Genomic DNA, 230,686 nt, shown 5'->3' with positions numbered 1-230,686 from the left:
CCATCGTGGATTCGTTGGTTGCCAGTTGGTCGTGCCGACTATTGGGTACTAGCACGTGATGCTGATTACAAGACTGCTTTAGTAGGAACACCTGATAAAAAATATTTATGGTTATTGGCGCGTTCGCCAAACGTCACTCAAGAAACCTATGCCAAATATCGTCAAATCGCTCAACAGCAAGGCTATGACTTAAAAGAATTTAAGTTAACCCCGCAGACCAATCAAACGGTTAGCCTCGTTCCATAACGAGCATCACTTACTAGATACTGGGTTAAATAGTAGTGTTACTTCATCATCCACTATTTGATACTGGCAATCATGAACAATAAGGCAGCATAATTGGCTGCCTTTATTTTCATAATAACCTGCATAACTCAATAAAATGCTTTATAAGCGCTAGCAGATCGGTTATCACTGGCAAAATAGGCCGTTTTAGGCTAAAATCTAGGCGATCTCAATACTCTACATCAATAACTGACACCAATATCGTGCGGTTGCCATACTAGAGTGATTGCGTAGACCACACATAATCTATCTAATCTGTATTCTCTATCATTTACTGATCACACATTACTGACCATAAGGATGTTTCTCGTGAGCAACGCTGATACCTTACGCCAATTACATCAAGACCACTTAAGCAACTACAACAATCAAGAGCAACAAGCGATTGAGCTGATGGGGCTATTGAATAAGCTCTATAATGAGCAAGACGTACAAGTAACCTTGTTCGGTGACACGTTAAATACGACGTCAGTTGGTCAAATATTGGCATTGCATCAAAAAGTAGCCTTGCGTAACCAAGACGCTAAATCTATTGATATCGCTGACACTTTAGCCATGGTTAAAGCGCTAGCGGCTAATGATAAGCTGCAGTCTGCACAGGTTGATGTTGGTCAGTTAATCGCTAATGACAGTGATTTACAAGCAGCACTTCAAGCAGTTAATAGTGATGACACTACGGTTAATCCGGCGACTGATGTCGTGCTATACGGTTTTGGTCGTATCGGTCGTATTTTAACTCGTCTGCTATTATCACAAGCGTCAAGTGCTAAAGGTATGCAGTTAAAAGCCATCGTCGTACGTCCTGCGGCATCTGGCGATTTGGCCAAGCGCGCCTCATTGCTAGAGCGTGATTCAATCCATGGTAGCTTTGCTGGTGGCGTGGTGGTTGATGATGAAAACAACGGCTTGATTATCAATGGCCGCTTTGTTCAGGTTATCTATGCCAAAGATCCAAGCGAGATCGATTATACGGCTTACGGTATTAATGATGCGTTAGTGATTGACAACACGGGCATTTGGAAAGACGAAGCTGGTCTTGGCAAGCATCTTCAATCGACTGGTGTGAAAAAAGTCTTATTAACAGCCCCAGCTGGCGGTGAGATTAAAAACGTTGTTTATGGTGTAAATAACGATACAGTCGGTGAAGATACAATCGTCAGTGCGGCGAGCTGTACCACCAACGCAATTACCCCAACGTTAAAAGTATTGAACGATGAATACGGTATCGAAAACGGTCACGTTGAAACGATTCACTCATTCACTAACGATCAAAACTTGATTGATAATTATCATAAAGCGGATCGCCGTGGTCGTAGTGCTGTATTGAATATGGTTATTACAAGTACGGGTGCTGCTAAAGCGGTTGGTAAAGCACTGCCAGAGCTTAGTGGTAAACTAACGGGTAATGCCATCCGTGTACCAACGCCAAACGTCAGCTTAGCGATTTTAAACTTGAATCTTAAAACAGCACCAGAAAGTGCTGATGCATTAAACGAGTTTATGCGTAAAGTATCTAATAGCAGTCAGTGGCAAACACAGATTGCTTATACAGATTCTACCGAAGCGGTATCGACGGATTTTGTTGGTGATACCCATGTAGGTATCGTTGATGCCCAAGCGACTATTTTGACCGACAATCATGCCATTGTTTATATCTGGTATGACAATGAAGTTGGCTATAGTACGCAAGTATTACGTTTAGCCACACAAATGGCAGGCATCAGTTATACACAGATTCCAGCTTAATACATTTGTACAGCAGTAGTGAGTTTTTAATATTGAGGTACTCTTTATAAGAAAGTACTTTAATAGTCACTTTTAGCATGGACAAATAGATGTGATTTTTTAAGTTAATATATACCGCACCCGATAGTCCAATTGGTTATCGGGTGTTATTGTCATAAATAAAGCAATGATATAATGATATATAGCAACATAGACGTAAGTCTCCTATTTTTTAAAAGATACCTATAGGCAAAAGAAGCAGTATATGACTGCTATTGAGTCTATAAACTAGAGTGTAAATAAAGGAACGTAAGATGCGATTTATTGATGAAGCCGTCGTAACGGTAAAAGCAGGTGACGGTGGTAACGGAATCGCCAGTTTTCGCCGAGAAAAGTATGTCCCACGTGGTGGACCTGATGGTGGAGATGGTGGCAAGGGCGGAGATATTTACGTCATTGCAGAGGATAACACCAACACCCTAGTGGACTATCGTTATACCCGTCGTCACGATGCTATGCGCGCTGAGAATGGCCACAGTAGAAACTGTTCAGGCAAGGGCTCTGATGATTTGTTTTTACCAGTACCTATCGGTACCACGGTAGTTGATACCGAAACTGACGAAGTGTTGGGTGACTTGATTGAACTTGGTCAGACGTTACTGATTGCCAAAGGTGGTGATGGTGGTTTGGGCAATACCCATTTTAAGAGCTCTACCAACCAAGCACCGCGTAAATCGACGTCTGGTTTTGAAGGTGAGTTAAAAGTTCTTAAATTTGAGCTAAAAGTTGTGGCTGATGTTGGCTTGATTGGTTTGCCTAATGCTGGTAAATCTACCTTTATTCGTCAAGTCTCTGCTGCTAGACCAAAAGTTGCTGACTATCCGTTTACCACCCTCGTTCCGAATCTAGGTGTGGTTGATATCGGTCGTCATCGCTCATTTGTGATGGCAGATATTCCAGGTTTGATCGAAGGTGCTTCAGAAGGTGCTGGACTTGGCATTCGTTTCTTAAAACATGTGGCTCGTACTCGTCGTCTGTTACATGTGGTTGATGTAAAGCCAATTGATGGCAGCGATCCGGTAGCCAACGCTCGTGTTATCTTGAATGAACTTGAGCGTTTTTCGCCTGAGTTATCCAACTTGCCCCAGATTTTGATATTAAACAAAATTGATCAGGTGCCTGACGAAGAGTTAGATGAGCTTTGTACTCATATTGTCGCCGAGCTTGATTGGACAGGCGATGTATTTCGCACGTCAACCTTAATGGGTGAAGGGACGGATGCAGTTAAATATCATTTAATGAATGAGATTGAACTAGAGCGTGAGCGTGAACTAGAAGATCCTATCTTCGCTGAAGCACAAAGAACCCGTTTTGAGCGCTTAGAAGTAGAAGTACGTCTAAACACTGAGGCGCAGCGTGAAGCATATCGTGCGGCTCGCAAAGCGGCTCGTGAAGGTGTAGATTTAAGCGACGGCGATGCTGATTTTGACGATGACGACGAAGATGGTGTTGAAGTCATTTATGTTCCTTAAGCTAACTGGCTTGAGCTGATATACTTGAATTTTTTAGATCAATCCCCGTAATCAATTCACATGAGAGACAGGAGTTTATATGGCAGGTGACATAGAAAACACGACCGAAGAAGCAAGGTTTATTAAACAAACTCGCAACTTTGATATTCAGCGCGTTATTGTCAAGATTGGCTCATCGTTGTTAACCAATAACGGTCGAGGGCTGGATCGAACTGCCATATATGAGTGGGCAAAGCAGATCGCTAAATTGCACAAGCAAGGCGTCGAAGTGCTACTGGTATCGTCAGGTGCCGTTGCTGAAGGTGTGGTACGAATGAACCTTGAGGAGCGCCCGAAGAAACTAGCAGCACTACAGGCCTGTGCTTCTATTGGTCAAATGGGTTTGATTGAAACGTGGTGGTCAGCATTAATTCAGCATGGTATTCAAAGCTCGCAGCTGCTACTAACACATGATGATTTGTCTAATCGTAGCCGTTATCTCAATACGACGGGCGCGTTGACACAATTACTAGAGTGGCGCGTGCTCCCAGTCATCAATGAAAATGATACCATTACCATTGATGAAATTAAATTTGGTGATAACGATACTTTGGGCGCGATGGCGGCGGCGATGGTCAATGCCGATTTATATATCATTTTGACTGATCAAGATGGGGTGTTTACGGACAACCCACGTGACAATCCTAATGCAAAAATGATTCGCCAAGAGCGTGCGATGGCGGATTACTTATTTGATATTGCAGGGGATGGTGGCAAGCTTGGTCGCGGCGGTATGCTGACCAAAATTCGTGCTGGTCGTCTTGCAGCGATGGGTGGTTGTCCAACCGTTATCGTGAGCGGTGCTATCGATGATGTTATTACTCGTGTGGTATCAGGCGAAGCGGTTGGTACTTTATTGACCACCAATGATCAAGACAAAATCATTGCACGCAAACAATGGCTTGCCGCACATTTACGTATGTCAGGCACTCTAATAGTCGATGCAGGCGCAGCAAAAGCAGTAGTCGAGCATCACAAGAGCTTGCTACCGGTCGGCGTTGTGGAAGTACGCGGTGATTTCGATGAAGGTGACGTGGTTGAGGTGGTACACCAAGATACGGGCGAGCGTTTAGCGGTTGGACAAGTGAACTTCTCCTCTCGTGATGCTTGCCGAGTGGCTCGTGAGCGTACTGAGCAGTTTGATAGAATTCTTGGTAATAATGAAGAGCGTGTGGTCATGGTACACCGTGATAATTTAGCGCTGACCATGTAGACCATTGATGGTATTCATCCAATTTCAAATATGAGCACGATATTATTGATTAAAGACCAACGGCAAATGACGCTCTAAAAAAGTACAAATACTTTTAATGATTATTGTTTTTATGATTGTTAACACGAGAGATATTAACCAATAAATTGTTATTAGCGAATATCTCATTATTTGTGGTTTTTTAGAATAGATTGTCGCTATCTAAACGTTTTAATATTCTTTTATTCAACTTATTTTATCCAGCACCGTATTCATTGATAATCATGAATGCGGTGTTGTTTTGGAGATTTGTACATGAGTGCTTCAGACAATAGTAACTCGATCCAGCAAGAATTTGCGCCTTTAAAGAACGACAGATTGTTACGGGCATTACGCTTTGAATCAATAGACACCACGCCAGTCTGGATGATGCGTCAAGCTGGTCGTTATTTACCAGAATATAAAGCCACTCGTGCAGAAGCGGGCGACTTTATGAGCCTGTGCAAAGATACGGACCGCGCCACTGAAGTCACTTTACAGCCACTACGCCGTTATGATTTAGATGCTGCTATCTTATTTAGTGATATTTTGACCATACCTGACGCTATGGGTCTAGGCTTATACTTTGAGGCGGGCGAAGGTCCTAAGTTTAAACATCCTATTCGTACGCAAGCAGACTTAGATAGATTGCCAGTACTTGAACCCAATGATTCTCTTGATTATGTCATGCGTGCGGTGACGAGCATCCGCAAAGCATTAAATGGTCAAGTGCCGTTATTTGGTTTCTCTGGTAGTCCATGGACATTGGCCACCTACATGATTGAAGGCGGCAGCTCAAAAGACTATCGTTATACTAAAGGCTTTTTGTATAGCAACCCTGATTTCTTGCATCAATTATTAGATAAATTAGCCACTTCTGTTATTGATTATCTAGATGCACAGGTGGTCGCTGGCGCTCAAATTCTACAGATTTTTGATAGTTGGGGCGGGGCGCTTGGCCATCGTCAGTTTATCGATTTTTCTCATGCTTATAATAAGCGTATCGTCGCTGAATTAAAAGTACGCCATCCGCAGATACCAGTGGTATTATTTACCAAAGGCGGTGGGTTATGGTTAGATGTGCAAGCAGATAGTCAAGCTGATGTTTTAGGGTTAGATTGGACGATGCCCATTGATCGTGCACGCCAAGTATTGGCTGAAAGTCAGCGTCAATTGACCAAACAGCATAAAAAACTACAGAGTAGTAAAGCCATTCAAGGCAACTTGGATCCAGCAACATTGTATGGTTCACCTGCGACGATTCGTGCTGAAGTAAATGCAATGCTTGATAGTGCTTATGCGAGCGGCGAAAAAACGGGTTATATAGCAAACTTAGGTCATGGTATTACGCAGTGGGTCAATCCTGACAATGCCAAAGTATTTATCGATGCGGTGCACGATTATAAAATCTAAAGCTGCTAGAATCCAAAAATGACAAAGTTCAGGTATATAAGTGAGCTTTCTATCTAAGATTTGTTTAACAAATACTGATATTTACCAAGTAAAATAAAAAGGAATATCTTATGATTTCAGCAGCGATTGTTGGTGGCACAGGTTATACGGGTATTGAGCTGATTCGCTTGTTATCTGCGCATCCTGAAGTATCTATTGATTTGCTAACCTCGCGTAGCGAAGCTGGTACACGAGCTGATGAGATATTTCCAAGCTTACGCGGTATATCAGATATTGTCTTTAGCGACTTGGGCGATGAGACGCTTGCAACGCTGCAAAAATGTGATGTGGTCTTTTTTGCCACTCCACATGGCGTAGCGATGAAGCAAGCAGAAGCGCTGACGCAAGCTGGTGTGAAAGTCATTGATTTGGCCGCAGATTTTCGTTTACAGTCACTGTCCGATTTTGAACACTGGTATCAGCAGTCGCATGCCTGTCCTGAGCTGCTAAAGACAGCTGTCTATGGTTTACCTGAAGTGAATCGAGATAAACTTGCCACTGCTTTAGTCGTCGGTAATCCGGGTTGTTATCCGACCACTGCTATTTTGGGTTTGAAACCAATAATCGATATGCAAAATAAGCAAGCAGAGAGATTGGTGGAATCACGCATCGTTATCGATGCAAAGTCTGGTGTTTCTGGCGCTGGTCGCCAAGCTTCACTTGCGCTTAATTATGCTGAAACTACTGATAACTTTAAAGCTTATAGCGTTGAAGGACATCGTCACCTGCCCGAGATTGAGCAAGGCGTAGCGCAGTTATTAGACAGCCAGTTCACCCATCGCATTCGTTTTTTACCGCACCTTGTGCCGATGATACGTGGCATGCTGAGCTCTATTCATCTTGAGCTGACGGATGCGGGTGCTGCTATTGATTGGCAGCAGATATTTGAAACATGCTATGAATCAGAAGCATTTATTGATGTCATGCCAAAAGGTATTTACCCAGATACTCGTAGTGTCCGCGCCAGCAATCGTTTACGCATTGCTGTGCATCAAGACAATGAACGGGCTGAATTGACAGTGATTGTCGTACAAGACAATTTGGTAAAAGGCGCCGCAGGACAAGCGTTACAAAATATGAATGTCATGTTCGGATTCGATGAAACAATGGGTCTAAACTTTGCACCTATTGTTCCGTAGCAGATGTTTAGCTGTGGTCAAATCATTCACATTTATGGTGCTAGGTATTGATTATAAATTCCGCTATAATATTGCCATTACTGTTAAGAGATATTGTCTAAATGCGTGTCAAGCTTGTACGACGCTTTTGCTCACAGCCCGCACCTTCATCGTGCAAAGACTCTGATTTGTATCATTTAGAGCGTAGTCCGCATTCTCTTAAAACCAATGCTAGTTCAGTAACTAAGGTAGGTGGTACCCAACAAGGGGCATCCACATTGGTGTTGGCTCTCTTTGTCGTTGTCATATTGGTGACTGCCATTGTTGGATTGATATTCGGTCATAAATTAGGATATCAGCGTGGCTTTCATTCTATGCAAACTGAAACCAAGCAAGCGATTATCAATAGTACTGAGGCAACAGAAGCGCTTGAAGATTTACGTCTTAGTCATAAAATAGCGGCCAATCAAGCGGCTACTGCTAAGCAGGAGCTGGCGATTAGCTTGGCGAACATCAAAGAGTTGCGTGAAAACCAGCAAGAACTAACGGTTGAGAATAGACAAGTCTCTCAACTGAATGAATTATATGCTGATGTCCTTCGTGACAAAGGCGGCATGCCTTTACAGGTAATAGCGGCAAAGATTGAGCCGTTACCTGAAAATGCCTTCGAATATGGTTTCGATATAGGCATGCTTGCTAGCGATGGCAAAGCCAAACGCCTAAAGCCAACGTTGACGTTGCTCAATGACGATGATTTTGTAGAGGTGCCGCTAGATCCTCCAGTTTATACTATTGAAGGTATCGTTCGTATTCGTGGTCGTTTCATGATGCCATCAGGCTTTAAACCGTTACAAGTCAAACTTAGCTTACAAGCTGGCGGGCAACAAGTGGAGCAGCTCTATGATTGGAAGCTTGGCGACCGAGTTGATAATATGCCGCTATCACTTTTAGATTTACCTGAAGTCGACGAAAGCCCGATTGAGCCTTAATCTATTCATATTTAAGAGCGCTATAATAAGCATTGCGTTTGCCAACCTCTGCTAGCATCCTTTATTCCGTTATAAATATAACCATTAATTTGTATGCCAATTATGATGAAACAAACCCTATTGCAAGCGTTGCTAACTGTTGCTGATTGGCACTTTCCAACCATACCTGCTCATCGTGCACAAGATGGTGATACGGACGGCGAGACCTCGCCACAAGCAGATGTATTGGTAGCAGAGCCAGAAGTGGCTAAGCCGCCTATGTATGCCGTCGTTATGTATAATGATAATTATACGCCGATGGAGTTCGTCGTTTATATTTTGCAGTCCGAATTTCGTCATAGTATGGATTCGGCAGTCGAAGTTATGCTAACGATTCATAACAGTAGCAAAGGCATTGCTGGTATCTATCCTAAAGATATTGCTGAGACCAAAGCCAAAAAAGTAAACAGTCTGGCACATCGTGAAGGCTATCCATTATTGACCCAGATTGAGCCACATCAAGGCGAATAAGAGAGTAGCGTAAATATGAATTTAAAGTTCTATCTTCTTCTCGTGTTTCTATCTTATTATTTCCAATGGTTTTATCGTTTAGAAACCCTTTTAAGCTCTAAAAACCGCTCATTGTGAGCTTGATAGGTACTCTGTATCCAAGCAGTCACTCATAAATTCCTTATTATAAAAATGTCCTAACCTTGATTTTTCTTTAATATACCCTTATCTATATTAAGTCATCACATCAAACAGCTGTCCTAATTTTATAGAAATGATTGATGCATTCCTATCATTTTCTAATCATCCTATTAACTTGAATTTTTCTATAATTTAATCAGTTGATGGCTTAAAAAAGTCATTTGTATCCTTCACTCTCTCATTTATTATTCTATTACCGATTTCTCCTTTATTTGCTCAGTTTTTGAAGCTTTCATGCTATTTCTTTACTATAAATATTGATGCGCAGTACGCCTTGATACATTTTAGTCTGTGTTAATAGATTGACTCTTCTTAAGTATCGTGTTGAGATAAAGAAAAGCAAGTATGAGTGATCAAAACGCTTAATTGGTGATAAGTAGATAGCACTGCTACTTGAGTAATACATGGTCAATATCATTTAGCGCTGTCTTTTGATAATACAGAGTTAGCCCTTGAACAATCCATCTGTCGCCCTGATTTACTTACTAACTCATTCATAAAGCTATCAATTATAAAGATAGGTATAACCGTAGGAAGTCGTTATGTTAAGTCGTCATCTTGAAGTTTCTTTGCGTTTAGCAATGACACTTGCGCGCCAAAAATCGCATGAGTACCTCACTGTTGAGCATCTATTATTGGCGTTATTAGAGAATACTCACGCTGCCAATACATTAACTGCCTGCAATGCTAATGTTTCAACGCTGCGTACCGAGTTAGAAGCTTATATCAATAAGCATACGCCAACGGTAGATGCAGACACCGAGCAGTCACCGCAGCCAACCCAAAGCTTTGATCGTATTCTGCAGCGTGCTATTTTCCATGTGCAATCTATTGGTGGTGGTCGCCTTGTTGAAGGCTCAGACATTTTAGTATCTATGTTTTCAGAGCACGATACTTATGCGGTTTACTTGCTCAAAAAGCAGGGTATTAGTCGTCTTGAGTTGACCCAATACTTATCGCATGGTCAAGATAAAGACGAGCCATCCGAGCCACGTGCTTCTATGACGGGTGAGCGCCGTAGTGCCTCAGAAAAAACCAGTAAAGATCCCTTGGTTGAGTTTGCGACCAACCTAAACCAGCGTGCGGCTGAAGGTAAGACTGACCCATTAATTGGACGTGGCCCTGAAATTGAGCGCGCCGCGCAAGTGCTATGCCGTCGCCGTAAAAATAACCCGTTATTGGTTGGTGAGCCAGGCGTCGGTAAAACCTCTATCGCTGAAGGTTTGGCGTGGTTGATTATTAATGATAAAGCACCGAAACCATTGAATGGCTGTGTGATTTATAGCCTTGATATTGGCTCATTAATCGCTGGTACTAAATACCGTGGTGATTTTGAAAAACGCATGAAGTCACTGCTTGATGCGCTAAAGAAAAAGCCCAATGCAATCTTGTTTATTGATGAGATTCATATGATTATTGGCGCAGGGTCGTCAATGAGTAGCAATATGGACGTATCAAACTTGATTAAGCCAGCACTTGCTAATGGTGAGCTGCGCTGTATCGGCTCAACCACCTTTACCGAATACCGTCAAGTGTTTGAAAAAGACCATGCACTGTCACGTCGTTTCCAGAAAATTGATGTCAAAGAACCAAGTGTTGACGATACGATTGATATTTTACGCGGTCTGAAGCCTCGTTATGAGGAATTTCATAACGTTGAATATACCGATGAAGCGTTGGTCACCGCCGTTCAATTATCTGCTAAGCATATTCACGAGCGTTTTTTACCAGATAAAGCGATTGATGTGATTGACGAAGCAGGTGCCTATAAGCGTTTAGGTGTGATTCCTGATGCTGATGATATTGATGCAGAAGAAAGCTTCATTGCGGATATAGAGCAAGATTTTGATGCTCAGATTGATGCCGATGTTGAGGGTCTCGATGGCGACACGTATAGCGATAGCGAAATGCAGGATGAAGCGGAAACTGCAAAAGCCAACGATCGTGCCAAATCGTTCAGTGAGTCAAAAAGTGCCAAGGCTAAGAAAAAACCACCGATGAAAATCGATGTGGCAGATATTGAGGCGATTGTTGCCAAGCTTGCACGTATTCCTCCCAAGTCAGTATCGAGTGATGATAAGAGTATTCTTCAGCACTTAGATCGTGATCTTAAACACTTAGTGTTCGGTCAAGATGAAGCGATTGAAACGCTAGCCGATGCGATTAAGCTATCGCGTGCCGGTCTAAAAGCACCAGATAAGCCAATTGGTTCCTTCATGTTTGCTGGCCCTACTGGGGTGGGTAAAACTGAAGTTTCACGTCAATTGGCAAATTTGTTAGGCGTAGAACTGGTTCGTTTTGATATGTCAGAATATATGGAAGCCCATACTGCATCGCGTTTGATTGGTGCGCCTCCTGGCTATGTCGGTTATGATCAAGGTGGTTTGTTGACTGAAAAAATCAATCAACATCCACATTGTGTTTTATTGCTTGATGAGATTGAAAAAGCGCACCCTGATGTCTTCAACTTGTTACTGCAAGTCATGGATCATGGTACGTTGACTGATAACAATGGTCGTGTGGCTATCTTTAAGCAAGTCATTGTGATTATGACGACCAACGTCGGTGCTGATAGTATTAGCCGCTCTTCAATGGGCTTTACTCAGCAAGACCATAGCCGTGATAATACGGAGTCGCTCAAACGTGTCTTTACGCCAGAGTTCCGTAACCGTTTAGATGCCATCATCCAATTTAACCCATTAGATACCTCCGTGGTAGTATCTGTGGTTGACAAATTCTTGGTTGAGCTACAAGTCCAGCTTGATGATAAACAAGTCACCTTAGAGATTGATGACGAAGTACGCGATTACTTGGCTCACAAAGGCTATGATCGCCTAATGGGTGCACGCCCAATGCAGCGTCTGATTCAAGATGAGATCAAAAAGTCATTGGCAAGTATGATTTTGTTTGGTGATTTGGTCAATGGTGGGGTAGTACATCTCACCTTAGAGCCTGAAGCTAATGATGAACAAGATGGTGATTCTGTTAAGCTTGATAAGTTCAGTGGTAAGACGGATTATAACTCTACAGATAAAGGATCAGCAGATAGTCGTATTATCTTGACGGTCGTTGAGACTCATGAGCCACATCCAGACTCTGAGTCACTCGCCAGCTAAGTTTTGCTACTAATGTAATAACAACGGTTACCATGTTACTGTGGTAGCCGTTTTTTTATTGCTATAATTCATAACAAAACCAACGTATGAAATCACTAGATCTCATGTGCGAGATTGGTTCACGCTCCCCCATTCGATATTTATCTAATCGATAACAAATATAAAAGGACATACTATGGAATTATTCGATGAACAAACGCCAAAATCGCCAGCGCAAAAGCAGGCTATTTTAGACAATGTGCGCTTGCCAGAAGATTGGAAAACGGCGTTAGCAGATGAGTTAACTTCTAACAATATGGACGACTTGCGTGCATTTTTAAAAGAAGCCTATCAATCAGAAAACAGTATCTATCCGCCAGCACCCTTAATATTTAACGCGTTAAACCTGACCCCTTTATCACAAGTTAAAGTCGTGATACTAGGTCAAGATCCTTATCATGGACCAGGGCAGGCAATGGGCTTATCATTTTCGGTGCCCAAAGCCATTCCAAAGCCACCCTCACTCAATAATTTGTTAAAAGAGATGGCGAGTGACGTTGGTATCGCACCCTCAAAACATGGCGACCTGACTTACTGGGCACAGCAAGGAGTTTTGCTATTAAATAGCTCTCTGACCGTGCGAGAAAGTGAGCCAAATAGTCATCAAAATAAAGGTTGGGAGCAGTTTACCGATGCGGTGATTGATGTGGTTAATGAACAAACAGAACATACCGTATTTATATTGTGGGGCAGTAAAGCACAGAAAAAAGGCAAATATATCAATACTGATAAGCATCTTATTCTGACCGCTGTACATCCATCACCACTTGCTGCCAATCGTGGTGGATTCTTTGGTTCCAAGCCGTTTTCTAAGACCAATGATTACCTGGTACAGTATGGGCAAACGCCTATCGATTGGCAATTACCGCAATAGTTGTCAAAATAAATGAAACATAAACAAAATATAAGCTTGAAGCCATATCCAACCGTAAATAGTCAGTTAGTTATTGAGGATATGCAAGCCAGCACATTTTGGTCGCTTCAAGATATGAGCTGGATGAAAATAGCTCTTAAACTTGCTAGGCAAGGTGCTGAGCGTGGAGAGGTGCCAGTAGGGGCGATACTGGTACATAATCAGCAGATTATTGGTCAAGGATTTAATGAACCGATTGGGCGTCACGATGCGACCGCTCATGCGGAGATTGTCGCATTAAGAGAAGCGTGTGCGCGCTTAAAAAACTATCGTTTACCATTACAGACAACGTTATACGTTACCTTAGAGCCTTGTACGATGTGTATCGGAGCCCTCATTCATGCGCGGGTAGATAGATTGGTTTATGCAGCAAGCGAGCCACGAGCGGGTATGGTTGGTAGTCAAATAAATTTACCGATGCAGCCTTTTTATAATCATGCTATCGAAGTACATAATGGCTTATGTCGTGAGCATAGCAGCCAGATGCTTAAGACCTTTTTCCGTGAACGACGAAAAGCGGCAAAAAGAAAGACAATATAAGCAATTAACAAGATATCAGTCTTGCTGCTAGTGATGGGTAGGTTTCTTTGCTATAATATCGCCCTATTTGATGACGAAATGATGAATTAATTGTCAAGCGTTTGATAAATAAGTAAATATTGTTCTGCAGCTAGCATGTACTAAGCCGTATCAGTATCGTCTACTATTAAGTGAGTATTATGACCGTTTCTACAGCTGATAACGCTATACTTGATAACTTTAGTTCTGGCAGTAATGATAACCAAGCGCCAGTGTTGCGCTACCCAGTTATCTGCATTGATGGACCAAGTGGAGCAGGTAAAGGTACGGTCACGTGGCGTTTGGCCCAAGCATTGAAGTATCAACTGCTGGATTCAGGTGCTCTGTATCGTATCGTTGGACTCAAAGCATTTGAAGCTGGATTAGTTGCGGCAGACGGAATCCAAGCCATTGACGAGATGGCTGTATTAGCATTAACGCAGCGCCTAGAGATTGCTTTTGTACCTAACAATGCATCAGGACGTGTTGATATTTTAGTGAATGGTGAAGCGGTTGGTGAGCAGGTTCGTAATGAGACCGTGGGCGGCTATGCATCACAAATAGCAGTATTTCCAAAAGTTCGTCAAGCATTACTAAAGTTGCAACAAGATATGGCAGCTCGTTCTGGATTGGTCGCTGATGGTCGCGATATGGGGACGGTTGTGTTCCCAGATGCGGATGTAAAAGTGTATTTGACTGCCAGTGCTGAAGCGCGTGCCGAGCGCCGTGTAACACAGTTAATAAATGCTGGTCAGACGGCAGATTTTGACGCGATTTTAGCGACAATTAAAGCTCGTGATGATCGTGATGAGAATCGGTCGACTGCACCATCAAAGCCTGCAGAAGATGCTCTACTACTAGATAGCTCTAACTTAGATGCTGATGCAGTTTATGCACAAGTGAAAAGACATTGTCAGGATAAAGGTATTTTCTTTAATAGTTAATAAAAACAAGTTAGTAAGTATGAAAAAGTTTCCTATACGCTTGATTTTAGTATAAAATCACAGTAGTAGACGCTAATAATCTCTAGAGAGTGATAAAAATATTCTTTCTAAATCATAGAGATTTGAAAGTATAAGGCATTGCAATATAAGACAGTTGTTGCTAGTGAGTTTAATAAGTTATGTGCTTACTAACAACAAACGTTTTTATATATGATTGTATGGGATATAAAACCAGTATTCTCGTTTTATGCAATCATAAATTTGATCCGTACTGTGCTGGACAGGATACGGCTATACAAAGGTAGACATAATGGAATCATTTGCTGAACTATTTGAAGCGAGCATCGAAGAAACAGGTCTGGATATCGAGCGTGGCTCGGTTATCACTGGTACTGTTGTGGCCATTGATAACGACTGGATCACTGTTGATACTGGTCTGAAATCTGAAGGTATCGTCGCTCGTGAAGAGTTTTTAAGCGAAGAAGGCGAACTTGAAGTTGAAGTTGGCGATAGCGTTGATGTCGTGGTTGAAGCGGTTGATAACGGCATGGGTCAAACCTTGCTTTCACGTGAAAAAGCCAAACGTGTTGAAACTTGGAACTTCCTTGAAAAAATCGCTGACAATGATGAAATCGTAAAAGGTATCATTTCAAGCAAAGTTAAAGGCGGTTTCACTGTAGATATCGGTTCAGTACGCGCGTTCCTACCAGGTTCATTGGTAGATGTTCGTCCTATCCGTGACACCACGCATCTTGAAGGCAAAGAGCTAGAGTTCAAAGTCATCAAACTTGATCAAAAACGCAACAACGTTGTTGTTAGCCGTCGTGCAGTTATGGAAGCTGAAAATTCAGCTGAGCGCGAAGAGCTATTGAACAAGCTTGAAGAAGGCATCGAGATCGAAGGTATCGTTAAGAACCTTACTGATTACGGCGCATTCGTTGATCTAGGTGGTATCGATGGTCTATTGCACATCACTGACATGGCATGGCGCCGTATCAAGCATCCATCTGAAGTTGTTGAAGTTGGTCAAGACCTAAAAGTTAAAGTATTGAAGTTTGACCGTGAGCGCAATCGCGTTAGCCTAGGTCTAAAACAACTTGGTACTGATCCTTGGGATAACGTTGGCGGCACATACCCAGTGGGTAGTGTGGTTAAAGCACGCGTAACGAACTTAACTGATTATGGTTGTTTCGCTGAGATTTCTGAAGGTATTGAAGGTCTAGTACACGTGTCAGAAATGGATCATACCAACAAAAACATCCACCCATCAAAAGTTGTTCAAGTGGGCGATGAAGTTGAAGTAATGATTCTTGATATCGATGAAGAACGTCGTCGTATCAGCCTAGGTATCAAACAGACTCTAGCTAACCCATGGGATGAATTTGATAAGAAACATGAGCGTGGTGATAAAATCACTGGTACGATCAAATCAATCACTGACTTCGGTATCTTTATCGGTCTAGACGGTGGTATTGATGGTCTTGTTCATCTATCTGATATTTCTTGGAACGAAACTGGCGAAGACGCTATCCGTAACTACAATAAAGGCGACACCGTTGAAGCAATGGTATTGTCAGTAGATGCAGAAGCAAACCGTATCAGCCTAGGCGTGAAGCAGTTAAGCTCTGATCCATTCAACGAATACCTAGTCAACAATGACCGCGGTGCTATCGTTAATGGTAAAGTAAAAGAAGTAGATGCTAAAGGCGCTACTATCGAGCTTGCTGACGAAGTTGAAGCGTATCTACGTGCCTCTGAAATTCAACGTGACCGTGTTGAAGATGCGACTAAGCATTTGAGCGTTGGTGATGACGTTGAAGCGAAAATCATCAGTGTTGATCGTAAAACTCGCAACATCAACTTGTCTATCAAAGCGAAAGACGAAGCTGAAGAGCGTCAAGCGATTAAAGAGCTAAGCAGCACTAGTACGACTAGTACTACTGCCAGTTCTGATGCACAGCCAAAAACAATTGGTGACTTGATCAAAGAGCAAATGCAGTAAGCTGCACGTTATTGATATAAGATTATAAAAGAAGCGACTATGGTCGCTTTTTTTTTGCTTAAATTTTAAGTGTCCTATTAATCAATGAGGTTTTTGCTCAAACAGGCAAACTCTTATTTCCATTTACCGTAATATCCGCTATCATTTGCAACATTGAGTAACGAGATGTGAATTATTACTTATTTAAGACACTGAGATTATTTTAGTGAATGGCTATTTATCCTTATGATCTTGATGTATGGCTTGTCTTAAAAGTAACAAGCTATCGAAAATGATGGTCCAATTCACAGTCATCTTATCCATTAATCAACAAGGCAAGCGTAATAATGCAGCAAGCGATTAACAAGTCCGAATTTATTAGTAATTTAAGTGCGAACTGTGACAATATGACTGATACTGTAGTCGATGATGCAGTACGTGAAATATTAAACTTGATGACCGATACGTTAGCCAATGATGGACGCGTAGAAGTTCGTGGTTTTGGCAGTTTTTGTCTGCACCATCGTCGTGCCCGTATGGGTCGAAATCCTAAAACAGGAGAAAGCGTACCTGTACCTGCCAAAGCGATACCGCACTTTAAACCAGGTAAAGCATTACGTGAAGCAGTCAATGATACAGTAGCAAATAGCTAAGTGTGTTATAAAGTATTTATTGGGTAAAATTGCCAACAAGAGTGCTTGCCAGCCACTTTTGCTAGAATTTATCACTAGTGAGTTTATAAGCATATAAATGTGTGGGTTGATGAAGGTTTTAAAGTGCTATTTTTAAAACACTAACGACATTCCAAATCGAGGTAGACGTCTCATGCGCTTTTTACTATTTGTATTGCTGTTTTTGAGCTTTGCTTATGCACTTGGCTTGGTGTTGGCAAATAATACCGAAGTTGGCGTAAATTTATTATTCTCGCAAGCACCGACGATGAATCTAGGATTGCTGCTGATTTTATGCCTTATGCTTGGTATTGTTATCGGCATCTTGTTGGCACTGCTTATCTTCCGTGTCTTACAGAATAAGTGGGAAATCTCGCGTTTGCAAAAAGCGAATGTGAACCTCCAAGCGCAACTGACACAAGCCAATGCTGTCATTGATCGCCAAGCAAGTGCACCAACGTTGGAAGAAGCTGTTTATGGTTCGACAGCAACCAATGTGCAAGTGCAAGACGCAGAAGTACTTACTGTAGATGAAGGCGCGACACTTACCAAACAAAAACGAGACTAAATTATATTCTGTACTGATCTATGAGCAGTCCATATATAGTGTTTTGATAATTCTGATATAGATATGGTAAAACCATGAATAATACAATGAACTCCCCAGTCATCGTTGCCTTAGATAATATGACGATGGAGGCATCGGTAGCATTAGCTGATCAGTTAGATCCAACATCATGCCGCTTAAAAGTGGGTAAAGAGCTATTTACTCGCTGTGGTCCTGAGATAGTTAAGGCGCTACATCAGCGTAATTTTGACGTATTTCTAGACTTGAAATTCCATGATATTCCTAATACTACCGCTCAAGCGGTACTAGCGGCAGCTGAGCTTGGCGTATGGATGGTGAATGTGCATGCCAGCGCGGGCTTAGAGGCGATGTCATTGGCTAAACAGCGCTTGTTAGACGGTAATTTTGATACCTTGCTGATAGCCGTCACCGTGCTGACCTCTATGGATAATCAAGCATTGATGCAAACAGGTATTACCGATGGTCTAGATGCGCAAGTGAGTCGATTGGCACAATTAACCAAGCAAGCGGGTCTTGATGGTGTGGTCTGTTCAGCGCAAGAAGCTAAAACGCTCAAGACACTATGTGGTCAGGATTTTAAATTGATTACCCCTGGTATTCGCTTGCTAGACGATAATGCAGATGATCAAAAGCGTATTTGCACACCGAAACAGGCGTTAGATGATGGTTCTGATTATTTGGTGATTGGTCGTTCAATTACTCAGGCAGCAGATCCTGCGGCTAAATTACAAAAGATACTCCGAGATATTTAGATACTTATAAAATATTTGGATATTTACAAAGTGTTTAGCATTTTATAGTATCAGCATGATAAAAAAGACAGCCTAATCCGCTGTCTTTTTTTAATTTTTGCGGGTATATCAAAAAGTGCTAAACTATTTATGTTTATTTAATGATATTAGAACTTATGAAATTACAGATTTTAAGTGACTTACATATTGACAGTTATGCGCGTCAGTCACATCCGCTAGGGCATATTCCCAAAACTGATGCAGACGTGGTATTAGTCGCGGGTGATACTGCCAACAGCGATAGTGGTATGCCATGGCTACAAGAGCAGGCAGCACGTTTGCAAGTGCCTGTGATTACGATAGCTGGTAATCATGAATACTTTAATGAAGATGTGCTACATTTTGATAAAAAGCTGGCGACTTGGGATAATTATAATGCCCAGTCGCAGCAAGGCGTCCGTTTTCTACAGTGTCAACATATTGATATTGGTGACATACGTATCCTAGGTTGTACTTTATGGACAGATTACCAATATCAGGCCAATGAAGATACTATAGCTGCTGCTATGCGCTTTATGCGTGACTATAAACAAATCTATGCTGGAGGCGAGCTTTTTTCACCTGAAATATCGATGCAAATCCATGCTAAGCAGCGTCAATGGTTAAAGCAAGCATTGATCACCGCCAAAACACTTGGTAAAAAAACTGTTGTGATGAGTCATCATAGTATCAGTCCATTATCGGTGTCTGAGAAGTATGCGAATCTACCAAGTAACGCAGCTTTTGTCAGTGATTTGTCTGGCTGGATGCATGAAGATTGGGCGCCAATACTATGGGTACATGGACATACACACGAAGCATTTGACTACCGTATTGGTAATACACGAATCATTGTCAATCCACGTGCGTATCCAAATGAGGTGAGCAGCACTGCATTAGCGTTCGCATGGGACAAAGTCATTGATATCGGCTAAGTAATTTTAATCATTTAAAAGCAGATATCTTTTTAGTTATTTGTCACCTTGATCTGTCTTTTTAAAATAGCGAATATAAAATAACGCTTATTTTAAAGTCTAACCGCCTAGACTCGTAAGCAATATTACAATTTAACTGATATTTTGTTCATTCATATCAAAAAATCTGCTACGCTTGCTACCATGAGCAAATATCTCAATAACACTCCCTCAAAACTGTCTGCTGAAAAGCTTGCGAGTCATACTCCAAGTGCTCCGGCGCCTTCGCACTTGCCTGATAGTATGATTTCCTCAGTCAGCTTATTGCCTGAAGATAAACGGCTGATTTTATTTACCAGACATTCCTTACGTGAACGCTCTGATGGCAATGGTTTTGCCAGTTATCAATTACCCCTAACACCTAAAGGTCGAGTACTAGCGAAGTCTTGGGGGCGTTGGTTGGCAGGGCATTTACCGTACTCGCTTGATGTAGACAGTATCTCAAGTCCGATTGGACGCTGTATTGACACGGCGCAGCTGATGCAAGCAGGTGCGGGACTACAACGTGATATTACGCATCAGTCATTGTTGGTCGAGCCTGGTAGCCTAGTGACTGAGCCTGAAATAGCAAATCCAGTATTTAAAGAAATTGGCGTGCTCAACTTTATCAATCGATTTTTGCAAGGCAATCTTGAAGGTACCAAAAACGCTTACCAAGGCGGTCTCGATATTTTATCGCTGTTTTATCAATATCAGCCGCAGCAAGGGCATCTCATGCTTGCTGTTAGTCATGATACTTTGTTGTCTGCTTTTTTAGCAGTGATGTTTGATGTGGTCGAGATTGATTGGAATGATTGGCCAAAGATGATGGAAGGCGTGTTTTTGTGGTTTGATGATAAGCCGTTTGAACAAGCAAGTGCATACTTCGTTTGGCGCGGTCAAGTGTATGTGCGCCCGATTCATACTTTATTAGAAGACTACCGTGCTGCTGGCTTTCATCCTAATACATTGCTCTTACCACCAGAAGTAAAGTGGATCTAAATACTATTTAATCTAAATACTATTTAAAAGATTACTACTCATTTTTCAATCAGACATAAAAAAACCTTGCCCCAGTATTAGAACCAGTGACAAGATTTTAGTCATCACGCTATAAAGGCGAGATGTGGTCTAAACGTTAACAATCTTAAGCTTGTAGGCCTTTGATGGTTTTGTTCAGGCGGCTCTTACGACGAGCAGCTTTATTCTTATGAATAATACCTTTGTCAGCCATACGATCAAGAACTGGTACCGCTTTTTTGTAAGCTTCGGTAGCCGCGTCATAATCTTTAGCTGCGATAGCCGCATCAACACGTTTTAAGTAAGTACGAACCATAGAGCGTTGTGACGCAGAGTTCTGACGACGTTTGGTGTTTTGACGGGCGCGTTTACGAGCTTGTGCAGTATTAGCCACGCGAATCTCCTTGATAAAGACAGATAAAAATATGAATGTGGATTACAATAAAAAAGGGTTTAACCATCATCGGTAACGAGCAGCCGTCTCGCCAAACATGATGTCGATGTCTAATATTAAAGTACCTATCTGTTATTAAAGGCACCTAAATTAGCAATAGAGCATCGCAAGCGCCAAAACTGTTTGGAATAATTAAACAGCGTTAACGTGTAAAGCCGGTTATCTTAGCAAATTATCGCCCTTAGAACAATATATTTGATGATTAATGCTTAAAGAAGTTGTGTGATCATATATACGACAGTTTTTTGTGTCTCTACTCAACTGTTTCTTGAAGTATTTATCAATATTGTTGCACTAAAAACCGATTATGAGTGAATAAATCGCTTAGCCGATAAAATCTCTTACAATAAATTCTATAGAATACCCTCAGTTATGCGTTAATTTAGGTATGATACTAGGGCATGTCCTCAATTCAATCGATGGACATCTAAATGGGCTAAAAGTGGCTGAATCTTGCCAAACAATGTTAAAAAAAATGTCAAATAGCTGGTTAATATCCCGATACTATTTAACATTCTGATAGTATCTGCGCTATTTTCCTCATTTGACTATGATTTATCTCATTGTTATCACCATTTTAAAAATGATGATACACCCTAAGATGAAAAGCTTTGGTGATAGGCTTTAAAATCAGATCTTTCATTATCATCTATTTTCCAACACACTATAAATGGATAGGCTATGCAGCGAAAAGCAATTGTAATTGGCGCGACAGGATTGGTCGGACAGCATCTTGTCAAACAGCTTAGTGAGCTTTATGACACGTTAATTGTGATTGCAAGGCGTCCGCCACGCTATATCAATACCAGCATGCGTTTTTATCAGGTTAATGATTTTGATAATTTGGCTGAAATATTTGCCAGCGTTGGCGTTGATCGAAAGACGGACGCTTTTAGCTGTCTTGGTACGACTAAGAAGCAGGCTGGTAGCGATGAGGCCTTTCGAAAGGTTGATCATGATTATAATGTCAATTTTGCCAAACTGTGCCAAGAAAAAGGTGTTGAAAATTTCTTTTTGTTATCATCTATGAATGCTGATATTCATAGTCGGTTTTTATACAATCGCGTAAAAGCTGAAACTGAGCAGTCTATTATGGCGCTAGGTTTTACGCAGCTAGTTATTTTCCGTCCGTCCTTGTTACTTGGCAAGCATAAAGGTCGTCCGCTTGAAAGTATTGGTCAAAAAGCCTTTCAGCTGATATCGCCCTTAGTTTCAGAATCATTGTCACTGCATCCCATTTCCGCCAAACGCGTTGCCATTGCCATGGCGATGAGTGCGCATGATGTTTATCAGCGTAATAAATACCGTACTGAACCTGCTATCCAAACCACTGATGTCATCGAAAATAAGCAAATGCTAGCGATGACTAAAGTTAAAAAATAGCCTAAGTATTAAGTTGAAGAAACAATTAAAATTAAGCCCTAGTCATAAATAATCAGTCATGAATAACCAATCATACATAACAAGGAGCGTCACTATGTCAGACATGCCAGAATCAATAACAATGGATAAAGAGAACTTTGTGACCTGTGATTTATTGGATGCCAATTCTGAGTCGCAGGTGTGTTTGCCTAATATCGAAGGTAAGTCTTTTCATAGCTTTGGTGGCAAGGACAAGTTCTGTGGTGAAATTGTGACGGTGAAATGCTTCGAAGACAATAGTCGCGTCAAATCATTGCTAAATAGCGATGGTAAAGACAAAGATGGTAACGGTAAGGTATTGGTAGTTGACGGTGGTGGTTCAATGCGTTGTGCGCTGCTAGGCGACATGATTGCGCAGTCAGCGATTGATAATGGTTGGGTAGGAGTCATTGTGTATGGCTGTGTTCGCGATGTTGATGATATGGCGCAGATGGATCTTGGTGTCATGGCACTTGGCTGTATCCCGCGTAAATCAAATCGCCGTGATGAAGGTCAAACCGATATTGAAATTAGCTTTGGTGATTTAACATTAAATTCTGGTATGTTTGTCTATGCAGACAACAATGGCATTATTGCTAGCGACAAGCCATTAATTTAAAAATGGCTTGTCATTTAACAATAATTAATAATTAATAATTAATAATTAATAATTAATAATTAATAATTAATAATAAAAAACTTCAGCTTAACCGTTGAGGTTTTTTTATTGAGTGACAACTTCAATGCTGTAGTGATAGCTTATAGACTGTCATAGGTATTTTTAAGGTTTTTCAGCAGTGTTTGATAAGAAGTAAAATGCTAAGTGACAAACCGTTACGGCATAAATTTTGGTAATTGCTGAAATATTCGTATAATAGCTCTCTGACTCTTAACGTTGATCCTACTCTTTATGCCTATCACTGCTTTGACTGACGCGTTTGAACCAATTAACCAGCAGTTGTTTCCTATCCAGAATGCCGAGCGGCGTTGGCTGGCACCTGTGCATGGTGCAGTCAGCAGTTTGTGGCTAGCAAGTCTGGTGCAAACACCGCTATGGAATGTTGCCGACCGATTAAAAGTCGTGGTAACTCGTGACCAAAACCAGCTTAACCAGATAGAAACAGAATTGGCATTTTGCGGCGTCGATGCTTATGTGTTCCCCGATTGGGAGACGTTGACCTATGATGAGCTGTCACCGCATCAAGATATTGTTAGTGAGCGTATCAATCTATTAACCGATATGCCAACGTCAGGCGTGCTGCTCATCTCAGTTCAGGCGTTGATGCATCGTGTCGCACCTCCAAGCTGGCTGATAGGGCAGCATTTTGATTTGAGTGTTGGTGATCGATTTGATATCAATACCCAGCGCGGATTGCTGGCAAAGGCAGGCTACCGCGCCGTTGAGAATGTATTTGAGCCGGGTGAATTCGCGGTACGTGGCAGCATCATTGATATCTTTGCCATGGGTCAGCCGTTCCCACTACGTTTAGATTTGTTTGATGATGAGATTGAGACCATTCGTTTTTTTAATCCGCAAACCCAGCGGACATTGACCGTTGATGACCTCAAAACAATGATGAGCGGCAACGATAGTAGTATGGGCAAAGAGTCACTATCACTGCTACACAAGTTGCCAGATATCTCAAAACCTATCGAACAATTCCAAATACTACCCGCTAAAGAATTTCCGCTTGATGAAGGGCGTGAGACGTTTCGTACCAACTTCGCCACGATGTTCCCTAATGCGAGCAGCCGCAAGTTTGAGCTACATAAAGACGTCATGGCAGGTATCGCTAGTAGCGGACTTGAATATTATCAGCCGCTATTTTTTGATTTAAAAGCGTGGACAGCAGAGAGTAGCTTGTTTGCTTACTTACCAAGCGATGCGCTGTTTATCACTGATGAATTGATTAATGAAAAGCAGGTAGATTACTGGTCACAAATTCAGCGCCGCTATGAAGAGCGCCGTCATGATATCGATAAACCTATTGTCGCGCCTGAATGGTTATATTTGCTATCGAATACTTTAAATGAGCATCTTAATCATTATCCACGGGTGATTCTCAGTGCGCGCACTGAGCTGGCTAGCATGACGGATGTCGCTGCGATTGACAGCGATGATTCGTTATTGGAAGATGCTTCATTGTTAGTAGACAGTTCGTTGTTACAAGTTGATCACCAGTCAGATTTGCAGCCTCAATTGCCACTGACGGCAAATAAGCAGCAAGGCTTGGTGACGCTCAGTGCGCAAGAGCCGCCACAATTGACCGTTAATCACCAAAAGGCTGAGCCTCTTACCCAGCTATTAGAATTTTTAGAGTTACAAGCGCAAACAGCGACGCCAGTATTGATCGTTGCTGAAACAGCGGGTCGTCGTGAGATTCTTATTGAACTTTTTAAAGGCAAAATCGATATCAAAGCTTATGATAGCTTTGAGGCGTTTCTAGCAGCGGATAAAACCAACAATGTTAAAGGTAATAAGCTGCCGCAGGTTGGTTTAACCGTTGCGCCCATTGAACGTGGGGTATATGTTCCTGAGCGTTTAGTGCTGATTAGTGAGACGCAATTATTTGGTCGGCAAGTGCTGCAAACACGCCGTCGTCGTCAAAGCGGGGTGTCAGAAGAGTTTTTGGTTAAGAGTGTGACCGAAATAACCGAAGGCAGCCCAGTGGTTCATATCGAGCATGGTATTGGGCGTTATAATGGCCTGATTACACTAGATGTCGGCGATGGTGAGCAAGAGTTTATTCACTTAAAATACGCTGATGATGCCAGTATTTATGTGCCCGTTGCTAATTTGCAAATGATTAACCGTTATAGTGGCGGTGACCCAGCACTTGCGCCATTGCACAAAATTGGTAGCGGAAAATGGGATAAGGCTAAGCAAAAAGCGCTTGAGCAAATCCATGATGTAGCGGCCGAGCTGCTTAATATGCAAGCGCGTCGTGAAGCTAAAGTCGGTATTCATTTTAAAATAGATGCGTCACAGTATGAGCTGTTTGCCAGTCAATTTGCCTTTGAAGAAACGCCGGATCAAGCCAATGCCATTCATGCGGTGATGGAAGACATGCGACAAAACCAGCCAATGGATCGGCTCATCTGCGGTGATGTGGGTTTTGGTAAAACAGAAGTGGCTATGCGGGCAGCATTCATTGCTGTCAGCGCCGGTTATCAGGTAGCGGTGCTAGTGCCGACGACCTTGCTGGCAGGTCAGCATGAAGACAATTTCCGTGATCGTTTTGCTGATTGGCCAGTGCGTATCGAGACGCTATCGCGCTTTGGCGGCAAAAAGCATCAAGAAACGGTGTTGACAGATTTAGCAGCAGGTAAAGTCGATATTGTCATCGGCACCCATAAACTATTACAACCTGATGTGAAGTTTTCAAATCTAGGTTTGATGATTGTCGATGAAGAACATCGCTTTGGTGTGCGCCATAAAGAGCGTATCAAGGCGATTCAGACTGATGTGGATAGTATGTCGATGACAGCGACACCGATCCCTAGAACGCTCAATATGGCGCTCTCAGGTATGCGTGATATGTCAATTATCGCGACACCTCCAGCACGACGTTTGGCGATTAAAACCTTTGTCATGCAAAAAACTGATGCTTTAATGAAAGAGGCCATCTTGCGTGAGCTATTGCGCGGTGGGCAGGTTTATTTATTACATAATGATGTGGCGAGCATTGAGCGTATGGCAGAAACCATACGTGAATTGGTTCCTGAGGCGCGAGTAGGGGTCGCTCACGGGCAAATGCAAGAGCGCCAACTTGAACAAGTGATGCAGCAGTTTTATCATAAAAAATTCAACGTGCTAGTCTGTTCAACCATTATCGAAACGGGTATCGATGTGCCCAATGCCAATACTATTATCATTGAGCGCGCCGACAAGTTTGGTTTGGCGCAGCTGCATCAGTTACGTGGTCGTGTCGGTCGTAGTCATCATCAAGCGTATTGTTATCTACTTGTGCCTTCTATCAAAGGTCTCAAAGGCGATGCTAAGCGCCGATTGCATGCGATTGAACGTGCCAATACGCTAGGTGCAGGTTTTATGCTGGCTAGCGAAGACTTAGAAATTCGCGGTGCTGGTGAGATACTCGGTAAGCAGCAAAGCGGTAATATGCAGGCGATTGGCTTCAGTTTATATATGGACATGCTGGAGCGAGCAACTAAGGCGATTAAAGCGGGTAAAGAGCCTGATTTAAGTACACCATTGTCGCTGACCAGCGAGATTAATCTGCATAGCTCGGCATTGATACCAGAAGAATATCTACACGATGTGCATCAGCGTTTGTTGTTTTATAAACGCATCAGTAATGCCGATGATAAAGAGGCGTTGATTGATATTCGTACCGAAATGATTGATCGTTTTGGTACATTACCAGAGCAAACTAAGCAGTTATTCGCCATCCACGGACTGCGTATACAAGCTGAGCCGCTAAAGATTAATAAGATTGATGCAAGTAGTAATAGCATGACGTTAGAGTTTGCGCCTGATACTCCAGTCGATGCCTTGGCAATTATTAAGTTGATTCAGAGCAATGGTCAGCGTTATCGTATGAACGGTGCTTCTGGTATTCGTTATCAAGATGCTGATAAACTGGCAACGCCGCAACAGCGCGTCACCGCGATTCAAGAATTATTACGCTATTTTAGCGAGCATATGGTGGCAGAGTCAGCGTAGTTGTTTTGGCATTTCGGCATTTTGAGAGCTCAGCAATGATTTTCGGTAGATTCAATCAGCTCAATAAGTCAGCTAGCCAGTGCTCGAGTAGGACGTCAAGACAATGAGTCATAGCGCTATTTTATCGGTCGGATAACTGATAAAATAGCGACATCCTATATTTAGCCTATTGTTTTTTAGTAAATTAAATTCTGCTTTTCTAGATCTATATTCCATTTATCTGAGTGTCATAACAAGAGAACCGTCATTATGTTCCAACTTCATCATAAACTTGCTGCCGATAGCTTTTTAGTGGGGGATTTCCCATTATCGACTTGTCGTTTAATCAATGATTGCCAGTTTCCTTGGTTAATATTAGTGCCGCGCGTATCAGGTATCAAAGAGTTATATGAGTTATCTGAAGCCGATCAAACACAGTTTTTACGTGAGTCAAGCTGGTTGTCGAGTCAGCTAGCCAAGACCTTTCAAGCTGATAAAATGAATGTAGCTGCACTCGGTAATCAAGTACCACAGCTACATTTTCATCATATCGTTCGCTATCAAAACGACATGCAATGGCCAAATCCAGTATGGGGCGTTCCTGCTATTCCTTATACCAAAGAAGTGTTGGCGCAGATGCAGCAAACGTTAATGATGGCGCTACGTGGCCATCATCAGATGCCGTTTGACTGGCAAATGTAATAAATACCTGAGTAGTAACAGGTCGGTAAGTTGATTGGCAAATTGATAATGATACTCTATTGGCTAGGTATCGATTAACTAGGCATCGATTGACCCATCAAAATAACTGGAAAAATGGCCAAACGTTTAAAGTTAAGCCTTATTTTGGTGTCTTAGTCGTTTTACGGTTATGTGCCAACGTTGTGCTCAGTTATTACAGCCCCTAATTTTTATATATTAATAGGTTTTAAGTATTTGAAATCCGGATAAATATTGTCTGGATTTTTTGTATTTGGCTCAAACGATATGTCTTATAATCCCGATTTGGTAGCGTATTAAGACAAGATGAGTGATGAGTGGTAGGCTTTTGGCTATCAGTGACATGGGTTTTATAGTATTTAAAAAGTATAATGTAATCATTGATTAATTTTATACACAACTTGGCATAGAGGCAGGTAGTACGCGTGTGCTATCCTCAAGCCTTTTAATTTTTTACATAGCCTGTTTTACGTAAGTGAATACTTCATATGCCTTTTTTAGACACGCTGAGACCAAATCACTCTTCAAAAAATGAAGGAGTTTATCGATTTGACTATCCAGAAGTCTTCGTTTTAATACTTACGGTCATACTCCTCGCTGTACATTTTAATTTTAGACCTACTTCAATGGCACTACTCGTTATTGTTTGTCTGCCAAGTTTAATGATTTTGATTTATAACTATCGCCGCCAAAAAAGCTTTTGGACGTCTAACATTGTTATCATTTTACTATCGGTAGTTATTGGGTCGATACAGTTTTGCACGGTTATTTCGCTTAGCTTAGCCGCGCTCATAGCACTCAGAATTATTATTAGTAGCCCTGAAAATCATTTAAAACTGATTGCCGTCTCTGTAATAACCGTCATTGTCTTCTATTATGTTAGCGTTACCCTAAGCAATGCTGACATAGATTGCCACGAAGGCTGGACCACACCAATAATATTATTAGCCAGTATGATCGTCATACTGTATCAGTTTTGGCATGTGTACCAAGAGTATATTGGTTATGAAACTCGTGCTCATCAGGCCGTTGGGCGCTTAAGCACGATGGTCTCCGTCATTAATAAGTTGACGCGCTTCATACCTCCACAAGTTTGGGAGCCTATCGTAAAATCTGATAGCCCAGTTACCGTTGCTAATAAGCGCGCTAAGCTGACGATTATGTTCTCAGATATCGTTGGCTTTACGGAATTGTCAGATAGTTTGAGCGCTGACAATTTGGCTGATATCTTAAATACTTATATGCATTGTATGACATTGATAGCAAACAAGCATGGCGCCGTACTTGATAAATTTATTGGTGATGGCATGGTGTGTTTTTTTGGTGAGCCAAATAGTCGCGGTGCGCGCCAAGATGCTTTAGACTGTATTGCAATGGCAATAGACATGCGTCGTGAAATGCGTACACTGAGGCAAAAATGGCGCTTGATGGGCTTTGAGGGGTTGTACATCCGTATTGGCATCAGCACAGGTTATTGCCATGTGGGTAATTTTGGTAGTAATAATCGTCTAAGCTATACTCTTATTGGTAAAGAGGCCAATCTAGCGGCAAGACTGGAGTCGAGCGCTGGTAAAGATGAGATACTGGTCAGTGAGAGTACCTACGATTATATCTGTCATAATTATGACTGTCAGCATGCGGGTGCGTTCAAGTTAAAGGGTTTTGATAGCAAGGTAAATGCGTGGCAAGTGCTGGATCCAGATACGTATAAAGGTCATTTATCAAAGTGGGTTGATCACACATTACCAGGTTTCAATTTGCATCTAAATTTTAAAGATATGAAGGATAATGATTATCAAGATATCAGAGCACGCTTAAATTTTGCGCTTGAGCGTGTCGAGCAGGAGCAAGAAAAAGTGGCAACTGACATAGCGGCAGCAAGCAAACGTAATGACAATCAATGACAATCGTCATAAATAATCATCCAAAAATAATGTTTATAAAATCAAGCGCAAAAAAGCCAGCTATTATTATGATAGCTGGCTTTTGCAATATAACAGTCAGATGAATTTTACGGTTAGCGTTTAGTGGTTTTCTTTTGCATGGTTGAGCGTATATTTAGGAATCTCGATGGTTAAATCTTCATCATCGAGCATAACCTGACAAGATAGGCGTGAGTCAGGCTCTAATCCCCAAGCACGATCCAATAAATCGGCTTCAATATCATCCATTTCATCTAAGCTATTAAAACCTTTACGGACGACCACATGGCATGTGGTGCAGGCTTTTGACATCTCACATGCATGTTCAATTTTAATGCCTTTTTCCAATAGCGCTTTACATAAGTTGCTGCCAGCTTCTAGCTCGACTTCAGCGCCTTCAGGGCAAATTTCATGATGCGGTAGTACGGTAATTTTTGGCATAAATCGTCTTTCCAGTGCTAATCAATTAAAAGAATAAAAATATAAGAAATGAGCTTAGTATGGTGACTAAATCACATTTTAAATGTATCTGCTACCAATCTTGGGCATTCGTGCCTGCCATGCTGGCTTTGACGCTTTGATTCATAATACGGGCAGCAAAAGCATCACTGTGAGGCTTGAGCTTTGCTTGCTGTGCTTCGATAAGTGCCAAATCATCAGTACTGAGCGTTGTCTGCAACACTTGTATTTGCTCAGCCAATGAATGCTGCTCCTCAGAAGACAATAAGGCTGCAAATTCTTTAAGGGCAGATTGTAGCGCTAATACTTCACGCTCCGCTTCTACTCTGGTCTCGATTAAAGAACGTGTATTTTTATCTTCTTTTGCATGCTTGAATCCTGCGACGAGCAATTGCTCTTTTTGCCCATCTGATAACCCATAAGAAGGCACAATCTCAATCTTACTTTCTGTCTTGGTTGTGGTTTCCTGTGCACTGACGGTTAGCTGTCCATTCGCATCGATACTAAAGGTCACTTCAATACGAGCAAATCCAGCTTTCATCGGCGGGATACCATATAGCTCAAAACGACCCAATGAACGGCAGTTATCTACTGTCTCGCGCTCGCCCTGTACCACATGAATCACCATGCCTGTTTGACCATCTTGATAGGTGGTAAACACTTGGCGTTTTTTGACAGGAATAGGCGTATTACGTGGAATCAGTACTTCAACTAAGCCGCCCATGGTCTCAAGACCAAGCGATAGCGGCGTTACGTCTAACAATAATAGGTTGTTATTACTATCGCCATTGACCAATTGATGCGCCGTTTGGGCAGCACCCAAAGCCACGACTTCATCGGGATTTAGACGACAAAGTGGTTGCTTGGCAAAAAACTCTGTCACGACTTGTTGTATAGCAGGCATACGAGTAGAGCCACCGACCAAAATTACTTCGTCTAGATCAGCACTCAAAAGCTTGGCATCACGCAGGACTTGTTCGCATACGCTCAATGTACGGCGGCTCACTGGCTCTGCAATAGCCAGTAAATCTGTACGGCGCAGCACACCTTGATAAGATTGCTCGTTGACAGTGATGTCAATATTGACTTGTTCAGCATCCGTCAGGGCTTGTTTATAAGCCTTGGCTTGTTGGGCGAGTATCGATTTATCATGACGACTCACATCTTTAGGATCGATATTTAATTGCTTGATAAGCCAATTGGTCATTAGACGATCGATGTCGTCACCACCTAATGCACTATTACCGCCAGTTGCCAGTACTTCAAAGACACCATCAGTCAGCTTTAAGATAGAAACGTCAAAAGTACCGCCACCCAGATCGTAAATTAAATAATAACTTTCTTTATCGCCGTTTTGCGTTGACTGGTCGAGACCATAGGCGACGGCAGCAGCAGTAGGCTCATTTAGCAGACGTAAAACATTAATACCAGCCGCTTGGGCTGCATCTTTGGTCGCTTGACGCTGGGCTTCATCAAAATAAGCAGGGACAGTAATGACCGCACCCTCGATACTGTCTGCAGGCAATGCGCTCGCTGCCCGTTGCTCAAGCGCTGCTAAAATACGTGCTGATACTTCAACAGGCGATACTTCACCTTGAGCCGTCACAAATGCTGGCATGTCATCTTTGCTGCCGCTTAACTCATAAGGATGAGAGAATTTGATATCAGCTTGACTACGACCCATAAAACGTTTAGCCGAGACGATCGTATTTTTTGGATCATCCGCTAAGTGGGCTAATGCATCAGAGCCAACCAACGGCTTACCTATACTTGGATAATAGACCACAGAAGGTAATAAGGTATCGGTAGCTGCGCTTGCCTCTAAGACTTGCGCCTTGCCTGAGCGTACTACCGCGACCAATGAGCGCGTAGTACCAAGATCAATTCCTAGGCCAAAACGATGCTGATGGGGTTGGGCGCTTTGATTGGGTTCGGCAATTTGCAATAAAGACATAAGATAACTCAAAGATAAAATGAAAAAGATAAAATGAATAAGTGAAATGAAACAAATATGATAAGCGCACTATTGTAGTTTAACTGCGTTGTATGCACGTGAAAACGAAGATACTTAGCGATTAAAAGTGCTTAAAATAAGGGATTATACGGCATCGCTGTGACTATTTTAACCATCGCTTATAATATAGTTTTCAAATAAGCGTTATAAGCTAATACCATTTATAAATAAATTTGGCATATAAAATAAATTAACAAGCTTATACGTCAGTTAGTTAGACGTATAAATCATCATCATCTGAATGCTCAGCAGTTGCTAACTCATCGATACCAGTAGTCACGTCAGCATTTAATTTGACTAAGAATTTCAGTTTTTGTGTCGCATCAATCGCCGTTTGCCAATCTTGGTTTTGGTAAGCATCATTAAAACGCTTAGACTGTTTTGCCAGTCGTTCGGTGATTTGAGGGTGTAGTTGTTGCAATGTCGCACGATCCTTACCCTCGATAGCGTCATCTAAATCCATGCGCATCTGCATCGCATCTTCTAAAAAGTCCAAGTCTGCAATTGAATGCTCTAGATTCTGTGCTTGATCTGCCATGTCTAGTAGATAGCTAGCACGACTATCAGGCGCACTTAGCGCTTGGTAGGCTTGGTTGATTAACGCTGAGGCCTGCTCAGACTGCTGTTGCGCTTGCGTAGTATTGGCTAGATTCTTGTTGACATTATCAGGATGATAACGTTTTTGTAGCAGACGTAGATGCTGATCGAGACTCTCTTGATTGACTTCAAACTGTACAGGCTGCTCAAATAGGGCAAAGAAGTTATCAAACTGGGCTTCTGCAGTAATGTCTGTCATATCATACGCCTTGCTTGTTATTTATTTTGAAAGTTTTCTTTAGCTGAGAACATATTTATTATGGCTTGAATATAGAATCAGGAAACTCTAAACTCAAGGGTTTTTTAACCTTTGAACCATTAAACGGTAAAAGACTCGCCGCAACCACATTCGCCTTTTTGATTAGGATTGGTGAACTTAAAGCCTTCGTTAAGACCTTCTTTTTCGTAGTCCATCAACAAACCATCTAAATAGACCAAACTTTTAGGATCAATAAAGATGTTAACGCCGCGGCTTTCGTAACGCGTGTCATTTTCATCAGGGGTATCTACAAACTCTAAAACGTAAGCTAAGCCTGAGCAACCCGCGGTACGGATACCCACTCGAATACCTTCACCTTTGCCGCGATTGTCCAAAAAGTCTCGAACATGCTGAGCGGCGCGTTCTGTCATTTCAATCATGCCAACTCCCATTGACTATCAATGATAAATATCAATCAAAAAAATCTGTATAAACTGGCAATGAAAATAGCGCACTTGCCAAAAAAATCTTAATAACGACCAGTTAAGAATCACTAGAAAATAAAAGGTGACAATTACATTAGCGTTATTGTCACCTTTTTAGCGTTAGTAGCTGTTCAATACATCGACTACTAAAGTACGGCCATTAAGACCGTGTACTTAGAAGTACAATACTTACGCTAATAGGTTTAGCTAGCCGCTTCTTCTGTCTCTACTGCTGCGCTGTGCTTGCCTTTATAGTCGCTAATAGCGGCTTTAATGGCGTCTTCAGCAAGTACAGAGCAATGCACTTTTACTGGTGGTAAGGCCAACTCTTTCGCGATATCGTTGTTTTTGATTTCGCCCGCTTGATCCAAGCTCTTGCCTTTTAGCCACTCAGTCACGAGCGAGCTTGAGGCGATTGCTGAACCACAGCCATAAGTTTTAAAGCGTGCATCTTCAATGATGCCATTATCATCAACTTGAATTTGTAGGCGCATTACATCGCCACAAGCTGGGGCACCAACCATACCAGTACCAACATTTTTGGCATTTTTATCAAGATTGCCGACGTTGCGTGGATTTTCGTAATGATCAATAACTTGGTCACTATAGGCCATGGGGTTTTCTCCTAGTTAGATGATGAGTAGTCAATTACTGACTTTAAATGTCTAACTACTCATCGATAATTGGGGTCAAACATTTAGTTAATAGAAACGGTATTTATAAAAACGGTATTTATAAAAACTGGATTTATAAGTGTCTGATCAATCGTTTAATGGTTCTATTTGATAACTATGTCGTTGCTTTCGGTAATTTTAGTGCTCAGCCCATTCGACTGAATCTAAATCAACACCTTCTTGGTACATATCCCAAAGTGGTGATAAGGCACGTAATTTATCGACCGCTTCATGCATTTGTTTGATGACAGTATCGATATCTTCTTCTGTGGTATAACGACCGAAGCTGAAACGAATTGAGCTATGTGCTAATTCATCTGGGCGACCAATAGCGCGTAATACATATGATGGCTCAAGCGTCGCTGAGGTACAGGCTGAGCCTGATGATACGGCTAAGTCTTTGAGTGACATCATGAGAGACTCGCCCTCAACGAAGTTAAAGCTGATGTTTACGATATTAGGTACACTGTTTTCAAGATCACCGTTTAGGTAAATCTCTTCGATATCTTGTAGACCGTCCCACAGTTTTTGGCGTAGCTTGGCTGCATGTGCATGGTCTTCTTCATAACGCTCATTGGCTAAAGCAAATGCTACTCCAAGACCAACGATTTGATGCGTCGGTAATGTACCTGAACGCATACCGCGCTCATGACCACCGCCATGCTGCTCTGCTTTCAAGCGGATACGTGGCTTACGGCGAACAAATAATGCGCCAATACCTTTAGGACCGTAGGCTTTGTGACCTGAGAAGCTCATCAAATCGATCTTCGTGGTTTCAAGGTCAATCAATACTTTACCAACAGATTGTGCGCCATCGACGTGGAAGACCACACCCGCTTCACGAGTGATTTCACCAATGGCAGCGACATCAGTAATCGTACCAAGCTCATTATTTACCATCATAAGTGATACTAAGATAGTATCGTCACGTAGGGCTTCTTTCACTTGCTCTGGCAAAATAAGACCCGTGCTTGGCTGCGGCTCAAGATAAGTAATCTCAAAACCTTCTTGCTCAAGCTCACGGCACGTATCTAAGACCGCTTTATGTTCGATTTTGCTGGTAATGATATGCTTACCACGAGATTGATAAAAATGCGCTGCACCTTTAATCGCTAGGTTGTCTGATTCTGTTGCACCAGAGGTAAAGACGATTTCGCGTGGATCAGCGTTAATGACTTCAGCTACTTGTTGACGCGCCGTTTCTACCGCTTCTTCTGCTTGCCAGCCATAGCCATGCGAGCGCGAGGCTGGATTACCAAAGATGCCATCTACTGTCAGATACTCACTCATCTTAGCAGCTACTGATTTTGCAACTGGTGTGGTGGCGGCATAATCTAAGTATATAAGGTTGTTATGTTGGCTCATGCTGGGTTTGCCTCGCTGTTCGATAGGGTAATAGTGTTGATATCTTTTATGGAAATCTCTTTGGTAGAGCTGTGCTGGCGCTCTGACACTGACTGCACATTTTCCATGTCTAATAATTGCGCTAATGTTATATTTTTCAAGTACTGTTCGATATGATTGGACAGTGCACACCATAAATCATGGGTTAAGCACATTGTACCACCTTGACAGTCGCCACGTCCTTCACACTGCATCGCATTAACCGACTCGTCAACGGCAGATATGATGCTCATGACATCTATTTCATGCAATGGTTTGGCTAGATGATAGCCGCCTGCTGCACCTCGGATGCTAGTGACCAGACCACGTTTACGAAGTTTGGAAAACAGTTGTTCAAGGTAAGAGATAGAAATCGATTGCCGCTTGGCGATATCAGATAAGGAGACTGCAGTGTCTTGTTGGCTGGTTTGTAGTGCCAAATCTAGCAACGCAGTAACGGCATATCTGCCTCGAGTAGTCAAACGCATGTGTTATCTCCAAACTTTTAAGTCATTTTTATTTAACAACGACCTTAGCAAAATGATAGTGGTGGCAGCTTGTAGCGCAATATGAAAGCTACTGATGGAATCACATAACCGCTAAGTTGTGTCTTATCGTTATTAAACAGCAGATGATGAACCCGATGTGTGCAACGATTAAGCCAATTATACTTAATCCTGAGTAATTTAGTCAAGATTAAAGTGTGGTTGAATGGTTAATCGAGCTTATCACTATGATTGATAAAAACAATGGTATTAAAAGGAAGGGATATAAGGTTGAAAATATTGATTCCTAGCATTTTTGAAATACTAAAATACAGTCTTGAAGTTCGAGTATTACGTTTTTTTAACTTCTATCAATTATATTAGGGCGTGCTGAATGTTCAATACGCCCCAGTCATCTAAGCGCTTAATATACTAAGCATTTAATATGCCTTAATCGGCATCAAACGCGTTTGGTAAAGTAAGCAGCCTTTCATTATTAAGCTGACATTGGTAAGTCGTTGTTGGCGAAATTAATTCATTAATAGCGCGATAATGGCTGCGATCATAATAACGAGAGCAGCCACGGTGACGATTATCAGGGTTTTTTGTTTGCTCTGTAACTCTTTAACCGTGATTTCAAGCTCACGGTTTTTAATAGTCAAGGTGTTTATTTGGGTTTGTTGCTCTTTGATGCGTAATTTATAGCTGTCCTTTTTGTCAGCCATTTCAGCTTCAGTAGGCTTGGTCTTACCTTTGCCACCTTTTATCTTTTTAATAAGACCTTGAATTAAGCTGCCAAGACCGAGCTGCATAATAAACTGCTTGACCAACTGTACTTGAACAGACTCACCGCGCATTTGTAGTTTTTCGGTGGTTTCGCTGTCATGAGTGGTGATCGCATTGATCACTTGGATGCTATAAGCATTAATGATGACGTCAGGTTCGCTGCGGTCAATAGGTAACTCTGCGTCTAATAATACGCCTTTGGTGCTAAAAGTGGCAAACACTTCAACATGCGGTAGATACAAGCGTAGCGCCACGACAGTACCTTGCTTGGCAAGTGGGTAAGCGGCTTTACGTAGTTCGGGATCTAAACGTAACAATAGTGTCAGCGCCGACTCGATGAACACCAGAATGATATTAAGAAAAGAGTGAGACAACGTAGAACGCTTCATGTAAATAATCCGTTTTATATTTGGCAAATTAGAGGCAAAAGACAAACAAGAGTCAAAATTGACCCAAAAGGTGCAGTGATATTTTGCTTATAGTAACGCCTTTATAATAAAAAGTAACGCTAGTTTCTGTCAGTTGGAAAATTATTACTTTACAATTTGGTAATCAACAAGGACACAGATATTTATGACTGGCGATGCCTCAGTATGAGATGACATCTCTTTGAACGATAATGCAGTATAGAGGTTGACTCGCTAAGTCGAAGTTAGGAAAAGCCAAGGTTACTAGCGGTTATAACAGTTGCAGAGGCTTTGCGTAACATTGAGTGTCAAATACGTAGTACAGTAGGCAAAAATATGTAAAATCGCTTGCGCTCCTTATGCTGCCTTGATATAAAGACGATAACAAAGCGAAACCTGTTAATACGCCAGTCAGGCAGTTTTTATTGCTTAAATGCTATGAGAGCGTTACAATGCTTGGCGTGAGCGTTTATTATCCCCCTTAAACTTGAAGGAAATTTTATGAATAAGTCAGAATTAATTGATAGCATCGCAGACAAAAGTGGCCTAAACAAAACCCAAGCTGGCGATGCATTGAATGCTGTTATGGAAAGTGTTGGTGAAGCGCTAGAAGCTGGCGATAGCATCTCATTGGTTGGTTTTGGTACTTTCAGCGTAAAAGACCGTAAAGCACGTACTGGCCGTAACCCTAAGACGGGTGAAGAGCTTAGCATTCCAGCAAGTAAAGTACCAAGCTTTAAAGCGGGTAAAAACTTAAAAGAGCGTTTAAACTAAGCCGTTTTATTAAAAATGGATGCTGTATAACGACGTGATATACGAATCAACACAGCATTTACTTAGTAAAGCATTATATGGTTTATAGCATGGCTGAAAAGTCATAATATGAATCATAAAAAAGCACCTAGATATTAGGTGCTTTTTTTATCGCTATAGTTTGTATCATACCACGTGAATATTTTGAGTCTGCATCAAAAATCACGTATCATAGGGCGCGCGATAGATGCGTTGTTTAAATAAGACTGTTTTACTCAGTCTTGTTGTTCTATATCAAATTCACACGTTCTTATTCTTACCATTGCCTGCTTAGATAGCATTGATATTAATAGTAATATTACAATGGTTTTTCATCAATATAGGTTTATAAAGCAGAGATAACTATGGATAAATTGCGCGATTTCTTAAAAAGCTGGCCAGGTCGCATTTTATTGATTTTATGCCTATCGCCGCTCGCTCTATTGGGTGTCGAAAGCTATTTTGGAGGCGGGGTCGATCCCAACCAAGTCGCTCAGGTGGGTGAAGCAAGCGTAGGGTTGTCCGAGTATCAGACTGCCGTAAATAACCGTCGTACTGAAATACTAGAACAAGTTGATGATGCGAGTCTATTGAATGAAGATGTATTGCACGAGCAAGTGCTCAAAGGTCTCATTGATCGTACGCTATTGGAGCAGCAAGCGGGCAAGCTTGGTATGACAGTCTCTGATGACACGATTAATCGTCTATTGCGTGAAGAAGAAATTTTTAAGGACGCAGAAGGTAATTTTTCTAACGATCAATTTTCAAATTTCTTGCGCCAGCGCGGCATGACTAAAGATCAGCTATTTGCTGAGTTTCGTAACCAATTAAGCCTCGACCAGCTCAATGCAAGTATTGTTGGCACGGCAGTATATCCCATGCAAGCGGTCAGTCAATTGATTGACTTACAACTTGAGTCGCGCAATATCTGGCTGCATCGATTTAATTGGCAAGACTATGTAGATCAGGTCAAGTTAAGCAAAGGCGATATACAAGCCTATTATGATGCCAATAAAGACACACTAAAAAGTGCGGCGATGGTAGATTTGGCATATTTGCAATTAAGTCCTAAAACCATTCAAGTGAATGAAGTTACGGAAGAGGATTTGCAGCAGCAATATGAAGCTTATAAGCAAGGGCTAGCGGTCGTTGATGAACGCAAAATCAGTCAAATCCTATTAACGGGTAAAGACGCGAAGACCAGAGCGACTAAAATCAAAGCCCGCTTGGATAAAGGTGAGTCTTTTGCCGCATTGGCTAAAACTGAGTCAGATGATCCATCAGGAGCAACAGGTGGCGATATTGGTACCTTTAATCCCTCTGTGTTTGGCAATGATGCCGCAGCGGTTGAGCAGGCTTTAGAAGGCTTAAGTGTGGGTGATGTAACAGCACCTATTAAGACTAGCTTTGGCTACCAGATATTTACCGTAACCGAAGATAACGGTAGTAAAATCCCAAGCCTAGAAAGCATGCGTGCAGAGCTGACAGCAAAAGCCAAAGAATATAAGCGTCAAGAAATCTATGCAGATAAAGTAACAGCGATTAATGACTTGGCAGCAGATGGCTTTAGCATCGAAGATATTGCTCAGCAAGAGAACGTAACGCTAAAACGTATCAAGGATTATCGTAAAGAAAACAACAAATCGGAGTTATCACAACCAGCAGTGATTAAGCAGGCTTTTGATGAGTTTACCATTCAAGATCAGGCAGTAACCGCAGGTATCGAAGTCGGTAACGGGACGGTATGGGTGCAGCCAAGCAACTATCGTCCTACGAAAACGCTTAGCTTAGCTGCTGCTACACCAAAAATCACTCAGATATTACGTCAAGAAAAGGCCACGGCATTGGCGCTAAAAGAGGCGAAGAAACTAGCCGCTGGTATTAAAACGCCTGCTGATATCAATAAACAGCCAGTACGTTTTCAATCATTAGGTGAAGTGAATCGCCAAACCACTCTATTGACAGAGAAAGAGCGCGGATTGGCCTTTAGTCAGCAAGCAGCTAATAATGGCGTCGTTGCTATTGCCAGTGAGACTGAGATGGGCGCGACTTTGTTGGTCGGTGATCGTATTAAAACAGAGGAGCAGTCGCCATTATCTGATGTGCAAAGAGCACAAACAGCTGCCATCATTCGTGATAACTTGGGGCAAGATCAGCTACAAGATTACTTGGATTATCTACGTTTGGTGTATAAAGTTGAAATTAATGACGCCAATATAGCAAACGCGCAAGGGCGTTAGAAGTAAAGCTATTAAGGAAAATTTGAGATACTTACTTAGTTATTCTTTCCAAATAGTCTTCTCAAGTTTTAAGCATAAAAAAGCCACTGTCTACAGTGGCTTTTTTAATGAGTATTACTTTTATCATAAAGATTTAGCATTAATGGCGATACGAAATTCAATACTGCTATCAATGCTAATATTCAAAGTGATACGGAACAATTTAATGGCGGAAATGACGCATACCAGTGAATACCATCGCGATGCCATGCTCATTTGCCGCAGCAATGGTTTCATCATCACGCATAGACCCACCTGGCTGGATAATAGCAGCAATACCGACTTGGGCAGCGTTATCAATGCCATCACGGAAAGGGAAAAAGGCATCTGATGCCATAACAGCACCTTCAGTAGCCAATCCAGCGTGCTCTGCCTTGATAGCGGCGATACGAGCTGAGTTGACACGGCTCATTTGACCAGCACCAACACCAATAGTACGCTGACCTTTGGCATAAACAATTGCATTAGATTTGACGTATTTTGCTACATTCCAGCTGAATAATAGATCGGCGATTTGCGCTTCTGTTGGTTGTACATCAGTGACAATCTTTAAGTCATTGGCCGTAATCAAACCAAGATCTTGCTCTTGTACTAGCAGGCCACCGTTGACGCGCTTGTAGTCAAGCTGACTATCGCGTTGATCTGGCGCTGGCAGTTCGCCGCACACCAATACACGGACATTTTTCTTAGCAGCTGTCGCTTCAAGAACACCATCTTCGACGCTTGGTGCAATAATAACCTCTACAAACTGATTGTCGATAATGGTTTTAGCAGCTGCCAATGTCAATGGGCGGTTAAAAGCAATGATGCCGCCAAAAGAAGACTCAGGGTCAGTACTAAAGGCAGTGTTATACGCGGTTACTTGATCGTTATCCACAGCGACACCGCAAGGGTTGGCATGCTTAACGATAACGCAAGCAGGGGCGCTAAAGGCTTTGACGCACTCAAGAGCAGCATCAGTATCGGCGATATTGTTATAAGACAGCGCCTTGCCTTGCAGTTGCTTAGCAGTCGCTATAGAGGCCTGTTGGCTTTTTAGCGGATGGTTTTCTGTATAAAAAGCGGCGTTTTGATGTGGGTTTTCGCCGTAGCGTAGATCCTGTGCTTTTTCGAGCTGCACATTAAAGGTACGTGAGAAATTCTCAGGCTGCTGGCTTTCATTGACACGGCTACCTAAGAAATTGGCAATCATTCCGTCATACTGTGCAGTATGCTCAAAAGCCTTAACCGCTAAGTCATAGCGCAGAGCAGGTGTCAGCTCGGTACCATCACCTAAAGCGGCAAGTATGCGCTCATAATCTGCTGGATCAGTCACGATACCCACATGAGCGTGGTTTTTCGCCGCAGAACGCACCATCGTAGGACCACCGATGTCGATGTTTTCGATAGCATCGTGCATGGTGACATCCGCACGAGCAATGGTTTCAGCAAAAGGATATAAATTCACGACAACCAAATCAATACGCTCAATCGCGTGCTCACTCATGACGGCATCGTCTGTACCACGGCGTCCTAGGATGCCACCATGAATTTTAGGATGTAGTGTTTTAACTCGACCATCCATCATTTCAGGAAAACCTGTGTAATCGGATACTTCGGTCACAGCGACATTGTTTTCTGTGAGTAAACGATAAGTACCGCCAGTAGACAGTAAGCCAAAGCCTGACTTAATAAGGCCTTGCGCAAATTCAACGATATTAGATTTATCAGAGACTGACAATAGAGCAAGTGGGGTTGTACTCATAAGAAAATTTCCATAAAAAAAGCCTGACGTAAACGTCTGGCAAGGTGACAATGACAATTTTTGCAGACAATATCATGGTGGATAGCGTCAATAACGTTAAATTGCCATACATAATGATTGGTAATAAAGACAGAGAAATGCATATAGCAGATGCTACATTAAGTCATAAGTTTTGAGTTTTTTGCGTAAAGTGCCACGATTCAGACCTAAGATTTGTGCACACTTGGTTTGATTGCCCCGCGTTTTTTCAAGAACAACCGATAATAGCGGCTCTTCAACTTGTTTTAAAATAAGCTCATACAAGTCGGTCGGCATCTCATCACCTAGCATCGCAAAGTATTGTCGTACCACACGCTCCACATGTACGCGCAGTGGTTCATGCCGGTGGCTCGCATCGCTGTCTAATGAGGAGTCAACATGACGAGTTGAATGATGGTTAGCTGTACTATAATCGGCAGGATGCTCAGAGCTTGTGGCAAAATGATTGGCATTATGCTGTGCATGAGGTGCCATAAGATAATGTCCTTGGGATTGGAAAGAGTCAAACCATAAGATATCAGGGTATTATATCAAATTAATATCGTTTAGCGCTGACAGATTAACCTTATATTGGCAGCAGTATGACTAGGGTATGAGCTTACTATTATAACATTGCCACAAAATATAACTGGGTGGGTCGCACTTGCATCACTACTGAACTTGCGACCTGTCTACGTTTTTCTGACGACTGAAGTTTTAAGAGACAAGGTTGTTTATAGAAACCGCTATTTTTTTGGTAATTATCTATTCAATACAGAGGACTTATAGTCACTTCTCGAATTTGTCTATTAGCAACAGGGATGGTAAATAATATGTTTCGACTGCTGTCCGCCGCTAATTGGCTTTGCTTGCTTAATAGATAATCAGCTGGCGTGGCGATGAATTCTCCAATCATATCATTTGCGCCGTATACGCTGACTTTAACATTCGGATACAGCTGTGCTTTGGCACTTTGATTGTTTAATGTGGCACTGACATCGCTCGACTTTCCATCCATCTTAATCTTACTCGATTTATGATTAAGGTTGGTAATCGTGAATGCTGTTAGATCGGCACTAGGTAAACTACAGGCAGCGACTGCACATACTGATTGTAAGCGCTCTGCATGCACTGGGTTTTTCATCAAAGTTTCTAGATTAAAAATGACGTATTGAGCAAAAAGTAGCAGTGCTAATACTAAGCATCCTAGTGTCCATAGTAAGGATGCGATAGAACGTCTCTGCGGCGTAGGTGTAAACTTTGCTTGTGCTTTTCTCACACGCTCTTCGGCGGTTGGCGCTTCATCTTTCAGTGGTACACCCATATCGAGCAACAGTTGTGATAAATCGGTATCGTCTTGTCGAACCTCTTCGCCTTTATTTTGTTCTTTTAGGAGTTTTTCGAGCCAAGAATTATCCGCAGTATCATCCACATTGGCATGAATATCATTAGCGGCTGCTGAACTGAGCGCCATTTGTGCTGATGAGGAATTTTCTGTTGTAGCATCAGATGATACTTTCGCTGATGACGCGTTGTTTTTATCTGTTTTTTTAGAGAGGTTGCTTGTTGGTTGGTTGTCTGCTGTAGAAGTATAACTGCTATTATTCATATTGCTTGCTTGAGTCAGCCAAGCATCCATACTATCTAGAGAATCATACTCTAAAACACTTTCTTCTGGCTCATAGCTATCCATATCATCATAGATTAAGCCGTCATGAATCAAATCGTCCCCAATTAAAGTATCAGATGAAATATTTTTTAAATGTGGAGGAGTGAGTGGTGACTTAGAAGCGCCTGCTGCATGTCGATTTTTATTATGATTGTCAGCGGTTTGTGCAGAATGTCGATTTGAATCGGCTAGCGTATTGGTGTCAGTCGTTGTATTTTTTTGAATCGCGGAAGTACTGACAGCATCGGCAGTGAGGATAAGATGTTTATTGACCAAAAAACTCTGTTGGCATTGATCACAGCTAACCGTGGCGTTTACTTTATTCAACTGTGTTTGCTGTATTTTAAAGCAAGCTTGGCAATGAGGGCACTGAGTTTTTATGGGCGTGGTCATAGGGTCGAATCCAAAAAATTATGGTTATCAATACCGCTTAGCCACTCGCTAATAGTTGCCTATAGTGCTAATACTGCCGTTTGTATCAGCTTTAAATATTAGCTGTAAATGTCCATAAATCATGGGTAAGGACAGAGTGGCGTCAAATGCATGACATTTGACTGCCCTCTATCGTAACAGATGTAATTAAATGTTGCTAGCCTGTAAATGTACCAGATAAACGCTGCCAATGTTGGTCTTCTTGCGCTGTAAAAGCATGCTTTGCATCAAGCGCAAAATAAGGTTGATAAGCCGCCGTTACCTGTTCGGTTTGTGACTCTATTAGACCGGCCAATACAATGCGACCTTTTGGTGCGATTAAGGTGGCGAAGTAAGGCGCTAAGCCAATGAGCGGCTTGGCTAGAATGTTTGCAACGATTACGTCTACAGGTAACACATCATTTTGTGTGCAGTAGTCAGTGAAGTCTTCTGGCAAAAACGCTTGCAGACGATCCCCAACGTGATTGCGTGCGGCATTTTGATTGGTTGCCAGCACTGCTTGTGGGTCGATATCGACAGCATACACGTGGCGTGCACCTAATAACAAAGCAGCAATGCCTAAAATACCTGAACCGCAACCATAATCAATCACCACTTTGTCTTTTAGATCTTGTTCTGTTAACCAGTCAAGACATAAGCGGGTAGTGGCATGATAGCCTGTACCAAAAGCTAGGCCAGGATCCATAATAATATTAGTCGCCTCAGGATTGGGCGGCGTCAGCCAGTTAGGTACAATCCATAAATTATTGGCACATTCGATAGGATGGTAATTGCTCATCCATTCGCGCTCCCAGTCTTTATCATCGACAGCCGTGAGCCAGATACGGGTGGCTTGCACTTGTGCTGCGATTTCATGACTGAGCTGCTCGACTGCCTGACGACTGCCAGCATCGGTGGTCGCATCAAATAGCCCTGTCAAGATAACCTCATCCCATAGCGGTGATTCACCAGGTAATGGCTCAAATAAAGGCTGGTCACCTGCGTCGTCTAAGGCGATGGATAATGCACCTGCTTCTAGGAGCAGTGCCTCAGCCAAATCGACGTTTGCTTTTTCACATTGTAAATGCAGTTGTTGCCATGCCATAACGATAACCTTAATTAAAAATAAATGTCTATTTTGGATAAATGATGCGTATGCACAATATAAAAAGTGAATAGATACCAAATGATAAACTTGGTCTCTATTCACTTCGGTATGTCTTGATATTAGCGTAAGGCTTGCTTCGCTTCACTGATGACGCGAGCGTTGCCTTGGGCTTGTCCTGATTGCAAAATAATTTGCCACAGCGCGCGGCGACGACTGGTATCTTGAGAAACACTCAGACCACGGCGTGCCATGGCTTCTGCTTTACGCGGCTGGTTCTTTTTTAATGCCACTTGCGCCAAATAGAAATACACCGCAGAAGATTTAGGTGCTAGGCGCTGTGCACGGGTAAAGCTGTTTTCAGCATTGGTTAGTTTGCCAGCTTTTAGTTGACTGATACCTGCTTGCATCAAATTGCGAAATGCTGGCAAGTTGCTATTGTTGGTAGTAGCTTGCTGTGTCCGTTGCTGCGAGTTTTTTCTTGCCTGTTCTAGCAATTCGTTGTGTGACGGTGCTGACGGCTCAGAGATGATGTAGTCATCACGCGAAGGGATGATAATAACTGGATCAGGTTGGGTCAACACAGGATTAGATGGTGTAAATACAGGCGTCTCTTGAGTCAACGGATTGGTTGATTCGGCTGGTTCGGAGGAATTATAAGGCTCAATGGGGTAGTCGTCCTCGTCCTCTGTTCTGACAATGGGCGCTTGCGTCACAGTCGCTATGGGGGCTTTGGCTGTTTGCGATGATGGCAGCGTTTGAGTCGGTACCGTTTTTATTGCGGTAGATGCAGTCGGCGCAGTCTGGCAAGCGCTCAAACTCAACATGCCAGCTAGAGCACTGACTGCCAGCATCTTATTGGCTGACTTGACTTTGATAGACCGCGTTATGACGGCTGACCTAGCTGATACAGTTTGCTTGAGAGATAACATTAAGTTGAGACCTTTTTTAAGTTTCACAAATAACTTTAGAACCATTCAACGGCACGATCATACCAAGTATCGGCACGACTTTCTGCATCATTACCATTTGACCCATCACTGTTCTCTTGGTTGTCACTATCAACAGCTTCGCCATTTGGAATCTCTAAACCTTCACTACGGCGCTGCTGGTTCTGTTCACGAGCACGATCTTGTTGATATAAGCCGACAGCGCAACTGCTGGCTTCTTCTGGTAAATATGCCGACAAGACAGGCAGATAGCGTGCATCTGCACAGCGCTCATTAGACAACTTGCCTGAGTTGTTCTCTAACCACAACCATTCAATACCTTCAGGCTCTGGTAGTGCCACAGGCGTCAGCTTCAAGCGATTCATATAGTCAACCCAAACTGGCAATGCGCCAGTACCGCCGCTTAAGCCAATTGGCTTGTTATCATCACGGCCAACCCAAACCACACTGACATAGTTGCCACTGTAGCCTGCAAACCAAGCATCGCGGTAATCATTTGTGGTACCTGTTTTGCCAGCAAGATTTAGATTGCTACCAAGTGATTGCACGCGTTTGGCAGTACCGTTTTTGACCACATCTTGTAAAGCATAGTTAATTAAGAAGTTGGTTTCAGGCGGAATACTACGCTGAGTGTTGAGTCCAGTACGTTGTAAAATACGACCACGGTCATCAATGACGGTGCGAATACTATGAATAGGCGTACGGAAGCCGCCAGTTGCAAAGACTTGATAGACACCAAGCATGTCCATTGGGCTAAGATTAACAGAACCTAACAATGCTGACGGGTAGGGTGGTATTTTTTCTTTAATTCCCATGCGCTGTAACTGCTTGGCAAAGGTATCGACCCCAAACTCCATACCTAAGCGTACCGCTGCTTGGTTATAAGACTTTGATAAAGCGGTGGTAAATGGCACATAACCATGGTCACGATTGTCATAGTTCTTGGGGTTCCATTTAGTACCATCGCTTAGATTCACGGTAATCGGTGAGTCATCGACTGAGCTTGCAAGATTATAACGCCCACTTTCAAGCGCTGTCATATAAATAATAGGCTTCAATAAAGAACCCACTTGGCGCTTGGCATCGACAGCACGGTTAAAGCCGGTAAATTCACTGCCACTGCCCACCACAGAGACCAGCTCACCAGTCTCAGGATTGGCACTCACTAGAGCACCTTGCAAGTCTTTAGTTTTGCTACTGTTACGACGCAGCTCACCCAGTTTTCTATCAACTGCTTTGTCTGCGGCTAATTGTGCAATAGGGTCTAAAGTACTGATAATGATAAGACCTTCATTCTTGAGGTCATCAGAATAGTACACGGTATTCAGCTCGCGCTTGACGATATCCAAAAAGTCAGGGAATTGACTTTTGCCTTCGACAGGTTTGTCCACGACACCAAGTGGCTGCTTTAGCGCTTTTTCATAGTCTTCTTGACTGAGTGAGCCAACGGCCAGCATGTTGCCCAGCACGACGTCACGGCGCGCTTTTGAATCGTTTGGATGGCGACGTGGGTTGTAGATACTCGGGCCTTTTGCCATACCGACTAACAGGGCTTGCTGATCCAAGCGCAGCTCATTCAGTGGCTTATCAAAGTAAAACTGTGATGCCAAGCCAAAACCATTAATAGAGCGGTTGCCGTTTTGACCCAAATAAATCTCGTTGAGGTACGTTTGTAGAATTTCATCTTTGCTATAATGTAGCTCGAGCAATACTGCCATTAACGCTTCGTTGGCTTTGCGCTTCAGCGTACGGTCTGAATTGAGATAGAAGTTTTTAATCAGCTGCTGAGTGATGGTCGAGCCGCCTTGTCTAGAGCCACCAGAGAAGTTGTTCAGTACGGCACGTGCAATGCCTCGTATAGAGACGCCTTTGTGCTCATAAAACGCACGGTCTTCCGTGGCTATTAACGCATCAATGAGTGGTTGTGGCACTTCATCTAACGAGACGACCAAACGATCTTCATTACTGTCAGGATAAATACCACCGATACTCACCGGCTCTAAGCGAATGATGCCGCTTTTGGCAGGCAAAGTGCTTTGTACGGACTCAATCTTATTACCAGCAATGGTCATTTTTATGACTTGCTCTTTATCCACATCGTTGGCGCTATAAGTAAAACCGCGAGTATGAATAAAGTAGGTATTACCTGATCTATGATAAGTTCCCGTGCGATCATAAGCTTTGTTGCTTTGATAGTTCAGCAACTCCAGCCATGTCTTCATCGTATCTTTGTCGACACTCGCGCCTTGATACAATTCAAGCGGCTGCGAATACACTTTGGCAGGAATATCCCAGCGCTTACCCTCGAACTTATGGGTAATGGTGCGATCAAGTTTGATTAAATATAGCGCCAAGAGCACCATGCCAGCAATAATGACAATTAAGATAAGACTACTAAATACCAACCCACGCTGCTGTGAAGGGAGCGTGTGGTTAACAGATTTAGAGGACTGTGTTAACTTGGTATTTGGTAACTTGGAATTGGATGTTTGCACTGATGTCGCACCATTTTGGTATAAAAAACTGCCTCATAATGACGCAAATTGACAAATTTTTCAATCTATCATCGTCAACGCAGGCATTCATTGATTGTAAGCGGTGAGTAGTTATGCTCTTCACAGCACTTGCTTATAGTATAATCTCTGTTAAAACACGGTCATTGCTAACAAAGCATTAAAAGCTTTAGATTGACAGTATTATTGTCATATAAGTGTCATATTAGCTTCATGTCACCATGTCACATAGCCATGCACGATAGCAGTTTAGAGATGCGCCAACGATGTGTTTTTTATGAGTTAACCGCTACTGTTATTGTTTTATTTTTTGTGAGCCGTGCTGAGAGTTATTTAAAATAGCTGTTTTAGATAAGTCTTCTGCATAGGCGTTGAGTCTCGTTAATGATAGTAAGTTTACTTAAAGCGAATAAGGTTCGAGCAAACCTGTCTAAAGGAAGTAAGCGCGATTATGTCCAATGTCCCATCATCAATGGCATCGACCACCAGCCAGCATTATGAAGATAACTCTATCATCGAAGGTTTAGTACTGCCACTCGCAGGTCACTGTTTCCACTGCGGTGATCCTGTACCGCAGCCGCCGTTCCATGCCAAGATATTGGGTAAGCCGCGTGAGATGTGCTGTATGGGCTGTCAGTTAGCCTCTCAAAGCATCGTAGAGGCGGGGCTTGAGCAGTATTACTTGGACCGCTCAGAGATTAATCGTACGGCAAGTCTACCGACGCAGTTGACTTGCCTTGAGGCGTATGACCATGACGAGATCAAATCACAATTCGTCTATGCTCAAGACGGACTGTCGGTTGCAGAGCTGTCCGTCAATAACCTACGCTGCGCGGCATGTACTTGGCTAATTGAGTCGCGTCTCGATGAGTTAGAGGGCATCAGTAAATGTCAGGTGAATTTGACCAATCAGCGGATGCGAGTGATATGGAACGAGGATAAGCTGCCGATCAGCCGTATTCTTGCCACCATTAATGAAATAGGCTACGAGGCCAAGCCTTATCGTCAAGATACGCATGAGGCGATGCTGGCGCGTCATAACAACCAAATGCTGATACGTCTTGGCATTGCCGCGTTGGGCTCGATGCAAGCGATGATGTATGCCGTTGCCATCTATTTTGGTGAATACAGCGATATGCTAATATTTCAGCGTGATTTTTTGCGCTGGGTGTCTTTATTTGTCAGTACGCCCGTTTTCTTCTATGCGGGTATCCCGTTCTTTACCTCAGCGTGGTCGGCAATTCGTGCCCGTCAAGTCAATATGGATGTGCCCGTCAGTATCGCGCTGATTGTGACTTTTTTCGCGAGCCTATATGCCACCATCACTGGGCAAGGGGAAACCTATTACGATTCGGTCAGCATGTTTATTTTCTTTTTACTGGCAGGGCGTTACATTGAACATAATGCCCGCCTAAAAGCCGCCACTATGGCCAATGACTTGGTCGTGGTTGAGCCAGTACTGGTACAAAAAATTGCGGAAGATAAAGAAGCCGCCGAGCTTATATTACAGCAGTTAAAGAAAAATGAGCTCGAGAAAACAGCTGAAAATGAAGACGTGAGTAATCAAGTCAGTAATTTGGATACAAATGAGGCGAGCACATCAGCCAATCCAACGCCTAATTTTATGCAAAGCATGGATGCCAATGTTCATCGGCTCACATCGAAAATTGCACAAGACTGGCAACTCGCGCGTACTCAACAATTAGCCTTACCAACAGCAGCAGATGAGGCAAAAGAAAAACAAATGGTCACCGCCCATAGTTTGCAAGTAGGTGATATCATTTTAGTTGAGGCTGGCTCTGAAATCATTAGCGATGGTATTTTGCTGAGTCAGACTGCTACCGTGTCGCAAAGCCTGTTGACGGGTGAGGGCGACTTGATTATCAAGAGCCAAGGTGACTATATCGTTGGCGGTGCACAAAACGATAGCCAACCGTTTGAGATGCTGGTCACAGCATTGCCAGCAGACAGCCAAATTGGCTTGATTGATCGTCTGATGAACCGTGCCATGAGTGAAAAGCCCAAACTGGCACAGCAGGCTGATAAGCTGGCACGCTGGTTTGTCGCGCGTATTTTAGTATTGTCTGTCTTGGTATTCATTGGCTGGTATATCGTTGACCCAAGTCAAGCGATTTGGGCTACGGTCGCGGTATTGGTCGCGACTTGTCCTTGTGCACTGTCTTTAGCGACGCCAATTGCGCTGACGGTCGCGACCAATCGATTGGCAAGCTATGGCTTTTTGACAACGCGTGGACATACGCTACAAACGCTCGCTGAAATCACTCATGTCGCCTTTGATAAAACAGGCACTTTAACTTATGGTAAGCCGAATTTATTAAATATTGAGCTGCTTAAAGACAATGATATTGCAACGGCTACAGATGAGCAAAAAGATACGCTATTAGCAATCGCCGCTGCCTTAGAAGTGGGCAGTCGCCATCCTATTGCACACGCGCTGCTTACCGCTGCCTATCAGTTGCATTTGCCATCGACGCAGGCCTTACAGCATTATCCAGCAGGCGGTGTCGAGGCAATGATTGATGGCGTATTATATCGAATTGGTCATGTGGATTTTGCGTTGAACGATGCTGATAATGATATGGTTATTGATTTATTATCACAGCGCGCCAGCTCAGCGGTGGTTTTATCTTGTCAACAAAATGATTCGTTCACTTGGCAAGCGCTGGCATGCTTCTATTTCAATGATAAGGTGCGTGATAGTGCCAAAGCCATGCTCGATACGCTTAAAGAGTTGGGTATTGAAACAGTTATGTTGACTGGTGACCCAAGCCCGCAAGCGCTGGTATTGGCTGAAAGTTTAGGAATGCATTCTGCTTACAACGGTCTGTCGCCAACAGACAAGGTCACTCACATTCAAAAGCTACAGGCGGAAGGTGGCGTAGTGTTGATGGTGGGAGACGGTATCAACGATGCGCCAGTGCTAGCAGCAGCAGATGTCTCAACTTCTATTGCGGGGGCGGCAGATTTGGCACAAGTATCGAGTGACAGTATTATCTTAAATGGTCAAATCGACGCTATTACTGCGGCTAAGCGTATCTCTGATAAAACGGAACGTATTATCAAACAAAACTTCCGCTGGGCACTCATTTATAATGGCAGTGTGCTAATACCAGCAGCGTTAGGCTATGTGCCACCTTGGCTGGCGGCTATTGGTATGTCATTAAGTTCATTGTTTGTGGTTTTAAATGCGCTGCGCTTAAAACGCGCTTGATACCCATTCAAAAAAACGATTAGCTGCGTCAAACTTACTTAGCCTACTAATGTAGTACTGAGACTTATCTTCCTTGCTGCTCACATTTTTCCAGATAGTATGTCTATCATAAATATTTAACTTTACCCATAAAAAAACCGCCTTTAACTATATACATAGCTAAGGCGGTTTTTTATTTAAATAACGATCTGATTTAAATAATGATTAACTGGTTTTTAGATTAGTCTTGTAAGTAGCTAAGCAAACGCATAAATTCAATGTACATCCACACAAGCGTTGCAAGAATACCAATACTAAATAACCATTCGTAGTCTTCAGAGACGCCCATTGCCACACCGCGATCGATATTATCGAAGTCTAGTAAAAGCGTAAAAGAGGCGATGATAATCACAAATAAGCTAAAGCCGATAGCGATAGCGCCACCTTCAAATAAGAAGGGTAAGCTTGAACCAAACGCTAAAGAAAGTACCCATTGCGCCACATAAACCAGCATAATCGCAATCAATGCTGAAGTCACAATTGAGCGGAACTTTTCAGTCACTTTGACCAGACCTGAGCGATATAGCCCTAGCATAACGGCTGCCGTCACAAAAGTGGCACACATAGCGGTCACTGGTACACTCGGATACATCCGCATAAAGAACAGCGAGATGCCGCCTAAAAATATGCCTTCTAACAGTGCATAAGGCACCGCAAAGGTTTTGGCTTTGTGTGGTTTAAAAGTGATAAAAAGCGCGAGACCAAAAGCGGCAAACATACTACCGAAGGCAGCCATCGTGATAAAGCCTTGCGACAAGCCTGCCATAAGGGCATAAAAGAAAAAGCCCACACCAGTGATCGCAGATAATCCAAGTAATAGACTGGTCTTTTGAATCACGCCCTTGACCGTCATTGGCTTACCGCCGATCGCAAGTTCTGCGCGACTGACAATAGGATTGGCCATAAAGTTGTCCTTAATAAAATATAAATAATAGTAATGCTAGCTACTTTAGCAAAACCGCCATTATTGTCAACTGTGTTTACGTGACAGCCATCAAGGCTTCACGACCTTATGGAGCTATTATTAGTTGATGTATTTTGGCGTATTGCTTAGCTAAAAAAACACGTTTAAGAGTAACGTGCGATGGCTTTTATATGGGGTTGATTACGACAGTTAACAACGATAATTCATAAACATGCTAGTCTAAACGCTCGTTTATCGCTATCATTGGCGAGTACTTTACCGTTATGCCGAGTCGTTTTATGGAAAACTCAGCGCAATCCGCAAGATTGCCGCACTTACATGAATCAGAGCTGTTCCACGCTATCAAAAACCCTGCTTTTAGGCGCATTGGGCTCATGGGTCGCGCTGGTAAACGCAGTGTCACTCAAAGCTTGGTGCAAATTGCCCAGACTATCAATGAGATGAATCTCACATTGATTATGGATGTGCAAACGGCGAACTTGCCCACTTTGAACCTCACTGAGATCGAAAAAGTCAAAATCGTTAAGCGTAGTTTAATTGGCGAGATTTGTGATTTGGTCATCGTTGTTGGCGGTGATGGTTCGATATTGCACGCGGCTGAAGCGTTGGCACGCTACCGTGTGCCTGTACTTGGCGTCAACCGTGGTCGGCTTGGTTTCTTAGCGGATGTAAAACCTGATGAAGCGGCGTTTAAATTGCGCCAAGTTTTGATGGGTGATTACCAGCTGGATCATCGTTTTCTATTGACGATGGAGATACGAGAAGGACGCACTATCATTCATGAAGATATGGCGCTCAATGATATCGTATTGCATGCGGGAAAATCGGTTCATATGATTGATTTTCAGATGAAAATCGATGGTCAAGATGTCTACCGTCAGCATAGTGATGGTTTGATTGCAGCAACGCCTACCGGTTCAACGGCCTATGCACTCTCTGGCGGCGGTCCCATCATCCATCCGAGTATGGATGCTATCTGTTTGGTGCCCATGCATCCCCATACTTTGTCTAGCAGACCGATTGTGGTGAGCGGTAATAGCGAAGTATGCATTCGCATTCATGAAGACAATCGCACTCAGCCGATGGTTAGCGCAGACGGCAAGCCAAGCGTGCCACTTGAGCAAGAGCAACGGCTCTATATTCGTAAGCATCCAGATAAGCTTACTTTATTGCACCCGCCAGGGTTTGATTTTTATGAAGCTTGTCGCACCAAATTGCACTGGAACGTCCATGCTGAGGAATTCAGTCTTGACGTGGATGATGATATTATGGACGACGAATAAGTGTCTCTTTTATATACAAACGTTATAAAAAATATGTTATAAAAATAGTGGTGGAGAATAGGTAGGATGGATAAGCAAACGATATTAGCAAGTTTAACGCCAGAAGTGGTGGATAAATTCCGCATGGCGATTGAGTTGGGTAAGTGGCCTGATGGTCGCAAGCTGACCGCTGAGCAGCGCGAAACCTGTATGCAAGCGGTGATGGTGTGGGAACACGAGCATCTACCACCTGCCGAGCGCACAGGCTATATTCATAAGCCAGTCAAAGACGATGGTTCTATCGTTGGGGCGGAATGTGATGTCGAGCATGAGCATCATTATCCAAACATGCCTAATCCGAAAGGCGCAGTCCAACCAGTCAAGTTTCGTGATAAATAGACTGATGGCTAAGTTTTATGATAAAAAATGAAGCACATAAAAAAGGCCACGCTGATTAGCGTGGCCTTTTCTTATTTAATAACTTTTTAAAGCGCCGTCGTATCAACACTAGGGCGAACCGTTAGTGGGTTTTTTTGCATCAAAAACCCTTGCCAGCCCCAATGTAAAAAATTGCGGATATTGGCATGGTCAGTACCGTTAGGAGTTGCTTGAACTTTGGCATAATGCTCGCCAAACAGTTTTAGCGTGTCCAATTGATTCAGACCATGGTGCTTGGCAAAGCCAAAAATTTTCGCACTACCTTCATTTTCACCAGCTGCATTGTGTACCATACCGTTCACAAACGGGGCAGGTGCGTAGCGATAAAAATCATCAATAAAACTGATGACATCATTGAATCCAATGGCTTTTTTATCCAAACCATTAAGTAGAGCCGATACGTCTGATTGGCGGATACTCATAAATAAATGACCTCAGAGCAGATTAAAAAAGTGAAAGTATGTAACTTAGCGATTGAAATAGTCTTCGTCATCAAATGAAGGCGCAAAATTGCCTTGCTCAAGATGTTGCATTTGCGACTGTACAGAACGCTCATGCTGAATACGTTGGTAAATCTCTTCGCGGTGTACGGCAATATCTTTCGGTGCATTGACACCGATACGTACTTGATTGCCTTTGACACCTAGGACAGTCACACTGACCTCATCACCAATCATTAGCGTTTCGCCCACGCGGCGTGTCAAAATTAACATGCGTCACACTCCTTATGTCGCATCAACAAATTATTACTCATCAGATTACTTCTCAATTGCAGGACATTACCGCAGCACTAGAAAGACAATGTATCAATGACAACCACAATGCTTACTATTGTGCCAATAGCGGTAATGATAGGTAGATTCATTTAGCCCAAATGAAAGCTCCATTATAGGGGGCATAACAGAGACTGTCACGGGTTTTCACAAAACTATTGGGTAAATAGTCACCCTAGCAATAATAAAAAATAAAAATAGGATCTAAAAAGACCCTATTTAATTTAATACATTGTTGAAAGTAATTGATACTGACTTAATGCATAACTGTTGATGCTAAATCGATTATTTTAAGCGTTTTAAAATAAGTTATAGCCCAGCGATTTTACTTTCGCCATCTTCACGATCCAGACCAAATGCGGTATGTAGTGATTTAACGGCTTTTTCTAAATACTGTTCTTGGATAAGGACAGACACTTTGATTTCGCTGGTTGATATCATTTGAATATTGATATTGTTTTCAGCAAGCGTTTGGAACATGAGGCTCGCAACACCAGCATGAGAGCGCATGCCGACGCCGACTAAAGAGACTTTAACGACTTCATCATTAGCCAATATCTCTTTAGCACCGATCTCATCTTTGACTTCATTCTCTAGTACTTTCATGGTTTTGTCCATGTCAGTACGGTTGACAGTAAAAGTAAAGTCGGTGGTGCCGTTGGTAGAGAGGTTTTGCACTATCATATCAATTTCGATATTGGCGTGACCGATAGGGCTGAGAATAGCAGAGGCAATACCAGGATGATCAGGTACACCGCGCACGACTATTTTTGCTTCGTCTCGATTAAAAGCGATACCTGAGATGATTGCCTGTTCCATATTGTCTCCTTCGTCTATCGTAATTAGGGTGCCGACATTGTCTTGAAATTCTTGGTCGAAGCTACCATCGTTGTTTTCATCAAAGCTAGATAATACGCGCAGTGGTACACCATATTTACCGGCGAATTCTACCGAACGAATCTGTAAAATCTTAGAGCCAAGACTTGCCATCTCTAGCATTTCTTCAAAGGTGATTTTTTCAAGTTTTTTGGCTTTTGAGGTCACACGAGGGTCAGTGGTATAAACGCCATCAACATCGGTATAAATCTGACATTCATCAGCACCCAAGGCAGCAGCAATAGCGACACCTGTGGTATCAGAGCCGCCGCGCCCTAATGTGGTCGCGTTGCCTTCGTCGTCAATACCTTGAAAGCCTGCGACGATGACGACATTGCCTGCATCGAGTTGCGCGCGGATATTTTTGTCATCGATGCTTTCGATACGGGCTTTATTGTGGGCATTGTCGGTCTTAATCGCGACTTGACGACCAGTAAATGAACGAGCGCCTATACCAAGCTCTTTAATCGCCATAGCAAGCAATGAAATCGATACTTGCTCACCGGTTGAGACCATTTGGTCGTATTCACGGGGATCAGGCTGAGTGCTAATTTGGCGTGCTAGATCAATCAAACGGTTGGTTTCGCCGCTCATGGCAGAGACGACAACAACTATTTGATGACCGTTGTCATGCCAGCGTTTGACTCGTTTGGCGACGTTTTTGATGCGGTCGATACTGCCCATCGAGGTGCCGCCGTATTTCTGTACTATTAACGCCATAAAAATCTACCTATTATTCATTAATGGCCTTTTATTATCATCAATGAGAGCCAATATGCGGATGTGACGCTCAATCAATGCTTGTATAGATAAAGCCGTATTATAAGAATTGCGCCCATGCTTTTCGTTTATGTATTCAGTAGTGCTGACTAGGTAATGCACGCACGATGCATATAAACGTTGACCTTTATATCATATCTACGTCACAACGTTAAGTGCCCGTAGCGCTTAGATACATGGCGATTGGTTATAACCGTTATAACCAATCGCGTATCTTATGCGTAGTAGACCCAAGTGATGCGCTGTATTCATGTCTTTTTCAGGACTAGCTAAGCTGAGTTTCAATCCAAGCAGGTAGGGCATTGATAACCGCGGTACTGTTGGCAGACTTTGGCGCGCCGCCTTGGGCGTAATCTGGCTTACCACCACCTTTACCGCCCAGCTCACTTGCCAAATGACGAATGATATCACCAGCTTTTACTTTCGCAGTCACAGACTTTGCTACGCTTGCAGCTAGGGCTAACTGTTCGTCTTTATCACCAATCAATACAATCACGCTATCAGGAAGTTTAGATTTAATATCGTCCATCAGGGTGCGGATAGATTTGCCGTCGATACCGCTTAAGGTACTGATAAGCACGGGCGTGCCTGCGATGGTCTGTACTTCATCGAGTAAACTGGCTGCTTGGGCGCTAGCGATTTTTTGCTCTAAGCGCTCCAGTTGTTTCTCAAGTTCGCGCTGCTTATCCGCCATGGTACGTACGCGCTGTGCCACTTCAGGACGTTTCACTTTTAGTTGACTGGCAAGCTCGCTCAGCTGCTGCTCACTTTGCTGAATGTTTTTAATCGCATTCATGCCAGTGACCGCTTCAATACGGCGGATGCCAGCAGCAATACCTGATTCGCTGGTAATTTTTAGCACACCAATATCACCAGTACGTTTAACGTGCAAACCACCACAAAGCTCAATAGAGAAGGGCTTGCGCTGACCATCGACGATACTGTCAGTGCCCATGGTTAAGACGCGAACGTCACTGCCATATTTTTCGCCAAACAATGCCATCGCGCCTTGTTTCATCGCTTCGTCGATAGACATATTCTCGATGCGAGCGGGGGTGTTGGCTTGAATTTGCTCATTGACTAAACGTTCGATACGCGTAATTTCAGCAGTGCTGACGGGCTTGTCATACGAGAAATCAAAACGTAAGACTTCGCTTGATACTAGCGAGCCTTTTTGCGTGACCGCGTCGCCCAATACTTCTCTTAATGCGGCATGCAATAGATGCGTGGCAGAGTGGTTTTTGGCACTAGCCGCACGGATGCTGGACAAGACTTGCGCATCAGCGGTCTGTTTGGTATTAATGTCACCCATGGTCACGACACCATAATGGATGATGGCTTGACCAGATTTTTTGGTATCTTGCACTTCAAAAACGCCAGTCGCGGTGCGGATTTCGCCAAGCTCACCAACTTGACCACCACCTTCAGCATAAAACGGTGTACGGTCAAGTACCACGACGCCTTCCATGCCCTCGGCTAAGCTGGCTGCTGGATTGCCATCTTGATACAGCGCATCAATCGTCACGCCATCTTCTGCAAGCTGCTCATAACCGATAAAGGTCGTTGGGTTTTCTACTTGAATGACACTGCTATAATCAACGTCAAATTTGCCAGCATCACGAGCACGCTCACGTTGCGCTTGCATATGCTCGTCGAACTCAGCTTCATCAATCACAATACCGCGCTCACGAGTGATATCCGCAGTCAAATCGATTGGGAAACCATAAGTATCGTACAGTTTAAATGCGGCTTCCCCAGATAGCGTGTCGCCATCTTTTAGACCTTCCAGTTCGCTGGCAAGTAAACGTAAGCCTTGTGCCAAAGTTTTGGCAAACTGTGCTTCTTCTTTTTGAATGGCATTTTCAATGATGCTTTGCTTATCTTTTAGCTCAGGATACGCCGTACCCATTTCAGCAACCAAGGGCTCGACCATTTTATAGAAAAACTCACTGTCAGCACCAAGTTTATTGCCATGACGTACCGCACGACGAATGATACGGCGCAGTACATAACCACGACCTTCGTTGCTTGGAGTAACGCCATCAGCAATCAAAAATGAAACGGCGCGAATATGGTCAGCGATGACTTTTAATGACGATTGTTGCTGGTTTTCAATCTCTAAAATCTCAGCCGCCGCATCCATCAAATGTACAAACAAATCTATCTCGTAGTTGCCATGGACGCCTTGCATGATGGCGCTGATACGCTCAAGTCCCATGCCAGTATCTACGCTTGGCGCTGGTAGCGTTAGCATAGAGCCGTCTTTTTGACGATTAAACTGCATAAAGACGCAGTTCCAAATCTCGATATAACGGTCGCCATCTTCTTCAGGTGTGCCCGGTAGACCGCCTTCGATATCAGCACCATGGTCATAAAAGACTTCGGTACAAGGACCACAAGGACCGGTATCGCCCATCGTCCAAAAGTTGTCTGAGGCGTAAGGCGCACCTTTATTATCGCCAATACGGATAATGCGCTCGCTAGGAATACCGATGTCTTTATGCCAAATATCAAAGGCTTCGTCGTCAGTCTCATAAATGGTCACATACAAGCGGTTTTTATCGATTGCTAGCCATTCATCTGAGGTCAAAAACTCCCAAATATAGCCAATACCGGCTTGCTTAAAATAATCGCCAAACGAGAAGTTGCCTAGCATTTCAAAGAACGTATGATGGCGCGCCGTATAACCGACATTATCCAAATCATTATGCTTGCCGCCAGCACGTACGCACTTTTGCGACGTCACCGCACGGGTATAATCACGTGGCTCCATACCCAAAAACGTTTCTTTAAATTGATTCATACCAGCATTGGTAAATAGCAATGTCGGGTCATTGTGTGGAATCAAACTCGATGAGGCGACGGGGGTGTGCTGCTTGCTTATGAAAAAATCGATAAAAGCTTGACGAATATCGGCTGAGCGAAATGGCTGGCTCACAGCGGCTCCTTACTGGCGAATAGAATTGAGTAAAATAATTTTGCAAACGATTTTAGCACAAACGCCCAAGCTCTTGGTACAAGAGTTACAACGGCTAGGTTATTCTGCGCATGTAGATGCTCGATGGATTTGTAGCGCATCAAAGCCAGTTGGTCAAAAAAGCTAATTGGTCAAAATCGCCGCATCAGTCTCGTCCAGTTTATCTTGTATCAATGGATTGGACTCAATGACTTGTACTGGCAAGTAGCGTAGCTGTAGCTTAATGGGTAGATATTCAGGGAAATTCTCTGCCATATCTTGAGTAATAACGGTTTCGATTTGCCGTACATCGTATGAGGTAGGCGTCGTCTCTCCACGAATGACCGCACGTACGATCTTATTTTCTTCTGAAGTATCAAACTGAGTATTGGTCAATACGTTACCTTTATCGATAAAGTAGCTATTGATGGCTTCTTTGACGCTACTCTCAAAAACCTGCTGCTTGGCGTTGGTCTGTAGGTTGATGGTCAAATATGTCCCCAATCCACCCAACAATAATAACGTCACCGCATTACGGCGTAAAAAGGTCAAATAGGTGCTTGATTTATAATCGTCATCGACCAAACGGCGAAAGCCTAATAACCAAAGTACTAAAGCATTGGTAAACTGGATAGCAATAATATTGGTTAGCGCCAGTAGCAGTGCCCCAAGTCCAAGCTGCGTCTCGCCATTGGCAAATAATATCCCACTCGCGGCAAGAGGTGGCACCAACGCAGTGGCTACCGCCACGCCGACCACTGCCACTGATAGGTGCGGTGAAACCATCGCATAAGCACCAGCAGTACCACCCGCTAGAGCAATCATTAAATCCATCGAGGTTGGCTGAGTGCGCGATAATATCTCTGCGGTCAGTGGCTGATCTTTGTGTAACCAGCCGACGATAAAACCAACCAATACCACCAATGATACGCCGACAATAACCGTAATCAGTGATTTACGTAGTAATGGCATACGATGATCAATAATCGCTAACGCTATGCCAGTAATGGGACCTAACATCATGGCAACCAACATGGCGCCAATGACGACGGCAGCTGAATTGGTCACTAACCCATAACTGGCGATGATGGCAGAAAGTATATTCATAATGAAATACATTTTGCTAGGCAGAGCGTTGGCCTCGATTCTGACCCGTACTTCTGGATAGTCTACCTTTTGATTGCTAAATTGTTCGGCAACAAATTGCTTATAAGACTCCAATTTAGCTTCTTTTTTTTCTTTAATCTCGTCTTCTAGTTCTTCCTGATTATCGACTTTATCTTTCACAGTATTTTTTACGATAGCGTCATGATTTTTAGGCGTGTCTGGCTGTTTAGCAATTGAGGACGGTTTTGTGTTGTCACTATTTGCTTTGCTTTCTTGCTGAGGGTTATCAGAGATAGGATAAGTGCTCTGTGTATCAGCGGGGGCAATACCCTCTGCCTCTACCGTTATCTCAGCGTCAGCATCTTTTTGAGAAGTTTGCTCGGAAGCGCTATCTTCTTCTGCTTGAGCATCTTCTGCTGATGCATTTTCTAGATTTTTATGATTGGGCGCTGTTGTCGATTTTAACGATTCATTGGATAGTGGCGTCTCAAGCCCAGTGATTTCAAGTTTAGTTATTTCAGACTCATTGTTGGGCTTGGCGGTTTCTAACGTTGCTACTACCTCGTCAGCACCAATGGACTTTATCGATATCGTTGTTTCAGGCAGCTGTGCACACGCCATATCCTCGCCACAGTCATTGTCATCACGAGTCTCTGAGCTTTTTGAAGGCTCAGTATGTTCGACAGTGCTATCTAGTACAGAGCTACCATCTGCGTCAGTTAGCGCCGCTTTTTTGTCTAGATAATTGGCTGTGCTTGAGGCATCTTTTATAACTGAAGAATCATTAGAGAGTTTGTTTTCAGATGAGGTCATGGCAGATGGCTTTCTTAAAAAGTAAAAGAAAGACATTATTGTAATGATAAAAACAGGACAACGTATGGTTTTTTTACGACTAAATAGAGCGCAGTGTCATTAAGTAGTAATACTTAAAATAGTAAAATTATGCATCATTAACTAATAACAATAAAAACCTTAACTCTAACAGGGTTTTTATGCTTAGTCACCTACTATAGCTGGCTCGCAGGTTTATAGGAAATACTTACTTTCTTTGTGGGTTTAGTGTATAAAGGTACTATATCCACAATAAAAATGAGGAATAAGTTATGAACTGGCCATTATTCTCTGTTATCTATTCAATCGCAGCAACCGTTACCATTGGCGTTTTTATGATTGGCGCTTTAGTCACAGGTTTTAATGAAATACCTCATATTCAAATAGCAGTAGCACTAGGCGTTTTGGTGTCTATCCCTGCAGGCATGTTTTTTACCAAAAAAGTTGGTAGCATCACTGGTAATGAAGAAGGCTATAAAGCATAAAAGCGAATAATGTTGTCAATTTAAATGAATAAATCCGATTATCAGCCATAAAAAAAGACCTTGATAACAAGGTCTTTTTTTTATTCATCGTTTATGACTTATTAGTTAAGCCAAATTTATTTAAGCTCAACGGTCGCGCCATTTTCGATATTGGCATAAACCTCTAACACATCCCAGTTAGTCAAACGCACACAACCTGCAGAGGCTTGGCGACTGATGCCTTCAGGCTTTGGTGAACCATGAATACCATATGAAGGTTTAGACAAGCCCATCCATACGACGCCAACAGGGCTATTTGGTCCTGGTGGTAGCATATGTATTTGTTTGTCTGCGCCTTTACCGACGGTTGCTTTATACCAAGGCATTTTCACCTTGTTAATGATTTTAAACGAACCTTGTGGCGATGGTGTGGCATCGCTACCGATTGTCGTTGGGTAAGTAGCCACCAGCTTATCGCCGTTATAAGCATATAATGTCTTATCGGCTTTATTGGCAACCACACGGTTAATGCGCTGCTTAAGTGGTGCACGGGTATTTAAAACAGTGATGGTTTCGCCCGCTTTATATTGCTTATTTTTGTTCAGCTTATCTAAATAACGCACATCCATATGGAAGCGCTCACCAAACATCTCTTTAATGTCTTGATAGTATAAGCCTTTCATTTTTGACTTGGCTTCTGAACCTGCAGGTATGCTAGCAAAGTTGGTCTTAATATCATCTTCAGTGATGGTGTAAGTCACGAGCACTGGTTTATTCGCTGGGATATTTTTATTTAACGCATCCCACGTTTTTTGATCCATTTTACCTGTGGCTGGCAGACCTTTCATGGTTTGAAAGTTGATCAGCGCTTTTTTACTGTTCATGCCCCAGCCGCCATCGATGGCGCCAGGAGAAGCATGGTTCCAATCAAGCAGTGCCTGCATTTTGATCGTCATTGCCGAGTTAACTTTCATATTCGGTGTCCATGTGGCACCGTTTACTTGTTTGGCGTAATTCGACAAATTCAGCGTAGTATGTTTTTTACCATTAACATCTTCGATGCTTTTGATAGAAGTATCTGCTGAGCTAGCATCAGATATGGCTGCGGTAGGGGCAGCGACGGCTTGACCTTCACTAATATCGTCAGTGCTATCAGACTGCACATCCTTACGAGCCAGCTCTTCTACCGTCATATTATCAGCACTGACTGCTTGTTGCGCTGTCTCTACATCGCCTTCCTGCTTTTCGTCAATCAGCTGAGTCATACGGTCAGGAGCATTAGGCTTTAAGGCAGGCGTGGTTACGACAGGAGCACGACCATCGATTGAGCTACTGCGATTCTCTTGTACATCAAGGCTAACTTTTTTGGCAATGCTAGGCATTGAGTCAGCGGTTCGTACTGGCAAGGTACGCGTATTATCAGCAGGTGCGGCAACGGCGCTGACACTGGCAGTAACGATAGCAATTGATATAGCGGTAATAAGAGGCTTCATTTTCATCATATTGGGATACTTATGGTTATAACTAATGGGGCTATTATGCGCATAATTTGAATGCTTCGCAAACTTTTGACACATCTTTTTTCATTAAAGTCTTGCCAAACGTCAACCGTTGACGTATTCACTACAGTTGGGCAATAACTGAGCGAGGGTATGCATAAAATGATGCGCTATTCTTACTTACAATCTTCATTATTCACATTGTTTTTAGAACCATTTTTATGAATATAAAACTGCAAAAATTGGCGCAACTTAGCGTTTATGTCTATAATGGTGAATAAATTTTTATTTAATAGATCGGCTTTTAATAAAAGGCGTTTTAACCCATCCGCATGTAGTCAGTGAACATGTAATCAGCAAGGTGCGATATGTCAGAAGACCAAACAATGAGCGCAGAAGAATTTCAAAATCAATACTTCAATGACGATGGTCTAGAGAGTGAAATGGTGTTTGATTTAGAGAGTGGGATTCTGGGTGAAGACGATCAATTTGCCAATTTGCCTGCAGAATTAGAAGAGGCCCGCGAGCAACTGGTCAGTATTCGTGATTTTATTCGCTTTTCGGTCACCCAGCTTCGTAATTATGATGTGGTCGTTGCACAAGGCACCACCGATGAGTTTGCTGAAGCATCCGCCATTGTTTTGCATTCTCTGGCTTTAGACTGGTCAGCCAATGAGCAGATTCTCGATTGTCGCTTGACCACCTCAGAGAAGCAGTTGGTACTGAGTTTGTTAGAAGAGCGTATCGCTGAGCGTAAACCATTAAGCTATTTGATTAATTTATCATACTTCTGTGATTTGCCATTTTATGTCGATGAGCGGGTGCTAATTCCAAGATCGCCTATCGCAGAATTGATTCGTCAGCAGTTCCATCCATATTTTGATGTCAATGAGCTTGCCAAACCACTTGGTAAGAGCATCAACGAGCAGGCTGCTGTATTTTATGATCACGGTTTAGAGGTCAAGCAGCTGTCGCAGCCTGAGCGTATTTTAGATTTATGCACTGGTTCTGGTTGTATTGCTATTGCGCTTGCGACGCGTTTCGTTGATGCGCTGGTTGATGCTGTTGATATCGATAAAAGTGCGCTTGAAGTAGCTATGGTTAACGTCGATCATCATGATCTTGGGCATCAGGTTAATGTGATTGAGTCCGATCTGTTTGCTAAGATTCCTGCTGAACACCAGTATGAGTTGATCGTCACCAATCCGCCGTATGTTGATGCGGCTATTATGGCAGAGCTGCCACCTGAATTTTTATATGAGCCAGAGCATGCGCTAGCCGCGGGTCAAGATGGGCTGGATTTGGTGCATCGTATTTTGTTTGAAGCGCCAGATTATCTGAGCCCTGAAGGCTTGCTTGTCTGCGAAGTGGGCGATAGCGAATGGGCATTAAAGCAAGCCTATCCTGAAATCCAGTTTGATTGGTTGAAATTTGCCCACGGTGGTCACGGTGTCTTTGCGATTACCTATGATGAGCTCATGGCACATCGTGAGCTGTTTGCTGCTTATGTACAACTGTTAGATAGCATTTAATAGAGCTATCGAGTACTAGAACTGTTGAGTAATAAAACCATCGAGATTTACGTGATACTTAAAAATCTACTTCATTTGTTTAAGGATAAATATGGCAGGCAATAGCATTGGACAGGTTTTTACAGTCACCACGTGCGGCGAGTCGCATGGTGCAGGTCTTATGGCAATCGTCGATGGCGTGCCACCGGGTTTGGCCTTATCTGCAGATGATTTGCAAATCGATTTAGATCGCCGCAAACCGGGCACGTCTAAATACTCTACCCAGCGCCGCGAGTCCGATGAAGTTGAGATTATCTCTGGTGTGTTTGAGGGTAAGACGACTGGTACGTCTATTGGCCTGCTGATTCGTAATACCAATCAAAAATCCAAAGACTATGGCGAGATTAAAGACACGTTTCGCCCCGGTCATGCCGACTATACCTATAGCATGAAATATGGCTTTCGTGATTATCGTGGCGGCGGGCGTTCCTCAGCGCGCGAGACTGCGATGCGCGTGGCGGCAGGTGCTATCGCTAAGAAATATCTACAAGAGCGCTTAGGTGTGCAAGTCCGTGGTCACGTCACCCAAATTGGCAATGAGTACAGTAATGTCCTAAACCCAAGCCAAATTGATTGGGACTTTGTGAACAGCAATCCGTTTTTTTGCGCCGATGCCGATGCTGTCAGTCGTTTTGAGACCTTGATAGACAGTTTACGCCGTGAAGGCACTAGCTGCGGTGCCCGTCTTGAGATTATCGCTAGCGGTGTGCCAGTCGGACTTGGCGAGCCAGTATTTGATCGTTTGGATGCAGATATTGCCCATGCGATGATGAGCATCAATGCTGTTAAAGGCGTTGAGGTCGGCGACGGCATGGCAGTGGCAGGACAGTTCGGTCATAGCTCTCGTGATGAGCTGACACCAGACGGTTTTACTGCCAATCATGCTGGTGGTATTTTGGGCGGCATCTCGTCAGGGCAAGACATCCGTGTCAGTATCGCGCTTAAGCCAACCTCTAGCATTACCACGGCTGGCAAGAGTATCAATACTCAAGGCGAGTCGGTTGATATGCTAACTAAAGGTCGTCATGACCCTTGTGTAGGGGTACGTGCCACGCCTATCGCAGAAGCCATGCTGGCCATTGTCTTGCTCGATCACTATTTGCGTCATCGCGGCCAAAATGCAGATGTTAAGCCGCCAGTAGCATCTATTACTTAAATTGTTTGCCGCAAAATTATAAACCCTCTATCATATCTAACTAGATATGATAGAGGGTTTTTTTGACTGATTTTTTATAAATAATTAACAAGCCAGCAACTTAGTTGATAAGACTTCATCAGTAAATTGAATGAATTTTTAAGCCGCTACTTGATAGTGGTCAATAGCCACACATTGCTGGTGGCGAAATACCAATAGCAGTTGTTGACTGGGAATGGCTAACCAATGCCCAAAAGCGATACTATCAATCCCTTCACCTGACAGCGCTTGTAGACAAAAATGGCGACTACCGCCTAAACAGTTTTTTATAATTTGATTTTTTTCAATAGCGTCTTTCATGGTCTTTCTATCCTTAATAGGGGTTACGAATTTGAATAACGCTATCGTAAAACAAGCAGATAGAAAACCTGTGTAGGAATGATGGAAAATTCATGAACTGGCATAGATGCTTATTTTTAAGCCAATGGTAGGGTTAAGCTAACCATGACACCAGAACGTTGATTCTTATCAGTACCAATTTTATCGTTATCATCATGGACGTTATTAATAGTTACCTGACCGCCATGATGCTCAATAACTTGCTTCACAAGGGTTAAACCAAGGCCAGTGCCTTTTTTAAGGGTGTTGCTAGACAAGCTAGGCGGTGTTTGCGTAGTATCGGATGTTGAGTGACTCTCTGCTGAAAAGTCTGATAGATGCTCTGAGGTTTTTTCAGCAGCTTGACTCTGATGCGATAAGCTAAAATAACGGTCAAACGCTTTATCAACGGCATACTCAGGGAGCAATTTACCATTATTAAAGATATCAATAGTCACAGTTTGCGCTGAACCATGTTGCTCGATGCTGTGCAGATAAATAACGACTGTGCTATCGGCAAAATGAATGGCATTGTCCAATACATTTTGCAGCACTTGTACCAACCAAAACTGGTCAGCGAAAACGCTGGTATTTGCCAAGGCATTTGGTGATAAAGTCGCTGTTTCAGTCACTCGTTTATCATCAAGATAGATGTCGATAGGCGCTAGGTGCTGCTGTTGCAATTTAGCGCTGTTGTCTTTTGCAAGGGTTTGCAACAACGGTAGTAGAGGGGTCAGCTGCCGATTCAGCTTAAAAGTCGGTTGCTCAACTTTGGCAAGTAATAGCAGCCGATCAATTAATTGCTGCATTTTGATACTTTGTTCACCAATGGACTGGATGAGCATCTGTTGATCTTCTTTATCGAGCCCGTCGTCTTCTAGCAACTCACTACTGGCACGAATGGCGGTTAACGGACTTTTGAGCTCATGGGTCAGGGTATGAACATAGTCAGTAACATAGGCGCGATTTTCCAATCGATGTTTCATAGACTCAATGGTATCCGTTAGGCTATTAAGTTCATGACCTAAGTAAAAATAGGGCTTTTTGGTGTCTTCTGCCAGTGCACTGGTATATTGGGTCACAAGGCTGATGCTTTGCTTGAGCCACCATGCGACCAGTCCTGCTAATATAAGGGCAGCAATACTCATGAGCAGTGCTGTGATAAGCATGCGATTGCGCGTATCGTCCAAATAAGGCAACACGCTAGCGACAGGTTTGCCAACGCTGATGATACCAATCAAGTTGCCAGTTTCATCCTTTATCGGCTGTGCCACATACATCACCGTACCATCTCGCTGATTATGATCTAGCGTTGTACTTCTCGCGCCATACTGACCATTTAACGTTAGATAGACATCATTCCAGCGGCTGTAATCTTGTCCTTCATCATTGTCAGGTTCGGGTAGTGAGTCGTATATGACAACGCCTTTATCATCGGTGATATATATCCGAAAGCTGCTAGGGCTTTTATTTTTATATTCTGGATCTGTTGTTTTACTTATCGTGGGCGCACCGATAAATGCCGCATCGAGTTTAGTTTGATACTGCTCATCGTATAGCTGTCCTGAAGATAATGGCATCTGCAAACTTGCCGCTAGCAATTTGCTGGTATCTAACAACGTATCTTCGATGACTTGCTGCGCCGTCGGTTTGACATAACCAAACAGCTGAGTAAATACGACCACACCGCAGATAATCAGCACTAACGCCAACGCGAGCCAAATCCTAAAAAATATACTTAAATTCATCAGTCGTTTTGGTTTAGTCGTTTGCTGCGCGGTGCCGATAGGATGCAGTTTTGCATACCAATTACTTTGGCTGGCATGCGCGCTGTTATCAGCCTTATTAATATGAGTATTAGGATGGCTATTAGCACTATCGTTGGTTTTATGATTCATATTTTCAGGTATATTATTTGACGTTATAGAATATCGGTTTTAATCAAAATATGGCTATAGGCAGTGCAGCTAGGCGGGACACAAGGCGTAACCCAAGCCGCGATGGGTATGAATGACATCGATGCTGGCATCGACAGTCGCCAGCTGCTTACGAATGGACTTGATATGACTATCTATGGTTCTCGCCAAGCGATGATCGGGATAGTCGCTCACAGCGCTCAGCAGTTGCTCACGGCTAAAGACTTGATTAGGGGCTTTTAACAAGGTTAATAAGATTTTGCGTTCGGTGTTACTCAGCTCAAGCTTCTGCTCTTGCCACAGTAGCGAATAACTAAGCGGTTGGTAGTGCCAGATGCCAGACTGACATTCAAAGGTTAAGGCTTGCCCCGACATATTATTTGGAGAGGCAGGGTTGACTGTATCGCTGGCTTCTGTTGTAGGGGAGGTGGAGGACTGAGACAATAATTGCTCACGTCGCCAAATGGCTTTTAGGCGAGCAACCAACTCGCGCGGGCTAAATGGCTTGGCACAATAGTCATCGCCGCCCATTTCTAAACCCAAAATACGATCGACCTCATCGCTACGAGCCGTCAAGAAGATGATAGGAATGTCCTTTAAGCCAGCAATATCAGGGGTGTGGCGTATTTGTTGACAGAGACTGAGACCATCACCATCTGGCAGCCCAACATCCAAAATAATTGCCGATAGATCTTGCGCTTCAGCACTATTATGTAAATTGCGCAGAAAAGGCAACACGCTACTGGCGTTATCAAGCCAAGTGATTTGCCAGCCTTCACGCTTGCAAGTGACTTTCAGTGACATCGCGATAGCAGGATCGTCTTCTACCAGTAAAATATGGGTCATAAGCTCTATATCGCTATGTAAAGAAAAACTATTTAAGATAAAGGGGTTATTAATATCTAATGAGATACGAACATTGAAAAATGAGTGTAGGGCATCATACAGTAGTAGCTAGAGTGCTATCTAAGTTGACGAATTTATCGTAGCACAAAAGTCGCACTCGCTTTTGCTATCAGGCCTTAAAAGATGTGAAAAGTTGATGGAAATTAGCATTATTAGCGAAGACTTTTTTGACTAGCGGTTTTGGTGAAAGGCTGTAAAATAATCTGTATTATTATAAAAAATATTGAAATACAGTGCGAATGTCAGTTTTACTAAAAATAAGTTTGATGTACCTACCATTTTTATTTAAAGGAATTTAAAAATATGAGTGACTATTTAGATGCGGTCATCGTTGAGCATAATCCAACGCAAAAAAAGATAGACAGAGCCGTTATTTGGCTGCATGGTTTGGGCGCGAGTGGTCATGATTTTGAGCCAGTGGTACCACAGCTCGGTTTAGCGGATGATATGGCAGTGCGTTTTATTTTCCCTCATGCACCAAAGCGCCCAGTGACGGTGAATGGTGGTATGGTCATGCCAGCATGGTACGACATCTTAGAGATGAGCCTAGAGCGTAAAGTCGATGTCGCTCAGATTGAAGAGTCTGCGCAGCAAATCCGTGATTTGATCAGCCGTGAGATAGAGCGTGGTGTTAAGCCTGAACACATTGTAATCGCAGGATTTTCGCAAGGTGGGGCAGTGGCATATCATGTGGCACTTGGCTACCCGCAGCGTTTAGCTGGCTTGATGACACTCTCTACTTATCTAGCGACTAATGATAATATTAGCTATAGCGCTGCTAATAAAGACATGCCAATATTGATTGAGCATGGTACGTATGATCCAGTTGTTCCTGTAATTTTGGGCGAGCAGGCGCAGCAGTTATTATCCGCTAAAGGCTATAATATTGCTTATCATACTTATCCGATGGCACATCAAGTTTGCATGCCGCAGATTCAAAATATCGGTAAATGGCTCAATAAAGTACTGGCTTAGAGAGTTCAGCTGTAACATAATGTAATATAGATATTATATAGGTTGAAAGTCGACGTACAAATCCTATATAATAGATGACCTTATTGGGGATGTTCTGGCTTCGACGCTGGTAATGAAACTCAATGATGCATGTCGAGAGTATATGTCCTCTCGTTAATCAAACATATATTGTTATAGTCGCAAACGACGAAAATTACGCTCTAGCAGCTTAAACCCTGTTTACAAGGTTTAAACCTGTTTACTTAGTTGCTGATCACCTACAGTTGGTCAACTAAGTTGAAGCGTCCGCATGTAGGCTCGCCACAAGTGATTGTCTCAATCGCTTGGGTTCAAAAGTAGAGAATCGTCCAATCCATCCTGACTGTCGGATCGGTGCGGATTAAATCTAAAGACAGAAACTAAACATGTAGATTCATGAGCGTAATGCTGGCGGACGCGGGTTCAACTCCCGCCATCTCCACCAAATATTTTAAATAAAGTCAGTCACTTAGGTGGCTGGCTTTTTTTATGACATGATTTTGACATGATTGGCTGGTAAGAGAGCGTCATTGTTTGCAACTTTATTATCAAGGCAAGCTTTGTATTAACTGAATAACAAAAAATCACTGTAGCAGCAAGATATTACGCTTTTTTATTGATATTCAATGAGATGGGTTTGCCATCTCATTTTTTTGATCTTAATCAATGCCAAGTCCATTTTTCAGTGTAGGGTCAAGATCAAACATATGTCTTTGAAGCTCTTCAACATCTTTGTTGAAATCTTCTAGGGTTTCTATACCTCTAGATACATTGGAATCTCCGGAAGGTTGCTTGCTGATTGCCAGTTGATGGTCTTTTTTGTGTCGCCACATAAATGCAGATATCACATAAACACAGTATTCAGATAGAAGCATAATTTCTGCGTAATTCTTTGGAACATCTGCATCAAAGTATCTCTTATCTAAACACGTTGGTTTTCCTTGATCGCTATCGTCGCGGAAGCCATGAGCTAACACAGTGTTTCTTAAACCCTGAATCCCAGGCCAGCTTTTAAGTCTTTTAATTGCTGGGGCTGTTATTTTCATCGTATCTCGAATATATGGATCGTCCTTTGCATAATGGTTAAATCTTTTGTACTCATCCAAGAATGAGCAGATATCTATGAGCATTTTGTTACTTAAAGACCACTTAACATTGTAGTGGCATAATAAACTTGGACAGCGTATAGGAGGTTTATACTAACCCAAAGAAGGAAAATAGTATGACCAACAAACGCAATCAATATGCCCGAGAATTCAAACTTGAAGCAATCAGCTTAGTCGTTGAACACAACCGCACCATACCTGATGTGGCAAGCTCACTGGGCATTGGCAAATCCACCTTACAGAAATGGCTAAGTCAGTATCGCCAAGAAATAAATGGCGAAGCGCCTAAAGTCGGCAACGCTTTAACGGATGAACAGCGGGAGCTACAAGAATTACGCAAACAAGTTAAGCGACTGACCATGGAGCGTGACATATTAAAAAAGGCTTCTGCTCTGCTGGCCTTGGACAGCCTGAACGGCTATCGCTAATAAGCAAGCTTGCAGAGCAGGACAAACAGGTCAATAAAAGCATTCTGTGCAAGCTGTTTGGGGTGATGAAAAGCAGTTACTACTACGGAGTAAAGCCCAAGTTAATTAGCCTTGACACTATCAAAACCAAAGCCTTAATACGCTAAATATTTAACAACTCGAAGCACTCAGCAGGCGCTCGCAGTATTGCCGCCATACTCATGAATGATCATAACATCAAGCTGACCCGTTATATGATAGGTAAACTTATGAAGAGTATGAGCCTTAAAAGCTGTCAATTGAAGACGCACAAATATAAGCACTGTGACGAGGCGCATAAAAATCATAACAATATCTTAAATAGAAACTTTAGCCCATCAGCGCCCAATCAAGTCTGGACGGGCGATGTCACCTATATTCGTATTAAAGGAGGCTGGTGCTATTTAGCAGTGGTGTTAGATTTATATGCTCGGCGTGTGGTGGGCTTTGCCGTGTCAGATTCGCCTGACAGTATACTGACAACCAAAGCACTACAGATGGCATATCAGACGCGCTTACAGCCAATTAGAGTGCTGTTTCAGTCTGATCAGGGAACCCATTACACCAGTAAGACATTCGCTGAATCCGTGGTCAGTTGTAATGGCATGATACAAAGTATGAGCCGTCGCGGAAATTGTTGGGATAATGCGCCAACCGAACGATTCTTTAGAAGCTTTAAAACAGAATGGATGCCAAAAGGTGGTTATGAGAATATCGCTGAGGCATCAACCGCCATTGCTGATTATATCTGGGGCTATTATCAGATCGTGAGACCGCATCGTTTTAATAATTATTTGTCACCGCTAGAAAAAGAGAAGCGATACTTTAACCAAAACCTCTTATCAGTTGTTCTAAATTAGTTGACCACTACAGAAGCAGGTGGTGGACAATAGGTTGAATGAGAACAGTTAGACCTCGAAGCGGACATTAGTAATGATGTATCAAAGAAAGAGAGCTGATGCTCTCTTTTTTTTATGCCTGATGTTACTCAAGGTTGTCAAAAACACCTTTCTCTATCGCATTGTATGAATCTGTCGCATTGTATGAAAATAAACATTAGCTAAATTATTTTCGAATTTAATGTTGCTTATTATAATTTTGTTAACTAATATTGCTATATTGTTAATATCTCTAAAAATTTAGCAGTATCGATAGATCACTTGATAAGCTCATTGAGCTGTCTATTTTCTGAATATCTAAGTCGTCAATAACAGCTATAACTTATAAGGTAAAGATAAGTATATGATTAATATTCTCCTCATAGGGACATTCATCGTCCTAATTTTGCTAGGAAAAAAAGATATTGCTATTAAGATTGTACAATCTTATCTTAGAACGCTATTCACTCAATTTATCGATTTTAAAACAAGAACAACTAATGCATGGTTGTATATATTTAGTGTTATAAATATATTTATAATACTTAAGACTGGTGAAGGTGCACTTGAGTTTGCATTCGAGTCTGATACCTCGCCTATTACATTAATTAAGCTAGTTATATTTTGCTTATGTATCGTATCAAGTTTTAGTATTTTGGTTAGACGACTACATGATATAAATAAACCAGCATGGCTTTTGATAGCGGGTATGGTTTTCCCTCCATTCCTTATTATATTAATGTTTATGTTCCTATTTCCTGGAACTGACGGCGCTAATAAATATGGTAGAGACCCTAAAAGCCTGCCTTATTGGTACTTGAGATAGTACAAGCATTACTTAATGATTTTTATGAGTTAATCACCTAAATTTTTATGACTTTTTATTTTAAAGAGAAAAAGGCTTTTTAGTTAATAATATAGCTTTCAATGTTTATTAGTATTCAAACTTTAGGCAAGCTTCGCCCTTACCCTTTAAGCATCTCAAGCACTTTATCCTCTCCTAGCTCAGCAATCAACGCTTGTAGCTGGGCAGTAGAGTCAGCTTGTGACTGAGCATCCGTTCTAAATTCAGCTGTGTCATGACCTTCCCTGAGCGCATCTAAGTAGTTTGCCCATTTCTGCATCATGTCGCTACGATCGTCGATGTACTCAAACCGACCGTAAGCAGTTCCATTAGGGTCTTTAGTAGTATGACCTAGAGCCATCTCAACAAGTACAAGAGAGTATTTTAGCTGCTCTTGCAGTATGGTCTTAGCTGTCGCTCTAAAGCCATGAGCACAATGTATATCTTTATAGCCTAAATCCTTCAAACGCTTATTAGCGGTAGCGTCAGATATGATCTGATGCTTTTTTGCCGTCTGGCTAAAAAATACGTAGTCAGTATGGCCATTAATCTTTTGCTGTTCACGCAATATAGCCACAGCTTGACGAGGTAGGGGAACAACCATATCCTTAACCATATTTACCTTACCTTACCTTGGCCTTTTAAAGGCTTCAGCAGCCATCTGCCAGCCTCTAGATTAAGCTCGTCCCATCTCATACGTCGCAAATCACCATTACGCACGAAGAGCATTGCCAATAGCCTAAGGGAGTTTATGGTATTCAAATCACATTCTAAGGCTTCAATAGCTTAGCCAAATCTTTAGGCTTAGTGATGGCAGGACGATGACCATAGCTAGACTTAGCTAATTGACTCTTAATAAGCGCCGCAGGACTGGAGATAATACTTTGTTTAGGATTTGAAGGCGGGTAGTATCGATACATCCATGACTTAGTCTCAGTAGGACGTACCATTAAGAATAGTTTAGGATAATTTTTGACAGCAACGAAGTACTTCTTATCTTCAGGCTTATGGCTGCTAATACTTCGGTCTGAACTGATCGCCTTTCTTTCCATATCCTAGATCTCCATGAGTAGACTCAAAACTCGGTATACTTGACAGTATACTCAAAGTGCATGGATTAGGATAGATTCATAGGACAGTATGGAACGCCAGATACAACAAAGCCCCTGATATCAGGGGCTTTAGCTGTTCTATAAGATAGTATAGGACTATGTAATGGTACCCGGAGCCGGAACGATACACGTATATTAAGATATTGATTTTATTAAAATTTTTAAGTTGAGTATTATTTAGTGTACATATCAGTGTACATGAAATTCACTTTTCATATTACTACTACTATTTTTTATTCAGTACTATTGTAAGCTTCATCAATCAGTTGCTGAAGATACTCTGCGCTACTTACTCCATACTCGCTAGCTAATTTTTTAAGCCTATTCATATGGCGTCTGGTTAAGAAGTGCTCTTGAGCAGTCTCGGCGTCTCTCTTACCTTGAAATCTTCTTTGAGTCCATGCATTACGCATTTTTCTGATTATTTCTTTTTTATGTAGGCTCATCTTATATGGATGATTATTTCTATGACCAAAAATATCTAGCGCGTCTAGAGATGCGCAGATCTGTATATAGTAAGTGCTCAGATCATTACTTAGGAATAATGGGTTCTCGATAAGATATCCATATTTACTTAAGTAGCTATGCGCCCAAAAAATTTGTTTCTCACTTTTTCTATCTAACCATTCTAGGTCTTGCGGTGTAGTCAGTACTTTATTATACAAGCTTTTAGCTTCGTTCATAAAGTTTCTTTTCCATTCAACTCTATAATCATTATATTCAACCCCATCCCTGTCTAATGAAATTATGTTTGTCAAATCAAAACACGTAATCAAGTTGTTTTGAAAGTCAGCGGAGTAATTTCCCCAGAAAAATGAAAGATTATGCTTATATTTATACGAGTAATGATCGAACCATAAAGCTGCTGTTAGATCATTTTTTAGCCAAGCTATAGACTCATCAGGCAATACATTAGATTTAGAAAAACTAACAAGTGATTCTCTATAACTTTCTGTTAACTCAAGGCTATTACAAGTAGTGTTTAGATACTCTAAATCGTTAGGAAGGTCCACGTTATATCCATCTAAAGTCAATTCATTTAACGCAATATTAACCTGCCTTTGAGTTAGTTTAAGATTCCTACCTTTCTGCTTATTAGAGTTTACTACAGAATCTCTGATAAAATTATCAGTCATTTTTTATCCTTCAGTTGGTTATCTAAGTAATATTCTACTAAAGTTTAAATAATTTTAAAATAAAAAACTAATAATATTTAAATAAATTAATAGTAATAATATAGTAATAATTTTTTCATATAAATACTTACTATGTCAAGATTTCATTGGTCTAAGATGGCTTGGTATCAATAGTATGTCAAGTAAAATGCGCAGTACCAATAATTTGTTAAAGATTGACTTCGATATTTTTACTTTGGTGTAATATATATTACAGATGTGCTGACGCGTTTCCCGTATGCATAAAAGTTGGTAAGTGTGACTTCTGATGTATCATTCAAAACTTGTTGTCAGCTAAATGCACCAATCACAATATCCTCGATATACACTGCATTCCATACGAATGTAGTCAAATATACTATCGATATTCCAGCAGTATTTATAAGCTACACTAATGGGTTATTTATATTATTATATATAGCAGCGTCACCACGCTGCCTATCAGCCAACCAAATTACCAGCAGAAAGAATTAAAAAATATGGCATGACTCTACTATGTGCAAGACAAACCACATAGGAGTAATACCATGAAATACATCAACCGCAACCAAGCAGAAGTATTTACTAAAGTTCATCAATTAGTAATCAATATTATCTTTCGAGACTTGGACATTGATTCGGTAATGGATAAACTGAACGATCTATATCAATCATTTATGTATCACTACGAGGCTGATGAAGGGCTTGTTTATTTAAAGCCTATTGATATTTTCTTTCGTAATGCACAGCGTATTGTTGGTGATCAATACCCTGATGAAGTGATTTGGGAACACAACAACGTAAGTGAGCTGATCGATATATTGATGTACTATAAAAGAGAGGTTGAGCGTGAGCGGAGTGTTTTGATATATCAGGAAAGGCAAAACAAGAAGGCTTTGGACGAGTACATCACTAAATTAACCCATCATTATGCGCGGCTGTTATTTGTTCGTATTGATCTAAAATACGCTCAAGGCCACGATCAGCTGATCACCATTGAGGAATTTAACGAACACATAAACAAACTACGTCAGCTGATAAGAAAACAAAGGGCTTGTTTTAAGGATTTAGAAGGTTACGCATGGGCACTTGAGCAAGGTGAGATCAATGGTGGTCTGCATTGCCATTTGCTTTTAATATATGATGGATCAGAAAGACAAAAAGACTGGCACATCGCTAAGGAAGTTGGTGAGAAATGGGTTCAGATAACAAAGGGGTATGGGGCTTATTATAACTACCATGAACCTAAGAATAAGCGACGCTATCAGCAATACGACAGACTAGGTATTGGTATGATTCACCGCGACAATGAGCTTGAAGTGGCGAATGCACGTTGTACTGCTTTGTATTTAACCAAGCCTGATAAATTCGATCAGCATTTAAAAGTGAAAATATTAGGGATGAACACTTTTGGAAAAGGTAGATACCGTACATCCAATCGCCGAGGACTACCACCCATAACAAAATAATCTCAGATATATACTATTATCATGAGATTGAGTACAGCCTGTTTGTGTGTACCTTATTCCTTCATCAAGGTCTGCTTTTTAGCAGGCCTTTTTTATGCGCAAAATAAGGAGTCCTTATGAAAACCTTTTGTCCCAACTGCCATTCCTCAGCCACTTATCAAGTGAGTCATCAAGAGATGACAGATGCTATTCACGAGCTGAGCGAGACGACAGCCATTATTGGCATGAGTATTGGCTTGTGTCGATCATTAAAGATCCATACCAGTGTTGGCATCATTGCAGGCACTGTCTTATCGGTGCTGATACACATGGCACGTTCTAATGACAGCAACGCTTTGAGCTATCAGCCCTATTGCTGCCAAAACTGTCAGCACATTTTTACCCCTTAATTCATTTAACCCTTCATTCATTATTACTCTTATTTTAAAGGAAAATCATCATGGCACATTTAGTAGAAAGCATGGCATACGTTGGCGAAACCCCTTGGCACGGCTTAGGGAATGAGCTATCTCCCAAGCAGCCGTTAGAGGTTTGGGCGCGCGAAGCGGGAATGGATTGGCGTATTGAATCGTCGGACGTCAGCTACATGGCTGAGAACGATCGAGGGCATAACCTTATTTTGCCGTTTGCTGATCAAAAGGTCTTGTACCGATCCGACACGCTTGATCCATTATCAGTGGTCAGTCAGCGCTATCAGGAAGTACAGCCTGAGGAGATACTTGAGTTTTATCGTGAGCTCACGGAACACTCACACTTTGAGCTTGAAACCGCAGGTGTGTTAAAGGGTGGTCGTAAGCTATGGGCATTGGCACGTACAGGCCAGTCAGCCAGTCTTAGGGGCGGTGATGTCAGTAATGGCTACTTACTGCTGGCAACCGCTTGTGATGGCACGCTTGCGACCACAGCACAGTTTACCAATATCCGTGTGGTGTGTAATAACACGCTTGCGGTAAGCCTCGCTGATGGTAGTGGTGGCGTGGTGAAAGTACCGCACTCCACTTCCTTTGATGCGGACAAGGTCAAACAGCAATTAGGCGTGTCGGTTAAACAGTGGGATGAGCATATCTATGAGATGAAGCAGTTATCTGAGCGCCGTGTGACCCAAGCGGAAGCGGCTAACTATCTAAGCCGTGTGTTTAACGATCAGGACAATGACATCATTTTATTTAATAGCGCTAAGAAAGAGAAAGACGCTGTGCCCAATGCTCGCGCAATGAATAAAGTGATGCAGATGTTTAACGGTCAAGGACGCGGAGCTGATATTGATGCTGCTAAAGACACTGCTTATGGCTTGCTCTGTAGTATCACTGAGTACGTCGATCATGAACGCCGAGCAATGAATACAGACAATCGACTTAACTCAGCATGGTTCGGTGCTGGGGCTAAGCTGAAGGAGAAAGGCTTACAGGATGCGCGAGCTTTAATCGCTTAGCGGTCTCAGTTATTTTATTACACCAACAATAACCACGTCTTAGGGCGTGGTTTTTTTATGCCGATTATTCAACCGATCACATTCACTAACTTATTTATAAGGAAGCTATCATGGAAACCATCGCTTTAAATAACACCGCTCAAACGAGACGTCGTAAGCGCTTAACGGTTAGAGCCAAAGACGTTAAGCCTGCTACACCTGCTACACCTGCTACACCTGCTGCTCAGGTAAACACAAAGACAGCTAAACCCAATCTTGACAACGACACGGCTCAACAGGATAAAACAGTCAAAGCGACTGCCAAACGCTTAATCAGCACCAAAAATCTCAGCCATGACAAATGGCTTGAGATCCGCAAGCAAGGCATTGGTAGTAGTGACGCTGCTGCCGCGTGTGGTATTCATCCTTATCTATCGATGCTTGAGCTATGGATGATTAAAACAGGGCGTATGGAATCAAACCTTGATGAGAGCATCGAAGGGTACTCACCGCTGTATTGGGGCAACACTTTAGAGCCAATGGTGGCTAAATATTACCAAGAACACACGGGTAATAAAGTCAGGCGCGTCAATGCCATCTTGCAGCATCCTGACCCTGATAATCACTTTATGTTAGCGAACTTGGATTACGCAATTACTGGTAGCGATGAAGTGCAGATACTGGAATGCAAAACCGCAGGGGAGCATGGCGCTAAGCTATGGAAGCATGGCGTGCCGCTATATGTCACCTGCCAAGTACAACATCAACTGGCAGTCACAGGCAAACAAGCCGCGCATATCTGTGTATTGCTTTGCGGACACGAAGCGAAGATCTACAAGGTTGAGCGCGATGAACGTTTGATTGCGTCTATCATGGAGCATGAGCGTCTGTTCTGGCAATACGTAGAAACCGACACACCGCCAACGCCCGATCACTCAGAGTCAGCCGCACGCGCATTAAAGCAGCTTTACCCTAAGCCTGAGCCTGCCAGTAAAATCGATTTCAGCGAAGACGCTGGGGCTAATAAGCTATTCACTAAGTTACTTAATCACCGTGATTCAATGAGTGAGCTACAAAAGCAGCATGACCAGATCAAACATCAACTGCAAAGCTTAATCAAAGATAATGAAGTAGCGGTCTTTGACAAAGGCGCAATCTCGTGGAAGCGCTCGAAGGACAGCGTGAGCTTAGACAGTAAAGCCGTCACTAAAGCCCATCCTGAGCTGATGGATAAATTTAGTAAAACCCGTCAAGGCAGTCGTCGCTTCGTCATCTTAAACGATAATTAAACCAAGACAGCTAATCTCATTAACCAAACGCATAAAGCCCACCTATCACAGGTGGGCTTTTTTATGTCGATTTATTCAAATTATTAAACAAATAAGGAATATCATCATGATTAAAGGTCTAACGATTACCCCGCCCGTACTCGGTCGTATCAGCATTGGACGCGTTATCCAAAAGGATGGCAAACGCCTACCTGCCAAAGACGATCAATTCACCATTACCAGCCAAGTGCAAAATAAAGACGGCTGGGTCAATCATCCGCTTGATGAAAAGCTCCGCGCACGTAGTGAAGGTAAGCTCAGACAAATACCCGTTCGTATGCTGTTCAATGATCCTGATCTTAATTTACGAGCTCAGTACACGTTATTCGATCGGCAAACAGGTCGTCCGTTATGCGTGGGCGATGGTGAACACTGTCAGCGTCGTACCAATAATGGCGTTGAGCAACTGCCTTGTCCATCGCCTGATCGCTGTCCGCTAGCACAAGGCGGCGCTTGTAAGCCTTATGGCAGACTGTACGTTAATCTGTCAGAAGACGATGAGCTAGGTACGTTTATCTTTCGAACTACTGGCTTTAATAGTATTCGTACGCTTGCAGCACGGCTGAGCTACTTTGCTGCGGTATCAGGCAATAAGCTGTCCTGCTTACCCCTGCAATTAACGCTTAGAGGCAAAAGCACCACACAGAGCTATCGTACGCCGATTTACTTTGTGGATTTAACCTTGCGTGATGGGGTGACGCTCAAAGATGCGGTACAGCAAGCTAAGGCGATTGATAGGGAGCTTAGCGAAAACGGCTTTGATCAAGCAGCGTTGGAGCAAGCTGCCACGCTTGGTTATGCCAATTCGTGCTTTGAGGTTGATGGTGATGAGATGTCTGATGTGGTGGAAGAGTTTTATCCAGTAGCAGACGACAGCAATCAAATACCTAGCAAGGCAGAGGAAGCTATGCAGCCAAACACACGCAGTATCGCGCAAGGACTACGCCAAAGCGTGACAGCGGTGAGCTAAATCGTGACAGATAAACGGCATAGAAAGGAGCTGATCAATCAGCTCCTTTTTTTATGGATAATACGCGCGGTCAGTATGGGACGCCATAAAAAAATATGGGACTCGGTAAGTATATGAGAGGTGATGCTCTCATTCACTTACAAGGAGATAATCATGGAAAATTCAAATGCAACACAACCAGCCATCGAGCAATGCAATCACATTCCACAACTGCTAAGCATCAAAGACGTTGGGCACTATACTGGGCTTAGCCGTTCGACTATTTATGAGATGATCAATGAGGAGTCTGACCGTTACGATCCAACGTTTCCTAAAAAGGTACAGCTTACAAAAGTAAGGGTAGTATGGGTAGCGAGTGAGATTGCAGGTTGGATTGAAAGTAAGATAGCTGCTCGTGTTAGCTAGAAAACGATATGACAATAAGTCGCGTCATGCGGCTTATTTTTCCTGACTGTTGTTTTTTTTGTCTTTTTTATCTATTAGGTGTAATGGACAAAGTTTTCTTAATTTAACTGTTTCTATTTAACTTCTGTTTAGTTATTATATGTAATTTAATATGAGGGTTTTTAGATGAATGGCAAAATAATTAACTTTGATGATTATAAAAATACGGGAATAATTATAGCTGATGATGGTGTTCAGTATTCTTTCGATGGCAAGGATTGGATAGAGAGGTATGCTCCCAAAGCAGGTGATAATGTAGATTTCATGTTCAATGGTACGGGTAGTATCAATCGAATATCTTATCAATCCAGCCAGTCTCAGGCTTCTACTCCTCCATCATTACTTAAAGAACCTCAAAACCAAAATATATCAACTACACCAGAACTTGAAGGTTACGGTCGTCCTGATAATAGTCAGTATGATGAGAATATCGGAAGCTTATACCTAGCAGAAAGTAACTATGGAATAGTAGATTGGACAAAAAAAGTGTTCAGTAATTATGCGACTTTTACAGGCCGTGCTAGACGAAAAGAGTATTGGCTGTTTTATCTAGCAACCATTATTCTATCTGTAGTCTTTGGATTTATGGAAGGTTTTTTTGGAGGGCTTTTGGGTATAGGAATAGGAGATGAGGCTATATCACCATTGATTTTGGCTTTAGTATTCTTTATTCCTATTATAGCCGTAGCTACAAGACGTCTGCATGATACTGGACGGTCTGGTTGGTGGCAGCTACTATGGTTTATTCCGATTATTGGTTGGATTGTTCTTGTCGTCTTTTTGGCTCAGCAAACATCACCACAAAATAATCAGTGGGGATTACCAGCGAAGCGTGTTTAATAGCCAGTGTGGTCAAAATAATTTTGTGCACCTATCAATGTTACCAGTGTGGAGTAATCAATGTACGGTATCCCTGTCAGTAGAAATTATATAGAAGCGCAATATTTAATCGGAGTAGATTACCTACTAGGTAATAAAGTAGCTCAAGACTATACACAAGCTTTAGAATGGTTTCAAAAGTCAGCGAGTGAAGACTATGCGCCAGCTCAAGATGTTATAGGGTGTATGTACAGCTACGGTTTTGGTGTTGATCAAGATTATACTAAAGCATTCGAATGGTGTGTAAAATCTGCAGAACAAGGCTATGACATTGCGCAGAATAATGTTGCTTATTTATATAAAGAGGGTTTTGGTGTATTGCAAGATAATAGTAAAGCTTTTGAATGGTATCAAAAAGCATCTGAACAAGATAATGCAGACGCTCATTACGAGCTGGGTAATTTTTATAGCGAAGGCATAGGAGTTGAAATAGATAAAGACAAAGCTAATTATTACTATAATAAAGCAGTATGTAAGGGTCATTTAGAAGCAGAACAGCGTTTGCAAAAAAGTAATAAGCCACTTGAAGAAGATAAGCAATCTAACGAAAAATTGGTAGAGGACGCTGATAGTCATATCGAAAGCATAGACTTTGAAAATGATGGAAGTATTTCATTTAAAACGTTCTTTGACAATTACTTCCGTGATGAGTCAAAAATGTTGCCGCAAAATCCAGGCGGAGGTGTTTGGTTTTATGAAAGTATGGATTTTGACGAAAGTTCCAAATTTTATGATAAAGCAAGTGCTGTCAGAGAGAAAAATGACTATATGATTGACACTACGTATGCAGACTTTATCATCGACACAAGCTTTACTAGAAATTTTGGTGTTGGTCTCTTCTTACATGTACATCAAAATAGTTATCAATTTCATTTAAAAAATGATACTAAAGACTGGGAGATATTGAACGATATCGAAGAAGCCTACTACAGCGAAAGTGATAAAGCTCTGTATATAGAGGATTATAAAATAAATCTGATAGGAGATGTCGCTCGTTTTTATGGTAAAAGGCTTGTAGAGTGTATCAATGCATATTTAAATCAAAACGAACTTGATAAAATCGATGAAGAAATAGTGTCTAATTCAGAGCTTGTGACAGATGCGCTGGATAATATTGATGACAGACTCACTGAAATTAACCAAAAGCTTAATGATCTACGTGAAGATAGCGCAGCTTAGAGTACATTAATCATGAAGTTTCCTTGCAATCAATGTGGTTGGTGCTGTCAAAATCTTGATAAAAATGAAATATATGCAGCTTTAGATAGAGGTGATGGCACATGTGAATGGTTCGATATAGATAGTAAAAGTTGCACTATTTATGAGTCAAGGCCGCTTATATGCAATATTGAAGCAATGCATCAGGCTTATTTCTCTACTATCCCTTACGATGAATATATAGCGCTGAATATAGAGGTTTGCCAATCGATTCAAGTTAAGCATCGACTGCCAATAATTCAGATATAACCAACAAAGGACTTTGCTATGCCCATCCCTCTAATCATAGGTGCAGGCGCACTAGCTGCATCAGGCTTTGGAATCACCAAAGGCGCTAAAGGCGTATCTCAATTATCTGACGCTAGCGCCACTATTGAAAGAGCGCAAAGAAGGCTAGATAAAAAGCGTAAAGCACTAAGTAACCTTCGGATAGATACTAACGATGAGCTTAGAAATTTAGGACAGCTAAAAGTTGATATTTTTAACAATCAAATTAAGCATATTATAGACACTATTAAAAAGATAAAAGATGCGGGCTCTAAACTTGAAAATTTTAGTCAGACGATTACAGAGCAAGACTATATTGACATACAGCAAAAGGTAACCGCTTCACTTGAGTTAGAAAACGGTCTTTTAACAGGTGCGGCAGCAGGTGTCCTTACGGGTATAGGCGCTTACGGGTCTGTTGGCTTACTTGCTTCGGCTTCAACAGGCACAGCAATTTCAGCATTATCAGGAGCAGCTGCCAAAAGCGCTACGCTTGCATGGCTTGGTGGCGGATCTTTAGCAGCAGGGGGATTCGGTATGGCAGGCGGTACTTTGGTACTAGGAGGTATAGTTGCCGCTCCCGCATTAGCTATAACCGGTCTACATCTTGCTGGTAAAGGTGAGAAGGCGTTAACCCAAGCGCGCGATGCGAAACTTAGAAGCAATTGTAATATAGCCGCGATTGAATTAATGGAAGTAGGCGTCAAAGCTGTGATGACTAATGCTTTAGAAGTTCAGATGGTACTACTCGAAACGGTTAAACGTTTTGAGAAAATTAAGGTATATGATAATTCAGATCCAGTAGCATTCCAGACAATGCTTGCTTTAGGTAAGTCACTGAAAAATATTTTAGATCAGCCTCTTTTAAATAATGAAGGCGAAGCAGTACAAAATATTCGCTACAAGTGTGAAGGCTATCTTGAAATCTAATAAGGAATATAAACATTATGAAAGATGTGATTACAGCAAGCTCTAAGAAAGCTATTAAGACGGTAAGTTCCAAAAACCCAGCTTCTAGCGCTTATCAAGGATTTGAGATGCTAGTCAAAGCTTACGCAGATTATAAAACTATTTGTCAGACTGAATATACAAAACGTGAAGCGATAGCTGCATGGGAAAATGTACATCTTACTAAGTCCAATAACCAAAGAGAGTTTCTAGAGTCTTATCTAAAAGAACGCTTCGCAGAACGTCGTCATGTGATAGATGAGATGTTCGTAAGGCTTGATCAGGGGATTGAAAATGATAATCCTGAGTTGATCACGATGGCTATGAGCGCGATAGAAAACACGGTTAAATCTTCACCACTTCAAGAAGCCGGTCAGGTATTAATGGCGATGAATGACCCAAACATCGACAAAATTGAGTTTTAAAAGTAATAAATACTTGAGTCGATTTAGTGCTATAAGTCTATATTACTAAAATAAAAACTAATTTACTTAACTCTAGCGAGCAGGGCGGTTTATTTCTTGCCTAACAATGAGCGCAGCTGTTTAATCGTGGCATGAATGCTTTGATCGAGTACAGGTTTTGCAAATAAAGGTTCATAGCTCTTTGGCAAGGCAGGGTTGTCAGACAGTTGCGGGTGTAATGCACTTTTGCATTTTTGCGCAGTATGGGGAGTGTTTTGACCTAGCACGCTCAGCAACATACCTTCTAAGCATAACGGGTTTGAATATAGGATGGTAATGCCTGAATCTTTAGCGGCTTTAATATCTTGTTGCTTAACAGGGACGTCGCTATCCATCAAGATGAACTTTTGGTCGTAACCAACATGACGGCTTTTTTTGACGGTGTCTTTAATGATATCGTGCGGAGATCCACCACTTGAAAAGTCTAAAGTGATTTTACTACCAGAGTGCCTTTCATGATAGATACCTTTCATATGACTTAAAAATGCTTTGTCATGCTCACCTTCACCCATAACCAGTAGAGTGGTTTTGTTGACTGACCGAGGTTTACGCTTTGCCATAACTCAACCCCCTTATAGATTTGGTATCGCGTCAAACGCGCCAGCCATATACTTGGCATAAAGGTTATCGTCATTACGCACGCCTTCCATCTCATCTAATCGCCAAGCTTCTGAAGCCTGCTCATATTTTTCGACTAAATATATCTGATGCTTATTTAATAGATTAAACACCTCTGGGGTATGGCAACTAAAAACAAGCTGAGCATTATGAGGGTTATGATGCGATGAGCGAAACAAATCAAAAATGGCAGGTAATAGTAGGGGGTGTAAGTCATTATCAAGCTCATCGATAATAGCTACGCCACCATTTTTAAGCACAGGTAGTATTAAGCCAAGCAAGCTATAAGCAGATTGTGTGCCATTAGACTCTTCATAAATCATAAGCTCAAATGAGTCATCACCGACTTTATGAATACCAAAGGGCAACAGTACTTCTTGCTGTTTCCCTTCGTTAACCATCATGACGCTTTTTATATTAATCTCATCGATGCCCGTATCAAACTGACAAAGTAGCTTCTCAGCGGTTTGTTTTAAACCATCATCCTTAGCAAACAATTCAGTCATCTCAGGTATAGACTGGCTAAGACTGCCAAGCCTACCCATTGAGACGACATTGGTTTTATAGCCTTCAAACATCTCAATGATCGCTTCTGCTATTGGTTCATCAAGCAAATTGGCATAACTGATCAAAGAGGCATTTTTTTTCACGTCATCTGCAAGCGATGGGATGACAAAACTGCGATGCTTATAAGTCATCTTATCACCGTCATAATGACGGCTAAAAACATAGCTAAATAAGCGACTGGTCTTTTTATATAATGCTTCGTTGATCACGTGGCTTTGGCTAAGCGTTAGCTCATAGCGATACTCTTCATAAACACCATCAGTATTTTTGAGTAAAAAACCCATCTCAAATTCAGATGTATTGTTTTGGTTCAGCGCAAAAGGGCTATATGGGATATTGTCTTCTGAATCAAGGCTACTAGTAGAGCCACAAATAAACCAGCGCAAAAACGATACTGCTTTGAGCAGTTGCGTCTTACCGGAGCCATTCGCACCTAAGATCGCTGTGACTTTATTGAGCCGATACTGATCATGCTCAGTATCAATATAAAAGTCATAGTTAGACTCAGTTGGCTGCTTACCTAGCGTAAACGATACTTCCGTTGCTTCTGGGTAAGAATAAAAATTATCGAAACGAATATAGGTAATCATAGTCAGCCGTTTTTAACGATATTTTGTGGTTTATAGACTACGATAGCATAAATAACGATCATGCAGTATAGTTTAGCTTGTCAAAACAGTCATATTTTCAGTGTTCTCGCAATATTTGATTCGAAGCTCCTTGAAACTGACCTGACCGTTTTGAACAGCTTGCTTGATAATTTTCTGACGCGCATTAAGTCTAGCATTACCTGTTTTTACCTCAGCAATAATTATTTGTACTTCTTCTATATCAGCCAATCCTTCTGAACAGGCATGAAGGTTTTGAAAAATCATATAATCAATCGGCTCTCCTAAGAAGCGGCAATCAGATGGATTGTAAGGAAAGTCAGCGATGAAGGGCGTGAACTGTTCACCGATTTGACCTTTTAGAACGTTACGCTGCATGTTATTAGAGCGCTTTTTAGCGTCTTTTACTTTTTGTTCAAGCTCAACCTCAAAATCAGCTTGTTGCTGGGTTATCGCGGTTTGAATATTGGCGATATCACGCTCGCTTTGTAAAATAGTTTTGTTTTGCGCTAATATTTTTTGGACGGCAAGTACCAGCAAAACCAAAGCAACAAGTATAGTGAGTAGTAAAATAGTATTGTTCATAATCGGTTCCTAAGTAAAATATAATAAACGTGGCTAGGCTTTTGGCTATTGCTTTGGCGTCATATCCATTTCTTGCAAACGAGCAAAGACAGTATCTGAAAACGGCTTAAAGTAATTCCATGATTTGTATTTTTGGTTATATTTGCCGCCGCCTTCGTTACGCCACTGCTTTAATATTTCGATGACATCGTGGTTATAGGTCACGCATTTCACCGATACCATGCCTGAATTAAATACTCTCACATCTACCCAGCTGTGCTTGATTGTGAAGCGATAAGTGCTATAGCCCTTATCAAAGCTTTCATTATCATCCTCTTCAGTGATTGTTTGGCAGTTATAGGTAGGTTCAACTGATAGAGTAGGTGCTGTTAAAGTACTTGCTTCAGGGAATACCCATTGTTTATTACTCACACAGTCTAAAATGTAGTCTTTCGCTTCAGTACTTGGCAGCTCCATATCTTGTTTAATAATCTCACGCAAGTCGATCTCTATTGTCTTGATACCAAGCTGCTTAATAAATGCAGATTTATCCGCATCGATAAATGATGTTACTGCCACCTCGATAAACATTATTTCGTCATCGATAGTCGCTACTAGATCAGGTCGTATAGAGCCAATAGCTTGTTCTGTGACCAAATGATCAAACTGCCATGTTTTTTCTTCATTGTGTTCATCATCAGGTAGTGCTGGTAGTGTTAAATATTTCTCTACCATAATGACTTGCTTAGCAAACTTGTGTAGGATACTTTCAGGGTGAATCGTACAGCTTTCTTTATTACTTAGATGCGAGAAATGGTGCTCATTCTTCTCACCTTTACGAGCCACCACAGGCTCCGCGCACTCAAAGCAAAAACACATACAAGCTAGCCCTCGCTCGACTTGCTTAACATTGACGATTTGCTTTTGCTCATTAACAGCGATTGACATTGACATAGTTACCATCCTCTTGTTAGTTGGTTAGGAGTGAGGTAACTATGCGATGAAATTTAGCTTTAAAACAGGCTGCTATAGGGATGTTAATAGGGGTTTAATCGGTATATTTATATGAAAAACAAGCATTTAGTAGTATTCAATGAATTGCATGACCAGCTATTAAATTATCCTCGTGATACGCTTTGGGATAAGTATTTAAACATTATCGTCAGTGAACAGCTAAGAAAAATTGAGTATTCGGATGAAGCGTTTGAGCCCGAAAAGCTATCAAGACAGCAAATTTATGCCAAAGCAAAAAATATCCATGAAACAAGCGTAGACAGTCAGACTGCTAAAAATGCAGTTAAAACGACAAGGTTAAAGGCGACTTTAAAAGCATTTATTGATGATCAGCCGGACTGTAAAAAGGCATTTATCAATCTAGGGTATGAGCCAATAATTGTCACATCGGCCTCAGGGGGCGGATCGAAAAACAAGACGTTACTATGGATGGATATTCGAGCCCTAGAAAATGAAGCAATAGAGAATATAAATGAGGCGGCTTTAGTTAATGTTGATACTGACAATGATATCGAAAGCGTTGATGATATAAGCAGTATCACTTACGAGCGCAAAGCTGCATCCGATGTTAAACCATCATCATTTACCAATCTGTTTTTTAAACAAGGCGAGCTTAAAATGTTGAGCGTGAGAGGAGTATCTCTCATGCTACTACTGCTGGCAGTATTTGTATTCGATGTTTTAATAGCGATATACGCCTTTTTGGTGCTCTTACTGCTGGATGACTTGCCTACAGTTAGCTTGTGGCAGGCTATTTTATTTAGTGCAATGATACCCTTTGCTTATATCAGCTGGCGCTATTTTTTTATGCCCTTATATTTGCTGCCTTATTATCGTGTGATCAAAGCACCTATGTTTTTTGCCAACGTGAATGTTGATAATGCTGACATCGAGATGTACAGGGACAAAGACAAGCTAAACGTCGCTAGAGTGACAGAATTTACTGCTACTTGTCCCATCTGTTCGGGAACAATCATATTGGCGCAAGGTAAACCTGATCAAAAGCAGCCGCTAGTAGGACGCTGTAAAGAAGCGCCTCATGCTCATGTGTATAGCTTTGATCGGATGACGATGAAGGGGTACTTTTTGGGTGTACCAGATTATTCTGTAAATGACGCACTTAGACTTTAGACTAAAACAGTTTATTCAATATTAGATGTGTTAGGGTCGAATAGCGACCTAACTACCAATCTCAAAATCATCCACCATGCATAAACCGATACTTGAGAGCCAGAGCTTTGATCATCCAATAAACCGTGAGCAACATCATTGCGTAAGTTAGCGCCAATAGATTCGGTGAAGACAGCTTTTAATTCGAACAGTAGGTCTTCACCTAGTATCTCCTCAGCTTGCTCATGCTTGAGCAATGTTGATAAACCATTTTCATTTTCAATACCACCTTTACCAATAGTGGTAGTATGAACGCCATTATTTTTTAAACAAATTCTCACTATATGTTCGACTTGAGGAGCAAGTAAATGAATGCTGTTTCTAAAGTCGTGCTCAAAACCGCTCCATAAAGCGCTAGCCAAAAGATACTCTCGACCTTCAGGAACTATAGGTGAAAGTTCACATAGCTGTATTAAGTACTCCTTTGTTACTCTAAAATCCATAAGAATTTGATTTAACGCTGGGACAATGCTTCCTTGCACCATAAACTGCATGTTTAATTGAAAGTCTTGAATCATTTTATTAAATATTGCTGGTTCGCTTTCTTCTTCTGTTTTGTAATCAAGACCTAATGCTGGAGTTTTAGCAGTAACTCGTCCATCTCCAGAATAATGAATGCTACTAAACAAGCTACTCAGGAAATACTGTTGATGACTTTCTAAGGCTTGAGATCGCAGGTCTTTATAGATAGGGGCGGGGAAGCCAGTAAAACACAGTAGAGCATGATTTAGATCTTGCTTGTTTGATACATGCTCTATAGACGCCTTAACGGTATCAGTTATATCAACACTAGGTAGCTGAAAAACAGGCATTTCATCTAATATGTTGTGACCTGTTTCAATAATCTTATCTCTGACGTAATCCATCTTTTCATTAACATCGTACAAACTTCTCTTTGCTTTTGGAACTTTTCGATAAGCCTGCAAAGCATTTTCATAGCTATGATTAGCAGCCATTTGACCTTGAATATTATTCGTTACTTGAGAGTCGCCTTCAAGTACGAAGCATTCAGCTGATAAAAGCAAACAGTTTAGCCACTTATCATCTTCTTGTTGAGCTTTAAAAAACTTTTCAGCTACATCAAGATGTTCACGAGCTTGCCAGTAGTTGTTTGAATTTAAGAGATTTATGCCATGACCATATAGCTCTTCTGCAACTCTTGTCAACTCATCTCTAAGCAGATGATGACGTCCAATCATTTCACCAAGCCAGAGATTCATAAAAGGGCTATTTGAATAATGTTTTTCAAAAGCAATTTTTAGTATTGACTCGATACTTTGCATTTTTTGACGATCTTTTGTCTGTCTAGCTAACTGAATACACCGCTCCCAGCACTGTTTTATATCAGGATGCCATGTCTCAGGGTCGATCGGAAGTTGCATATAGCTTTCTATAGCAGCTTGTGCGTAATCGACTTTTCTTGGACTTGCGCGTAACCAGAGTATGTCAGCAAAGCGAGCTCTGATCATAGGGTCTGTTATGTCAGTATAAACTTCTGCTATAAAGCCTAGCTGTTCACTTGTTAAATCATCTGGGATTGCTGATCGCTGAATAGTATTTCCATCAGAATAAGTTGTACCAGCTTTAAAAGGGTCGTTAGGACTACTTGGATTGATTGCCATTGAGCAGATATCTGAGGCAAGTTGTGACGCACGAGCTAAAGGCTCATTACCTTGTTCTCGTTCCAAGTTTGCTTGCTTGTAGTAAGCTACAGATATAGAGGAGTATCCAAACTCAAATGGATCATTAATGTTCAAATTGCTATTTTTGATAAACTCAGTAGCGGAGCATAAAGTAGAATCTGGCATTAATGCTTTCCTTGTTTTTTATAAATAATTTGTACTTCAATAAACTTTATTATGACGGCTGCTTTGTCTTAAGATACGATTGGCTGCTATGAGACCTTTATCTTGGAATAGAACTCTTTATATACTGTTTCAATATCGTTGAAGTCACTGACGCTTTGCAAGCAGCTTAAAGTGGTCAGCCTAAAGGAGTGCTGAGTAGAGTCAGGTACGTTATTGATTTTGCTTTGTAACTTTAACGGCTGATCAAGCTCAAAAATAAAATGGTATGTGAGAGCGACTATGTTTTTCACAGGCCATACATATTCAATGTCATAGCAGTTAGAGTCCATATCAGAACAGATAGCCAAGCTTAAATAGCGAACTTCTTTTAAAATATGGTAGTCATATCTAGTGAAAAGACTATTTTTAGATAAAGTATAAAGCGCGATAGTACCATCTTTAACATTACTATAATTGCTATCACTTTTATCTACAGCTAGCGTTAGAGTCAAGTCTTGATACAGTATTTGTCGCATACCATCGTACGGAATACGCGCGGCATCCTGTAAGTAAATATTCTCTTCCATACTTCGCTTGTATTGAGTAGTCGATAAATCTGACACATCACTAGAAATACGTTTGCCGATATTTTGACGTAAGAAATTTAGTAGCCAATAGCAGCTGTTATCAGCGTCTGTACTATTTTGAGTTAGGCTAGGTAATAACGCAAAAGCCCCAATACTTATTTCATTGATAGTGTCAGAGTAAGGGTTAGGGTTAGCTTTACTTATTTGATCAAAATAGCCCGGATATAACGCAAAGGCACCGAAAACAGGACGGCTCTTATTCACACCGTTTTTGTGTGTGCTTTCATTGACGCGGATCAGTGCATCACGGTAACGGTGCATCTGATTGATGGCATCATCAGGTACACCATCTTCAATGAAGAATGTAGAATCTTTCTTCTCTTCCTCTGTTTTATTTAGCCATAGATTTAGCTCATCTTCAGTAGGTTTGCCAATATATTGGTTTTTATTGTTCGTTTTGATATTGGAGATCCTATATTTTGCATCAAATAACCAGATAAACTGTCTATCATCAGGGAAGGTAACTTCCAATAAAATATCAGGTTCTTGGCTGATAGAATAAGTTCGAATCGGTTTAGTCGTTTTCCTAAATCGCGGTTCATGAGCCAATCTAGCTTTAACGCCATCATCACGTTCAAATTTAAATGCACCAGCAAATCCATCTTTTAGCTCATATTCAAAAAATTTCTTAAGTTGTAATTCTTGTTTCTTAGTAGCGACCTCCTTAAAACCTAACTCATCTATTAAGATATTTCTTAAAGTAAGAAAGCACCACACCTCATAGATTTCTGCAACTGACTTCATAGAAATGCTGGATTGATTGTCAAATACATCCAAGTAAAACTTTAACTCCTGCCAGATTCTATATACTGAACTGTATCCTACCTTTTGTTGCAACACCAACGATTCTCGACCATGATCATTATAGTTACCAACATTAGCCATAAAGCCTTGCTTTAGCATCTTTTGTAGTGGTTGTTGCCACTGATTAAGCTCATTTAAGAATGCATGTGATAGTCTTGGAGAGCCTGACTTTTCATTATCTTGCCTGAGCTTATGCTCAAAATTGGCCAATCGTTTCTTAGTAGTAGAGACAACCATTTTGATAAAACGATTTTCTGGAGTATCAACACTGAGCTGTTTTTTTGTAACTTGATAACGCTGTTCATGCAGACCGCTATCAAGATCTTCCTTTATTTTTTCTCCTAATCGCGTAGGTATTTTACCTTTTATTCTCGTCGCTTTGATATAAGACGTTTGAGCCTGTAAGCGGCTATGCGGTGCTTGGCTGATAACCTTTAAAGCATGAGATAGTTGATGACGTAAGTGACTGAAGTTTGCCAGCCAAAGCAATGGAAACTGATGGCGTTGTTTGGTTTGGGCACTATTTTGTTCCGTCTTTTCGACTAGACTAAAACGCCACAATGGAAATACGCTATCAATAGCTTGATACATTGCTGGTAAGTCATCGTGCAAGCTCATTTTGGTAGGGAGTACTTCAAAAGCGATGTTGTTTTTATAAGTTTGGGTGGACTTTATATAGGTAAGAGGAAGCCGCATCCAACCCACATCGTTTGCGGTGTTGATAGTACCTATTAGATGCGCTGGCATCGAATATCTCGGCTCACTAAATTCAAAGCTTTCGTTGATAGCATGACTACGGTGGGTTAGATATGCATTTGCAACATTTAATTTCTTTCCATCTTTTTCATCACTAGCTTCAAAATTAATAAACAGCCATTTAAAGTGGTATTGAATATTTTCAAAAAAGATAGCTTCAGGTAACTCAAGCGCTGCTACTAAACCTGATTGAGTAAAGACGCCTTTTTTTTCTAGAGACTTCTCTTTAAAGGTAGCTTTAGTAATATCTAGGGGCGGAGAGAAGCGGATAACAGATAGCGGCTTTTGGGTAGAGAGAGTAAGCGCTTCTCGTTTGGCTATAGTTTTATCAAAAGTGTCTTTGCGTTTGCTAATATCACTACAAGAAATAGATAGCTCAAAATCAGGGGTTTGTATTCTTAGCAGCTCTGACATGATGGCTCCATCAGCTTTTCTATATCAATTTCATATAATAAATCAATCATTAATTTCAATGATCAAGGCCAAAAATTGGTAAAGCCTGAACGCTCTAAACGCTGTTGCATCCAAGTTAGTTTAGACTTGCTACGACAAGCGATATACAAGACGCTACCATCTATATTTTTACGATATAAATCAGGACGTAGTTTATCGTGATTATCTTCCATAGACCAAATATCAACAAGTTCCTTTCTCAAAATAGCTGTTAATTCTGTGAGTAACGACTTTTCATGACTGATCACAGAATCATCTATAACTGCTAATTTATCGTGATCTCCTTCTATGCGCGGCAATACTTTGCACATCAAAAAGTCATCCCATACAGCTTGCAGTTGCTTCTCATCTTCAGGATAGGTGCTAATCACAGCAAGCAGTAGCTCATTCAATGCTCTAAAAGCCAATTGAAAGGGCGTATCATTCAATACTTTATTAATTGATTTTAGAAAACTAATGCTCTTACTGCCATCACTATCTATCGGCGGTAACTTATTAATAGAGGCTTGAGAATAAATAGGGTAGCTCAAGGCGTTATGAATAACCTTCGGTTTAAAGAAATGATCAAATTCATTAGGGAAAAAATCGCCAAAATCAAAACTCAAAGCACGATCAATAACCTTACGTGAAAAACCGTGTGTTGTTTCATCCATATTGACCGTACCAGCTACGATCAAATTAAAGGGCAGACCCAATCCATGATCGCAGAACAAGTCCCAAGCATCATCGTACTGCTCACCTGTAAAGCCTAACGCCTTACGCAATTTGCTTTTATCCCCTAATTCTTTGATGGTCCCTGACTTTAAAATTGAGTCGCAGTAATAAGTAAAGTGTTCATCCTCCCACTGCCATTCACGAGTCTCTAGAATCGATAGATAATCAGCAAAGTATTGCTCGACAGGGGCTAAATTCATTTCATCCAAGCATAGCCAGTAAGGCAATATTTGCTTAAGCTCGCTTTTGTCACCTTTGATAGCAAGACCGTTACCCTTAGGCTCTAGCTCAAGACCTGCATCAATAATGGCACACCATGCTTTGGCAATGAATTGTAGTACATCAGTAGTAATGTATTCAGCGTTATCATCACGGCCTAAGCGTGATATATAACCAAGTATATCGCTGGGTTCATGCCAATCAGGACGTACGGAGGTCAGACAATAGTTTTCACTAATACTACTATCTTTATTATCCTCTACTTGCTTTCGTACAAAACGAGTCTTACCCGTACCAGAGATACCAGCTAATAGTAGGAATGGTTTGGATAAGGGGGTTACATTATCAGGAAGGAGTCTTTGCTCTTTTTGCGATATTTGGATTAACAGATAGCTTTCATGTTTTTTAAGGATCTTATAATCATTGTAAACGTCATTAAATATAGTTATTAGAGTCTGTATATCTAATCGAGATTCAGTGCCATCTGTCCACTGATTAGATAGATAGTATAAATCTGTTCCTACTTTGATAGGTTCGGCAAAGAAACGTAATTTATCTCCTCGCTTTAGCTCTTTTTCAGGAATAGGTTCATCTGATCTTTTAAAAATGGATGTTAGTCGCTGACCATTGAGCTCAATATTATAGCTTCTTGAGTTTGGGTTCTTTTCTATTAAGTATTGGAAGAGAGGTGACTCAAGTTGATTGTTAGTCAAAAATACTAGTAGTTCAAAGACAAATTTTCCGATTGTTTTTTCCGAAAAAACTGATGTAGTATTATTAACTGAGATCAATGAGTGAGCATAGGTTTTATCACTTACATCAATTACCTCACCCAGCGGATGAATTTCACTATCCATCCACTGTAATACTTTATTTTTAGAATTATTCCGACCTTGATTAGGCTTCATATATCCTACATGAGGCAGGCTTGCTATTACTGTCTCAATGATTGTTCTATCATTACCACTAGATCGTAATACAGTATCTACATGAATAGGATTCCCTTCTTTTAATATGTTTATTACATACTCAATGCGGTCCCACTTTATTGTGATACTACCTTCATCTCTTGCTACATTAATTTTACCGCCATTAGCCCAGTCAATACTTTCAATAATGACAGTTTTAGATCTAGAGATATAATTAAGCTCTTTACCTATTAAATCATCTAACCATTGCTTTATTTGGCCTTTTTCTATTTCTGACAACATAATTTATTCTTCCAAATAATCTTTTATAGTTGAGGCGATACCATATGAAAATAAGAAGGGTACACCATTACCTATAGTCTTAAACATAGCGCTAAGAGTCATAGTTTGGGGCAGCTCAAACTCTTTGGGTAAAGATTGAATTGATAAAGCCTCTGCTGCTGATAGCCTTCTTGCTTTAAAGGGATGTAAATGAACTTCGTTATTTCCGTACGCTGCTGTTGGTGAATATCTGAACCTATGCAAGCGTTTGTAAGACTTTTTAGAAGTGTCGCCTTCGTCTATTACTAGGAATTTAGCTAGACCAGCTCTAGGAGTAAAATGTGCTTCTGCATTTGGATGATTGGGTACATCATTTTTGTCAAACCAATGCTGTACTGTTAGTTCTTTTGGAACCCCTGTCGGTATAGTAGGTTGGTTTTCGAATGGATTTCTATCAGGCCAATCGTAACTTGATATATCTTCTTTAGAGTATTTCATATGGCTTTCCCATGGAAAAGCGCTTTTGTTCTTAACAATATCAGCCTTACAGCCAAAAAGGATTATTCGATCTCTATCTTGTGGTACGCCATACTCTAGAGAGTTAATGAGCCTATCTTGTAAGACATAACCTTCAGCTAATAATTCTGTTTTCAAGCCGTCATAAAACTCTCTATGTTTTTTAGTACGCCATAAGCCTTTTACGTTTTCAAAAATGAACCAATCAGGCTGGAATTTCTTTATACAGTCTATGTATGTTTTTGATAGCTTGCCGTTTTCACCGTCTTTTCCTTTATTCTTACCGCCTACTGAAAAATCAGGGCATGGAGGCCCACCAATAAAACCGACTAGTTTTCCTGATTTTTTTTCTTTATTCACATTTTCTTTTAGTAAATGTTCACCATTATCATTTAAGAACTGATCAATAGAATCTTCATGATAACCATACTTTGGATATGGAATACCCATAACTTGACGACTATGTTGATAAGCAGACATAAAAGACTTATCAATTTCATTGACGAAAACAACTTCAAAACCAGATTTTTCAAAACCTAAGTCTAGAAAACCTGCACCAGAAAAAAACGAAAAAACTACACTGTTCAAGTGAACCACCTACAATTATAAGTATTGGAAATAAAATATATTGATGAGATCAGAAGATCTTGTTAGGTTTATCTAACATCATTACATTTGACGAACTATACAATATGTCTTTAGTTTTAAAAAATATTTTATAGTATATTCATGCCTAACTTTGTCATATCTTTTTCAAAATCATTGGTTTAATAGCTCACGTACTTTATCCTCACCAAGCTGATCAATCAATGCTTGCAGCTGAGCAGTAGAATCAGATTTGTTTTGCGCATCCGCTCTAAACTCTCCTGTATCTCTGCCTTCTCGCAAAGCATCTAAATAGTCAGCCCACTTCTGCATCATATCACTACGATCATCAATGTACTCAAATCGACCATATGCCGTTCCATTAGGATCTTTGGTTGTATGACCCAAAGCCATCTCAACAATCACGAGAGGATACTTTAATTGCTCTTGCAATATGGTCTTCGCTGTAGCTCTAAAACCATGAGCGCAGTGAATGTCTTTATAACCCAAATCTTTTAAACGCTTATTCGCTGTCGCATCAGAGATGATCTGATGCTTTTTTGCCGTCTCACTGTAGAAGACGAATTTAGTATGACCATTGATTTGCTGCTGCTCACGCAAAATAGCTACTGCTTGACGAGGTAGGGGCACGACCATGTCCTTGACCATGTTTACCTTGCCTTGGCCTTTTAAAGGCTTTAGCCGCCACCTACCAGCCTCTAGATCTAAGTCAGCCCAGCGCATACGCCTTAGATCACCATTGCGAACAAAGAGAAGCGCTAATAGCCTAAGGGAATTGATAGTATTTAAGTCACCTTCTATAGTCTCGATATCACGTAGCAGCTTAGCTAGTTTTTTAGGCTTAGTGATCGCAGGACGATGACCATAGCTTGACTTAGCGAGCTGACTTTTGATGAGCGCCGCAGGATTGCTACTACAGAAGCCGCGAGCACCAGCATAGACAAATACGTCGCTAGCGATACCTGCACAGCGCTCCGCCTTATCTGTAGGTTTGCCAGCTTTATTTAATGAGTTAGCTTGGATGTCTAATAGCACCTCAAGCATTCTAGGTGAGTCTATTTCACTGATAGGTTCATTACCAATGTATGAGCATATTAGCTCCAAGCGACCTTTCTTACGGATTAACGTACTACCTTTTTGAGTCTGCTCTAAAGTATCAAAGTACTCCCAAGCAAAATGATTAAATAATTTTTTAGTTTTACTAATAATACTGTTCTTTAATTCTTCACGGTGGTTTTTAGGATCAATATTACGACTGAGTAGCTCTTCATAGTCACGCCAGATCTCACAGGCACGAGCGAATGAGACGTTTGGATATACGCCAAGCGATATACGTTTATTTTTTGAATGAGTAGGAGACAGGTAGCGATAAACCCAAGACTTAGTGCCGTTAGGTCTGACCATGAGATACAGCATGGGGTAGTTTTTGACAGAGACTAGATATTCTTTGTCAGTAGCTTTATGACTGCTAATACTGCGATCAGAGCTGATAGGTTTGCGTGCTTCCATGACTGATACCCCAATGTACATTTAAAGACCAGTGTACATAGTAGTGTACATCAGATGCATGGATTAGGATAGATTCATAGGACAGTATGGAACGCCAGATACAACAAAGCCCCTGATATCAGGGGCTTTAGCTGTTCTATAAGGTAGTATAGGACTATGTAATGGTACCCGGAGCCGGACTTGAACCGGCACGCTATTACTAGCGAGGGATTTTAAATCCCTTGTGTCTACCAATTTCACCACCCGGGCAAAACTTGTATTATCTAAAAGTAAGCTTTCTACTTGTTAGATAGTGGTCGCTATTATAAGCATTTATATTAATAAAGCAAGCTAAAATTAATATAATATGAATAAAATTTTAACCTAAATAATTGGAGGCTGAGGTCGGAATCGAACCGGCGTTAACGGAGTTGCAGTCCGCTGCATGACCACTCTGCCACCCAGCCAATCAAGGACGCCTATATTAGCAAATATAATTTAAATTACAAGTTATTTTTTAGCTAAATGCGAATTATCTACTCAATTCTCCTTATTTGACCATAAATTAATGGCTATTCAAAGTATGAAGAGGTCAAATTAAGCCATTATCAAGCTTAAAAGTCAGAGATGGTTCGTCAAAAAACATCATAACCATCGAATATAATGTACGAAATAATATCTTGATTATTTCGTTGTGTGTTTGATAAAACGAGATAGGGAATAGATAGTATTTTAGAAAAGCTTCGATTGAGATAAAAAGGAGACCGTTTATTATCGAAAAATCAGGGTTATATGTCTGTCATTAGAGCGCTGCAAATGAGAGTTTATGAATGAGTGTGCTTCATGAGAGAGTCGAGCATAAAACTTTATAGGTTTGAATAATTTGAATAGTAAGTGACTCTGTTATCACGCAAAAAACCCGCTAATCCTAAGCCATAACGCTCAGCGACACGCACTGCGGTACTGGTAGGTGCAGACATACCGACTAGCCAAGGGATGCGCCCACGAATCGATTTTTGTATCAGTTCAATCGATAGGCGCGAGGTCATAAGGACGCAGCTAATCTCTATTTTATTGCGCAGTTGCCAACCGATCAGCTTATCAAGCGCATTATGGCGTCCTACATCTTCGAATAGGTATAGCTGCTGATTATACATCGTCGCAGCGGCGTGTACGGCACCAGTCAATTGGTGAGTATGCTGCATGGCATCGACCTGCTGGCGTATTGCTAATAGACAGTCAAGACTTGGTGTATCTGCCTTTTGTCTGTTTTGACGATAGATGCTCAAGTCAGGCAGTGCTTGTGTTAGCCCTGTGATGCCGCACATACCACAACCTGTACGCCCTGCTAGCTGACGTTTTTGCGCTTGGATACGCTGATGGCAACGCTGGTTTAGTACTAGCTCCACCACATAAATGTCATAATCTTGCAGTGACGATAAGCTTTGTTCAAATGCTGCAGATTCTAAACTTTCATCCGTAGCATCTCTTATAAATCGTTTCTTTATAAATGAGTCTTGCGTGAATTGTTGATAATTTTCGATATCATTCAGTTGGGTAACTTCCCAATCAAGCAGCTCATGGCTATGTTGAATTAAGCCTTCGCTAAACAAAAAGCCGACGGCTAAATACTCTAGCTGATGAGGGCTTGCCATCAATACCGCATAGTGAATACCATTGATAACGATAGCAACCGCAGCTTCCACTGCTAAGCTCGCTGATTGGCAATCGATACTGATTTGCTGCATAGGGGTCTGTGCAATATTGGTCTTAGCAACACGGGTCTCAATAATGTTGTTAGAGTTATACTTATCTGTCGGATAATGATGCTTTTGCGCCCAATGATTACGTGCAAGCGGCGTTGCAGATGACTTTAGAGTTTCTGATGTTTTATCTGTTAGGGTATTTACCGAAAAATTATCGCTATATTTTGCGTCAGTTTCAGTATCACTTTGAGCAATCATAATACCTCGTTATATCGTATGGTCATTGCCAAAGTTATCATCTCCTTTAAATATATGCATCATTCAGTGATTCGCCCGTTGCTGACTATGCATGATCGGTCGTAACAGCATTTGCCTCAACGCGTTGCAAAACAACGGTCGTCGATTTATACGCTGGTATGTGAGAGTCTGGTGCATGCGTGTCTAAATCAAATAAATCATTACATTCAGGATAATAAGTTGCGACCGCGTTGGCGGCGATATCCATCTCAGTCAATACTAACGGCCCTAGCGTGCGTGGCTGAACGGTACCGTCTGTGTTATTTGAATCATTTGAGCTGGCATGGCGGGATACCATTACTCGGTCACCTGCTTGCCAACCCAAACGAGTTATTTCATCTGGGTGCATAAACAACACATCACGGCGATTGGTTTGGCGATAGCGATCTTCAAATCCGAAAATCATGGTATTAAATTGGTCATGGCTACGGACACTGGTCAATTGCCAAATTTTTTGTTCATTGTTTGGCGCATTATTAGTATTATCATTGGGTTTTTTGTCATGGTGAAAGGCTAAGGAGGTCTCTGCCATTTGTGCTGCGACGTAGGTGATAGGGTATTGAGGTACTTCAAATTGCGCTTTGCCACTGTCAGTATTCCACACACGATGACGCGCAGAATGGTACAAATGAAAGCCACGCTCGGTTTCGCGAATACGCTGATTAAAGTCTTCAAAGCCGTCAATCGCTTGGGCGATATAATCACGAACGATGTCAAAGTCTTCACTCATTGCTTGCCAAGGAATGGACGAATCAGCACCAAGCACATGAGTGGCGATATCTGCCACAATTTGTGCTTCAGACTTCAACGTATCGCTGACGGGTTTCAGGTTGCCTCGAGTGGGTACAATCTGACACATGGAATCTTCGGTAGTGGCAAATTGCTCACCTTTGGCAGTAATAATACGTTCGGTACGACCTAAGCAAGGCAGAATAAGATTGTTCGCACCCGGATACAGCATAGTTTCATTAAGTTTAGTACCGACAAAAATATTGAGCTGAGTGGTGGTTAAAGCGTGTTGAATTGCACTGGTATCAGGTGCTGCCACGGCATAATTACCGCCCATACTCATAAAGACTTTTAGCTTACCGGCAATCAACGCTTTCGCACCAGAGACCACATCAAAGCCATTTTCTTGTGGCATCGGACGTTCAAACACACGCTCAAGGCTGTCGAGTAGCTTTTGTGCAGGGCGCTCATGGATGCCCATGGTGCGGTCGCCCTGTACGTTAGAGTGACCACGAACGGGAGACGCGCCTGCGCCATCAATACCAATCATCCCCATTAATAATAATAGGTTGGTAATCATCGCTACATTGTCATCGCCTTGGACGTGCTGAGTGATGCCCATCCCCCAGGTGCAAATGGTCGCAGGACTCGCCGCTACCAGTTTTGCTATATTAATGATTTCCTCTTTACTGATACCAGACCCGCGTTCCACATCCGGCCATGATTGTTGGCGAAGCCACGCGTCGAGTGCCTCATATCCTGAGGTATGCTCATCGATAAAGCTCTGATCGATTTTATTATTTTTAGTCAGCCACTTAGCGATACCAGTTAAGAGTGCTGCATCGCCGCCGATCTGAATTTGAATGACCTCATCAACCATCTCATCACTTTGACCTGCCGCCATATGCGTGGGCTTTTGCGGATTTCTAAATTTACGTAAGCCTTGTTCGCGCATAGGGTTGATTGAGAGGATTCGACAGCCTTGCTCGTGAGCATGAGCAAGCATTTCAAGCATGCGTGGATGATTGGTCGCAGGATTTTGTCCAAACATCAATATCAGTTTGGCTTGCTCAAAGTCTTCCAGTTTCACGGTCGCTTTGCCAATACCCAACTGTCTACCGAGCATTACCGACGTTGGTTCGTGACACATATTGGAGCAATCTGGTAAATTATTGGTGCCAAAACAGCGCACAAACAGCTGATACATAAAGGCGGGCTCGTTGGTCACACGGCCTGAGGTATAAAATAGCGCCTCATTTGGCGAATCAAGCTGTCCTAATTGCTCAGCGATACATGTATAAGCGGCTTCCCAAGAGATTGGTAAGTAGCGGTCTTGCGCGGCATCATAATATACAGGCTCTGATAAACGACCACTATGCTCAAGCTCATAGCCCGACCAGCCTTGTAGTTCGGTGACGCTATGTCGCGCAAAAAACTGCGCATCGGCTTTTTTAGTCATGGTCTCACTGGCGATGACTTTGATGCCGTTTTCACAGACATCAATGGCTTTATGTGACTTATGATCTGGCCAAGCGCAGCCCGGACAGTCGAATCCGCCTTTGGGTTGGTTGCTTTTTAGCACACTTACGCTACCCCGTAAAAAAGTCTGATAATCCATCAGCTTACGAGTAGAGGAAATCAGCGCAGGCCAACCGGCAGCAGGGTGGGAGTAGACAGGAATTTTGCGCATGACAGACCTCATAGTAAATGGCGGTAGCGGACTTTGATATACAGCAACTATATAGTGACGAGCGAGAAGTTTGTAGAAGCATTAACTATAGATAACAAAAAAACCTTTAAGAAAAATGCATTTTCTTAAAGGTTTATCGTGTCTATGCTCACTCACAAGCGAGCATAGAATGATGTCTGCTAAGTGAAGTCCTATTAAGTAAAGTCTTTATAAATACCGTCTTCTTAAGATATCAGTAACGCGCGTCTTTAGGTTTTTTACCATTTGGCCAATCATTGACCTTACCAGCAAAGTCAGGGCGCGGCTGATGAGTAAAGAAGTGCGCCACATCGACGGCATCTTGATCGCTCAGCACATTTCCGTGACCCCATAAGCCTTTGGTCTGAATACCCATCGGCATGTTGTATTTTACAAAGGCCGCTGCCTTGTAAGTACGTGCCATACCAGCACCGATGTTAAAGGATTCATCGCCCCATAGTGGCGGGAATACGATATCACCGCGACTGTCTTTGATGCCTTCGCCATTATCACCATGACAAGTTGCACATTGAGCTTTATAAATTTGTTCGCCGCGGACAGGATCTGGGATTAGTGATTCATCCACTTTACCTGCATTTTGGATATCGACTTTTTGCTCTTTTGGGGTGTTTTGCGATAGCCACTTCATATAAGCCAACATTGCCAGCATTTCAGGGGATTCAGGTTTCAACGGTTTGCCATTCATTGAGCGCTGGAAGCAGCCATTAATACGTTTGGTTAAATCAACTTCCTTACCAGATCGTGGCATCACGCGCGGATAGAAGTTATAACTATTGATGTACGGATCACCCAGTGGAATTTTACCTTGTGAGATATGGCAACTGTTACAGTTCATCTGCGCGCCCACATGCTCTGGCAGTAAGCGCTTGGTCTCGTTTAATAAGCGTTTACCATAAAATATCTCATCAGCATTTGGCTCATCTAAGATAGCCGTATCTTGCGGCAGCACATAAGTACCGATATCTTCGTTGGCATCATCAGCAGTGACTAAGCCGTACTCAGGCGCATTCTGCTCGATAGGCTCGGGCTGCGAGCAACCACTACTGATAGCGGCGATACTAAACGCTGAAGCAGTAAGGATAGCAGTGGTTAAGTTGCTTATATTGATTTTTTGAGAGACAACGCTACCTATGGGAGGCAAGTTGAGTGGAGATTTTTTCATTATTTTGCTCCTTTTGTTTGCGCATCAATACTTAGGTCTGGGGCAATATCCGTACTGGTTTTTGGTTTTTTGGCGAGGAAAGCCCGCATTTTTACCACATCATCGACATCGATTTCAGGTGCTTGGTTGGTCCAGCTATTACGGACATAATTGACCACTTCTGCCACATCTGCATCGCTAAGATTGCTAAATTCAGGCATGGTAAATGCCATACGGTCATGTGGGGTTTCAGGCATACGACCACCGCTCAAGGTAATCTGTAAGACCGAATCGGCATTGTTAGAATAAACCGCACTATTGCCATCAAGCGCTGGGAAAATACGCGCGACTCCTTTACCATCGACACGGTGACAAATTTGGCAATATTCGGCGTACAAAATCGAACCGCGCGAATCATAATCACCATCTAGTAATTTTTGCGTAGTGAGGTCTTTTTTCGCAGGCAGTGTGGCTTCTTTGTTTGGTGCTGGCGTTAACGTTTTTAGATAGGATGACATGGCATTGATGTCGTAGTCGGTCATATACTGGGTGCTATGCTCAACCACTTCGGCCATGGCACCAAAGGCAGCAGTGGTATCAGTACGACCAGTTTTGAAGAAGTCATTTAATTCTGCGACCGTCCAAGTACCAAGTCCGCGATGCTCACCGCGGATACTTTTAGCACGCCAACCATCGATGATGGCACCGCTCAAATACTTGTTAGAATCTGCATTACTTAGAGCGATTTCTTGAAAGCCGATACCGCGTCCAGTATGACAAGAGCCACAGTGCCCAGGACCTTCGACTAAGTATTGACCACGAGTCAATAGGGCATCGTCTGTCTCAGGGACAAAGTCACGCTTGCGATCAAATAAGACCTGCCAGTATGCCAAGGGCCAGCGCCAGTTTGCTATCGGAGGTAGCTCGCTTTTTAGATTGGCTTGCTTGACGGCTTTGACATCGGACATAAAGAAAGCGTACATCGCGGCTAAGTCTTCGTCTGGCATGAGTTGGTAAGAGGGGTACGGCATAGCAGGGTACAAGGCTTTATTATCACTGCGTACCCCATGCTTAACGGCGTTTTTAAAGTCGTCGAAACTATAGTTACCGATGCCAGTTTCTTGATCGGGTGTGATATTGGTCGAATAAATTGCCCCAAGTGGCGTTAGCATAGGCAAACCGCCTGCATAAGTCTCGCCATCGAGCGTGGTATGACACGCGACACAGTCAGCAGTGCGCGCGATATATTCGCCCTGCTTGATGAGAGCAGGATCAGTGATATTGACCTCGATATCGTTACTGCTGGTGCGCATATTTGGCAGTAATTGCCCAATAATAAAGGCAACCACCAGCCCGATGATGGCTGCTATTATTATAATCAGTGGCCATTTTTTCATAAGCCCGCCCTCCATAAGATATTTTTACTAAGCTTATAATTCATCACCCATATTTCATGAGGTGTATTAATCATTCTTATTGAAATCAAAATTGAAATCGAATATTTGTGATTTAAGCTCAGCGAATTAAAAGTTACACAACTGTCATATAGTATAGGGTAGCGGGTAATATTGTGATATTGTGGAAAACCACATTATAATTAAGGTTTTTACTTATAATGTACGTTTAGTAGGTCAAATATAAGGCTAGGTGTATGCATAAAAAGTCTAAAATTTGGGCTGCTTTAAAGACTTGTTTTATTATCGTTGTAGCCTCGGCTGCTTGGTTACCGCTATCTAAGGCAACCGCACAGACTTACTATTTGGGTGTGCTGGCACCTCAGGGCGAGACAGCCGCGCAAAATCGCTGGCAGCCATGGCTTGACGAGCTTAATGATCAGTTGTCAGATGACACCGTGATATTGGTACCTTTGGCGCTGGAGAATTGGCAACAGCAAATAGAGGCACAGCAGTTTGCGCTAGTGCTTGGCCCGCAAGTACAGTTTATAAAAATGAATACCATCAGGTGGCGCTGGCTGGCTACCTTACAAACAGAGACGGCTCAATTAAATAGCAATGCGCAAAACGCTCGTGATAAAAGTCCTCGTGATAAAATTTTTAGCAATCAAGGATTTGATGCTGAGGGTGTTAATGGGCAACAATCGCAAAATCAGCTATCGACGACAGTCACCCTCGCCAATGAATTTAATAAACTAAATGAATATACGCCATTAAAACAGCCGAGTGCGATGGAAGAGGTCGCCAGTGCTTTATGGGTCGCTGCCGACAGTGATATTTATCGTTTGCAGGATTTGGAGCAACGTCATATTGCTGCCGTCGACACTGACGCATTTGGCGGTTATTTATTGGGCGCACATTTATTACAGCAAAATGGCATTATGCCAAATCACTACCAAACACAGTTTGTCGGTTATCCGATAGAGCGCACTTTGCATGCCTTGGCTAGTGGCAAGGTAGACGCTGCCATTACGCCGCTTTGTCTGATGGAGGAGATGGCAAGGCGCGGTCAAATCAATGACAAGCAATACCGTCTCATTCATCCAGTCGACACTGTATCCAGCTGCCACTCTTCAACGAAAATATACCCAAATTGGACATTGGCAGCGACCGAGCAAGCGCCAGATGCTTTGGTGCGCCAGATCAATCAAAATTTATTTGGCAAGAGTCAATTAGAGCAGCGCTGGTTACCAGCAGAATCGAGTAGCGATGCTGAGCGCATTCTTTATGAGATGAATCGCCATCCCGCCCAAAAGCAGCTGAGCGCGCATATGATCGACTGGATAAAGGCGCATCGATTGTGGATGGCTGTGATTATTTTGGTTATCCTGATATCGACAGTAAATTATGCTTGGATGAGCTGGCTAGCATGGCGGCGGCAAAAAAAGATAGTGCGGCAAAATAGGCTAATCCGTGATTATGATCAGCAGTTACACCAATCAGAGCGCTTTGCGGTCATCGGTGAGATGAGCGGTGCTATCGCTCATGAAATCAATCAGCCACTGGCAACCATTCAAAATTATGCGCAAGGGTTGTTGATACGCAGTCAACACGCAAGTTTGTCTAAAAATGCTATCGACATAGCGCCACTTGATAATGCGGCAACAGAGAATGCTCTACAGCAAATTGTCAACGAAACAGAACGCGTCGCTGCTGTGGTGACTAATATCCGCCGTTGGGCTGGACGGTCGCAAGCGAATGAAACTCGTGTCGATATCGCAGCTATCTATCAACAGTGCATCTTATTATTGGGTGAGCAAGCAGTAGGTGTCAATTTTTGGCTGGCAAGTGATTACCAGCATTTAACCTTGCCAAATTTACTATTAGATCAGTTACTGATAAATAGCATGACCAATGCTGTGCAGCAAGGGGCGACCAATATCATGCTACGGTGTCAGGCAGAGGAACACGATGGCAAGCAATGGCTGGTATTGCATCTAAGCGATGATGCTGGCGGCTTTGATCAAGCCCAGCTTAAAGCACAGCACCTACCAGAGAACCTACCCAGTCAGTATGCTACTCAATCAACGAAAGCAGACGGTCTAGGATTAGGACTGATGATATGTCAGCGCTTATGCAAGTCATTGGGCGGTATGATGCAGCTAAATAATATTGATACCAAGCATGAAATTGAGCAAGTTTACCAAGTAATGAGCAGCGAGCAGCACCGCTTTAAACGTAGCTTAAATGGTAAAATCCAGCTGCTACAAACCAATGCTAACTATCAGCTGTCAAACATGGTGGGCGCACAAATATCTTTTTATCTGCCATTATCTTTAGCGAATAACGACGAAAAACTCTAATGAATATCAATAATGTATTTAGCCATAAGGTCACATATGACGTCTAATCAACTCTCAAATGAGCCTACGTGCTGGCAAGATGAAAACAGTCATCTGTCTGACGATTTATCAGGCATTACGCCAGAATCGCTTATTATTCATATCATTGATGACGAAGAAAGTGTGCGCATGTCCTGTGATTTTTTGATTAGCAGCTTAGGGCTATCGACCCAAGTGTGGGCAAGTGCGTTGACTTTTTTGCAGCAAGTCAATATCTATCGCCCAGCAGTGATTGTGAGTGATTTGATGATGCCAGAGATGAGTGGTCAAGCGCTACAAGTGCATCTTAGTCAACAGGACAGCCCTATGGCATTGATAGCGCTAACGGGAAATGGCGAGATTGCTGATGCTGTCAATATGATGAAGCAAGGTGCGGCTGATTATCTAGAAAAACCGATTAATAGCCGCCGGCTACAAGAAGCGCTTGCATGTGCGCAAGACCTCACTCTAAAACGCGCCACGCTTTATGATATTAAAAAGCTCTATGCGCAGCTGACCGATAAAGAAAAGCAGGTTGCCAATGAATTGTTAGAAGGTAATCTGAATAAAAATATCGCTGATCATTTAGACGTTTCCGTCCGTACGGTAGAGGTGCATCGTTCACAAGTGATGAAAAAAATGCAGTCACAACATGTCAGTGAGTTGATTCAAAAGTTAGTATTGCTTGATGCTTAAAAATTAAGACAGTCGTACCAATTAAAGCAGTCATAAAAAAACGCCTGCTATTAAACAGACGTTCTATTTTTTCAAGAGTTGAAGAATTTTGCTAAGTTATTTAACTCAATATCAAGCTATCATCTTCGACTTTTTCGCCGCGAGTTTGCTCAAACATATCAAGTAAGTCATGTACAGTCATGCCTTGACGTTTATCGCCAGCCACATCTAGTACCACTTGGCCTTGATGTAACATCACTGTTCTGGTGCCATGTGCCAATGCCTGCTGCATTGAGTGCGTGACCATCATGGTCGTGAGCTGATTGTCCGTCACAATCTTATCGGTCAATTCTAAAACGAAAGCAGCAGTCTTAGGGTCGAGGGCAGCAGTGTGCTCATCAAGCAATAAAATTTTGGAAGGTTGCAGTGAAGCCATCAATAGGCTAACAGCTTGACGTTGACCACCGGATAACAGACCCATACGGTCGGTCAAACGATTTTCTAGCCCCAATTTTAATACTGATAATTTTTCGCGAAATAAATCACGGTTATTTTGGTTGAGTGCAAAGCTCAAACCACGTTTGCCGCCGCGCTTATAAGCCAGCGCCATATTTTCTTCAATGGTTAGCGCCTCACAAGTCCCCGCCATCGGGTCTTGAAACACACGTGCCACCCAATGGGCGCGTTGGTGCGCGGTCTTTTTGGTGACATCGATACCATTTAATAAGATTGAACCGCTATCGACGCGCGTGGTACCACTGACCGCATTTAAAAAAGTTGATTTACCCGCGCCATTGGTACCGATGACGGTGACAAATTCACCATCAGCGATGTTGAGATTGATACCGCGTAGGGCAGGGTTTTCAATGGGCGTTCCAGGATTAAAGGTCAACCGCAAATTTGTAGCTTGCATCATAATAATTATTCCTTATGGTTGCACATTGACATTAAGCCCGAACTTTACGACTTAAAAATTTATTTTTAGCTTTTGGCAAAACCAAGGCAAATACGACGAGTAGCGCTGTAATCAAGTTTAAATCTTGCGGGCCAAAACCAATACTACGGAGCGTATCGCTCGATAGCGCCACCTGAATAAATAGCTTGTACAGCACCGCACCGACAACCACGGCAAAGGTAATCAGCCAAATACGCTTGGCAGGAATGATGGTTTCACCAATGATGACCGCTGCCAAACCAATGACAATGGTACCAATACCAATCGAGATATCTGCGCCACCTTGCGTCTGCACAAACAATGCACCTGCTAGAGCAATCAAACCGTTAGAAATCGCCATACCAATGATGGTCATCCATGAGGTGTTAATGCCTTGCGCCTGTGCCATGCGGAGGTTGGAGCCCGTCGCCCGCATCGAAAGACCCGTTTCAGTACTATAAAACCAGTTTAAAAATAACATGGCAGCTATCACCACGACACCAATAATTAGACAGCGCATCCAATAACCGTTGCCATCAGTGACCAAGGTGCTAAAGACCGTGGTTTCACCCAATAATGGCAAGTTCGGCGCACCCATAATCCGTAAATTGATAGAATATAGTGCGACCATCACCAAGATACTGGCAAGTAGTTGCAGGATGCCAAGCTTGACGTGTAGCCATGCCGTAACAATACCAGCGACGGAACCTGCCAACATACCAAAAGCACAGGCAAGCCATGGGTTGACACCAGCGATGATAGAAATACCAGCGACAGCGCCACCTAGTGGAAAACTACCGTCAGCGGTCAAGTCGGGGAAGTCGAGGGTGCGAAATGAGATCAGCACACCAAGTGCTACTAGGCCATAAATCAGACCGCTTTCAAGTGCACCAAAAAAAGCAATTAAAGACATAAGAGATCAGTAAGTCATAACCAAGCGTTTAGCAACTAACGTTCTAATATCGATTCATAGAATGAGTGCGTGAGATAGATCAGCGCTGTCTCATCTATACGTCAATTTTAGCTAAACGACTAAGCGGTGAATTTAACAGATTAAACAATCTGCGGTTAGGGTAAACCAAAACATGTCACGATCAACAGCTATCATAAGCTACCTAGGTTCAAAGCTTTGATTAAAAAAAGGGCAAATTTAGAAATGACGCAAATACTTTATATTTAATCAATGTGGTTTAAATAAGAAGCCCAGCCTACTGATTCATAGCTGGGTTTCTGATGTTAAACATTTAGCCTCATCGCATAAAGGTAGATGACGGCTGACACCAAATCCATCAAACTCGATATCTACCTTATGATAGCTGTAATGAGCTAGCTATAAAAGTGCGTTATTCTACCACTTCTTTTGCTTTATCGATAACCGCTTGTGACAAAGTAATGCCTTCTTCTTTGGCATGCTTTGGACTAACGTATAGATCCAACATTTGCGGGGTGTAGACAGGAATAGCACCTGCTTTTTCACCATTTAAAATACGTACCACGATTTTGCCTGTTTCGCGACCAAGCTCGTAGTAATTCACGCCCAATGCAGCAACGGCACCACGCTCAACTGAGCTAGTGTCAGACGCAATCAGTGGGATTTTGCTCTCTTTAGCGACTTGATATAGTGATTCGTAAGCCGATACGACGTTATTATCGGTTGAGGTATAGATCATATCGACCTTACCTTCGAGGCTACGTGCTGCCATCGCAATATCAGTACTACGCTGGGCAGGCGCCTCGAGTACATTGATACCTAGTGGTGTCAGTTTTTCTTTTAAGTTTTTCAAGATAATCGTTGAGTTGACTTCGCCTGGGCTATAAACATAGCCGACATTTTTCAGGCTAGGAATGATTTGACGCATCAGCTCAATTTGTGGCTCATAAGGCAGGGCATCAGAGCCGCCAGTGACATTGGTGCCAGAGCCATCTAGTTTGGTCACTAGTTTGGCGGCAACTGGGTCAGTGACTGCTGAGAATACTAAAGGAATACTGCTAGTAGCAGCAGCTACTGACTGCGCTGATGGAGTACCAATCGCAACGATAACGTCTGAATTGTCTGCGACGAATTGCTTAGCAATCTGTCCAGCAGTAGCAGTGTTACCCTGTGCGCTTTGGAAATTAACCGTTAAGTTTTCACCATCCTTAAAGCCTGCTTCATTAAGCTCGTCGATAACGCCCTTACGGACGTCATCAAGCGCTGGATGTTCGACGATAGCTGTGATTGCGACAGTCTTCATAGCCGTGGCTGCATCGCCAGTCGCAGCTGTATCAGTGGTGCTGGTATCTTGTGCTGATTGATTACAGCCAGTTAAGATGGCCGTACAAACGCCACCTAATAATAGTGCTTTACTAAAGTTAAAATGACCAAAACGATTTTGATACAACATGGGTCTCACTCCTGAAAATAATAATGTGTCCGTACATTATTTAATTTATAGATAAAAGGTATAGATGGGTAAAGGGTAAAGCGAGCCATCAATATAGAAGGCTAAATGTTATTTTTCAGTGCTACTTGTCAAAACTATTTATCCATATTATTTATCCGAACTCTGCGCTTGTTTGTCGACATTAATGGCATTTTTTAGCAGCTCATCAGTCAGGCTGACGCCTTGCTCAGCCGCATGTTTCGGGCTTGCATATAAGGTTAAGGTATTCATCACTTCAGGCTTAACGCTACTAACTGCTTCGCCATTTAACACACGATACACCATTTTGCCTGTGGTACGACCAAAGTCATAATCATTGACACCAAGCGCCGCAGTCGCACCACGTCGCACACTGAATTCGTCTGAGGCAATGACAGGAATATCAAGCTCGTTGGCAGCACCTGCCATCGCTTCAAAGGCGGATACAACGTTGTTATCTAGTGAGGTATAAATCACATCAACACGACCAGCAAGGCTACGAGTCGCCATGGCCACATCCGTCGGGCGATTGGCGGTGACGTCTAATATCTTAAGCCCACGCGCAGGCGCAGCTTTTTTCAGTTGATTGAGTACCACCACCGAATTGACTTCACCTGGACTATAAACATAGCCAATGGTTTTTGCATTGGGCGCAATTTTTTGAATATTGTCTAGTTGCGGCTCGATAGGTAGCTCACTAGACAGTCCTGTCACATTAGATTGGATAGGCGTATTGTTCTCGTTAATGAGCTTTGCCGCGACAGGGTCTGAGATAGCCGTATAAATAACTGGAACCGTCTTAGTTGACGCAACGATAGACTGAGCTGATGGCGTCGAGATTGCCACGATGGCATCTGGATTGTCTCCTGCAAACTGCTTAGCAATCTGACCTGCTGTCGCTGTATTGCCCTGAGCACTTTGAAAATTAATGGTTAGATTTTGGCCTTCAACATAGCCATTATCTGCCAACTCATCAATAATGCCGCGGCGCATCGCATCTAATGAAGGATGTTCGACGATTTGAGTGATGGCTAATGTCTTGGCAGGCTTATCAGAATCTGCGGCGGCACTTGTATCTGTCGTTGCAGCAGTGTCGGTCGTGTTTGAGCAGCCAATTAATCCAAGCGCGGCGCTCATAGCAGCACCGAATAGGCTGAAGCGTAAAGTAGTAGCAAAGGTCATTTTATTGGGGCTCATAGGTTAGAGAGTGCAGGTTACCCGAGTCAATGTTATGTGCATGCTGAGATAACGGGCTAACATCAAAGTAATCAATCCATTGATCATTACGTCCATATTATGACAGTAATGTAACTTATGGCAATAAGAAATTAAAACGCGTTTGTCATTACCTCTATAAAGAACGTGCTGAGTCAATGTGTATCGATATTATCTTCTATATAAGCACTGATTTTGGCGATTGACCAGCGATAGTTTTGGGACAATAAAAAAGATGCCCAGTTGGACATCTTTTTTGTTTGTTGAGTAAGCCTAACTATTAAGCAAGCACATCGCCAATCACGCAGTTGTCAGGTAAAGTAACCACCGTCAGCTGGGTTTTGGGATTGCCAGTTGATAGCACCATCCCTTCTGAGACACCAAACTTCATCTTACGCGGAGCAAGATTGGTCACGCAAATGACCTTTTTATCTAGCAATTGCTCAGGCTCATAGAACTTACGAATGCCGCTAAACACATTGCGCGGTTTGTCTTCGCCAACGTCCAAGGTAAATTGTAAAAGCTTATCTGCGCCTTCGACATGATTGCAGGCTAAAACGTGAGCGACTTTCATCTCAACTTTGGCAAAGTCTTCGATACCGATATAGTCAGTTTGCTCAGTATTTGTCTCAGCATCTATATCAGTACCAGCTTCTTTTGCTGGCTTATTATCTTTTTTAGCAACGGCTTTGCTAGCCACTGGAGCAGCAGCTTGAGCCAAAGACTCTTTTGACGCCTCAACCATCGCGGCAACGTCTTTTTCTTCGATACGCTGCATCAAAGGCTTGAACTTATTGATTTTATGACCCAATAGCCACTCATTACGGCTGGCAAAGCTTAAGTCGTCAATGTTCAAAAACTCTTTGGCATTGGCGGTTAGCTCAGGCAATACTGGTGCAAGATAAACCATTAATTGACGGAAGATATTAATCGCGACCGAGCAAACATCTTGAACTTCTTGCTCTGCGCCTTCGACCTTAGCAAGCGCCCATGGTTTTTTCTCATCGATATATTCATTGGCTTTATCAGCACATTGCATAATCAAACGCATGGCGCGAGAAAACTCACGGTTCTCGTAAGCGGCAGCAATCTCATCGCCCGTTTTGGTAATGTCTTCTAATAAACTTGGCTCAGCGCAGACCTCTGTGAGCATGCCATCGTACTTTTTGACCAAGAATCCAGCGCTGCGACTGGCGATATTGACCACTTTACCAACTAGATCAGAGTTAACCTTTTGCATAAAGTCTTCTAAATCAAGGTTGATATCCTCGACTTTATCAGACAGTTTACTAGCAAAATAATAACGCAGGTATTCAGGATGTAAGTGATCAGCATACGTTTCGGCTTTAATAAAAGTACCGCGTGACTTACTCATTTTTTCGCCATTGACCATCAAGAAGCCATGAGCAAAAACACCCGTTGGTGTACGGAACTCACTACCAGCAAGCATAGCAGGCCAAAATAGCGCATGGAAATAAACGATGTCTTTACCGATGAAGTGATACACCTCGGTTTTATGCTCGTTTTCTTGCATCCAATAACGGTCGAAATCAAGCGCCTCGTCTGTACCTGCGCGCTTATCGCATAGGTTTTTGAAGCTCGCCATGTAACCGACTGGCGCATCTAGCCAAACATAAAAATATTTGTCTGGCTCATCGCTTGGGGTATCTGGAATCTGAAAACCAAAGTAGGGCGCATCACGGGAAATGTCCCACGTTGCCAGACCTGCTTCAAACCATTCTTGTAGTTTATTGGCGACCGATGTTTGCAAGCGATTGTCACTACGCGTCCAATCTTTCAAGAATTGCTCAAATTCAGGCAAATTAAAGAAGTAATGCTTGGACGTTTTTAGAATAGGCGTGGCATCTGATAGCGTTGAATGCGGGTCTTTAAGATCCGTTGCATCATAAGTCGTACCGCAGACTTCACAGTTATCGCCGTATTGGTCTGCCGCTGCGCATTCAGGGCAAGTACCCTTGACAAAACGATCGGCTAAAAATAGCTGTTTTTCAGGGTCAAATAATTGTTCGACATCTTTGGTACTAATATGCCCAGCATCATTTAAACGACGATAAATCAGCTCAGAAAAATGCTTGTTTTCTTCTGAGTGGGTGCTGTGATAATTGTCAAAGTTAATCAAAAATTTAGCAAAATCTGCTTCATGCGACGCTTTCACCGAGGCAATTTGTTCCTCTGGCGTGACGCCATTGGCTTCTGCTTTGAGCATGATTGCCGTACCGTGTGCATCGTCTGCGCAGACATAAGTGACCTGATGGCCTTGCGCTTTCATGGCACGTGCCCAAATGTCGGTCTGAATATATTCTACAAGATGCCCCAAATGGATATAGCCATTGGCGTAGGGCAGCGCACTGGTTACTAGAATCTCACGCACTTTTATCACCTATATTTTTATATAAACGGGTTGGTTATCAAACGTCTTCAGCGGTTTTGAGCTATTAGACGCGATACTATTAATATCAAACTATCAATGCTAAAACGTATTAAGCAAATAAAAATTTAAAAAAGTGTGCCTATGATACCGTAATTCGGCCAAATTTGTGACATTACCTGAGTAATTAATATAGTCGTTAATAAAGCGATTAACTCTATACGGTATATAGAGTGTCAATCAATTATGAGAGATAAATAGTCGGTTGTATTTAGAGGTAGTAATGAGAAAGCGTCCATAAAAAACCCACCAAGCAATCGCTTAGTGGGCTCTTCGGTATCAAGCAATAATCGTTAAATTTAATTATCTTTAAGGTTTAATAAATGCCTCATTTCAGGACATTAGAACGAGCCAAATATCGTCCCTAAAATGATAACGGCGACCACAGCAATAAGTGGAATCACCATCGTTACCATGGCGACGTTTAGATAAGACTGCTTATGGGTCAAACCACAAATCGCAAGTAAGGTGATGACCGCGCCACTATGCGGTAACGTATCCAAACCACCCGCTGCCATCACAGCAACACGGTGCATGAGCTCTGGGTCAATACCCGCTGCGACCGCCATTCTTAAATAGTCTTCACCCAACGTAGAGAGGGCAATGCTTAAACCTCCAGATGACGAGCCAGTAATACCAGCCAGCGTGGTCATCGCCACCGCTTCTGAGATTAAAGGATTGTCAGGCGTTAGATTTAAGATACTATCACGAATGATAAGGAAGCCTGCTAACGAGGCGATAACCGCGCCGTAACCAACTTCTGAGGCGGTATTAAAAATAGGCAACATCGAATCATAAGTACCACGGTTGATGGTTTTTTGCAGATTATTCCAATGACCGATACGTAACAAAATTAACACCGCACAAGCCACGACTAACGAGATGATAATTGACCATAAACCCAGTGAGCCTGCGATATTTAGATCAGGAAACTGAGCTTGTAAGCCGCTAAAATCCACTGATGGAAAGACAGCGTAAGTTAATAGAGCATTTAAGCCAATGACCAACACCAGTGGAATCATAGCAATAGTAAATGAGGTGTGATGCGTATTTAATACCTCAGTGTCTTTTTTGGCTGCGCCAACGCCGCCCACATCCTCTTCGTCATGCTGACCATAGCCTTCGCCTGCTGCATTGGCTTTTCTGGCGCGTGATTGTAGCCATAACCAACCACAAATAAACATGATAGTACCGCCGATAATACCCAAGATAGGCGCGGCAAAAACGTTGGTATTATAGTAAGGAATCGGAATGGCGTTTTGAATGGCAGGCGTACCTGGCAATGCCGTCATCGTAAAGGTGAATGAACCTAAGGCAATCGCTGCCGGAATCAAGCGCTTAGGAATATCAGCGGCTTTAAACAAGTCTTTGGCGATGGGGTAAATAGCAAATGCCACGACAAATAAAGAGACGCCACCATAGGTTAAAATGGCACAAACTAAGATAACCGCTAAGATGGCTTTGCTGGCACCAAGCTTTTCGACCACAGTTTTGGCAATCGCAGTCGCCGCACCAGAGTCTGCCATTAAACGCCCAAATAGTGCACCCAATAAGAAGATAGGGAAAAACTTAAGTAAAAATCCACTCAATGCGCCCATAAACACATCGGTATAGGCAGGAATCGTGCTTAAAAAATCACCTGATAATAGTACGGCTAATGTCGCCATAATCGGTGCTAATATCAGCACGGAATAACCGCGATAAGCAAAAAACATCAATAATAATAAAGTAATGACAATAGCAAAGGTACTAAACATGCTCGCCCTCCTTGGCAAAGTTCAATCAGCGAGTATGCAGAGCATAGTGATATTGGTCAATAAAATTACTTAAAATAGGCAATATTTGATATTTTATTAAACATAAATCCTGTCTTAATAAGATATTGACCCATCATATATACCGCTACTGCGCTGGCTTGTATATTCCTATGGTTATTCTCTTCTCGCTACGAGAATAATATGGTAAGTTAGCACAAGATTTTTAATTATGATATATCGATAGAAATTGTATTAATATAAATATGGGAATATTGAGTGATGTCACCCACTCATAATCATTGATGATAGAAGTTAATAACAAAAAATAGACTTGCAAGGAGATAAGCATGAGTCAATCAAAAGTATATAGCAGTGCCGAAGAAGCGCTAAAAAGCATCGTCAGCGATGGACAAACCCTCGCTATCGGTGGTTTTGGTCTGTGCGGTATTCCGGAAGCGTTAATCGCCGCATTGCGTGATAGTGGTGTTAAAGGGTTAACTTGCATCAGTAATAACGCTGGGGTCGATGATTTTGGCTTAGGATTGCTATTGCAAACGCGCCAGATTAAAAAAATGATTTCATCCTATGTCGGTGAAAATAAAGAATTTGAGCGTCAATACTTGGCAGGCGAGTTAGAAGTTGAGCTGACGCCGCAAGGTACTTTAGCGGAAAAACTACGTTCGGGCGGCGCTGGCATTCCTGCTTTTTACACCGCCACTGGCGTTGGCACACTGGTCGCTGAAGGCAAAGAAACCCGTGATTTTGACGGTCGTACTTATATACTTGAGCACTCATTACGCGCTGATGTGTCATTAATCAAAGCGCAAAAAGCGGATAAAGCAGGTAATTTAATATTCAATAAAACGGCGCGTAACTTTAATCCAGATTGCGCTATGGCAGGAAAAATCACCATTGTTGAAGTCGAAGAAATCGTAGAGACAGGTACGTTTGATCCTGATGACGTGCATCTGCCGGGTATCTTTGTGCAGCGTATCGTCTTGAATAGCAATCCTGAAAAGCGTATTGAAAAAACCACGACTAAGGCCGTTGAAGGCGCTTAGTTAAAGGCTTTATAGAGTTTTTTAGAAGTGTTAAATTAATAATAGAGTATAGTAATACTATTCCTAAAAATTTGAGTGGCAAGGAAAACGAGTGAAAGTGCTACATTTAGTAGACTAAGCGAATTTGACACCGCTCATCATATTTTTTGGGGTCGTTATAAAAATAAGGAAGTTATCATGGCATGGACAAGAGAGCAGATGGCACAGCGTGCCGCACAAGAGCTACAAGACGGCTATTATGTCAACTTAGGCATTGGACTACCAACCTTAGTCGCAAACTATATCCCTAAAGATGTCGATGTTTGGCTACAGTCTGAAAATGGTCTATTAGGTATCGGCGAGTTTCCAACGGCAGAAAATGTCGATGCAGATTTGATTAATGCGGGTAAACAAACCGTCACTGCCGAAGCGGGCGCCAGTTATTTTAGTAGCTCAGAGTCGTTTGCGATGATTCGCGGCGGTCATGTTAATCTGGCGATATTGGGTGCGATGGAAGTGTCAGAAAAAGGCGATTTGGCCAACTGGATGATTCCCAAAAAAATGGTCAAAGGCATGGGCGGTGCGATGGATCTAGTCGCTGGCGTGCAGCGCGTGATTGTCTTGATGGAACAAGTCAATAAACACGGCGAGCCAAAAATCCTTGCCAATTGCGAGCTACCATTGACGGGCAAAGGGGTGGTTGATCGGATTATTACAGAACTTGCTATACTAGACGTCACTGACAACGGTCTAAAGCTAGTTGAGCTGGCAGAAGGTGTTAGCTTTGATGAGCTACAAGAAAAAACGCCAGTGAGCATTGCTCAATAAGCTTGTTAGATATATTTGGCACAGACCTCTAAAAAACCTATTTGATAATGGACTATAAAATATGGCGACCCAATTACAACAGGATTTGTCGGGCAAAGTGGCATTGGTCACAGGCGCTGCCAGCGGTATCGGACGTGATATCGCTGAAACTTATGCCAAAGCAGGCGCAGCGGTTGGTATTGCTGACATTAATCTTGAAGCCGCTCAGAAAACCGTTGATGCTATTGAAGCGGCAGGCGGACGCGCATTTGCCATTGCCATGGATGTAACGTCTGAATCTGCCGTTAATGACGGTGTACAAAAACTGGTCGATACCTTTGGTGCTATTGATATTCTCGTCTCCAATGCTGGTATTCAGATCATCGATCCGATTCATAAAATGGCGTTTGAGGATTGGAAAAAAATGCTCGCCATTCATTTGGATGGGGCATTTTTGACCACCAAAGCGGCGATACAGCACATGTATAAAGATGACAAAGGCGGTACGGTCATCTATATGGGGTCAGTTCATTCGCATGAAGCATCCATGTTTAAGGCGCCTTACGTCACAGCGAAACATGGGTTACTTGGGCTGTGCCGTGTATTGGCAAAAGAAGGTGCTGAGCATAATGTACGCGCGCATGTAATTTGCCCAGGGTTTGTCAAAACGCCGTTGGTCGAAAAGCAAATTCCGCAACAAGCGGCTGAAAAAGGCATCAGTGAAGAATCTGTAGTCAATGATATTATGCTGGTGAATACCGTCGACAAAGAATTTACCACCGTTGATGACATTGCCCAACTGGCATTATTCTTAGCCGCATTCCCAAGTAATGTATTTACCGGTCAGTCTATTGTTGCCAGTCATGGTTGGTTTATGAATTAACAGCGTGGTCAATGGATAGGTTCGCGGGCTGTTTGATTGATTGATTTAAAAATCATGGGCTTGCTAATAAAAGACCAATCCATTAGCATCTATTTTTATATTAATTTGAGCCAATTAGATTGGCTCTTTTTTATGAGCGCTTGAATACCGTTTCGGGTCGCACGGAGTAAGTATAATGAATAATAAGGATTTTGCAAAAACGCTTGCAGCAAAATTAAGCCGTGCTATCGAGCAACAGCAGTTTGAGCAATCAATCAATCAACTTCAAAATTTGCGCCCGATTGATATTGCCGATGTTCTGGCACTCATGGAGCCAAATCTTGCGTGGCAGCTACTTGAGCATCTGCCCAATCGTTCTACCGTGTTCTCCTATTTAGAAACGGATATTCAGGTTGCCCTTGCCTATGTATTTCCTCGGGCTGTATTAGCAAAGATAGTAGGCGAGATGCCTGCGGATGAGCGTACCGACTTATATAAGCACCTCAATCAGGAGCAGCGGGATGCTTTGCTACCCGCCTTGGCACAGGCACAACGTGAAGATATTCGTAAGTTATCTGCCTATGAGGAGCGCACTGCTGGTGCGTTGATGACATCTGATTATGCGACTTTAGCTGCTCATATGACTGTCTCTGAGGCATTGGCAGCACTGCGCCTAGAAGCACCTGATGCCGAGACTATTTATCATGCTTATGTGATTGATGATGAGCGTAAATTATTAGGCGTTGTCTCTTTACGAGTACTTATTTTAGCGGCTCCTGAACAGCTGATTAATGACATTATGATGAGCACAGTAGTGTCTTGTAATGTCAATGATGATCAAGAAGACGTTGCGAAAGTCGTGGCTCGCTATGATTTAATTGCGCTGCCTATTACCGATGATAGTGGTGCTTTGGTCGGTATTGTTACCCACGATGATGCGATGGATGTGGTGAGTGATGAGGCAACCGATGATTTCCATAAGTCGGGCGGTGTCTCGACCATGGTTGGCAAATTAAAAGACGTCAGCGTTCGAGTGTTATACCGTAAGCGGGTCTTTTGGTTGGTGTTTTTAGTGTTTGGTAACCTGCTCTCAGGATTAAGTATTTCTAATTTTGAAGATGTGATTGCTGCCAATTTGGTATTGGTGTTCTTTTTACCTTTATTGGTCGACAGTGGTGGTAACGCTGGCTCGCAGTCAGCGACCTTGATGGTGCGAGCTTTGGCGACTGGCGATGTGGTCATGCGTGACTGGTTTTCATTATTGGGTCGAGAGGCGATGGTTGCGTTGATGCTTGGGGCGACGATGGCGGTGGCTATCTCAATCATCGGTTATGTACGTGGTGATGCAGTGGTGTCGTTAGTGCTGGCACTGAGTATGATGTCGGTGGTGATGATTGGTTGTGTGATTGGTATGAGCTTGCCTTTTGTGCTTAATAAATTGGGTTTTGACCCTGCCACTGCCAGTGCACCTTTGATTACCTCTGTCTGTGATGCCTCGGGTGTACTTATTTATTTGTTTATTGCTTCACAGTTTTTGTCTATCGGTTAACGCTGCTATAAAGCCTAGTCCCACTAGCGTTGTGGTTTTTTTATAGTGGTAATTCAGCTACACTGTCACTATAAAAGGTCTGGCTAATACACTCACGAGCGGTATTGTTCACGACTGTATTCACTGAGTTTTTGCCATGCCCACTCACTTGTATAGGCAGTAATAGTCGCTATGTTTAACTTTATGAAGAAAACCTCCACCAAAAAATCAGAAACACCAGAGCAGCGAGCAGAGCGCGATAGTGCCGTGGACAAGGTGCTGCTTGGTTATGAGGTAGGTACTGTCAGTATTGCCACCATGGTAACGGGGCTCGAACGTGATGGTGACCAGCTCACCTTAGACTTGCGTCTACCCGTAAATAGTAATCCTGAAATTATCCAACAAGAGCTTGGGCAACTGTTACATCCGCACGGGATCAAGACTATTCATATGAATGTTCGTCTGCCCGCACCGACGAAAGGCTCGGGGTCAAGTCTGCCAAAAGCAATGCCAAAAACCACTAATGCCATGGACAATCAACATAAATCAGCGGCAAATGCTGATAGCAATACTACTGTTGAACCACCAATTACCAAAGCCGCGCCGACACAAGCGTCACTCGCCGCGCATCCGCGTATTCGTCATATTATCGTCGTGGCATCGGGTAAAGGTGGCGTTGGTAAATCCACTACCACGGTCAACATTGCTTTGGCATTACAAAAGCTAGGCAACCGTGTTGGCGTACTGGATGCCGATATTTATGGTCCTAGTATGCCAACGATGCTAGGCGTCGATAATGTCAAACCTGAGCTGGAAAACGAGCAGTTTGTTCCTATCAATGCGCACGGTATGGCAATGCTATCGATTGGTAGCTTGCTCGATGGCGACAATACGCCTGTCGCGTGGCGCGGACCAAAAGCTACTGGTGCGCTGATGCAGCTGTATAATCAAACCAACTGGCCGCAGCTGGATTACTTAGTCATTGATATGCCACCGGGTACGGGCGATATTCAGCTCACGCTAGCGCAGCGTATTCCCGTGACGGGCGCGGTGATTGTCACGACGCCGCAGCATATTGCCTTACTTGATGCGCAAAAAGGCATTGAGATGTTTAACAAAACCAATATCCCAGTACTCGGCGTGGTCGAAAACATGGCACTACATACCTGTAGTAACTGTAATCATACAGAAGCTATCTTTGGTACAGGCGGCGGTGAAAAAATCGCTGAACAGTATCAGGTGCCGCTACTGGGACAATTACCGCTCGCCAGTGGCATCCGTGCACAAGTGGATAAAGGTGAGCCGAGCGTATTAGCCGATGATGAGTTTGCGCCGTACTATCTTAGCATTGCTAAAAATATCGAAGCCACTATTAATAAATTCGCCAAGCCTGTCAATGATAAGCGTATTTTTTAATAGTTTTTAATTGCTTCTAGTAATAGTTAAATAGCCTAAGCAAATAAAATTAAAGGGCTTAGATTTTCAAAAAGGGAGTATTGTGAGCTTATCTATTTATCAACGCCATTTAGACGATATTCCCACGCAGTATATATTTTTGAAATTATTGCGCCCGCCGATATACGTGATTGAGCTCTCAAACAATCAAGTGATTGCCGTTTGCTACTCCCATCTTTATAGTAGCAAACGGCATCAAGTTAATGATGACTTTGGTAATCGCCGCATGGTGATTACTGATCTTTTAAGAGCGGTACAAGCGTTAGCTTATCTACTACTTAAATTTCCTAAGCATCTGTTTGGAATAAGTGCTTTTGCAGTAGTCAATGTCTCTGAAGAATTGGCAGACGGATTGACGATGATATAAATAAAAGCGATTAGAGAAGCAATTTGGGCGGCGTTCGCAAAGACAAAAAGAAAAGTGGTGCATACCACAGTTCGCTATCAAGGACAGATAGTAGCTGTAAATCAATAATACCTTTAGAAAAATTTGGCTAGGATGCCTTAATCATGAATCAAAATCGCAATGACCAAAACCAACAACACTTATCTACCAGCATTAAGCCAGTTGTGCTCGATGAGCTGATTAAAAACGGTCAGCCTACTTTTGGCATCTTTGCTCACGTTAAAAATATCAACTATTTGGACTACTACAGTCATCTTATTTCGCAAAAGACGCTGCCAAACTGGCGCAAAGAGTTAAAAGCCAATCAATTTTGCTTTATTCAAATTATCCAGCCGCCTTATCGGGTTTGTCTGGCATTGGCAACGATTAAGTTGGCAACCAGTGCCTTTGTTTATCTTTATAACGATGAGACTGAGCAGCTAGAGGTTTGTGAAGCATTGCAGCCGTTAACGCGGCAAACACAGTTAGAAGGCGAGTGCTATCAAGGGCAAATGGCATTCATCCATAGTAGTCTCACATTAACATTGGATTTTACGCCTTCACAAATCGCAGTAGCATTGGACAGTAAACACATTACGCTTGATGCGACGCTACAGCGGCAAGCAGTGCCATTAGCAGTCTGCACACCAACGGGCAGGCGCGGCTGGACCTTCACCCAAAAAGAACCGTTGACGGGTATATCTGGTCGTTTACTGATTAAATCCCATTCAAAATTTAACACTGATGCTCAAGCCAAACAAATTCACTTTTCCAAAACGACTATCGCCAATCTCGATTGGACGCTTGGTTATATGCGTCACAAGACCAATTGGTTTTGGAGTTGTATCAATAGTTATTTGCCAGACGGTCGTCATTTTGTCCTAAATCTAGCGATGGGCGTCAATGAGACCGGTGTTAGCGAAAATGCGTGCTGGCTGGATGGGCAGATTTATTATTTACCGCCTGTGATGTTTGTTCGTGATGGTTTAAATTTGCCAGCTAATGAGCAAGATGATACTGCTAAAACCATAGATAATACGCGACAGCCTTGGCGCATCTATCATCAAAACCTAGGCTGGAGCAATGTTGATATTGACTTAACCTTCACGCCGATAACCGTTTATAAAAAGACGGATAACTTTGGTGTGCTTGCCAGTATATTTGAGCAATGGCTTGGCTTTTATAGTGGTGAGATTCGTCTAAAAGATGATGTGATTAAAATCGATAAGATAATGGGCTTAGCAGAAGATCATTTCGCAAAATGGTAGGCGGTTGTCGTATTGATTGTAGATTTATATTAAACGCAGGCAAGCCTATAAATTGAGCGCTCAATTCCGTATAATCGTCGCTATCAAAATACACTTCATATCGTAAATTTTATTTTATAGCTGCTAAGGAACAAAAATGTCTATCAAGTCTGACCGCTGGATTCGTAAAATGGCTGAAGAACACGGCATGATTGAGCCGTTTGAAGCGGGTCAAGTACGTTTTAATGATGCAGGCGAGCGTTTGGTTAGCTACGGTACGTCAAGCTATGGTTATGATGTACGCTGCGCGCCTGAATTTAAAGTTTTTACCAATGTTCATTCAGTGATTGTAGATCCAAAAAACTTTGATGAGAAAAGCTTTATTGATGTTATCGGTGACGAGTGCATTATTCCGCCAAACTCGTTTGCGCTAGCACGCACCATGGAATATTTCCGTATTCCACGTGATGTGTTGACGATCTGTCTTGGTAAATCAACGTATGCCCGTTGCGGAATTATCGTCAATGTGACGCCGCTGGAGCCTGAATGGGAAGGGCATGTCACTTTGGAATTTAGTAACACCACCAATCTACCAGCGCGTATTTATGCAGGCGAAGGAGTGGCACAAATGCTATTTTTCCAAAGCGATGCTGATGACGTATGTGAAACCAGCTATAAAGATCGCGGCGGTAAGTATCAAGGTCAACGCGGCGTGACATTGCCAAGAACCTAGTAATCTTATATGCTAACTGAAAGTGCACAACGATAAATCTTTTAGATTAATCACAAAAAGGCTGACCGTATATAATACGACCAGCCTTTTTTATACCGAAAAATTGACTATTTCAACACTTTTAAACCAGCTTTATTATCACGTTTGGTTTTAGGTGTCGCAGTAGGGCTCTTCTGTGAGCTTACTATCGCATCATCTTCAGGTTGATAGTTGTCATATTCATTGGGGTCAAAAAACATCCCTTGCGAGTTTTCTTTCGCATAAATACCTAATACCGACGTCATTGGTACCCAAATATCTTGTGACACGCCGCCAAAACGCGCACTAAAATGAATATAATCATTTTCCATACTCATATTACCAGTCGCACGGCTGGCGATATTCAATACGATACGACCATCTTGCACGTGTTCCCTTGGAATCTGTACATTTTCGGCAGTGGCATCAACCATCAGGTAAGGCGTTAGTTGATTGTCTTCTATCCACTGATAAAGCGCGCGCACCATATAAGGACGTGTTGGGGTAATAGAGGTGGTTTCGCTCATCTAAGGGTTTCCTATACTGATAATTTGAAGATAATAATCTAAAGATATTTTGTTGTTTTCTATTTTAAGGCAGCGGTTAAGCATTGTCTAGGGTGTGTCCTGCTCTTGCAAATGGTAATAAAAATTGCAGCCAAACAAGGAAAATAGTACTGATAATAACTAAATATAAGCAAGCTATTTGACACAGTTTGACAAAGATTTAGTCATTTTTGGCCCATTTAAGGTTTAATGCTCAGATTGAGGATACACCCTAATTAACGCACACTTTTTTGAAAGCTAGTACGCTCAAAGACCCGCTGTTGATAATCAAATAAGGGGCGACTAATTGCGCGTGGCAGCTCAATTCCCATTTCTTCAAGTCGCCATAACAAAGGTGCTAACAATACATCACACCAGCCAAAATCGTCTGCCATAAAATAAGGTTTATGAGCAAACAGTGGTGATAGAGTAATCAAAGAATCGCTTAATTGTTTTTTCGCAATAGCAGCTTGTACTTTATTAAAGCTATTAGGGTGCATGAGTAGACGCTTACCGAGTACTAGCCAATCATGCTGAATACGCCAAGCCAATTGGCGAAATTGAGCACGCTCTTGCGGGGTATCTGGCAGTAGCTTGTTTGTATGGTAACGCTCTTCAAGATACTCAAAGATAACATTGATCTCATACAGTGCGATTTCACGTTGTTGCAGAACAGGTAAGGTGTGATAGGGATTCAGCTCGGTTAAATCTTCAGGCCGTTCAGAGTGCAAGCGTGATAGATAATAGGCAAGCTTTTTTTCCTCAAGTAATAGGCGCACTACATGACTGTCGTAGCCGTCATCAGCGTATAAAATCAGCTGACTACTTGGAATGTCGTTCGCATCAATCATGAAAGCCTAATGTTAATAGTAAAGCCTATCATCGTAAACAAAGTTGCCCTGATTATCAAGGCAAGGTACGTAAACATTGCGGGTGAGCCTTGTTTTAAATTATGGTTCAGTGTTTTATGGTCTTTTAATAGACAAAAAAGGCACTACCAGAGTAGTGCCTTTTTTTCGATAAAAATATATTTTTTAATACTTAATTATTTTACATCTTTCCAGAATTCTTTGTTCAATAAGTAAACTGGAATCAGTAATACTAATAAGAATAAAATCACAAAGAAGCCAATCACTTGACGGTCATGACGGTTAGGCTCTGCCATCCACGCCATAAAGTTAACCAAATCACCCACTTCAGATTCAAACTCTTCAGCACTCAGCTCTTCTTGCATATTATGCAATACATGAGGCATCGCCGCATTGGCAAGTACTAAGTTATTGGCACCCCAAGGACGGCTTGGGTCTTCATAAAACGATAACAGGTAAGTATATACCCAGTCATCGCCACGTAGTCTGGTCTCAAGTGATAAGTCTGGTGGTGCTGCGCCAAACCATGATGCTTGTACTTCAGGATCAATTTCAGCATTGATATGATCACCGATTTGATCGGTGGTGACCATCAAATACTTTTCGACCAGCTCAGGTGGTATCTCTAAATCTTTAGCAATGCGCGAGTGACGAACATACTGTGCAGAGTGACAACCAGCACAGTAGTTCATAAAGATTTTCGCACCGTTTTGTAGTGAGCCCTTATTGGTAAAATCAATAGGAGCAGTACTACAAGCTAAGTGTTCTTCAACACCCTCAGCATTGGTGAATGTGCCACATCCACCGCCACCAGCTGCCAGTGCAGTACCAGCCGTCAAGGTTAATGCCGCGCCTAAGCCTAGACCCGCTAGGGATTTAATTAGCGTGTTCATTAGTGACCTCCGGTAACGCGTTCAGGTGGCTGTTTACACTTCTCAATAGAGGTATAAATTGGCATCAGTAAGAAAAACAAGAAATACAAGACAGTGAAGATACGAGCCATTAATGTTGCTGTTGGTGTCGTTGGCGTCGCGCCTAAGTAACCTAAAACTAAGAAACTAATCGCAAACACGGTTAAAGCAATTTTAGATAAAATGCCTTTATAGCGTATAGAGCGTACAGGCGATCTGTCTAGCCATGGTATCAAGAATAGTACGGCAATCGCACCACCCATCGCAATCACACCACCCAACTTGTCAGGAACCGCACGTAAAATGGCATAGAATGGCGTGTAATACCATACTGGTGCAATGTGTGCTGGTGTTTTCAATGAATTCGCTGTCTCAAAATTTGGTGGTTCCAGGAAGAATCCGCCGCCTTCTGGGAAGAAGAATACCACTGCAAAGAACAAGATAAAGAAGACCACGATACCAATCATATCATGCACTGTGTAGTACGGATGGAATTCAATACCATCTAACGGCACGCCATTTTTATCTTTTAGCTTCTTGATATCAATACCATCAGGGTTGTTCGAACCCACATGGTGTAGCGCTACAATATGCATGAATACTAAGCCCACAAGTACGAGTGGGATAGCAACCACATGTAGAGCAAAGAAGCGGTTTAGGGTGATACCTGAGATAATATAATCACCACGTACCCATTCTGCAAGCCCATCACCAATCACAGGTAGAGCAGCAGGAAGGTTCAAGATAACCTGTGCACCCCAAAATGACATATTGCCCCAAGGAAGTAGGTAACCGAAGAAACCTTCTGCCATCAATGCTAAGTAAATACCCATACCGATGAGCCAAATAAGCTCACGTGGTTTCTGGTATGAACCATATAGCAGTGCTCTAAACATATGCAGATAGACGACCACAAAGAACGCAGATGCGCCAGTTGAGTGCATATAACGGATGAGCCAACCACCTTTGACATCGCGCATGATGTATTCAACAGACGCAAATGCCCCTTCGGCACTTGGGTTGTACATCATGGTCAGCCAAATACCTGTTACCAATTGGTTAACCAATACCACCATTGATAACACGCCAAAAAAGTACCAAAAGTTAAAGTTTTTTGGTGCATAGTACTTTGACATATGGTATTCATAGGTTTCGGTCGCTGGAAAGCGTGCGTCCACCCAATGCATTAACTTTTTACCCATGCTCATATTAAGCCTCCCCAATCGTCAAGATGGTACCATCCATGTTGTAATCTGGGACAGGTAAGTTAAGCGGTGCAGGAACGCCACTATAAACGCGACCCGCCAAGTCATATTTAGACCCGTGGCATGGGCAGAAAAATCCGCCATACCAATCATTACCACCCAAGTCAGCCGCGCCAACATCAGGACGGTAGTTTGGTGCACAACCTAAATGTGTACAGACGCCTTCTACTACCAAGACTTCTGGTGAGATAGAGCGTTCTGGATTTTTACAGTATTCAGGTTGTAATGATGCATCAGATTCAGGGTCAGACAGTAAAGGTTTTACTGACGCTAAAGTCGCTAGCATGTCTTCTGTGCGTTTGACCACAAAAATGGGTTTACCGCGATATTTGACAACGATCATCTGTCCTGCTTCGATAGAACCAATATCTTGGGTCACTGCAGCCCCTGCAGCCTCAGCTTTAGCGCTTGGGTACCAAGAACGGACAAAAGGTGTTGCCACAGCAGCTACCCCAGCTGCACCAATCGCGGCAGTCGAGGCAATAAGAACTCTACGGCGTTGTACGTTAACGCCTTCGGCTTGGCTCATTAATACTTCCTCCAGGTGAATGAAATGGGATTATCCCACACTGGGTTTGTGGCTTAGAAAATGTACAATATCAAGCCACTTTGGCTGTGCCTAATTTTGCTAATTGTTGCTATTCTAAGCTATTTCGGTGATAAAATAAATTATTGCGTTAAAAATAAAGCAACCTTGATAGAACATACTCTAAGGTTGAATAGGAGAATTGATGCAAAATAGCTGCATTATCAATGTCTCACATAGATTTTTTGGCAAGGATTATAAGCGTGATGACCTTATAATTAATAAGGATATTTTGCAATAGCGAATGATACTCGAAATTAAGGTAATGTTCACTAACTTTCAGTACCTAACTACTATGTAAGTAGTCGTAAACCAATAATCACCGCTTTATAAGAACAAAACGGTGATTATTTCATTATTTTTCATATTTTATAAAACTCGAAGTTTTATAAAACATCGCTTCAGTCGCTAACGTTAGCTCTCAAGCGCACTCCAACGCTCAAGCTTATTCATCATCTCATCTTCAATCGTGAGTAGGCGCTCACTTGCGGCAGTCGCTGCATTAACGTCAGTGGTGAACCATGAGCCATCAGCCAGTTTCTCTTGCAATTGGGCTTGTTCAGCTTCTAATGCAGCGATTTCTTTTGGTAAATTGTCCAGTTCACGCTGTTCATTGAAATTGAGCTTTTTGGCAGCTTTGTTAGGTTTTGCTGCGGTTGTCTTATTGGTAACTTTACTGGCAGTATTTGCATTATTGGCTGGTGCTCTAGCTGCGTGTGCTGCTTGCTCACGGTTTTTTTGTACCAAGTATTCTTGATAACCACCGACATACTCTTTGACGATACCTTTGCCGTCTTCATCTTGGTCAAATACCCAAGTAGAAGTAACGACATTGTCCATAAATGAGCGGTCATGGCTGATTAGCAAAATCGTACCGCCAAAGCTGGCGACTGACTCTTCTAGTAGCTCAAGTGTCGCCATATCCAAGTCGTTGGTTGGCTCATCGAGTACCAGAATGTTGGCAGGCTTTAATAGCTGCTTGGCAAGTAGTACGCGGTTACGCTCACCACCTGATAGTGCTTTGACAGGGGTACGCGCGCGCTCTGGGGCAAATAAGAAATCTTGTAGATAGCTCATGATGTGCGTCTTGCGACCGCCCACTTCTACGAAGTCTGAGCCTTCAGAGACGTTTTGCGCCACACTGGCTTCAAGGTCTAACTGATCGCGCAACTGGTCGAAGAAAGCGATTTTTAAGTTAGTGCCTAATTCAACACTACCAGTCTTTGTGACTTCGTCATCAGACATATCCAGTAGGGCTTTAATCAGTGTGGTTTTGCCCGCACCGTTGGGTCCGACAATACCGATTTTATCGCCGCGCATGATAGTGGTGGTAAAGTCATCAACCAATACGTTGCCATCATACTCAAGATGTAAGTTTTTAACTTTACAGACCAGCTTACCGCTTTTCTCGCCTTGACCCATCGTAATGTTCACATTACCCACTTGCTCACGGCGATCACTACGCTCTTCACGTAAAGCTTTTAGCTCACGGACACGGCCTTCATTACGGGTACGACGGGCTTTGATACCTTGGCGAATCCAAACTTCTTCTTGCGCCAGTTTTTTATCAAAGTTGGCGTTATTTTTTTCTTCAGCGAGTAACTGTAGCTCTTTTAGCTCTTGATAGCGTGCATAGCCACCTTCGCCTTGAGTGACGTCATAGCTGGTTAATTGACCACGATCTAGCTCAATGATGCGCGTCGATAGTTTGTTGACGAATGCTCTATCATGGGTGACAAACAACAATGTTAGACCTTGCCAATCCAATAAAAAGCGCTCTAGCCATTCAATACTATCAACGTCTAAATGGTTGGTAGGCTCATCGAGCAGCAGTACATCAGGTTTGGTGACCAATGAGCGTGCTAGTAGTACACGGCGCTTACGACCACCTGATAATGAAGACAAATCATCATCTGGATCCAGCCCCATGGTTTTGATCAGGCGGGTGGCTTCTCGTTCTAAATCCCAACCGTGTACCGCATCGATATCATGCTGCAAGTCTGCCATACGCTCGCAGGCATCCATGTCGCCATTGGCACATAAGTCAGTTTGGGCATTGTAGTTGATAAGCAGCTCAGCCGTGCGGCTGCTACCACCCATAACGATGTCTAGGATACGTCCGCTTGTCTCGGGAACGTCTTGTTCTAGCATCGCCACGCGCACGCTGCTATTGATAATGACTTCGCCGCTATCAGGTTGTAAGGTACCGTTAATTAGCTTAAATAAGGTGGATTTGCCTTCGCCATTACGGCCAATTAAACAGACACGTTCACCTGCTTCAATAGCAAAATCAATGCCATCAAGAACAGGAGCGACGCCAAAAGCGAGGTGGATATCTTTTAAATGTATCAGAGCCATAGAATATCTTAAGCTTATATAATAGTGAGGTAGGGGTTGCTGCAAAATTGCGAGCAGTATAACATGCCATCACGTGACTGTAGTGAGCGTAAATGATTTTATCCGCACTATTTATGGCTTTTATTAACGGCTGCTATTTTATAAAGAGTATCGCCATCTAATTGCTACTTTTTATCGGTCATCGAGCCATTTTATTAATGAATCCTACCAGTCTTATGTTTATGATAATTCAGAGAAAAATATGAATCAATTTAATCCTCAAGATAAGGCTCAGAACGAGGCTTTAGCTGTGCATGCTGATCTACAAACGCAACAAGTCATTGATTTACAGATGAGTATGGCGCATTTAGAGATGACAGTAGAGCGACTCGATGAGGTGATTGCGCGGCAAGATAAAGATATTCAGACATTACAACGACAGTTGCAGCTGATTTATAAACAAGTGGAAAGTCAGGATCCTGAAGGCGGCATTGCACTTTTTGATGTAATGGCAGAAAGACCCCCTCATTATTAATATCTGCAAAAACTAGGGCGTGTCTTCAATTGGTTAAGCCATAAATAATAGTTACAATACCGCATCTATTGAGACGATGCGAGAAGTACAAGTCATGGCAAGAACAGCACTAACAGATACGCTTTGGGATCAACTTCAATCAACGATGACACAGCATGGCTGCTATCAAACTCAAAACAGCCGAGAGATCATGGAAGCCATACTGTGGAAATTACGCACAGGCGCGCCTTGGCGTGACATACCTGAAGAATTATGTTTGTGGAAAACAGCGTATAGTCGTTTCAACCGCTGGTCGAAAAATGGCTTATGGGCAGATTTTTTTTAGCTTACGAAAAGAAATTGATACGGAATGGGTATTCACAGACGGAAGCTATGTTCGCTGTCATCAGCATGCAAGTGGAGCTAGGCTTGGTGAAGATAGAGCAATTGGACAAAGCCGTGGCGGCGCAACTACAAAAATACACTTATCCTGTGATGCCGATGGATATCCGCTCAATTTTAAAATCACTGGGGGTGAAGTCCACGACAGTCAAGTTGCAGGTGAATTGATTGAATTGATTGAATTGATTGGACAAGCTGATTACTTCATCGCTGATAAAGGCTATGACTCACAGGTGATCAGGGATAAAGCTCAAAGTCACGATATGATACCCATCATTCCCAAAAGAAAAAACGCCAAACAGCCTAATCCAGAGTTTGATAGCTATTTGTACAAACTACGTCATCTTGTTGAAAATATGTTTGCAAGACTCAAGCACTTTCGTAGTACCGCTACTCGCTACGAGAAGTTGGCTCGTAATTTTAAGTCAATGCTTTATCTGGCGTGTACTATCGTTCATTGTAAGATGAATTGAAGACACGCTCTAAATGATTGAAAATTTATAACTATTATATCCGCATTGTGAGATACAGATACTGTTCAGTCATAATCAGGAAATAATGTGTTTTTACAGTTGTTTTAATGTTCGAAAATCATTACTATCCTCCACCTCGGATGCTGCTTGCTTATTAAAATTAAGTAAAGTAGTAAAACAATGCGGACGTTTGGAGATACATAATGCGCGCAAATTTTCATTTGAAAACTCTCACAGTAGCTGTTGCTGCTCTTTCTATTGCTAGCGTTGCTAGTGCTGCTGGTCTTGATCGTTCAGGTCAAGATATCACTGCATTCTTACAAGATGGCACCTACGCCGAATCTGTTTATACTTATATCGATGCCGATGTGAGTGGTAAAGACTTGTCAGGCAATAAGCTCAATGATATCGCAGAGTCTTATGATTTTTTCCGTTATGGTGTAAAAGCAGATATTAACGACACGTTTAGCATCGGTATTTTATATGATGAGCCTTTTGGTGCCGCCGCTGATTATAACGGTCAAAACGATTTCGTTACCGACAGTGATCGTGACGCTATCATTCAAGACTTTACAAAAAACCCTAATATTACCGAAGCTTATGTCGATAACGTATTAATACCACAATTGCAAGGGGCGCTTGCTCCAGGTAATCCAGGTGGTCTAACTGCTGAGCAGTTACAAGCCGCTCAAGGTCAACTTATTGGTCTTGAAGCCGCTAAAGGTCTAGCAGCAGTAGCGGGCGAAGCGACGCAAGTAGAAGTACGTACTGAGAGTATTACTGGTATTCTTGGTGCTAAATTTGGTGCTAACAAAGAGTTTCAAGCTTATGGTGGTCCAGTGGCTCAGCGCGTAAAGGCAGATGTAAAATTGCGCGGTGATGCATACAGTTCAGCCAAGGGTTATACCACTCACATCAGTAATGATCAGGACTATGGCTGGATCGCTGGTATGGCTTATAGCAAGCCTGAAATTGCACTTAAGGCTGCTTTGACGTATCGCTCTGAAATCAAGCACAATGCAAAAGCTTTTGAGACTTTTCCAATTGCTACAGCTGCAGGTGCTACAGCTGGCCTAGCGTTGCCGACTACCAGACATTCTGATATTGAAATCAATACGCCAGAATCAGTCAACTTTGATTTCCAGACGGGTATTAATCCTACCATGCTAGCGACTGCGAAAGTCCGTTGGGTGCCTTGGAGTGATTTTGCTATCGTACCGTCACTATACAATGATGTCAGTAAAATATCGACAAAAGATGATGAAGGCTTGGCATTAGTTAGTTACGATGAAGATCAATGGCAAGTTGAGCTAGGTCTCGCCAAGCGCATGACGCCAGCATTAGCAGTAACAGGTACTGTCGGTTGGGATAGTGGTGCTGGTAACCCTGTAACCTCGCTAGGTCCTATCGAAGGCTATTACAGTGCTGGTTTGGGTGCCAAGTACAATGTGACTGAAAACTGGGCAGTATCAGCTGGCGGTAAATATCTATGGTTCGGTGATGCTAAAGGCCAAATTCCGACTAAAGCCGTGGTTAGTAACTTTGAAGACAACGATGGTTTTGCACTTGGCGTGAAGCTTTCTTACCAAGCAAACTAATGTAATTTGCTAAGTTATAAATCCATAGTCTAGATAATAAAAAGCGATCCTGATTGGGTCGCTTTTTTTTGCCAGCCTGTTTAAGTTTAATAAAAGATTAGAGTATTTTAGAATTATTAAGTTATAACAGATAAGTATCTGCCTGCTCTCTCTAATAAATACTGATAGCAATTTAAAAATTATGAGAATGAAAAACTAGATATTAGTTTTGTACGTGTATCTTATTTGTACTGTCCAGTCATATTCGGGAAATAAAGCACTTTAATTGTTGTTTTAGTGTCAAAAAGGCATTAGTATTCATCTCAGGACACGACTTTTATAATCATAAAGTTATGCGCAGCAATGCTAAATATTGATTATTTAAGTAGTAAAACAACAAGGACGTTTGGAGATACACAATGCGCAATACTTTTCATTTAAAAACCCTTGCAGTAGCGATTGCCGCTTTTTCTGTAGCTAGCGTAACCAATGCTGCTGGTCTTGACCGTTCAGGTCAGGATGTCACAGCCTTCCTCCAAGATGGCACCTATGCTGAAGCTGTTTACACCTATATCGATGCTGATGTTAGTGGTTATGATAGCGCCAATAACGTTCCTACTAATAACACCTATGTTAGAGGTGATAAGACTGGCGATATCGCTGAATATTATGATTTCTTTCGTTATGGTGTAAAAACAGATATCAATGAAACCTTTAGTGTTGGTATCTTATATGATGAGCCCTTTGGCGCAGCAGCGAAATATACTGGTGATAACAATTTTGTGTCGAAAGGCGATATTAATGCTTCAATAACTCAGTTAACGGGTGGCCAGTTTGACGCCAACACTCTTGGCCCTGCAATTCAAGGTTTGACACAGCAGGCTCAAGCAGCAGGTGCGGAAGCGCAACGACTTGGACAATTAGCTGCAACAGCTACAGACCCTCAAGTCGCACAAGGTCTTGCACAACAAGCTCAAGCTCAAGCAGCAGCAGCGCAAGGTTTTGTGAATCAGGCCACTGGTCTCGGTACAGCAAATGCGGTAGCACAAGCAGAAGCAGCTAATGCAGGAGAAGGCACTAACGTTGAAGTACGTAGTAATAGTCTGACAGCCATTCTTGGCGCAAAATTTGGTGCCAATAAAGAGTTTCAAGTATACGGTGGTCCAGTCGCTCAGCGTATTGAGTCTGAAGTGAAATTACGAGGTTTGGCTTATGGTCCTGCTACTGGCTATACCTCACGTAACAGCCCTGATATGGATTATGGTTATATAGCCGGTATTGCTTATAGCAAACCTGAAATTGCCTTAAAAGCAGCACTGACCTATCGCTCTGAAATTGATCACAACATGAAAGTGGCTGAAACCTATCCTTTAGCTGGCGTTATAGCTGGTGATCCAGCTGCAGCCAATCGCACTAGTAATATGGAAATTACTACTCCTAAATCCGTAAACTTTGATTTTCAAACCGGTATTAACCCAACGACGTTAGCAACTGCAAAAGTGCGCTGGGTACCTTGGGGTGACTTTAAGATTACGCCGCCACTATATAATGAGGTTAGTAAAAGATCTTATGGACCTGATGGTTTGAACTTGGTTGAGTACGAAGAGGATCAATGGCAAGTAGAGCTTGGTCTAGCCAAGCGTGTTGCGCCAGCACTTGCAATTAGTGGTACCGTTGGTTGGGATAGTGGTGCTGGTAACCCTGTCACCTCGTTAGGTCCTATCGAAGGCTATTACAGCGCTGGTTTGGGTGCAAAGTATAACGTGACAGAAAACTGGGCAGTATCAGCAGGTGGCAAATACCTATGGTTTGGCGATGCCCAAGGTGTGTTGCCAAGTGACAAAATTGTTGGTGATTTTCAAGACAATGATGGATACATATTCGGTGTAAAACTGTCTTACCAAGACACTAAATAATACGCATATTTAGCAGTATCAATACATAAAAAAAGCGATCCGTGATGGGTCGCTTTTTTATCGGTGTTCGAAATAGAAATTGATATAAAAGAACATTAAATCAACGACTTTAAAGTGTGCATAAAGGTTTTTAGCAAAATAATAAATTTATTTGACAGCATTTTTTAGGCGATGTCTAAGAAGGCGGTGATTGGTTTCTTGCCTGCAATGAAACGATATTTGCCTCAAACATAAGCCACAACATCATTGAGTTATGACGATCATAAGTATATTTCAGCTGAAATATACGCTTCTTGAAACACACTTAAATCCAAGACTCATTGACCTCTAAGCGCTAATAGTATCTTTTCTTATAGATGATCTTATATATTGATGACCCTATGGTGCTCGGTATTGTGCCAGCGCTAATGGATATCATAACCGCCATATCTCTAACTCTTTAGCCTCGCTGAGGTAGTTCTGCTTATCCATTTATCTTTGATATTTGAGGTGAATTATAAATTTATTCAGTAGTATATCTTACACTAACAAGTTAGATGATTAATGACATAGCATAAGTGGCTACAAGCGTGATGATTGAGTGAAAAGTTAACACCTGAATTATGAAATGTTATAGCGCTATTAGTTAAGTATGAGATCTCTAATAGAAATAACCATAGCTTACTTATGTACCAATGTCCTAGGTATTATATTTAATAGTCATCAATAAAAAACCTCGCCAATGATGGCGAGGTTTTTTTATAGTGATAATTATATCGATAAGCTTATTTATTTAAATTGAGTTCCATTTCTTTAAATTTCGCAGTAACAGAGGCTTTTGGACCGCCTGTCATGATACTTACCGCAAAAATGGCGATTGTACTTAAGATAAAGCCCGGAACGATAGCATATAACCAGCTATTGAGTGCCATGCCATTCATCTGGAAAGGACCGTAAATCCATAGGATAACCGTCAATGCACCGACGACCATACCAGCAACTGCACCGTTACGGTTCATACCGCGCCAGATGAGGCTGAAAATAACCAACGGTCCAAATGCGGCACCAAACCCTGCCCAAGCGTTAGAAACCAAATTCAATACTGAGCTTTCTGGATTAGACGCCAGTAAAATGGCAACAACGGCGACAATGATTACGGAAATGCGGCCGACCAATACTTGACGCGCCTCAGGTGCATCTTGATCAAAAAACAACTTATAGACATCTTTAGTCAATGAGCTTGATACCACCAATAGCTGTGATGAGATGGTACTCATAATCGCAGCTAAAATTGCAGCTAATAAGAAGCCTGAAACCAATGGATGGAATAAAAACTGCGTAAATACTAAAAAGATGGTTTCAGGATCATCTAAAGTCATCGCTGTCTTTTGCACATACGCACGACCAGCAAAACCTGTCATCAGTGCCCCAATAAGGCTGACAATCATCCAGCTCATACCGATGTTACGGGCAGTAGGGACATCTTTGACTGAGCGAATGGCCATAAAACGTACAATGATGTGTGGCTGACCAAAATAACCTAAACCCCATGCCATCAATGACACAATACCAAGGATACTCATACCATTAGTAATGTTAAGCAAGCTTGGATCGATATTTCTAACCGCTTGCGTGGTGGCTGAAATACCACCCAAATCAGTGAAAGCGACGACAGGCACAATGACCATCGCAAATAGCATGATGATACCCTGTACAAAGTCAGTCATCGAAACGGCTAAGAAACCACCGAATAACGTATAAGCAACGACAACGCCAGCGGTGACCCATAGACCAGTGCTATAAGAAAGATTTAGCGAGCTTTCGAAGAGTTTACCGCCGCCTACTAGACTTGCAGCAGTATAGACCGTGAAGAATAAAATGATAACCACGGCTGAGATAACACGCAGCATGTGCGATTTATCTTCGAAGCGGTTGGCGAAATAATCGGGTAGAGTGATGGCATTGTCAGCCACTTCGGTATAAACGCGAAGACGCGGTGCCACGATAAGGTAGTTTAAAAATGCACCAAGTGTCAAACCAAGTGCGATCCATATACTCACGACACCGTCAGCATACATATAACCGGGCAAGCCAAGTAGTAACCAACCTGACATATCTGATGCACCTGCCGATAGTGCAGTGACTGCTGGACCTAAACTGCGTCCTCCTAACATATAGCCTTCAGTATCATTGGCTTGCTTAAAGTAAGCGTAAATGCCAATACCAATCATCACTAAAAAATAGGCGCCAAGTGATACCAGCACGCCACTAGAAACTCCGTTCATATAAATTGTCCTTAACCAACATGGTTGGCGGTAATTATTTTAACTATAAAGATTAAGTGTTATAAGACGATGTCCCAAACAATATCTAAAGACGAAAAAAGCCATTAAGTAGGACATAATGGCTTTTATTCAATATCTGCTGTTAGTTTTATATGATTGATGCTGTTCTAGGGCTAATACAAATTCGCAGTGCTTAGAGATCAATAAGAATGCCATATTACATCATATCGATTGCTCGTATTTGCGACTCAGTTATCAGTATCGGCCACCTATATAACCAATCATTTAAAACCATTAAACCTACTGTTAACCATCATATATTACTCGAAGTGTTCAATATATGACTATCAGTGTTCTTATAGTAAATTTTTGTTATAAAAACAACGTCAAGCGTATTATAACGCATGAGGGTCATAAATGCGAATAGCGTGCTTTTTAGATTCCATAGCACGCTCTAATCATCGCTTAGTGGGAGTCTCATTCAATAGGCGCTAACAAGTCTAACAAAGCTGTAACGCTGCTAGATTGCGTCAATTTCGGATTGATAACCACACCCAAATAGCGTTGTAACTCTATATTGTCTGCCATATCGATACGTTCTAAATCTTGACTGATCATCGTTTGCGGTAATACAGACCATCCCAGACCAACAGAAACCAACATGCGAATAGACTCAAGAGGATTGGTGCTCATTGTGGCATAGGGTTTCAGATTGTGCTTAGCAAATTCAGCCAAGGTAATTTGACTGGTAAAGGTGTTGGCAGACGGTAAAATAGCAGGATAGCGTGCCAATTGCTCTAGTGTTACATTAGATTTGGTCGCTAAAGGCGATAGCGTACCTGTCATAAAGTAAAGAGGGTCTGACCATAGCGTATGATAGGTCAAGCGCTTATCATAAACGGGCGGCAGTGTTAAAAATGCTAATGATAAATCGCCATCGAGTACGGCTTTGTGCGCTTTTTCTGAATCAACAAAATGTACTTCTAGTTGTACGGCAGGATAAGCTTGGATAAAATGCTTAAGTACAGGCGCTAAATGGTGCAAGCCAATATGATGACTGGTACCGATCACTAATTTGCCAGATACGATATGCTGAGAGTGTTGCAGATTAATCTTAAAATTCTCATAATCTTCTAGCCACCGCTTGGCATGCGGCAGCATTTCATTGGCTGCTTGGGTTGGTACAATGCCGCGTCCCACCGTATCAAACAAAGTAATGTTGAATTCATCTTCCAAATTTTTGATGCGTTTACTGACGGCAGGCTGTGTGATAAACAGTTTTTCTGCGGCACCTGAGATGCTGCCAGTGTGCATAACGGTAACGAATGTCGTCAAGTTTGTGGTGTTCAAACGGATGTCCTTAGCTACTTTGCGAGCTATAAATAAAAGTTGGCTGACCCAATCACAATGTATTAGAAATAAAAGTTTGTGTCTGGGCAAAAATCATCAATTATTATTATAGGATTAGCCTGCTATAATCACAAGACATCAAGGCGTATTGTGACATATTTATTCTATTAAATTGACTATTTGCAGCTCATCGCACGTTTTAAGCGCTGATAATGGTCATCAATGTACAATCGCCAATATAAAAATATTGATTTTGATACAAGCGCTGCTGACGATGCCGCTGATGATAAAGTATCGCGACGTATAAGATTTTTACCATAGGCTATAGTCGATTCAATTTAAAAGTAGTACAAGGCAACTGAGTGTAGATGTATATTTAATACTTCAAGCGAGGTTAACGCAGTAATACTTTTATAGTGGAATGACTATAAGCAAGTAAAAAAACCAGTAATTAGCAACCAATAAAGGATAGCAACATGGCAGGTCAAACGTTATATGACAAACTTTGGAATGTTCACGAAGTTACCAAGCGTGACGATGGTTCGAGCCTGATTTATATCGACCGCCATCTGTTGCATGAAGTGACCAGTCCGCAAGCATTTGAAGGCTTGGAGTTAGCCAATAGAGCACCGTGGCGCCTGTCGGCTAACATCGCCAGTCCTGACCATAACGTACCCACAGTCACTAAAGAGCGTTTAGAAGGCGTGCCTGGTATCAAGGATAAAGTATCACGCTTGCAGGTAGTAACCTTGGATGAAAATTGCACCAAATTTGATATCGCTGAGTTTACGATTAATGATGCTCGTCAAGGCATTTTACACGTCGTTGGCCCTGAGCAAGGTTTGGTGTTACCGGGTATGACGGTTGTTTGCGGCGATTCTCATACTGCTACTCATGGCGCGCTGGGCTGCTTAGCGCACGGTATCGGCACATCAGAGGTTGAGCATGTATTGGCAACTCAGTGCTTGATTCAGAAAAAATCAAAAAATATGCAAATTCGCGTCACTGGTAAGCTTGGTGCTGGCGTGACCTCAAAAGACGTGGTATTGGCTATCATTGCCAAAATTGGCACGGCTGGCGGGACAGGTCATGCTATCGAATTTGCTGGGCAAGTATTTGAAGAGATGAGTATGGAAGGTCGTATGACCGTCTGTAACATGGCAATCGAAGCGGGTGCTCGCGTGGGTATGGTTGCGGTCGATGACACAACCATCGAGTACGTCAAAGGTCGTCCTTATGCGCCAACCTCTGAGCAATGGGCGCAAGCGGAAGCTTACTGGCGTACCTTATATTCAGATGATGACGCGGTATTTGATACTGTTGTTGAGTTGAATGGCAGCCAAATAGCGCCACAAGTCTCTTGGGGAACCTCTCCTGAAATGGTTGTCGATATCACTCAATCTGTACCAACACCTGATCAAGCGGCAGATGAAGCACAAGAAGAAGGCTGGTTACGTGCTTATACCTATATGGGTTTAGACGCTGGACAAAAGATTACCGATATCCAGCTTGATCGCATTTTTATTGGTTCATGTACCAATTCGCGTATTGAAGATTTGCGTGATGCCGCCGCAGTCATTAAAGGTCGTAAAGTCGCTGACAATATCAAAGAAGCCATCGTTGTGGCAGGTTCTGGGCAAGTGAAGTTGCAGGCTGAAGCAGAAGGCTTAGATGCCTTGTTTACTGAGGCTGGATTTGAGTGGCGTGAGCCGGGTTGTTCGATGTGTCTTGCCATGAATGCGGATAAGCTTGAGCCACAAGAGCATTGCGCTTCAACGTCTAACCGTAACTTTGAAGGTCGTCAGGGCAATGGTGGTCGTACGCATTTGGTCAGTCCAGCGATGGCAGCTGCAGCAGCGTTAGCCGGTCACTTTGTCGATGTGCGTACGTTTTAACTTTTCATTTCTATAGAGCATAAAAATGAAAATGCTGTTTGTTTTATTTTGCTTACTGGGTAGCTCTCAGCTAGCGATGGCTCGTGATTACTGTAATGGAAGATTTACCTATTGTGTCGATGTGCCAAATCAATTGACATGGTTGCCTGAGGCAGATAATGGTGATGGTCGTCATTTTAAGTTACCCAACTCTAATGCCACTATTTTGGTCTTTGGGAGTAATACACCAACTGTTTTCTTTTATACAGATAGTGATTATCTAGAAGAGAAGCAGCATCGATATAAAACAGGCATGACAGTTACTTACGAGCTGTTAAAAGATAAAACCTATACAGCAAGCGGCTATAGAAAAGACGGTCAAGTTTTTTATCATGTTATTAAAGTTAAGGATGGTCAGGAAGCAGTATTACATCTGAACTATCCTGAAAGTGAAAAAACTAAAATGACAAGTATTGTTAAACAAATGGCACGCTCTTTTAAGATTCACTAGACCGTCAAAAAAATTTACGTTAGTAATCGATATTTTAAGGAAAACTCATGCAAGCTTATAACACTCAAACGGGTATCGTTTGCCCATTAGATCGCGCAAACGTCGATACCGATCAAATTATCGCAAAACAGTTTTTAAAGTCTATTAAACGCACAGGATTTGGCGTCAATTTGTTTGATGATTGGCGTTATCTTGACGAAGGATATCCGGGGCAAGACAATAGCACACGCGTTATCAATCCAGAATTTGTGCTAAATAAGCCGCGTTATCAAGGCGCGACGATTTTGCTGGCACGCCGCAACTTTGGTTGTGGTTCTAGTCGTGAGCATGCGCCATGGGCGTTGTCTGAATATGGTTTTCGTACGGTGATTGCACCAAGCTTTGCCGATATTTTTTATAACAATTGCTTTAAAAACGGTATGCTACCAATTGTCTTGGATGAGGCAATTGTGGATACATTAATGAAGGCCACGCTTGCTAATGAAGGCTATGAGCTAACCGCAGATCTTGAACGGCAAGTCGTCGTCACCTCAACAGGTGAAGAATATGCATTTGACGTGGATGCTTTTCGCAAACATTGCTTGTTAAACGGGCTTGATGATATTGGTTTAACCTTGCAGCAAAGCGATGCCATTAAAGATTATGAGCATAAGATGATGCAAAAAACACCATGGATATTTAATGATGTACGAGCATAAGTAATGAATCTGCAAGCCATTACTTATAAAACTGCTGAACAGTAATAATGTAACGTTGAGTTATGGCGGTGAACTGGCTAAAATGAAGGGTAGTTTTTTTACGATATTTTATTATTTCTCTCATAAATAGTAGCCGCCATTATGAATAAAAAACGTTATGTTTTATGGACAAGTACGGTTGTTGCCGCAAGCTTATTGTTGTCAGGCTGTCAGCTATTGACTGGGTATCAGAAAATAGATGAGGCAGAAAACGCTAAAGCATGGGCAGGTAAGATTCAACCGATTGCGGGTGAAGTCAATATTGCCTGTATAGGAACTTATCATTGTGAAATTGCACGGATAGATAAGACACGAGTGATAGGGGCTGATACGCATGAGCCTATCAATCCTACCATGCTGGTCGCGATGCAAGATATGAGTGCAAAGGGCAAAAGTCATACCAGCAGTCATACCAACAATAAGCATGCACAAACATCAATGCACGCAAACATAGATATGACACCACTCGCTCATAAAAATGAGATTAAAATTGTACCTTTGTCTGCCTCAGGCATGCCGGGTCTAACCAATTATTATGCGCGAGTAAAACCTGCAAAACGCGAAGTACAGGTGAATTTCTATCCAGAAAACAATCTGGGCTATGTTGAGCGTTTTACTTTAATTCACGATTTTATTGACGCTGATACTTATCAATTACGGGCTTATCAGAAAAAATCTAACGATAATTCTGGCAGTTTATTAGACACCGCTTCACCACAGCCGCTATGTGTTGATCTGTATCAAGGCAACACTGTACAGCGCCGATTTTGTAAAGAGCTGTCTGCTGAGCATCAAGGAGAGTTTGTAGAAACTCGTATCGTGAAAGCATTGCCTGTATCATCGAAAGTAAAAGCCAAAGCTTAAAGCCTATTTGAGTTTCAAAAATAGTAAATTGACCACGATTTTTTGTGCTATTGAAGGCACTAAAAATCGTTCTTAGGAAAATATCATAAATTTATAGTATTAGGGCGTGTCCTCAATTCAATCGATTATCCTCTAAATGAGTTAAAAATGGCTAAATTTTGCCAAACATCGTTAACAAACATCGTTAAATAGCTTATCAATATCTCGATATTATTTGCGCTACTTTCCTTGTTTGACGGCAATTTTTATCACCATTTTTAAAATGAGGACATGCCCTAACATAAATAAAAATCTACCTACCCACAAGGATTAGTATGGCAACGATTTTAACATTAGCGGGCGATGGTATTGGTCCCGAGATCATGACTCAAGCCATTGACGTACTGAATGCGGTCAATAAGAAATTTGCGTTAGATTTGACACTTGAATCTGGATTGATTGGCGGTGTGGCCATTGACGCAACGGGCGAGCCTTTGCCAGATGAGACGCTAGACCGTGCCCGTGCAGCAGATGCGGTATTGTTAGGAGCGGTCGGTGGTCCTAAATGGGATGGTATTGAACGCAGCAAGCGCCCTGAACGTGGTTTACTTAAAATACGTGGTGAACTTGGTTTGTTCGCTAATCTACGTGTGGCAAAGCTTTACCCGCAGTTGGTCAATGCGTCTAGTATCAAACCTGAGATTATTTCAGGCTTGGATTTGCTTATCGTTCGTGAGTTGACTGGTGGTATCTATTTTGGTGAGCCACGTGGAATCCGCACACTAGAGAATGGTGAACAGCAAGGCTACAACACCATGGTCTATAGCACAAGCGAGATTCAGCGTATCGGCAAAGTTGCTTTTGAATTGGCAAAAACCCGTGCGCAAGCAGCAGGCACAGCAGCGAAAGTTTGCTCAGTGGACAAAGCAAACGTATTAGAAGTCACAGAGCTGTGGAAGCAGACGATTACCCAGATGCAGCAAGCAGATTATAGCGACGTGGCGTTATCGCACATGTATGCTGACAATGCTTGTATGCAATTGATCAAGAATCCTAAGCAGTTTGATGTCATGGTGACAGGCAATATGTTCGGTGATATCTTATCTGATGAAGCTGCTATGCTCACTGGATCTATCGGTATGTTGCCATCAGCCAGTCTTGATGAAGCAGGCAAAGGCATGTATGAGCCCTGTCATGGTTCAGCACCTGATATTGCTGGGCAGGACAAAGCCAACCCATTGGCGACTATTTTATCGGTTGCGATGATGCTGCGTTATACCTTTAAGCAAGAAGCAGCGGCACAAGCGATTGAGCAAGCAGTGAGTGATGTCCTTGATGACGGTTTGCGTACGCTTGATATTTTAGACCGTAGTGAAGCTGGATTGAAGCAAGTAGGGTGCCAAGAGATGGGTCAAGCAGTATTGGCTAAATTACTCTAATCCTACTATAGTAATATAGATTGAGTTTCCCCCTGTTTTATTTCGATAGGGAAAAATTCTCATCTTTATCGTTTATCGTCGTTATAAACCCATAGTTTGCTCAGCAAATTATGGGTTTTTTTTATGTTTATTTTAATCACTTTCTAGCGGTAACACACTAAACCAGATAGTTGTAAAAAAGTACTTGTTTTAACACAGACACCGCAGGACAAGGGCTTTATTAACATAAAGCTGTTATATGCTCACAAGGTAATATGACACTATAACAGCTTACAAACCACTAGAATCGCAGACTTTCACGTTAGAAGAGAGCTGATGAAAAGGTGTTTGAGTAAAGTTGGTTATGAAGGCGTTACAACTCAAAATAACAAGCCTTGATGACAACATAACAAAGTAACACTTATTATTTTTATAAAAAATTAGGAGCATGAGGTGTATCAATTAAAAAAAATCAGCACAGCAGTAGCGATGATTGGTTTTTCTACGGCAGTTTTTATGGGGCAAAGCGTTGCAGCACCACTGGATAGTGTAAATGCTAACAATCAAGCAACGACCAATAACTTTGACAAACAAGCACCGACCAATAACGATGAAGCCAGTATTAGCAAAAATAATGCTAATAAGGCGAATGCTGCTGAAGAAGTCAGCCCTGTGACCAATGGCGTTAGCCAAAAGTTAGCACGTGATAGCAAAACCGCAAATGCTTCGAACAAATTTTTACCTACTATTAAGTATACGACAGACAATTTATCAGTTGCTGCGCAAAAGGTGAATAAGGCCACTTGGAAAGAGGGGATGAGTATCGACCGTGTCATCGGTACTAAATTGCAAGCCTTATTAAATTGGCATCACAATGGTGTAGGCCCTGTTGATGGTTATTGGGGCAAAAATACTCGCAAGGCCATGCAAGCGTTTCAACAAGCAAATGGTTTGGCAGTCACTGACACGCTAAACAACGAAACATGGCAAGCGCTGACAAAGAATGAAAAACTCACGGTGCAGCCAGTGTTGGTCAGCTATCAGATAACTGATGCGGATGTTAATATTAAAATGACAGAAATACCAGCTGGTGCTGAAGCCAAATCCAAACTTGAGGGATTGTATTACGAGAGCATCACGGAAGGGCTAGCAGAAAAATTCCATATTAGTGAAAGCTATCTCAAAGCGTTAAACCCTAAGGCTAGCTTTACGGCGGGTGAAACCATCACAGTTTATAATCCTGGCAATCCAAATACCAAGCCTGTCAGTCGAGTCGTTGCTGATAAAGCCACTGAAACGCTATATGCCTATGATGATAAAGACAACTTAGTTGCCAGCTATCCGACCACAGTAGGTAGTACGGCAACACCGTCACCAACAGGGACGCATACGGTAGAGGTGAAGGTACATGAGCCTAATTATACTTATACTGCTAAAGACGGTAGCAAGTCTATTCTTCCACCTGGCCCTAATAATCCAGTGGGCTCGGTATGGATCGGGCTTAGTAAGCCTTCTTATGGTATTCATGGCTCACCAGATCCTGATCGTATCAGCCGTCAAGCTTCAGCGGGTTGTATACGCCTGACAAATTGGGATGCACTTGCTTTGCTAGGGGTGATCCAAAACGGTGCGACTGTCGAGTTTAAATAATGCCTCACTATTTCTTAATCATGCTACTTATTAATCATGATTTAAAAATTTGAAAGTAAGTCAACTCATAAAATTTAGACAAAAAAATACCGCTGAAATTTAGCGGTATTTTTTATGATAAAAACAAATAACTAAGACTGAATCACTAAAATATTGATAGGCAATAATGAGCAGGTTAGCATTTTCATTATTATTATCAGTTAAACCACCCAAGCGTCTATATCAGCTATCAGCGAAAAGAAGCCATTTAGCAACCAGCTGTATTTATATAAATGCTTTTATAACCATTTTAGTTTATAAGAAATTAGTTTTTGCCACGATAAGTAATACGACCTTTTGATAGGTCATAAGGTGTCATTTCGACCTTAACTTTATCACCTGTCAAGATACGGATATAATGCTTACGCATCTTACCTGAGATGTGAGCAATGATTTCGTGTCCGTTTTCTAAACGAACTCTAAACAGGGTATTTGGAAGGGTGTCAATGACTTCGCCTTCAAATTCAATAATATCGTCTTTTGCCATAGTTGGTATCAATCAATTAAAAATAAGCCCATATTATACGTAAGTTAGCGGATTAAAGCAATACAACACTAGGTTTTTACTTGACAGCCTGTAACCGTTATGTATGCCAACTCCTATTTATTCAGTCAGGTAAATTTAGCCAAATGGGGGTTAAAGGAGCATTTGGCAGTCGTTGTTGAAAATGCTCAGGATAGTAAGCATTGATAAAATATAGACCATCACCGGAGGCAGTAGGCGGTGCGATAGTACGATCTTTTTTGGCTAAAATATCTAAAAAGGCTTCTGGCTGCAACTCGTGTCGACCGATGGCATACAAGGTGCCCATTAAGTTACGAACCATGTGATGCAAAAATCCATCTGCTTGAATGTCAAAAACGATAAACTGACCATGAGTAAAGAGTCTTGCGTGACTGACTGAGCGTACTGGTTGATTAGACTGGCAAGCAGCGGCGCGGTAGCTACTAAAATCGTGAGTACCGACGATCTCAGCCGCCGCCAGTTGCATCGCTGCTAAATCGAGCGGTTCATAGATATGAGTGACTTGGTGATTCAAAATAGCAGGGCGCTGTGCTTGATTCAGTGTGATGTAGCGATAGCGACGGGCAATGGCACCAAAACGCGCATGAAAGTCGTCAGGCATTGGTTGAATCCACCGTAGGGCGATATCATCAGGCAATAGACTGTTTACCCCGCGCAGCCAGTTATGAGTAGGACGATAGGCACGTGTCGTAAAGTGGGCAATCATATTGCTGGCATGGACGCTTGCATCGGTACGACCAGCCGCGACGACCTCTACCGCCTCATTTGCGACTTTACCGATAGCGGTTTCTAACGCTTCTTGTACGCCTAATACTTCTCGTTGTCGCTGCCAGCCATGATAGCGCGTGCCCAAGAACTCAATTGCAATGGCTAATGTATAGGTTGTGGGCGTTTCAGCGTTGCTGCTGTTAATCTCGGACATGTTAATCTCGGACATGATTGGTATTGAATATTTTCGTATTGGCGCTTATAAAGTAAATATATTTAACGATAGTCTAACGTTTCTTGATAGTGGTGCCCGCCTGATTGACATTGTTCAACCAACGCTGTCTGCGCCGAGTGGGATTGTCATAACGCAGCAATAGCCATAATAATCGTGCATAGATAGCAGGAATCGTTAAGCGTCCGCCAGCAATTACATGATACTCATATTGCCAACTACCAGCCGCATAGCTGTCACTGACACCGCCAAATGGAGATTGGCTAGCGCATATCACCATGTGGCCGTTTTTATAAGCAAGCTCTAGTGCCTCTGCTAGCGCTTGCGAATAAGGAACATTACCTGCTCCAAATCCTAATAGGATAATGCCACATGGCGGCTGTGATAATAATGCCTGTAGCTGGCTAGTCATTACCTCAGTGTCGTTTGGCAAACAATATAAAGCATGAATGCGTGCTTGCTCAGCTCGAGATTCAATATGGTCAATCATTGCTTGCTGATCATCAAGCCAATGCTGGCGGCGGGTATCCGGTAAGTTTTTGATATAACTATTGGCAGGATAGGCGGCTCTGGAGTGACCCGTAAATGCCATCAAATCATGGCTATGAATTTTTTGTACCGTTTGCGCAGGCCAAGACTCACCGCCAAAAGCAATCTTCACACCCGACTCACCAGCAGCAGCCAGTTTTAGTGAATCGCTGAGGTTATCCCATGCGTCGCTATGGTCATCGATATCATAGGAATGTATCACCTCGCTGTCTAACAATGGGCGCATACTACCAGTGACGATTATACAAATATCACTGCCAGCAAACGCTTCTGCTAAAAACGCACCCAAATAACTCAAAGTATCTGTACCAGTGATAAGCACAAAACGCCTGTCGCCTTGTGCATAGGCTGCTAGCAAAAGCTGATAAAAATGTACAAAGTCGTTAGGGGTAAGCTGGCTACTGTCTTTAATTAAGGTGTTATCCAGCCATGAGATTTGAGGCCAGTGGTTAGCGTTATCTTGGTCAGTCAATAGCTTTTGTAAAGTCGGTAAGAATATTTCTGCTGATAACGGTGCTAAGGGTCGTCCATAGCTACCAAAAGTACCGCCAGCATAAATGAGTTGGACAGGATTGGATAATGTATTTGTCATAGCAGAAAATGGCATAGTATGAGCCGTAATAAAGAAGTATGTGATAAAAAAGAGAGTTTAAGGTTGGATGCTAATAGCGCTCAGTAATAATAAATAGTATAAAGGTTAAATGCAAAAAAAATCAGCAAGTATTCTTAGTGTTATAGAATACTTGCTGACAAAAGAACGATGGGGCTTTTACGCAGTACGATCTAGTAATACTTTTGCTTGGTTCTGTTGCTCACTAGTGCCCTGAATTAATACCTCATTCAATAAGCGTTTGGCACTGTCGTATTCACCCAATTGTAAATATTGGCCTGCCAAATCTAGCGTAACTTGGGTGCTATCTAATGATTTGACAAAGTCAAAGTCGGCCGCAAAGCGCGAGGAAAAGTCTTCTGCTGTTTCAGCAGCATCTTCGGCGGTAAGGGTAGACTCGTCCTCAATTGGAGCAACTGGGCTGAGTGCTGTTGAAGATTGAGTATCGAATTCATTGTCTAATAAAGAGTTATCATCGAATAGCAGCGGGGCTGTCGGTGTGACATTAGATTCTTCAGCAAGATTATATTCTGAATCATTATTATCAAGCGATTGTGCTTCGAGATTAATATTTTCAAAGCTCTCAGTTTCAAAGCTCTCAGTTTCGAAACGATCTTCTTCAATAATGAAGTTATCAGTGTCATTATTTTCTTCAAGTACAGGCGCTTCGCTTTCTGTTAATGTTTCTATGTTGTTTGATGCATCGAGACTGTCTAAAGACAAAGTGAAATCATTTTCTTCGTCATTCTGGACAGTGTTGATAGACAATGCTTCAGCAGTTTCGTCAACACCTTTATCGACATCAGTTGCTAGATCATCAAAGTCTAAAATGAACGCGTCATCTTCTAGCGTCATTTCATCGTTAATACTATCAGGGCGGTCTGGAATGACAGAATCCGTTGCCTGCGCATCAGTTTCTTCAGATGAATCAAAGCTGAAGTCAAAATCACTAAGATCATTGAGATCATTATCTTCTGCGGACACCGCGACATCATTATCAGTTATGTCGATATTGGCAGTGTTCAGGCTTTCGTCGTCCATCATCTCTAATGGTGATGTGACTGGTGCCGTATCAGTCGCCTCAGATGCGCCAATATTATTCTCTAAATCACTCAGCGTAAGATCAAAGTTATTTTCTACATTGTCGCTAGTAAGACTGGCCTCATAAGATGTGTTTGTTACTGACGAGTTAGACATACTGTCATCTATCAGCGTACTACGGTTATCTTCAGAGGTTGCTGGCTGATCAGATAGCGCGTTCTTACTATCGATTTGATTAATCGGTAAGTCAAAATCTATGCTTTCAAAATGGCTATTATCTTCTACGGGTGCCTCTTTTGCTGCGACTTGATTCTGCTCTTCCGAAAATAAAGCTTTTAACTCATCAGCTAGCGCAAGACTTTTTGGGTCGCTTTGCGTCTTGATGGCATCATAAACTTTGTTAAAGTTCTCTGGCTGATTAATAGTCGCGTATATGCTGAGTAATTTAACAGATAATTGACCATCATTCGGTTTTTCGCTTAGGCCGCGACTGAGGGTTTCAATGGCTTTGTCATAACGCTGTTGATCCATGAAGCGCTGGGCAATCGTAATATGATCAAACTTATTGTCATCATCTTTGCGGCTTTGGGCAGGAGTTTTGTGATCCGTTTTTGGCATCGGAGCTGGCGTAGCGGTACTCATTCCCGGCTGCGCTGAGGGCTTTTGCGCTTTCTTTTTGTACAATAGTAAACCGGCTACTATTAGAATAAGTACCAATCCGGCGATGATATATAGCATATTGTCCATAGTTACTCCCACGCCTATGATCACAGCACACTGCGTTGATCAGTTAGGCAATTATTGATTGCGTAGTTTTTTGAGACGAGCTTGGAGCTCAGCCAGTTTTTGGTTTTGTAATTGAATTTTTCTTGTATAGCTATCAAGTGCACTGCTGGTTTTTGACAGCTGCTGAGCTTGAGCTGCGGTACTTTGTCTTGAGGCCTTGAGCGTGGCTAATATATCTGTGCTGAGACCATTACCTGTTGTCGCTGCTGATGTTGCTTGGGTGCCATCTGCGTTGCCATTACGACCAGGTGCGAGCACTGAAAACTGTGCTTTTGGCAGAGTTTGTGTTTTAGTAATCATGGGTTTTTTACGCTGTTTAGCGACTTGATTTGTTTCAGACGGTTTTTTAGAGGGTGCTTTGGCAGCCTTTTTTACCACAGGTGTGTTTGCTCTGCGGCTATATTGTCTTTGCGCTTTAATAGCCGCTTCTAGTTTTTGTTGTGATGGTACAACATCGTAACTGGGTAAGCTAAGCTTGGCATCCGCTTTGAGTTGACCCGCGTCTTTATTAATAAAGGCATCAGGGTTTTGTGTCTGAATCTGCTTCATTACTGTTTGAATGTCTAAGTCATTTTCTTGCGCAATTTGCTGTGCAATAACCCATAGACTATCGTTGCGCTGTACTTGATATTGGGACGCAGTAGTAGTGCTGGCTGCCGTACTGATAGAGGCGTTGTTGGTGACACTAGATGGGACAGTGGCGACAGCTGTATTGCTAGTGTCAAGACTGGCTTTTGGTGTACTTGCTTTGTTGTCACTCGGCGTTGGCATAATAGGAGAAGCAGCCATCATGCCAGCTTCTGATTTGCTACTCGGCTGTATCTGGCGAGTGACTTGAATATTCAAAATATCGAGCTGTTTATCAGTGATAGTTGTCGCTGATAGACTATTATCTATTGGCATGGTCTTGTTATTGACTAGGGCTGTATCATTCGCTACATTCTTAGCAGAATTGAGGTCGATATTGCTGTTACCCATTGTGGTAACGTTGCCATTTGCACTCAAGCGACCATTGTCTAATCGACTGGTTGGATTACGATTATTGTCGTTAGCGTTAAGAGTATTGTTAACGTTGTTTAGACGACCGTTATCTAGTCGGCTAGGCGCATAAGCAAGATTGTTGCCTTGCGAGGTAGGAGTCGTTGTAGGCGCTTGGATATTAGGTACTGGCAATTTAGACGCCACCAACTCGCTCGTTGACGAGTGAGTAGTCGCTAGTATGGGCGATAATGTTAATGGCGGCGGTGCACCTTCTCTAACGGTCAACGGTTTAGCCGTATTAGAGGACACACTGGGTAGATTGGGTTTCTTTGCACCAGTAACAATATTTTTAGGCGTGTCAATGGGCAAACGGCTATTGAGCGGCATCAACAATGTCTTGGGAATGACGTTGCGTTGACCCTTATCATTTATGTTTAAAACCACATCAGCAAAAGGTGTAGATACAGGTTTTGAGGTAGTAATAAATACTTGACCGCTGGTCGCTGAGGTAGGTTTAAAACGTACGGTCATCGAATCAGTTTGGGCCAAGCCCATTTGCTGATAAATAATAGAGTTTGCCAAACTTGCTGAAAAGTCAGCGGCTCGGATATCACTGACCACAATGCTCGCAGCTAGCGGCTCATGCTGGGCGGAGGTCACAACAGTCTTACCAATCGTTGCAGCTTGCGCACTCGATACGAGAGCCGCATAGCCTACGGAACAAAGTAGTGCCATCGAGACCGCGCGATGTACCGTAGTCAACCGATGAGATAAATGACAAGACATGTGCAGACCTTTAAGATATAAGTTATCTGTGCTGTTATAACAAAATACCATTTAGTTTACCAGTTTATTTCACAACTGTTGTGGACAATGCAAAAAATGTTTGAGTATTGTTTAATCTCGCTTTCTGTCGAGCAGCATTGCATCGCCATAACTAAAGAAGCGATAGTGTTCTTTAATCGCATGTTGATAAGCATGTTCAATGGCATCTTTACCCGAAAATGCCGACACCAGCATTAACAACGTTGATTTGGGTAAATGGAAATTGGTCAACAGTCGATCTATCACACCAAACTTAAACCCTGGGTAAATGAATATATCGGTATCACCTGACCAGCTGGAGAGAGGCTGCCCATTAACGGCTGTTTTTTGATAAGCCGTTTCGAGCACGCGTGTGACCGTGGTGCCAATAGCGATGACTTGTTTACCATTCGCATGGGTTTGATTGATGAGCTCAGCGGTTGCTTGTGGTAAATGTGCATATTCACTATGCATGGTGTGATTGAGCAAGTTGTCCGTTTTTACTGGCGCAAATGTACCAGCGCCAACGTGTAAAGTCACAAAAGCCGTACGAATACCTTTTGCCGCAAGTTTACTCAGTACCGATTCATCAAAGTGTAAGCTTGCAGTCGGTGCAGCCACACTCGCAAGCTTGGTTGGATCATGAAAAACCGTTTGATAACGAGTATTGTCTGTCTCATCCGCATGGCGTTCAAAGTAGGGGGGAATAGGCAGCTCACCATAAAGCTCTAAATGCGGCAAGATCGGCGCATCAAACGCTAAAATAAATAAGTTGTCTTGACGACCAATCATCACCGCCTTCATATGACCGTCAGCAAGCTGCAAGTGTTGTCCAAGTTTGAGCGCTTTACTGGCTTTAACATGGCAAAGTGCAATATGTTCTTGATTCACGGCTTTGTCATTTGCAGCTTCTACAGATTTTTCAGCCTCTACATATAAAGTCGCTGTCTCTAAATCTGAGATATCAACCAAACGTTCAATCAATACTTCAAGCTTACCGCCAGTATCCTTTTGTCCGAAGAGACGCGCTTTCATCACCTTTGTATCATTAAATACAATCAAATCACCTTCATTTAATAACTCAGGTAACTCAGTGAATAAGCGATCTTCTACAAGCGCAGGGTCTTTTTGATTATTGGCGGGCAAATACAAAAGTTTTGAGGCAGAACGCTGTGAGAGAGGATAGCGTGCAATCAGGCTATCTGGCAGCTCATAATCATAGTCATCAACGCTCAAATAACTCAAATCATTGTTGTTTTTTTCGGCATCAATTGAGGCGGCAGTAGTAGGGTCTATAGTGTGAAAATCGGTCATAATCAATCTTTAAATGAATGTAAATTTTGGCGTAATTGTAGCAGAAACCATGTCATGAAAGGACAGTTTAGTAACGACTCATGCGCACAAAACGGTTTGTATATTAAATAGCCTAAGCATTAATTATTAGAATGAATAATTAACAAAAGCGATGAGCATCAGTATGTTAGTCAAACAAATTTAACTGCGGCAACAATTGGGCGGCAGGTGCCAATGAAGAGAAAGTAACACCGACTAAGCGGATAGGTAGCTCACGAGGAATGTCTAAAAACAGTTTGTCTAACCAATAATGGGCAGAATCAGCACTGTCAAAGGCAGTCGATAGCGTGTGTGAGCGGGTGATTTGAGTAAAGTCTGCGTATTTAACTTTTAGAGTAATGGTATAGGCGACCAGCTGTTTTTGTTGCAGTTGATGAAAGGCATCGGCATTCTGTTCATAAATTTGTATACGTAATTCATGGTTATCACTTAGATTGTCTTTGAATGTGGTCTCAGAACCCACAGATTTATGCGCGCGCTCAGATTTGACAGCACGCTCATCACGCCCATGGGCAATATCGTGATAAAACTGCCCACGCTTGCCGAACTCCTGCACCAAGACAGCCGCTTGCATTCGCTTGAGATCCGCGCCAGTACTTACACCCATCGCATGTAAGCGCTTGGCAGTGGCTTTGCCAATACCATGAAAGCGCTCGATAGGTAGCGTACTGATAAAGGCATCAGCGTCCGCTGGCGTGATAATTGCCGTACCATTGGGCTTATTGATATCAGAGGCAATTTTAGCCAACATCTTGTTAAACGACACACCTGCTGAGGCCGTTAATCCAGTATGCGCTAGTATTTGTGCCCTTAGCCAGTTCGCCATCAAGGTCGCTGAGCCTTTATGGACATGTAGCCCTGTAACATCGAGATACGCCTCATCTAGAGACAATGGTTCAACATGTGGCGTTAAGCGGTACATTATTTGGCGGATATCGCTACTAACTGCGCGATAAACCTCAAAACGTGGCCTTACAAAAATGACTTCTGGGCAACGTTTACGCGCCTCATAACAAGACATGGCAGAGCGTACACCAAATTTACGCACCTCATAGCTGGCTGCTGCGACCACACCGCGACCACTTGGGTCGCCACCAACCACCAGTGGCTTACCGCGCAGTTCAGGAAAGTCACGCTGCTCCACACTGGCATAAAAAGCATCCATGTCTATATGAATGATTTTACGAGGGCTAGCATTTATAGAAGTTGTCATACTCACTATTTTACCTGATTCAAGCGCTTTGATTGAATGTCAAAATTTGGATTTATCGATAGACTCCTTTGCTAGGTTAGCAGGACGCTAGCAATGATATATGATTAATTTTATATGTCATAAATCTTATATATCATAGAGTTAGTTAATGATAAACAGAGGTATTCATTCAAAAAAATCGTATTTACCAAACATATTTTTGTTCTTGAATTGTTTAGGTCTACTGTAAATCAAACTCATTTGTACTCTTGCACCACCTGTCGTATCCACCTCACCGTTTGTCATAAATCTCACATTTAGATGTTACAGTTTTGATTCTGGTGTTTTACAATATAGTATCCGTGCTAATGGATGACTGTAAAACAATAAGTAATGCCTTGTGCGCCTCTACGACCATGTAAAAAAGACATTGCTTATCGCTCATGCCAAGATCGAAAATGGAGTTTTGGTAAAATTAACTCTTTAAGAGCTTGATGTTAGAGAGTTTAGAATGACTAAGGAGCTGATGATGAATAATGAACTAAAAGGGAGCGATTTAACAAGGGCGATGCTAGCACGCGGCGATAAAAAAGTATGGTGTGCGGTTTGTGATGATAGTGATGAGCAAGCAATGATGGATCATTGTGGTAATGATTTTACGGCTTATATCGTATCATTTCGTGACGGATATTTTTATTGTAATGCTGGCATGCCGTGGGAGTTTGCCGTGCCCATTAAGATAATTGCGGTGCTGCAATCTGAAATAGAGAAGTAAGTATAACAATAATATTACCGGCACAAAAAAACCTCCTAATGAGGAGGCTGATTTGTTACTAATATTGGTACCAGTGGTCGGACTCGAACCGACACGCTTATTAGGCAACGGATTTTGAATCCGTCATGTCTACCAATTCCATCACACTGGCATGTTAGAAGATAAGGTCTATTAGATAGAGATTATCGAATTGGGCTACAGGGTTAACTCTGTATAGGCTGCGTATTATAGCAGCCTATTTTTATCCGTCAAGAATTATTTGATATAATTTTCATTTAAATCAAAAAAAATTGGTTTAGCCTACAAAAGCACGTTCAACGGCATAATCTGCTTGGACACCCATGCGTGGTGAAACGGTCAAACCAAAATCGTCCAAAATCGCTGACACTTCAGCATTAAATGGCATGCTACCGCAGATCATGACACGGTCGTCTTCTTTATTCATCGGTGGTAAGCCAATGTCTTCAAAGAGCTTTCCTGAGGTCATTAAGTCAGTCACGCGACCTTGATTTTTGAAATCCTCACGAGTCACTGTTGGGTAGTAGATGAATTTTTCACGGTACCATTCACCAAAGATCTCGTCGTTAGGTAACTCATTTTCAAACATATCACGATACGCCAAATCATCGACATGGCGCACACCATGTACCAAGATGATTTTTTCAAAGCGTTCATAGACTTCAGGATCACGTGCCAACGATAAAAATGGCGCCAGTCCAGTGCCTGTAGAGAGCATATAAAGGTTTTTGCCAGGCAGTAAATCATCTAGTACCAAAGTGCCCGTTGGTTTTTTGCTCACCAACAGCTCGTCACCAACTTTAATATGCTGCAAGCGCGAGGTTAATGGACCATCTTGAACCTTGATAGAAAAAAATTCTAAGTGATCTTCGTAGTTCGGGCTAGCAATCGAATAAGCGCGCAATAGCGGTCTGCCATCGACAACGATTCCGATCATCGCAAATTCGCCATTACGAAAGCGCAGGCCATCGTCGCGAGTTGTCTTGATGCTAAATAGAGCGTCATTCCAGTGATGAACCTCTGTGACCGTTTCGGTGCGAAGTTTTGACATAAAGTCCTCGTTAATAAGTTGCTATCGGTTTTATTAAGTTTAAATGAGTGTTAAATTAAAATTTTCAATGAAAAAGGGTATAGAAGGGTAGTAAATTTTCAATCACTATTGGAACAGCCAATCGTTTAAAACCTCTGTCACGCAAAGTAAGTAGCATAGCCGATGTTTTAACCAATGTTATGGGGCAATATTCTAACACCTTATTAAGCATTTAAAATCAGCAGAGGGATTGATAAAGTCTAAGGATAAATACGACTTAATCTGTCACCTGTAACATCACGACAATGGTTGTCGCTGTAGATGGCTTATAAGGGTTGAAAAATAAAGGCTCTCATCGAATTTATGGCTCATAATACCAAAATTTAAAATAAAAATCCGTCTGGCAGCGACGATGCGGCATGATAAAATGGAATATCGTTAGTGAGTAATTTTGTATCACTGGATAATATGCGCTAAACGTTCTCATAAAAGTAGATGCTTACTATTGAACAGTTTTTTGGAGAAACATGATGTCCGATGATAATATCTCTTTGGCGGGTTACCACCATGTGCCAATGATTGGCTACCATCGTGCGCCGCTATCACAGAAATTTGGTGCGCCACGCCAGCCGAACTTGGTTGCGCTCACCAGTATCATTGAGATGATAGCGCCTTATGACTCGCCAGCAGCATTTGCCGGTTTAGACGCGTTCAGCCATATCTGGATCAGTTGGCAGTTTCATCATAACTATACCAATAAAGACAGTCACATTGGCAAAAGCGGCACTGACTTTCGTGCGCAAGTCCGCCCACCAAGGCTCGGTGGCAATCAAAAAATAGGGGTGTTTGCCAGTCGCAGTATGTATCGACCTTCAGCGCTTGGGTTATCTGTCGTCAAGCTTGAAAGTATCGAGGTTTGTGATGGGCGCGTGTTACTTATTATTAGCGGTGCAGATATGATAGATGGTACGCCGATTATCGATATTAAGCCCTATGTCGCTTATAGCGATGCGCTCAGCAATGCAAAAAGCGGGTTTGCGCCAACTGCGCCAGATTTATTAGAGATAATTATCACGGAGTCTGCTTACGAGCAATTTATGACGTTGGTTGATGCTGGACGATGCGATAAAAATGACAATGAGACTGAAAATAAAAATAATAAGAAAGCTATTCATGCAAAAAATAATAGTGTAGCGACGCTTATTCGACAAATGCAAGAGCAATTGCTCATTGCTGATATCGAGACTATTAAAGCATTAATTGCGCAAGACCCGCGTCCAGCCTATCGTCGCGCGGAGATCAATACGCCGTTTGTCATGCGTTATAAGTCTGTCGATGTGAGCTTCCAGTTGATAGAATCAGGGCAATTGCAGATAATGGCTGTTGTGAAAGTGAGCTTGTAGCGCCCAGTGACGCCATTACTGCCGCATGAATTATCCATAAATCACTCCTCAATAAATAACGCATCAATAATAAAAGAAGAAAAATATGTCTGCTCAGAAATATTCAATCGTGATTGATTTACGTTGGTGCTTAGATGAACTATTGGCAGATAAGGTAATTGATCAGCGTGGCTACAATTTAGTGATGACGAGCCGCCGTGATAAAGCGCAGCATCCACTCCTGACCATCAGTGAATTTGGTCTGCCAAACGGTCATGCACTCGATAAAAACGTTGAGCATAAATTGACTTTGGTATGGTTGAATCAATGGTTGGCTGCCAAAGCAGGCATGGCACTTGTCCGTATTGATCCATTAAAAGTCGATGTCCCAGCCGTGACCCAACTGATGTCCTTTGAATATGCCCGCTCACAGCATATTTTGCCCATTGAAGTGACGAATGATGAAGTCGTCATCGGTACAGACCAGCCGTTTTGTACGGAGTGGCAGACAAGTATCGAAAAATTAATCAAGTCTAAAAGCTATCGTACGGTTTATATCAATCCTGAGCAAATCAATCGCTACCGTCAAGAGTTTTACCAAGTCACCCAAGCGATTGCAGGAGCAAATAGTGTCCATAAGCGCGCGGCGGCTGATGTCACCAATGTTGAGGCATTATTGCAACTGGGCGACAATACCAACCCTGATGCCAACGATCAACATATTGTCAGAGTTGTCGATTGGTTGTTGCAATATGCTTTTGAGCAGCGAGCCAGTGATATCCATTTAGAGCCTCGCCGTGAGACGGGTAAAGTCCGTTTTCGTATCGATGGCGTGCTACATACCGTCTATGAGATGCCTTTGGCAATCATTGTCGCGGTCACGGCACGGATTAAAATATTAGGACGACTGAATGTGGCAGAAAAACGCAAACCACAAGATGGCAGGTTGAAAACCCGTACGCCAAAGGGTCTGGAAACTGAGCTGCGCTTATCGACGATGCCGACAGCCTTTGGCGAAAAGCTGGTGATGCGGGTATTTGATCCTGAAGTGCTGGTGCGCTCGTTTGCTCAGCTTGGTTTGTCAGGTAAGCAGCTCGATACTTGGCATGAGCTGACCGCGCATCCAAATGGCATTATCTTGGTTACGGGTCCGACTGGCTCAGGTAAGACTACGACGTTGTACAGTACGCTTAAGGAGCTCGCCACCGAGCAAGTTAACGTTTGTACGATTGAAGATCCCATCGAGATGATTGAACCAGCTTTTAACCAAATGCAGGTCAATCCAGGCGTTGATTTGCATTTTGCAGATGGTATTCGCTCTTTGATGCGTCAAGACCCAGATATCATTATGGTCGGTGAGATTCGCGATGCCGAAACCGCCAATATGGCAGTACAAGCATCGCTCACTGGACATTTGGTACTCTCGACGTTGCATACCAATGATGCACCAAGCTCACTTACTCGCTTGCATGATTTGGGCATTCAGCCGTTTTTGACCTCAGCAACGATATTAGGCGTCATGGCGCAGCGTTTGCTACGCACGTTATGTCCGCATTGCAAAAAAGCCCTAGACGTAATTCCAGACAGTGAAATTGCTGTGCAGTGGCAGGAACTGGTTCAGCCTTGGCGTGCGCCCGCTCCAGCGCAAATTTATACGGCGCAAGGCTGCGAGCATTGTCGCCATACGGGCTATCAAGGTCGCGTTGGTCTGTACGAGATCATGCCGTTGTCAAATGAGCTAAAAAAACTGGTCGCCGCCGATGCCAATTTAGATGTGCTTAAGCAGCAAGCGTATCGCGAAGGTGTGCAGCCGCTGCGATTATCGGGCGCAAAGCGTATTAGTGAAGGGGTGACGACCATAGAAGAAGTAATGCGAGTGGTGCCCTTGCATTGACATCAAACGGCTAACGCTTGCTTTAGTAAAACGTTGCCTTGTAACTTAACTCTTTAACGCTCCCAGCGTACATTTTGGCGAATAATTTTGGCTGGTGTACCAGCAATCATGCAGTTGGGCGTCTCAACTGGTTTATTGACAAATGCCCCTGCTGCAATGATACAACCACTGGCGATAGAGACGTTTTTAGAAATGGTCACATTGGCGGCAATCCAAATATAGTCTCCTAAGCTGACGTTTGTATGTGCCTTATTCACTCGCGCGTTAGTGTCTATATCATAGACCTTGTGAACGTCAGTCGCTCGAATTTCGATACCACGTGATATCATGCATGATTGACCAATGGTCACACTTTTATCGCGCGCCAAAATATAGCAATCAATAGCGGTGGTATTATTGCCGATATAAATATGCAGATGATTACCGACAACCAATAATTGTCCCGAGAATTTAACGTGCTCTCCAATCGTGACTTGATTGTGATTGCCGTTGATGTCAATTTTTAACTGATTAAATTTTCCGCCCTTACCGATAGTGATTTGATTGTCATGACCTTTACGAATGGTAATGGTCGAATTGCCAATGATGCGTGCATCTTTGGCGATATTGATATGATTATTGAGCCCTTTGTCTTGTAATAAAAACCGCTTTTTATATAGTTGTTTGGGTAATAGGGTTTTTATAATGGGCGAAAGGCTGATGGTTTTTTTATGGTTCATAGTAAAGGACTTATGAAGAGTGAGTAGATGACGCAATGTTTTTGCTAACAAACCGCTTTTATGATTTATTAACTGTCTGATAGTGTACCGCTAAACTTTGCTTGAAAACAGCTGCCTTTGGAGCAATCAATCCTCTAAGGTTTTAAACCTAATATTTTTTATTCATTCATTTTTATTAACGAGATTACTTATGTTTACTGATAGCCATTGCCATCTTAATCGCTTAGATTTAACCAAGTATGATGGTAAATTGTCTGGCGCGATTGACGCGATGAAAGCTGCCAATGTCACTCGGGCAATGGCGATTATGTGTGATTTTGCCGAATATGATGAGATTGCTCATATTATCAGCACCTATGGTGATGAGGCGCTAAATCTTGGCATGAGCGTTGGTATTCACCCTTGTGAAGATATCAGTGTCTTGCAATCAGCGACGGTTGAGCGTTTGATCGAAACGGCTGATGCCAACCATGTATGGGCGATTGGGGAGACGGGATTAGATTATTACTGGTCAACGGAAAACAAAAAAGAGCAGCAAGCCAGTCTTGCTCGTCATATTCATGCCAGTCAAAGCCTGAAAAAGCCACTCGTCATTCATATGCGTGATGCCAAAGAAGATACGATTGATATTCTAAAATCAGAAGACGCTGAACACGGTATTATTCATTGTTTTACCGAAGATTGGGAGACGGCCAAGCGTGCACTTGACTTAGGGTTTTATATCTCATTTTCGGGCATTGTTAGCTTTAAGAGTGCTCAAATGATTAAAGATGCAGCAAAAAACATGCCTAGAGATAGACTGCTTATCGAAACCGATAGCCCTTATCTAGCACCGGTGCCCAAGCGTGGTAGACCGAATGAGCCTGCCTACGTACCGTATGTTGCCAGTTGTCTGGCAGAGATGTATGGCTGTAGTAGTAATGATGTTGGGGCATTAACTGCAAAAAACTTTGAGAATTTACTGGCACAGTATCACTAAAATGGTTATGCTATGACCACTCAGTCATTTATGATACAGTCCTATTGCTTTACGTTATTTGTATTTATGATGTGGAGCGTAAGCCTATGATTATCAATGACTATTTAGCAAACATAAGCATATCTCCTTTGGTGGTTTTCGAGCAGACTTTGTATGATGTTATACGCTTGTCGCCGATGCATTCATCCACACGATGGTCATATGCTTAATCTTGTCAGGTTTTAGGAGAGATTATGAGTCGTCAGCATCAGTTCAAGGCACGAGAAGAGAATATCTTAGCGATGGCAGAGCAATTGCTACTTGAGTCGGGCGATGGTGATATTACTTTAGACAGTTTGGCAGACCAGCTGGATCTGGCTAAAGGTACACTGTATAAGCATTTCTCCAGTAAAGATGAACTCTATTTGCGTATTATTATCCGCTATGAAGAACAACTGTTTGAGATTAATCGTATTGATGATTGTCCATCAGCAGGCGTTGCTCGTATGATCTTTCAGCAGTTATTTAACCCACAAAAAGCCATGTTGCTCAATCAAATCGAAGAGCGTTTGGCGGCATCAGTGACGGGTCTTAATCGATTGTTTGGTGAGCTATATGATATTCGCCGTCAGCGTATGAAACGCTTGATTGACATTATCAGTGCGTATTTACAAGAGCAGCACAGTAGTTTGAGCACGCGCGACTATTTGTCCTCGATTTGGGCGATGGGTCAGGGCGGTGCTGGACTATTAAATTCAAGCTTTTACCAGCGGTATTTGGGTCGCCGTGATACCCTACGTTATGCTTTCGTTCAGCAAATGCTTGAGTTGCCGAGCCATTATCCTGCGGCCGACGATGAGGTGATGGATGAAGATATGCAGGAGTTGGTCGAGCAAATCGATACTGAGTCAGAAGAGCACCGTAATACCAGTTATTAATATCTTTATTCAACTTATGGTCTTTTAACCCAATTTTTTAAATTCGTGTTGCTATATTCGTTATCGCAGCACGGTGTATCCATGCTAAAAATGGATACATGGTTATCAGCTTTAGCGCCCAATTATAGTTTTATTCTTTATACCACAACCTACTTATAGGTTTATAGGTGCAATATGCCGGTCACTGCCAAGACTCCGTCCAGCTCAGCGGTCACTTGCTATTCACACTTAAGTCATCAATATTTGCAATATAAAAACACGGATAAATATCCATTACCTCTGGTTTATCAGCATAAATCCTTTTCAGTAAAAAATGCTCACATTTCCCCTTATAAATCCTCAAGCCTTGCTCAGGCACAGCAGGGCTTTACCCTTGTCGAAATTGTAGTGGTGGTCGTTATTCTGTCTATCTTTGCTGGCATGATGAGCTTGTCAGTGGGTAGTAGTGAATCGCGTAAAAACCGTGCGTTTTATGAGCATTTAACGGATTCACTGAGCTATGTACGGTTGTTGTCTGCTGAGCGTATGCAGCCGATGGGTTTGAGCTTGCAAGCAGATAAACAAGGTCAAGTAGCTCCTGTGATTGTTACTTTATCAAATCCTTATATTGCCTATCAGACCGATGATATCCCGTCAAATAGCATGGACAGTACGCCTAAAAATTCGATGGAATTGTCTGCTGATCTGACAAGTATGTCGGGGGCGATAGGAAAGCAACAGCCAGTGCCTAGCTGGGAGATTGAGCCAGAAGTCAGTTTGCCGGAGTTACCTGCTGGGGTTAGTTTAAGGGTGCAAAGCTTGGAGGCTGGCAATCTATCAATGCCTGAACAGGGGCAAACATTGCAGCCTTGGTTTGCCGATCAAGCAGTCCCACAGATATTATGGTTTGGTACAGGGCAAGCAACGCCTGTCACCATTGAGGTGCTGCATAATTCGCGTCTGGTGGGCGAGGTCATTACCATTATGCCTGATGGTAGTATGACGATCGGACAAGGGTTGTAGCTGATGATAGATAAGGATGGCATTATATCTGCTGATATAAACAAAAAGCCAATGCTATCAAAGCATGAAAGCGGCTTTACTCTGATTGAGGTAATGGTGGCGTTAGCGATTTTAGCGGTTGTTGCTGTGGCTGCTAGCCGTGCCAGTAGTGCCTATCTCAGCTCAGTGGATGTCTTACGCACACGTACACTGGCACATTTTGTTGCACAGAATGCAGCCGCTGATTTGCGTATTCAAGAGACATGGCTGACGGCCAATCGCACACAAACAATCAATGCTCAAGGGCGTGATTGGCAAGTAGTGATGACGGTCAGTGATGCCATTACGCCTGCTTTAAAAGAGGTGAATATCGCTGTCGCACCCATTATAGATGGACAGACGCGCACCACCGTAACTGATATCAACGTAATATTGAGCAATGCGGAGCAAGACGTTGGTAGTTTGGACTTAAGCAGTTTGGGCGCTGATATTGCAGGGCAGTCTGGAGGCAATCCGTGAAGTCGCAGCGTGGATTTACGCTACTTGAATTGATGGTTGCCATGGCAATATTTGCGATGCTGGCGGTGGCTGGCTGGCAGGTGTTTGATAGCGTCAACCGCGCTCGCGAACGTGCACAATTTCATGCTGATAACTTAGCTGTTTTGCAATATGCTTATTTGCAGCTACAGCAAGACATGGGTCAAATTATTCCTTATCAAATACCAAATACTCAAAATATCAGTGTGACAAATAACAGTACAAACGCCAGTGATAGCACAAACAATAGCGCCCAAGCCAATGAAACAGTGCCTGAGCCTTTCATGAGCTTGGATGGTGAGCATGTCAGCTTTGTTCGTTTTGCCGACCCCGATCCACGTTATCAAAGTAGCATGAGTGTCCAGCATATCGAATACATTTTTGCAGATGAGCGTTTAATTCGCCGCCAATATACCAGCATCGATGGTGGGCGCGATAGCATCAGCCTAGACAGTGTATTGCTAGAAGGCGTCACCGCAGGGCGTTGGCAAGCATATTTACCTGAACTGAGCACCAAATTCCCAGATGCAGACAGCAGTAATAACGGCAATAGCAGTACAAATACAACCTCTGGGCAGACGGCCAATGCCGTAAGCGCCAAACCAGCAGTGGTTTTATTGCCCAAAGGTATTGCTGTCAATTTTACTTATCAGGATATGCCCATCACTTGGCAGTGGGCGCTTGCTCCCCAACCAATACCAATTAACAATGCCAACAAAAGCAATAACAATGCTGCTAATAATGGCAATGGTAGCAATAGTGATAATACTAATAATGACAACCCGAATAGCAATGTAAATAACAATGCAGGAAGTAATATTTAAAATGTACCATTGGGTCAATTATAAAGGCGGCTTAAGTCAATGACAGCGCACTCTCAGCGCGGAGTAGCGCTGCTCACTATCTTACTATTGGTGGTCAGTATTACCGTGGTGGCGGGGGCGATGCTTGCCAGTCAAAAGATTGCTATTAGGCGTAGCGGCTTATTGTTTGATCAAAATCAGCTGTCACAAGATATCAATGCTGGTCAGCAATTGGCCATCACGATGATTCGTGCTGACGATAAGCTGAATGACACAGATAGCGAGCAAGATATTTGGGCGCAGCCGCTACCGCCTTATATTTTAGCCAATCATAGCATCAGTATTGAAGTGCGTGATGAAGCCAGTCGTTTTAATATTAATAACTTATATCAGAATGGCGCGGTTGATAGCGCCGCCTTAGCCATATTTCAAAGACTGTTGACACAATTAAATCTAGAACCTGATATTGCCATTGCTGTTCTTGATTATCAAGATACGGATAGCGACGTTTATCAAGATGGTGGTGATGAGAGTGTGGTTTATTCTCAGCAATCAAGTGGCTCAGCGAGTAAGACTTTGCCCAATCAAGCATTGGTCAGTGTCGATCAATTGCAAGAGATTCGAGGGGTAAATGCTGAAGTACTAGCGGCACTACGTCCTTATATTACGGCGGTTCCTTATTATGTGCCTATTAATGTCAATACTGCCAGTCCAGTTTTGCTGGCTGCACTGATAGATGGCGCAACCAGCCAACAGATGCAGGGATTGGTCGATATGCGGGCAAAGCAGGCGTTAGCCTCTATCGATGATGTGTGGAAATTGCCGATGTTGAGCAGCTTAAATGATGATCAGCGAAAGGCGTTAAAACCACTGCTTGCGGTCGATAGCCAAGCCTTTATGGCGCTTATTACCGCAACGGATAGTGCAAGTCTTGGTCAACAAAGACAACGGTTTGCAACCGTATTGATTAGTAAAATTGCGACTGATACTGGCGCGGCAGCAGGGAGTAATGCGAATAGCAGCACGCCTAACAATAATAATGGTAATAATGAGAATGGCAATAATAAAAAAGCCAAAGAAATTAAAGTGGTGACACAACGTTTATGGGCATTTAGACCCAGTTTCTAACGTTGAGCCACCTAAAAAGAGTCTCAATCAGTGCCGAGGTAGAATAGCTGACGCCACTTAATCTCCTAAGTGCGTCTCTTCCGTAGATTTCCAGTTATAAGCCCCATAAAACAGCATCTGTGCTTGGCGAGTACAATTATGGAGCATCAGCTGTTTATTTTCTTCAATCTCGTTCAGATCGATTTCATCATCATGGTCTTCAGTATAAGTCAGCTCCAACCAATCGATAATCCAAGAAAAGAACATATTTACCCCAGCTTCAGCCAGTAGGCGACGGTCATAGGCGTTGATATGAGTAAAAGCAGGCTGTAGCGCTAAATCATCAGCCAAGCTTTGAGCATGTTTTTTGACAAGTTCATTAATGGCTTTGCGTACAGCTTCTGAGCCACCGTAGCGCTCACTGACTAAAAATTGCCAGTAATAAGGCTGATCACTGACCATATACAAGAACAGCTGAATGCTCTTAGCAATTTGGCGATCAAAGCTACGTTTACGCCCAATTTGCAAGCTATCGCTTAGAATCGCCAGCGTACCGCCTAGTTCTTCTACCACCAATGCTCGACCAAGCGATTCCATGTCATCAAAATGCCGATAAAATGCGGTCGGCACCACGCCAACCTCACGCGTTACTTGCCGGAGGCTGATTGAGCTAAAAGACTGCCCTGTCATACATAAATCAAGCACGGCATTAAAAAAGGCGTGCCGAGTTTGAAGTTTCTTTTGTTCGCGACTGCTCATAATATTTCAAAATTGTCCAATAAGGGTTTATCATACTCATTTCAGCGTAAAAATACGACTGAAATACGCAACTTGTGTTAATTTACTAGACCTGCATAGGTTTGTTAAACCATTGTACCCCAATGGCCTTGTAACTCTTGTGCCAATCGATACGCCTCATGATCATTCATCCCAGTGATAAAGTCCAATATATTTAAAATATTGTGATAGACACTATCTGATAATATCCGCCGATGCTCATCAAGATGTGGCTGTAACAACATGAGTAGGCGCTGCTGCTCAAAGGAGATGGGGGTAGTTTTTGCATTTGTCCAAGCCAGTGGTATAAAGGCGTCTAATAATCGATGCAGGCATTGATTGGCCATCAATTCCATACGTACTTTACTTGGGTGATTGAATATTTTCTCACGTGCCAATTGCTTGGCCTGCAAGATGCCATTTTGCACATTTGCATCACAATGGGTAAATAGACTGCCTTTTAGTGTACCAGCCAGCAATGCATCACTGTTGGCGACAAAAGCATCAGTCACGGTATTGACCAAGCGCATCATCGCACGGGCTCGCAATGACGCTAAGCTCTGCCTGACAGACATGTGTACGGGCAGATTGATACTGTTAGGGCGCTCACCAATCAGCTCATAAAATATGGCGGCAACCTCACTATAGGTCAGCATATTGAGATTGATACCATCTTCTAAATCGATCAAGGCATAGCAAATATCATCTGCCGCTTCTAGTAAATAAGCCAGCGGATGACGCGCAAAACCATCGTGCTGTGTTGAACGTGGTAAATGCAAACAGGCTGCCAACTCTTCTAATTGTGCTGACTCACTATAAAAGCAGCCAAATTTTTGTATATTTTGATGATGTTTGTCATTGACATCGTTGCTGTGAGAGGCAAGCCAAGGATACTTCATAAAAGCGCCTAGCGTTGCACAAGTGAGACGCATGCCACCTTTATCGGGATGGTGTTCATTACGCGCCAACAGTCGAAACCCTTGTGCATTACCTTCGTAGGCCAGCAAGTCCAAGCGCTCGTTGCTACTTAACTTTTGTAATATCGCTTGAGGGTCAGGCTGCCTAAACCAATCTCGAATGGCATACTCTCCCGCATGACCAAAAGGCGGGTTGCCAATATCGTGAGCGAGGCAGGCGGCTTGTACAATGACACCGACATCGGCTGGCGATACGCCTGCTGGTAGACCGCTGGCTAATTTATCATGGAGCTTTTCTGCTGCCATCATTGCTAAAGAGCGTCCAATAGAGGAGACCTCAAGCGAATGAGTTAAGCGAGTATGGATGCCAAGCTGATTGGTTAATGGATGGACTTGGGTTTTCTGATTGAGCTGTCGAAAGGAGTGCGAAAACACCAGTCTGTCATAGTCTTTATGAAACTGAGAGCGAGTGCTCGTATTGGCGTTAAGCTTTTTGGCAGCACCAAGACGCTGCGAGTTGAGGAGATGAGACCATTGCGTGGTAGGAGACGGCAAAGAGGTTGGAGTAGTTAGCATATTGAAACATCCGAAACCAAGGGAGCCTCTAGCATAGCAAAATAGCGCCCTTGATACAGATATATAGTCAGAGAACTACATTAAGATTTTTGGCAGTTAAAAAGCACTTCTTCTTTTTCAATAGCGACATTGCTGTCCAATGTTTTATTGAGCAATGTTGCTTTGTCACCATTTACTTGCCATATGATGCCATGAGTATCATCTAGGCCGATATCACTAGTATAGATGGTTTTTTCAGTACTGGCGTCGCTATCAGAGGTAGCGGTCAAATCGTATTCGATACCATCGATGAGTAGGTGCACTGTCTGCAATGCAGCATCATCATGGTAGGACACGCCGATAGTAGCAGTAGGCTCACAAGAGAATGGTGTGCTGTTGCTGGCATGTTCTGCATGATCGTGTCCTTCATGACCTTGTTCCATAGCATCGTGCCCTTCGTGCTCTTCATGAGCATGTTCAGCGTGATCGTCTACGGGTGTTATTTCTTCAGATACTACCGTATCACTTTCTGTATTAGGCTGACAGCCCAATAGAGACCCTGTCATGATACTTCCTACAAGCGCAACACTGGCAAATCTAGAAAAAGAGAAATAGTCAGTCACAGTATAAGTCCTCAAATAGTAAAATAAAGATATGTTATAATATAACAATGTTAAGATAAAATAAAGCCGATGATGGAGAATTTCCAACATCGGCTTATTAATTATCAGACAGGATGTACCGCTTAACGTTACACGTTAAATCTAAAGTGCATGATATCGCCATCTTGCACGATATAGGTTTTGCCTTCTAAACGTGACTTACCAGCAGCGGCAGCGCCTTTTTCACCGTTGTGCTCGATGAAATCATCATAAGCGATGACCTCGGCACGAATGAAACCGCGCTCAAAATCAGTATGAATCACGCCAGCAGCTTGCGGAGCCGTTGCGCCAACTGCAACCGTCCAAGCGCGCACTTCTTTAACACCAGCAGTAAAGTAAGTCTGCATATCTAGCAAATCATAACCACCGCGAATCACTTGATCAAGTCCGGCTTCTTCCATATCCATCTCAGCTAAGAAGTCTTTTTTGTCGTCTTCATCAAGCTGAGCGATTTCAGATTCGATTTGGTTGCATAGCGCGATAACGATAGAATCTTCGCCAGTCGCATAGTTGCGTACCGCATCAAGGTAAGGGTTGTTTTCAAAGCCATCTTCACTGACGTTGGCGATATACATGGTTGGTTTTAGGGTGATTAAACCATAACTTCTGATAAGCTTTTTCTCATCAGCATCTAGGTTCGCTGCGCGTGCCGCTTTACCTTCTGCTAATAAAGGCTCAACTTTTTTAAAGATATCAAGCAATGCTTGCGCGTCTTTGTCGCCACCTTTAGCCTTCTTGGTTTGATTGTGAATGGCACGCTCAACGGCCTCTAAATCTGCCAATGCCAATTCAGTGTTAATGGTTTCGATATCATCAATAGGGCTGACGCGACCATCAACGTGGACGACGTTGTCATCATCAAAACAGCGTACGACGTGCGCAATCGCATCAGTCTCACGAATGTTGGCTAGGAACTGGTTGCCCATGCCTTCACCTTTTGAAGCACCAGCGACTAGACCTGCGATATCCACAAACTCCATCGTCGTTGGTAATACGCGCTCAGGATTGACGATATCAGCCAATTTCTTTAGGCGTGGGTCTGGTACTGGTACGATACCTGTGTTGGGATCTTTGGTACAAAACGGAAAGTTTTCAGCGGCGATTCCCGCTTTGGTCAATGCATTAAACAAGGTGGATTTGCCCACGTTTGGTAGGCCAACGATGCCGCAATTAAAACCCATAACATTCTCTCAATATAGTAATAAAATCAGTTGGTATAAAGATTGGTTAAATGATAAATCAAAATTGGGCACATTGTAGCAAATTTACCTGAATAGGGGTGAGGTTGTTGTGTTGTATACTGAGATTTTGCGTTTGGTCATGACTGGTAATTTTGCTGTTTTATCGATTATGGTAAGCTGTGCTATAAAATGATAGTTTGGCTTTTAGGCGTATGACAGGTAAGCGCCTACGACTCGCTAAACTTGACGAGTAATCTTCATTATGAACATCAAGCGCTCTCAGTCAAATCTGCAAAACACTATGTATAAATGCGCCGTTTCGATAAAGGCCGCTAAAATAAAACGAAAGGCAAATTCCGATAATGACTACCGCTATTTTTGACACGCGTCGCTATAATTATCCGCAGAATTTCGTGGAGATTAAGCCTAAGCTTGAACGTCTTGAGAAAGCAATTAAAAAACTAGAGGCAAATCTAATCGATGCTGATAATGCTGCAAATATTGAGCTGTTAACTGACAGGCTGAATGGTGAATTAGGATTAAAAGTAGACTACGCTCGTGAACTAAATCCTGACCAGTTATTAGCAGCCACAACTATCGAAGGCAAGGTGCTAGTCATTGCTGGTGCAGGCTCTGGCAAGACTAAAACGCTCACGTACCGTACCAGTTATTTATTAGAGAACGGGGTCACGCCCAAAAGCATCTTGCTACTGACCTTTACGCGTAAAGCCGCCAATGAAATAAAAAGCCGCGCCAAAACCTTACTTGCGAATACCTTATTTGATAAACAGTCTGATGAAGACTTGGTAAAGGATAAACTGCCAACGGATAAGCGGCTCAACGATATTGCTAGTGGCACCTTCCATTCATTTTGCAATATGCTGCTGCGTCAGTATTCAGGGCTGCTCGGCATTAATCCACGATTTACGATTTTAGACACGGGCGACAGCGAAGATGCCATCGACTTAATTCATAAAGAAAAAAAGTATCCCGCGCAAAATAAGAGCCAAGCATTCCCGCGCAAAAAGACACTGCAAAATATCATTTCTAGCTCTCGGAATAGACATATCCATATCCGTGATTTAATCGAAAGCAGTTATCCTGATATCGCCGTACATATTCCGATTATCGAACAATTGGCAATCGATTTTCATGAGTATAAGCGTGCCAATCATCTCTACGATTTTGACGACATCATTAGCCAAGTCGTGCGCCATTTAGAGATCAATGACACCTTTCGCCAAATGCTACAACATCAATATCGCTACATCATGGTTGATGAGTATCAAGACACCAATATTCCGCAAAAGCAGCTTATCGATCTGATTTGCGCACCTGCGTCGGTCTCGCTGATGGTCGTTGGCGATGATAATCAAAGTATTTATGCTTTTCGCGGTGCCAATTACGAAAACATTCTGTTATTCGGTGAGACCTATCCCGATGCCAAGCTGATTAAGCTCGAACGAAACTATCGCAGTACGCCTGCTGTTTTGGATTATATCAATGCTTTGTCCGCGCAAATCACGCTAGGCTATCAAAAACAATTGCACTCTGGCGCATCGATAAGTGGGGATAAGCCAATATTTAGCCGCCTAACCAATGAGACAAAAGAAGCCAAATATATCGCCGATAAAATCATCGAGCTAAAGTCGGATCATGACTACAATGATTTTGCGGTACTGTGCCGCACATCGTTTCAGTCTAACTATGTTCAGCTAGAGTTTATGGAGCGTCATATTCCATTCATTGTGGTGGGCGGTATCAAATTCATTGAAAGGCGACATATCAAAGATGTTTTGGCTTTTGTCAAAGTCCTCTATAACCCGAATGATACGATTGCTTGGCACCGTATTTTGACCTTGTTCCAAGGCGTGGGGACAGTCACCGCGACGCGTTTGACCCAAGCGATTAATGCCGATAACAACTCCTTTGCGCCACTACTCACAGCGAAGTTTGCTAAAAAAAGCGAACAGCTTGAACCTCTGTATCATACGCTTACTAAGGCAAATCAGGCTGAATCAGTCGATACAGTCATTGAGCATATTTTAGAATTCTATATTCCTGTCTTAAAAACAATTGAAGAAAATTGGCGAGAGCGCAATGAGGACTTTCGTGTGCTCAAAAATTTGGCAATAGAACACAGTAGCCTTGATAACTTCTTAGAAAATTTGGCACTCGATCCGCCCAATGATTCGGTCGCAGCCATGGATAAACCAGAGGATAATGACACAGATAAAGTGACGATTTCGACCATTCACAGTGCCAAAGGGCTAGAGTGGCCAGTGGTATTTGTTAACTCACTGGTCGATGGTATCACGCCGCATCATCGCTCTTTGGATGATTTTGAAGAGCTAGAAGAAGAACGAAAATTATTCTATGTTGCTTGCAGTCGTGCCAAGAGCAGACTGTATCTAACAGCACCTGATTACTTCGCCAGTTATTCAGGGTATTTTGACAAGCCGTCGCGGTTTATCGCTGAGTTGTCTGCTGATGAGGTGACGGTAGAAAATTCTAAACAAGTGAGAGAAGAGAGTGATGATCCAGTGTGGTGGTAGTGTTTTATCGAATTCACAGTAATAATATTTCGAGGTATTAGGTTTTGTATAAGCAAATAGCTAAAGCTTTATTAGTTCCAATTATTGCTTCAATAAGTAGTTTTCCTGCTTTAGATGTTGAGGACTGTATGCCGCCGAAGAGTCACTATAGAAATATTCAATGTACTTATAATAAGCATCTATTTGTTGCTTATGATGACGATTATCGTCCACAAGCGTTACTCAATATAAAAGGTAAAGTAACAGCTAGTCTCAAAGATTTTGATAAAGTTGAGGCGTGGTTGTACAGCGATGGATTTTTTCCTGTTTTAAAAAACGATCAAGTCGGCTATATCAACGAACAAGGTAAACTGGTCGTACCTACTATTTACGACAACTTAATAGATCCTAATGATAAATATAATGAGGTTTGGGCAAACCCTGTTTATCAAGGTAAAATTGTCGTTGTAAAAGATGGTGCATATGGTGTCATCGATACTAATAATAAAGTTATTCTCAGTTATTGAAAATAACTACGCCATGATGGATTCTTTTAGCAATGATAGGGCTCCTATTTATGAATTTAATACGGAGTTATGGGGTTTTATAGATACTAACGGTAAAGAAGTTGTTGCCCCGCAATACGACGGCCTGGGTGGGCACTATGGTTTTCATGAAGGTCTGCTCGGTGTAATTAAAGATGATAAATGGGGATTTGTTACCAAGACGGGAGCTGTTGCTGTCCCTTTCATTTATGATGAAATAAGACCTTTTCGTGAGCAGCTCGCTGGCGTGCATAAAGGTAATCGTTGGGGCTTCATAGATGGTGCCAATAGAACTGTCATTCCTTTCAAGTTCTCGGACGATAAAGTACAGAGGATGAGCGTTACTTCTTTTGGTGCAACGTATTTCAATTTTAATAATGGTACAGCGCAGATAGAAGAGAAAAGTGATGGTACGTCTGTCTGTATTAATAAGCTAGGTAAAATAGTGGCTTGTAGTGAATGGTGATTTTTTAAGTTTAAGTATAGTTAAGTTCATATAAATCCGCTACATCATCAGCCTCGCTAACCATACTAATGTATAGCTTGCACTCGGTTCCCTTGTATCGGAATCATTTGAATTCAACTATAGTTAAGAACAGAAAAATCCGTGCTTTTATAAAAGACGGATTTTTCTTAAGATAATTATGATAGTCGCTATGAACTGAGTATCTAGCAGGCTATAAATGTCTAGGTCTCAGCTTCAATATCGAGTATAGGTTCTTCAACAGTAGTGACGATTCTAGATTCAACATAAGAGCTGCTATATTCCGTGTCGGTAGTGATTGGATAAATCTCTAAACGTTCCAATTCTGCTAATAAATCTTGGATAACTTCATTTTTACGAGTGACAAAAGTGGACGCAAAGCAGCGCCAAAATTTCCAGCCAGCACGCTCTAAAATACGCTGACGTTGCATATCGCTGTCCCATTTGTCAGGCCCATGATATCTATCGCCATCACATTCAATGGCTAGACTGTTATCGTTTTCACCTTCGACAACCATATCGATTCGGTAGGCACCAGCCTTAACCTGCGGAACCACTCGATAGCCTCTCTCAACCAAAAGGTCAAAGACTTCTGTTTCAAAGGGAGACTCACATTTATCACGTAAGTCAGAAACTTCTTCTTCATCTTGCATGAATGGTGCTTGAAAGTGTTTGATAAGCTCTGATCGGTAGTGATCGGCTTGGCTTAGCTCATCCAACTCAATACTGCGCACTAAATACATTCTATCGCGAGCTCTTGAGGCAGCGACATTCATTCGCTGGGCGAAGGTATCTCTCGTTTGTGCATGTGCAGCTCCGGGTACCACTACCAATGACAAAAACATGATATCGCGCTCTTTACCTTGAAAGGTTCTAGCATCACCGCAAGCGATATCAAAAATAGTCATGAGAGCCTCATCCAGTTCTTTGTTGAGTGCTTCCATAATGCTATGCGCTTGCTTATTGCCTAGCAATGAGACAACACCGATGGTTTTACCTTTGTAAGCTGGATCAGAAACGATGAACTTGATTTCATCGACGATAAATCTGACTTCTGAAGGATTAATATCAGAGCCTTTAAGACGATAGCCATCGGTGACATAAACATCAATCAATGGTGGGTCTAAGCGTTCTGAAGGTTTGGCTTTACGCAAAGGTATCAGCTCATGATTGTAAAACTCACGTTTTGAGAACTCAATAATAGGTGCAACACTGCGAAAATGTTCTTTTAGCATCACACTGCTATCTGCAAAAACGACTTTGAATAAATCGTAGATTGAACGATCAGGTGACATTTGTGAGCGATAAACAGAGACTTGATTGCTCAGATATTGTGCCATCAGATTGCGGATTTTTTCGATATCGAGACCGACGCCTTCTGGCGACACTTGCTTATCGTCACCAACGATTAGCACTTTTTTGGCTCTCATAATGGCTGGCAATGCCGTTAAGTCAGATTGAGACGCTTCATCGATGATAACCAAGTCAAAACTGCCAAATTCTGCTGGCAAGGACTCAGAGATACGATAATGCGGCATAATCCAACATGGAATAGCAGCACTTGCTCCTGCAGAGGCTTCGCGCGCTTCACGGCGATAATAGTGCGCACCTTTGCCTGTTCCCTTACCGATACGCATAATGGCAGAGCGGTATTTTTCTAAAGAGGCTCTCACGTTTGGTGTCGCATTTTCTGCAACTTTTAGCCAGGCTCTTTTGGTGATGGCTTCTTGATAGAGCCTTGCCAGATTTACTTCTAAACTGCCACGAGTTTTGGCCAGTTGAACCAACTCCTTGCGACCATCGATGCTGTCGATAAAGCTGGTCAATCTAGCAATTCGCCAAATCTGCTGCCAATTATCAGGCAGTAAGTCGTCAGGTTGCAAGTTATTCGATTGCAAGTTATTCGATGCTAAGGTATCTTGAGAATTACTATGAGGTTCATAACGCAATTTCTTTGCCCAAAGCGGTGCGCCGTTATCTTCAATGAGTTGGGTAACGTCAGCAACTGTCTGTAAGTCTGTTGCAAGGTTATTCACGCGTTGCAGCTCATTCAGAAGTTCTTGATAGTCTGTTTGTAATTGTTCATCAGATAAACTCGGATCACCAATGTTTTGAGTGACAAAGGCCGTCATTTTTTCACTAATAGCGCCTTTACAGCCAGCTAAATTAGTAAGTAATGTTTCTTTTAACGTGAGACTTTCAGCCAGATTATGTCTTTTTAAATGTTGTTTAAGAACACTCTCAATTTCAATCAAAATATCTTTGTCATAAGGTGCTGCAGAAATAACACTCCAATCTACGAATATAGTGCTTAACGCCTGCTTGATACTGTGCTGCAAGTTGTGACTAGCAACGATTTCATCGTATAGATGAACGGCTGAATGTAACGCAGACAGATTATTGGGCGATACCTCAAATATTGGTAAGGACAGCTCATTTGATAAAGCGTTCCAGCGAAGGATAAGCGCTTGAGATTTTTTTCTAAATGCTATAAAGCTGGATATATACTGCCAGTCTGCCGTACTTGATGGTGCTGACGAGACTATCGTAATAGACTCAAGGTTTTTCTTTTCAGCAGATTTGCCAAAAATCCCAGCGAGACCAAATGACTTTTTGCCTTCAGATAAATTCTTCACCGCGTCAACGAGCTCTGGATTTTTATCAAAATCATCAGCCATTGTAATAGGTTTGGTTAAATAAATAGTTCTCTCATCAAAAAGCACTTTGATCTCATCGTTCAGTATAGTGAGATGGCCGATAATGTCTTGCTTAGTCTCATTAGCTAAATGCTGCTGAATATCCGTCGTCCAACTCTGCCCAGCCGCGACAATTTTTTGTAGTAGGTCAGTTAGACGAGATGTATTAGCAGTGATTTCCTGAGTAATATTTATCGTACCAGTACTTTCATTTATTAAGCTTGGTAGCGCTCCTTGCTGCTCAGCTGCTTGCGATTCATTGAGGTAACTCAAATCCTTATGAAGTTGCTTTATAGCATGGGTAGGCGGCATGTCTGCAACAGCAGGAATTTTTTTATGAAGATAACACAAATCACTGCCGAGGTTTACTCTTGCGTTTTTTAGCGCTGTGATATCAACATGAGTAAATCGAGGCTTAAAGGTCTCTTCGATACCCAACTTATCGGGAAAGCTTTCGATAAACTGCCTGTTTTGAGCAACCTCAGTCGCGGCATCTATGGGTTTGATCGTTTCATTATCGATAGTGATGTCATCAAGGTTTAACCGTGCCCAAGCCGTAATTTTATGGTCAGTGCTTGCGAGCTGTGCATGAATGGTGTCAATTTGATTGTCAAACATGACAATGTCTTTTTTGTAGGCCTCACGATTGATACTAGACACTTCGCTCGATATTTTTTTGATGGTATGTTCAAACTGCTTTAACCCTTCGTTTTCACTGGTCAGTAGACTAACGGCGAGTGGGCGAATAGATTCAGGCAGTTGCCCTTGTAGTACTTTTAGCGCAGGGTCTTTCATTGACGTGACAAGTACCCGCTTGCCAAGTGCTAAGTAATGACAAATGACATTGGCAATAGTGTGGGTTTTGCCTGTGCCGGGCGGGCCTTGAACGACGACTCCATCGTGGATATCTAACTGTTGTATGATTTGTACTTGTTCATCGTTGAACGCTTTGGGGAAATATAGCTCGGCTGGCGTGCCGATATAGCTATCACTGCCACTCACCATAGATAAACCACGATAAGCAGGCAGTATATATTCTTTGTTTTCTGTAGCAGGCTCTGTCAGCATTGCCTTGAGAGCGCTCGGTAAATCAATGTCAGTGACCGACTCTAGCTGAATTGATAAGTTGTTTAAGTCTTGCAAAAATATATTGTTACTTCTAGGACGAGCCATAATGACCCATGTGTTAGTAACAATCAGGTTGTTTTGCGCTTTAGGGATTTTTCGATCATCTGCACTAGTATGATCTGGTTGATAAACACCAGAGGAGTCAAGCAAAGTAACCGCTGATTTTAAGATAGGCTCATAGCTACTCGGCAAAAAAGGACTTAAGGACACATCTTCTGAATCATAAAAATCTTTGCTGTTCTTTAATAACCTCGCTAAACCTTGATTTTCTTCTATAGAAAAAGGCTCCGTTTCAAGTGTGGGAGCAGATAGGGTAGGCTTGATGAGCAATGCCATTGTCTTTTGATCTAAGGTGATTTCAACAGATTGCGTCAATAGTGGATACTTTATCTGTTTACTACTTTGCTCATCGTCCGTGCTTTTTTGTAGGGCAATACCCACACCCCACACCAACTCTAACTGTGCATCGGCGAGATTGCCCTGAAGCTGTTGATTCAGCATAAATAAGCTAGAATACAAAGCAATGCTTTGGCGAACGAGCTTCTCTTTTGCTAGCCAAGGTTGCCAAATATCTTTGAGGTACGTATTGAATTCATCTCGTACAGCATCCCTTGCAGGAAAATCTCTTAAATAAATCTCTGCCTGTAATGGTTCATCTAACTCTAACGATTCATTTTTATGATTATTGTCAACTTCAAATGGAGTGAATACCTCTGTAGCGCCCGAGGACAAAAGACCATCATCTATGAATGATTGCACAGATGCTTTTTCTTTTAATGACGGTTGATCGCTAAATTTCACTGGAAATACTAACCAGTTTTCTAACAATAAGCTGCTAGGTTTAGGTGCTGAGCTTTCGCGCAAACGTTCTAGGCGTAGCCAAATATCTTCAGTGCTATTATCTGTGATATTTAGGCTGATACCAGGCAGGTTTAATACTTGCTCTTCTATACAAGTAAAGTCACCATACTTCGTAAAGTCTTGAGTCGGTGCTTTTTTCATCAAAGCACACTGCTTGATGAACTCAATTTGAGAGGCCAGTCTTTGTGCGTAAATACTCATTTGTTAAACCTTCTAAATCATCAAAATATTAGCCCTGACCTCACTGGTACATCATAAATACTGTTTATCAAATTTTATAATTAAAATGCTTAGGCGGCTGATCATTTCTAAATTAAAAAAAAGACCAAACTATAGCACAGAAATTGATAGCACTAAGTCGCATCTAGTATTTTTAAAAATGATGGCTGATCGTTACTATTTTATCAACCAAACCCTCATTATTCCTATCAAAAATACCTTTTCAAAAACCCTATAACCAAAAGTATTTAATAGCAAAAATATTTATGAGATTGGGGTTTAATATTCAGCTCAATGCGTTACTATTACCACCTTATTCCGTTAGACCCTCATATTTGATACTTTGTATTAACACCATAAGAAAAGGATAGGTTATGCGCTATGAAGTGATCGTTATCGGTGCAGGTATGGTTGGCACGTCAGTCGCGTGGCATTTACAAAAAAATAATTCAAAAGTACTGATGTTAGACAAGAAGTTGCCAGGTTCAGAGACCTCGTATGGCAATGCAGGATTGATTCAGCGCGAAGCCATTCATACCCATCCTTTTCCTCGTCAACTGACTGAGATGATCCGAGTATTGCCGAACCAAGGTACTGATATTCGCTATCGTATCCCAGCAATTTTGCGTTATCACCAAGCGCTGCTGCAGTATTGGAAATACTCTACGCCCGCTTCGGTCAAAAAAATAGAATCAGAGTGGCAGACGTTGATCGCGCATTGCACCAGTGAGCATCAGACAATGATTTCAGCATCTGGTGCTGACGAGCTAATTACTCGTGATGGTTGGTTACAACTGCATCGTTCTGAAGAGACGTTTAAAGAAGCGCAAGCATCAGCCATTGATGCGCGCAATCAAGGCGTTGAGCATAATGTGCTAAACCTTGAAGCGCTAAAAGCCATGGAGCCTAGCGCTAATTTTGAAGGTTTCGTTGGTGCGATTCATTGGAAAAACTCTTGGCAAGTGTCAAACCCAAGCTCGCTAGTCAAAGCCTATGCGAAAAATTTCCAAGAGATGGGCGGTACAATTAAAGAGAGCGATGTAAAAGAAATCGTACAAGATGGTGAAGGTTGGAAAATCATCACTGATAATGACACTTATTATAGTGATAAGTTGGTTATCGCAGCAGGTCCATGGTCTAATGATTTGATCAAGCCACTTGGCTATAATCTGCCATTGTTCCCAATGCGTGGCTATCATCAGCATTTCAAAGTGACAGAAAAGAACACCATCAATCACAGTATGTTCGATATGGACAAAGGCTTTGTGATGGGTCCAATGCAGCAGGGTATCCGTATCACGACTGGTGCTGAGATGACCACGATGGATGCACCAAAGAACTTTGGCCAATTAAAAACGGTTCTGAAGCTGGCAAGAAAAATCTTACCATTAGAAGATGCGGTTGAGAGTGAAGCATGGGCAGGATCACGTCCTTGTATGCCTGATATGAAGCCAGTTATTGGTCCTGCAGACAAGCATGAAAAACTATGGTTTGCCTTTGGTCACAGTCATCAAGGCTTTACTTTAGGGCCTATGACAGGACGTCTCGTTGAAGAGATGATTCATGACAAGCCATTATTAGTAGATGTTGCGCCATTCAGTGCCCAGCGTTTTTCTAATTAACAGCGCATTTGACAGATTTAGCACAGACTTAAATTAATAAATTGAAGGTATATAACATGATAAAGAAGCTGCATAGCAATCAACGTATGAGCAAAACTGTAATCCATAACCAGACTATCTATTTATGTGGTCAGGTAGGTAATGCAGAAGACGAAATCAAAGCGCAAACATTGACTTGTTTGGAAAAAATCCAAACGTTGTTAGAAGAAGTGGGTAGCGATAAATCAAAACTACTATCAGTAACGGTTTGGATAAAAGACATGGCTGACTTTGCTGCTATGAATGAAGTCTATGACCAGTGGTTTGAAGGTATTCAGCCGCCAGCTCGTGCTTGTGGCGAGACTGCATTGGCACGTCCTGAGCTGTTGGTTGAGATGATAGCTATCGCCGCTGAGTAAAACGGCTTGTAGTATTTGTATGAAAACAAAAGGCCATGATATCGCTATCATTGCCTTTTTTTGTTTTCCTGTTTTCTCATAGATTGGTTGTGAGTATATTTTTATAAGCTATCAAAGTAGATTAAGCTATATTTATTCAACTTATGTTTTATAATATTATGTGTTTCTCACGTTACCTGTTATTATACGCCAGCAACAGTTCTGAGATAATAAACAGTCTCTCAAAACCATCATTTTTTTAGCATTAATGGCTAAGCGAACTGCTGGTAGTTATATTTTCGATGTCTTTTTAAATTAATAATAGTTTGTTTCTTATTGAACATTTTGAGGAAATTCACGTGGAATTCATAGGCGTTATTTTACTTGTCATCGCAAGCATCATGTGCATTATTTATAGCATTAAGTTAATTATTATAGCCTTCCAAGAGTCGGTACTCTGGGGGCTGTTATATCTATTTCTTCCATTTGCCAATTTATACTTTATTATCACTCGCTGGGCAGAGTGCAGTTCACCATTTTTGAGATCACTCATAGCCGTTGCATTTATGATTGTGGGCGCTTTGATGGCTTCATAATAATAGCAACGTCATCTTTCTTTAGTCAGAGTATTTTCGTCAAACCGTTAGCATCCTTTCCATACGGCTTGACGCTTCTCAATAAAGGCGTCAATACCTTCACTCACATCGTCTGCCATCATATTACAAGTCATCACTTCACTGGCATAGTCATAAGCATCTTCGACGCTCATATCTAGTTGTTTATAAAACATATCTTTGCCAGTTCTTACCGCTACTGGAGATTTGGTAGTAATCGCCGTTATCAACGATTGCAAGACTTGCTCTAATTGATCTGCTGGGGCTACTCGATTGATTAATCCATATTGTAAAGCAGTATGTGCATCGATAAACTCACCAGTAATGAGCATCTCAAACGCTTGCTTACGAGGTAGGTTGCGACTGACTGCAACGGCAGGCGTAGAGCAAAAAAGCCCAACGTTTATCCCTGAAGTGGCAAATTTGGCTTCATCAGCGGCAACGGCTAAATCACAGGCGGCAACCAGTTGGCACCCTGCTGCTGTCGCGATGCCTTGCACTTTTGCAATCACGACTTGCGGCATACGATTAATAGTGAGCATCATGTGACTGCATTGTTGGAATAGGGCGCGCTGAAAGGCTTCATCTGAATGTGCGCGCATCTCTTTTAGATTGTGACCGGCACAAAACGCTTTACCATTTGCTGCAATGACGACTACACGGATATTGTCATCTTGAGCGATACTGTCCAGTTCCGCTTGTAGCGCAGAGAGTAGCTCAACGGATAAGGCATTGAATTGCTTTGGTCGGTTTAAGGTGAGAGTGACCACGCCACTTTTTCTATCGTCTTTTCTAATAACGGGAAAGTCATCCATGTCTAAGGCAACGTCAGAGTTTGTCATTTATCATCCTTGATAATGGGTTGTTTCGTTTGGTAGATGCTATGTATAGCTACCTAAATAGTAGCATGGCTTACCTCTTATATAATAGGTTGCTCGTGTAGAAAGCAGACAAATAAAAATAGCGATCTCATATTCTGAGGTCGCTATTTGTTTATCAGTCAGATACAAGTTAAGGCTGTATTAAGCTGTATGTACACTGAGTTTAGTATGCGCCTTCGCTATAAATAAGCTCGTAGCTGTGGCTGTATATCTCGACGATATTGCCAAACGGGTCTTCCATGTAGATCATGCGGTAAGGTTTTTCACCAGGGTAATAATAACGTGGTTTTTCCATACGCTTTTTACCGCCTGCTGCAACGATGCGCTCAGCCAACTCTTCAACATTTGGATCTTGAACACAGAAGTGAAAGATACCTGTTTTCCAATATTCAAAGTTATTTTCAGGGTTTTCTTGATTTTTAAATTCAAAAATCTCAACACCGATACGGTCACCAGTAGATAGGTGAGCAATACGGAAACTGCCCCAACCTGAACCGAATACTTCAGTACACATCTCACCAATCGGGCTATTATCTTCAACAATCTCTGTTGGCTCCATGATGGTGTACCAACCCATTACTTCAGTATAAAATTTTACGGCGGCTTCTAGGTCGGGAACTGAAAGGCCGATGTGCGAAAAACTCCTTGGATAAACGTTGTTCATAGCTTTTGCTCCTGTTAGTTGTACTCTTCTTTAACGTGAGACCAGTATACAAACATACGATTATTATGTAAAATTATCAAATATTATATAAATAATTATGTATCGTAATGATAAATATCACATGGTTGCGCACTTTTTGTGCGCTTGCCGAGTTCGGGCACTTCACTCGTACGGCTGAACGCTTACACATGACCCAATCTGGCGTGAGTCAGCATATACGTAAGCTAGAAGATCAGTTGGACACAGACTTACTGATTCGTCAAGGAAAGCAGTTTTCACTGACCAATGCAGGTGAACAGCTCTATAAAGAAGCAAGGGAGATATTGCAGCGCTTATCAAATCTGGAGCAGCGTATCGGTGAAGATCCGCCTTACGAAGGATTGGTGCGTTTGATGTCACCGGGTAGTGTGGGACTCAAGCTATATCCGCAGCTTTTGACCTTACAACAGCAGCATCCAAAGCTAGTGATTGATTATCGCTTTGCCCCAAATTCTGATATAGAGAAGGCACTTGCTAATCATGAGATTGACATTGGTTTTATGACGGATGTCTCAGATGATGAGACAGTCAGTTGTAAGTCTATGGCTCAAGAAGCGCTAATATTAGTAACACCTGCAACTACGGTGGAGCCGAGCTGGGAGCATCTCACCGAGCTTGGTTTTATTGATCATCCAGATGGTGCACATCATGCAGGTATGCTGCTAAGCGCTAATTATCCTGAATTCCAGCACATCAATGATTTTGAGAAAAAAGGCTTTTCTAACCAGATAGGTTTAATCTTAGAGCCAGTCAGCAGAGGAATAGGCTTTACCGTGCTACCTGCACATGCAGTGGCTGCTTATCAAAAGCCTGAGCTTATTAAAAGCCATCATCTGCCTGTTGCCGTTAGCGAGACGCTATATCTTGCGGTAAGACGACAGCATGCACTCTCTAATAGAATGCATACTGTCATTGATGAAGTAACGAAATGGCTATAGATATTTTGAGAATAAATGATAAATGCACAGCTATCAAAGGTTAAATAGCTGTGCATTTAATAGAAGCCGCTTATTTAATAGACTATCGTTATTTCAAGTTTTGCCCAAGTTTGATACTCGCAGCGATATTGACAGCAGTTGTTTCAATATTGTCATAAGCCTGACTCAGTACGTTTTCGATGGTATCTACTTTTTGAATGCTAGGCATAACAACATTGAACTGGCTAGTCTGAGCAGGTTTGAGTCCGTCAACACTGCCGCAGATAGCGATAACAGGTGTATGGCTAGCCTTGGCGATTTGACTGATACCACCTGCCACTTTACCCATGGCTGTCTGCGCATCAAGCTTACCTTCGCCAGTGATAACGAGATCAGCCTCTGCGATATGCTTCGACAGGTGAGCCACCTCAGCAACTGTGTCAAAACCTGATTTTAGCTGAGCTTGAAAGAATGTCATCATCGCGTAGCCAAGACCACCAGCTGCTCCAGCACCTTCGACATGTTGGCAGTCCTCATAACCGTGATGACCGCACATGGTGGCAAAGTGACTGAGTGCTTTATCTAAAGCTTTTACTTGCTCTGGACAAGCGCCTTTTTGTGGACCAAATACTGCGCTCGCACCCAAAAGACCACATAATGGATTGGTCACATCACAAGCGACTTCGAATACTGTGTCTAATACCTTTGCATGAAGATTTATATTATCAAGCCTATGTAGGCTGGCAAGTGCACCACCACCATGAGTGAGTAGAGTGTCATTGATATCGTGAAATGTGATGCCTAATGCCATTAGCATGCCAAGACCTGCATCATTGGTTGCGCTACCACCTAGACCAATCACGATACGTTTAGCCCCTTCTTCTAACGCATCAGCAATCAGCTCGCCGACACCGTAACTGCTAGCAATGACAGGATTGCGTTCACCGCTTGTCAATAGATGTAATCCGCACGCTTGAGCAACTTCGATGACAGCCGTAGCGTCAGGCAATAACAAATACTTTGCCGTTATCGATCTCATCAGTGGATCATTGACCACTACTTCTTTCCAGCGTCCACCCAATACATAAGACAGTACCGCAGAGGTGCCTTCGCCGCCATCAGCCATCGGCAGTAGCTTATAATCAGCCTCTGGAAACACTTGGCTGAAGCCAGATTGAATGGCGTGGCAAACATCCAGTGCGTCTAAGCTTTCTTTAAATGAGTCGGGAGCAATTAAAATTTTCATGAATGTCTCTTTGAATCTCTTTAAATAAATACCAAGGTTAATAACCAGATAAAGACGATGCTGGTCACGCCTTGAATACCCGTTGCCATAGAATGGGCTTTGTAAGCCTGTGACACACTCATGCGGCTAAACTGACTCACGATCCAAAAGAAACTGTCATTGGCATGAGAGATTGTCATGGCACCTGCACCAATGGCCATCACACAAAATACGCGACCTAGCTCACTGTCTAGACCAATTTGATCCAATAACGGTGCAACCATCGCAGAGGTGGTGACCAGAGCCACAGTGGTCGAGCCTTGCGCAGTTTTTAGTGCGGCTGAGACGATAAATGGCATAAAAATGCCAAGCCCTAACGCAGACAATGTCGTGCCCAAATAGTCACCAATAGGTGTCACTTTTAGCATGGCACCAAATGCACCACCAGCACCAGTAATCAATAAGATAGGCGCGGCTACGACTAAACCTTGAGAGATGCTGTCGCTGATCTGCTGCGTTTTTTGCTCGGTATTGATGAGTAGAAATGATAGAAACAGACCAATGAGCAAGGCTGTTAATGGATTACCAATAAATATCAAAATATCGGTTACCATGCCGCTGCCAAATGGCGCGCTTGGAAAGTTCGCAACAGACGATAAGCAAATCAATACGATAGGGACAATAATAGGCAAAAACGCCATTGTTGCTGACGGCATGCTGCTATAGTCGTCGCGTGTTTTCATGTTTTCAGGCAAAGTTGCTGCTGGCGCGTCCAGTGCATCGATATTGTCGGGAGCGACATTCAAGAAGCGATTAGACCACCACCAGCCAGCCAATACAGCAACCGCTGTCACCACCACACCGACCATAATAACCAAGCCTAAATTGGACTCTAATCCTAAGTTACCTGCTGCGGCAATTGGACCTGGGGTTGGTGGTACAAAGGTATGGGTTGCGTATAAGCCTGTCGCTAAGGCAATGCTCATCGCCACACTGGATACGTGTAAACGCTCGGCCAATGTTTCTTTTAATGAGTTTAAAATAATATAGCCAGAGTCACAGAATACTGGCACTGAAACCACAGCACCAACGATAGACATGGTCAAAGTAGGGAAGCGTGGTCCCAAAACTTTGATGACCGTTTCTGCCATTACAATGGCGGCACCTGTTTTTTCAAGGATTAGCCCGATGATAGTACCAAAGACAATAACCAGACCGATGTAACCTAAAATACCGCCAAAGCCATCCGAGATGGTTTTAGCAACAGTATTAAGCGGCACTTGGTAAAATAGCGCTACTAAAAAGGCTGATAATATCAATACTAAAAAAGGATGCCACTTTAACTTTGCTGTGGCAAAAATAATAAAAAGAATGGTCAGCACAAGCCAAAATACGATCATTACTGTCTCTACATGTAGGGTTGATAGCGATAATTGTGGATGCTGCTACTGAGCTATTATTTCATTAATAGCAGCATCAATAGGTATATGGATTTTTAAAGGGGCATATTTTATAGTAAATCCAAGCTGCTAGGGAATCTATTCGGCTCATATTTGATTTTATTCATGGTAAAGCTTAGATACTCTGCTAGTATGTGCTTTTTGCTTCACATGTACTATTATCAGGATGCCTACCTTGACCATATTTACTGCACCTACTATCACCAATATAGAAAATGATGAATTACGTCTGCAGCTACAGCAGATTATAGACCTAAAAACCAAGCCGCTGGGCGCGCTTGGGCGAATAGAGGCACTCGCTGTGCAGTTGGGTATGATTCAAGGAACGATCACACCGCATATTGAGCAAGCGCAAATACGAGTGTTTGCTGCAGACCATGGTTTGACTAAGCATGGTACATCAGCGTTTCCTAGTGCTGTCACTGCGCAAATGGTTCATAACTTTTTGCAAGGCGGTGCCGCCATCAACGTACTGGCACGCCAGCATAATATTGAGCTAAAGGTTGTTGACGCTGGGGTGGATGCCGACTTTGCTCCTCATCCAAAATTGCTAGATTACAAGGTTCGCCATGGTAGCCGAGACGCGCTAACAGAGCCTGCGATGACAGAAACAGAGTGTTTAGCAGCGCTAGAAAACGGCATGAAAGTCGTCAAGAATCTAGTGGGTAATCTGTTGATTGTTGGTGAAATGGGCATAGGCAATACTTCGGCGGCGAGTCTCTTGCTAGCGAGATTGGGCAATTTTTACATTGCTGATTGTATTGGTCGCGGCACAGGACTTGATGATGCAGGATTAGAGCATAAGACGGATATTTTGACGCAAGTATTAGATCGTCATCAACAGGCACAAGCACCGTTTGATGTACTCGCTGCATTGGGCGGGCTTGAGATTGCGATGATGGTGGGTGCGCTGATTCAGGCTGCTAGTGAACGGCGTATTCTCCTGATTGACGGTTTTATTGCCAGTAGCGCATTATTGGTGGCTGAACGCCTAGCGCCCGGTGTTGCTCAATACGCGGTCTTTGCTCATCATTCTGTTGAGCCGGGGCACGCGCATTTATTGAAATCACTAAATGCTGAGCCTTTACTCAATATGGGCATGCGCTTAGGCGAGGGTAGCGGGGCTGCGCTCGCGTATCCATTGTTGCAATCCGCTTGCGCCATTATCAATGAGATGGCAAGCTTTAGTGACGCCGGTATCAGTGAGCAAAACAACTGATGTCACAATCATTAAACAAACCATCAAATCAGCCATCCTCGCCTAGACGAAATTTTACTCAATTTATAAAGCATGAATGGATATTGTTACTGGTCGCCGTTCAATTTTTAACAAGATTATCAGTACCACCATTTAAGCATTATGATCCGCAATGGTTGCATCAGAGTAGCCGCCATTTCCCCGTAGTCGGTTTATTGGTGGGCTTACTCTGTGCTGGCGTGTTTTGGCTGGGCAGTCTGTTATTTACGCCGCTAGTTGCTGCAGTGCTGAGCACAGCTTTTGGAATTAAGCTCACTGGCGCTTTTCATGAAGATGGTCTTGCGGATAGCTGTGACGGTCTCGGCGGTGGTCTGACTCGCGAGCGCACTTTAGAGATTATGAAAGATTCACGCTTAGGCACTTATGGGGTGTTGGGTTTGCTGTCAGCGCTGCTATTAAAGATTAGCTTACTTGCCTCGATGCCCATACCGATAGCTGTCATCGCGCTTATCATAGGACATACCGCGTCGCGTTTACTTTGCATTAGCCTGCTGTCTTTACTGCCTTATGGTGGAGAGATAGAACACGCAAAAGCCAAACCGATGGCGCAGCAGTTGACGCCAATACAAGGGCTATATAGCAGTGGCTGGCTAATATTGGCTATTATTTTAGTCGCACTTATATTTCCCAATACGATGCAGCAGATAGGGCTTGCTCAATGGTTGTTAGCCATGATACTGGCGCTGATAGCCACTGACTACATGCGACGTTTATTGCGCAGGCGCTTGGATGGTTACACGGGCGATGGGCTCGGCGCGACGCAGCAGCTTAGTGAAATTGCTATTTATATCGGACTGGCTGCTTCTATACCCTTTATTTAAATTAAATCGTCACCAAGGACCATACTCATTCATGATTCTCTATATTTGGCGTCATCCCAAACCGATGAATACTGAAGGAATTTGTATTGGACAAACTGATATCGGCGTCGATAAACGTAAGTTGAAACGTCTTGCCAATAAAATCGAGCGCTTTGTGCGTTTGCATCAATTACCAAAAATAATTTGGGTCAGCCCCTTACAACGTTCACTAAAAGTCGGGAAAATATTAGCGCAACGTGGTTTTGAGTGTCAAGTCGCACCTGAATTGGCTGAGATTAATTTTGGCGAATGGGATGGATGTCGGTGGGCGCAAATCACCAAGCAAGAGATTGATGAGTGGTGTCATAATTTTGCACATTTTGCACCCAGTCATGGAGAGAGCTTGCAGCAGCTATTTGAGCGTGTTGAAGGTTGGTTGGTTAAGATTTCAGCTGAACAAGAAGATAGTCCAGTATTAGTCATCGGTCATGCAGGCTGGATAAATGCGGCCAAGATAATAGCTGCTGACCAAGCAGTGCCGAAAACAGCCGCTGAGTGGCCGCGCTCTGTCGCATATCTGTCCTGTAATCGTATTGATATTTAATTAAAAAAACGGCCATTATGTTGACCGTTTTTAAATTTTGAATGCTTTTGAGTGCTTTTGAATAATTTAGGAGGCTGCTAGCTTTCAGCTTGTAGCTCATCGATTTTTTCAAAATAGGCTCTCTCGTTTTTTGCTAATCCTAGGTTCGAATCAAAGCTCACATAAATGCCTCTATCATCCAGTGTTGCGTACCAATGGTCTGCATCATTATCGGTTAGGATTTGAAAGTATTTATTATTAACGATTCTACCCACCTTATAAATTTCACCTTCGCTATAAAAATGATTGCCTTGTGTACATCGTAATTTGTCGTCAGTATTTATCATGTCATTGCAGCCTATCGTTATCTAAATAAAATCTATCAATCAAATACAACGAGCATATCAAGTCAGGTGACAATAATAAAGATGACTTTATGGGTAGTATCTTATTGTTAAGTATAGGCTTTCCAAGCTATTTATTACAAATAGTTGCTAGAATATATCACTGTACAAGATACCTGATGAAATCATCAATTAAACGCGATAGCAAAACGCAAAAAAGCCAGCAACATGACGTTACTGGCTTTTTTAGACTAGATCTAGATATTCAAAAAATTACTCTTCTGAATAATCTTCGTTCTCGTCTTCAACTTCTGTTGCTGACTCTTCGTTGTCGCCATCTTCAGAAAGAATGGTAACTAGAATAGTAGCGGTAACGTCATGATGTAGCTGAATATCAACATTGTATTCGCCAACTTGACGTAAAGTGCCTTCAGGAAGCTTGATTTCAGCACGGTCTACTTCTAGACCTGAGTTAGTCAATGCTTCAGCAATATCGCGAGTACCGATAGAGCCGAATAGCTTGCCTTCGTCGCCTGATTTAGCACGCATGATGACATTAACGTCAGTTAGCGCATCAGCACGTTCTTGAGCAACAGCTACTTCTTTCGCTTCTTCAGCTTCAAGCTCGGCACGACGTGCTTCGAACTTTTCAATGTTAGCTGCAGTAGCAGGTAGTGCTTTACCCAAAGGGATAAGAAAGTTACGTCCGTAACCTGGTTTCACATCGACAGTTTCACCGAGTTTACCAAGGTTGACGATACGCTGTAACAAAATAATTTGCATGAGTCATTCCTAGTTAAAATTAACGGTTAACCCTGATGGTTATCAGTGTATGGAAGTAGCGATAAATAACGAGCTTGCTTGATAGCAGTAGCTAGTTGACGCTGATATTTAGTAGATGTACCGGTAATGCGGCTTGGTACGATTTTACCATTATCACTGATGTACTGTTTTAGCAATTCAACATCTTTATAATCGATGTGAGTGATGCCTTCAGCAGTGAAACGGCAGAATTTGCGACGGCGATAGAAACGTGCCATGAGTATTCTCCTTTAATTAGTCTTCACTGTTGTCGTTGTCGTCATTATCGTTTTCACGACTGTCTGGACGACGAGTAGTTGCTTTGCGTGCGCGTTTTTCATCGGCATTCTTGGCTAACTGCGACTCTTCAGTGACAGCGTCGTCACGGCGCATAACTAGACTACGAATGATCGCGTCGTTATAACGGAATAATTCTTCAAGTTCAGCCAAAGTTTCACCGTCAGTTTCAATGTTGAAAAGAACGTAGTGAGCTTTGTGAATCTTGTTGATTGGATATGCCAATTGACGGCGGCCCCAATCTTCTAAACGATGGATAACACCGTTGTTGTCTTGAACTAACTTGATGTAGCGCTCAACCATGCCGACCACTTGGTCGCTTTGGTCTGGGTGTACAAGTAACACCAGTTCGTAATGTCGCATTATGACTCCTTACGGATTAGTAGCTATTAACCCTATGTTAATAGCAAGGAGATTTATAAGGTAAGCCCGATTTCTAGCTATTATTATGAAAAATAATAAGAAATAAGCTTAGTTTATAAAGCGCCGTATTATAACAGTACTTAGCAACTAACACAAAGGTTAATCACTGAGCCACCGTTAATAAATTATAACAATAATTAGAAATGCTCGATTCATAAAAAAGCAGCGATATCACGCTGCTTTTTTATCAAAACAATAAGATGGATTGTTAATAAACAAGCTATTTTATTTTTGGTTCTTTCACTAACTGACTGCTATCTGCTTTTACCACTAGGGTTTTGGCCAACTTGTCATGCCAGCCGATATTTTCAGGGCTTTTTGATACCATGTAGTAATGAATAGCAATAATCACGAACCCTAAGAAGCTGGTAAACGAAAACAATAAGTTATAAATAATAAACAATAACAAAGTACGCACACCAATAAGCTTGGTAAAAGAGGGCAAACGATGTGTGGTTTGATCCACCACGCGAATACCCGTAATCAGCTTACCGAGTGATTGACCACGCAGTGTGATAAATACCAATTGCAGCGCAAATAAGCCAAATACCATGACTTGCGACATCATCAATGTGCTACTAGGAAGACTCTCCATCAGTGTCATTGAATACTGATAAGCCGCATCCATGTCTTGGATATTTTGGAATTTGGTATAATCCACATCCATTTTTGTCAATGCCATCACTAGCGGAAAAATAGCCAATAGATAGAGTAGTCCATTGATGGCTGTTGCTAATACTCGCGACATAATCGGTGCAAGTACCACATTGCCGACGACTTTGTCTTTACTAGACGCAGCCTGATTGCTATTAGCCTTGTTTAGTGACACATTATTGTGCGGTGTGTGCTGACGATTGGTGGTCATGTCAGCTTTCACATTTTTATCCGTGTCTTTCGGACGTTCAGGCTTGCCATACAATCTATCTAATGAAACTGATTTGCTATCCGAGCTATTGCTAGCGTTGTCTTCAGGAAAAACAGTTACATTATTGATAATAGAGTCATTAACCTCAGGCTTGCCAAGGTTGGTAGGTCGATAAACCGTTTGATTATTGGTCAAGTTACCGACACGCTGCCATTGGTCTAAGCCTTCATGCCACATCAAATCATCCAGCAGTACTTCACCAGATGCCAACATGATATTTAGCTGCTCCAAATTGTAAGGACCAGCTTGTACGTTATTTCGAGCAAGGAAAATCTGCATAATTGCCTGCATAGTTAGTCATATCTTAAGTCACTATATATGATACATAATATTAGGGTCTATTTAACATTTTTCAAATAGACCCTAATAATTGTTTCTTTAATGACTGTGTGAATTACTGCTGTGACTGAACGTTAGGGCTTACTTCGCTTCTTCACCAGCTAAGAAGAACCAAGTATCTAGTACAGAATCAGGGTTCAATGACACTGAGCTGATACCTTGCTCCATGAGCCAGAACGCGAGATCTGGATGGTCTGATGGACCCTGACCACAGATGCCGACATATTTGTTTGCTTTACGGCACGCATCAATCGCCATGGTCAATAGTTTCTTAACCGCAGGATCACGCTCATCAAATAGATGTGAGACGATACCTGAGTCACGGTCAAGACCAAGTGTCAACTGAGTCAAGTCGTTAGAGCCGATTGAAAAACCATCGAAGTGCTCTAGGAATTCATCTGCCAATAGGGCGTTAGTCGGTAGCTCACACATCATGATAACGCGTAAACCATTTTCGCCACGTTTCAGACCGTTTTTCTCAAGTAATTCGATGACTTCTTTGGCTTCGCCAACCGTGCGAACGAATGGAATCATAATCTCGACGTTGGTCAAGCCCATCTCATCACGTACGCGTTTTAGTGCTTTACACTCAAGCTCAAAGCAGTCACGGAAGTTGTCAGATACATAACGACTGGCACCGCGGAAACCAAGCATTGGGTTTTCTTCTGATGGCTCGTATAATTTACCACCAAGCAGGTTAGCATATTCGTTTGATTTAAAATCTGACATACGAACGATAACGGGCTGATCCATAAAGGCAACGGCTAGCGTTGAGATACCTTCGACCAACTTATCCACGTAGAAATCAACCGGTGAGGCATAACCAGCGATACGCTCTTGGATGGCTTGTGCGATTTCGCGTGGTAAGCTGTTCATGTTCAGTAGCGCTTTTGGATGCACACCAATCATACGGTTGATGATGAATTCTAAACGCGCAAGACCAATCCCTTCGTTTGGCATTTGCGTGAATGAGAAGGCACGATCTGGATTACCAACGTTCATCATTACTTTGAAGGCAAGCTCTGGCATAGACTCAACAGAGTTGGTCTGCACTTCAAAATCAATTTGGCTTTCATAAATGAAGCCAGTATCACCTTCGGCACAAGAAGCAGTGACGTCTTGACCATCAACCAATAGCTCAGTCGCATTACCACAACCAACAATGGCTGGAACACCTAGTTCACGAGCGATAATCGCTGCGTGACACGTACGACCACCACGGTTAGTGATGATAGCAGAAGCACGCTTCATGACTGGTTCCCAATCCGGATCCGTCATGTCTGATACCAGTACATCACCTTCTTGTACTTTATCCATCTCATTTAAGTTGCTAACGATACGGACTTTACCTGAACCGATACGTTGACCGATTGAGCGACCTTCGCATAATACTTTAGCGTTAGTCGTGTCGATGATATAACGTTCCATGACATTGCTGTCTTGGCGGCTCTTAACCGTTTCAGGACGCGCCTGAACGATAAAGATTTCATTGGTATCGCCGTCTTTTGCCCATTCGATATCCATCGCTTGACCATAATGCTTTTCGATCGTCACGGCTTGTTTAGCAAGAGAGGTTAGCTCTTCAGTTGATAATGAGAACTGCATACGATCTTGTTTTTCAACATCGACAGTTTTCACCGATTTAGTAGTGCTACCTTCATCACCGTAAATCATTTTCTTATGCTTGCTGCCTAGGTTACGGCGAATCACCGATGGTTTACCATTGGCTAGCAATTGCTTAGAAATATAGAATTCATCTGGGTTAACCGCTCCCTGTACAACCATTTCACCTAGACCATAGCTTGAGGTGATGAATACCACTTGATCAAAGCCGCTTTCGGTATCTAGCGTGAACATCACACCCGCCGCGCCAGTTTCTGAGCGAACCATACGCTGTACAGCAGCAGATAAGGCAACGCCTTCATGCTCAAAGCCTTTATGGACACGGTAAGAGATGGCACGGTCATTATATAGTGATGCAAATACTTCTTTAATTGCAATTAGGACGTTATCAATGCCGCGAATGTTCAAGAAAGTCTCTTGCTGACCCGCAAATGAGGCATCTGGCAAATCTTCGGCAGTCGCAGAAGAACGTACAGCAACCGCGATGTCTTCGCCGCCGCTCATCGTTTCAAACGATTGACGTACTTCTTGCTCAAGATCACTTGGCAGCTCTTGCTCAATAATCCAAGTACGAATCTTTTTACCCGTTTCTGCAAGTTTTTTGACATCATCAACATCTAGCGTTTTTAGTTCGTTGTTGATTTTGTCAAGCAGGCCAGTTTCATTCAAAAAGCGGTTAAATGCATTTGACGTGGTGGCAAAGCCGCCTGGTACACTAACACCCAAATCAGACAAATGGCTGATCATTTCACCTAATGAGGCGTTCTTGCCGCCGACCATTTCAATGTCGTCTTTTCCTAGCTGATCAAGATTGATTACAAGTGCTGTAGATTGCGCTGCCATGATAACTCCAGAAAATAAGGTTATTTAGTAAAGATTATAACGGTGAATTATACCGCTATATTTGGAGAATTTCGAGGGGTTGAACCAATATTTTTGTCAAAAAGATACAAATTGTGGGCTTTGCTACATAATTAATAGAAGGTTATTCATTTTTCTATTTTTGAGATGACATAAAAATGCGAGTAAAGACCACTCTAATTATCAAGATATATCTATAAATCGGCTGATAAATAGAGGATTTAAAATAAATAACAGAAGAGCTTTAGGATATTCTGACAATAGCTGCCTTTATATATAGCAGGTAATGCTGCGCTATTATGAGTAACCAGTCAGCACAATAATGGTTATTAATCGGCATGATAAGATTAAGGGCACTGTGGCTTTCTAAGTGTACGCCTGTAACATTGATTTCTATTAGGTCGCTATTATGCGTATAATGTAGAGCATAAATAGTAGCGGTTTATCCTGATATAAATGTGCAATATTAGCGCTTATACAAAACGAAAATTACGTCTGAAAATCAAGTTTAAAGCCGATCAAAAATAAAAGCCAAATGAAAATTACCATTGTGTTTTCAATCGAGGTGCCAACGTTATGTACTCAAGTAATCCAGCTGAACAACTGAATCCCACTATTCAAAATCGCAACGCGTTAAACTTAGACAGCTCTCCAGCCGTTCGAACCGCGTTTTTTATCTCAGATGGCACAGCGATTACGGCGGAGACGCTTGGCCGCGCTATCTTGAGTCAGTTTGCTTCAGTACCTTTTGAAACACGAGTGTTGCCATATGTCGATAGCTTAGAGCGTGCAGAAGACGCCGTTGAGCAAATCAACATGGCGTATCAACGAGATGGTCTGTTGCCATTAGTCTTTGATACGATTGTTAACCCTGATATTCGTGAAAAGATCAATTCTGCCCAAAGCTGTAACTTGGATATGTATGAGGGTTTGATTGGCCGTGTCGCTGAAGAAACGGGTGTGGAGCCTGACGGACATTCGGGTCATGCACACGACGATGTGGATTCTGAGACTTATAAAGAACGTATCGACGCGGTGCATTTCGCTTTAGACAATGATGATGGTGCGCGTACGCGTCATTACGATGCGGCCGATATTATTTTGGTGGGCGTATCACGTTCAGGCAAAACACCGACTTCTTTATACTTAGCCTTACAGTTCGGTATTCGAGCAGCAAATTATCCTTTGACCGAAGATGACTTGTACGATAATCAATTACCAAAAGCATTGCGCGAGCACAAAGACAAGCTGTTTGGTCTATTGATCGATACCGATCGCTTGGTGAAAATTCGTCAAGAGCGCCGTGCGGGCAGTCGTTATTCGAGCTATCAGCAATGTCAGCAAGAGCAGCGGGCAATACAAGGGATTTACATTACGCATGGTATTCCAAGCCTTGATGTCTCTGAGATGTCCGTTGAAGAAATCGCTACGCGTATCTTACAGATGACGGGTCTCAAACGCCGTATCGGCTAATAAAATATAAGCTATCAATGAATTGCTTGAATCAATCAATTAATTATTTAGTAATAACGATTTAGCAATAACGATTGCTCAAAAAAGAACCATTATTTAAAGCATTATTATTAATAATCATCATTTAATACCATCTCATTATCACATAGAGAATATTATGAGTTCATTTTATAAGTCTAGCAAGACCCATTTATTATTGGCCAGCTTGCTGAGTGCGGTCAGTTTACTGAGTGCTTGCCAAACGTCACCTTTTTCACGTGAGCCAGTGCCTGAGCCACGTTATATCCCAACCATCGTATTGGGTGAAGCGCAAACGCTAACAATTATGCCCAATCGTGTGGCCTGCGCCTCAGCATTACCGATGCAGTGTTTACTGGCCAAATCAAGCAAAGATGGCAGCGTGTTTCAGGTACCTTATGATTGGATTGATGACTTTAAACCAAGCCTTGGCACAGAATATGTGATAAGTGCGCGTCCGCAGATTGACGAGGGACAGAAAAGCGCGACTGGGCATTGGACACTGCAAAATATTGTGTCACAACGTATGGTGGGCACGCCTTAGTCGTGTGGTTTTGACTCAAGCAATTATTGATTCATACACAGTCTGAAAATCAAATAAATAAGTAAATGTAAAGAGGACACGATGGGAACTAAAAAACCAAGCGACGCGACCAATGATATTGGTAAAGACATTCATACCGAAGTATCGAATAAAGAAAGCGGTCGCGTACCGAATCCTGAGCATACTGAAGGCAAAAATAAAAAACAAAATATTGAACAAACCCATGAGCAGGTCACTGATGATGTCATGCACCATCCTGATCTTATTAATCCGCTCGATGATACGCGAATCGATATCAAGTCTGGTTATACAAAAGATTCACGTCGCTTAAAAGGCGATAACCACGATTATGAATATGATGCGGTCGTTTTAGGAGCAGGTCCTGCTGGCGAAGCGGCGGCTATGAAACTGACTAAATCTGGCAAAAAAGTGGTGGTCATTGATCCACGTGATCAGGTGGGTGGTAACTCTACTCATGTGGGTACGATTCCAAGTAAAGCACTGCGCCAATCGGTATTTAACCTCATTAACTTTCGCCGTGATCCTATGTTTACCAAGGCGATGGAGTACAAGCAAGTTCCTCTAAATAGAGTGCTTGCCAATGCTCGAAAAGTCATTCGCAATCAGGTTAGTACGCACACACGATTCTATGAACGCAACCGCATTGAAGTGATTCAGGGTTGGGCAAGTTTCATTGATGCTCATACTTTGCGTGTTGAAACCGATGACAATGTCTTTGAAACCATTACCTTTAATAAAGCCATCGTAACGGTTGGTAGTCGTCCTTATCGCCCTGAAATTTTAGACTTTAACCATCCGCGCGTTTTTGATTCTGATAAAATTTTGCAAATGGATTATGTGGTCAAAAAAATTATCATCTATGGTGCGGGCGTGATTGGTTGTGAGTATGCCTCTATCTTTACGGGTCTTGGTTATAAGGTTGATTTGATTAATAACCAAAATCAATTGCTCAGTTATCTCGATAGCGAGATTAGCGATGCTATCGCGCATGACTTTAGACAATTTGGCGTACTGATTCGTAGTAACGAAGAGATTGATCATCTTGAAACGCATGACGATTATGTCGTCTTACATCTAAAGAGTGGTAAGCGCATCAAATCTGATGCCATTCTTTGGTCAAATGGTCGCTCAGGTAATACGGAAGGTTTAAACTTAGAAGCGATTGGTCTAAAAGCAAACAGCCGTGGTCAATTAAAAGTTGATGATACCTATTGCACCGAAATCGAAAATATCTATGCCGCAGGCGATGTGATTGGTTGGCCATCTTTGGCTTCTGCCGCTTATGACCAAGGACGCTGTGCGGCGGCCTTTATGGTTGGTGATAGCGATGCGGAACCAGTGTCAAGCGTGCCAACTGGTATCTATACGATTCCTGAAATTTCTTGTATCGGTAAAACTGAGCAAGAGCTAACCGACGAAAAAGTCCCATACGAAGTGGGTCAAGCATTCTTTAAGCATTTGGCACGAGCACAAATCATTGGTGAACGCTCAGGTGTTCTAAAGATTTTGTTCCATCGTGATACGTTGGAGATTTTAGGAATCCATTGCTACGGTAACCATGCATCAGAGATTATTCATATTGGACAAGCCGTGATGAAGTGTAAGAGTAATAATACACTTGAGTACTTTGTGAATACTACTTTTAATTATCCAACGATGGCAGAAGCCTATCGCGTGGCGGCACTAAATGGTCTTAATCGTGTTTTTTAAGTGATAGAATATTGAAACGTTATAAATAAAAAAGCGTCTGCTATGTTAGCAGGCGCTTTTTTTGATTCAGGATTATTGATTTGGCTTTTATTGATGGCAGGCGCTAATGACATGCAATAGTCTTTTGCTTTAGGACACTGTTTTAAGTGCTTTATTTGCATCATGCCAGCGCATCCACATAAGTAGCGCAAAGTAAAACACCCATAAGGCGGCTAGTGCATAAAATCCAGTAGAAACTTGGGAAATACTAGCCCCCATTTGATTAAGCTGAACGGAGGTGTTGATACCCGGTGTCGTGGGTACGAACCAACGTATGATTTGTAAAACTGTGGGCAGCTGATCTGCTGGCCACGGATAACCACTGACAAAAAACATCGGTAGTGAGCTAAAAATTAGGATTTGCATACTACGTTCGCGCTGGCGAAACCAGAGTCCAAACACACAGCCAAGTGTCGCCACGGTTGGACAAAATAACAGAAGGAACAGTAAACTGCCAAGCATGTTTTGCCCACGCGGATAGTGGTGTAGCTCAAATGTCCAGCCATAATAAAAGCAGCCAATAATGAAGCTAAACATACTGAGCGCAGCAATTCGCCCAAGCCAACCACGGATACTTGTCGCATGTCGCCGCTGCTCATACCACGTACCAATCAGCATCGCTGTGGCGATTAATAAGGTTTGTTGCAAAATTAGAATAGAGACCGCTGGCACCACGTAAGCGCCATAACCTTCTGTTTGATTGTATAAAGGAACAATCACTAATGGCACCGCTTGAGTATTAGCAGCCGCTGTTGCTGAATAAGCACCTTGTGCCACATTTTTTTTGACTTCAATCCCTGCTGATACCGTACTGACTGCTTTTAAAAAGCCCATCTGTACGTTTTTATTTAACAGAAAGTAGCCGCCATTACCCAATACGCTGACGCTCGCCGCTTTTCCCGATAGTACTTGCTGCTCAAGCCCACTTGGAATGACCATGTACCCAGCGATTTCATCTGACCACATGGCCTCTTTAGCCTGCTGCTCGTTGAGAAAAAGCTGAGTGTCTAACTGCGGACTGGCACTGGCATAGCGAACGATGGTTCGTGATAGATTACTATTGTCGTTATCAATGATACCAACAGGTACATGGTTGACCACTTCTGTCGAATACGGCCAAGGATAAAAGAAGCCATAAATAATAGGGGCAATCAGTAAGAGTAATAGCACACCTTTATCAGAAAAGATGTCCTTAATGGTCTGTAAAAAACTACCTAAGAAACTAGGTGTTGAGGATTGCTTGGTTGAATCTGACGTTGTCGAAGATAAATGGTCTTTTAGTGGTAATGACATTAGCGCGCCCCCCAACGTTCAGGATGCGCCAGCGCGCGTTTTGTTAATAAAGTAGTCAAGCTCATCGCAATCGTCGTGGCAATAGCCAGACCATAGACGATCGGCAATGACACAGCAACAGGCGCTTGCATCTGTAATTGTGCAATGTGCAGTTTTAGATAGTGAGTGAGTGGCAGTGCATCTGACCAATGCCGAGCACTGTCACTGATAGCAATATAAGGGAAGGTCACACCAGCAAAGGCATAAGAAGGTGCTGAAATAAAACCAGTAGCAGACAAGCCCATGCGTAATGAAAATGAGCCTAAGGTAAAGATAGCACCCAGCCAAAACGATAGCATTATTAATAATATCAAACCAGCATAAGTTGCAAGCACTGAGCTCATGGCAACGGATTCTTGCGGCGTGGCAAGCCATAGAGCCAACATCGCCCAAATGCTAAAGGCCAATGTCGGCCAAAAGTATTTGCCTAACAGACCAAAAAATAATACTAAAACGTTTGCCCTTTCCGTCATATCTTCATTCGCAAGGCTAGAGACAGAGATTTGATCGTTTTTGCTCAAGTATTGGTTGTTTTCTACGGCATTTAATATTTGCTCTGATGTTGACTCGTTTTGTGTGGTTCGCGTCAAATCAGGATGACCTGTACTGATAAAGCGATACCAGTGGCCGAGTCGTTTATCCCGCAGCTCACGACCAATCGTCGTTGCACCGATCACCATCGCTAAAATATGCAGCAGCGCGGGTATGACGGTTGAAGCCAAAAACTGCTGATAATCGGTGGCCGCGTTAAACAGGCTGATACGCTGTATGCCAATCGGTGAGTAAGCAATCGCAGCTTGCGACGGTGCCATGCCTTGTTTGACTAAACGCTGTATCTCAACGCCTGCCGATAACGTCCCAGCGACCGCTTGAACGCTGGTTTGGATAATGCCCGAATGTGTACCGTACTGAGCATTTACTTGTAAAATTAATGGAGCAGGCTCAGCAGATAAAATATGCCGAGAAAAATCTTCAGGGATAATGACAATAGCGTAAATATCACGCTGCAAAATAGCCGCTTTTGCCTCAGCCTCTGAGTAATAAAGCTGTCTAACCGTTAGAGTAGGGCTGGCTTCCAAATAGCGTACCGCGGTATTGGCAATCGGGCTATTGTCTTGGTCTATCACCCCAATGGGCAAATCCGTAATCTGCGTTTGTGAAAATATCCACCAAATCAGTAAAACGGTTGCCAGTGGTATCCAGACCACCATACTAAAATCCCACGGATTTTTGGTCAAAAACCGTCGCTCATAGGCAGCACTACGTAAAAAAGCCTTACTTAACTTCATCGGGTGCATGGCTTACTCTTGGCTTGCATTAGTAAGTGCTGGATTGACGCGTACAATAACGCTCATACCTGAGCGAATACGTGCATCAGGAGTCGTCGGACGTGCCTTTACTTCAAAGGTACGTACATCGAAGCCGTCATCATTATTGGTCGGGCGCCAAGTGGCAAAGTCAGACAATGTTGACGTAGCATAAACGGTGAACTGTTTGGTATAAGGCTTATTTGCTGATGACAGCGCAGGAATCGTACCAGTAAATTGCTGACCAATCGCAAACTGGTTTAAGTAGGATTCGGTGACATTAAGTACGACCCACTGCTCATCGGTATTGACCAACGTCAAGATAGGCACGCCTTGTCCGATGACTTCACCCGCGCTAACAATGACATTGTCCACAATGCCTGCAATAGGACTTTTTAAGTTGGCTTCTTCTTTTGCCACGAGTGCTTCTTCTAGTTGGGCATCGACTTGTGCTACTTGCGCTGTCGCCGCTGATTTATCTTCACTGCGTGCGCCTTCTTTTGCCAAATCGTATTGTAAGCGCGCCGCTTCAGTTTGATCTTGAGTGGCCAGATATTGCGCATATGCCTCATCGCGTTTTTGCCGTGCCATAAGACCTTCTTCATAAAGGCGGTTGACACGCTGGTAAGTGTTCTCTGCCAAATCAGAAGCAGCTTTGTTGGCTTGCCATGCCGCTTTTGCTTGAGCGATCTCTTGTGGACGGGCGCCATTTTCGGCTTTATCTAACTGACTTTGTGCCATTTGCTTGCCAGCCAGCGCCTGATTGATCTTTGCGTTAATCTCAGGCGAGTCCATTTCAATCAGCTGTTGCCCGACTGTCACTGCATCACCTTCTGTGACCAGAATTTTGGCAATACGTCCCGGCACTTTTGCAGCGATGGAGGTTTGCTGCATCTGCATCTGCCCTTGCAAAGTCACGATTTCAGGTTCGCTATGCTGATTGCTTTTATATAGACCATAGGCAATAACGCCTAATACAATCAGAATCAATAGCGCCAGAAGTGCCTTTTTTATCATGGCAGATTTATCCGCTTTTTCTGCATGGCGCTTATAAGTAGGCACTGCTTGCTCATTTTCAGCATCAGTTGCTTGATCGTTATGGTTATTGACTGAGTCAGTAGATTGCTCTGAGTCGTTTAACTTGCGCGAGTCGTCTGATTCGTTGGTAGATTCAGTCATGACAGTGAGATTCCTAAAGCAGCAAAATTGAGGATAAAGGGTATGTTATTAGTACATTCGTACAGCATAAGGTTTGGCGCTTTCTAAGGCTTCAGAATTAAAAATCGCACCAAAGGCGACGATAAATGCTGAATAATAAAGCCAAAGCATAATGACCACGGCAGCTGAAAGCGCGCCAAACTCAGCGCTATAGTTATTAAAGTTTTGCACATAAATCGAAAATAGCACAGACAATACAATCCAAAGAATGGTCGCCAGAGCTGCTCCTGGCACCAGTTTTTTTAGCGCGACGGCGTCACGGTTTGGGGCTAGGCGATAGAGGCTTAAAAAGCTCAAAAATATGATACCAGCCAATATAGGCCACCTGCTCCAAAGCGCAATCGTTTTAGCTATTTGCGGGAAGGGGAAATAGGCTGCCCCTACAGGAATAATAGCAATAGAAGAGACCGCTATAATCAAGATTACTACCGCGCCAAAGGTTAAGCTGACTGCTAAAATATTACCTTGTATGAAGCTTCGCTCTTGAGTGATATGAAAGGCAAGATTGATAAGAATAATTAAAGATTTAACACCTTTAGAGCCAGCATAAAGGGCGAGTAAGGTCGATAAGACAAGACTGAACGTGAGTGCGGATGTGGTATTAGAGACCAATGCGCTTAGGCGTGAATTGAGGACTTCATACACCGTATCAGGTATAAACGGACGCAAAATCGAGATTTGCTCTTGCATCTCAGCTGGTGAAAACGCGAGACCATAAAGCAGCACAAACACCGCCATTACTGGAAAAATTGATAAGAAACCAAAAAATCCCACGCTCGCGCAGTGTGCCCAAACATTAGAGTTGTTCGCAATACGCCACGTCTTTAATGAAGGCTGCAGCCAGTTACTTATTAATTTAGAAGTCGGGTTTTTCATAAAACAGTATTCACAATAGAGTTAGCAATAGTATGGTTAATGGCAGCTTCATGATAGTTAGTATGGTCAGGCTACTGTAATAGTATTGCGGCGTTAACCTCGCTTGAGGTATCAAATATATATCTTCGCTCAGCTGCCTTGTCATACTTTCAAATCGAATCAACTATATAAACGCTTATCCACACTATCTATATTTTTCAAATTAAATCATTACTCAGTATACAAAGTCGGTAATCGAATATCAGCAGCATTAAGATAGGCATTAAAGGCAAGAGGCGTACCACAGCTTTGCATGAGTGCGGCCAGCGATTGTACATAGCTGTTCGCCGCTTGCGCTTGTTCAGTACGTGCTTTAAGCGACTGCGTTTGTGCTTGGACTACCTCAATCGGTGTATTTACACCTTCTTGTAGCCCCAACTGGCGCAAACGCAATACTTCTGCGGCCAGATCTACGTTACTTTGTAATGCCTGATAGCGAGATTGGGCATTATTAACATCGTGCCAGTTTTTTTCGACCAGTAATAATAAATTGTCACTCACTTCGATTTCAGACAGATCTGCTTGGCGTATTTTGGCATTGCTCGATGCGAGTGATGCATTTTTATCAAGACCACCCCACAGCTTCCAGCTGGCTGATATACCGGCTACCCAACTGGGGTCTTTTTCAATTTGTCCGTAGCCATAGAGCATGACGGTAGGCTTGTGACCAGTATCTGATAGCGCGTGTAGCTGCTCAGCTTGTGCGCGTTTGGCGGCGACTTTTTGTAGACCTGGGTGATTGGTGAGTGATAAATTCTGAAAATAGTTTACATCGGGTAAAGGACGGCTAGAGACGAATAACGGTGTCGTGGGTTTGATACGATAGTCGGTACGTAATAGCCGCTGTAAAGCCATCATCGCAAGACGAGCATCGTTATTGGCATTGACGGACTCACTTTTTGCATCGGCAAGCGCAGATTGTGCTTCTAAGCGATCAACACGTGAGATAAAACCTTCTTCAAAAAGCCGCTGCGCCATATGGTCAGTCTGCTGCAAGGTATCATAAGCATCTTCGCGTAAATAAGCGGCAATGATGGCCAGCTGTGCCTTAAAGTAACGCTCAATCAGGGTGTTATAAAGCTCGTTTTTATCCAATAGACTGTCTGCGACGGCTTCTTGGGTACGGGCATTGGAAGCACCTGTCAAAGCGTTGGCACGTCCAGCAGTATAGATGGGCCAAACCACGCCCAGACCTGCACCAGCCGTTGAGCCTGAGCGCTTTAACTCATAAGAATCTGGGATACGCTCACCGACCAATTCACCAAAATTCGGCAAATCTGGTAGCGGTGGAATAGGCGGAATCACATTATCGACACTATTGTTAACGTCATTAACAATACCGTTTTTCAATGATGATAAGTCAAGATCCGCGTCTAAGTTGTAAGCGTTGGCTGATAGTTGGGCAAACACCAATGGATTGTCTAAAGTTTTGAGCGCATCCGTTTGATATTCACTAGCTGCAATCGCTGCTTGATTGGCGGCCAGTTTCGGTGACACTTGCAACAAAATATTTTGAGCTTGCTCAAGGCTTAACAGGCTAGATACTGCTAATGGATAACTATTATCAATACTTTTATGGGTAATGGGATCGATAAGCGTTGTTAAGCCAGTTTTTTGCTCAGCTTGACCCATATCTGTATCTATCGTTGACCTTTTATTTTGAATCTCATTTTTTTGAGTACTTTTTTGAATGGTGCTTTGAGTACTGTATTGAGTGTCAGCGTCGACAATTTGCGTCACTGCAACGGCTGTGACCTCATTCGGTGACTCGATATTATGATCAGTAGCGCTTGCCAAAGCAGGCGCCGCTAGACCCATGAACGTAATCGTCATCACCGCAGTAGACAGAGTCGATAAAGCAAATTTCATAAGTCACATAAGCCATTAATTAGAATGCAAAGTATTTTAGGGTCAGGCAAAAAAGTATCAAAAATATCAATTGTTACGGTCAAACCCTGTCAAAACAGTTCAATATGGTCAACCATTAACAGAAGCTAGTATTTTGTTATGGATAACAAGCGCTACACTGTAGTGGCACAATGGTGACGGGTCAATGCTCAGTATTTGCTTACTGTGCGTTGAATAAGCCATGATTTTATGTTAGAGGTCGGGTGTTAAGACAAATAATAACATCATTTGTTAATTAATAATAAAAGGTTTATCAAGTCATTAGCACTTAAATCGATTTTAGATCACTTTTAAAAATTTTCAGCGATAATGATGGTTAGTGATGATTGTTGTACTATAAAGCAGCTTATAAATTATACATAACAGTGGTGTGTGCTATATTTCAGCACCTTATGTCATTGAGCAAGATTAAAATGAACGGCATTTATTTTAACTGTCGGCAGTTGCTCATTGGCGCAGTGCTAATGTAAATAAAACTGGCTATTGCGATAAGCGTTGCTCGCAAAAAGTACGTGCTATCAATAAAGACTCGGCTATAAAATATGATTGTAAAAAATGAATGCGACAAAATAGGATGTGAGTAATGGCAGGATATATTTTGGCTTTGGATCAAGGGACGACATCGAGTCGAGCGATATTGTACGATGATCGTGCCCGTCCGATAAAAATGGCACAGCAGCCCACCACTTTACAAACCCCAAAAGCGGGATTTGTCGAGCAAGACGCGCAACAAATTTGGCAAACGCAGATTAGCTGTGCTCATGATGTGATTAATCAAGCAGGGCTGCTTGCTACCGACGTCACCAGTATCGCGATCACCAATCAGCGTGAATCTATTGTCATGTGGGATAAGCAAACGGGTAAACCTTTAGCTCCTGCCATCATTTGGCAAGATCGCCGTACGGCAAGCTACTGTAAAACACTTGCAGCTGAGGGTGCCAGCGGCATGATGAATGATAGCCATGATGATGTGGCAAGCGAAGTGCAACGCATTACAGGGCTACGGTTAGATCCATATTTCAGCGCCAGTAAGATCGCTTGGTTACTAGAGCACAATCCGAAATTGAGCGTACGAGCTAGCAGAGGAGAAATAGCGGTTGGTACTATAGACAGTTGGCTCATATATAAGCTAACTGGTGGCGAGCATGTCATTGATGTGACCAACGCTTCCCGTACTTTATTATATGATATCCACAAGCTTGAGTGGTCAGAAGAGCTGTGCGCCCGTTTTGCGATACCCATGAATATTTTGCCTAAAGTCCTACCATCTGATGGTGACTTTGGTAAAACCAAAAAAGGACTATTTGCCAAACAAATTCCTATTCAAGCGGTATTGGGCGATCAGCAAGCAGCACTTTTTGGACAAGGCTGCCTCGATGCTGGCATGGCCAAAAACACTTATGGCACTGGGTGTTTTATGCTGATGAATATTGGTCAAAAACCCAAACTTAGCGAGCATAAACTACTAACGACAATCGCTTGGCAACGAAAATCCACACCGACTCGTCCAGACAATTTGTCGTTCGATCAAATTGTACAGTCAGGCAAACGCATGTTGCAGCCACCCAGAAAAGAAGTCACTTATGCCTTGGAGGGTAGTGTGTTTATGGCAGGTGCTATTGTCCAATGGTTACGGGATAATCTGGGTATGATTCAACAGAGCAGTGAAGTCGAGGATTTAGCCCGCCAAGTTGATAGTAGTGAAGAGGTGGTGTTACTGCCTGCATTCACAGGGCTAGGAGCACCCTATTGGCGCTCCGATATCAGCGCGAGTATTACTGGTATGAGCCGCGGCACAACTAAAGCCCATATTGCTCGTGCTGCGTTAGAGGCGGTTGCCTATCAAACTTATGATGTGCTCATTGCCATGCAAAAAGACAGTCCTCATCCATTAACTGAGCTAAGAGTAGATGGCGGCGCAGCCAATAATGACTTATTGATGCAGTTTCAAGCTGATTTACTCGATGTGCCTGTCCTGCGTCCGAGAGATACAGAAATCACTGCCAAAGGTGCAGCATTGCTCGCGGGGTTAAAAACGGGGTTATATGATGGAGGGACGATGCAAGCATCATGGCAAGTCGATCGTGTTTTTGAACCCCAGATGTCCAGCGATATCCGTGAACAACATCTTAATAAGTGGCAACGAGCCATCGATAGAGCGCTGACATCCTTATAAGTATTGAACAGACACATTAGAATATTGTAACAACTCAATGAAAAATTACTTAAAACGCTTCACTGTCCTACAAAATCATTATAAAGATACAGGCTGTAACGCAAGGCAATCGCAATCTGGACACAATTTACACAACCTATCTATCTGTTGTTGTCCATAAATTTCTATACTTTAGGCGACTCAAGTAACACATGATTCGAGTAAGACCGCTAATTTTTAGCACTTAATAAATCTAAAATATAACAAATTAATTTAAGGATAAAATTATGAGTAACTATGACGGTATTGATCGCAGTGAAGTAAAGCATATGTCAAAAGAAGCTAAGCAGGATCTGAATGCTGATATCATCACAGGTGAGCCAGGTTCGCATCCAGTAGGCACAGCTATTGGTGGTCTTGGCGGCGCAGCAGCGGGTGCAGCAATCGGTACAATGGCAGGACCACTTGGCACACTCATTGGCGGTGCGATTGGTGCTATCGTTGGTGGCGGTGCAGGACATGCAGCAGCAGAAGCGATTGATCCAACACGTGAAGAAGCTTACTGGCGTGCAGAATATGCAAATGTTGATTATTACAAAGAAGGTTATGACTTCGACCGTGATCTACATCCAGCTTATGCAGTAGGGTACGCCAACCGTGCTCGTTATCCTGCGGATGCACGTTTTGAAGACCATGAAGCTGAATTAGAACGCTCATGGCATGAAGTAAAAGGTGAATCACGCATGGAGTGGGAAGAAGCACGCAAAGCATCGTATGACGCATGGAATCGTGTATCATAATAAGCGAAACTAACAGCACATTTTATTTAAGTAAGTAGACAGTATATAAGCTTACTACCTTATCACTGGGCTTAGTCTGATTGTAGACTTGGGTCTGCTGATAGACTAAATACTTTCAATTTATGCTATCTTAAAGTCTTCAAAGATTTCTTTGGAGGCTTTTTTTCTGTATATTACTAAGTATGAATATATTAAACAGCCAATCATCTTTGGAAGCAATATTCTAGAATAAAAATAATAGGTAATCTATGAACAATAATGCGGAAGCTAAAAGCGCCAGACAATTTTATATCGCCACTGCCAACTTGCTCAATTTTGCCAACCCTAACCGAATTTATTATGACAATGCGCCAGCTTACAGTAACGATGAATATGAGCACAAGCTAAGCGGCATCACTGATTTATTAGCAAAAGCTCATGCTGATATTATTGCGGTACAAGAAGTCTGGGATAGTAATGCGCTTGAAGCATTGGCGGTGTCGTTGGGATTTAAGCCCGAGCATGTCGTTGTTCCATTGGCAAGTAACGACCGTTCAAGCCCTTATACCCATGGCAAAGGGGCACAAAACACTCCTGCTGTTGGTATTATTAGCCGTTTTGAGCAATTAGAAAGCCGCTTGCTTGAAGATATTGCACCAAAAGCGGTGATTGATATTCCTGATATTGGTCCTTACCAGCGCTTTAATCGTCCACCATTACTAGTGCGGGTCGATGCCTTTGGTCAACCGATAACGATTATTACGGCGCATCTAAAAAGTAAACGAGCATTTTTCTTGCGTGATGAAAGTGGCAATTTGTTAGAAGACATGGACGATCCAAATATTCGAGTCCGTGCCAAGCTCCGTAGCTTATGTATGCGCGCCGCAGAAGCAGCTTCTATTCGCATGTCTATTATAGAACGCTTACGTCATACTCGTGAGCCATTGATTTTGTTAGGTGATATGAACGATGTCACCGGTAGCGTCACCACCCAATTGATGGCTGAGACTGGTGAAGTTAATTATGACAAAGGCATGCGCGATGTTGCATTATTCGATGCTGCGCGTATCCAAGCACGCTATGGTTGGATGAAAGATGTGGCATATACCCATATATATCAAGGTATGCCAGAAGTGATTGATCAATTATTTGTTTCAGAAGAGTTTCTTCCGGATAGCAAGTTTTCACTGGGTCAGGTTGAAAGAGTAGACTATTTCAATGACCATTTAAAGTGGGACTATGCAGATAGAGTCATCGATCATGGTATTATAAGAGCGAAAATTAAACTCAAAGATTAAATTTTTTACATTACGTGGTTAACGCTATTAAATGGTTGACCTATACATTAATTTTTAACCCATTTATCTCCCTTGCTTGATAGTGTACAAGCGTTTATGATGCCTCTCCATTAGACATAGTAGCGCTAATATCAGTGCTACATTATTAGCTAATAGGATGTAATTCTTCAATTTAGGGCGAATACTATCTATTGAAGATTATATTTATAAAATAGGGTGTAACATTAAGAGACTTATGATGAGCGAAAATAAAGACGAAAAGATTGAAGATGTGTTGGTAGATTCGGAACTGGCAAAAAAACTGGTCCCGAATAAGTTTAAGTTTACCAGCCAACAAGGCCGTGCGCGCCGTCAAAAACTTTTGGCTGGTGCCAAGAAGCTAAGTGAAACACAACCTATCAATGACATTACTTTGGCGGCTGTATGTGAAGAAGCAGGCATTCCAAGAGCTTCTGCTTATCACTTTTTTCCTAACATCGAAGCGATATTTTTAGCATTGCGTTTTTTGAATGCTATCGAAATATTAGAAATAGTAGAAACAGTCGATATTGGTAATTATGACAGATGGCAGGGCTATTTGACGGCACTTATTGATAATTGTGTGACGATATTCCATAACGATGAAACCAAAGCTAAGCTCATTTATGACACGAACACGCCTGATTTTGAAGGTGATAGTTTTGGTGAAGATATCGATCATCAAATCGTTGATTTGGTTTATAAGCGTTTATCAGAGCGCTATGAGATGCCGAGTTTCCACGATATTCAAGACACGCTATTGATTGCTTATAGCATTATCAATGCGATATTCACATTGTCTTATCGTCGTCATCAAAGCATTACCAATGAATATATTCAAGAAGCAAACACTGCGTTTATCGCTTATTTGCGTTGCTATCTACCAGAAAAGCTACCGCGTAAGAATCGCTAGTTTTTTCGCTATTTAGATGATGTATAGACGTTAGGGCATGGTTAACATGCTCTAATATCTGTTAAGTAAATACAAAAAAGCCGACATATGATGTCGGCTTTTTTGTATTTACTGCCTTGATGAGCAGTGGTAGTAATAGACTTAACGGATAGGCGTTAATACTTGCCCACGGCAACTATCAGTACTCGCATCTAATGTCTCATATTGCTTATAATAGCTGACGATCAGCTCTTCCAAAGCGACGTTGGTCTGTGAATCATGGGTATTGACGTATGCTTCGCGGGCTTGTTCAAGCCAACGATCTGCCATGCGAAAATGGATGCCTGATTCCCGCCAGCCGCGCTCGCACTGGTTCGTAGCAGCCCAAATTAAAGCGACCTCGCTGAAGGCTATCTCTCGTGGTGCTGACTCGATACCACCGCTATCTTTTAGCGCGCTTAAGGTTGCCCATAGATCGGGGCGCATGAGAGCAGAGTTTGATGGTATGTCTTGAATAAGGTTGAGATCTTGTTCCTTGCCATTTTTTAAGGTAGTCAAAATCGTCTCTGCTGCCTGTGCTGCTTGCTGTCCAGCAGGTGAACGACTATTCATGCTGTCTTGATGGAGGGCATAGTTGAGCCAAGCCTGAGCTTTATAGGCAAAGTATTGTTGACGTGCGCTCATGTTTTCTTGTTGATACGCTTGTAACTCTGTCAACATACAGTTCATAGCACGTTGGCGCGTACTTTGGTATTTTGGGTGGTGAGACTGAGTTTGAACATCATTGGCACAGTGAGTAGCGTCATGGGTTACTGCCACTTTAGGCGTATGATGACTCGCCGATGCAACCGAGGTCATTGTCAGGAAGAAAGCGGTTGATAATAAAGCTTTTATAGGCTGTTTATAATGGGCTGCTTTGTTGGCAGGATTAGGCATGATGCAAAACCTCATATTAAGCGGATCAGTATCAATATTAGTATTGGTACTTGCGGTTTTCGGCGCTGATCTCATCGCTTATTAAAATATATCTGTCATATAATATGATGAACAGCGCGATAACGCCCGCATTGTCGTCAGATGATAACACGACAATGGGGATAAATTACAATGTAGAATGAGTCGTCAAACGCTGGTTCTTACGTGGATCATCACGTTTGAATAGGTCTTCGTCAAACTTGAAACGTAATCTAAAGTAAGCGCCTTCCATAGTGCTATCGTCATAAGCGATGTCTTCATCCTCAAAGCCCATAAAGTTATAACCTAGTGACAACCAAAGATTGGTCATCGGGCTATAGCCCACTTCCGCACCGAGCATATAAGACATATCATCTGCTTGTTTGTTCCAATAAGTGCCTGCTTGCAAACCCACATCCCAGCGCTCACTGATGTCATATAGACCGCGAGCATAAAGCGCATGGGCTGTATTGTCGCTACTGATATTATCAGCATCAAACTGAGTATATTTACCCGCGTAACGGCCTGATAACGTCAACGGACGCGTTGGATGATAGTTACCACTCAATGACCAAATAACGGCATCTTTTTGATAGGCGTCATCGCCAGTACTGTTATCATCTAAGCGATACTCAAGCTTGGCTAACATGTCTAACTGATTGCTATCATAATCACGATAGGCAGCTCCTAGCTGGAAGCGATTAATCGTGCGATTGCCATCGTCATAATCGACGCGCGAGTAGATGTCTTTGGCCAACAGAGTTACATCGTCGGTATAGCGATAAGCAATACCAGCGCTACCTAGCAATGTGTCACTGGTCTCACCCCAACGCTTCTCAAAACGCGCCGAGGCTTTGTAATCTTCTTTCGCAAGATACTCTACACCAATGCCAGCTGCCGTTGCGGTATTTTCGGTATCGCCCTCTAATGATTCAACACGCTCAAATAAGGTGTTTAAAGTCAGACCTTCTTGAACATACCACTTGTTTTTTAGACCGATAGCAGCTTCAGCTTCGCGAGCACTAATGGCGTCACTCATGCGATATTCGCTATAGACTTTGCCATCTTTCATATAAGCGGCATCAAAACCAAATACGGTACGCTGACGTTCTTCAGTGTCATCAAGACCATAGCTACCAGATAGACTGTTGATCAAGTCATGACGGGCGTATAGGCGGCCTAAACCACCTAGCGGCGTCTCGCCTCCGATGGAGGTGGCATTACGATTACTGTTATCAATATCTTGCTCATATTCTGCAAAAACTAAAGAGTCATTGAGCTTTGGTAACCGTGCCGTGATACGAGCGCGGGCGGTAGTACCTTCAATATCTTTTTCAGAATCACTGACATTATTTAGCGCCGATTGATTGATAATATCGTCATTAAAGAGAGTGTTATCAGTCACATCTACGACGTCTGTTACCGCTTGGATATTGCGTGAAGCTGCCGTCGCATCTTGCTTATAATAACGTAAGCCAATCTCGCCAACGATGTTGGTGCTCAAACGCTGTTCAATACTGGCTAAGACACCTTGGCGGCTAGCATCAGTGGTATGATCTTTAGTGCGTACGCCTTCTAGTTTTAGCGCGGTCTTTTTGTCATTAATTAAATGAGTGACTTCGACGCCCGATTCAGCGCGCCCAGCAGTCTGCGGCGAGGCACCAGTCACGAAACCTTCGTCAGTATCGTTATAATAAGCTTTGGCACGAGTGTTTTTCTTGTTATCAAAGTCAAGCTCGATACGCAAGGCATTACCTTCTGCGTCCTGACCGTCTAATTCTGTCGCATTAATTTGATTGCTTGGCTGAAAATTTGGATTCTCAGCTTTATTCATCGCGTATTCAGCAACCAGTTTTAGTTTATCGTTAAACTTGATAACGCTGTTAACACTGGCCAGCTCTTCTTTGTTAAGAGGGTCATCACTGTTGACATAGCTACCACCGATGGCAACTTTATCAGTCAACTGCTGCTTGGCAGCAATGCCACCGACCAAGTATTTTTCGCCACCTTCATCTACTTCTACAGTGACTCGTAGATAAATAGGGTTGCCATCGATGTCTTGGCTAGCGATAGGGGCTTTTAAAAATAAGCTACGGCTGATAGGGTCAATTTCATAATCGGCAAAGCGGGTAAGGGTCTCACGGCTAATGATCAAGCCTGGATTGTTGGCGTCACGAGTGATCACTTCGACAGTTTCTGAGTTTTCTAATACGGCATCAAAGTTTTCAGCCAATGGATAAGGGCCTGAGATACCAAGACCACGAGTCTCATTGACGCGTTGGCTGGAACTGGTCTCCGCGACAAAGGCGGTAATGCGAGTATTGCTATCTTCATATTGGGCTTTTAGGCCAGTCAACGTACGGTTATATTGACCTAATTTAATACCTTCATCGTTATCGATTTGAGTTTTTAAGTCGCCATACATAGCAAATGAGCGGCCCTTGTCCAAGCGCACATAGAGTTTGCTGGTAGATTGCGCATCAAAGCCCTTGGCTGATGAATCACCATAGACAGGATAGTATTCACCAGGCTCGATATCACGGAACAGACGCTCGCCTTTTTTGTCGCTGTCATAAGCCAAAGTGAGCAAATAATCGCCACGTACTTTGCCTTTAAGAAACATCGCGGCGCGACCAGAAGCGGTATAGTCATCGTTACCAGCGAAATCATTGAGCTCTTGCTCAAAAGCGCCTTGGGCGTCAGTAATGCTGCTGCCATCAAAGTCTTTAAGTGAGATCGCGCCTTCGACGATGCCGACGGCAATGAGAGGACGTAATTGCGCGGTAAACTGTAACGGGATAATCTGTTTACTGCTACCAGTGTCGATGACCAACTCACCTTTACCCGGTACACTTGGTGCAGTCACGGGTATGAGTAGCTCACCACCTGAGACAATAACTTGCGTACCAGCTTGATCTTTACTGCTGTCATTAAGATTGATACGGCCGATATTGGTATCGATAGTGATAGGTGTTGAGGCGATATAAGGACGGCCATCACGGTCTTTTAGGCTAATAACGACTTGATAATCGCTAACGCCATCTGCCGGTACTAGCTGCGCTTGAGTGCGATAGTCAATGGCTTGTAAACTGTCTGGCGTTGATACTTTAATGGTTTGCTCAGAGATAATTTTGCCATTCACGTCAGTAGCGACACCGCGCAAGATATTGTTGCCGCGTTTTAAGTCGACGGCATAGTAATCAAAGGCAGTCACATTCTGTTTTTCTTGCTCAGCAGTTTTGCCGATTTGTTGTTCTGATACTGCTTTTCCATTGGCATATAGTGTAAATATTGAACCCAGTGGCGCTTGCACCTGTACCATTTGTTTATAAGTGCTGAGCTGTTGACCTTCGTTTAAATTGATAAAAGCCACGTCATTGTTAGCCACTTCTTTGAGATATTCTTCCAGCTCTTTTTCTACTGGCGGTGCTACCGTAGTTACGGTCATATCAACACGATTGGCGGCTGGGCTGATCATCTCATTGACGATAGCAGAGTCACAGTTGCTGCCCAGATCTAAGTCGCCATTGATGTTGCAGCCACTGGCGTCTACATTATCATCGTAGTCACGATTGTAGTCAGGATCTAAGGTTAGCTCGGTTTTTACTGCTTGCTCAAGGCTATCATTCTTAGCGCTTACTGATTTGCTACGAGCGACAAGCTCTGTATTCAAACGCTCAGTGCTATCGCCCATACCGACCACGATACCGAAATCGGCACGATGTAATTCGCCATATTTTAAGTCAACGAAACGGCTGCCCGCATCGCCCGCATTGCGATTACTTTGGGTGACCATCTCGGTTGAGTGAGGGATGGTGGTGCGGTCAACTTTTAAGACGTGAGTTTTGGCACTGACACCATAAAAGTTATATTTACCTTCAGGATCAGTCACGACAAAGTTACCGTTTTCCATGTAGATACGCACGCCTGCAACGCCAAGTTCGCCATCTTCTTTTTGTTGAATGCCGTCACGGTTGATATCGTGGTAGACCTTACCCATGATGATGCCATCAGTATTCATGACGCCGCGCTCTACTTCAATCTTCCACTGTGCTTCTCTTGAAACTAAGCTTTTACCTTGTTCATTGCTAGCAACGGCAGTCGCGCGGTTGATGCCATCACCGCCTAATGATGAAGCACCGATTAAGACACGATACGTGATTTTTTTACTTTCGCCATTTGCCATATTACCTAAATTTAGCACCTGATATTTACCATCAGCTTTAAATTCAGTGGTTTGCGCTTGGTCGATACTGATATCAGCAGTTTGGTTGATACGTACACTACCATCGACATAAGCAAAACCACGTGGTAGGGCATCTTTTAGTTGTACATCGTAAGCGGTAGAGTTGCCACTATTGGTGATATTGATGGTGTAGCTAACATAATCACCAAATTCAGCGCTTTTAACGTCGCTTTCTTTGGTGACGACTAAGCTTGGGCTATCATCGACGATATTGATTTGTGTATCTAAGTCATCGATACGTACGGTGAAGTCACCTTCGCTTGGTAGCTGCTCAGCGCCAGTGCCGACAGAAGGCGCGATACAGGCATCTAGACTTGCAGTCAACGTATCATTTGCTAGAGTCTGAATAAATTTGTCATTGACAGCGTTGGCATTGTTTTGTGTTGGTGCTGATAGCTGGTATTTACCAGTACTATTGCCCGTCTCAATCGCTTTCAATGCGTATTTGTCACCCGTCAACAAAGAGGTAATCGTGACCCATACTTGATCTGGCTTATCTAGCTGAACGTTACACTGCGCATAGCTGGCATCGATATAGACGTTTTCATCGATTTGTGAGGTGGTTTTGTTTTCGTCAAACTTAGGAGTTGTAAATTTGATTTCAGGCTCAACGATGATCAGTCTATCAGTCACGTTGACACTCGATACGGATGGGTCTTCTAGAACGACAGCGCCAATTTTAATATCTGCAGTATCGCCACTTTTGCCGTTAACATCTGATAAAGCTTGCACGATAAACTGGATACTTTCACTGTGTCCAAGTTTGATTTGTGCGCTTAAATTATCGAAAATAACTTCAGTATCACCATTATCAACGACGCCGTTTCTATTTAGATCTTGATAGACTTTTAAGTTTGAGAGCGTTGGCGATACAGCCAATGTTAGCTCAACAGTCTGGTTGCTATAGCTGGTATTGCTTAGGACGTTTACCCAGTTGACCAAGGCGTTAGGCATAACGGTGAGTAACGGCTGTTGAGTGAGTTCAATACCGTATTCAGGAAGGTCTGAGGCTTTGACTTGTACTTGGTTTGAGGTGCTAGATATTGTGACCTCATTTTGATTGCCAAGGTTATAGCTAGCGTTTGCAATATTGTTGATGATTTGCAGATTAGGGTTTGCTGCATCAGCTGCAATCGCGATATTTGATTGCATAAGCAACATTGCCAATGACAGCGCAGAGATCTTCGCTGAACACAATGCAGTACGATTAGACGGTGTCATGGTAGATAGAGTCATATGTCGCTTATCCAATAAAATATCAGTGAGGGTAAGGGTAGAGATTCTCTAGCTTGGCTAATATAAAAGAATTAGGTCAAGCTAGAGGAGTCCTACAAGCATCGTTTGATGCTTGTAAGTTTTGAATATAGGTAAAGTAGTATCTTTACTTTCCTCATTAACTTTTAAGGTTTTGGCGTTACTGTTGTAGCATTAGCCTTGATTTTAACTGAGAATTGCAGGGTTGCAGTGTCAGTAGGGGCAAGTTTAGTTACTCCAGCTTCGATAGCAGTACCAGTGTTAGTTACGCTGCCTGCTGTAGAGTTTGTACTAGAAACCGAAATGGTACCGTCATTTTTGTAGTCAGCACTATTTGAGAATCTAGATAACAAATCTGAAATGGTAACATCTGTGATATCAAAACCTACTGGTTTAGCTGAGAAAGTGTTTTCAGCTGTTATACGATAGATAACACATTGATTAGGGGTAGCTAACAGAGTAGCAATACCCATTGATTCACTACCATCTAGAGTACCATTACAGTTTGTATCTATGGCTTGCTGTTTTAGTAGCTTTAAGCCTTTAACGTTGGTTGTATCAGTAATTACGAAACCACCTGTTGTAGGCGCATCAGTACCACCTGGAATCAAGGTTACTGTAGTAGTTTCGCTCGCAGCTGCTGGAGAATTAGCTTCATTTGAAGCACTTGGCGCATTTGTTGATGAAACTTCATATTTTATAGTTACAGTACTTTCAGAAGCCATACCTGGGAACGGAGTAGTTCCATTTACAGCATTCTTAAGATCATATATGCCATCTGCAGGAGCGTTAGGGAATGTAAAATCCTGAGCGGTACCATTTTTTGGTTTGTAAGTTATAGTGACAGGTGTTGTAAGGTTTACAGCAGCACTACCAGCATTGTCCACAATTTTAAATTTCACTTCGCCAGCAGTATCACCTTCAGTCTCTTTACCAGTGTTGGTAATGATAGTTTCATGCTTGGCTTGCGTATTAGTTGGACTAGTAGACGTAGTGTTTGGGACTTCTTTAGTCGTTGCTCCAGTTAAGGTTAGCCCACGCTCGTTAGATGTCAACGGTGCTGTTGAATCGCCGCCAGCTGTAGCCGGAGTACTGCCATCCTGAACTTCAGAATCACCTGCTGTAGGATAGAAAGTACCAGTGTTCTGTGCACCAACTTCAGAGTCTGTACTATCAGTTACGATATCATCAATAGTACTTGCATCTTCATCTAAGTCATCTTTAACACTCGCATGGTTAACGGTACTTTTAGCTAGAGTCTCAGTAGTATCTTGTTGTACCTCAAATGTAATAGTAACTTTGGCATTAACTGCTAAGTTCACACCAGTGACCACAAAGCCATCTAGAACACCAGACCCTACTGTACCAGCGCCTTGAGTATTCTCTACTACTGTGCCAACATCTGATTTAACTGTGCCTGGTACAAGTTTAAGACCTAAAGGTAGGTTATCAATGATAGTTGCATTAGTTGCAGCCGCAGAATAGGCTGTTTGACTGTTAGTAACAACGATTTTATAAGTGGCTTTAGAAGTATTGTCTTGCTTATTAATCGTACCTGTTACTGACTTTACAATGCTAAAGACTGGTAATACGGTATTAGAATAGTCAAAGTTGGTTAAAGATTTCTTAGTTGGAGCAGCAGTAGCTAAGTAATCACTAACAGCAGTTAATGTTAAGTTTTGCTTATCTGCGCCTTTGTTATCTTTCGTTTTAGCATTAACGACGATTTCCGCATACTGACCAGCTTGTAGCTCAATCTTGTTAGCGTTAAAGGTTGAAAAAGGTTGGTCTGTTACTGTTGTAACAGCTGTGCCACCACCCGTATTGAATATCTTGTAACTTACTGTTGTTTTACTAAAGTCATAATTTTTATCGTCAGTAGGTGTAGCTGGAATATCTCCTGTAGCCCCATTTTGAGCTAAGGTCATAGTATATTTATCTGTAAAGTTACCTGAGTTAGTCAAAGTATGGTTGAAAGCTACAAAGCCATTAGGCGTTACTTTTAAGCCTTCGTTTTTATCATCATCATTCACTGCTCCGGTTGCTAAGGCAGCATCTTTAATAGTAGCTACAAGAGAAAAAGCAGCTGTTTCTGTTACTGTTATAGTAACTTGATTAGATTTTACTTCTTTTTGATCAATTTCGCCTACTTTGTATGTTGCGCTTGCTACGTTATTGATAGTTGCTTCACCGCCAAGAGACTGTGTGGTTTTTGCCATAGCCCCAGTAGAGATACCCATTACCGCAGCAACACCAACGGCTAACAGGCTATAATTAAAATTATTTGATTTCATATAGATATCCTAAAATTAGAAGAGCAAGATTTTGTGAGTTGAAGGAGAGGTCTAGTTGACGATCGTGTTGAGTGCCACGGCGGCAGACTTCTGTGCTGGTAATAACTTGATATTCCAGCGCAGGGTACGGTATTCAGAAAACGGAATTTTGACCATTTTGCCATCGACTTTACGCATCAGTGGCATATCGGCATAGTTCTTGCCATCGATACTGGCTTGAGCACTGGTAGGGTTAGCTTCACCAGTGAAAGCCATATTGGCAGGGATAGGCAATACGACAGCCAGATCTTGGATATCTTTGTTAATAATATTGCTGTATGTTGCCTTGTACTGAATGACCGTACCCGCTGGAGCATTACGAACTGGTAGATAAGAGATCTTACCTTCAGCGTTTTTGGTGACTTGATTGGCTGTTAAATCCATTTTTAAGGCATCATTGGCGTGAGCAGCACTTAGTGCTATTACCGACGCTAAGCTTGCTAATATGGCACTGCGTAAAAAATTAAAACCTTTCATATCGTATTCCTTGCTTAAACCATTATTATCAAGTCAATCTTGACTTCGTCCCATGCAATGTAAAAACTGCAATCAACTATGAATAAGAGATGCTGATAAAGTTAGAATTGTTCCTTAATATGATTGTCACGCAAACAATACAAATATTCACCACAAAAACGACAAATGGTATTTTGGAGTACACAAACGGTAAAAGCCCTATCTATAGAGATAGGGCTTTTGTCAGTAAAAAATAGTCTTTAGAGTTGATAATATAGCAAGGGGGAATAGTTACTAAGGATTCACAGTAGTGCCGTATTTGGTGTTGAAGCGAATAGCTCGACGGCGATCGGAGCTAGTAATTCCTAGCGGGAAGCCATTAGTTAGCACTTGACCATTATTACCAATCGATACTGAACTATTAGAAAAAGAAGGTACACCGCTGTTTTCTCCGATAGGTGTAGGCGTGGCTAAAGTAGACGTTACAAGAGCACCATTTTCTCCTTTTTTCTGTAAGATGTCTCTAATAATGATATCTGTCAAAGGCACATTACCACGGTTAACCGCTTCAATCCTATAAGCGATACATTGTCCTGGTATGATGTCAGATATGGAATTTATACTATAAGCAGTACTGGCGCTACCCGTATAATTAACATTAATGGTCGTGAGGTCGGTCAAGCTACAGTTGTGAGTATATTGACTCTTGAAGAGCACTAAAGCTGCATTATCTTGAATAACATCACCAAAGTTATTATCAGGATAGTTAAATGTATCAGTCGCAATATTTATTTGTCGCACATTGCTCGTAGTGTCAACAGAGTATGTGTAATTATTAGGTTCATTCTGAGTAGCACAGAGCCTCGTATTGCTTCCAAGCTGTGCAGGTGTCAGAGTGAAACTATAGGTTCCATCAGGATTGATATTGACAGTTTGAGGTGTAAATGTACTCGTATCACCCGTACATTTATTTAAGGTGATAGTATGACCTGAAGTGAATGGAATTCCCAATTCATTTGACGAATCGTATTTACCGTTGAAGTAAAGATTGTTATTTAGATATTTATCGGATACATCGTCTTTAGTGGGGTTTATGATTTTACCATTGTCGTTAAACACGATGCCTGAAAAGCTATAAGATTTTGGTGTGTTGGTAATAATGCAAGTAACCTCGTCACCATAATTTAAGTTTGATAACGTAAAAGAGCTTGTGTTTCCAGAAGGCGTGCTTGAGTTGCTACCAGTCGTTGCATTGCTACAGACATAGCTAGTATTGTAGTTACTAACATTACCATTTATTATATTCTCAGATATGGTATAGGTTATATTTGGGGCTAATTCCAATGGGGTAACAGTGCTTCCATTAGTTATGGTCGAACCTGCCCCTGTTGTTGTAAAAGACGCTGTAGAGCCTTGACTATCAGGAGTTAATTTTCCACCAGCTACTTTAATATTGAATTGGTCACGCTTAGTATCACTGTCGTTAAAACGAGTACCAGTTAATACCTTTTTCACAATGAGTTTCGGTGGTGCTAGACAAAAATAAAAGTCTGAGTAGCCGATAGCATGTACGCTATTATTTTCACTTAAAAAGTTGTTATGCTTTAGGTTAACAGCAGTATTCGCAATCTTATAAGGCCAAGTCGCGCTAATGGTACAAGCATCAATATCACAGTTGCGCCCCCTCAATGCAGTTACAATATTTTTATCGTTATTAATATCGTGGTAAGCAGGGAAAGAGGTTAGTTGTCCCCCTGAAAGTGAGACATCTGCTTGTTCTATATAAGGCACCTGACCGTTACGAACAGTAGTAGAGTCCAAATCCTGAATTTTATACCCTATTTTACTGACATTACGGTCGACGGTGACATCTAAAATATGGTTAGTTCTAGAGAGGTTTGATACTGGTGAGTTATGTTCCAAATTGATAGCACTGGAGGTAACACCCCTGTTAGGACCAAAAAATGGGGGTTTGTCAACATCATTATTTAAATCTTTTAACCCCGAAAATTGGATTTTAAATGTTTTATTACCAGAGCTTTCTTCAAATATAATGCTTCTATCAGTGGTTCCCGCGCTCCCCCAACTCAGCGTTTGCTTAGCCACAGGGTTGGCTGGAGTAGAAGCAGGAGCATTGGCACCCATATAATACATCTTATGCCCGCTCGGACAACTGGCTGCGGTAAAGTCTGCTGTCGTTTCAAAAGGATTGTCCGCGCTATAGACCCCAGTACTGATAAGTAGTAGCGTTACACCACTTAGCATATTCAGTTTATTTCTAGGATTATAAAATAAATTATAAAAGGCTAAATGTGAAAAAAATTTAAATTTGCGCATATCACTATCCCTCTAAGCTAAAACTTGCCGTGAACATTTACCAAGAAGCTAAATTTAAAAGTCATCAAAAACTGTATAGGTTACGTAACTTAACATATTAAGCAATAATTTCGTAAAAGTCCTACGAAATGGATGAATGGCAGATATTTCATGACCAGCTACAGTATCTGGTTATAGATGTTAGCTTGTTAGCAAATAATCCTTATATTTCTTTGAAACATTTCTAAAAAAACTAATGATTATTTATTTCAAAAATACTTGTCATATCACCATTTCTTTACAGCTATAAACAACAGCAGCATAAGAGCCTATAATAAAGAGTTATTATCATTTGATAATTGACTATAAAAGTTGGGTTAGCATTTTATTATCTAACCACTTTTAAATACTCAGTTCATATGCGATAGATAGTAGCGCTGTTTTTATTTTGGCTATGTGAGGCTGCTCCAGATTATGAGTCGGTCAAATACTGCTGCATAACCGCACCCTACTATAAATCTCACTTCTTAAAATTAACAAGGAAGTCATTGAGAAAATTATTCCCGCACGACAATATTGAAGTAACACTTTGATTTAATAATATCCTGTCTTCGGGCAGGACTGACTGATAAAAAAGGACAATAGTGATGAATTATTATAAGGATGCTGATAGCACCGAAACCCAAGAGTGGCTGGAAGCGTTTGAATCTGTTATCAAACATGCAGACAAAGATCGTGCTCAGTTTCTGCTAAAAGCTTTATACAACATGGCAGTTCAAGAAGACCTGCCGTTCAATCGTCTCGATACCGCTTATATCAATACTATCGCCGTTGAAGATGAACCGATGTACCCTGGCGACCTAACCATTGAGCGCAAAATCCGTGCTTTGATTCGCTATAACGCATTGGCCATGGTCATGCGCGCGAACAAAAATGACGACGATTTGGGTGGTCACTTAGCGACGTTCGCTTCTAGTGCCACGTTATATGAGACAGGTTTCAACCATTTTTTCCGTGCTGCCAGCGATCATTTCGGTGGTGACATGATTTATTATCAAGGTCACTCAGCACCCGGTATTTATGCGCGTTCTTATTTAGAAGGTCGATTGACCGAAGATCAGCTGGATAATTTCCGTCGTGAAGTCGGCGGCAAAGGCTTATCAAGCTATCCGCATCCATACCTCATGCCTGATTATTGGCAGTTCCCAACTGTATCGATGGGACTTGGTCCGATCATGTCGATTTATCATGCGCATGTACACCGCTATATGGAAAACCGCGGTCTGCTAGAGAAAGAAGGTCGTAAGATTTGGACATTCTTGGGTGATGGTGAAACGGATGAGCCAGAAAGCTTAGGGGCTATTTCTCTCGCTGGTCGTGAAAAGCTAGATAACCTAATCTGGGTGGTCAACTGTAATTTACAGCGTCTTGATGGTCCAGTTCGTGGTAACGGTAAAATTATCCAAGAGCTAGAGTCTGTGTTCCGCGGTGCCGGCTGGCGGGTGATTAAAGTTATCTGGGGTGGCAAATGGGACAGCTTACTTGCTAATGACAAAACTGGCGTGCTCAGACATCGTATGGAAGAAGTGGTCGATGGTGAGTATCAGCTATACGAAGCCCGTACAGCTGAGTTCACTCGCAAAGAGTTCTTTGGTAAATATCCTGAGTTAGAAGAGATGGCTGATGCGCTATCTGATGAGGATATCTCGCGCTTGAATCGTGGTGGTCATGATCCAATGAAAGTGTATGCTGCATTCAGTGAAGCGATGAAAACCAAAGGTCAGCCAACCGTTATTTTAGTCAAAACCGTTAAAGGCTATGGCTTATCGGCTCAAACACAAGCGGTCAATAAATCACATCAGATTAAGAAACTCGATCAAGAAGCGTTGATGTATTTCCGTGATCGCTTTGATTTGCCATTTACTGACGAGCAGCTAGAGACGCTACCATTCTATCGCCCTGAAGAAGGTTCAGCGGAGATGAAGTACCTTAAAGGTCGCCGCGAAGCGCTAGGTGGTCATTTGCCAAATCGCCGCAGTGGTCATATCCCATTGAATATTCCTGAACTGTCGATGTTTGATCGGGTATTAAAAGGCAGCAATGGTAAAGAGCAATCAACGACGATGGTGTTTGTGCGCTTATTGTCAGCCATGCTAAAAAACAAAGACATCCAAGATCGCGTCGTGCCGATTGTACCTGATGAAGCGCGTACTTTTGGTTTAGAAGGTATGTTCCGTCAGTTGGGTATCTACTCTGCGGTTGGTCAAAAATATACGCCAGAAGATAGTGAAGCTTTGATGGGCTATAAAGAAGCCATCGACGGTCACATGCTAGAAGAAGGTATCAACGAAGCGGGTGCAATGAGTACATGGATTGCACTAGCAACCAGTTATTCTGTGAACGCGCTACCGATGATTCCAATGTATATCTACTACTCGATGTTTGGTTTCCAGCGTGTGGGTGATTTGGCTTGGGCGGCAGGTGACTGTCAAGCACAAGGCTTCTTACTGGGTGCAACAGCTGGTCGTACCACATTGAACGGCGAAGGCTTGCAGCATCAAGATGGCCATTCACAGATTCTATTTAACGTTGTGCCTAACTGTGTGACTTATGATCCTTGCTTCGGTTACGAGCTAGCGGTTGTGATGCATGATGGTTTACGTCGTATGTACGGTGAAGGCGAACGCGTTTATTACTATCTAACGCTAATGAATGAAAACTACGAGCAACCTGCGATGCCAGAAGGTGCCGAGGAAGGCATCAAGCGTGGTATGTATTTGCTCGAAGACAATGGTTCAACCCAAGTGCAGCTATTAGGCTCTGGCGTTATTTTACGTGAAGTACAAAAAGCGGCGCAGATTCTAAAAGATGAGTTCAATATCACCTCCAACGTTTGGAGTGTGACCAGCTTTAACGAGTTGACTCGTGACGGCATGGTCTGTGATGACTACAATCGCTTGCATCCAATGGATGAAGAGCGGGTGCCATGGGTCACTGAGCAGTTAGCGCCGCATGAAGGTATCGTCGTCGCTGCGACGGATTATATGCGCAATTATTCGGAGCAAATCCGTGCTTGGTTGCCAGATAATCGTCCTTATACGACTTTAGGAACAGATGGCTACGGCCGTTCTGATACTCGTGAAAATTTGCGTAGTTTCTTTAACGTTGATGCCGCACATATCGTGGTTGCGACGCTCAAACGCCTAGCGGATGAGGGTGAAGTCGAGATGCGTTTGGTGAAAGATGCCATCTCAAGTTTAGGCATCGATGTGGATCAGCCACCTGCATGGCAACAACAGCCTTATTATGATCATTCTCCTGATGCACCAGCACCTGGTAATGTCAATCCAAATCCTGTCCCTGAATTTGTCGCTGAAGATGATGATGAAATCAGCAATGAGGGTCGGGCTGAAGATCAAGCGGATGCGACTTTACTTAATAACGGTGATGTCAAAGAATAATAATCATAAGACTAGGAGATAAATCATGGATATTAAAGCCCCCGATTTGGGTGTTGATAGCGCCGAAGTCAGCGAAATTATGGTAGAAGTGGGTGATGTCATCGCAAAAGATGACAACATTATTCTATTAGAATCTGACAAAGCCTCGGTTGAAGTACCAAGTTCTGCTGCTGGCAAAGTCACCAAAATCAGCGTTGCTGTTGGTGATCAGGTCAGTGAAGGTATGGTACTGATTGAGCTTGAAAGTGCAGAAGACAATGTAGAAAGCAATGTAGATAATCATGACGATAGCGCTGCTGATGAAAAGAAAGAAGCAGATGCTAAGCCAGAAACAAAGGCTGAGCCTGCTGCAACTGAGTCAAAGTCTAGTGCAAAACCTGCGTCTAACGCTGGCAAAGCCACGACTTATGCATTACCTGATCTAGGTGTTGATGAAGCGCAAGTTTCTGAAATCATGGTCAGTGTTGGTGACATCGTGACTGCGGATCAATCAATTCTATTGATTGAATCTGACAAAGCATCGGTAGAAGTACCCGCACCAGTCGCTGGTAAGATTGAAAAAATACTGGTTGAAACAGGTGACATGGTTGCTAATGGTCAAGACTTTATCGTTATCATGAGTAGTGGTACAGATGCTGCTGATGAAAGTGAGTCTACATCAGATAGTGCTGAGCCAAAGTATTCAGCACCAGCCAAATCAGAAGAGAAAGCTGCTGCCAAAACAACGGGTGAGCCAAAACAGGCAGAAAAATCTACAACGCCTAATGCGGTCGCTAGTAAGCCAGCTGATAAATTGACTGAAGCACAGGTCAATGAAAAGTTGGTTGACGTATATGCAGGTCCAGCCGTACGTAAGCTGGCGCGTCAGTTAGGTGTCGATATCACCCAAGTGAATGGTTCGGCACTAAATGATCGTATTCTAAAAGAAGACTTGTTTGCGCATGTTAAAGAAAGCCTAAGCACTCAAAAAGCGGCACCTGCCAGTGGCAATGTAGCCAGCGCTAGTCTGCCAAGCTTACCTGACATGAGCAACGTTGAGATTTGGGGTGAAACAGCAACCCAAGACCTTAGCCGTCTACAAAAAGTCTCGATACCGCAGCTCAACTACAATACCTTGTTGCCACAAGTGACCCAGTTTGACTTGTCTGATATCACTGAGACAGAAAAACTGCGCGGCGAGTTAAAAGGTAGCATGAAAGCTGAAGGTATCGGCTTCACGATTTTAGCGTTCGTGGTCAAAGCGACGGCCTATGCCTTAACACAGCATCCACGTTTTAACAGTCATTTAAGCGACGATAATACGCAAGTTATCTTGCGTAAAAGTGTCAATATGGGCATCGCGGTTGCAACGGATGATGGTCTCATCGTACCTGTTATCAAGAATGTGCAGGATAAAGGCTTGAAGCAAATCGCCATTGAAATTGGTGAGCTTGCGGTAAAAGCGCGTGACAAAAAACTCACTACTAAAGATTTGCAAGGCGCAAGCTTTACCATATCAAGCCAAGGCAACTTGGGTGGCACTGCCTTTACGCCATTAGTAAATTGGCCTCAAGTGGGTATTTTAGGCGTGTCTGAGGCAAGCATGCAGCCACGTTGGGATGCTAAAAAGCAAAGCTTTGAGCCGCGTCTCATGTTGCCATTGTCGCTATCTTATGACCATCGTGTGATTAATGGGGCAGATGCTGCCGTATTTACCCGCTATATCGCAACATTGCTGGCGGATCCGCGCCGTATTTTGCTGTAAGAATCGTTTGTACTAAAAGGATCTGAAAAAAAAGACTGTCTTAGGATGGTCTTTTTTTTATGCTTAAAATTTGATACTAATAGTCGCCAGATTTTTAGTAGTTAATGACTTTAGCACAATCGTTTTTATCTATAATCATTGCCGCTTAAACTTTAAGCACAAAAAAGCCGGCGATTAAGCCAGCTTTTTTTATTCACATTGCTTTATGTTATATTAGAAAGTCTTAACAAAAGCAACGCCATATACCCAAGGGCTGATGTCAACTTCACCAAGTTCAATGGTCTCACCATTAGCTTTTACGCTGGCGTCTGTTTTGATGTCCATATAGCGAGCATCAATACGGAAGTATTCAGTTGGGGCAAAAGGTATGTCAAGACCGATATGACCAGCAACACCAACGCTATCATCAAGTTCTAATTTTTCGAAAGCATCGCTATAGATTTTTTCTTTAAAGAAAGTCGTATAGTTCACACCAACACCAACAAATGGTTTCACATTCATAGGCATGTTGTAGCCATCGAAGTGATACTGTACCGATAGAGTCGGTGGCAAATGCTGAGTTTTAGCATCGATAGTAGCATCGCCAGCAGTTAAGGTAATGTCATGATGGAATGGTGTAGCCGCTAGTAATTCAATACCAATGTTATTGGCAACGAAATATTCGCCGCTAATGGTTGGTTGAACATCACTGTCTACGTCGACACCAATAGTGCCATCTGCCAGAGTACCATTATCGCTTTTTGGGTCAACCATGTGAGCACCAGCAGCGACAGACCAAGTACCAGCTGGTACAGCAAATGCTGTGGTCATAGTAAGTGCAGCAGCAGTGGCTAAAACTAGGGATTGTAGTTTCATCATTTATTCCTTAACGTGATAGAAGATTATCGGTGGCTATCTAACGAGGGATGACATTAGGTACCGATACACAATGTTATGATTATTGACTAACCTGTAACATTACAACGCCATTATAATACAAAACCATATTTACTGTAAGGTTTTAAACGCATTTTAATGGCTTTTATGGCATAAATTTACCGTAAAAGGTATATTTGTCGAGGTAATTAAAAATTACTTAGGACAGTTAGCATTTGTGAGGCAGGACTTAGATTCTGTCATATCAATGTTACACAGAGATAATGAGTTAGAGTTTGGGCTATAGTCAATGATGCTAAACTCTCGCTGATATTTTTAGAATGTTAAAATGTCAAAAGCTTAGAGCCGGTAGTGATAGTCTCATTACTTTTCGAATGAATAACGAGAGTGGGAAAAGAGGGGTAATATATTATGCTTGGCTATTGTAGTAATT

At 42.4% G+C, this 230,686-nt stretch carries 184 protein-coding genes, 3 tRNA genes, 1 other RNA gene and 1 pseudogene (1 of these 189 running past the window's edge); 95 read left to right on the top strand and 94 right to left on the bottom strand.

All coding sequences use genetic code 11. The annotated features are described in order from the left end of the window. The 18 genes from C8D84_RS04605 to C8D84_RS04520 all read left to right on the top strand — a co-directional run. Positions 1-246, top strand: partial view of a lipocalin family protein gene (locus C8D84_RS04605; RefSeq protein WP_109590405.1) — the 3' end only. Its footprint begins 918 nt before the window's first position; 246 of the gene's 1,164 nt are visible here — the last part of the coding sequence; its start codon lies beyond the left edge, outside the window; it ends in the stop codon at positions 244-246. A 339-nt stretch (positions 247-585) separates the two neighbouring features. Then, the gene (locus tag C8D84_RS04600) at positions 586-2,031 is read left to right on the top strand and encodes a glyceraldehyde-3-phosphate dehydrogenase (RefSeq protein ID WP_109590403.1); all 1,446 of its coding nucleotides are present in this window, start codon (positions 586-588) and stop codon (positions 2,029-2,031) included. 293 nt (positions 2,032-2,324) lie between these two features. After that, positions 2,325-3,542 carry an Obg family GTPase CgtA gene (gene cgtA / locus C8D84_RS04595; protein ID WP_045451832.1) on the top strand — a complete coding sequence of 406 codons (1,218 nt, stop codon included), beginning with the start codon at positions 2,325-2,327 and terminating at the stop codon, positions 3,540-3,542. 79 nt (positions 3,543-3,621) lie between these two features. After that, entirely contained in the window at positions 3,622-4,794 is a 1,173-nt protein-coding gene (gene proB / locus C8D84_RS04590) for a glutamate 5-kinase (protein ID WP_045445028.1), read from the top strand. Positions 4,795-5,088: 294 nt separating this feature from the next. Continuing rightward, positions 5,089-6,225 (top strand): uroporphyrinogen decarboxylase, encoded by a 1,137-nt coding sequence (gene hemE / locus C8D84_RS04585; protein WP_045445031.1) that lies wholly within the window; start codon positions 5,089-5,091, stop codon positions 6,223-6,225. 110 nt (positions 6,226-6,335) lie between these two features. Continuing rightward, complete coding sequence (argC, locus tag C8D84_RS04580) at positions 6,336-7,403, top strand: N-acetyl-gamma-glutamyl-phosphate reductase (protein ID WP_109590401.1); 1,068 nt, start codon at positions 6,336-6,338, stop codon at positions 7,401-7,403. A gap of 101 nt (positions 7,404-7,504) precedes the next feature. Next, entirely contained in the window at positions 7,505-8,371 is an 867-nt protein-coding gene (locus C8D84_RS04575) for a hypothetical protein (RefSeq protein ID WP_109590399.1), read from the top strand. Positions 8,372-8,473: 102 nt separating this feature from the next. Then, entirely contained in the window at positions 8,474-8,881 is a 408-nt protein-coding gene (locus tag C8D84_RS04570; protein WP_109590470.1) for an ATP-dependent Clp protease adaptor ClpS, read from the top strand. 722 nt (positions 8,882-9,603) lie between these two features. Beyond that, a complete protein-coding gene (gene clpA, locus C8D84_RS04565) occupies positions 9,604-12,177 on the top strand; it encodes an ATP-dependent Clp protease ATP-binding subunit ClpA (protein WP_109590397.1) in 2,574 nt (857 codons plus the stop codon). Between the two features lie 175 nt (positions 12,178-12,352). Beyond that, a complete protein-coding gene (locus tag C8D84_RS04560) occupies positions 12,353-13,090 on the top strand; it encodes a uracil-DNA glycosylase (RefSeq protein ID WP_055124416.1) in 738 nt (245 codons plus the stop codon). Positions 13,091-13,102: 12 nt separating this feature from the next. Then, a complete protein-coding gene (tadA, locus tag C8D84_RS04555; protein ID WP_109590395.1) occupies positions 13,103-13,669 on the top strand; it encodes a tRNA adenosine(34) deaminase TadA in 567 nt (188 codons plus the stop codon). Between the two features lie 179 nt (positions 13,670-13,848). Then, a complete protein-coding gene (gene cmk / locus C8D84_RS04550; RefSeq protein WP_109590393.1) occupies positions 13,849-14,631 on the top strand; it encodes a (d)CMP kinase in 783 nt (260 codons plus the stop codon). A gap of 310 nt (positions 14,632-14,941) precedes the next feature. Continuing rightward, positions 14,942-16,633: a 30S ribosomal protein S1 gene (rpsA, locus tag C8D84_RS04545; protein WP_055124414.1), complete on the top strand. Its 1,692-nt coding sequence runs from the start codon at positions 14,942-14,944 to the stop codon at positions 16,631-16,633. A gap of 326 nt (positions 16,634-16,959) precedes the next feature. Further along, the gene (locus C8D84_RS04540) at positions 16,960-17,265 is read left to right on the top strand and encodes an integration host factor subunit beta (RefSeq protein ID WP_045445047.1); all 306 of its coding nucleotides are present in this window, start codon (positions 16,960-16,962) and stop codon (positions 17,263-17,265) included. Between the two features lie 172 nt (positions 17,266-17,437). Further along, positions 17,438-17,851, top strand: coding sequence for a lipopolysaccharide assembly protein LapA domain-containing protein (locus C8D84_RS04535; RefSeq protein WP_109590391.1), 414 nt, complete (start codon positions 17,438-17,440; stop codon positions 17,849-17,851). A gap of 74 nt (positions 17,852-17,925) precedes the next feature. Next, the gene (pyrF, locus tag C8D84_RS04530; RefSeq protein ID WP_109590389.1) at positions 17,926-18,624 is read left to right on the top strand and encodes an orotidine-5'-phosphate decarboxylase; all 699 of its coding nucleotides are present in this window, start codon (positions 17,926-17,928) and stop codon (positions 18,622-18,624) included. Between the two features lie 155 nt (positions 18,625-18,779). Continuing rightward, positions 18,780-19,577 (top strand): metallophosphoesterase, encoded by a 798-nt coding sequence (locus C8D84_RS04525; protein WP_228244461.1) that lies wholly within the window; start codon positions 18,780-18,782, stop codon positions 19,575-19,577. 183 nt (positions 19,578-19,760) lie between these two features. After that, complete coding sequence (locus C8D84_RS04520; protein ID WP_109590385.1) at positions 19,761-20,597, top strand: histidine phosphatase family protein; 837 nt, start codon at positions 19,761-19,763, stop codon at positions 20,595-20,597. Between the two features lie 145 nt (positions 20,598-20,742). On the opposite strand, the gene rpsT is transcribed toward C8D84_RS04520, so the two are convergent. Next, positions 20,743-21,009, bottom strand: a complete 267-nt coding sequence (gene rpsT, locus C8D84_RS04515) for a 30S ribosomal protein S20 (protein ID WP_010200097.1) — start codon at positions 21,007-21,009, stop codon at positions 20,743-20,745. A 741-nt stretch (positions 21,010-21,750) separates the two neighbouring features. Here rpsT and C8D84_RS04510 point away from each other — a divergent pair. The 5 genes from C8D84_RS04510 (at position 21,751) to C8D84_RS04490 (ending at position 29,757) form a co-directional block, all read left to right on the top strand. Further along, on the top strand, positions 21,751-22,452 hold the full coding sequence (locus C8D84_RS04510) for an NAD-dependent epimerase/dehydratase family protein (protein ID WP_109590383.1): 702 nt from the start codon (positions 21,751-21,753) through the stop codon (positions 22,450-22,452). A 103-nt stretch (positions 22,453-22,555) separates the two neighbouring features. Then, the gene (gene rraA, locus C8D84_RS04505; RefSeq protein WP_109590468.1) at positions 22,556-23,089 is read left to right on the top strand and encodes a ribonuclease E activity regulator RraA; all 534 of its coding nucleotides are present in this window, start codon (positions 22,556-22,558) and stop codon (positions 23,087-23,089) included. A 291-nt stretch (positions 23,090-23,380) separates the two neighbouring features. Continuing rightward, a complete protein-coding gene (mfd, locus tag C8D84_RS04500) occupies positions 23,381-27,154 on the top strand; it encodes a transcription-repair coupling factor (RefSeq protein ID WP_109590381.1) in 3,774 nt (1,257 codons plus the stop codon). A gap of 249 nt (positions 27,155-27,403) precedes the next feature. Then, positions 27,404-27,835, top strand: coding sequence for an HIT domain-containing protein (locus tag C8D84_RS04495; protein WP_045445060.1), 432 nt, complete (start codon positions 27,404-27,406; stop codon positions 27,833-27,835). Positions 27,836-28,479: 644 nt separating this feature from the next. After that, complete coding sequence (locus tag C8D84_RS04490) at positions 28,480-29,757, top strand: adenylate/guanylate cyclase domain-containing protein (protein ID WP_228244459.1); 1,278 nt, start codon at positions 28,480-28,482, stop codon at positions 29,755-29,757. Positions 29,758-29,877: 120 nt separating this feature from the next. Here the strand turns inward: C8D84_RS04490 and fdx are convergent, their stop codons facing one another. From fdx to C8D84_RS04450, 8 genes are all read right to left on the bottom strand, one after another. Beyond that, positions 29,878-30,216, bottom strand: coding sequence for an ISC system 2Fe-2S type ferredoxin (fdx, locus tag C8D84_RS04485; protein WP_045445066.1), 339 nt, complete (start codon positions 30,214-30,216; stop codon positions 29,878-29,880). A 91-nt stretch (positions 30,217-30,307) separates the two neighbouring features. After that, complete coding sequence (hscA, locus tag C8D84_RS04480) at positions 30,308-32,188, bottom strand: Fe-S protein assembly chaperone HscA (RefSeq protein ID WP_109590377.1); 1,881 nt, start codon at positions 32,186-32,188, stop codon at positions 30,308-30,310. A gap of 274 nt (positions 32,189-32,462) precedes the next feature. Further along, on the bottom strand, positions 32,463-33,044 hold the full coding sequence (hscB, locus tag C8D84_RS04475) for a Fe-S protein assembly co-chaperone HscB (RefSeq protein ID WP_109590375.1): 582 nt from the start codon (positions 33,042-33,044) through the stop codon (positions 32,463-32,465). A gap of 119 nt (positions 33,045-33,163) precedes the next feature. Then, on the bottom strand, positions 33,164-33,484 hold the full coding sequence (gene iscA, locus C8D84_RS04470) for an iron-sulfur cluster assembly protein IscA (RefSeq protein ID WP_045445072.1): 321 nt from the start codon (positions 33,482-33,484) through the stop codon (positions 33,164-33,166). 248 nt (positions 33,485-33,732) lie between these two features. Continuing rightward, positions 33,733-34,143, bottom strand: coding sequence for a Fe-S cluster assembly scaffold IscU (gene iscU / locus C8D84_RS04465; RefSeq protein ID WP_055124404.1), 411 nt, complete (start codon positions 34,141-34,143; stop codon positions 33,733-33,735). A 198-nt stretch (positions 34,144-34,341) separates the two neighbouring features. Further along, complete coding sequence (locus tag C8D84_RS04460) at positions 34,342-35,568, bottom strand: IscS subfamily cysteine desulfurase (protein ID WP_109590373.1); 1,227 nt, start codon at positions 35,566-35,568, stop codon at positions 34,342-34,344. After that, complete coding sequence (locus C8D84_RS04455; RefSeq protein WP_045451863.1) at positions 35,565-36,074, bottom strand: Rrf2 family transcriptional regulator; 510 nt, start codon at positions 36,072-36,074, stop codon at positions 35,565-35,567. Before C8D84_RS04455 ends, C8D84_RS04460 begins: the two co-directional genes overlap by 4 nt. Positions 36,075-36,601: 527 nt before the next feature. Further along, a complete protein-coding gene (locus C8D84_RS04450; protein WP_045451866.1) occupies positions 36,602-37,246 on the bottom strand; it encodes a hypothetical protein in 645 nt (214 codons plus the stop codon). A gap of 519 nt (positions 37,247-37,765) precedes the next feature. Between C8D84_RS04450 and C8D84_RS04445 the strand changes: the two genes are divergently transcribed. After that, positions 37,766-38,038, top strand: coding sequence for an HU family DNA-binding protein (locus tag C8D84_RS04445; protein ID WP_045445077.1), 273 nt, complete (start codon positions 37,766-37,768; stop codon positions 38,036-38,038). Between the two features lie 383 nt (positions 38,039-38,421). Next, positions 38,422-40,296, top strand: coding sequence for a SurA N-terminal domain-containing protein (locus tag C8D84_RS04440; RefSeq protein WP_060490720.1), 1,875 nt, complete (start codon positions 38,422-38,424; stop codon positions 40,294-40,296). Positions 40,297-40,498: 202 nt separating this feature from the next. Here the strand turns inward: C8D84_RS04440 and purH are convergent, their stop codons facing one another. The 6 genes from purH to mrcB form a co-directional block, all read right to left on the bottom strand. Further along, the gene (gene purH, locus C8D84_RS04435) at positions 40,499-42,079 is read right to left on the bottom strand and encodes a bifunctional phosphoribosylaminoimidazolecarboxamide formyltransferase/IMP cyclohydrolase (RefSeq protein ID WP_109590371.1); all 1,581 of its coding nucleotides are present in this window, start codon (positions 42,077-42,079) and stop codon (positions 40,499-40,501) included. Positions 42,080-42,232: 153 nt separating this feature from the next. Beyond that, positions 42,233-42,592: a DNA-binding transcriptional regulator Fis gene (gene fis, locus C8D84_RS13955; protein WP_109590369.1), complete on the bottom strand. Its 360-nt coding sequence runs from the start codon at positions 42,590-42,592 to the stop codon at positions 42,233-42,235. A gap of 274 nt (positions 42,593-42,866) precedes the next feature. After that, positions 42,867-44,159: a DUF3426 domain-containing protein gene (locus C8D84_RS04425; RefSeq protein WP_109590367.1), complete on the bottom strand. Its 1,293-nt coding sequence runs from the start codon at positions 44,157-44,159 to the stop codon at positions 42,867-42,869. Between the two features lie 196 nt (positions 44,160-44,355). Then, positions 44,356-45,282: a 50S ribosomal protein L11 methyltransferase gene (prmA, locus tag C8D84_RS04420; protein ID WP_109590365.1), complete on the bottom strand. Its 927-nt coding sequence runs from the start codon at positions 45,280-45,282 to the stop codon at positions 44,356-44,358. A 122-nt stretch (positions 45,283-45,404) separates the two neighbouring features. Then, positions 45,405-46,214 carry a tetratricopeptide repeat protein gene (locus C8D84_RS04415; protein ID WP_109590363.1) on the bottom strand — a complete coding sequence of 270 codons (810 nt, stop codon included), beginning with the start codon at positions 46,212-46,214 and terminating at the stop codon, positions 45,405-45,407. A 35-nt stretch (positions 46,215-46,249) separates the two neighbouring features. Next, a complete protein-coding gene (gene mrcB, locus C8D84_RS04410) occupies positions 46,250-48,727 on the bottom strand; it encodes a penicillin-binding protein 1B (protein ID WP_109590361.1) in 2,478 nt (825 codons plus the stop codon). Between the two features lie 469 nt (positions 48,728-49,196). Between mrcB and C8D84_RS04405 the strand changes: the two genes are divergently transcribed. Beyond that, entirely contained in the window at positions 49,197-51,977 is a 2,781-nt protein-coding gene (locus tag C8D84_RS04405; protein WP_109590359.1) for a heavy metal translocating P-type ATPase, read from the top strand. Between the two features lie 220 nt (positions 51,978-52,197). Here the strand turns inward: C8D84_RS04405 and C8D84_RS04400 are convergent, their stop codons facing one another. Beyond that, positions 52,198-52,920, bottom strand: coding sequence for a Bax inhibitor-1/YccA family protein (locus C8D84_RS04400; RefSeq protein ID WP_045445091.1), 723 nt, complete (start codon positions 52,918-52,920; stop codon positions 52,198-52,200). Positions 52,921-53,219: 299 nt separating this feature from the next. Between C8D84_RS04400 and C8D84_RS04395 the strand changes: the two genes are divergently transcribed. Further along, positions 53,220-54,224 (top strand): NAD(+) kinase, encoded by a 1,005-nt coding sequence (locus C8D84_RS04395; RefSeq protein ID WP_227675922.1) that lies wholly within the window; start codon positions 53,220-53,222, stop codon positions 54,222-54,224. Positions 54,225-54,290: 66 nt separating this feature from the next. Further along, the gene (locus C8D84_RS04390) at positions 54,291-54,602 is read left to right on the top strand and encodes a YeaC family protein (protein ID WP_045451872.1); all 312 of its coding nucleotides are present in this window, start codon (positions 54,291-54,293) and stop codon (positions 54,600-54,602) included. Positions 54,603-54,688: 86 nt separating this feature from the next. Here C8D84_RS04390 and C8D84_RS04385 read toward each other — a convergent pair whose 3' ends face one another. From C8D84_RS04385 to C8D84_RS04365, 5 genes and pseudogenes are all read right to left on the bottom strand, one after another. Then, the gene (locus C8D84_RS04385; RefSeq protein WP_045445094.1) at positions 54,689-55,063 is read right to left on the bottom strand and encodes a HopJ type III effector protein; all 375 of its coding nucleotides are present in this window, start codon (positions 55,061-55,063) and stop codon (positions 54,689-54,691) included. A gap of 123 nt (positions 55,064-55,186) precedes the next feature. After that, positions 55,187-55,354: pseudogene (csrA, locus tag C8D84_RS04380) on the bottom strand (carbon storage regulator CsrA); the annotation flags it as partial. A gap of 369 nt (positions 55,355-55,723) precedes the next feature. Continuing rightward, positions 55,724-57,010: an aspartate kinase gene (locus C8D84_RS04375; protein WP_109590357.1), complete on the bottom strand. Its 1,287-nt coding sequence runs from the start codon at positions 57,008-57,010 to the stop codon at positions 55,724-55,726. Positions 57,011-57,335: 325 nt separating this feature from the next. Continuing rightward, entirely contained in the window at positions 57,336-60,008 is a 2,673-nt protein-coding gene (gene alaS, locus C8D84_RS04370; protein ID WP_109590355.1) for an alanine--tRNA ligase, read from the bottom strand. A gap of 162 nt (positions 60,009-60,170) precedes the next feature. Beyond that, positions 60,171-61,946 carry a DUF389 domain-containing protein gene (locus C8D84_RS04365; protein ID WP_109590353.1) on the bottom strand — a complete coding sequence of 592 codons (1,776 nt, stop codon included), beginning with the start codon at positions 61,944-61,946 and terminating at the stop codon, positions 60,171-60,173. A 290-nt stretch (positions 61,947-62,236) separates the two neighbouring features. Between C8D84_RS04365 and C8D84_RS04360 the strand changes: the two genes are divergently transcribed. Further along, positions 62,237-62,449, top strand: a complete 213-nt coding sequence (locus C8D84_RS04360) for a hypothetical protein (protein WP_087814154.1) — start codon at positions 62,237-62,239, stop codon at positions 62,447-62,449. Positions 62,450-62,565: 116 nt separating this feature from the next. On the opposite strand, the gene C8D84_RS04355 is transcribed toward C8D84_RS04360, so the two are convergent. Then, on the bottom strand, positions 62,566-64,005 hold the full coding sequence (locus C8D84_RS04355) for a L,D-transpeptidase family protein (protein WP_109590351.1): 1,440 nt from the start codon (positions 64,003-64,005) through the stop codon (positions 62,566-62,568). 290 nt (positions 64,006-64,295) lie between these two features. Between C8D84_RS04355 and prmB the strand changes: the two genes are divergently transcribed. Both prmB and aroC read left to right on the top strand, forming a co-directional pair. After that, complete coding sequence (gene prmB, locus C8D84_RS04350) at positions 64,296-65,459, top strand: 50S ribosomal protein L3 N(5)-glutamine methyltransferase (protein WP_109590349.1); 1,164 nt, start codon at positions 64,296-64,298, stop codon at positions 65,457-65,459. A gap of 91 nt (positions 65,460-65,550) precedes the next feature. After that, positions 65,551-66,654, top strand: a complete 1,104-nt coding sequence (aroC, locus tag C8D84_RS04345; RefSeq protein ID WP_109590347.1) for a chorismate synthase — start codon at positions 65,551-65,553, stop codon at positions 66,652-66,654. A 138-nt stretch (positions 66,655-66,792) separates the two neighbouring features. Here aroC and C8D84_RS04340 read toward each other — a convergent pair whose 3' ends face one another. The 3 genes from C8D84_RS04340 to C8D84_RS04330 form a co-directional block, all read right to left on the bottom strand. Further along, a complete protein-coding gene (locus C8D84_RS04340) occupies positions 66,793-66,993 on the bottom strand; it encodes a hypothetical protein (protein ID WP_109590345.1) in 201 nt (66 codons plus the stop codon). Positions 66,994-67,109: 116 nt separating this feature from the next. Then, positions 67,110-68,909: a two-component system sensor histidine kinase CreC gene (creC, locus tag C8D84_RS04335; protein WP_109590343.1), complete on the bottom strand. Its 1,800-nt coding sequence runs from the start codon at positions 68,907-68,909 to the stop codon at positions 67,110-67,112. Between the two features lie 69 nt (positions 68,910-68,978). Continuing rightward, a complete protein-coding gene (locus C8D84_RS04330) occupies positions 68,979-69,773 on the bottom strand; it encodes a response regulator (protein WP_109590341.1) in 795 nt (264 codons plus the stop codon). A gap of 363 nt (positions 69,774-70,136) precedes the next feature. Here C8D84_RS04330 and C8D84_RS04325 point away from each other — a divergent pair, with 363 nt between their 5' ends. Together C8D84_RS04325 and ssrA are read left to right on the top strand one after the other, a co-directional pair. Beyond that, the gene (locus C8D84_RS04325) at positions 70,137-70,808 is read left to right on the top strand and encodes an alpha/beta hydrolase (RefSeq protein WP_109590339.1); all 672 of its coding nucleotides are present in this window, start codon (positions 70,137-70,139) and stop codon (positions 70,806-70,808) included. An 85-nt stretch (positions 70,809-70,893) separates the two neighbouring features. After that, positions 70,894-71,271: a transfer-messenger RNA gene (gene ssrA / locus C8D84_RS04320) on the top strand. Between the two features lie 214 nt (positions 71,272-71,485). Here the strand turns inward: ssrA and C8D84_RS04315 are convergent. Then, positions 71,486-71,872: a hypothetical protein gene (locus C8D84_RS04315; RefSeq protein ID WP_146192882.1), complete on the bottom strand. Its 387-nt coding sequence runs from the start codon at positions 71,870-71,872 to the stop codon at positions 71,486-71,488. Between the two features lie 176 nt (positions 71,873-72,048). Here C8D84_RS04315 and C8D84_RS04310 point away from each other — a divergent pair, with 176 nt between their 5' ends. The 3 genes from C8D84_RS04310 (at position 72,049) to C8D84_RS04300 (ending at position 74,082) form a co-directional block, all read left to right on the top strand. Continuing rightward, entirely contained in the window at positions 72,049-72,360 is a 312-nt protein-coding gene (locus C8D84_RS04310; protein ID WP_109590335.1) for a transposase, read from the top strand. A gap of 146 nt (positions 72,361-72,506) precedes the next feature. After that, complete coding sequence (locus C8D84_RS04305) at positions 72,507-73,238, top strand: IS3 family transposase (protein ID WP_109590333.1); 732 nt, start codon at positions 72,507-72,509, stop codon at positions 73,236-73,238. Positions 73,239-73,620: 382 nt separating this feature from the next. Continuing rightward, on the top strand, positions 73,621-74,082 hold the full coding sequence (locus C8D84_RS04300; RefSeq protein WP_109590331.1) for a DUF805 domain-containing protein: 462 nt from the start codon (positions 73,621-73,623) through the stop codon (positions 74,080-74,082). Between the two features lie 139 nt (positions 74,083-74,221). Here C8D84_RS04300 and C8D84_RS13840 read toward each other — a convergent pair whose 3' ends face one another. The 3 genes from C8D84_RS13840 to C8D84_RS04290 all read right to left on the bottom strand — a co-directional run bounded on the left by C8D84_RS13840 (position 74,222) and on the right by C8D84_RS04290 (position 76,348). Continuing rightward, entirely contained in the window at positions 74,222-74,716 is a 495-nt protein-coding gene (locus C8D84_RS13840) for a tyrosine-type recombinase/integrase (protein WP_227697633.1), read from the bottom strand. Positions 74,717-74,870: 154 nt separating this feature from the next. Further along, positions 74,871-75,152, bottom strand: a complete 282-nt coding sequence (locus tag C8D84_RS13835) for an Arm DNA-binding domain-containing protein (RefSeq protein WP_228244457.1) — start codon at positions 75,150-75,152, stop codon at positions 74,871-74,873. A gap of 293 nt (positions 75,153-75,445) precedes the next feature. Continuing rightward, a complete protein-coding gene (locus tag C8D84_RS04290) occupies positions 75,446-76,348 on the bottom strand; it encodes a hypothetical protein (RefSeq protein ID WP_109590329.1) in 903 nt (300 codons plus the stop codon). A 566-nt stretch (positions 76,349-76,914) separates the two neighbouring features. Here C8D84_RS04290 and C8D84_RS04285 point away from each other — a divergent pair. The 11 genes from C8D84_RS04285 to C8D84_RS04235 all read left to right on the top strand — a co-directional run bounded on the left by C8D84_RS04285 (position 76,915) and on the right by C8D84_RS04235 (position 85,725). Then, the gene (locus tag C8D84_RS04285; RefSeq protein ID WP_109590327.1) at positions 76,915-77,835 is read left to right on the top strand and encodes a YagK/YfjJ domain-containing protein; all 921 of its coding nucleotides are present in this window, start codon (positions 76,915-76,917) and stop codon (positions 77,833-77,835) included. Between the two features lie 116 nt (positions 77,836-77,951). Next, positions 77,952-78,224: a hypothetical protein gene (locus C8D84_RS04280; RefSeq protein ID WP_109590325.1), complete on the top strand. Its 273-nt coding sequence runs from the start codon at positions 77,952-77,954 to the stop codon at positions 78,222-78,224. Between the two features lie 50 nt (positions 78,225-78,274). Then, complete coding sequence (locus C8D84_RS04275; RefSeq protein WP_109590322.1) at positions 78,275-79,267, top strand: DUF932 domain-containing protein; 993 nt, start codon at positions 78,275-78,277, stop codon at positions 79,265-79,267. 110 nt (positions 79,268-79,377) lie between these two features. Next, the gene (locus C8D84_RS04270; RefSeq protein WP_228244456.1) at positions 79,378-80,535 is read left to right on the top strand and encodes a YqaJ viral recombinase family nuclease; all 1,158 of its coding nucleotides are present in this window, start codon (positions 79,378-79,380) and stop codon (positions 80,533-80,535) included. Positions 80,536-80,641: 106 nt separating this feature from the next. Continuing rightward, complete coding sequence (locus C8D84_RS04265) at positions 80,642-81,544, top strand: recombination directionality factor (RefSeq protein WP_109590319.1); 903 nt, start codon at positions 80,642-80,644, stop codon at positions 81,542-81,544. 153 nt (positions 81,545-81,697) lie between these two features. After that, positions 81,698-81,949 carry a helix-turn-helix transcriptional regulator gene (locus C8D84_RS04260; protein WP_170108269.1) on the top strand — a complete coding sequence of 84 codons (252 nt, stop codon included), beginning with the start codon at positions 81,698-81,700 and terminating at the stop codon, positions 81,947-81,949. Between the two features lie 165 nt (positions 81,950-82,114). After that, complete coding sequence (locus C8D84_RS04255) at positions 82,115-82,828, top strand: DUF805 domain-containing protein (protein ID WP_109590315.1); 714 nt, start codon at positions 82,115-82,117, stop codon at positions 82,826-82,828. A gap of 60 nt (positions 82,829-82,888) precedes the next feature. After that, a complete protein-coding gene (locus C8D84_RS04250; RefSeq protein ID WP_075101650.1) occupies positions 82,889-84,046 on the top strand; it encodes a tetratricopeptide repeat protein in 1,158 nt (385 codons plus the stop codon). 12 nt (positions 84,047-84,058) lie between these two features. After that, the gene (locus tag C8D84_RS14015) at positions 84,059-84,334 is read left to right on the top strand and encodes a YkgJ family cysteine cluster protein (RefSeq protein ID WP_075101649.1); all 276 of its coding nucleotides are present in this window, start codon (positions 84,059-84,061) and stop codon (positions 84,332-84,334) included. A gap of 18 nt (positions 84,335-84,352) precedes the next feature. Next, on the top strand, positions 84,353-85,282 hold the full coding sequence (locus C8D84_RS04240; RefSeq protein WP_075101648.1) for a hypothetical protein: 930 nt from the start codon (positions 84,353-84,355) through the stop codon (positions 85,280-85,282). Between the two features lie 17 nt (positions 85,283-85,299). Beyond that, a complete protein-coding gene (locus C8D84_RS04235; RefSeq protein ID WP_075101647.1) occupies positions 85,300-85,725 on the top strand; it encodes a hypothetical protein in 426 nt (141 codons plus the stop codon). 89 nt (positions 85,726-85,814) lie between these two features. Here the strand turns inward: C8D84_RS04235 and C8D84_RS04230 are convergent, their stop codons facing one another. From C8D84_RS04230 to C8D84_RS04215, 4 genes are all read right to left on the bottom strand, one after another. Further along, entirely contained in the window at positions 85,815-86,324 is a 510-nt protein-coding gene (locus C8D84_RS04230) for a hypothetical protein (RefSeq protein ID WP_109590313.1), read from the bottom strand. Between the two features lie 12 nt (positions 86,325-86,336). Further along, positions 86,337-87,539 (bottom strand): AAA family ATPase, encoded by a 1,203-nt coding sequence (locus C8D84_RS04225; protein WP_109590311.1) that lies wholly within the window; start codon positions 87,537-87,539, stop codon positions 86,337-86,339. A 72-nt stretch (positions 87,540-87,611) separates the two neighbouring features. Continuing rightward, positions 87,612-88,142 carry a Holliday junction resolvase-like protein gene (locus C8D84_RS04220; protein ID WP_225739299.1) on the bottom strand — a complete coding sequence of 177 codons (531 nt, stop codon included), beginning with the start codon at positions 88,140-88,142 and terminating at the stop codon, positions 87,612-87,614. 45 nt (positions 88,143-88,187) lie between these two features. Next, positions 88,188-89,075 (bottom strand): competence protein CoiA family protein, encoded by an 888-nt coding sequence (locus tag C8D84_RS04215; RefSeq protein WP_170108268.1) that lies wholly within the window; start codon positions 89,073-89,075, stop codon positions 88,188-88,190. Between the two features lie 111 nt (positions 89,076-89,186). Here C8D84_RS04215 and C8D84_RS04210 point away from each other — a divergent pair, with 111 nt between their 5' ends. Beyond that, positions 89,187-90,266, top strand: a complete 1,080-nt coding sequence (locus C8D84_RS04210; RefSeq protein WP_109590305.1) for a hypothetical protein — start codon at positions 89,187-89,189, stop codon at positions 90,264-90,266. Between the two features lie 11 nt (positions 90,267-90,277). Here C8D84_RS04210 and C8D84_RS04205 read toward each other — a convergent pair whose 3' ends face one another. The 11 genes from C8D84_RS04205 to C8D84_RS04155 all read right to left on the bottom strand — a co-directional run bounded on the left by C8D84_RS04205 (position 90,278) and on the right by C8D84_RS04155 (position 106,484). Continuing rightward, positions 90,278-92,113 carry a DUF4209 domain-containing protein gene (locus tag C8D84_RS04205; RefSeq protein WP_109590303.1) on the bottom strand — a complete coding sequence of 612 codons (1,836 nt, stop codon included), beginning with the start codon at positions 92,111-92,113 and terminating at the stop codon, positions 90,278-90,280. 86 nt (positions 92,114-92,199) lie between these two features. Next, positions 92,200-94,713, bottom strand: a complete 2,514-nt coding sequence (locus tag C8D84_RS04200) for a DUF2357 domain-containing protein (RefSeq protein WP_109590301.1) — start codon at positions 94,711-94,713, stop codon at positions 92,200-92,202. Between the two features lie 62 nt (positions 94,714-94,775). Beyond that, on the bottom strand, positions 94,776-96,896 hold the full coding sequence (locus tag C8D84_RS13775; protein WP_211181245.1) for an McrB family protein: 2,121 nt from the start codon (positions 96,894-96,896) through the stop codon (positions 94,776-94,778). A gap of 3 nt (positions 96,897-96,899) precedes the next feature. Further along, complete coding sequence (locus C8D84_RS04190; protein WP_109590299.1) at positions 96,900-97,979, bottom strand: DNA cytosine methyltransferase; 1,080 nt, start codon at positions 97,977-97,979, stop codon at positions 96,900-96,902. 171 nt (positions 97,980-98,150) lie between these two features. Beyond that, positions 98,151-99,506, bottom strand: coding sequence for a tyrosine-type recombinase/integrase (locus C8D84_RS04185; RefSeq protein ID WP_109590297.1), 1,356 nt, complete (start codon positions 99,504-99,506; stop codon positions 98,151-98,153). A gap of 162 nt (positions 99,507-99,668) precedes the next feature. Continuing rightward, positions 99,669-99,755, bottom strand: a tRNA-Leu gene (locus tag C8D84_RS04180). A gap of 123 nt (positions 99,756-99,878) precedes the next feature. Next, a tRNA-Cys gene (locus C8D84_RS04175) sits at positions 99,879-99,952 on the bottom strand. Between the two features lie 399 nt (positions 99,953-100,351). Beyond that, entirely contained in the window at positions 100,352-101,449 is a 1,098-nt protein-coding gene (locus C8D84_RS04170) for a formate dehydrogenase accessory sulfurtransferase FdhD (protein WP_109590295.1), read from the bottom strand. Positions 101,450-101,534: 85 nt separating this feature from the next. Further along, positions 101,535-103,907: an FdhF/YdeP family oxidoreductase gene (locus C8D84_RS04165; RefSeq protein ID WP_109590293.1), complete on the bottom strand. Its 2,373-nt coding sequence runs from the start codon at positions 103,905-103,907 to the stop codon at positions 101,535-101,537. A 232-nt stretch (positions 103,908-104,139) separates the two neighbouring features. Continuing rightward, positions 104,140-105,108: a c-type cytochrome gene (locus C8D84_RS04160; protein ID WP_109590291.1), complete on the bottom strand. Its 969-nt coding sequence runs from the start codon at positions 105,106-105,108 to the stop codon at positions 104,140-104,142. Next, entirely contained in the window at positions 105,108-106,484 is a 1,377-nt protein-coding gene (locus C8D84_RS04155) for a cytochrome c (protein WP_109590289.1), read from the bottom strand. Before C8D84_RS04155 ends, C8D84_RS04160 begins: the two co-directional genes overlap by 1 nt. A 254-nt stretch (positions 106,485-106,738) precedes the next feature. Here C8D84_RS04155 and C8D84_RS04150 point away from each other — a divergent pair, with 254 nt between their 5' ends. Both C8D84_RS04150 and C8D84_RS04145 read left to right on the top strand, forming a co-directional pair. Continuing rightward, positions 106,739-108,844: a PhnD/SsuA/transferrin family substrate-binding protein gene (locus C8D84_RS04150; protein ID WP_109590287.1), complete on the top strand. Its 2,106-nt coding sequence runs from the start codon at positions 106,739-106,741 to the stop codon at positions 108,842-108,844. 36 nt (positions 108,845-108,880) lie between these two features. Then, entirely contained in the window at positions 108,881-109,558 is a 678-nt protein-coding gene (locus C8D84_RS04145) for a response regulator transcription factor (RefSeq protein ID WP_170108267.1), read from the top strand. A 100-nt stretch (positions 109,559-109,658) separates the two neighbouring features. On the opposite strand, the gene C8D84_RS04140 is transcribed toward C8D84_RS04145, so the two are convergent. The 6 genes from C8D84_RS04140 to C8D84_RS04115 all read right to left on the bottom strand — a co-directional run bounded on the left by C8D84_RS04140 (position 109,659) and on the right by C8D84_RS04115 (position 118,294). After that, a complete protein-coding gene (locus C8D84_RS04140; RefSeq protein WP_109590283.1) occupies positions 109,659-110,453 on the bottom strand; it encodes an ABC transporter ATP-binding protein in 795 nt (264 codons plus the stop codon). 31 nt (positions 110,454-110,484) lie between these two features. Further along, positions 110,485-111,384, bottom strand: coding sequence for an ABC transporter permease (locus C8D84_RS04135; RefSeq protein WP_045446789.1), 900 nt, complete (start codon positions 111,382-111,384; stop codon positions 110,485-110,487). 430 nt (positions 111,385-111,814) lie between these two features. Next, positions 111,815-112,855, bottom strand: a complete 1,041-nt coding sequence (locus C8D84_RS04130; RefSeq protein WP_109590281.1) for an ABC transporter substrate-binding protein — start codon at positions 112,853-112,855, stop codon at positions 111,815-111,817. A gap of 147 nt (positions 112,856-113,002) precedes the next feature. Then, positions 113,003-114,055, bottom strand: a complete 1,053-nt coding sequence (locus tag C8D84_RS04125) for an ABC transporter substrate-binding protein (protein WP_109590279.1) — start codon at positions 114,053-114,055, stop codon at positions 113,003-113,005. A gap of 313 nt (positions 114,056-114,368) precedes the next feature. After that, the gene (gene metG, locus C8D84_RS04120) at positions 114,369-116,480 is read right to left on the bottom strand and encodes a methionine--tRNA ligase (protein WP_170108266.1); all 2,112 of its coding nucleotides are present in this window, start codon (positions 116,478-116,480) and stop codon (positions 114,369-114,371) included. Between the two features lie 398 nt (positions 116,481-116,878). Continuing rightward, positions 116,879-118,294, bottom strand: coding sequence for a GntP family permease (locus tag C8D84_RS04115; protein ID WP_109590277.1), 1,416 nt, complete (start codon positions 118,292-118,294; stop codon positions 116,879-116,881). A gap of 347 nt (positions 118,295-118,641) precedes the next feature. Between C8D84_RS04115 and C8D84_RS04110 the strand changes: the two genes are divergently transcribed. The 8 genes from C8D84_RS04110 to dcd all read left to right on the top strand — a co-directional run bounded on the left by C8D84_RS04110 (position 118,642) and on the right by dcd (position 126,351). Then, positions 118,642-119,355: a CoA transferase subunit A gene (locus C8D84_RS04110; protein ID WP_109590275.1), complete on the top strand. Its 714-nt coding sequence runs from the start codon at positions 118,642-118,644 to the stop codon at positions 119,353-119,355. Between the two features lie 177 nt (positions 119,356-119,532). Continuing rightward, the gene (locus C8D84_RS04105; RefSeq protein WP_109590273.1) at positions 119,533-120,162 is read left to right on the top strand and encodes a CoA transferase subunit B; all 630 of its coding nucleotides are present in this window, start codon (positions 119,533-119,535) and stop codon (positions 120,160-120,162) included. Between the two features lie 61 nt (positions 120,163-120,223). After that, positions 120,224-121,024, top strand: coding sequence for a 3-hydroxybutyrate dehydrogenase (locus C8D84_RS04100; RefSeq protein ID WP_109590271.1), 801 nt, complete (start codon positions 120,224-120,226; stop codon positions 121,022-121,024). Positions 121,025-121,199: 175 nt separating this feature from the next. After that, a complete protein-coding gene (gene mgtE / locus C8D84_RS04095; RefSeq protein WP_109590269.1) occupies positions 121,200-122,552 on the top strand; it encodes a magnesium transporter in 1,353 nt (450 codons plus the stop codon). Between the two features lie 171 nt (positions 122,553-122,723). Further along, positions 122,724-123,947, top strand: coding sequence for an iron-sulfur cluster carrier protein ApbC (gene apbC, locus C8D84_RS04090; RefSeq protein ID WP_109590267.1), 1,224 nt, complete (start codon positions 122,724-122,726; stop codon positions 123,945-123,947). 82 nt (positions 123,948-124,029) lie between these two features. Further along, positions 124,030-124,353 (top strand): hypothetical protein, encoded by a 324-nt coding sequence (locus C8D84_RS04085; RefSeq protein WP_109590265.1) that lies wholly within the window; start codon positions 124,030-124,032, stop codon positions 124,351-124,353. Positions 124,354-124,496: 143 nt separating this feature from the next. Further along, on the top strand, positions 124,497-125,639 hold the full coding sequence (locus tag C8D84_RS04080; protein ID WP_109590263.1) for a DUF2804 domain-containing protein: 1,143 nt from the start codon (positions 124,497-124,499) through the stop codon (positions 125,637-125,639). A 136-nt stretch (positions 125,640-125,775) separates the two neighbouring features. Then, positions 125,776-126,351, top strand: coding sequence for a dCTP deaminase (gene dcd, locus C8D84_RS04075; RefSeq protein WP_011513914.1), 576 nt, complete (start codon positions 125,776-125,778; stop codon positions 126,349-126,351). A 107-nt stretch (positions 126,352-126,458) separates the two neighbouring features. On the opposite strand, the gene C8D84_RS04070 is transcribed toward dcd, so the two are convergent. The 6 genes from C8D84_RS04070 to C8D84_RS04045 all read right to left on the bottom strand — a co-directional run bounded on the left by C8D84_RS04070 (position 126,459) and on the right by C8D84_RS04045 (position 132,903). Then, the gene (locus C8D84_RS04070; RefSeq protein ID WP_109590261.1) at positions 126,459-126,896 is read right to left on the bottom strand and encodes a ClpXP protease specificity-enhancing factor; all 438 of its coding nucleotides are present in this window, start codon (positions 126,894-126,896) and stop codon (positions 126,459-126,461) included. Between the two features lie 254 nt (positions 126,897-127,150). Further along, entirely contained in the window at positions 127,151-127,765 is a 615-nt protein-coding gene (locus C8D84_RS04065) for a glutathione S-transferase N-terminal domain-containing protein (RefSeq protein WP_109590259.1), read from the bottom strand. A 194-nt stretch (positions 127,766-127,959) separates the two neighbouring features. Then, positions 127,960-128,676 (bottom strand): cytochrome c1, encoded by a 717-nt coding sequence (locus C8D84_RS04060; RefSeq protein ID WP_045446804.1) that lies wholly within the window; start codon positions 128,674-128,676, stop codon positions 127,960-127,962. After that, positions 128,676-129,881 carry a cytochrome b gene (locus C8D84_RS04055; RefSeq protein WP_173936707.1) on the bottom strand — a complete coding sequence of 402 codons (1,206 nt, stop codon included), beginning with the start codon at positions 129,879-129,881 and terminating at the stop codon, positions 128,676-128,678. The genes C8D84_RS04060 and C8D84_RS04055 overlap by 1 nt, the downstream gene beginning before the upstream one ends. A gap of 22 nt (positions 129,882-129,903) precedes the next feature. Next, a complete protein-coding gene (petA, locus tag C8D84_RS04050; protein ID WP_045446807.1) occupies positions 129,904-130,488 on the bottom strand; it encodes a ubiquinol-cytochrome c reductase iron-sulfur subunit in 585 nt (194 codons plus the stop codon). A gap of 471 nt (positions 130,489-130,959) precedes the next feature. Further along, complete coding sequence (locus C8D84_RS04045) at positions 130,960-132,903, bottom strand: ATP-binding cassette domain-containing protein (protein ID WP_109590257.1); 1,944 nt, start codon at positions 132,901-132,903, stop codon at positions 130,960-130,962. A gap of 241 nt (positions 132,904-133,144) precedes the next feature. Here C8D84_RS04045 and C8D84_RS04040 point away from each other — a divergent pair, with 241 nt between their 5' ends. The 4 genes from C8D84_RS04040 to C8D84_RS04025 all read left to right on the top strand — a co-directional run bounded on the left by C8D84_RS04040 (position 133,145) and on the right by C8D84_RS04025 (position 137,764). Further along, positions 133,145-133,417, top strand: a complete 273-nt coding sequence (locus tag C8D84_RS04040) for a SlyX family protein (protein WP_109590254.1) — start codon at positions 133,145-133,147, stop codon at positions 133,415-133,417. Positions 133,418-133,511: 94 nt separating this feature from the next. Further along, positions 133,512-134,271, top strand: a protein-coding gene (locus C8D84_RS04035) for an IS5 family transposase (protein WP_109590460.1) whose coding sequence is annotated in 2 segments (ribosomal slippage) — positions 133,512-133,735 and positions 133,734-134,271 — 762 coding nt in all. Because the reading frame shifts where the segments join, the coding sequence is not laid out codon by codon here. A gap of 203 nt (positions 134,272-134,474) precedes the next feature. Then, positions 134,475-135,869 carry an outer membrane protein transport protein gene (locus C8D84_RS04030; RefSeq protein WP_055124344.1) on the top strand — a complete coding sequence of 465 codons (1,395 nt, stop codon included), beginning with the start codon at positions 134,475-134,477 and terminating at the stop codon, positions 135,867-135,869. Positions 135,870-136,267: 398 nt separating this feature from the next. After that, positions 136,268-137,764 (top strand): hypothetical protein, encoded by a 1,497-nt coding sequence (locus tag C8D84_RS04025; RefSeq protein WP_109590252.1) that lies wholly within the window; start codon positions 136,268-136,270, stop codon positions 137,762-137,764. 764 nt (positions 137,765-138,528) lie between these two features. Here C8D84_RS04025 and putP read toward each other — a convergent pair. Both putP and C8D84_RS04015 read right to left on the bottom strand, forming a co-directional pair. After that, complete coding sequence (gene putP, locus C8D84_RS04020) at positions 138,529-140,028, bottom strand: sodium/proline symporter PutP (RefSeq protein ID WP_045446819.1); 1,500 nt, start codon at positions 140,026-140,028, stop codon at positions 138,529-138,531. Between the two features lie 477 nt (positions 140,029-140,505). Then, complete coding sequence (locus C8D84_RS04015; RefSeq protein ID WP_045446822.1) at positions 140,506-141,378, bottom strand: LysR family transcriptional regulator; 873 nt, start codon at positions 141,376-141,378, stop codon at positions 140,506-140,508. Positions 141,379-141,854: 476 nt separating this feature from the next. Between C8D84_RS04015 and leuC the strand changes: the two genes are divergently transcribed. The 6 genes from leuC to C8D84_RS03985 all read left to right on the top strand — a co-directional run bounded on the left by leuC (position 141,855) and on the right by C8D84_RS03985 (position 148,411). Beyond that, the gene (gene leuC, locus C8D84_RS04010; protein WP_109590250.1) at positions 141,855-143,273 is read left to right on the top strand and encodes a 3-isopropylmalate dehydratase large subunit; all 1,419 of its coding nucleotides are present in this window, start codon (positions 141,855-141,857) and stop codon (positions 143,271-143,273) included. A gap of 25 nt (positions 143,274-143,298) precedes the next feature. Next, a complete protein-coding gene (locus tag C8D84_RS04005) occupies positions 143,299-143,763 on the top strand; it encodes a hypothetical protein (protein WP_109590248.1) in 465 nt (154 codons plus the stop codon). Between the two features lie 47 nt (positions 143,764-143,810). Further along, positions 143,811-144,461, top strand: a complete 651-nt coding sequence (gene leuD, locus C8D84_RS04000) for a 3-isopropylmalate dehydratase small subunit (protein WP_109590246.1) — start codon at positions 143,811-143,813, stop codon at positions 144,459-144,461. Between the two features lie 141 nt (positions 144,462-144,602). After that, a complete protein-coding gene (locus tag C8D84_RS03995; RefSeq protein WP_109590245.1) occupies positions 144,603-145,364 on the top strand; it encodes a hypothetical protein in 762 nt (253 codons plus the stop codon). Between the two features lie 314 nt (positions 145,365-145,678). Next, positions 145,679-146,782: a 3-isopropylmalate dehydrogenase gene (leuB, locus tag C8D84_RS03990; RefSeq protein WP_109590243.1), complete on the top strand. Its 1,104-nt coding sequence runs from the start codon at positions 145,679-145,681 to the stop codon at positions 146,780-146,782. A gap of 432 nt (positions 146,783-147,214) precedes the next feature. Beyond that, the gene (locus tag C8D84_RS03985) at positions 147,215-148,411 is read left to right on the top strand and encodes a L,D-transpeptidase family protein (RefSeq protein ID WP_109590241.1); all 1,197 of its coding nucleotides are present in this window, start codon (positions 147,215-147,217) and stop codon (positions 148,409-148,411) included. 304 nt (positions 148,412-148,715) lie between these two features. Here C8D84_RS03985 and infA read toward each other — a convergent pair whose 3' ends face one another. The 7 genes from infA to dinB form a co-directional block, all read right to left on the bottom strand. Further along, on the bottom strand, positions 148,716-148,937 hold the full coding sequence (gene infA, locus C8D84_RS03980) for a translation initiation factor IF-1 (RefSeq protein ID WP_045446828.1): 222 nt from the start codon (positions 148,935-148,937) through the stop codon (positions 148,716-148,718). A 121-nt stretch (positions 148,938-149,058) separates the two neighbouring features. Further along, positions 149,059-149,898 (bottom strand): tRNA pseudouridine(38-40) synthase TruA, encoded by an 840-nt coding sequence (truA, locus tag C8D84_RS03975; protein ID WP_109590239.1) that lies wholly within the window; start codon positions 149,896-149,898, stop codon positions 149,059-149,061. A gap of 73 nt (positions 149,899-149,971) precedes the next feature. Next, positions 149,972-151,057 (bottom strand): asparaginase, encoded by a 1,086-nt coding sequence (locus C8D84_RS03970; RefSeq protein WP_109590458.1) that lies wholly within the window; start codon positions 151,055-151,057, stop codon positions 149,972-149,974. A gap of 177 nt (positions 151,058-151,234) precedes the next feature. Next, positions 151,235-152,863, bottom strand: coding sequence for a FimV/HubP family polar landmark protein (locus C8D84_RS03965; RefSeq protein ID WP_109590237.1), 1,629 nt, complete (start codon positions 152,861-152,863; stop codon positions 151,235-151,237). A 51-nt stretch (positions 152,864-152,914) separates the two neighbouring features. Further along, on the bottom strand, positions 152,915-154,669 hold the full coding sequence (locus tag C8D84_RS03960; RefSeq protein WP_109590235.1) for a type IV pilus assembly protein FimV: 1,755 nt from the start codon (positions 154,667-154,669) through the stop codon (positions 152,915-152,917). Between the two features lie 111 nt (positions 154,670-154,780). After that, complete coding sequence (queA, locus tag C8D84_RS03955; RefSeq protein ID WP_109590233.1) at positions 154,781-156,001, bottom strand: tRNA preQ1(34) S-adenosylmethionine ribosyltransferase-isomerase QueA; 1,221 nt, start codon at positions 155,999-156,001, stop codon at positions 154,781-154,783. A gap of 166 nt (positions 156,002-156,167) precedes the next feature. Further along, positions 156,168-157,253, bottom strand: coding sequence for a DNA polymerase IV (gene dinB, locus C8D84_RS03950; RefSeq protein WP_109590231.1), 1,086 nt, complete (start codon positions 157,251-157,253; stop codon positions 156,168-156,170). A gap of 508 nt (positions 157,254-157,761) precedes the next feature. On the opposite strand from dinB, the gene C8D84_RS03945 reads away from it, so the two are divergent. Further along, positions 157,762-158,007, top strand: a complete 246-nt coding sequence (locus C8D84_RS03945; RefSeq protein WP_109590229.1) for a hypothetical protein — start codon at positions 157,762-157,764, stop codon at positions 158,005-158,007. A gap of 65 nt (positions 158,008-158,072) precedes the next feature. On the opposite strand, the gene C8D84_RS03940 is transcribed toward C8D84_RS03945, so the two are convergent. Next, positions 158,073-158,158 (bottom strand) — tRNA-Leu (locus tag C8D84_RS03940). Positions 158,159-158,302: 144 nt separating this feature from the next. Beyond that, positions 158,303-159,076: a ferredoxin--NADP reductase gene (locus C8D84_RS03935; protein WP_045452050.1), complete on the bottom strand. Its 774-nt coding sequence runs from the start codon at positions 159,074-159,076 to the stop codon at positions 158,303-158,305. Positions 159,077-159,585: 509 nt separating this feature from the next. Between C8D84_RS03935 and tsaA the strand changes: the two genes are divergently transcribed. Both tsaA and C8D84_RS03925 read left to right on the top strand, forming a co-directional pair. After that, positions 159,586-160,458: a tRNA (N6-threonylcarbamoyladenosine(37)-N6)-methyltransferase TrmO gene (gene tsaA, locus C8D84_RS03930; RefSeq protein ID WP_407691869.1), complete on the top strand. Its 873-nt coding sequence runs from the start codon at positions 159,586-159,588 to the stop codon at positions 160,456-160,458. Between the two features lie 85 nt (positions 160,459-160,543). Next, the gene (locus C8D84_RS03925) at positions 160,544-162,331 is read left to right on the top strand and encodes a GspE/PulE family protein (protein ID WP_109590225.1); all 1,788 of its coding nucleotides are present in this window, start codon (positions 160,544-160,546) and stop codon (positions 162,329-162,331) included. Positions 162,332-162,384: 53 nt separating this feature from the next. Here C8D84_RS03925 and C8D84_RS03920 read toward each other — a convergent pair whose 3' ends face one another. Then, positions 162,385-163,050, bottom strand: a complete 666-nt coding sequence (locus tag C8D84_RS03920) for an acyltransferase (RefSeq protein ID WP_109590223.1) — start codon at positions 163,048-163,050, stop codon at positions 162,385-162,387. A 190-nt stretch (positions 163,051-163,240) separates the two neighbouring features. Here C8D84_RS03920 and C8D84_RS03915 point away from each other — a divergent pair, with 190 nt between their 5' ends. From C8D84_RS03915 to gspK, 6 genes are all read left to right on the top strand, one after another. Continuing rightward, positions 163,241-164,029, top strand: a complete 789-nt coding sequence (locus C8D84_RS03915) for a TatD family hydrolase (RefSeq protein WP_109590221.1) — start codon at positions 163,241-163,243, stop codon at positions 164,027-164,029. A 233-nt stretch (positions 164,030-164,262) separates the two neighbouring features. Then, entirely contained in the window at positions 164,263-164,946 is a 684-nt protein-coding gene (locus C8D84_RS03910; protein ID WP_045446854.1) for a TetR/AcrR family transcriptional regulator, read from the top strand. A 174-nt stretch (positions 164,947-165,120) separates the two neighbouring features. Beyond that, entirely contained in the window at positions 165,121-165,948 is an 828-nt protein-coding gene (locus C8D84_RS03905; protein WP_228244453.1) for a prepilin-type N-terminal cleavage/methylation domain-containing protein, read from the top strand. A gap of 3 nt (positions 165,949-165,951) precedes the next feature. Beyond that, positions 165,952-166,446, top strand: coding sequence for a type II secretion system minor pseudopilin GspI (gspI, locus tag C8D84_RS03900; protein ID WP_109590219.1), 495 nt, complete (start codon positions 165,952-165,954; stop codon positions 166,444-166,446). Beyond that, positions 166,443-167,288: a type II secretion system minor pseudopilin GspJ gene (gene gspJ / locus C8D84_RS03895; protein WP_109590217.1), complete on the top strand. Its 846-nt coding sequence runs from the start codon at positions 166,443-166,445 to the stop codon at positions 167,286-167,288. The genes gspI and gspJ overlap by 4 nt, the downstream gene beginning before the upstream one ends. A gap of 39 nt (positions 167,289-167,327) precedes the next feature. Further along, the gene (gene gspK / locus C8D84_RS03890; protein WP_109590215.1) at positions 167,328-168,395 is read left to right on the top strand and encodes a type II secretion system minor pseudopilin GspK; all 1,068 of its coding nucleotides are present in this window, start codon (positions 167,328-167,330) and stop codon (positions 168,393-168,395) included. Positions 168,396-168,452: 57 nt separating this feature from the next. On the opposite strand, the gene C8D84_RS03885 is transcribed toward gspK, so the two are convergent. The 4 genes from C8D84_RS03885 to ychF form a co-directional block, all read right to left on the bottom strand. Beyond that, complete coding sequence (locus C8D84_RS03885; RefSeq protein WP_045446867.1) at positions 168,453-169,133, bottom strand: TetR family transcriptional regulator; 681 nt, start codon at positions 169,131-169,133, stop codon at positions 168,453-168,455. A gap of 104 nt (positions 169,134-169,237) precedes the next feature. Continuing rightward, positions 169,238-170,644: a deoxyguanosinetriphosphate triphosphohydrolase gene (locus C8D84_RS03880; RefSeq protein ID WP_109590213.1), complete on the bottom strand. Its 1,407-nt coding sequence runs from the start codon at positions 170,642-170,644 to the stop codon at positions 169,238-169,240. Positions 170,645-170,724: 80 nt separating this feature from the next. Further along, a complete protein-coding gene (locus C8D84_RS13770; protein WP_211181243.1) occupies positions 170,725-171,189 on the bottom strand; it encodes a hypothetical protein in 465 nt (154 codons plus the stop codon). Positions 171,190-171,374: 185 nt separating this feature from the next. Beyond that, positions 171,375-172,466 (bottom strand): redox-regulated ATPase YchF, encoded by a 1,092-nt coding sequence (ychF, locus tag C8D84_RS03870; protein ID WP_109590211.1) that lies wholly within the window; start codon positions 172,464-172,466, stop codon positions 171,375-171,377. Between the two features lie 362 nt (positions 172,467-172,828). On the opposite strand from ychF, the gene C8D84_RS03865 reads away from it, so the two are divergent. Genes C8D84_RS03865 through C8D84_RS03855 form a run of 3 tightly spaced genes read left to right on the top strand, consistent with a single transcriptional unit; the run spans position 172,829 to position 176,011 of the window. Then, a complete protein-coding gene (locus C8D84_RS03865; protein WP_109590209.1) occupies positions 172,829-175,021 on the top strand; it encodes an ATP-dependent helicase in 2,193 nt (730 codons plus the stop codon). Between the two features lie 44 nt (positions 175,022-175,065). Continuing rightward, a complete protein-coding gene (locus C8D84_RS03860; protein WP_146192881.1) occupies positions 175,066-175,527 on the top strand; it encodes a WG repeat-containing protein in 462 nt (153 codons plus the stop codon). 13 nt (positions 175,528-175,540) lie between these two features. Continuing rightward, positions 175,541-176,011, top strand: coding sequence for a WG repeat-containing protein (locus C8D84_RS03855; protein WP_170108265.1), 471 nt, complete (start codon positions 175,541-175,543; stop codon positions 176,009-176,011). 221 nt (positions 176,012-176,232) lie between these two features. Here the strand turns inward: C8D84_RS03855 and C8D84_RS03850 are convergent, their stop codons facing one another. Further along, positions 176,233-180,915 (bottom strand): AAA domain-containing protein, encoded by a 4,683-nt coding sequence (locus tag C8D84_RS03850; RefSeq protein ID WP_109590203.1) that lies wholly within the window; start codon positions 180,913-180,915, stop codon positions 176,233-176,235. 392 nt (positions 180,916-181,307) lie between these two features. Here C8D84_RS03850 and C8D84_RS03845 point away from each other — a divergent pair, with 392 nt between their 5' ends. Together C8D84_RS03845 and C8D84_RS03840 are read left to right on the top strand one after the other, a co-directional pair. Next, positions 181,308-182,555, top strand: coding sequence for an NAD(P)/FAD-dependent oxidoreductase (locus C8D84_RS03845; RefSeq protein ID WP_109590201.1), 1,248 nt, complete (start codon positions 181,308-181,310; stop codon positions 182,553-182,555). Positions 182,556-182,614: 59 nt separating this feature from the next. Further along, positions 182,615-182,953 (top strand): RidA family protein, encoded by a 339-nt coding sequence (locus tag C8D84_RS03840; protein ID WP_109590454.1) that lies wholly within the window; start codon positions 182,615-182,617, stop codon positions 182,951-182,953. 622 nt (positions 182,954-183,575) lie between these two features. Here the strand turns inward: C8D84_RS03840 and C8D84_RS03830 are convergent. Together C8D84_RS03830 and C8D84_RS03825 are read right to left on the bottom strand one after the other, a co-directional pair. Next, entirely contained in the window at positions 183,576-184,388 is an 813-nt protein-coding gene (locus C8D84_RS03830; protein ID WP_211181242.1) for an enoyl-CoA hydratase, read from the bottom strand. A 202-nt stretch (positions 184,389-184,590) separates the two neighbouring features. Next, a complete protein-coding gene (locus C8D84_RS03825) occupies positions 184,591-185,091 on the bottom strand; it encodes a lactoylglutathione lyase family protein (protein ID WP_055124259.1) in 501 nt (166 codons plus the stop codon). Positions 185,092-185,198: 107 nt separating this feature from the next. On the opposite strand from C8D84_RS03825, the gene C8D84_RS03820 reads away from it, so the two are divergent. Continuing rightward, a complete protein-coding gene (locus tag C8D84_RS03820; RefSeq protein WP_109590199.1) occupies positions 185,199-186,068 on the top strand; it encodes a LysR family transcriptional regulator in 870 nt (289 codons plus the stop codon). A gap of 88 nt (positions 186,069-186,156) precedes the next feature. Here C8D84_RS03820 and C8D84_RS03815 read toward each other — a convergent pair whose 3' ends face one another. Both C8D84_RS03815 and C8D84_RS03810 read right to left on the bottom strand, forming a co-directional pair. Then, entirely contained in the window at positions 186,157-187,293 is a 1,137-nt protein-coding gene (locus tag C8D84_RS03815; protein WP_109590197.1) for a glycerate kinase, read from the bottom strand. Between the two features lie 20 nt (positions 187,294-187,313). Further along, complete coding sequence (locus C8D84_RS03810) at positions 187,314-188,672, bottom strand: GntP family permease (RefSeq protein WP_109590194.1); 1,359 nt, start codon at positions 188,670-188,672, stop codon at positions 187,314-187,316. Positions 188,673-188,898: 226 nt separating this feature from the next. Between C8D84_RS03810 and cobT the strand changes: the two genes are divergently transcribed. From cobT to C8D84_RS03795, 3 genes are read left to right on the top strand one after another with little or no spacing between them, the layout of a single operon-like run. Further along, positions 188,899-189,951, top strand: a complete 1,053-nt coding sequence (cobT, locus tag C8D84_RS03805) for a nicotinate-nucleotide--dimethylbenzimidazole phosphoribosyltransferase (RefSeq protein ID WP_109590192.1) — start codon at positions 188,899-188,901, stop codon at positions 189,949-189,951. Next, positions 189,951-190,811 carry an adenosylcobinamide-GDP ribazoletransferase gene (gene cobS, locus C8D84_RS03800; RefSeq protein WP_109590190.1) on the top strand — a complete coding sequence of 287 codons (861 nt, stop codon included), beginning with the start codon at positions 189,951-189,953 and terminating at the stop codon, positions 190,809-190,811. The genes cobT and cobS overlap by 1 nt, the downstream gene beginning before the upstream one ends. A 31-nt stretch (positions 190,812-190,842) precedes the next feature. Next, on the top strand, positions 190,843-191,394 hold the full coding sequence (locus tag C8D84_RS03795; protein WP_109590188.1) for a histidine phosphatase family protein: 552 nt from the start codon (positions 190,843-190,845) through the stop codon (positions 191,392-191,394). Between the two features lie 77 nt (positions 191,395-191,471). Here the strand turns inward: C8D84_RS03795 and C8D84_RS03790 are convergent, their stop codons facing one another. The 6 genes from C8D84_RS03790 to ppsA form a co-directional block, all read right to left on the bottom strand. Continuing rightward, a complete protein-coding gene (locus C8D84_RS03790; protein ID WP_109590186.1) occupies positions 191,472-191,720 on the bottom strand; it encodes a hypothetical protein in 249 nt (82 codons plus the stop codon). Between the two features lie 270 nt (positions 191,721-191,990). Beyond that, on the bottom strand, positions 191,991-192,500 hold the full coding sequence (rplI, locus tag C8D84_RS03785; RefSeq protein WP_045446903.1) for a 50S ribosomal protein L9: 510 nt from the start codon (positions 192,498-192,500) through the stop codon (positions 191,991-191,993). 26 nt (positions 192,501-192,526) lie between these two features. Next, complete coding sequence (gene rpsR / locus C8D84_RS03780; protein WP_010198808.1) at positions 192,527-192,757, bottom strand: 30S ribosomal protein S18; 231 nt, start codon at positions 192,755-192,757, stop codon at positions 192,527-192,529. Between the two features lie 16 nt (positions 192,758-192,773). Then, positions 192,774-193,178: a 30S ribosomal protein S6 gene (gene rpsF, locus C8D84_RS03775; RefSeq protein ID WP_045446907.1), complete on the bottom strand. Its 405-nt coding sequence runs from the start codon at positions 193,176-193,178 to the stop codon at positions 192,774-192,776. A gap of 280 nt (positions 193,179-193,458) precedes the next feature. Beyond that, positions 193,459-194,454 carry an RDD family protein gene (locus tag C8D84_RS03770; protein ID WP_109590184.1) on the bottom strand — a complete coding sequence of 332 codons (996 nt, stop codon included), beginning with the start codon at positions 194,452-194,454 and terminating at the stop codon, positions 193,459-193,461. A gap of 129 nt (positions 194,455-194,583) precedes the next feature. Continuing rightward, positions 194,584-196,968 (bottom strand): phosphoenolpyruvate synthase, encoded by a 2,385-nt coding sequence (gene ppsA, locus C8D84_RS03765; protein WP_109590182.1) that lies wholly within the window; start codon positions 196,966-196,968, stop codon positions 194,584-194,586. Positions 196,969-197,562: 594 nt separating this feature from the next. On the opposite strand from ppsA, the gene ppsR reads away from it, so the two are divergent. The 3 genes from ppsR to sthA all read left to right on the top strand — a co-directional run bounded on the left by ppsR (position 197,563) and on the right by sthA (position 200,752). Continuing rightward, a complete protein-coding gene (gene ppsR / locus C8D84_RS03760; protein ID WP_109590180.1) occupies positions 197,563-198,459 on the top strand; it encodes a posphoenolpyruvate synthetase regulatory kinase/phosphorylase PpsR in 897 nt (298 codons plus the stop codon). Positions 198,460-198,616: 157 nt separating this feature from the next. Beyond that, positions 198,617-199,021, top strand: a complete 405-nt coding sequence (locus tag C8D84_RS03755; RefSeq protein ID WP_109590178.1) for a DUF4377 domain-containing protein — start codon at positions 198,617-198,619, stop codon at positions 199,019-199,021. A gap of 81 nt (positions 199,022-199,102) precedes the next feature. Beyond that, on the top strand, positions 199,103-200,752 hold the full coding sequence (sthA, locus tag C8D84_RS03750) for a Si-specific NAD(P)(+) transhydrogenase (RefSeq protein WP_109590176.1): 1,650 nt from the start codon (positions 199,103-199,105) through the stop codon (positions 200,750-200,752). Positions 200,753-200,881: 129 nt separating this feature from the next. Here the strand turns inward: sthA and C8D84_RS03745 are convergent, their stop codons facing one another. The 5 genes from C8D84_RS03745 to C8D84_RS03725 all read right to left on the bottom strand — a co-directional run bounded on the left by C8D84_RS03745 (position 200,882) and on the right by C8D84_RS03725 (position 207,432). Further along, entirely contained in the window at positions 200,882-202,084 is a 1,203-nt protein-coding gene (locus tag C8D84_RS03745; protein ID WP_109590174.1) for an ABC transporter permease, read from the bottom strand. Continuing rightward, on the bottom strand, positions 202,084-203,421 hold the full coding sequence (locus tag C8D84_RS03740) for an ABC transporter permease (protein ID WP_109590172.1): 1,338 nt from the start codon (positions 203,419-203,421) through the stop codon (positions 202,084-202,086). The genes C8D84_RS03745 and C8D84_RS03740 overlap by 1 nt, the downstream gene beginning before the upstream one ends. A 3-nt stretch (positions 203,422-203,424) precedes the next feature. After that, entirely contained in the window at positions 203,425-204,609 is a 1,185-nt protein-coding gene (locus C8D84_RS03735; protein WP_109590170.1) for an HlyD family secretion protein, read from the bottom strand. A 48-nt stretch (positions 204,610-204,657) separates the two neighbouring features. Continuing rightward, complete coding sequence (locus tag C8D84_RS03730) at positions 204,658-205,524, bottom strand: YihY/virulence factor BrkB family protein (protein WP_109590168.1); 867 nt, start codon at positions 205,522-205,524, stop codon at positions 204,658-204,660. Between the two features lie 210 nt (positions 205,525-205,734). Next, positions 205,735-207,432, bottom strand: a complete 1,698-nt coding sequence (locus C8D84_RS03725) for a TolC family protein (RefSeq protein WP_109590166.1) — start codon at positions 207,430-207,432, stop codon at positions 205,735-205,737. A 622-nt stretch (positions 207,433-208,054) separates the two neighbouring features. On the opposite strand from C8D84_RS03725, the gene glpK reads away from it, so the two are divergent. From glpK to C8D84_RS03705, 4 genes are all read left to right on the top strand, one after another. After that, positions 208,055-209,647: a glycerol kinase GlpK gene (gene glpK, locus C8D84_RS03720; protein ID WP_109590164.1), complete on the top strand. Its 1,593-nt coding sequence runs from the start codon at positions 208,055-208,057 to the stop codon at positions 209,645-209,647. 266 nt (positions 209,648-209,913) lie between these two features. Beyond that, complete coding sequence (locus C8D84_RS03715) at positions 209,914-210,426, top strand: hypothetical protein (RefSeq protein ID WP_045446919.1); 513 nt, start codon at positions 209,914-209,916, stop codon at positions 210,424-210,426. A gap of 248 nt (positions 210,427-210,674) precedes the next feature. Beyond that, on the top strand, positions 210,675-211,703 hold the full coding sequence (locus C8D84_RS03710; RefSeq protein WP_109590162.1) for an endonuclease/exonuclease/phosphatase family protein: 1,029 nt from the start codon (positions 210,675-210,677) through the stop codon (positions 211,701-211,703). A 238-nt stretch (positions 211,704-211,941) separates the two neighbouring features. Continuing rightward, positions 211,942-212,634: a TetR/AcrR family transcriptional regulator gene (locus C8D84_RS03705; protein ID WP_055124242.1), complete on the top strand. Its 693-nt coding sequence runs from the start codon at positions 211,942-211,944 to the stop codon at positions 212,632-212,634. A 141-nt stretch (positions 212,635-212,775) separates the two neighbouring features. Here C8D84_RS03705 and C8D84_RS03700 read toward each other — a convergent pair whose 3' ends face one another. From C8D84_RS03700 to C8D84_RS03680, 5 genes are all read right to left on the bottom strand, one after another. Beyond that, a complete protein-coding gene (locus tag C8D84_RS03700; RefSeq protein ID WP_109590160.1) occupies positions 212,776-213,549 on the bottom strand; it encodes a hypothetical protein in 774 nt (257 codons plus the stop codon). A 166-nt stretch (positions 213,550-213,715) separates the two neighbouring features. Continuing rightward, positions 213,716-219,049 (bottom strand): SdrD B-like domain-containing protein, encoded by a 5,334-nt coding sequence (locus tag C8D84_RS03695; protein ID WP_109590158.1) that lies wholly within the window; start codon positions 219,047-219,049, stop codon positions 213,716-213,718. 164 nt (positions 219,050-219,213) lie between these two features. Further along, positions 219,214-221,361 carry a hypothetical protein gene (locus tag C8D84_RS03690; protein WP_109590156.1) on the bottom strand — a complete coding sequence of 716 codons (2,148 nt, stop codon included), beginning with the start codon at positions 221,359-221,361 and terminating at the stop codon, positions 219,214-219,216. A gap of 51 nt (positions 221,362-221,412) precedes the next feature. Next, a complete protein-coding gene (locus C8D84_RS03685; protein WP_060490843.1) occupies positions 221,413-221,877 on the bottom strand; it encodes a hypothetical protein in 465 nt (154 codons plus the stop codon). A gap of 273 nt (positions 221,878-222,150) precedes the next feature. Further along, a complete protein-coding gene (locus C8D84_RS03680; protein WP_109590154.1) occupies positions 222,151-224,193 on the bottom strand; it encodes a hypothetical protein in 2,043 nt (680 codons plus the stop codon). A 626-nt stretch (positions 224,194-224,819) separates the two neighbouring features. On the opposite strand from C8D84_RS03680, the gene aceE reads away from it, so the two are divergent. Continuing rightward, entirely contained in the window at positions 224,820-227,633 is a 2,814-nt protein-coding gene (gene aceE, locus C8D84_RS03675) for a pyruvate dehydrogenase (acetyl-transferring), homodimeric type (protein ID WP_109590152.1), read from the top strand. 25 nt (positions 227,634-227,658) lie between these two features. Beyond that, on the top strand, positions 227,659-229,377 hold the full coding sequence (locus C8D84_RS03670) for a 2-oxo acid dehydrogenase subunit E2 (RefSeq protein WP_109590150.1): 1,719 nt from the start codon (positions 227,659-227,661) through the stop codon (positions 229,375-229,377). A gap of 213 nt (positions 229,378-229,590) precedes the next feature. On the opposite strand, the gene C8D84_RS03665 is transcribed toward C8D84_RS03670, so the two are convergent. Further along, the gene (locus C8D84_RS03665) at positions 229,591-230,232 is read right to left on the bottom strand and encodes an OmpW/AlkL family protein (RefSeq protein WP_109590148.1); all 642 of its coding nucleotides are present in this window, start codon (positions 230,230-230,232) and stop codon (positions 229,591-229,593) included. Positions 230,233-230,686 lie beyond the last annotated feature (454 nt).

The organism is Psychrobacter immobilis (assembly GCF_003148585.1).
GTDB lineage: Bacteria > Pseudomonadota > Gammaproteobacteria > Pseudomonadales > Moraxellaceae > Psychrobacter > Psychrobacter immobilis.
This window is presented reverse-complemented; position numbering and strand designations above follow the sequence as displayed.

Coding starts and splice junctions, on each gene's coding strand:
- C8D84_RS03965 (WP_109590237.1), bottom strand. CDS start 152,863: ATGGACAATATGCTATATATCATCGCCGGATTGGTACTTATTCTAATA.
- C8D84_RS04570 (WP_109590470.1), top strand. CDS start 8,474: ATGATGAAACAAACCCTATTGCAAGCGTTGCTAACTGTTGCTGATTGG.
- C8D84_RS03820 (WP_109590199.1), top strand. CDS start 185,199: ATGATAAATATCACATGGTTGCGCACTTTTTGTGCGCTTGCCGAGTTC.
- C8D84_RS04575 (WP_109590399.1), top strand. CDS start 7,505: ATGCGTGTCAAGCTTGTACGACGCTTTTGCTCACAGCCCGCACCTTCA.
- ppsR (WP_109590180.1), top strand. CDS start 197,563: ATGTACTCAAGTAATCCAGCTGAACAACTGAATCCCACTATTCAAAAT.
- C8D84_RS03970 (WP_109590458.1), bottom strand. CDS start 151,057: ATGACAAATACATTATCCAATCCTGTCCAACTCATTTATGCTGGCGGT.
- C8D84_RS04275 (WP_109590322.1), top strand. CDS start 78,275: ATGGCACATTTAGTAGAAAGCATGGCATACGTTGGCGAAACCCCTTGG.
- C8D84_RS03680 (WP_109590154.1), bottom strand. CDS start 224,193: ATGCGCAAATTTAAATTTTTTTCACATTTAGCCTTTTATAATTTATTT.
- C8D84_RS03795 (WP_109590188.1), top strand. CDS start 190,843: ATGATTCTCTATATTTGGCGTCATCCCAAACCGATGAATACTGAAGGA.
- C8D84_RS04270 (WP_228244456.1), top strand. CDS start 79,378: ATGGAAACCATCGCTTTAAATAACACCGCTCAAACGAGACGTCGTAAG.
- C8D84_RS03695 (WP_109590158.1), bottom strand. CDS start 219,049: ATGACTCTATCTACCATGACACCGTCTAATCGTACTGCATTGTGTTCA.
- pyrF (WP_109590389.1), top strand. CDS start 17,926: ATGAATAATACAATGAACTCCCCAGTCATCGTTGCCTTAGATAATATG.
- C8D84_RS03935 (WP_045452050.1), bottom strand. CDS start 159,076: ATGTCAAAACTTCGCACCGAAACGGTCACAGAGGTTCATCACTGGAAT.
- C8D84_RS03925 (WP_109590225.1), top strand. CDS start 160,544: ATGTCTGCTCAGAAATATTCAATCGTGATTGATTTACGTTGGTGCTTA.
- gspK (WP_109590215.1), top strand. CDS start 167,328: ATGACAGCGCACTCTCAGCGCGGAGTAGCGCTGCTCACTATCTTACTA.
- C8D84_RS03865 (WP_109590209.1), top strand. CDS start 172,829: ATGACTACCGCTATTTTTGACACGCGTCGCTATAATTATCCGCAGAAT.
- fdx (WP_045445066.1), bottom strand. CDS start 30,216: ATGCCAAAAATTACCGTACTACCGCATCATGAAATTTGCCCTGAAGGC.
- iscU (WP_055124404.1), bottom strand. CDS start 34,143: ATGGCCTATAGTGACCAAGTTATTGATCATTACGAAAATCCACGCAAC.
- C8D84_RS04235 (WP_075101647.1), top strand. CDS start 85,300: ATGAAAGATGTGATTACAGCAAGCTCTAAGAAAGCTATTAAGACGGTA.
- C8D84_RS04135 (WP_045446789.1), bottom strand. CDS start 111,384: ATGTCTTTAATTGCTTTTTTTGGTGCACTTGAAAGCGGTCTGATTTAT.
- C8D84_RS04330 (WP_109590341.1), bottom strand. CDS start 69,773: ATGACCCATATTTTACTGGTAGAAGACGATCCTGCTATCGCGATGTCA.
- C8D84_RS04140 (WP_109590283.1), bottom strand. CDS start 110,453: ATGATGCAAGCTACAAATTTGCGGTTGACCTTTAATCCTGGAACGCCC.
- C8D84_RS03815 (WP_109590197.1), bottom strand. CDS start 187,293: ATGAAAATTTTAATTGCTCCCGACTCATTTAAAGAAAGCTTAGACGCA.
- C8D84_RS04525 (WP_228244461.1), top strand. CDS start 18,780: ATGAAATTACAGATTTTAAGTGACTTACATATTGACAGTTATGCGCGT.
- clpA (WP_109590397.1), top strand. CDS start 9,604: ATGTTAAGTCGTCATCTTGAAGTTTCTTTGCGTTTAGCAATGACACTT.
- C8D84_RS03810 (WP_109590194.1), bottom strand. CDS start 188,672: ATGATCGTATTTTGGCTTGTGCTGACCATTCTTTTTATTATTTTTGCC.
- C8D84_RS03710 (WP_109590162.1), top strand. CDS start 210,675: ATGAACAATAATGCGGAAGCTAAAAGCGCCAGACAATTTTATATCGCC.
- C8D84_RS04285 (WP_109590327.1), top strand. CDS start 76,915: ATGAAATACATCAACCGCAACCAAGCAGAAGTATTTACTAAAGTTCAT.
- C8D84_RS03845 (WP_109590201.1), top strand. CDS start 181,308: ATGCGCTATGAAGTGATCGTTATCGGTGCAGGTATGGTTGGCACGTCA.
- C8D84_RS04250 (WP_075101650.1), top strand. CDS start 82,889: ATGTACGGTATCCCTGTCAGTAGAAATTATATAGAAGCGCAATATTTA.
- C8D84_RS03740 (WP_109590172.1), bottom strand. CDS start 203,421: ATGCACCCGATGAAGTTAAGTAAGGCTTTTTTACGTAGTGCTGCCTAT.
- tadA (WP_109590395.1), top strand. CDS start 13,103: ATGAAACATAAACAAAATATAAGCTTGAAGCCATATCCAACCGTAAAT.
- C8D84_RS04375 (WP_109590357.1), bottom strand. CDS start 57,010: ATGGCGTTAATAGTACAGAAATACGGCGGCACCTCGATGGGCAGTATC.
- gspI (WP_109590219.1), top strand. CDS start 165,952: ATGATAGATAAGGATGGCATTATATCTGCTGATATAAACAAAAAGCCA.
- C8D84_RS13835 (WP_228244457.1), bottom strand. CDS start 75,152: ATGGAAAGAAAGGCGATCAGTTCAGACCGAAGTATTAGCAGCCATAAG.
- C8D84_RS03790 (WP_109590186.1), bottom strand. CDS start 191,720: ATGATAAATACTGACGACAAATTACGATGTACACAAGGCAATCATTTT.
- C8D84_RS03735 (WP_109590170.1), bottom strand. CDS start 204,609: ATGACTGAATCTACCAACGAATCAGACGACTCGCGCAAGTTAAACGAC.
- C8D84_RS04070 (WP_109590261.1), bottom strand. CDS start 126,896: ATGAGCGAAACCACCTCTATTACCCCAACACGTCCTTATATGGTGCGC.
- C8D84_RS03995 (WP_109590245.1), top strand. CDS start 144,603: ATGAATAAAAAACGTTATGTTTTATGGACAAGTACGGTTGTTGCCGCA.
- C8D84_RS04390 (WP_045451872.1), top strand. CDS start 54,291: ATGGATAAGCAAACGATATTAGCAAGTTTAACGCCAGAAGTGGTGGAT.
- C8D84_RS04105 (WP_109590273.1), top strand. CDS start 119,533: ATGGCATGGACAAGAGAGCAGATGGCACAGCGTGCCGCACAAGAGCTA.
- C8D84_RS04205 (WP_109590303.1), bottom strand. CDS start 92,113: ATGCCAGATTCTACTTTATGCTCCGCTACTGAGTTTATCAAAAATAGC.
- C8D84_RS04115 (WP_109590277.1), bottom strand. CDS start 118,294: ATGTTTAGTACCTTTGCTATTGTCATTACTTTATTATTATTGATGTTT.
- C8D84_RS04540 (WP_045445047.1), top strand. CDS start 16,960: ATGCAGCAAGCGATTAACAAGTCCGAATTTATTAGTAATTTAAGTGCG.
- C8D84_RS04400 (WP_045445091.1), bottom strand. CDS start 52,920: ATGGCCAATCCTATTGTCAGTCGCGCAGAACTTGCGATCGGCGGTAAG.
- C8D84_RS04360 (WP_087814154.1), top strand. CDS start 62,237: ATGAACTGGCCATTATTCTCTGTTATCTATTCAATCGCAGCAACCGTT.
- C8D84_RS04535 (WP_109590391.1), top strand. CDS start 17,438: ATGCGCTTTTTACTATTTGTATTGCTGTTTTTGAGCTTTGCTTATGCA.
- aceE (WP_109590152.1), top strand. CDS start 224,820: ATGAATTATTATAAGGATGCTGATAGCACCGAAACCCAAGAGTGGCTG.
- C8D84_RS04310 (WP_109590335.1), top strand. CDS start 72,049: ATGACCAACAAACGCAATCAATATGCCCGAGAATTCAAACTTGAAGCA.
- sthA (WP_109590176.1), top strand. CDS start 199,103: ATGGGAACTAAAAAACCAAGCGACGCGACCAATGATATTGGTAAAGAC.
- C8D84_RS03945 (WP_109590229.1), top strand. CDS start 157,762: ATGAATAATGAACTAAAAGGGAGCGATTTAACAAGGGCGATGCTAGCA.
- cgtA (WP_045451832.1), top strand. CDS start 2,325: ATGCGATTTATTGATGAAGCCGTCGTAACGGTAAAAGCAGGTGACGGT.
- C8D84_RS04425 (WP_109590367.1), bottom strand. CDS start 44,159: ATGACCACGCCCATAAAAACTCAGTGCCCTCATTGCCAAGCTTGCTTT.
- C8D84_RS03880 (WP_109590213.1), bottom strand. CDS start 170,644: ATGCTAACTACTCCAACCTCTTTGCCGTCTCCTACCACGCAATGGTCT.
- C8D84_RS03850 (WP_109590203.1), bottom strand. CDS start 180,915: ATGAGTATTTACGCACAAAGACTGGCCTCTCAAATTGAGTTCATCAAG.
- petA (WP_045446807.1), bottom strand. CDS start 130,488: ATGAGCCAAGCCGAAGGCGTTAACGTACAACGCCGTAGAGTTCTTATT.
- C8D84_RS04280 (WP_109590325.1), top strand. CDS start 77,952: ATGAAAACCTTTTGTCCCAACTGCCATTCCTCAGCCACTTATCAAGTG.
- C8D84_RS03910 (WP_045446854.1), top strand. CDS start 164,263: ATGAGTCGTCAGCATCAGTTCAAGGCACGAGAAGAGAATATCTTAGCG.
- C8D84_RS04240 (WP_075101648.1), top strand. CDS start 84,353: ATGCCCATCCCTCTAATCATAGGTGCAGGCGCACTAGCTGCATCAGGC.
- ychF (WP_109590211.1), bottom strand. CDS start 172,466: ATGGGTTTTAATTGCGGCATCGTTGGCCTACCAAACGTGGGCAAATCC.
- C8D84_RS04405 (WP_109590359.1), top strand. CDS start 49,197: ATGTCCAATGTCCCATCATCAATGGCATCGACCACCAGCCAGCATTAT.
- C8D84_RS04040 (WP_109590254.1), top strand. CDS start 133,145: ATGAATCAATTTAATCCTCAAGATAAGGCTCAGAACGAGGCTTTAGCT.
- dinB (WP_109590231.1), bottom strand. CDS start 157,253: ATGACAACTTCTATAAATGCTAGCCCTCGTAAAATCATTCATATAGAC.
- C8D84_RS04260 (WP_170108269.1), top strand. CDS start 81,698: ATGGAAAATTCAAATGCAACACAACCAGCCATCGAGCAATGCAATCAC.
- mfd (WP_109590381.1), top strand. CDS start 23,381: ATGCCTATCACTGCTTTGACTGACGCGTTTGAACCAATTAACCAGCAG.
- C8D84_RS03745 (WP_109590174.1), bottom strand. CDS start 202,084: ATGTCATTACCACTAAAAGACCATTTATCTTCGACAACGTCAGATTCA.
- C8D84_RS04130 (WP_109590281.1), bottom strand. CDS start 112,855: ATGTTGTATCAAAATCGTTTTGGTCATTTTAACTTTAGTAAAGCACTA.
- C8D84_RS04495 (WP_045445060.1), top strand. CDS start 27,404: ATGTTCCAACTTCATCATAAACTTGCTGCCGATAGCTTTTTAGTGGGG.
- dcd (WP_011513914.1), top strand. CDS start 125,776: ATGTCTATCAAGTCTGACCGCTGGATTCGTAAAATGGCTGAAGAACAC.
- C8D84_RS04255 (WP_109590315.1), top strand. CDS start 82,115: ATGAATGGCAAAATAATTAACTTTGATGATTATAAAAATACGGGAATA.
- C8D84_RS04125 (WP_109590279.1), bottom strand. CDS start 114,055: ATGACCTTTGCTACTACTTTACGCTTCAGCCTATTCGGTGCTGCTATG.
- C8D84_RS04325 (WP_109590339.1), top strand. CDS start 70,137: ATGAGTGACTATTTAGATGCGGTCATCGTTGAGCATAATCCAACGCAA.
- proB (WP_045445028.1), top strand. CDS start 3,622: ATGGCAGGTGACATAGAAAACACGACCGAAGAAGCAAGGTTTATTAAA.
- C8D84_RS04385 (WP_045445094.1), bottom strand. CDS start 55,063: ATGAGTATCCGCCAATCAGACGTATCGGCTCTACTTAATGGTTTGGAT.
- C8D84_RS03755 (WP_109590178.1), top strand. CDS start 198,617: ATGAGTTCATTTTATAAGTCTAGCAAGACCCATTTATTATTGGCCAGC.
- C8D84_RS04005 (WP_109590248.1), top strand. CDS start 143,299: ATGAAAATGCTGTTTGTTTTATTTTGCTTACTGGGTAGCTCTCAGCTA.
- C8D84_RS03905 (WP_228244453.1), top strand. CDS start 165,121: ATGCCGGTCACTGCCAAGACTCCGTCCAGCTCAGCGGTCACTTGCTAT.
- C8D84_RS04600 (WP_109590403.1), top strand. CDS start 586: ATGTTTCTCGTGAGCAACGCTGATACCTTACGCCAATTACATCAAGAC.
- C8D84_RS03920 (WP_109590223.1), bottom strand. CDS start 163,050: ATGAACCATAAAAAAACCATCAGCCTTTCGCCCATTATAAAAACCCTA.
- C8D84_RS03715 (WP_045446919.1), top strand. CDS start 209,914: ATGAGTAACTATGACGGTATTGATCGCAGTGAAGTAAAGCATATGTCA.
- C8D84_RS04110 (WP_109590275.1), top strand. CDS start 118,642: ATGAGTCAATCAAAAGTATATAGCAGTGCCGAAGAAGCGCTAAAAAGC.
- prmB (WP_109590349.1), top strand. CDS start 64,296: ATGTCAGAAGACCAAACAATGAGCGCAGAAGAATTTCAAAATCAATAC.
- C8D84_RS04290 (WP_109590329.1), bottom strand. CDS start 76,348: ATGACTGATAATTTTATCAGAGATTCTGTAGTAAACTCTAATAAGCAG.
- C8D84_RS03690 (WP_109590156.1), bottom strand. CDS start 221,361: ATGAAATCAAATAATTTTAATTATAGCCTGTTAGCCGTTGGTGTTGCT.
- leuC (WP_109590250.1), top strand. CDS start 141,855: ATGGCAGGTCAAACGTTATATGACAAACTTTGGAATGTTCACGAAGTT.
- C8D84_RS14015 (WP_075101649.1), top strand. CDS start 84,059: ATGAAGTTTCCTTGCAATCAATGTGGTTGGTGCTGTCAAAATCTTGAT.
- C8D84_RS03960 (WP_109590235.1), bottom strand. CDS start 154,669: ATGTCTTGTCATTTATCTCATCGGTTGACTACGGTACATCGCGCGGTC.
- C8D84_RS03915 (WP_109590221.1), top strand. CDS start 163,241: ATGTTTACTGATAGCCATTGCCATCTTAATCGCTTAGATTTAACCAAG.
- leuD (WP_109590246.1), top strand. CDS start 143,811: ATGCAAGCTTATAACACTCAAACGGGTATCGTTTGCCCATTAGATCGC.
- leuB (WP_109590243.1), top strand. CDS start 145,679: ATGGCAACGATTTTAACATTAGCGGGCGATGGTATTGGTCCCGAGATC.
- C8D84_RS04365 (WP_109590353.1), bottom strand. CDS start 61,946: ATGACCTCATCTGAAAACAAACTCTCTAATGATTCTTCAGTTATAAAA.
- C8D84_RS04055 (WP_173936707.1), bottom strand. CDS start 129,881: ATGCATTGGGTGGACGCACGCTTTCCAGCGACCGAAACCTATGAATAC.
- C8D84_RS04560 (WP_055124416.1), top strand. CDS start 12,353: ATGGAATTATTCGATGAACAAACGCCAAAATCGCCAGCGCAAAAGCAG.
- C8D84_RS04215 (WP_170108268.1), bottom strand. CDS start 89,075: ATGTCAATGTCAATCGCTGTTAATGAGCAAAAGCAAATCGTCAATGTT.
- C8D84_RS04355 (WP_109590351.1), bottom strand. CDS start 64,005: ATGTGTCAAAAGTTTGCGAAGCATTCAAATTATGCGCATAATAGCCCC.
- C8D84_RS03825 (WP_055124259.1), bottom strand. CDS start 185,091: ATGAACAACGTTTATCCAAGGAGTTTTTCGCACATCGGCCTTTCAGTT.
- C8D84_RS04220 (WP_225739299.1), bottom strand. CDS start 88,142: ATGAACAATACTATTTTACTACTCACTATACTTGTTGCTTTGGTTTTG.
- C8D84_RS03700 (WP_109590160.1), bottom strand. CDS start 213,549: ATGCCTAATCCTGCCAACAAAGCAGCCCATTATAAACAGCCTATAAAA.
- cobS (WP_109590190.1), top strand. CDS start 189,951: ATGTCACAATCATTAAACAAACCATCAAATCAGCCATCCTCGCCTAGA.
- prmA (WP_109590365.1), bottom strand. CDS start 45,282: ATGGCATGGCAACAACTGCATTTACAATGTGAAAAAGCAAACGTCGAT.
- iscA (WP_045445072.1), bottom strand. CDS start 33,484: ATGATTGAAATGACAGAACGCGCCGCTCAGCATGTTCGAGACTTTTTG.
- hscA (WP_109590377.1), bottom strand. CDS start 32,188: ATGTCTTTATTGCAAATTGCCGAACCCAATCAAAGCGCCCAACCCCAT.
- C8D84_RS04230 (WP_109590313.1), bottom strand. CDS start 86,324: ATGGCAAAGCGTAAACCTCGGTCAGTCAACAAAACCACTCTACTGGTT.
- C8D84_RS04150 (WP_109590287.1), top strand. CDS start 106,739: ATGCATAAAAAGTCTAAAATTTGGGCTGCTTTAAAGACTTGTTTTATT.
- C8D84_RS04490 (WP_228244459.1), top strand. CDS start 28,480: ATGGCACTACTCGTTATTGTTTGTCTGCCAAGTTTAATGATTTTGATT.
- C8D84_RS04445 (WP_045445077.1), top strand. CDS start 37,766: ATGAATAAGTCAGAATTAATTGATAGCATCGCAGACAAAAGTGGCCTA.
- hemE (WP_045445031.1), top strand. CDS start 5,089: ATGAGTGCTTCAGACAATAGTAACTCGATCCAGCAAGAATTTGCGCCT.
- ppsA (WP_109590182.1), bottom strand. CDS start 196,968: ATGGCAGCGCAATCTACAGCACTTGTAATCAATCTTGATCAGCTAGGA.
- C8D84_RS04025 (WP_109590252.1), top strand. CDS start 136,268: ATGCGCAATACTTTTCATTTAAAAACCCTTGCAGTAGCGATTGCCGCT.
- C8D84_RS03830 (WP_211181242.1), bottom strand. CDS start 184,388: ATGACAAACTCTGACGTTGCCTTAGACATGGATGACTTTCCCGTTATT.
- C8D84_RS04200 (WP_109590301.1), bottom strand. CDS start 94,713: ATGTCAGAGCTGCTAAGAATACAAACCCCTGATTTTGAGCTATCTATT.
- C8D84_RS04450 (WP_045451866.1), bottom strand. CDS start 37,246: ATGAAGCGTTCTACGTTGTCTCACTCTTTTCTTAATATCATTCTGGTG.
- C8D84_RS04065 (WP_109590259.1), bottom strand. CDS start 127,765: ATGATTGATGCGAACGACATTCCAAGTAGTCAGCTGATTTTATACGCT.
- tsaA (WP_407691869.1), top strand. CDS start 159,586: ATGTCCGATGATAATATCTCTTTGGCGGGTTACCACCATGTGCCAATG.
- C8D84_RS04440 (WP_060490720.1), top strand. CDS start 38,422: ATGGATAAATTGCGCGATTTCTTAAAAAGCTGGCCAGGTCGCATTTTA.
- C8D84_RS03730 (WP_109590168.1), bottom strand. CDS start 205,524: ATGAAAAACCCGACTTCTAAATTAATAAGTAACTGGCTGCAGCCTTCA.
- C8D84_RS03885 (WP_045446867.1), bottom strand. CDS start 169,133: ATGAGCAGTCGCGAACAAAAGAAACTTCAAACTCGGCACGCCTTTTTT.
- aroC (WP_109590347.1), top strand. CDS start 65,551: ATGGCAGGCAATAGCATTGGACAGGTTTTTACAGTCACCACGTGCGGC.
- rraA (WP_109590468.1), top strand. CDS start 22,556: ATGCCAGAATCAATAACAATGGATAAAGAGAACTTTGTGACCTGTGAT.
- C8D84_RS04315 (WP_146192882.1), bottom strand. CDS start 71,872: ATGAAAATAACAGCCCCAGCAATTAAAAGACTTAAAAGCTGGCCTGGG.
- C8D84_RS04060 (WP_045446804.1), bottom strand. CDS start 128,676: ATGAACACGCTAATTAAATCCCTAGCGGGTCTAGGCTTAGGCGCGGCA.
- truA (WP_109590239.1), bottom strand. CDS start 149,898: ATGTCCGAGATTAACAGCAGCAACGCTGAAACGCCCACAACCTATACA.
- rpsA (WP_055124414.1), top strand. CDS start 14,942: ATGGAATCATTTGCTGAACTATTTGAAGCGAGCATCGAAGAAACAGGT.
- C8D84_RS04145 (WP_170108267.1), top strand. CDS start 108,881: ATGACGTCTAATCAACTCTCAAATGAGCCTACGTGCTGGCAAGATGAA.
- C8D84_RS13770 (WP_211181243.1), bottom strand. CDS start 171,189: ATGACAGGGTCTCTATTGGGCTGTCAGCCTAATACAGAAAGTGATACG.
- putP (WP_045446819.1), bottom strand. CDS start 140,028: ATGAACGGAGTTTCTAGTGGCGTGCTGGTATCACTTGGCGCCTATTTT.
- C8D84_RS04030 (WP_055124344.1), top strand. CDS start 134,475: ATGCGCGCAAATTTTCATTTGAAAACTCTCACAGTAGCTGTTGCTGCT.
- rplI (WP_045446903.1), bottom strand. CDS start 192,500: ATGCAAATTATTTTGTTACAGCGTATCGTCAACCTTGGTAAACTCGGT.
- mgtE (WP_109590269.1), top strand. CDS start 121,200: ATGAATAATAAGGATTTTGCAAAAACGCTTGCAGCAAAATTAAGCCGT.
- C8D84_RS04045 (WP_109590257.1), bottom strand. CDS start 132,903: ATGGCTCTGATACATTTAAAAGATATCCACCTCGCTTTTGGCGTCGCT.
- glpK (WP_109590164.1), top strand. CDS start 208,055: ATGGCAGGATATATTTTGGCTTTGGATCAAGGGACGACATCGAGTCGA.
- hscB (WP_109590375.1), bottom strand. CDS start 33,044: ATGACAGACATTACTGCAGAAGCCCAGTTTGATAACTTCTTTGCCCTA.
- C8D84_RS04185 (WP_109590297.1), bottom strand. CDS start 99,506: ATGGAAGCACGCAAACCTATCAGCTCTGATCGCAGTATTAGCAGTCAT.
- C8D84_RS13840 (WP_227697633.1), bottom strand. CDS start 74,716: ATGGTTAAGGATATGGTTGTTCCCCTACCTCGTCAAGCTGTGGCTATA.
- C8D84_RS13775 (WP_211181245.1), bottom strand. CDS start 96,896: ATGTTGTCAGAAATAGAAAAAGGCCAAATAAAGCAATGGTTAGATGAT.
- C8D84_RS03855 (WP_170108265.1), top strand. CDS start 175,541: ATGATGGATTCTTTTAGCAATGATAGGGCTCCTATTTATGAATTTAAT.
- C8D84_RS04165 (WP_109590293.1), bottom strand. CDS start 103,907: ATGCGCAAAATTCCTGTCTACTCCCACCCTGCTGCCGGTTGGCCTGCG.
- C8D84_RS04210 (WP_109590305.1), top strand. CDS start 89,187: ATGAAAAACAAGCATTTAGTAGTATTCAATGAATTGCATGACCAGCTA.
- creC (WP_109590343.1), bottom strand. CDS start 68,909: ATGAATCATAAAACCAACGATAGTGCTAATAGCCATCCTAATACTCAT.
- apbC (WP_109590267.1), top strand. CDS start 122,724: ATGTTTAACTTTATGAAGAAAACCTCCACCAAAAAATCAGAAACACCA.
- C8D84_RS04300 (WP_109590331.1), top strand. CDS start 73,621: ATGATTAATATTCTCCTCATAGGGACATTCATCGTCCTAATTTTGCTA.
- rpsR (WP_010198808.1), bottom strand. CDS start 192,757: ATGGCACGTTTCTATCGCCGTCGCAAATTCTGCCGTTTCACTGCTGAA.
- argC (WP_109590401.1), top strand. CDS start 6,336: ATGATTTCAGCAGCGATTGTTGGTGGCACAGGTTATACGGGTATTGAG.
- C8D84_RS04160 (WP_109590291.1), bottom strand. CDS start 105,108: ATGAAAAAATCTCCACTCAACTTGCCTCCCATAGGTAGCGTTGTCTCT.
- C8D84_RS03685 (WP_060490843.1), bottom strand. CDS start 221,877: ATGAAAGGTTTTAATTTTTTACGCAGTGCCATATTAGCAAGCTTAGCG.
- C8D84_RS03705 (WP_055124242.1), top strand. CDS start 211,942: ATGAGCGAAAATAAAGACGAAAAGATTGAAGATGTGTTGGTAGATTCG.
- C8D84_RS03670 (WP_109590150.1), top strand. CDS start 227,659: ATGGATATTAAAGCCCCCGATTTGGGTGTTGATAGCGCCGAAGTCAGC.
- C8D84_RS04460 (WP_109590373.1), bottom strand. CDS start 35,568: ATGAGCCAACATAACAACCTTATATACTTAGATTATGCCGCCACCACA.
- cmk (WP_109590393.1), top strand. CDS start 13,849: ATGACCGTTTCTACAGCTGATAACGCTATACTTGATAACTTTAGTTCT.
- C8D84_RS04170 (WP_109590295.1), bottom strand. CDS start 101,449: ATGATTGCTCAAAGTGATACTGAAACTGACGCAAAATATAGCGATAAT.
- C8D84_RS04225 (WP_109590311.1), bottom strand. CDS start 87,539: ATGATTACCTATATTCGTTTCGATAATTTTTATTCTTACCCAGAAGCA.
- infA (WP_045446828.1), bottom strand. CDS start 148,937: ATGGCAAAAGACGATATTATTGAATTTGAAGGCGAAGTCATTGACACC.
- C8D84_RS04510 (WP_109590383.1), top strand. CDS start 21,751: ATGCAGCGAAAAGCAATTGTAATTGGCGCGACAGGATTGGTCGGACAG.
- C8D84_RS04100 (WP_109590271.1), top strand. CDS start 120,224: ATGGCGACCCAATTACAACAGGATTTGTCGGGCAAAGTGGCATTGGTC.
- C8D84_RS04395 (WP_227675922.1), top strand. CDS start 53,220: ATGGAAAACTCAGCGCAATCCGCAAGATTGCCGCACTTACATGAATCA.
- queA (WP_109590233.1), bottom strand. CDS start 156,001: ATGACCGATTTTCACACTATAGACCCTACTACTGCCGCCTCAATTGAT.
- C8D84_RS03770 (WP_109590184.1), bottom strand. CDS start 194,454: ATGCAGGCAATTATGCAGATTTTCCTTGCTCGAAATAACGTACAAGCT.
- rpsF (WP_045446907.1), bottom strand. CDS start 193,178: ATGCGACATTACGAACTGGTGTTACTTGTACACCCAGACCAAAGCGAC.
- C8D84_RS04265 (WP_109590319.1), top strand. CDS start 80,642: ATGATTAAAGGTCTAACGATTACCCCGCCCGTACTCGGTCGTATCAGC.
- C8D84_RS04415 (WP_109590363.1), bottom strand. CDS start 46,214: ATGTTATCTCTCAAGCAAACTGTATCAGCTAGGTCAGCCGTCATAACG.
- C8D84_RS04340 (WP_109590345.1), bottom strand. CDS start 66,993: ATGAAAGACGCTATTGAAAAAAATCAAATTATAAAAAACTGTTTAGGC.
- fis (WP_109590369.1), bottom strand. CDS start 42,592: ATGGCACCTCATGCACAGCATAATGCCAATCATTTTGCCACAAGCTCT.
- C8D84_RS04155 (WP_109590289.1), bottom strand. CDS start 106,484: ATGAAAAAATGGCCACTGATTATAATAATAGCAGCCATCATCGGGCTG.
- C8D84_RS03725 (WP_109590166.1), bottom strand. CDS start 207,432: ATGAAATTTGCTTTATCGACTCTGTCTACTGCGGTGATGACGATTACG.
- purH (WP_109590371.1), bottom strand. CDS start 42,079: ATGAGTACAACCCCACTTGCTCTATTGTCAGTCTCTGATAAATCTAAT.
- cobT (WP_109590192.1), top strand. CDS start 188,899: ATGCCTACCTTGACCATATTTACTGCACCTACTATCACCAATATAGAA.
- C8D84_RS04080 (WP_109590263.1), top strand. CDS start 124,497: ATGAATCAAAATCGCAATGACCAAAACCAACAACACTTATCTACCAGC.
- C8D84_RS03665 (WP_109590148.1), bottom strand. CDS start 230,232: ATGAAACTACAATCCCTAGTTTTAGCCACTGCTGCTGCACTTACTATG.
- C8D84_RS04455 (WP_045451863.1), bottom strand. CDS start 36,074: ATGCGTTTGACTACTCGAGGCAGATATGCCGTTACTGCGTTGCTAGAT.
- C8D84_RS04520 (WP_109590385.1), top strand. CDS start 19,761: ATGAGCAAATATCTCAATAACACTCCCTCAAAACTGTCTGCTGAAAAG.